208 protein-coding genes, 1 tRNA gene and 2 pseudogenes (1 of these 211 running past the window's edge) are annotated in these 230,686 nt (G+C 39.8%); 191 read left to right on the top strand and 20 right to left on the bottom strand.

Going from position 1 to position 230,686, the window contains the following annotated elements:
- Positions 1-69: the 5' end (the start) of an Hpt domain-containing protein gene (locus tag BUA88_RS00490; RefSeq protein ID WP_072910925.1), read on the bottom strand. It extends 513 nt beyond the left edge of the window; only the first 69 of its 582 coding nucleotides appear in the window; the start codon lies at positions 67-69; its stop codon lies off the left edge, out of view.
- 122 nt (positions 70-191) lie between these two features.
- On the opposite strand from BUA88_RS00490, the gene BUA88_RS00495 reads away from it, so the two are divergent.
- The 23 genes from BUA88_RS00495 to BUA88_RS00605 all read left to right on the top strand — a co-directional run bounded on the left by BUA88_RS00495 (position 192) and on the right by BUA88_RS00605 (position 31,907).
- Positions 192-1,214 (top strand): HD domain-containing phosphohydrolase, encoded by a 1,023-nt coding sequence (locus tag BUA88_RS00495; RefSeq protein WP_072910928.1) that lies wholly within the window; start codon positions 192-194, stop codon positions 1,212-1,214.
- A gap of 15 nt (positions 1,215-1,229) precedes the next feature.
- Entirely contained in the window at positions 1,230-2,105 is an 876-nt protein-coding gene (locus tag BUA88_RS00500) for an aldose 1-epimerase family protein (protein WP_072910930.1), read from the top strand.
- A gap of 82 nt (positions 2,106-2,187) precedes the next feature.
- The gene (locus BUA88_RS00505) at positions 2,188-3,330 is read left to right on the top strand and encodes a GGDEF domain-containing protein (protein ID WP_072910933.1); all 1,143 of its coding nucleotides are present in this window, start codon (positions 2,188-2,190) and stop codon (positions 3,328-3,330) included.
- A gap of 86 nt (positions 3,331-3,416) precedes the next feature.
- Positions 3,417-3,761 (top strand): helix-turn-helix domain-containing protein, encoded by a 345-nt coding sequence (locus tag BUA88_RS00510; RefSeq protein WP_072910934.1) that lies wholly within the window; start codon positions 3,417-3,419, stop codon positions 3,759-3,761.
- Positions 3,762-3,855: 94 nt separating this feature from the next.
- Entirely contained in the window at positions 3,856-4,785 is a 930-nt protein-coding gene (locus BUA88_RS00515; protein WP_072910935.1) for an alpha/beta hydrolase, read from the top strand.
- Between the two features lie 129 nt (positions 4,786-4,914).
- Positions 4,915-5,601, top strand: a complete 687-nt coding sequence (locus BUA88_RS00520) for a GntR family transcriptional regulator (RefSeq protein WP_072910936.1) — start codon at positions 4,915-4,917, stop codon at positions 5,599-5,601.
- A 139-nt stretch (positions 5,602-5,740) separates the two neighbouring features.
- Complete coding sequence (locus BUA88_RS00525; RefSeq protein ID WP_072910937.1) at positions 5,741-6,700, top strand: ABC transporter permease; 960 nt, start codon at positions 5,741-5,743, stop codon at positions 6,698-6,700.
- Between the two features lie 12 nt (positions 6,701-6,712).
- On the top strand, positions 6,713-7,678 hold the full coding sequence (locus BUA88_RS00530) for a carbohydrate ABC transporter permease (RefSeq protein ID WP_083572333.1): 966 nt from the start codon (positions 6,713-6,715) through the stop codon (positions 7,676-7,678).
- Between the two features lie 175 nt (positions 7,679-7,853).
- Positions 7,854-9,530 (top strand): type 2 periplasmic-binding domain-containing protein, encoded by a 1,677-nt coding sequence (locus BUA88_RS00535; RefSeq protein WP_072910938.1) that lies wholly within the window; start codon positions 7,854-7,856, stop codon positions 9,528-9,530.
- 112 nt (positions 9,531-9,642) lie between these two features.
- Positions 9,643-10,293, top strand: coding sequence for a YesL family protein (locus BUA88_RS00540; protein ID WP_072910939.1), 651 nt, complete (start codon positions 9,643-9,645; stop codon positions 10,291-10,293).
- Positions 10,265-12,406 (top strand): glycoside hydrolase family 3 protein, encoded by a 2,142-nt coding sequence (locus BUA88_RS00545; RefSeq protein ID WP_083572334.1) that lies wholly within the window; start codon positions 10,265-10,267, stop codon positions 12,404-12,406. Before BUA88_RS00540 ends, BUA88_RS00545 begins: the two co-directional genes overlap by 29 nt.
- A gap of 12 nt (positions 12,407-12,418) precedes the next feature.
- Positions 12,419-14,122: an SGNH/GDSL hydrolase family protein gene (locus BUA88_RS00550; RefSeq protein WP_242939555.1), complete on the top strand. Its 1,704-nt coding sequence runs from the start codon at positions 12,419-12,421 to the stop codon at positions 14,120-14,122.
- Between the two features lie 13 nt (positions 14,123-14,135).
- Positions 14,136-15,686 (top strand): glycoside hydrolase family 43 protein, encoded by a 1,551-nt coding sequence (locus BUA88_RS00555; protein ID WP_072910940.1) that lies wholly within the window; start codon positions 14,136-14,138, stop codon positions 15,684-15,686.
- A 17-nt stretch (positions 15,687-15,703) separates the two neighbouring features.
- A complete protein-coding gene (locus tag BUA88_RS00560) occupies positions 15,704-17,311 on the top strand; it encodes a sensor histidine kinase (RefSeq protein WP_072910941.1) in 1,608 nt (535 codons plus the stop codon).
- 2 nt (positions 17,312-17,313) lie between these two features.
- A complete protein-coding gene (locus BUA88_RS00565) occupies positions 17,314-18,894 on the top strand; it encodes a response regulator transcription factor (RefSeq protein WP_072910942.1) in 1,581 nt (526 codons plus the stop codon).
- A gap of 146 nt (positions 18,895-19,040) precedes the next feature.
- On the top strand, positions 19,041-20,714 hold the full coding sequence (locus tag BUA88_RS00570; RefSeq protein WP_072910943.1) for a type 2 periplasmic-binding domain-containing protein: 1,674 nt from the start codon (positions 19,041-19,043) through the stop codon (positions 20,712-20,714).
- A gap of 102 nt (positions 20,715-20,816) precedes the next feature.
- On the top strand, positions 20,817-21,734 hold the full coding sequence (locus BUA88_RS00575) for an ABC transporter permease (RefSeq protein ID WP_015548968.1): 918 nt from the start codon (positions 20,817-20,819) through the stop codon (positions 21,732-21,734).
- A gap of 66 nt (positions 21,735-21,800) precedes the next feature.
- Positions 21,801-22,703 carry a carbohydrate ABC transporter permease gene (locus tag BUA88_RS00580; RefSeq protein WP_143151384.1) on the top strand — a complete coding sequence of 301 codons (903 nt, stop codon included), beginning with the start codon at positions 21,801-21,803 and terminating at the stop codon, positions 22,701-22,703.
- A gap of 21 nt (positions 22,704-22,724) precedes the next feature.
- Positions 22,725-23,849 (top strand): family 8 glycosyl hydrolase, encoded by a 1,125-nt coding sequence (locus BUA88_RS00585; protein ID WP_072910945.1) that lies wholly within the window; start codon positions 22,725-22,727, stop codon positions 23,847-23,849.
- A 603-nt stretch (positions 23,850-24,452) separates the two neighbouring features.
- Positions 24,453-25,253, top strand: a complete 801-nt coding sequence (locus tag BUA88_RS00590) for a hypothetical protein (RefSeq protein ID WP_072910947.1) — start codon at positions 24,453-24,455, stop codon at positions 25,251-25,253.
- A gap of 112 nt (positions 25,254-25,365) precedes the next feature.
- Positions 25,366-27,060, top strand: a complete 1,695-nt coding sequence (locus BUA88_RS00595; protein ID WP_072910950.1) for a phospho-sugar mutase — start codon at positions 25,366-25,368, stop codon at positions 27,058-27,060.
- Positions 27,061-27,150: 90 nt separating this feature from the next.
- Complete coding sequence (locus tag BUA88_RS00600) at positions 27,151-29,964, top strand: glycoside hydrolase family 3 protein (RefSeq protein ID WP_072910953.1); 2,814 nt, start codon at positions 27,151-27,153, stop codon at positions 29,962-29,964.
- Between the two features lie 176 nt (positions 29,965-30,140).
- Positions 30,141-31,907 carry a methyl-accepting chemotaxis protein gene (locus BUA88_RS00605; protein WP_072910956.1) on the top strand — a complete coding sequence of 589 codons (1,767 nt, stop codon included), beginning with the start codon at positions 30,141-30,143 and terminating at the stop codon, positions 31,905-31,907.
- Positions 31,908-31,965: 58 nt separating this feature from the next.
- Here BUA88_RS00605 and guaB read toward each other — a convergent pair whose 3' ends face one another.
- Positions 31,966-33,423 carry an IMP dehydrogenase gene (gene guaB / locus BUA88_RS00610; protein WP_072910959.1) on the bottom strand — a complete coding sequence of 486 codons (1,458 nt, stop codon included), beginning with the start codon at positions 33,421-33,423 and terminating at the stop codon, positions 31,966-31,968.
- A gap of 358 nt (positions 33,424-33,781) precedes the next feature.
- Here guaB and nifJ point away from each other — a divergent pair, with 358 nt between their 5' ends.
- From nifJ to BUA88_RS16685, 29 genes and pseudogenes are all read left to right on the top strand, one after another.
- Positions 33,782-37,315 carry a pyruvate:ferredoxin (flavodoxin) oxidoreductase gene (nifJ, locus tag BUA88_RS00615; RefSeq protein ID WP_072910962.1) on the top strand — a complete coding sequence of 1,178 codons (3,534 nt, stop codon included), beginning with the start codon at positions 33,782-33,784 and terminating at the stop codon, positions 37,313-37,315.
- A 152-nt stretch (positions 37,316-37,467) separates the two neighbouring features.
- Positions 37,468-37,920, top strand: a complete 453-nt coding sequence (gene nrdR, locus BUA88_RS00620; protein ID WP_015548976.1) for a transcriptional regulator NrdR — start codon at positions 37,468-37,470, stop codon at positions 37,918-37,920.
- 99 nt (positions 37,921-38,019) lie between these two features.
- Positions 38,020-38,331 carry a hypothetical protein gene (locus tag BUA88_RS00625; RefSeq protein WP_072910965.1) on the top strand — a complete coding sequence of 104 codons (312 nt, stop codon included), beginning with the start codon at positions 38,020-38,022 and terminating at the stop codon, positions 38,329-38,331.
- Between the two features lie 80 nt (positions 38,332-38,411).
- Complete coding sequence (locus tag BUA88_RS00630) at positions 38,412-38,951, top strand: YqeG family HAD IIIA-type phosphatase (RefSeq protein WP_072910968.1); 540 nt, start codon at positions 38,412-38,414, stop codon at positions 38,949-38,951.
- The gene (rpiB, locus tag BUA88_RS00635) at positions 38,948-39,394 is read left to right on the top strand and encodes a ribose 5-phosphate isomerase B (RefSeq protein ID WP_072910971.1); all 447 of its coding nucleotides are present in this window, start codon (positions 38,948-38,950) and stop codon (positions 39,392-39,394) included. Before BUA88_RS00630 ends, rpiB begins: the two co-directional genes overlap by 4 nt.
- Before the next feature lie 92 nt (positions 39,395-39,486).
- Positions 39,487-40,821, top strand: coding sequence for a trigger factor (tig, locus tag BUA88_RS00640; RefSeq protein WP_072910974.1), 1,335 nt, complete (start codon positions 39,487-39,489; stop codon positions 40,819-40,821).
- Positions 40,822-40,964: 143 nt separating this feature from the next.
- Positions 40,965-41,549, top strand: a complete 585-nt coding sequence (gene clpP / locus BUA88_RS00645; protein ID WP_028248404.1) for an ATP-dependent Clp endopeptidase proteolytic subunit ClpP — start codon at positions 40,965-40,967, stop codon at positions 41,547-41,549.
- A 55-nt stretch (positions 41,550-41,604) separates the two neighbouring features.
- Positions 41,605-42,894 carry an ATP-dependent Clp protease ATP-binding subunit ClpX gene (gene clpX, locus BUA88_RS00650; protein ID WP_072910977.1) on the top strand — a complete coding sequence of 430 codons (1,290 nt, stop codon included), beginning with the start codon at positions 41,605-41,607 and terminating at the stop codon, positions 42,892-42,894.
- Entirely contained in the window at positions 42,894-43,514 is a 621-nt protein-coding gene (gene yihA, locus BUA88_RS00655) for a ribosome biogenesis GTP-binding protein YihA/YsxC (RefSeq protein ID WP_072910980.1), read from the top strand. Before clpX ends, yihA begins: the two co-directional genes overlap by 1 nt.
- Before the next feature lie 96 nt (positions 43,515-43,610).
- On the top strand, positions 43,611-44,603 hold the full coding sequence (locus BUA88_RS00660) for a metal ABC transporter substrate-binding protein (RefSeq protein ID WP_072910983.1): 993 nt from the start codon (positions 43,611-43,613) through the stop codon (positions 44,601-44,603).
- 110 nt (positions 44,604-44,713) lie between these two features.
- The gene (locus tag BUA88_RS00665) at positions 44,714-45,475 is read left to right on the top strand and encodes a metal ABC transporter ATP-binding protein (RefSeq protein WP_072910986.1); all 762 of its coding nucleotides are present in this window, start codon (positions 44,714-44,716) and stop codon (positions 45,473-45,475) included.
- Positions 45,468-46,271, top strand: coding sequence for a metal ABC transporter permease (locus BUA88_RS00670; protein WP_072910989.1), 804 nt, complete (start codon positions 45,468-45,470; stop codon positions 46,269-46,271). The genes BUA88_RS00665 and BUA88_RS00670 overlap by 8 nt, the downstream gene beginning before the upstream one ends.
- A 171-nt stretch (positions 46,272-46,442) precedes the next feature.
- Entirely contained in the window at positions 46,443-47,483 is a 1,041-nt protein-coding gene (locus BUA88_RS00675; RefSeq protein ID WP_072910992.1) for a hypothetical protein, read from the top strand.
- A gap of 420 nt (positions 47,484-47,903) precedes the next feature.
- Positions 47,904-49,307, top strand: coding sequence for a flagellin N-terminal helical domain-containing protein (locus tag BUA88_RS00680; protein ID WP_072910995.1), 1,404 nt, complete (start codon positions 47,904-47,906; stop codon positions 49,305-49,307).
- A gap of 689 nt (positions 49,308-49,996) precedes the next feature.
- A complete protein-coding gene (locus BUA88_RS00685; protein WP_072910998.1) occupies positions 49,997-51,493 on the top strand; it encodes a flagellin N-terminal helical domain-containing protein in 1,497 nt (498 codons plus the stop codon).
- Positions 51,494-51,880: 387 nt separating this feature from the next.
- Positions 51,881-53,401 carry a flagellin N-terminal helical domain-containing protein gene (locus BUA88_RS00690; RefSeq protein ID WP_072911000.1) on the top strand — a complete coding sequence of 507 codons (1,521 nt, stop codon included), beginning with the start codon at positions 51,881-51,883 and terminating at the stop codon, positions 53,399-53,401.
- Positions 53,402-53,595: 194 nt separating this feature from the next.
- The gene (locus tag BUA88_RS00695) at positions 53,596-54,120 is read left to right on the top strand and encodes an adenine phosphoribosyltransferase (protein ID WP_028246389.1); all 525 of its coding nucleotides are present in this window, start codon (positions 53,596-53,598) and stop codon (positions 54,118-54,120) included.
- 49 nt (positions 54,121-54,169) lie between these two features.
- On the top strand, positions 54,170-54,844 hold the full coding sequence (tsaA, locus tag BUA88_RS00700) for a tRNA (N6-threonylcarbamoyladenosine(37)-N6)-methyltransferase TrmO (RefSeq protein ID WP_072911002.1): 675 nt from the start codon (positions 54,170-54,172) through the stop codon (positions 54,842-54,844).
- 23 nt (positions 54,845-54,867) lie between these two features.
- A complete protein-coding gene (locus BUA88_RS00705) occupies positions 54,868-55,440 on the top strand; it encodes a cytidylate kinase-like family protein (RefSeq protein WP_072911005.1) in 573 nt (190 codons plus the stop codon).
- Positions 55,441-55,580: 140 nt separating this feature from the next.
- Positions 55,581-57,230 (top strand): glycoside hydrolase family 9 protein, encoded by a 1,650-nt coding sequence (locus BUA88_RS00710; RefSeq protein WP_072911007.1) that lies wholly within the window; start codon positions 55,581-55,583, stop codon positions 57,228-57,230.
- A 131-nt stretch (positions 57,231-57,361) separates the two neighbouring features.
- Positions 57,362-58,174 carry a Cof-type HAD-IIB family hydrolase gene (locus BUA88_RS00715; protein ID WP_072911010.1) on the top strand — a complete coding sequence of 271 codons (813 nt, stop codon included), beginning with the start codon at positions 57,362-57,364 and terminating at the stop codon, positions 58,172-58,174.
- 70 nt (positions 58,175-58,244) lie between these two features.
- The gene (locus tag BUA88_RS00720) at positions 58,245-58,838 is read left to right on the top strand and encodes a hypothetical protein (RefSeq protein ID WP_072911013.1); all 594 of its coding nucleotides are present in this window, start codon (positions 58,245-58,247) and stop codon (positions 58,836-58,838) included.
- Positions 58,839-59,010: 172 nt separating this feature from the next.
- Positions 59,011-60,075, top strand: a complete 1,065-nt coding sequence (locus BUA88_RS00725; protein ID WP_072911014.1) for an acyltransferase family protein — start codon at positions 59,011-59,013, stop codon at positions 60,073-60,075.
- A gap of 243 nt (positions 60,076-60,318) precedes the next feature.
- Complete coding sequence (locus BUA88_RS00730) at positions 60,319-60,876, top strand: GNAT family N-acetyltransferase (RefSeq protein ID WP_072911017.1); 558 nt, start codon at positions 60,319-60,321, stop codon at positions 60,874-60,876.
- A gap of 21 nt (positions 60,877-60,897) precedes the next feature.
- Positions 60,898-61,113, top strand: coding sequence for a PF20097 family protein (locus tag BUA88_RS00735; protein WP_072911020.1), 216 nt, complete (start codon positions 60,898-60,900; stop codon positions 61,111-61,113).
- Between the two features lie 57 nt (positions 61,114-61,170).
- Positions 61,171-62,052: an alpha/beta hydrolase gene (locus BUA88_RS00740; protein WP_159430869.1), complete on the top strand. Its 882-nt coding sequence runs from the start codon at positions 61,171-61,173 to the stop codon at positions 62,050-62,052.
- A gap of 32 nt (positions 62,053-62,084) precedes the next feature.
- Positions 62,085-62,618 (top strand): flavodoxin domain-containing protein, encoded by a 534-nt coding sequence (locus BUA88_RS00745; protein ID WP_072911026.1) that lies wholly within the window; start codon positions 62,085-62,087, stop codon positions 62,616-62,618.
- A gap of 28 nt (positions 62,619-62,646) precedes the next feature.
- Positions 62,647-62,961 carry a TfoX/Sxy family protein gene (locus tag BUA88_RS00750; protein WP_072911028.1) on the top strand — a complete coding sequence of 105 codons (315 nt, stop codon included), beginning with the start codon at positions 62,647-62,649 and terminating at the stop codon, positions 62,959-62,961.
- A 29-nt stretch (positions 62,962-62,990) separates the two neighbouring features.
- Positions 62,991-63,357 (top strand): annotated as a pseudogene (locus tag BUA88_RS16685) (ACT domain-containing protein).
- A gap of 69 nt (positions 63,358-63,426) precedes the next feature.
- On the opposite strand, the gene BUA88_RS00760 reads toward BUA88_RS16685, so the two are convergent.
- Positions 63,427-63,612: a hypothetical protein gene (locus BUA88_RS00760; protein WP_330390144.1), complete on the bottom strand. Its 186-nt coding sequence runs from the start codon at positions 63,610-63,612 to the stop codon at positions 63,427-63,429.
- A gap of 437 nt (positions 63,613-64,049) precedes the next feature.
- Here BUA88_RS00760 and BUA88_RS00765 point away from each other — a divergent pair, with 437 nt between their 5' ends.
- The 23 genes from BUA88_RS00765 (at position 64,050) to BUA88_RS00875 (ending at position 85,062) form a co-directional block, all read left to right on the top strand.
- On the top strand, positions 64,050-64,403 hold the full coding sequence (locus BUA88_RS00765; protein WP_072911041.1) for a virulence RhuM family protein: 354 nt from the start codon (positions 64,050-64,052) through the stop codon (positions 64,401-64,403).
- 169 nt (positions 64,404-64,572) lie between these two features.
- Positions 64,573-65,094 carry a DUF4256 domain-containing protein gene (locus BUA88_RS00770; RefSeq protein WP_072911043.1) on the top strand — a complete coding sequence of 174 codons (522 nt, stop codon included), beginning with the start codon at positions 64,573-64,575 and terminating at the stop codon, positions 65,092-65,094.
- Positions 65,095-65,119: 25 nt separating this feature from the next.
- Entirely contained in the window at positions 65,120-65,509 is a 390-nt protein-coding gene (locus BUA88_RS00775; RefSeq protein ID WP_072911045.1) for a DUF3795 domain-containing protein, read from the top strand.
- An 89-nt stretch (positions 65,510-65,598) separates the two neighbouring features.
- Positions 65,599-66,396: an alpha/beta fold hydrolase gene (locus tag BUA88_RS00780; RefSeq protein WP_072911048.1), complete on the top strand. Its 798-nt coding sequence runs from the start codon at positions 65,599-65,601 to the stop codon at positions 66,394-66,396.
- A gap of 74 nt (positions 66,397-66,470) precedes the next feature.
- Positions 66,471-66,920, top strand: a complete 450-nt coding sequence (locus BUA88_RS00785) for a GNAT family N-acetyltransferase (RefSeq protein WP_072911051.1) — start codon at positions 66,471-66,473, stop codon at positions 66,918-66,920.
- Entirely contained in the window at positions 66,920-67,378 is a 459-nt protein-coding gene (locus BUA88_RS00790) for an SdpI family protein (protein ID WP_330390145.1), read from the top strand. Before BUA88_RS00785 ends, BUA88_RS00790 begins: the two co-directional genes overlap by 1 nt.
- Before the next feature lie 471 nt (positions 67,379-67,849).
- On the top strand, positions 67,850-68,950 hold the full coding sequence (gene ychF, locus BUA88_RS00800) for a redox-regulated ATPase YchF (protein WP_072911057.1): 1,101 nt from the start codon (positions 67,850-67,852) through the stop codon (positions 68,948-68,950).
- 91 nt (positions 68,951-69,041) lie between these two features.
- Positions 69,042-69,278, top strand: coding sequence for a polya polymerase (locus BUA88_RS00805; RefSeq protein WP_072911059.1), 237 nt, complete (start codon positions 69,042-69,044; stop codon positions 69,276-69,278).
- An 85-nt stretch (positions 69,279-69,363) separates the two neighbouring features.
- Entirely contained in the window at positions 69,364-70,302 is a 939-nt protein-coding gene (locus tag BUA88_RS00810; protein WP_072911070.1) for an AEC family transporter, read from the top strand.
- A 16-nt stretch (positions 70,303-70,318) separates the two neighbouring features.
- Positions 70,319-71,539, top strand: a complete 1,221-nt coding sequence (pepT, locus tag BUA88_RS00815; protein WP_072911073.1) for a peptidase T — start codon at positions 70,319-70,321, stop codon at positions 71,537-71,539.
- A 66-nt stretch (positions 71,540-71,605) separates the two neighbouring features.
- On the top strand, positions 71,606-72,472 hold the full coding sequence (locus BUA88_RS00820; protein ID WP_072911075.1) for a YitT family protein: 867 nt from the start codon (positions 71,606-71,608) through the stop codon (positions 72,470-72,472).
- A gap of 18 nt (positions 72,473-72,490) precedes the next feature.
- On the top strand, positions 72,491-73,117 hold the full coding sequence (gene udk, locus BUA88_RS00825) for a uridine kinase (protein WP_072911078.1): 627 nt from the start codon (positions 72,491-72,493) through the stop codon (positions 73,115-73,117).
- A 197-nt stretch (positions 73,118-73,314) separates the two neighbouring features.
- Positions 73,315-74,079 carry an ATP-binding protein gene (locus BUA88_RS00830; protein ID WP_072911081.1) on the top strand — a complete coding sequence of 255 codons (765 nt, stop codon included), beginning with the start codon at positions 73,315-73,317 and terminating at the stop codon, positions 74,077-74,079.
- A 223-nt stretch (positions 74,080-74,302) separates the two neighbouring features.
- Positions 74,303-75,493, top strand: a complete 1,191-nt coding sequence (locus tag BUA88_RS00835; RefSeq protein WP_072911084.1) for a 2-hydroxyacyl-CoA dehydratase family protein — start codon at positions 74,303-74,305, stop codon at positions 75,491-75,493.
- A complete protein-coding gene (locus BUA88_RS00840) occupies positions 75,493-77,043 on the top strand; it encodes a 2-hydroxyacyl-CoA dehydratase family protein (RefSeq protein ID WP_072911087.1) in 1,551 nt (516 codons plus the stop codon). Before BUA88_RS00835 ends, BUA88_RS00840 begins: the two co-directional genes overlap by 1 nt.
- 12 nt (positions 77,044-77,055) lie before the next feature.
- Complete coding sequence (locus BUA88_RS00845; RefSeq protein WP_072911089.1) at positions 77,056-77,844, top strand: acyl-CoA dehydratase activase; 789 nt, start codon at positions 77,056-77,058, stop codon at positions 77,842-77,844.
- 106 nt (positions 77,845-77,950) lie between these two features.
- The gene (locus tag BUA88_RS16280) at positions 77,951-78,109 is read left to right on the top strand and encodes a hypothetical protein (RefSeq protein ID WP_176757584.1); all 159 of its coding nucleotides are present in this window, start codon (positions 77,951-77,953) and stop codon (positions 78,107-78,109) included.
- A 3-nt stretch (positions 78,110-78,112) separates the two neighbouring features.
- Positions 78,113-78,832, top strand: a complete 720-nt coding sequence (locus BUA88_RS00850; RefSeq protein WP_072911091.1) for a carbon monoxide dehydrogenase — start codon at positions 78,113-78,115, stop codon at positions 78,830-78,832.
- A gap of 13 nt (positions 78,833-78,845) precedes the next feature.
- Positions 78,846-81,719, top strand: coding sequence for an FAD-dependent oxidoreductase (locus BUA88_RS00855; protein ID WP_408633785.1), 2,874 nt, complete (start codon positions 78,846-78,848; stop codon positions 81,717-81,719).
- A 30-nt stretch (positions 81,720-81,749) separates the two neighbouring features.
- The gene (locus tag BUA88_RS00860) at positions 81,750-82,094 is read left to right on the top strand and encodes a hydrogenase maturation nickel metallochaperone HypA (RefSeq protein WP_072911094.1); all 345 of its coding nucleotides are present in this window, start codon (positions 81,750-81,752) and stop codon (positions 82,092-82,094) included.
- Positions 82,095-82,226: 132 nt separating this feature from the next.
- Entirely contained in the window at positions 82,227-83,060 is an 834-nt protein-coding gene (locus BUA88_RS00865; RefSeq protein WP_072911096.1) for a YitT family protein, read from the top strand.
- A gap of 5 nt (positions 83,061-83,065) precedes the next feature.
- Positions 83,066-83,833 (top strand): M15 family metallopeptidase, encoded by a 768-nt coding sequence (locus BUA88_RS00870; RefSeq protein ID WP_242939556.1) that lies wholly within the window; start codon positions 83,066-83,068, stop codon positions 83,831-83,833.
- Positions 83,834-83,847: 14 nt separating this feature from the next.
- Positions 83,848-85,062 (top strand): acyltransferase, encoded by a 1,215-nt coding sequence (locus BUA88_RS00875; RefSeq protein WP_072911099.1) that lies wholly within the window; start codon positions 83,848-83,850, stop codon positions 85,060-85,062.
- A 124-nt stretch (positions 85,063-85,186) separates the two neighbouring features.
- Here the strand turns inward: BUA88_RS00875 and BUA88_RS16575 are convergent, their stop codons facing one another.
- Genes BUA88_RS16575 through BUA88_RS00890 form a run of 3 tightly spaced genes read right to left on the bottom strand, consistent with a single transcriptional unit; the run spans position 85,187 to position 86,914 of the window.
- Complete coding sequence (locus BUA88_RS16575; protein WP_072911102.1) at positions 85,187-85,618, bottom strand: DnaJ domain-containing protein; 432 nt, start codon at positions 85,616-85,618, stop codon at positions 85,187-85,189.
- The gene (locus BUA88_RS00885; RefSeq protein ID WP_072911105.1) at positions 85,615-86,472 is read right to left on the bottom strand and encodes a DUF5685 family protein; all 858 of its coding nucleotides are present in this window, start codon (positions 86,470-86,472) and stop codon (positions 85,615-85,617) included. Before BUA88_RS00885 ends, BUA88_RS16575 begins: the two co-directional genes overlap by 4 nt.
- 4 nt (positions 86,473-86,476) lie before the next feature.
- A complete protein-coding gene (locus tag BUA88_RS00890) occupies positions 86,477-86,914 on the bottom strand; it encodes a hypothetical protein (protein ID WP_072911108.1) in 438 nt (145 codons plus the stop codon).
- A 246-nt stretch (positions 86,915-87,160) separates the two neighbouring features.
- Between BUA88_RS00890 and BUA88_RS00895 the strand changes: the two genes are divergently transcribed.
- From BUA88_RS00895 to aspS, 3 genes are all read left to right on the top strand, one after another.
- Positions 87,161-87,541 carry a metal-dependent transcriptional regulator gene (locus BUA88_RS00895; protein ID WP_072911111.1) on the top strand — a complete coding sequence of 127 codons (381 nt, stop codon included), beginning with the start codon at positions 87,161-87,163 and terminating at the stop codon, positions 87,539-87,541.
- 2 nt (positions 87,542-87,543) lie between these two features.
- The gene (locus tag BUA88_RS00900) at positions 87,544-88,011 is read left to right on the top strand and encodes a Fur family transcriptional regulator (RefSeq protein ID WP_072911114.1); all 468 of its coding nucleotides are present in this window, start codon (positions 87,544-87,546) and stop codon (positions 88,009-88,011) included.
- A 72-nt stretch (positions 88,012-88,083) separates the two neighbouring features.
- The gene (gene aspS / locus BUA88_RS00905; RefSeq protein WP_072911117.1) at positions 88,084-89,847 is read left to right on the top strand and encodes an aspartate--tRNA ligase; all 1,764 of its coding nucleotides are present in this window, start codon (positions 88,084-88,086) and stop codon (positions 89,845-89,847) included.
- A gap of 636 nt (positions 89,848-90,483) precedes the next feature.
- On the opposite strand, the gene BUA88_RS00910 is transcribed toward aspS, so the two are convergent.
- Entirely contained in the window at positions 90,484-91,044 is a 561-nt protein-coding gene (locus tag BUA88_RS00910) for an ECF transporter S component (RefSeq protein WP_072911120.1), read from the bottom strand.
- Positions 91,045-91,162: 118 nt separating this feature from the next.
- On the opposite strand from BUA88_RS00910, the gene BUA88_RS00915 reads away from it, so the two are divergent.
- From BUA88_RS00915 to BUA88_RS00935, 5 genes are all read left to right on the top strand, one after another.
- Positions 91,163-92,467 (top strand): aminotransferase-like domain-containing protein, encoded by a 1,305-nt coding sequence (locus BUA88_RS00915; protein WP_072911123.1) that lies wholly within the window; start codon positions 91,163-91,165, stop codon positions 92,465-92,467.
- Between the two features lie 65 nt (positions 92,468-92,532).
- On the top strand, positions 92,533-93,369 hold the full coding sequence (locus BUA88_RS00920; protein WP_072911126.1) for a transporter substrate-binding domain-containing protein: 837 nt from the start codon (positions 92,533-92,535) through the stop codon (positions 93,367-93,369).
- Positions 93,370-93,383: 14 nt separating this feature from the next.
- Positions 93,384-94,040 (top strand): amino acid ABC transporter permease, encoded by a 657-nt coding sequence (locus BUA88_RS00925; protein ID WP_072911129.1) that lies wholly within the window; start codon positions 93,384-93,386, stop codon positions 94,038-94,040.
- Positions 94,041-94,049: 9 nt separating this feature from the next.
- A complete protein-coding gene (locus BUA88_RS00930; RefSeq protein WP_072911132.1) occupies positions 94,050-94,802 on the top strand; it encodes an amino acid ABC transporter ATP-binding protein in 753 nt (250 codons plus the stop codon).
- Between the two features lie 19 nt (positions 94,803-94,821).
- Positions 94,822-96,336 carry a sodium/proline symporter gene (locus BUA88_RS00935; protein WP_072911135.1) on the top strand — a complete coding sequence of 505 codons (1,515 nt, stop codon included), beginning with the start codon at positions 94,822-94,824 and terminating at the stop codon, positions 96,334-96,336.
- A gap of 55 nt (positions 96,337-96,391) precedes the next feature.
- Here the strand turns inward: BUA88_RS00935 and BUA88_RS00940 are convergent, their stop codons facing one another.
- Positions 96,392-98,290 carry an EAL domain-containing protein gene (locus BUA88_RS00940; RefSeq protein WP_072911138.1) on the bottom strand — a complete coding sequence of 633 codons (1,899 nt, stop codon included), beginning with the start codon at positions 98,288-98,290 and terminating at the stop codon, positions 96,392-96,394.
- A 239-nt stretch (positions 98,291-98,529) separates the two neighbouring features.
- Between BUA88_RS00940 and BUA88_RS00945 the strand changes: the two genes are divergently transcribed.
- Complete coding sequence (locus BUA88_RS00945) at positions 98,530-99,900, top strand: MATE family efflux transporter (protein ID WP_072911141.1); 1,371 nt, start codon at positions 98,530-98,532, stop codon at positions 99,898-99,900.
- 16 nt (positions 99,901-99,916) lie between these two features.
- Here the strand turns inward: BUA88_RS00945 and BUA88_RS00950 are convergent, their stop codons facing one another.
- A complete protein-coding gene (locus BUA88_RS00950; protein ID WP_072911144.1) occupies positions 99,917-102,112 on the bottom strand; it encodes an EAL domain-containing protein in 2,196 nt (731 codons plus the stop codon).
- Positions 102,113-102,285: 173 nt separating this feature from the next.
- On the opposite strand from BUA88_RS00950, the gene BUA88_RS00955 reads away from it, so the two are divergent.
- From BUA88_RS00955 to BUA88_RS00990, 8 genes are all read left to right on the top strand, one after another.
- The gene (locus BUA88_RS00955) at positions 102,286-103,656 is read left to right on the top strand and encodes a sodium-dependent transporter (RefSeq protein ID WP_083572335.1); all 1,371 of its coding nucleotides are present in this window, start codon (positions 102,286-102,288) and stop codon (positions 103,654-103,656) included.
- 112 nt (positions 103,657-103,768) lie between these two features.
- Complete coding sequence (locus BUA88_RS00960) at positions 103,769-104,077, top strand: hypothetical protein (protein WP_072911147.1); 309 nt, start codon at positions 103,769-103,771, stop codon at positions 104,075-104,077.
- Between the two features lie 75 nt (positions 104,078-104,152).
- On the top strand, positions 104,153-105,172 hold the full coding sequence (locus BUA88_RS00965) for a metal ABC transporter substrate-binding protein (RefSeq protein ID WP_072911150.1): 1,020 nt from the start codon (positions 104,153-104,155) through the stop codon (positions 105,170-105,172).
- Between the two features lie 3 nt (positions 105,173-105,175).
- Complete coding sequence (locus BUA88_RS00970) at positions 105,176-105,808, top strand: metal ABC transporter ATP-binding protein (RefSeq protein WP_072911153.1); 633 nt, start codon at positions 105,176-105,178, stop codon at positions 105,806-105,808.
- Positions 105,808-106,638 carry a metal ABC transporter permease gene (locus BUA88_RS00975; protein WP_200798831.1) on the top strand — a complete coding sequence of 277 codons (831 nt, stop codon included), beginning with the start codon at positions 105,808-105,810 and terminating at the stop codon, positions 106,636-106,638. Before BUA88_RS00970 ends, BUA88_RS00975 begins: the two co-directional genes overlap by 1 nt.
- A gap of 5 nt (positions 106,639-106,643) precedes the next feature.
- Positions 106,644-107,174, top strand: coding sequence for a hypothetical protein (locus BUA88_RS00980; protein WP_072911159.1), 531 nt, complete (start codon positions 106,644-106,646; stop codon positions 107,172-107,174).
- 83 nt (positions 107,175-107,257) lie between these two features.
- Entirely contained in the window at positions 107,258-108,070 is an 813-nt protein-coding gene (larE, locus tag BUA88_RS00985) for an ATP-dependent sacrificial sulfur transferase LarE (protein ID WP_072911162.1), read from the top strand.
- A 32-nt stretch (positions 108,071-108,102) separates the two neighbouring features.
- Positions 108,103-109,011 carry an AraC family transcriptional regulator gene (locus tag BUA88_RS00990; protein ID WP_072911165.1) on the top strand — a complete coding sequence of 303 codons (909 nt, stop codon included), beginning with the start codon at positions 108,103-108,105 and terminating at the stop codon, positions 109,009-109,011.
- A 177-nt stretch (positions 109,012-109,188) separates the two neighbouring features.
- Here the strand turns inward: BUA88_RS00990 and BUA88_RS00995 are convergent, their stop codons facing one another.
- Positions 109,189-110,304: a 5-methyltetrahydropteroyltriglutamate--homocysteine S-methyltransferase gene (locus tag BUA88_RS00995; protein WP_072911167.1), complete on the bottom strand. Its 1,116-nt coding sequence runs from the start codon at positions 110,302-110,304 to the stop codon at positions 109,189-109,191.
- A gap of 158 nt (positions 110,305-110,462) precedes the next feature.
- Here BUA88_RS00995 and BUA88_RS01000 point away from each other — a divergent pair, with 158 nt between their 5' ends.
- From BUA88_RS01000 to BUA88_RS15970, 5 genes are all read left to right on the top strand, one after another.
- Positions 110,463-111,359, top strand: coding sequence for a LysR family transcriptional regulator (locus tag BUA88_RS01000; protein ID WP_072911169.1), 897 nt, complete (start codon positions 110,463-110,465; stop codon positions 111,357-111,359).
- A gap of 141 nt (positions 111,360-111,500) precedes the next feature.
- Positions 111,501-112,385, top strand: a complete 885-nt coding sequence (gene pdxS / locus BUA88_RS01005; RefSeq protein WP_072911172.1) for a pyridoxal 5'-phosphate synthase lyase subunit PdxS — start codon at positions 111,501-111,503, stop codon at positions 112,383-112,385.
- A 14-nt stretch (positions 112,386-112,399) separates the two neighbouring features.
- Positions 112,400-112,975 carry a pyridoxal 5'-phosphate synthase glutaminase subunit PdxT gene (gene pdxT, locus BUA88_RS01010; RefSeq protein ID WP_072911175.1) on the top strand — a complete coding sequence of 192 codons (576 nt, stop codon included), beginning with the start codon at positions 112,400-112,402 and terminating at the stop codon, positions 112,973-112,975.
- A gap of 110 nt (positions 112,976-113,085) precedes the next feature.
- Complete coding sequence (locus BUA88_RS01015) at positions 113,086-114,252, top strand: PP-loop family protein (protein ID WP_072911178.1); 1,167 nt, start codon at positions 113,086-113,088, stop codon at positions 114,250-114,252.
- A 266-nt stretch (positions 114,253-114,518) separates the two neighbouring features.
- Entirely contained in the window at positions 114,519-118,193 is a 3,675-nt protein-coding gene (locus BUA88_RS15970; protein ID WP_072911181.1) for a lipocalin-like domain-containing protein, read from the top strand.
- 48 nt (positions 118,194-118,241) lie between these two features.
- Here BUA88_RS15970 and BUA88_RS01025 read toward each other — a convergent pair whose 3' ends face one another.
- A complete protein-coding gene (locus BUA88_RS01025) occupies positions 118,242-118,838 on the bottom strand; it encodes a 5' nucleotidase, NT5C type (protein WP_072911184.1) in 597 nt (198 codons plus the stop codon).
- A 423-nt stretch (positions 118,839-119,261) separates the two neighbouring features.
- Here BUA88_RS01025 and BUA88_RS01030 point away from each other — a divergent pair.
- The 50 genes from BUA88_RS01030 to BUA88_RS01275 all read left to right on the top strand — a co-directional run bounded on the left by BUA88_RS01030 (position 119,262) and on the right by BUA88_RS01275 (position 168,019).
- Positions 119,262-119,332 (top strand) — tRNA-OTHER (locus tag BUA88_RS01030).
- A 21-nt stretch (positions 119,333-119,353) separates the two neighbouring features.
- Positions 119,354-119,497, top strand: coding sequence for a YezD family protein (locus tag BUA88_RS01035; RefSeq protein WP_036951617.1), 144 nt, complete (start codon positions 119,354-119,356; stop codon positions 119,495-119,497).
- Between the two features lie 123 nt (positions 119,498-119,620).
- Positions 119,621-120,865, top strand: a complete 1,245-nt coding sequence (gene metK / locus BUA88_RS01040; protein WP_072911187.1) for a methionine adenosyltransferase — start codon at positions 119,621-119,623, stop codon at positions 120,863-120,865.
- 17 nt (positions 120,866-120,882) lie between these two features.
- Positions 120,883-121,758, top strand: coding sequence for a nucleotide-binding protein (locus BUA88_RS01045; RefSeq protein WP_028246431.1), 876 nt, complete (start codon positions 120,883-120,885; stop codon positions 121,756-121,758).
- 25 nt (positions 121,759-121,783) lie between these two features.
- Positions 121,784-123,178, top strand: a complete 1,395-nt coding sequence (locus BUA88_RS01050) for a nitrogenase component 1 (protein ID WP_072911190.1) — start codon at positions 121,784-121,786, stop codon at positions 123,176-123,178.
- Positions 123,179-124,615: a nitrogenase component 1 gene (locus BUA88_RS01055; protein ID WP_072911193.1), complete on the top strand. Its 1,437-nt coding sequence runs from the start codon at positions 123,179-123,181 to the stop codon at positions 124,613-124,615.
- Between the two features lie 28 nt (positions 124,616-124,643).
- Positions 124,644-125,912, top strand: a complete 1,269-nt coding sequence (locus tag BUA88_RS01060) for a radical SAM protein (RefSeq protein ID WP_072911196.1) — start codon at positions 124,644-124,646, stop codon at positions 125,910-125,912.
- A gap of 65 nt (positions 125,913-125,977) precedes the next feature.
- The gene (locus BUA88_RS01065) at positions 125,978-127,066 is read left to right on the top strand and encodes an ABC transporter substrate-binding protein (protein WP_072911199.1); all 1,089 of its coding nucleotides are present in this window, start codon (positions 125,978-125,980) and stop codon (positions 127,064-127,066) included.
- A gap of 9 nt (positions 127,067-127,075) precedes the next feature.
- Positions 127,076-127,837, top strand: a complete 762-nt coding sequence (locus BUA88_RS01070) for an ABC transporter permease (RefSeq protein ID WP_028246435.1) — start codon at positions 127,076-127,078, stop codon at positions 127,835-127,837.
- 9 nt (positions 127,838-127,846) lie between these two features.
- Positions 127,847-128,764: an ABC transporter ATP-binding protein gene (locus tag BUA88_RS01075; protein WP_072911202.1), complete on the top strand. Its 918-nt coding sequence runs from the start codon at positions 127,847-127,849 to the stop codon at positions 128,762-128,764.
- A 24-nt stretch (positions 128,765-128,788) separates the two neighbouring features.
- Positions 128,789-129,220, top strand: a complete 432-nt coding sequence (locus tag BUA88_RS01080; RefSeq protein WP_083572336.1) for a pyridoxamine 5'-phosphate oxidase family protein — start codon at positions 128,789-128,791, stop codon at positions 129,218-129,220.
- Positions 129,221-129,229: 9 nt separating this feature from the next.
- Complete coding sequence (locus BUA88_RS01085) at positions 129,230-129,943, top strand: 5'-methylthioadenosine/S-adenosylhomocysteine nucleosidase (RefSeq protein ID WP_072911207.1); 714 nt, start codon at positions 129,230-129,232, stop codon at positions 129,941-129,943.
- Complete coding sequence (locus tag BUA88_RS01090; protein WP_072911210.1) at positions 129,940-131,292, top strand: MATE family efflux transporter; 1,353 nt, start codon at positions 129,940-129,942, stop codon at positions 131,290-131,292. Before BUA88_RS01085 ends, BUA88_RS01090 begins: the two co-directional genes overlap by 4 nt.
- Positions 131,293-131,444: 152 nt before the next feature.
- Entirely contained in the window at positions 131,445-132,713 is a 1,269-nt protein-coding gene (locus tag BUA88_RS01095; protein WP_072911213.1) for a radical SAM protein, read from the top strand.
- Between the two features lie 68 nt (positions 132,714-132,781).
- Entirely contained in the window at positions 132,782-133,870 is a 1,089-nt protein-coding gene (locus BUA88_RS01100; RefSeq protein WP_072911216.1) for an ABC transporter substrate-binding protein, read from the top strand.
- Positions 133,871-133,968: 98 nt separating this feature from the next.
- Positions 133,969-134,622 (top strand): DUF3990 domain-containing protein, encoded by a 654-nt coding sequence (locus BUA88_RS01105; RefSeq protein ID WP_072911219.1) that lies wholly within the window; start codon positions 133,969-133,971, stop codon positions 134,620-134,622.
- Between the two features lies 1 nt (position 134,623).
- Positions 134,624-135,256, top strand: coding sequence for a helix-turn-helix domain-containing protein (locus BUA88_RS01110; protein ID WP_072911222.1), 633 nt, complete (start codon positions 134,624-134,626; stop codon positions 135,254-135,256).
- Positions 135,257-135,443: 187 nt separating this feature from the next.
- On the top strand, positions 135,444-136,550 hold the full coding sequence (locus tag BUA88_RS01115) for a sulfate ABC transporter substrate-binding protein (protein ID WP_072911225.1): 1,107 nt from the start codon (positions 135,444-135,446) through the stop codon (positions 136,548-136,550).
- Between the two features lie 57 nt (positions 136,551-136,607).
- A complete protein-coding gene (gene cysT, locus BUA88_RS01120) occupies positions 136,608-137,441 on the top strand; it encodes a sulfate ABC transporter permease subunit CysT (RefSeq protein WP_200798832.1) in 834 nt (277 codons plus the stop codon).
- Positions 137,442-137,452: 11 nt separating this feature from the next.
- On the top strand, positions 137,453-138,283 hold the full coding sequence (gene cysW, locus BUA88_RS01125; protein WP_072911231.1) for a sulfate ABC transporter permease subunit CysW: 831 nt from the start codon (positions 137,453-137,455) through the stop codon (positions 138,281-138,283).
- 14 nt (positions 138,284-138,297) lie between these two features.
- On the top strand, positions 138,298-139,359 hold the full coding sequence (locus BUA88_RS01130; protein WP_072911234.1) for a sulfate/molybdate ABC transporter ATP-binding protein: 1,062 nt from the start codon (positions 138,298-138,300) through the stop codon (positions 139,357-139,359).
- Positions 139,360-139,369: 10 nt separating this feature from the next.
- Positions 139,370-141,094 (top strand): adenylyl-sulfate reductase subunit alpha, encoded by a 1,725-nt coding sequence (locus BUA88_RS01135; RefSeq protein ID WP_072911237.1) that lies wholly within the window; start codon positions 139,370-139,372, stop codon positions 141,092-141,094.
- Complete coding sequence (locus BUA88_RS01140) at positions 141,094-141,405, top strand: 4Fe-4S dicluster domain-containing protein (RefSeq protein WP_072911240.1); 312 nt, start codon at positions 141,094-141,096, stop codon at positions 141,403-141,405. Before BUA88_RS01135 ends, BUA88_RS01140 begins: the two co-directional genes overlap by 1 nt.
- 11 nt (positions 141,406-141,416) lie before the next feature.
- On the top strand, positions 141,417-142,322 hold the full coding sequence (gene cysD, locus BUA88_RS01145) for a sulfate adenylyltransferase subunit CysD (protein ID WP_072911243.1): 906 nt from the start codon (positions 141,417-141,419) through the stop codon (positions 142,320-142,322).
- Positions 142,322-143,959, top strand: a complete 1,638-nt coding sequence (locus BUA88_RS01150; RefSeq protein ID WP_072911246.1) for a sulfate adenylyltransferase subunit 1 — start codon at positions 142,322-142,324, stop codon at positions 143,957-143,959. The genes cysD and BUA88_RS01150 overlap by 1 nt, the downstream gene beginning before the upstream one ends.
- A 161-nt stretch (positions 143,960-144,120) precedes the next feature.
- On the top strand, positions 144,121-144,537 hold the full coding sequence (locus BUA88_RS01155) for a M67 family metallopeptidase (protein ID WP_072911249.1): 417 nt from the start codon (positions 144,121-144,123) through the stop codon (positions 144,535-144,537).
- A gap of 18 nt (positions 144,538-144,555) precedes the next feature.
- Complete coding sequence (moeB, locus tag BUA88_RS01160; RefSeq protein WP_072911252.1) at positions 144,556-146,013, top strand: molybdopterin-synthase adenylyltransferase MoeB; 1,458 nt, start codon at positions 144,556-144,558, stop codon at positions 146,011-146,013.
- Between the two features lie 57 nt (positions 146,014-146,070).
- Positions 146,071-147,027, top strand: a complete 957-nt coding sequence (locus tag BUA88_RS01165; protein WP_072911255.1) for a family 2A encapsulin nanocompartment shell protein — start codon at positions 146,071-146,073, stop codon at positions 147,025-147,027.
- On the top strand, positions 147,014-148,642 hold the full coding sequence (locus BUA88_RS01170; RefSeq protein WP_072911257.1) for a cysteine desulfurase: 1,629 nt from the start codon (positions 147,014-147,016) through the stop codon (positions 148,640-148,642). The genes BUA88_RS01165 and BUA88_RS01170 overlap by 14 nt, the downstream gene beginning before the upstream one ends.
- Before the next feature lie 19 nt (positions 148,643-148,661).
- Positions 148,662-149,624, top strand: coding sequence for a serine O-acetyltransferase EpsC (gene epsC / locus BUA88_RS01175; RefSeq protein WP_072911260.1), 963 nt, complete (start codon positions 148,662-148,664; stop codon positions 149,622-149,624).
- 57 nt (positions 149,625-149,681) lie between these two features.
- Complete coding sequence (hemA, locus tag BUA88_RS01180) at positions 149,682-150,821, top strand: glutamyl-tRNA reductase (RefSeq protein ID WP_072911263.1); 1,140 nt, start codon at positions 149,682-149,684, stop codon at positions 150,819-150,821.
- Between the two features lie 23 nt (positions 150,822-150,844).
- The gene (gene hemB, locus BUA88_RS01185) at positions 150,845-151,816 is read left to right on the top strand and encodes a porphobilinogen synthase (protein WP_028246453.1); all 972 of its coding nucleotides are present in this window, start codon (positions 150,845-150,847) and stop codon (positions 151,814-151,816) included.
- 2 nt (positions 151,817-151,818) lie between these two features.
- Positions 151,819-153,072 (top strand): glutamate-1-semialdehyde 2,1-aminomutase, encoded by a 1,254-nt coding sequence (gene hemL / locus BUA88_RS01190; protein WP_072911266.1) that lies wholly within the window; start codon positions 151,819-151,821, stop codon positions 153,070-153,072.
- 87 nt (positions 153,073-153,159) lie between these two features.
- Positions 153,160-153,930, top strand: coding sequence for a tRNA threonylcarbamoyladenosine dehydratase (locus BUA88_RS01195; RefSeq protein ID WP_072911269.1), 771 nt, complete (start codon positions 153,160-153,162; stop codon positions 153,928-153,930).
- An 18-nt stretch (positions 153,931-153,948) separates the two neighbouring features.
- Positions 153,949-154,890: a LysR family transcriptional regulator gene (locus BUA88_RS01200; protein WP_072911272.1), complete on the top strand. Its 942-nt coding sequence runs from the start codon at positions 153,949-153,951 to the stop codon at positions 154,888-154,890.
- Positions 154,891-155,041: 151 nt separating this feature from the next.
- Entirely contained in the window at positions 155,042-156,268 is a 1,227-nt protein-coding gene (locus BUA88_RS01205) for an O-acetylhomoserine aminocarboxypropyltransferase/cysteine synthase family protein (protein ID WP_072911275.1), read from the top strand.
- Positions 156,269-156,270: 2 nt separating this feature from the next.
- Positions 156,271-157,143, top strand: coding sequence for a 4Fe-4S binding protein (locus BUA88_RS01210; protein WP_028246458.1), 873 nt, complete (start codon positions 156,271-156,273; stop codon positions 157,141-157,143).
- A gap of 1 nt (position 157,144) precedes the next feature.
- Positions 157,145-157,393: a sulfurtransferase TusA family protein gene (locus BUA88_RS01215; RefSeq protein ID WP_028246459.1), complete on the top strand. Its 249-nt coding sequence runs from the start codon at positions 157,145-157,147 to the stop codon at positions 157,391-157,393.
- The gene (locus BUA88_RS01220; RefSeq protein ID WP_072911278.1) at positions 157,393-157,710 is read left to right on the top strand and encodes a thioredoxin family protein; all 318 of its coding nucleotides are present in this window, start codon (positions 157,393-157,395) and stop codon (positions 157,708-157,710) included. The genes BUA88_RS01215 and BUA88_RS01220 overlap by 1 nt, the downstream gene beginning before the upstream one ends.
- A gap of 20 nt (positions 157,711-157,730) precedes the next feature.
- Positions 157,731-157,937, top strand: a complete 207-nt coding sequence (gene thiS, locus BUA88_RS01225) for a sulfur carrier protein ThiS (protein ID WP_072911280.1) — start codon at positions 157,731-157,733, stop codon at positions 157,935-157,937.
- On the top strand, positions 157,937-158,767 hold the full coding sequence (gene thiF / locus BUA88_RS01230; protein WP_072911283.1) for a thiazole biosynthesis adenylyltransferase ThiF: 831 nt from the start codon (positions 157,937-157,939) through the stop codon (positions 158,765-158,767). The genes thiS and thiF overlap by 1 nt, the downstream gene beginning before the upstream one ends.
- Positions 158,764-159,192, top strand: a complete 429-nt coding sequence (locus BUA88_RS01235) for a M67 family metallopeptidase (protein WP_072911286.1) — start codon at positions 158,764-158,766, stop codon at positions 159,190-159,192. The genes thiF and BUA88_RS01235 overlap by 4 nt, the downstream gene beginning before the upstream one ends.
- A gap of 17 nt (positions 159,193-159,209) precedes the next feature.
- Entirely contained in the window at positions 159,210-160,115 is a 906-nt protein-coding gene (gene hemC, locus BUA88_RS01240) for a hydroxymethylbilane synthase (RefSeq protein WP_072911289.1), read from the top strand.
- A 4-nt stretch (positions 160,116-160,119) separates the two neighbouring features.
- Positions 160,120-161,625: a uroporphyrinogen-III C-methyltransferase gene (gene cobA / locus BUA88_RS01245; RefSeq protein WP_072911292.1), complete on the top strand. Its 1,506-nt coding sequence runs from the start codon at positions 160,120-160,122 to the stop codon at positions 161,623-161,625.
- 1 nt (position 161,626) lies between these two features.
- Positions 161,627-162,250, top strand: coding sequence for a precorrin-2 dehydrogenase/sirohydrochlorin ferrochelatase family protein (locus tag BUA88_RS01250; protein WP_072911295.1), 624 nt, complete (start codon positions 161,627-161,629; stop codon positions 162,248-162,250).
- 294 nt (positions 162,251-162,544) lie between these two features.
- A complete protein-coding gene (locus BUA88_RS01255; protein ID WP_072911298.1) occupies positions 162,545-162,928 on the top strand; it encodes a hypothetical protein in 384 nt (127 codons plus the stop codon).
- Between the two features lie 9 nt (positions 162,929-162,937).
- Positions 162,938-163,240 carry a hypothetical protein gene (locus BUA88_RS01260; protein WP_072911300.1) on the top strand — a complete coding sequence of 101 codons (303 nt, stop codon included), beginning with the start codon at positions 162,938-162,940 and terminating at the stop codon, positions 163,238-163,240.
- Positions 163,241-163,567: 327 nt separating this feature from the next.
- Positions 163,568-164,401: a BglG family transcription antiterminator LicT gene (gene licT / locus BUA88_RS01265; protein WP_072911303.1), complete on the top strand. Its 834-nt coding sequence runs from the start codon at positions 163,568-163,570 to the stop codon at positions 164,399-164,401.
- 177 nt (positions 164,402-164,578) lie between these two features.
- Entirely contained in the window at positions 164,579-166,507 is a 1,929-nt protein-coding gene (locus BUA88_RS01270) for a beta-glucoside-specific PTS transporter subunit IIABC (protein ID WP_072911306.1), read from the top strand.
- Positions 166,508-166,582: 75 nt separating this feature from the next.
- Positions 166,583-168,019, top strand: coding sequence for a glycoside hydrolase family 1 protein (locus BUA88_RS01275; RefSeq protein ID WP_072911309.1), 1,437 nt, complete (start codon positions 166,583-166,585; stop codon positions 168,017-168,019).
- Between the two features lie 60 nt (positions 168,020-168,079).
- Here the strand turns inward: BUA88_RS01275 and BUA88_RS01280 are convergent, their stop codons facing one another.
- A complete protein-coding gene (locus BUA88_RS01280; RefSeq protein ID WP_072911312.1) occupies positions 168,080-168,481 on the bottom strand; it encodes an RrF2 family transcriptional regulator in 402 nt (133 codons plus the stop codon).
- 240 nt (positions 168,482-168,721) lie between these two features.
- On the opposite strand from BUA88_RS01280, the gene BUA88_RS01285 reads away from it, so the two are divergent.
- Genes BUA88_RS01285 through BUA88_RS01305 form a run of 5 tightly spaced genes read left to right on the top strand, consistent with a single transcriptional unit; the run spans position 168,722 to position 172,355 of the window.
- Positions 168,722-169,339, top strand: coding sequence for a GDSL-type esterase/lipase family protein (locus BUA88_RS01285; RefSeq protein WP_072911315.1), 618 nt, complete (start codon positions 168,722-168,724; stop codon positions 169,337-169,339).
- Positions 169,340-169,364: 25 nt separating this feature from the next.
- Complete coding sequence (locus tag BUA88_RS01290; protein ID WP_072911318.1) at positions 169,365-170,258, top strand: transporter substrate-binding domain-containing protein; 894 nt, start codon at positions 169,365-169,367, stop codon at positions 170,256-170,258.
- A gap of 42 nt (positions 170,259-170,300) precedes the next feature.
- A complete protein-coding gene (locus BUA88_RS01295) occupies positions 170,301-170,960 on the top strand; it encodes an amino acid ABC transporter permease (protein WP_072911321.1) in 660 nt (219 codons plus the stop codon).
- Positions 170,941-171,615 (top strand): amino acid ABC transporter permease, encoded by a 675-nt coding sequence (locus BUA88_RS01300; RefSeq protein WP_072911324.1) that lies wholly within the window; start codon positions 170,941-170,943, stop codon positions 171,613-171,615. The genes BUA88_RS01295 and BUA88_RS01300 overlap by 20 nt, the downstream gene beginning before the upstream one ends.
- Positions 171,615-172,355, top strand: a complete 741-nt coding sequence (locus tag BUA88_RS01305; protein WP_072911327.1) for an amino acid ABC transporter ATP-binding protein — start codon at positions 171,615-171,617, stop codon at positions 172,353-172,355. The genes BUA88_RS01300 and BUA88_RS01305 overlap by 1 nt, the downstream gene beginning before the upstream one ends.
- Before the next feature lie 584 nt (positions 172,356-172,939).
- Here the strand turns inward: BUA88_RS01305 and BUA88_RS01310 are convergent.
- The 3 genes from BUA88_RS01310 to BUA88_RS16430 form a co-directional block, all read right to left on the bottom strand.
- Positions 172,940-173,590 carry a potassium channel family protein gene (locus BUA88_RS01310; RefSeq protein ID WP_242939557.1) on the bottom strand — a complete coding sequence of 217 codons (651 nt, stop codon included), beginning with the start codon at positions 173,588-173,590 and terminating at the stop codon, positions 172,940-172,942.
- Between the two features lie 10 nt (positions 173,591-173,600).
- Positions 173,601-174,965, bottom strand: a complete 1,365-nt coding sequence (locus BUA88_RS01315; RefSeq protein WP_072911333.1) for a TrkH family potassium uptake protein — start codon at positions 174,963-174,965, stop codon at positions 173,601-173,603.
- Positions 174,966-175,132: 167 nt separating this feature from the next.
- On the bottom strand, positions 175,133-175,933 hold the full coding sequence (locus BUA88_RS16430; RefSeq protein WP_143151380.1) for a LacI family DNA-binding transcriptional regulator: 801 nt from the start codon (positions 175,931-175,933) through the stop codon (positions 175,133-175,135).
- A gap of 154 nt (positions 175,934-176,087) precedes the next feature.
- Here BUA88_RS16430 and BUA88_RS01325 point away from each other — a divergent pair, with 154 nt between their 5' ends.
- From BUA88_RS01325 to BUA88_RS01350, 6 genes are read left to right on the top strand one after another with little or no spacing between them, the layout of a single operon-like run.
- Positions 176,088-176,882, top strand: coding sequence for an InlB B-repeat-containing protein (locus tag BUA88_RS01325; protein WP_072911336.1), 795 nt, complete (start codon positions 176,088-176,090; stop codon positions 176,880-176,882).
- 11 nt (positions 176,883-176,893) lie between these two features.
- Entirely contained in the window at positions 176,894-178,525 is a 1,632-nt protein-coding gene (locus tag BUA88_RS01330; RefSeq protein WP_072911338.1) for a glycoside hydrolase family 13 protein, read from the top strand.
- A 12-nt stretch (positions 178,526-178,537) separates the two neighbouring features.
- The gene (locus BUA88_RS01335; protein WP_072911341.1) at positions 178,538-179,995 is read left to right on the top strand and encodes a sugar ABC transporter substrate-binding protein; all 1,458 of its coding nucleotides are present in this window, start codon (positions 178,538-178,540) and stop codon (positions 179,993-179,995) included.
- A gap of 11 nt (positions 179,996-180,006) precedes the next feature.
- Positions 180,007-181,326: a carbohydrate ABC transporter permease gene (locus BUA88_RS01340; protein WP_072911344.1), complete on the top strand. Its 1,320-nt coding sequence runs from the start codon at positions 180,007-180,009 to the stop codon at positions 181,324-181,326.
- On the top strand, positions 181,323-182,162 hold the full coding sequence (locus BUA88_RS01345; protein ID WP_200798833.1) for a sugar ABC transporter permease: 840 nt from the start codon (positions 181,323-181,325) through the stop codon (positions 182,160-182,162). The genes BUA88_RS01340 and BUA88_RS01345 overlap by 4 nt, the downstream gene beginning before the upstream one ends.
- Before the next feature lie 21 nt (positions 182,163-182,183).
- The gene (locus BUA88_RS01350) at positions 182,184-182,966 is read left to right on the top strand and encodes an AAC(3) family N-acetyltransferase (RefSeq protein WP_072911347.1); all 783 of its coding nucleotides are present in this window, start codon (positions 182,184-182,186) and stop codon (positions 182,964-182,966) included.
- Between the two features lies 1 nt (position 182,967).
- Here BUA88_RS01350 and BUA88_RS15980 read toward each other — a convergent pair whose 3' ends face one another.
- Positions 182,968-184,137, bottom strand: coding sequence for a glycoside hydrolase family 25 protein (locus BUA88_RS15980; RefSeq protein ID WP_072911350.1), 1,170 nt, complete (start codon positions 184,135-184,137; stop codon positions 182,968-182,970).
- A 309-nt stretch (positions 184,138-184,446) separates the two neighbouring features.
- On the opposite strand from BUA88_RS15980, the gene BUA88_RS01360 reads away from it, so the two are divergent.
- The 9 genes and pseudogenes from BUA88_RS01360 (at position 184,447) to BUA88_RS01400 (ending at position 197,308) form a co-directional block, all read left to right on the top strand.
- Positions 184,447-185,652: a histidine kinase N-terminal 7TM domain-containing diguanylate cyclase gene (locus tag BUA88_RS01360; protein WP_072911353.1), complete on the top strand. Its 1,206-nt coding sequence runs from the start codon at positions 184,447-184,449 to the stop codon at positions 185,650-185,652.
- A 141-nt stretch (positions 185,653-185,793) separates the two neighbouring features.
- Positions 185,794-187,842, top strand: coding sequence for a methyl-accepting chemotaxis protein (locus BUA88_RS01365; RefSeq protein WP_072911356.1), 2,049 nt, complete (start codon positions 185,794-185,796; stop codon positions 187,840-187,842).
- A 365-nt stretch (positions 187,843-188,207) separates the two neighbouring features.
- Positions 188,208-188,897 (top strand): annotated as a pseudogene (locus BUA88_RS01370) (methionine ABC transporter ATP-binding protein); the annotation flags it as partial.
- A 94-nt stretch (positions 188,898-188,991) separates the two neighbouring features.
- Positions 188,992-189,651 carry a methionine ABC transporter permease gene (locus BUA88_RS01375; RefSeq protein ID WP_072911362.1) on the top strand — a complete coding sequence of 220 codons (660 nt, stop codon included), beginning with the start codon at positions 188,992-188,994 and terminating at the stop codon, positions 189,649-189,651.
- 46 nt (positions 189,652-189,697) lie between these two features.
- Positions 189,698-190,573, top strand: a complete 876-nt coding sequence (locus BUA88_RS01380; protein WP_072911364.1) for a MetQ/NlpA family ABC transporter substrate-binding protein — start codon at positions 189,698-189,700, stop codon at positions 190,571-190,573.
- 195 nt (positions 190,574-190,768) lie between these two features.
- Positions 190,769-192,820: a methyl-accepting chemotaxis protein gene (locus tag BUA88_RS01385; RefSeq protein ID WP_072911367.1), complete on the top strand. Its 2,052-nt coding sequence runs from the start codon at positions 190,769-190,771 to the stop codon at positions 192,818-192,820.
- A 73-nt stretch (positions 192,821-192,893) separates the two neighbouring features.
- The gene (locus tag BUA88_RS01390) at positions 192,894-194,927 is read left to right on the top strand and encodes a methyl-accepting chemotaxis protein (RefSeq protein WP_072911370.1); all 2,034 of its coding nucleotides are present in this window, start codon (positions 192,894-192,896) and stop codon (positions 194,925-194,927) included.
- 614 nt (positions 194,928-195,541) lie between these two features.
- Positions 195,542-196,288, top strand: a complete 747-nt coding sequence (gene larB, locus BUA88_RS01395; RefSeq protein ID WP_072911372.1) for a nickel pincer cofactor biosynthesis protein LarB — start codon at positions 195,542-195,544, stop codon at positions 196,286-196,288.
- Between the two features lie 42 nt (positions 196,289-196,330).
- A complete protein-coding gene (locus tag BUA88_RS01400; protein ID WP_072911375.1) occupies positions 196,331-197,308 on the top strand; it encodes a diaminopimelate dehydrogenase in 978 nt (325 codons plus the stop codon).
- Here the strand turns inward: BUA88_RS01400 and BUA88_RS01405 are convergent.
- Together BUA88_RS01405 and BUA88_RS01410 are read right to left on the bottom strand one after the other, a co-directional pair.
- Complete coding sequence (locus BUA88_RS01405) at positions 197,289-198,656, bottom strand: sensor histidine kinase (RefSeq protein WP_072911380.1); 1,368 nt, start codon at positions 198,654-198,656, stop codon at positions 197,289-197,291. The two genes, BUA88_RS01400 and BUA88_RS01405, sit on opposite strands and share 20 nt — an antisense overlap.
- The gene (locus BUA88_RS01410; RefSeq protein WP_072911385.1) at positions 198,653-199,363 is read right to left on the bottom strand and encodes a response regulator transcription factor; all 711 of its coding nucleotides are present in this window, start codon (positions 199,361-199,363) and stop codon (positions 198,653-198,655) included. Before BUA88_RS01410 ends, BUA88_RS01405 begins: the two co-directional genes overlap by 4 nt.
- 182 nt (positions 199,364-199,545) lie before the next feature.
- Between BUA88_RS01410 and BUA88_RS01415 the strand changes: the two genes are divergently transcribed.
- The 11 genes from BUA88_RS01415 to BUA88_RS01465 all read left to right on the top strand — a co-directional run bounded on the left by BUA88_RS01415 (position 199,546) and on the right by BUA88_RS01465 (position 210,602).
- Positions 199,546-201,069, top strand: a complete 1,524-nt coding sequence (locus BUA88_RS01415; protein WP_072911390.1) for an efflux RND transporter periplasmic adaptor subunit — start codon at positions 199,546-199,548, stop codon at positions 201,067-201,069.
- Positions 201,062-201,808: an ABC transporter ATP-binding protein gene (locus BUA88_RS01420; protein ID WP_072911394.1), complete on the top strand. Its 747-nt coding sequence runs from the start codon at positions 201,062-201,064 to the stop codon at positions 201,806-201,808. The genes BUA88_RS01415 and BUA88_RS01420 overlap by 8 nt, the downstream gene beginning before the upstream one ends.
- Positions 201,802-203,058, top strand: coding sequence for an ABC transporter permease (locus tag BUA88_RS01425; protein WP_072911399.1), 1,257 nt, complete (start codon positions 201,802-201,804; stop codon positions 203,056-203,058). Before BUA88_RS01420 ends, BUA88_RS01425 begins: the two co-directional genes overlap by 7 nt.
- Positions 203,059-203,186: 128 nt before the next feature.
- Positions 203,187-204,392: a cysteine desulfurase NifS gene (gene nifS / locus BUA88_RS01430; RefSeq protein ID WP_072911403.1), complete on the top strand. Its 1,206-nt coding sequence runs from the start codon at positions 203,187-203,189 to the stop codon at positions 204,390-204,392.
- A gap of 31 nt (positions 204,393-204,423) precedes the next feature.
- Positions 204,424-204,858, top strand: a complete 435-nt coding sequence (gene nifU / locus BUA88_RS01435; protein ID WP_015549065.1) for a Fe-S cluster assembly scaffold protein NifU — start codon at positions 204,424-204,426, stop codon at positions 204,856-204,858.
- A 99-nt stretch (positions 204,859-204,957) separates the two neighbouring features.
- The gene (locus BUA88_RS01440) at positions 204,958-206,268 is read left to right on the top strand and encodes a Na+/H+ antiporter NhaC family protein (protein WP_072911408.1); all 1,311 of its coding nucleotides are present in this window, start codon (positions 204,958-204,960) and stop codon (positions 206,266-206,268) included.
- Between the two features lie 26 nt (positions 206,269-206,294).
- Entirely contained in the window at positions 206,295-206,750 is a 456-nt protein-coding gene (locus tag BUA88_RS01445; protein ID WP_072911413.1) for a GAF domain-containing protein, read from the top strand.
- A gap of 97 nt (positions 206,751-206,847) precedes the next feature.
- Positions 206,848-207,795 (top strand): L-lactate dehydrogenase, encoded by a 948-nt coding sequence (locus BUA88_RS01450; RefSeq protein WP_072911417.1) that lies wholly within the window; start codon positions 206,848-206,850, stop codon positions 207,793-207,795.
- A gap of 185 nt (positions 207,796-207,980) precedes the next feature.
- Complete coding sequence (eno, locus tag BUA88_RS01455) at positions 207,981-209,285, top strand: phosphopyruvate hydratase (protein ID WP_072911422.1); 1,305 nt, start codon at positions 207,981-207,983, stop codon at positions 209,283-209,285.
- An 85-nt stretch (positions 209,286-209,370) separates the two neighbouring features.
- Positions 209,371-209,988: a formate/nitrite transporter family protein gene (locus tag BUA88_RS01460; protein ID WP_072911427.1), complete on the top strand. Its 618-nt coding sequence runs from the start codon at positions 209,371-209,373 to the stop codon at positions 209,986-209,988.
- A gap of 83 nt (positions 209,989-210,071) precedes the next feature.
- Complete coding sequence (locus BUA88_RS01465; RefSeq protein ID WP_072911431.1) at positions 210,072-210,602, top strand: 2'-5' RNA ligase family protein; 531 nt, start codon at positions 210,072-210,074, stop codon at positions 210,600-210,602.
- Here the strand turns inward: BUA88_RS01465 and BUA88_RS01470 are convergent.
- Positions 210,575-211,705, bottom strand: a complete 1,131-nt coding sequence (locus tag BUA88_RS01470) for an aldo/keto reductase (protein WP_072911436.1) — start codon at positions 211,703-211,705, stop codon at positions 210,575-210,577. The genes BUA88_RS01465 and BUA88_RS01470 overlap by 28 nt on opposite strands.
- Before the next feature lie 274 nt (positions 211,706-211,979).
- On the opposite strand from BUA88_RS01470, the gene BUA88_RS01475 reads away from it, so the two are divergent.
- From BUA88_RS01475 to BUA88_RS01540, 13 genes are all read left to right on the top strand, one after another.
- Positions 211,980-212,906: an ABC transporter substrate-binding protein gene (locus BUA88_RS01475; protein ID WP_072911441.1), complete on the top strand. Its 927-nt coding sequence runs from the start codon at positions 211,980-211,982 to the stop codon at positions 212,904-212,906.
- Between the two features lie 21 nt (positions 212,907-212,927).
- Positions 212,928-213,689: an ABC transporter permease gene (locus BUA88_RS01480; RefSeq protein ID WP_072911445.1), complete on the top strand. Its 762-nt coding sequence runs from the start codon at positions 212,928-212,930 to the stop codon at positions 213,687-213,689.
- Complete coding sequence (locus BUA88_RS01485) at positions 213,689-214,462, top strand: ABC transporter ATP-binding protein (RefSeq protein ID WP_072911450.1); 774 nt, start codon at positions 213,689-213,691, stop codon at positions 214,460-214,462. Before BUA88_RS01480 ends, BUA88_RS01485 begins: the two co-directional genes overlap by 1 nt.
- A gap of 28 nt (positions 214,463-214,490) precedes the next feature.
- Positions 214,491-216,611 carry an anaerobic carbon-monoxide dehydrogenase catalytic subunit gene (cooS, locus tag BUA88_RS01490; RefSeq protein WP_072911454.1) on the top strand — a complete coding sequence of 707 codons (2,121 nt, stop codon included), beginning with the start codon at positions 214,491-214,493 and terminating at the stop codon, positions 216,609-216,611.
- 292 nt (positions 216,612-216,903) lie between these two features.
- Entirely contained in the window at positions 216,904-218,235 is a 1,332-nt protein-coding gene (locus tag BUA88_RS01495; RefSeq protein ID WP_072911459.1) for an O-acetylhomoserine aminocarboxypropyltransferase/cysteine synthase family protein, read from the top strand.
- A gap of 44 nt (positions 218,236-218,279) precedes the next feature.
- Positions 218,280-219,212 carry a cysteine synthase A gene (gene cysK, locus BUA88_RS01500; protein ID WP_072911463.1) on the top strand — a complete coding sequence of 311 codons (933 nt, stop codon included), beginning with the start codon at positions 218,280-218,282 and terminating at the stop codon, positions 219,210-219,212.
- A gap of 804 nt (positions 219,213-220,016) precedes the next feature.
- On the top strand, positions 220,017-222,377 hold the full coding sequence (gene feoB / locus BUA88_RS01510; RefSeq protein WP_072911469.1) for a ferrous iron transport protein B: 2,361 nt from the start codon (positions 220,017-220,019) through the stop codon (positions 222,375-222,377).
- 225 nt (positions 222,378-222,602) lie between these two features.
- The gene (locus tag BUA88_RS01515; RefSeq protein WP_072911472.1) at positions 222,603-223,895 is read left to right on the top strand and encodes an ABC transporter substrate-binding protein; all 1,293 of its coding nucleotides are present in this window, start codon (positions 222,603-222,605) and stop codon (positions 223,893-223,895) included.
- Between the two features lie 139 nt (positions 223,896-224,034).
- On the top strand, positions 224,035-224,913 hold the full coding sequence (locus tag BUA88_RS01520; RefSeq protein ID WP_072911475.1) for a carbohydrate ABC transporter permease: 879 nt from the start codon (positions 224,035-224,037) through the stop codon (positions 224,911-224,913).
- A complete protein-coding gene (locus BUA88_RS01525; protein ID WP_072911478.1) occupies positions 224,913-225,767 on the top strand; it encodes a carbohydrate ABC transporter permease in 855 nt (284 codons plus the stop codon). The genes BUA88_RS01520 and BUA88_RS01525 overlap by 1 nt, the downstream gene beginning before the upstream one ends.
- Before the next feature lie 77 nt (positions 225,768-225,844).
- Entirely contained in the window at positions 225,845-227,260 is a 1,416-nt protein-coding gene (gene gtfA / locus BUA88_RS01530; protein WP_072911482.1) for a sucrose phosphorylase, read from the top strand.
- An 84-nt stretch (positions 227,261-227,344) separates the two neighbouring features.
- On the top strand, positions 227,345-228,325 hold the full coding sequence (locus tag BUA88_RS01535) for a LacI family DNA-binding transcriptional regulator (RefSeq protein ID WP_072911487.1): 981 nt from the start codon (positions 227,345-227,347) through the stop codon (positions 228,323-228,325).
- Complete coding sequence (locus tag BUA88_RS01540; protein WP_072911491.1) at positions 228,325-229,254, top strand: carbohydrate kinase family protein; 930 nt, start codon at positions 228,325-228,327, stop codon at positions 229,252-229,254. The genes BUA88_RS01535 and BUA88_RS01540 overlap by 1 nt, the downstream gene beginning before the upstream one ends.
- A gap of 49 nt (positions 229,255-229,303) precedes the next feature.
- Here the strand turns inward: BUA88_RS01540 and BUA88_RS01545 are convergent, their stop codons facing one another.
- A complete protein-coding gene (locus BUA88_RS01545; RefSeq protein ID WP_072911495.1) occupies positions 229,304-230,662 on the bottom strand; it encodes an MATE family efflux transporter in 1,359 nt (452 codons plus the stop codon).
- Positions 230,663-230,686: the final 24 nt, after the last annotated feature.

Here is a 230,686-nt window from a genome sequence, read left to right on the forward strand (position 1 = left end):
AAAAAGCTCCTCAGAGCCAGAATTTTTAATACCTTTTTCAACATCGATACCAGGAATATTAATACTCATTATAAAGAATCCTCCGTGGACTGCTTTAATGTCTTGTTCAGTTTGAGTATATCACTATAAAGTTGATGTATAAACGGGTTTAATATATCATAAATGGAAGGAATTGCCTTCTGGAGGTGAAAATGATTCCACAGATTATAGTTGTTGATGATGACCCTATAATTCTAAAAGGAGCCTGGAACACCCTTACAGGTGCTGGGCTTAAGGTGGTTGCGCTAAAATCTGGAAAAGCTCTTTTTGAATATATTAAGGATAATTCTGCGCCTGACCTTATCCTGATGGATATAAGTATGCCAGAGATGGATGGCTTCGAAGTTGTCAAGGAGCTGAAAAAGAGTGAGGCAGTGTGGAGAGACACACCAGTAATCTTTTTGACTGCCAATGAGGACGAGGATGCAGAGACAACGGGACTATCCCTTGGAGCTATGGATTTTATCAGAAAGCCATTTGTCGCCAATGTCCTTGTGCTCAGAGTTAAACATGCAGTGGAACTTATCAGGCTACAAAAGGATCTCGAGGGTATGGTAGCCGAGAAGACTAAGGAAAACGAGAATCTTTTCATCCACGTGGTAGCAAGCCTCGCAGATGCCATCGATGCCAAGGATAACTATACAAATGGTCATTCGGGACGAGTGGCGGATTATTCAAAAGAGATAGCCAAAAGATATGGCTATGACGAGAAGAGGCAGGAGAAAATCTTCATGATGGGACTTCTTCATGATGTTGGAAAAATAGGAGTTCCTGATGAAGTTATTAATAAACCGGGCATGCTTACAGATGAGGAGTTTGCCTGCATAAAGAAGCATCCTGGAATTGGTGCAAAGATACTAGACAATATCAAGGAAATGCCAGAGCTTGCAGCAGGAGCCAAATGGCACCATGAAAGATATGATGGCAAAGGCTATCCACAAGGGCTTTCTGGGGAAGATATTCCTGAAGAAGCCAGAATGATTGCTGTGGCAGATGCTTATGATGCCATGACCAGCAACCGAAGCTATAGAGGAGCACTTCCTCAGGAAATAGTCCGAGGCGAGATAGAAAAGGGCAAAGGTAGCCAGTTTGACCCAAAGTTTGCGGATATCATGCTTAAGATGATAGATGATGACAAAGAATACCTCATGAGGGACAGACCGAGTGATGGATAAAGAAAGGACATAGAAATGAATTACACAATTGAGAACGACAAAATCAAACTTACAGTTTCAGAACACGGAGCTGAGATTAAATCACTTATCAGAAAGTCAGATAACAGCGAGATAATGTGGCAGGCTGACAGTGCTTTCTGGGGACGTACATCACCAGTACTCTTCCCACTTGTTGGAAATTACTATGATAAGAAGTCAGTTTATAATGGAAAGACATATGAAATGGGACAGCATGGCTTTGCCAGAGATATGGATTTTGAGTTGGTAAAAGAATCAACTGACGAACTGGAATTCCAGTTAAAGGACTCGGAAGCCAGCAAAATCAAGTATCCATTTGCATTTGTTCTTACTCTTAGCTATAAAATTACAGGTTCCACAGTAAAAGTTGGCTGGAAGGTAGAAAACACAAATGATGAGACTATGTACTTCTCGATTGGCGGCCATCCAGCATTCAACTGTGACCTTGACACATACACACTTAGATTTGAGAAAAGCGGAAATACGAATTCCAAGATTACAGCAAACATTATCTCGGGCGATGGCAGCGGTTGCCTAGGAAGCGAGCAGAGTACATTCGACCTCGATAATGGAATTTTAAAAATGTCAGATGAGCTTTTCAGCAGAGATGCTCTCATTATTGAAAATCAGCAGTCTGATACAGTAACACTTGTAAATCCAGAAGGCAAGGATGTTCTTACTGTAGCCTTCACAGCACCTCTCTTTGGAGTATGGTCACCAGTAGGCAAGCATGCACCATTTGTCTGCATCGAGCCTTGGTATGGTCGTTGCGACAGAGTAGGATTTAACCAGAAGCTTGAGGAAAGAGAATACGGAAATACGTTATCAGCTGGCGAGACATTCGCAGTAAGTTACGATATTATCCTTAAATAAGTCACAATTTTATAAAAATATGGTGTTAGAATCAGAACGAAACAATGGGAAACTAGCAGTACTATAACCACGTGAGGTAAAGATGATTGAAGTACCTGGTTGGGTAATACTTAATTTTTTTACATCGTTTCTTTTGATTCTTCTTTTGATTTTTCAGAACAAAACTTCTAGGTTGCAGAAAGGAAAAAGCTATTCTGCAATTCTTATTTGTACGCTTGTTTTACTAATTTCAGAGTCTGTTGGTCGTGTTGGAGAAAGCAATCCGGATTCCCTTTTGGTTCTTGCAAGAATTGGATATTTCATAATTTTTATATTAGATCCGGTAGATATATTATTCGCAGTAAACTATGTGGATTGCTGGATGGATAGAGAGAGCAACGATGCCAGGACCTGCTTTAGAACAGCATTTCAGGCGTTTGCTATTATAAATATAGTTTTGGTAACTGTGTCATCAGTGCTTCAGCTGGGATGGTTTTTCTATTTTAAAGACGGATTATACTATCGAGGTCCGTTTTTCATGATAAGAGCTATTCTGGTTATGGTCTTTATTGTGTTGCTATTGGTATACACAGTTGTATTCAGAAATGATTTTATGAGTGAGTATAAGAATATGATTCTGTTTCTTCCTATATTTTCACTTATAGGTGCACTGTCGCAAGTTTTCCTTGCAAGCATGGATACAACCTATGCGGGTATTTCATTGGGCTGTCTGATTTTGTTTTTCTTCTTCCAAAGTAATGATGTTAACGTCGATTATCTTACAGGTGTTTTGAATCGACGTGGTCTTGATATTAAGATGGATGAGAGAATCCGCATAAGTCTGCAAAGCAAGAAGAATTTTGCAGCGATTATGATGGATATAGATAATTTTAAAACTATAAATGATACCTTTGGACATGATGAAGGAGACAAGGCAATCAAGCTAACAACGGATATATTGGCAGATTTGTTTGGACGAGAGGCAGCTATTGGTAGATTCGGTGGAGACGAGTTTTGCGTAATTACAGATAATGTTTCTAACATTGAGCTGGAAGAGTTAATCCTTCAGGCCAGAGAAAAGCTGGCTAATATCAGGGATAAACGTAAGTGGCATCCAGATGTTGATTTGAGCTGTGGATATGCGATTTATAATTACACTAGCGGTATGAGTAGAGGTGAATTTGCAGAAAATATTGACAATCTGATGTATGCGCAAAAACAATTACACCATAATGGCAAAAGTTAACAGATTTCTTATTGTGAGTATTATTGCAATAGAGTATAATTATCGTATAAACGATATTGTGGATAATGTGGTGGGAGGTACCAAAGATGATAATTAGCGAAAGAATTTTCAAAATTATGGAAGAGAAGGGTATGACTCAGCTTGAGTTTTCTGCTGGCACAGGAATCGCCCAGAGCACAATTAGTGATTGGAAAAGAAAGAAAACCAATCCATCTGCTGATAAGATTATGACTATCTGCGACGTGCTTGATGTTTCACCATTTGACGTCCTGCAGGACACTATCCCTGGCAAAGGTGCCGGAGATGTTGATTTTGTCATCGCCAGCAAGGGTACCGGTGAGTATGATGTCGTTAAAAAGCTTGAAAAGCTTAATAAGAAAACTAAGGAAGAAGTTGTAGACTATGTTAAGAAAGTAAAGAATAAAAAGTAAAAAAAATCCAGTGAAAAGCTCAAATAATTCGGTTTTCAACCTCCCAAGATTCTAGTATAGTATTCTAAGAACGCTAGAAATTGGGAGGTTTTTTATGAGAAGCGAAGTAATTAAGCTTATTGAGGGTAGAGATGATGTAACCCTCACTACTTATATTTTAGATGATTCCCCAGAGATGACACAGGGAAAGGCAAGACCAGCAGTTCTTATTTGCCCAGGTGGCGCATATCTTTGCTGCAGTGATCGTGAAGGTGAGCCTATTGCTATGGCATTCCTTCGTCAGGGGTACAACGCATTTGTTCTCAGATATTCAATTGCATATGATGGCTCAAAGCCATACTGGGAGACTGATTTCGCACATCAGGAAATCAATCCGGATAAGCTTCATCCACAGCCAATGCGCGAAATTGGTTTGGCATTTGCTTATATTAATGAGCACAAAGGAGAGTGGCAGGTAGATGCCAAGAGAATTGCAATCTGCGGATTTTCAGCAGGTGCCCACAACTGCGCTATGTATTCTACACACTGGTCAAAGCCTGTAATCACTGATTTCGTAGGAGTAGATAAAGAGGTTCTTCGTCCAGCAGCCTGCATTTTAGGATATCCACTTACAGATTACATATACATGTACGAGGCTACTAAGAAGGATAGTGCAGGTGCATTTGAATTCTTCTCTGTATCGAATCGCCTTATGATGGGTGAAGGTTGGGAAGACAATGAAAAGCTTCTTGATATGAGCCCAGCACGACTTGTTGATGAGGATGTTCCACCAACATTTATCTGGTCAACATCAAAGGATGAATTAGTTCCAGTTGTTCATTCTACATTGTACGCAACATCACTTGCTGAGAAAGGCATTCCTTTTGAGATTCATATCTTCCAGGATGGAGGTCACGGAATGGCTCTTTGCGATCAGAGCACATCATGCGAAGATGCCTTTGATATTCAGACAAATAAGGATGCAAAGGTGTGGATTGACCTTGCAGCAGCGTGGCTTGAAAAGTATTTTGCCATCTATAAATAAAATAAGTGACAATTTAAATGAACTTAAACTAAACAGTTTTAACAAAAAGGGTTTGACTTGTATACAAGTCGAATCCTTTTTGTTAGAATAATAACAAACTTTCATTCTAACCTTACAATGAGGAGAACTATGAAAAAAATTGAGAGGATGAACTCAGAGACTGCAAGGGAATATGCCCTTAGAGCAATTACTGAGAACATAAAGTCTGCTGATCTGGAGCCAGGTCAGGCAATTAGTGAAAATGAAATATCTGCATTCTTAGGTGTCAGTCGTACTCCTGTCAGAGAATCCATCCAAGAACTACATAAGGCAGCTCTTATCGAAATATACCCTCAAAAGGGAAGTTATGTTTCTCTTATTAATTCACAGTATGTGGAGGAGGCTGTATTTCTTCGAAAGGTTTTGGATATAGCTGTTATTGAGGAAGCCTGTGATATGGCTACTGAAGAGGATATTAAGCTTCTTGAGGAAAATGTAGCACTGCAGGAGTTTTATCTTGAAAAGGATAATACAGAAAAAATCTTTGAACTTGATAATGAATTTCATCGTATGATTTATGTGGCAGCAAAGAAAGAAACCATTCATCATATGAGTCAGATGATTATGATTCATTTTGACAGAGTAAGAACTCTTTCAATGCTTACTGTAAAGGATAAAAAAATCGTGAATGATCATAGAGTGATGCTTGATGCCATCACTACAAAGGACAAGGAGAAGGCCAAGGAAATCGTTGAGAAGCATTTGAACCGATACAGACTGGATCAGGAGGAACTCATAAAGACTTTCCCGCAATATTTCGAAACAACACAGCAATAATTCGCAACAATTTTATAAATTAGTGTAAAACAACCAAAATGCATATGCCATTTTGGTTGTTTTTTTAATATAGACTTATGGAAACTAAAACACTAATATACTTGTATACAAGTTATTAAAAAAGAAGTGGAGGATAGAAATGAAAGTTATGACAGCGGGAAACTCAGCAGTAGCAGTGGCTGAGAAAACAAACTGGAAAGCCTATCTAAAGAGATATTGGCAGCTATATGTTTTATTACTTTTGCCAATGCTTTATTTACTGGTTTTCAAGTATGTTCCAATGAAGTACGTATTAATTGCTTTTAAGAAGTACAGTATCGTACAAAAAGTTGGGGAAATGCCTTGGGCAGATAATCACGGATTTCAGTATTTTATTCAGGCTTTTCACAACAGAGATTTCTTAAATGCTTTGAGAAATACAGTTGGATTGAATCTTTTGGATTTGGTTATTGGTTTCCCAATTCCAATCATCTTCGCATTAATTCTTAACGAGCTTAATGTTAAGTGGTTTAAGAAGACAGTACAGACAATTGCTTACATGCCACATTTCCTTTCATGGGTAATTATCTATGGTTTGGCAATTCAGCTGTTTGCTCCAAGTAATGGTCTTGTAAATATGTTTATTTCAAATTTTGGTGGTGAGCCAGTTCCATTCTTAAATGATCCACATAAGTGGGTAGGAACTTATATCTTTCTTGGTATTTGGCAGAGCTTTGGTTGGAATTCAATCATTTATCTTGCAGCGATTGCAGGCATTTCACCTGAGCTTTATGAGGCAGCTTCAGTTGATGGAGCAGGAAGATTCCGTAAGATGTGGCACATCACACTTCCAGGAATCAAGAGCACTATCGTAGTACTTTTGATTATGGCGCTTGGTAACATCTTAGGTTCAGCCTTCGATAGACCATTCGCTTTACAGAACAACCTGGTTATGCAGAACGCTGAGGTTATTTCGACATTCGTATATAAGAACGGTATTAAGGGACTTCAGTTCTCACTTACAACTGCAGTTGGTTTGTTCCAGTCGGTTGTAGGAGTTATATTCCTACTCTTTGCAAACTGGCTTTCACGTAAGCTTGGCGAGCGCGGTATTTGGTAGGAGGTGTGAAGTATGGCAAAAGAATTAGTAATGACAGGAAAAATTAATACAAAAGGCTTTGCACGTTCTAAAAGAAGAGACAAAGATGATGAGACAGAAACAAGCCGTATGGTTAAATCGGACAGCACAAAAGCAGGTGACATTGTATTCATAACAATCTGCGTAATCATCAGTTTGATTTGCATCATCCCTATGATTAACCTTTTAGCTCGTTCGCTTTCAGCTTCTGACTTTTTGGTAAGAAGAGAGGTTTACCTTATTCCAAAGGGACTTAATATTTCGGCTTATTCAACAGTACTTGGAGATCCAAAGTACATTAAGTCATTTGTTTGGACCGTAATTTTAACAGTGATTTGTACTTTTATTTCACTGACAATGACAGTGCTTTGTGCTTATCCACTTATTTTTAATAAGCTTAAGGGTCGTTCAATTTTTAATATCGTAATTACGATAACAATGTTCTTCAACGCAGGTACAATTCCAAACTACTTACTCATGAAGGAGTTAAACCTTCTTGACAACCCATTGGTACTTATTGTTCCTGGATGCTTAAGTGTTTACAACATGATTATCATGCGAAGCTTCTTCTATGGAATTCCAGATTCCCTTAGAGAGTCAGCTGAAATCGATGGTGCAAGCTTCTTTAGAATACTTTGGAGCATCTACCTTCCACTTTCAAAGCCAGTTATTGCAACGCTTGCACTATTTTATGCGGTAGGTAGATGGAATGGTTATTCAGATGCTTTGATGTATATGAAGAATAAGGATTTCTATCCTCTTCAGTTATTGCTTTACAACATTTTGAACAACATGAATTCGGTAGAGGTAGCAACACAGGAGGGCTTCTCAACACCTGGTCTTTCTGAATCACTTAAGGCTGCAATCGTTATGTTCTCAACGATTCCAATCCTTTGCATCTACCCATTCTTACAGAAGTATTTCATCCATGGTGTAACACTTGGTGCGGTGAAAGAGTAGAAATGAGTTTTTATCAAAAAAACTCATTTCGTAAACGGCAGTAATTTTGAATGAATGTAATTCATTTAAAATTGCTGTCTGCTGAAAGCAGATTAAACTGCAGTTTCCTTGACTGCAGTTTAACCCCTTATTAAGGGAATAAAAATAAATTAAAAACATTATTGGGAGGATTACGATGAAAAGAAAAATCGTAGCATTTGTGCTTGCATGCACAATGGGTCTTAGCATGGTAGCGTGCGGTTCAAGCGATAGCGCTTCTGATGTCACAAAGACAGGTACAGATTCAATCGAAAGCGGAAGCGCTTCAGAGCTTGTTGACGGTAAGTTCGCTGAGACAAAACACATCACAGTTGAGGTATACGACAGAGGAAACGATGGCGGTACAGACCCAACAGACAACATGTACACAGAGTACATTAAGAAGGGAATGCTTGAGGACCATAACGTAGAGGTTGAGTTCGTAGCAGTTCCACGTTGGACAGAGACAGAAGAAATTAACAACCTTCTTGCATCAGGCGGAGCTCCAGATATCTGCCTTACATACTCATATCCAACAATTCAGACATACGCTAACATGGGTGGTGTTACAGACTTAAAGCCACTTATGGATCAGTATGGTAGCGAGCTTACAAACCTTCAGGATTGGCTTGGCGACACAAACATCTACTGGGATTTAGATGATGAGAAGGGTACACTTTGGGCAATCGAAGGAAAGCGTGCTAACAACAGACGTATCAATACATTTATCAGAAAAGACTGGTTAGACAAGCTCGGTCTTGAGGAGCCAACAACAAAGGCTGAGTTCTATGATGTAATTTGTGCATTCCGCGACAACGCTAAGGAGCTCCTTGGCAAGGACGCAGACAAGATGGTTCCATTCTCAGTTTCATTCGATGTAGGCTGGAGAGCAGCACTTCTTATTGAGTCAGAGATGGATCCAAAGATTACAGATAAGGAATTCTACATCAACGGATTTGATGATAGAAAGCTTACACAGAACGGTACAAAGACTGCTATGAAGACACTTAACAAGTGGTATAACGAAGGTCTTCTTTGGAAGGATTTCGCTCTTTACACAGCAGGTGATTCTACAGAGGATGATATGATGAAGGCTGGTTATGTTGGTGCATTCCAGCACAACTGGGATTATCCTTTCCGTGGCGGTGATGATTCAATCCAGGCTAACCTTAAGAGAATCGTTGGCGATGATGCTAAGTATGTAGCAGTTGATTGCTTCGAGAACTCAGAGGGCAAGCACCTTAAGTATGTTGACTCAACAGCTGGTGATAGAAAGATCTTCTTCCCAACTACAAATGATGAGCCACTTGCATCACTTCTTTACCTTGATTGGATTTCAGCTCCAGAACACATCAAGTACTTACAGATTGGTGATGAGGGTGTGACACACAACGTTCTTGAGGATGGCGCTATCGAGCTTATCCCAGCTACAGGCGACCCAATCATGAACTCTGGTAACAACATTGACTACACAATTACATGTAACGGTCTTAACCTTGGTGATGAGGATCTTACACTTCTTTCTATGGCACACAGCTACCCAGCATGTGACCCAGAGGATGTTCAGAAGGCACTTGATATCGCAGCTACAGACAACAAGATTGCAAAGAACGTAAAGGTTCCAGAAATCATAGCTGAGAACGGTATGGGCGAGGCTCTTGGTTCAAAGAGAGATGTTGTTTATGATACAGCTCTTGCAGCTAAGGAAGCTGATTTTGATAAGGTTTGGGATGACGCAATCGCTGATTACCTTGCATCAGGTTGCCAGGCTATCATGGATGAGAGAACAGAGAAGTTTGAAGCTAAGTATGGCTCTTCAACATCTGTTGATTAATTAAATAATTAAAACTTTTCCCCACTAACATCTGAACTTTGTCAGTAGATGTTGGTGGGGATTTTTTAATACAATATTATCATCCAAGATAGTATCCGGAGGTAGTAATGTTATGCAAATATTTAGTCCAGACAGCGAAGTAATGGAGTTTCTTAGTAAGGTTACAGATTATATCATCTTAAATCTTCTTACACTTCTTTGCTCTATTCCAATTATCACTATAGGTGCAGCTCATACTGCAAAATATTATACATCTATGAAAATCGTTAGAGGTGAGGAACCAAGCGTAACTAAAAGCTATTTTAAATCCTTTAGAGAAAATTTCTCACAGGTTACGATAGCATGGCTCATCATCCTTTTGGTAGGACTTGTGCTTGCCTTTGACTGGTACAACGTACTTTACGGCAGAGCAGCCAGCATGCCAATTATTCTAAAGGCAGTTTTGGGTGTACTTTCATTTGTCGTTTGGTCAGTTGCATACTGCATGTTCCCATTTGAAGCAAGATATAAGGTGACATTAAAGGAGCTTTTTAAGGCATCCATGGTAATGGCGCTCCTTAATTTTCCAAGAATGATTTTGATTTTTATCGTGACTTTTTTACCTTACATAATCTGTGCATGGTACATCGAATGGGGCCTGGCAATCTGGCTTCTTTGCACCACAGTCACACTTTATTACATAAGTAGGGAATTCAATAAACAGTTAGAAATGTTAAACAAGGAGGAAGAGATAGTTGAATCAGGAAACAATGAAGCGTGCTAAGGAATTAGTATCGCAGATGACAATAGAGGAGAAGTGTTCGCAGATGCTTCACCACGCAGAGGCCATCGACAGACTTGGTATTCCAAAGTACTGCTGGTGGAACGAGGCACTTCACGGAGTGGCAAGAGCTGGAGATGCCACAGTTTTCCCTCAGGCAATCGGCCTTGGTGCCACATTTGATGAGGAGCTTGTTCAGAAGGTGGCAGATGTTACATCAACAGAAGGACGAGCAAAGTATAATGAGTTTTCAAAGCATGGCGACAGAGATATCTACAAGGGTCTTACTTACTGGGCTCCAAACGTAAATATCTTCCGTGACCCTAGATGGGGCCGTGGCCATGAGACATACGGTGAGGATCCATATCTTACAGGTCAGCTTGGTATGGCCTATGTAAGAGGTCTTCAGGGTGATGATTTAGATAATCCAAAGTCTGCAGCGTGTGCAAAGCATTTCGCTGTTCACTCGGGTCATGAGGCAGACAGACATCATTTTGATGCGAAGGTAAATGACCAGGATTTATATGATACATATCTCTATGCCTTCAAGCGTCTTGTAAAGGATGCAAAGGTAGAGGCTGTTATGGGTGCTTACAACAGAGTAAACGGCGAGCCAGCCTGCGGTAGCAAGAGATTGTTGAAGGATATTTTAAGAGGTGACTGGGGCTTTGAAGGCCATGTAGTTTCAGACTGCTGGGCAATCAGAGATTTCCACGAGAATCACAAGGTAACCACATGTGAAGTGGAATCTGCAGCACTTGCTGTTAATAACGGCTGCGATTTGAACTGCGGTTGTGTATATGAGAAGCTTCTCTATGCATACAAGGCAGACCTTGTTTCTGAGGAGACAATCACAGAGTCAGTTGAGCGTCTCATCGAGCTTCGCCTTCGCCTTGGAACTCTTCCAGAGAGAGGCAGCAAATATGATGACATCCCATATGAGATGGTTGAGTGCAAGGAGCACAAGGAGCTTGCAAATGAGGTAGCTAAGCGCTCTATGGTACTTCTTAAGAATGATGGACTTCTTCCACTTAAGAAGGATGCTATCAAGACAATCGGTGTCATCGGACCAAACTCAAATTCTAGAATCGCTCTTGTAGGAAATTACGAGGGTATTTCTTCTGAATATATTACTGTACTTGAAGGAATCCAGCGTTACGTTGGAGATGATGTGAGAGTATTCCATTCAGACGGAACTCCACTTTGGAAGGACAGAATGCACGTGCTTTCTGAGGCAAGAGATACATTTGCTGAGGCTATGGCTGTAGCAGAGCACTCAGATGTTGTAGTACTTGCAATGGGTCTTGATTCTACAATCGAAGGAGAGGAAGGAGATGCTGGAAACGAGTTCGGTAGTGGAGATAAGAAGGGACTTAAGCTTCCAGGCTTGCAGCAGGAGCTTGTAGAGAAGATTACAGCTATTGGAAAGCCAGTAGTACTTCTTGTTTTAGCAGGTTCTGCCATGGATTTAAGCTGGGCTAATGATAACGTAAATGCGATAATTCAGTGCTGGTATCCAGGAGCAAGAGGTGGACGTGCAATCGCCGAGGTTCTTTTCGGAGAGGACAGCCCATCAGGAAAGCTTCCACTTACCTTCTATAAGTCAGATGCTGATTTACCACCATTCGAGGATTACTCAATGGAGGGACGTACATACAGATATTTCAAGGGCACACCACTTTATCCATTTGGATATGGTCTTAGCTATTCAGATATTCAGTATTCAAATGCTGGCATCGACAAGAATGAGGGTGCTATTGGAGATAAATTTACAGTTAAGGTAACAGTTAAGAATGCAGGGGATTACAAGGCACACGAGACTGTTCAGGTATATGTGAAGGATGTTGAGGCATCTACAAGAGTTGCTAACTGCATGCTTCGCAAGATTGCAAAGGTTGAACTTCTTCCAGGGGAATCAAAGGAAGTAAGTCTTGAACTTTCAGCCCGTGACTTTGCACTTATTGATGAGAAGGGCAGATGTGTTGTAGAGCCAGGTGCCTTCAAGGTATCTATCGGTGGTCAGCAGCCAGATGCAAGAAGTGCAGAGCTTACAGGAAAGACAGTAGATATTTTTGATGTGGTGTTAAAGGGAGAAGTAACTGAAGTAGAGTATTAGGAGGATAATGTAATGGAAATGCAAATTGCAAAGGCACCAACAGACCCAGAAAAGAATCGACCATATTTTTACATAATCAAAGATAAAGAGCTTTTCACACAGTCTGATGAGGAAGGCAAGGGTGTTTCCTTCCTTTATCAGAGCGATGGACGTCTTATCAGCAGCGCAACATTCACAGGAAATGTTACTGATGAGCACATCTTAAAGCTTATGGAGACAGTAGATGGTTTCAAGAAGCTTGTTCATTCTGTAGGTGTTTCTGTGGAAATGGAAGATAAGGATAAGCAGGCAGAATTCGTATTCCAGATGTATGGCAAGAAGGATTTATATGGCGGTGGAGCTAACCTTATTGCTAACGTAAATACGAATTCCCAGGAGGAACGTATCTATCTTAATGATATCGCTTGGACAGATGATGATGATGTCCCAGGACAGATTCGTATTCACACAGATGCGCCAGAGGAGAAGGCATTTCTTTCTGTAAGATTCTTCCTAAATGACGGTTTTGAGGCTCCACCTCAGCTTGAGGAAAAGCCTGTTGATACAGCATCACCAGAGTACAAGGAGATGATTGACCGCTCTTTAGTAAATCTTGGAAATACAAAGCGTCTTGTTGATGTAGTAAACAAGGCAAAGGCTGGAGAGGATGTAAACATATGCTACATCGGTGGCTCTATCACTCAGGGTGCCGGTGCTACACCTATTAACGAAGAATGCTATGCACGTAAATCCTTCCTTGGCTTCAAAAAGCTTATGGGAAATGGGGATAACATTCACTATGTAAAGGCTGGTGTAGGCGGAACACCTTCAGAGCTTGGTATGATTCGCTTTGACAGAGATGTGCTTAGAGATGGCACTGTAGAGCCTGATCTTCTTGTAGTTGAATTTGCAGTAAACGACGAGGGAGACGAGACAAAGGGTAATTGCTTCGAGAGTCTTGTAAGACGCGCATTAAAGCTTCCTAGCAAGCCAGCAGTAATGCTTATGTTCTCAGTATTTGCAGATGATTACAACCTTCAGGACAGACTTTCTCCTGTAGGCTTCAGATATGATTTGCCAATGGCTAGCGTTAAGGATGCTGTAGTACCACAGTTCTATGACAGAGATAAGAGAATCCTTACAAAGCACCAGTACTTCTATGATATGTTCCACCCAACAAATCTTGGACATACTATTATGGCAGATTGCTTGATTAACATCATGGAAAAAGCAATCGAGAAGGGCGCTGATGAGTCATACGACCCACGCCTTTCAGAAGCACCAGCAATTGGAAATACCTTTGATGATGTTATTCTTGTGGATAAGAAGGACGATACAAATCTTGTCAGTGTACAACCTGGCGGATTCGTATATACGGATGATGTTCTTCAGTCGGTTGAGATGGATATGGATTTAAAGCTTTCGCCAGAGTTCCCATACAACTGGATGTACGATGGTGCTAAGGGCAGCAGTGAGCCATTCGAAATGGATGTAGAGTGCAAGGCTCTCGTAATCGTAATGAAGGACTCAGGCGAGGTGGACGCAGCCACAGCAAAGGTATACGTAGATGGCAAATTTGTCCGCGACCTTGACCCATATGTAAACCGCTGGTGCCACTGCAACCCACTCATCGTAATCAACGAGAAGGAAACAGCCAAGCATCACGTAAGAGTTGAAGTAGATAAGGATGACGTACGTAACAAATTCACTATTTTAGGTTTTGGATTAGTTAAATAAGGAGAATAATGAGATGACAGTAGCACATAATCCAATTTTAAAAGGATTTTATCCAGACCCTTCAGCATGCCGCGTAGGGGATGATTACTATATTGTTTGTTCAAGCTTTGTATACGCCCCAGGGGTTCCAATCTTCCACAGCAAGGATTTGGCACACTGGGAGCAGATAGGACATGTACTTGATAGAGAAAGCCAGCTTCCAGTAAGCGGCGAGATTTCAAGAGGAATCTTTGCTCCAACAATCAGAGAGCATAAGGGCACATTTTACATGATTACTACAAACGTAAGCCACGGCGGTAATTTTGTAGTAACTGCAAAGGATCCAGCAGGTCCTTGGTCTGAGCCATACTACTTAGGTGAGGATGCACCTGGTATCGACCCATCACTTTTCTTCGATGATGATGACAGATGCTACTATGTAGGAACACGTCCAAATCCAGAGGGAGTTCGCTATAACGGTGACTGGGAAATCTGGGTACAGGAATTAGACCTTAACACAATGAAGCTCGTAGGTGAGTCTATGGCAATCTGGAAGGGCGCCGTTAAAGATGTTATCTGGCCAGAAGGTCCACACCTTTACAAGAAGGATGGCTATTATTATCTTCTTCATGCAGAAGGCGGTACAGGCCCAGAGCACGCTATTTCAGTAGCCCGTTCAAAGGAACTTTTTGCTTGGTTTGAGGGCTGCCCAAGAAATCCTATTTTTTCTCATAGAAATTTAGGTAAGGATTATCCTATAATATATGCTGGTCACGGTGATTTAATCGATGATAAAAACGGCAACTGGTACATTGTTATGCTTGCTTCTCGTCCATGCGAAAAGCACTGCAGCATAGGTCGTGAGACCTTCCTTGCAAAGGTTGTTTGGGAAGAGGGGTGGCCAGTTATCAATCCTGGTATTGGTAAGCTCGAGGATGATGTGGAGCTGACCTTTGAGGAGCATCCATTTGCAGCAGAGAATGAGTGGAGCGATGAGCTTCATTTCTGGACAAACGAATTAGACCAGCGTCTTGTTGGTATCGAAAAGAGAAACGAGGACATCTACTCACTTACACAGCGTCCAGGATTCCTTCGTCTTTTCACTCGTCCAGAGCGTGCAGAGGAAATGTGCTATCCATCATATCTAGGATTGCGTCAGAAGGATTATTCGTTTAAGGTAAATACTGGAGTTGATTTTACTCCAGCAAACGAAAATGAATGTGGTGGTTTGGTTCTTTTCCAGAATCATGCTAATCACCTTACTCTTGAGATAGTATTAAAGGGTGGCAAGAAGGTTCTTCAGGTACGCAAGACTGTTAAGGGAGAAGAGACGGTTACAGCATCGGCTGAGGTTAGCACAGATGTTGTTACAATTGAGCTTCAGGCTAAGGCACAGAAGGCAGATGCTTATCTTGTGGAGAATGGAAAACACACACTTCTTGAAGCAGGTATCGATTTATTGCCATACACCACAGAAGAAGCAGGCGGATTTGTAGGATGTACAGTGGGAATGTACACTTCTTCAAATGGTAAACCAAGCGAGAACCACTGCGATTTCGCATGGCTTACTTTAGAGAGAAATTAATTTATTGGGTGATGTTAATGACAAAATTTGATTCTTATTTTGGAAGATTTATTTCTAAAACAACTTCAAAGAGAAGACTGATGGCATTCTATATTGTGTTTGTCATCATTCCTATCCTTTTAGTTGATGGTCTTGTTGTTTCGGGCGCATATCGTGCTGAGTTGGCAGCAAGAGAGCATACCATGGAGAATCAGGCTAATGCCATTACTTACACCTTTGAAAACCAAATTGATCAGGCTGCTAAGTTGGGCAATGCTCTTTATAGCAGCCTGTATGTTGATAGATTTTTAAACACAGAGTTTAAAACGAATCTTGAATACTATAATGCATATCATGATTTCTTTGATGACACTCTCCTTAAGCTGGTAGAGGGGCAGTCAGGTCTTGATTTTTGTATATACATAGATAATGATACAGTCACAAATGGTGCTGAGTTCCAGCGTTTGGACCAGGCCGTTGGCACTGACTGGTATACCTATGTTGAAGAATCCGATTTAAATAAAGGCTTATATTTCGGCAGAAGAAAAACTGCAGATAGCCAGATTCAAAAGACTATCTATTATTTCCAAAGATTGAATTATTACAACAGGGTTTCCAAAAACATTTTGCTTGTTATCATCGATTATGGAAAGATTTCTGATAGTATTTCCAATTTAAATTTTGAAAATCGTGCTTATGTCTGTGACAATTCGCGAGTAATTTTGTCCAACAGTAAGTATAGCAATATAAATAAAGACTATGGTTTAAAGCTTGATCTTAAAGATATATCTTATTCACAGGAGTTTCAGAGCTACAATCAGATTCTTACAGTGGATGTTTTAGCGGGGAATAATTCCTTCCTGAATGCCTTTAAGAGCCGCTGGTATCAGTTCCTTCTTCTGATTATTGTAAATATGGTTTTACCTATCTATGTCAGCAGCATCTTGAACACTGTTTATCAGAATAAGCTGAAGGAACAGGAATCCTTTGTGGCAAGAAAGAACGCAGAGCTCCTTGCACTACACAGTCAGATTAATCCACATTTCCTTTTTAATGCACTTGAAAGTATACGAATGCATTCTCTTTTGAAACAGGAAACTGAGACTTCAAAAATGGTGGAGCATCTTGCCAAGCTTCAGCGTCAGTATACTGAGTGGAATGAGGATAATGTTACTATTGAAAAGGAGATAGAATTCGTAAATGCATATCTGGAATTGCAGAAATATCGCTTCGGTGACAGACTGTCATTTGATATTGATGTGGAAACTGAGTGCTTGAAATTATTGATTCCAAAGCTTACTATAGTAACGTTCGTAGAAAACGCATGCATCCATGGAATAGAAAGTAAAATCACGCCAGGATGGATATTTGTAAGGATTTCCACCGACGGTGAATTTATGACTCTTGAAATAGAGGATACAGGAAACGGAATGGGAGAGGAGGAAGAAAAAAATCTTCTTCGAAGGATGCGTTTTGCAAATATCGAAATGCTCAAGGAAAAAGGTAGAGTGGGTATTGTTAATGCCTGTCTCAGACTTAAAATGATGTCTGAGGACGAGGCTGTCTTTGACCTTGATTCGGAGCCAGGCACAGGTACACTTGTGCAAATTATGGTTCCAGTGAAATATTTAAAGGGGTTATTGTAGTAATGTTAGAGGTTTTATTAGTAGATGACGAGCCATTTATTTTACAGGGCTTGCAGCTTTTAGTGGATTGGGAAAAGGAAGGATATCATATTTCCACTGCATCAAATGGTAAGGAGGCATATGATTTCGTTTCAAACAATCCTGTTGATTTGATTATCTCAGATATTAAAATGCCAGTTATGACCGGCATTGAGCTTTTAAAGGCTATCAGAACTGAGCTGGATAAGGATATATATTTTGTTGTCCTTAGTGGCTATGCAGAATTCGGCTATGCTCAGGAGGCACTTCGTTTTGATTGTACCGATTATATTTTAAAGCCTGTAGAGAGTGAACAGCTTCTTTCTATCCTTAGAAAGGTTTCAGCATTAAATCAGGCAAAGACTTCCCGCACTAAAGACGGTATAAGAAAAGAGAAGGCATATATGGAACGTACTCTTATGCATCTTCTCAGTGGTAAATATGATGTAAATGATTTGGAGTATGTATCTCAGAAGACAAATATAGATGAGGAAAAATGTTATGTGGAGATTCAGCTTGATGAGCAGAATCCGGCAGAAGATTTTTCCGATGATGATAAGAAGGCAATGCTTGCTAAGCTTTATACATCAGCATGTGATTATTTGAAGGATGATTCCATCTTTTGTATTCGTGATATTTCCGACAGCGAGCAGGTTTATGATATAGGCTTTGTTTACAGTGAGAGTATGGCACAGCGTTTGCAGCTTACGGCAAAGGAATATCTTATAAGATTTTTGGAATACATGGAGGCAAATACCAATCTTGCCATCACAGTGCTTGTAGGAAAGCCAGTCACAGGTATTAGAAATATTTCAAAGTCATATGGTACTGCCAACATGCTTCATTCCCTTCAGGGCTTCCGCGATAAGAAGAATATATACTTCTATGAGGAAGAGTACAAGGTTGGCGAGACAGGACTTATTATCTGCAAAAAGCAGCTTGATGCGTTGATAACTGCCATCGAAAGAGGCGAGCATGTGGAAATCCGTAAATGCGTAGAGGATTTTTACGAGGAAATGCAAAAGACGGGTGTAACAGGCTCTACAATGAATCTGAATATCAATTATCTTTTGTTCCAGCTTATACATCTTGCCAGCGAGCTTGATAGTGAAGTTAACCAGGAGGAAATTCTTCGTATCATTTCTGAGACTACATCTGAGGAAGGTATCAGAAGAGGCGGAAGAACTCACCTTTGTCGTATGTCCTATGCTTATGGCGAGTATCTTGCTCAGCTTCGTAAAAACGTATCAAGAGGTGTTCTTGGAGATGTGGAAGAGGAGATAAAGAAGAACTACGCTTCAAACCTTACCCTTAAGGATTTAAGTGAGAAATACTACGTCAACTCAGCTTATTTGGGACAGCTCTTCAGAAAGAAGTACGGATGCTCATTTAAGGATTATCTTAATAAAAAGAGAATCGAGGAGGCAGCAAAGCTTCTTCGCAAAACTGATATGAAAATTTATGAAGTGGCAGAATCTGTAGGTTATAAGGATGCGGATTACTTTGTAAATAAGTTTATAGAGGCAATGGGTTGTACACCTACAAAATACAAGAAGAATTTTTAGACATTGAATAAAAAGGGGGGGTGAAATTTTTAAAATTTCTCCCCCCTTTTTCTATACTTTCTCCGATGTTTTGTTCACAGAAAAGACATAGAATACTATCATACGAAAGGGACATAAGTCCCGGAGATAAAATAGGAGGGTTATTTATGAAAAAGAAAATTGTAAGCGCTGTGCTTTGCGCTGCAATGCTCTCAAGCATGTTTGCTGGATGCGGTAAGCAGGCAGCAAGCGGCGGAGCAGTCAATGAAGATGGTATCAAAGAATTCACAGCATTCTTTGCAGTACCTGGTTCAGAAATCAATGATGACAACGAGATCCAGCAGATTATTGCTGAGAAGACTGGTTGTAAAGTAAAGGAGACATGGCTTACAGGCCAGACAGCTGAAGAGGCAGTTGGTACTCTTATTGCTGGTGGGGAATATCCAGACTTTATCGAAGGTGGTAATGGTTCAAAGCAGCTTTATGAGGCTGGCGCTCTTGTAGCTCTTGATGATTACATTGATAAATATCCTAACATTAAGGAATACTTTACAGAGCAGGAATGGGATCAGCTCCGTCAGAGCGATGGACATATCTACTGGATTCCACAGTTCTCTAACATCTATGGTCAGGAACGTGCTTGTACACACAATGACGAAGCATTCTGGATTCAGGCAAGAGTTCTTGAGTGGGCTGGTTATCCAAAGATTGAGACAATGGATGAGTACTTCGATCTTATCGAAAAGTACAACGAAGCAAACCCAACAATGGCTGATGGTACTACAGCAAATATCCCTTACACAATCCTTTGCGATGACTGGAGATACTTCTGCTTAGAGAATGCACCAGAGTTCCTTGATGGATATCCAAACGATGGATCAGTTATTGTAGATCCAGAGAAGCTTCAGGTTATTGATTACAATACAACAGATACAGCTGTTAAGTACTTCAAGAAGCTTAACGAAGAGTATCACAAGGGTATTGTTGACCCAGAGTCATTCACACAGACATATGATGAGTACATCGCTAAGATTTCTTCTGGTCGTGTACTTGGTATGATTGATCAGTGGTGGGATTTCGCTTACACAGGCGAGGATGCTATTAAGTCAGCAGGTCTTGATGAGCAGGGTTGCCAGTACGTTCCACTTCCAATTACAATTGAGAAGGGTATGAAGAACCAGTGGCACAACTCAGGCGGAGTTCTTAACGTATCTTCAGGTCTTGCAATCACAACATCTTGTAAAGATGTAGATGCAGCACTTCAGTTCGTTAACGATCTTCTTGATCAGGAGATTCATGATTTAAGATTCTGGGGTGTTAAGGATGTAGATTACAAGGTTGGCGATGACGGATTATACTACAGAACACCAGAGATGAGAAAGCAGGCAGCTGATACAGCTTACAAGGCAGCTCATACATGTTCTTACTCATACTTCCCACAGTATTCTGGAACAAGCCGCGATGGCAAGAATGCTATGAAGTCTGATGGACAGGAGCAGGAATTCTTCGATGGTCTTTCAGAGCCAATTAAGAAGTGCTTCGAAGCTTATGGCGCTAAGACATATGTAGAAATGCTTGGTACATCAGAGAAGCCAGGTGACTGGTACCCAATGTACACATATTCAAACACATTAACAACTGACACACCAGGTGGTACAGCTTGGACAAAGATGGGTGAGATTAAGCACCAGTATCTTCCAAAGGTTGTTATGGCTGATGACTTTGATAAGGGTTGGGCTGAGTATATGAAGGTATACGAAGAGTGCAAGCCAGAAGATTTCATCTCAGAGATGCAGACAGAGCTCGAGAGAAGAATGACAGAAGCAGCTAAGTACAAATAAGATTTAATTTGGTAAAAAGATAAACCCTTGGCGGGCATTATCATAGTGCCCGCCATCTTTATACCTATTTTTAGAGATTTAGCAGTAATTTGGGAGGTAATTATGACAAAGAAAACATTCAATATGGCCGATTTTAAGCGCCAGAGAATTCTTATTATCTGGGCAGCTGCAATCGTAATTTATGGAATAGTATTCCATTATGCACCACTTGTTGGATGGCTTATGGCATTTCAGAATTATAAGCCAGTAACAGGTCTTTTACATTCACAGTTCGTAGGATTAGATAAGTTCAAGGTATTATTTTCAGATGTATCATTCCTTAGAGTTATTCGTAACACTTTGGCAATGGGTGTTATAAACCTTGCAGCTACATTTGTTATGGCTATTTTATTCGCAATTCTTTTGAATGAAATGGCATTCAAGGGTGGCAAGAAGGTCGTTCAGACTATTTCTTACTTACCGCACTTCCTTTCTTGGATCATCGTTACAGGTATTCTTCACGATGCACTTTCAGGAACAGGTATCATCAACACAGTAATGTTACACTTTGGTTGGATTACACAGCCAATCAACTTTTTTGCACACGAAAAATACTTCTGGCCAATCGTAGCCTTCGCTAATGTTTGGAAGGAGACAGGCTGGAATGCAATTATATATTTAGCAGCTATCACATCTATTGACCCATCACTTTATGAAGCAGCAGCTATCGATGGTGCTGGTAGATGGGCAAAGATCAAGCACGTAACACTTCCTGGTATCAAGCCAACAATTATGATTCTTCTTCTAATGAATGTTGGTAACGTACTTAACGCAGGTTTCGAAATTCAGTACTTACTTGGTAACGGTCTTGTACAGAACGTATCACAGACAATTGATATCTACGTTTTGAAATGGGGTATCAGCCAGGGCGATTACTCAATCGGTACTGCAGCAGGTATCTTTAAGAGTTTGGTTTCAATTATTCTTATTGTATTCTTCAACCATATTGCTAAGAAGCACGGTGAAGAAAGATTATTCTAGGAGGTGTGCAGCATGGATCAGACATTAGATTTAACAAGCACCGCTGGAAAAACCAAGGAGGTCGCTATGGGAAAAGCTAGAAAACGCAAGAAGATTTCAGGCGCTGATTTAGCATTTAGAATTTGCAATGGCATTTTTATGATTTGCTTTGTAATTATTACACTTTATCCAGTTTTAAATACACTTGCAGTATCATTAAATGATGGTACTGACGCTCTTAGAGGTGGCATTTATCTTTGGCCAAGAGTATTTACCTGGAAGAACTATGAGACAGTATTATCTAAGGACAACCTTGTTACTGGTGCTGTTGTCACTGTAGCAAGAACACTCATTGGTACAGTTCTTGCCCTTGTTACAAACGCTATACTTGCTTTTATCGTAAGCCGTAAGAACTTTATGTTCGCTAAGCAGGTATCACTGTTTTGGGTTATTACAATGTATGTTAACGGTGGATTGATTCCTACATTCCTCCTTTTTAAATCCCTTGGACTTACAAACAGTTTTGCAGTTTATGTAATACCTGGAATGTTATCTGCCTTTAACATGTTAGTTATCAGAACCTATATGAGGGGTATTCCTGACAGTTTGGAGGAGTCAGCACAGTTGGATGGAGCTGGTTACACAACTATTTTCCTAAAGATTATTTCTCCATTATGTAAGCCAGTTTACGCTACTGTTGCTCTCTTCGTAGCTGTAGGACAGTGGAACTCTTGGTTCGATGCAATGCTTTATAATAGAATGGCTTCACAGTATACAACATTGCAGTATGAGCTTATGAAACTCCTTTCTTCAGTATCAAACCAGAGCTCATCTGCAGAAGCTATGAAGAATGCTGGTGAAGGTTCAGTAACACCTACATCTGTAAGAGCAGCAGCAACAATTATTACAATGCTTCCAATTATTTGTATTTATCCATTCTTACAGAAATACTTCGTAACTGGACTTACACTTGGTGGCGTAAAGGAATAAGATTTTTTAGACTAGACGATTATGACATACAGAAATTTATTTTTAGAGATAGGTAAGACCCCTGAGGAAATTCAGCACAGGGTAAATGACACATTTGACGAGATATTCTATGGTGTCAACAAGTTTTATGAAACTACAGAAGATGGCACCATGGGATACCTTGTAGATACAGGAAATATCGATACACGTACCGAAGGTATTTCATACGGTATGATGATGGCTGTTCAGATGGACAAGAAAAAGGAATTTGATCAGCTTTGGACATGGGCAATGACAAACATGTACCTTGATGAAGGTGAAAACAAAGGTTATTTTGCCTGGTCAGTAGACCCTAGTGGTCGCAAAAATGCTTATGGACCAGCTCCAGATGGTGAGGAATTCTTTGCAATGGCACTTATATTTGCAAGTCACCGTTGGGGAGATGGCGAGGGCATCTATAACTATAGTTTAAAAGCTAAAGAGCTTTTAAAAGTGGTTCTTCATCATGAAGAAATGTATGGAGGCCACAATATGTGGAACGAGGATGGTCTTATTAAGTTCGTCCCAGGACTTGAGTTTACAGATCCATCTTATCATCTTCCACACTTCTATGATTTATTTGCGGAGAATTGCTTTGACGAAGACAAAGAGCTTTGGAAAAAATGCGCAGCAGCTAGCCGCGAATATCTCAAGAAAGCATGCCATCCAGTAACAGGTCTTTCCCCAGAATACAGTTACTATGATGGTAAACCTTATCCCGACCATGAACATTTCGGTGGAAGACATGACTGGTTCTATAGCGATGCATACAGAACCATAGCAAATATCGGCCTTGACTATGAATGGGCCGATAAGGACACCGAATTTGGACAGTGGTGTAAAGCTACTGCCAACAATCTTCAGGCTTTCTTCGCAAACCTCCCAGTCGAAGACAGCAGGGGAATCTATGAGATTGATGGAACTATCTTAGAAGGCAAGGCACTTCATCCAGTAGGCTTGACTGCAACGATTGCTCAGGCGTCACTTGCAGCGGATGGAGAGTATGCTCTCAAGGCCGTAGAAGAGTTTTGGAATACACCTCTTCGTACAGGTGAGAGACGCTACTATGATAATTGCTTATATCTCTTCGCTATGTTGGCACTTAGCGGAAATTACCGAATTTGGTAATTACTTCTTCTTCATTTTATAAGATATCAAGGGCTGGTCACTTCGTGACCAGCCCTTTGACTTTGCAATATAATGCTGTTTAGTAGAGTTTAGGAATATTGTTATTGACAAAACATATTTGAGCAGTTATATTATTGCTGACATTTGAAAATCTAAAGAGATTTATCACGCCTGGTGGGGCTCGCCACCGTATTCCATCTTTATTTTTGTTTTTATTGGTTAAAAAATTGGGTTAAACATTATTTTTTACGGTCACACAGGCTCTTTTTACTTGTATGACGGTAGGAAAATGTTTTTATTATCCAAGACTACGGTCAGCGCTAGACATTATTACTTCCTGCCGTAGAGTTTTATAAAATATTTTGAATATTTACGGTCATATAGCGAGAAAACGTCTCTATGACTGAAACAGAATTGGAACAAGTGGGATTAAGTTTGTGAAAAAAGTAAAATACTACGGCATAGATTAAGAAGCTAAGCTTTGTGACCGTAGCCTCAAAAAATAAATATTTTTCACTACGGTCATATGGATAAAAAGCATGTAAGTGACCGTAAAGCTAGGGTGATTATTGTTAAAAAAAAATTGAGTCGGAGGAAGAATTAATGGTAAGTTGCAGGGATTTATTGGAAAAGCAACTGAATGAGCTAGATAAGCTAATTAGTAAATCAAATAAGAATATTTCAAAGTTGGAAAACCTTCCTGATTATAGTGTCATAGTATCTATTAGCAATGGATGTAAACAATATTATTTGTATGATAGGACTACAGGGAAAAAGGAATATGCTAATAGTAAAAAAATGAAGCTTGTGAAGAAGATAGCCCAAAGAGATTATGAACTAATAGTAAATAAAAAGCTGAACGTATTAAGGGGAAGGATTAATAGATTCCTCTCGGGATATCATTTGGATGATATAGGTAAAATCTATGATGATATGCATCCAGTTAGAAGAGAACTTCTGGTTCCTTTTATAGAACCAGATGAGGCTTATATCCAAAGATGGCTAGAAGAAAATCCTGACCATCAGAATGATTTTTACGGGAATGGAAAGATAGCCACTGCTAATGGAGGATATGTTAGATCTAAATCAGAAAGAATTATTGCGGATTTACTAGATAAATATCATGTTCCATATAGATATGAACCAAGATTAGAGTTAGTTGGAAGACATATAGTTTATCCTGATTTTATGGTATTGAATGTAAGGAAGAGAAAGACCTTATACTGGGAACATTTAGGTTTGTTAAGTGAGTACAGCTATGCACAAAAGAATTTTACTAAGATAAATGATTATGAAGAAGGTGGGCTGCTGTTGGGAAAAAATCTTATCATTACGATGGAAACAGAAGAAGCCCCAATTAATACAAAATTAGTTGAAGAAAAGATAAAACTATATTGTTTATAGAGATAGGAGCTTAGATAATCCTTATCATTTCACAGACATAGCATAAATAATATGTTAAAATGCTATTAGGTGCGTAAGCGCTTAATAGCATTTTCCTATATGGAGGTAAAGTATGGATTACAATTCAAGATATAATGAGTGGCTTGAGAAGCTTGCAGATTCAGACCCATTAAAGGCTGAGCTTCAGGCTATCGCAGGCGACGAAAAAGAAAAGGAAGATCGTTTCTACCAGGATCTTTCATTTGGTACAGCAGGTCTTCGCGGTAAAGTTGGCGCAGGAACCAACCGCATGAATTTCTTTACAGTTGGCAAGGCTACACAGGGTGTTGCTGATTTTATCGTGTCAAAGGGTAAGGAAGCATGTGAGAAGGGTGTAGTTATCGCCCATGATCCACGTCACTTCTCAAAGGAGTTTTCACAGCTTGCAGCTGGTATTTTTGCTGCTAATGGAATCAAAGTATACTGTTTCCCTGATTTAAGACCAACTCCAGAGCTTGCTTACATGATTAGAAGACTTGGCACAGTTTCTGGTATCAACATCACAGCTAGCCACAACCCAAAGGAATACAATGGCTACAAGGCATATTGGGATGACGGATGTCAGGTTTCATCTGAGATTGCAGATGGTATGACAGAGTGCATCAATGCAGTAGATATGTGGAGTGGCGTAAAGAAGTCTGATTTTGAGCAGGGTGTTAAGGACGGTAAGATTATCGTTCTTGGCGAAGAGTATGATAGAGAATACCTTGATAAGATTGAGTCCCTTGCAATTCATGAGGGTGATGAGCTCGATCTTACAATTCCTCTCGTATACACACCGCTTAACGGATGCGGTTCTATTCCATTCCGTCAGATGCTTAATGATAGAGGTTTCTCTAATTGGACAATCGTTCCTGAGCAGGAGAATCCAGATCCAGATTTCAAGACTGTAGGCTATCCAAATCCAGAGGATACAAAGGCCTTCAGATTATCAGAGGAGTATGGTCGCAAGTTTGGTGCAGAGCTTCTTATGGCAACAGACCCAGATGCAGACCGTTTTGCCATTGAGATTCGCGATAGCGAGGGCAACTATGTGCCACTTAATGGTAATCAGACAGGATACCTTCTTGTAAACTATGTTCTTGAGGGACATAAGGATGCAGGAACACTTCCAGCTAAGGGCGCTATGGTTAAGTCTATCGTTACATCTACATTATCCACAATTATGGCTAAGGCTTACGGTGTGGAAATGTTTGAAACTCTTACTGGTTTCAAGAACATTTGTGGAAAAATCCCCTATCTTCACGATAACGGATATAAATACTTATTTGGTTATGAAGAGTCAGTTGGCTATGCTATCTGCGAGGATATCCGCGACAAGGACGGTATCTCAGCAGGTATGATGGTTGCTGAGGCAGCAGCTTACTACCGCAAGCAGGGCAAGACTCTTTGGGATGTTCTCCAGGAAATCTACGCTAAGTATGGTTTCTTTGCAGAGGACGAGCCAAACATCATCTTAGAGGGTATTCCAGGAGCACAGCGCATTCAGCGTATGATGAAATGGTTCCGTGAGAACATGCCTACAGAAGTTGCTGGAGCAAAGGTAGATAAGGTAATCGATTACATCAATGGCTACGAGGATATTCCACCACAGAATGCTATTCGCTTATTCTTAGATAATGGCTCATGGTTTGCTATCAGACCATCTGGTACAGAGCCTAAGATTAAGTTTTACTTCTACTCAAATCAGGATTCACGAGAGAATGCATTGAAGGTGAATGCAGCTATAAAAGATGAGATTTTTGCTCTAATTAATTCAGTGGAATAATATTGATAAAAAAAGAGGGTTTTTGATATAAAAGACCCTCTTTTTTATTCTAGAATATCTTCAGCATGGAATATTTTGGAGGTTTATTTAATGAGTTCAAAAGTATTTGATACTGAAAAATTCGCCAAAGTGGCTAGACGCGCTGTAGCAGAGGGTGTAGTTCTTCTGGAAAATGACGGTGTGCTTCCACTTCAGGCTGGTTGCAATATAGCACTATTTGGCCGAAGCCAGTTTAATTACTACAAGAGTGGTACTGGCTCAGGCGGAATGGTTAATACAAAATATGTAATCGGAGTGCGTGAAGCTTTAGAGGTTGATGAGCGCTTCAACTTAAACAAAGACTTAAAGGCTACCTATGATGAGTGGATTAAGGAAAATCCCTTTGATGCTGGTGTAGGCTGGGCTTCAGAACCATGGTTCCAAAAGGAGATGCCTGTTTCAGCTGAGCTTGCAGCAAAGGCAGCTCAGACTTCAGACGTTGCCGTAGTCCTCATTGGCCGTACAGCAGGAGAGGATCAGGACAACAGCGTTTCGCAGGGAAGCTATCTTCTTACAGATGATGAGCATGAAATGCTTAAGAATGTTACAGAGGCTTTCGAGAAGACTATCGTTCTTTTAAATGTTGGAAACATTATCGATATGAACTGGATGGAGAAGTACAACACATCGGCTGTTCTATATATCTGGCAGGGTGGTCAGGAAGGTGGCCTTGGAGCACTTGATGTAATTTCAGGAGATGTTAATCCATCAGGTCGTCTTACAGATACAATTGCAAAGGATATTGAGGACTATCCTTCTACACCTAACTTTGGTGGCAAGGAGACCAACATCCAGCGGGAGGATATCTACGTAGGCTACAGATATTTCGAGACATTTGCACAAGATAAGGTTCTTTATCCGTTTGGCTATGGCCTGTCTTACACTACATTTGATATCGAAGCAGGAAACTGTCTGTATGATGGTAATAAAGTCACAATCAGCGCAAAGGTTACTAACACAGGTGATGTAGCAGGACAGCAGGTAGTTCAGGTATATGTTTCAAAGGATCAGGGTGTTCTTGGAAATCCTGCAATGGAGCTTGTAGAATTTGCAAAGACAAAGGAGCTTGCACCAGGAGAAAGCCAGGATTTTGAGTTCGTAATTACGAATTATCAGCTTTCAAGCTTTGATGACAGTGGAGTTACCAGCCATAAGAATGCATATGTTATGCAGGCAGGTGTCTATGAGTTCTATATTGGAGAAAATGTTCGCAGTAATGTTGAAGCTGGAATTGTTAAGCTTGATGAACTCAAAGTAATTGAGCAGCTTTCAGAGGCTATGGCTCCAGTAGTTAAATACACAAGAATCAAGCCAGTAAAGCTTGCTGACGGCAGCTTCAAGACATTATATGAGGATGTTCCTACAGCTACTGTAGATTCTGAGAAATTCAGAAAAGAGACTCTTCCTACTGAGATGAAAAAAAGAGAAGGCAAGAGCTTTAAGCTTGCCGATGTTTTAGATAAAAAATGTACCATGAACGATTTTGTGGCACAGCTTTCAGATGAAGAGCTTTGCTGTATAGTTCGTGGCGAGGGTATGAGTTCACCTAAGGTTACACCTGGTTGTGGTGGCGCATATGGTGGTGTGACAGATTCACTTTTAGAGAAGGGTATTCCAGTAGCCTGCTGTTCAGATGGTCCTTCAGGAATTCGTATGGACTCAGGAAAGAGAGCCTTCGCTATGCCAAACGGTACATGTCTTGCATGTGCATGGAATCTCGAGCTTGTAGAAGAGCTTTACAATTGGGAAGGTCTTGAGCTTAGAAAGAATAAAATCGATTGCTTACTTGGACCTGGTATGAATATTCACAGACACCCTCTTAATGGACGTAACTTCGAGTACTTCAGCGAAGATCCATTTGTTACAGGAAAGAACGCAGTTGCAATGCTTAAGGGTATGCACAAATATGGCGTTACCGGTACGATCAAACACTTCTGCATGAACACACAGGAGACTGGCAGACATACAGTTGAGCATGTTGCATCACAGCGTGCTATTCGTGAGATTTACCTTAAGGGGTATGAGATGGCTGTCAGAGAGGCAGGCGCTCACGCTGTTATGACTACATATGGCTCGGTAAATGGATACTACACATCTTCAAGCTACGATTTGGTTACACGAATTCTCCGCGAAGAGTGGGGATTTGATGGAATCGTCATGACTGACTGGTGGGCAAAGGGCGGCAAGTCATATCATGGAAATAATTCTGATATGGCAGCTATCGTTCGTGCTCAGAATGATTTATATATGGTTACAAGCTGCGCTGAGGATAACACTAATAGGGATAATACTGCAGAAGCCCTTGCTGATGGTAGCCTTTCAAGAGCAGAGCTTCAGCGATGTGCAGCTAATATCTGTAAATGGATTATGGAAAAGCCAGTTATGAATCGTTATCTTGAGAGAGATAATGACCTTGACGTTCAGCTTGCTTCAGAGGCAGATGATGACGAGCTTGATTTCGATAAGATGATTGATCTTAGAATTGATGAAAGCGGTGTGGCAGATATTAACCCAAAGGAAATAAAGACTGCTAGAAACACAACTAATATGGTTACTGTTTCATTTAAGGAGCGAGGCGACTATAAGCTTTCCCTTACTGTTCGCGCTGCTGAGAACCTCAGTGATTTGGCACAGATTCCACTTAGCATTTTCAAGGACAAGGAGCTTGTGAAGATGGTGACTCTTACTGGAGCAGATAAGGAGTGGCAGACCATTGAGGTGCCATTCGTTGGATGCGCTATGACCTTCTTTTTGAAACTTCACTTTGCTCAGGATGGAATGGAAATAAATGATATTCACTTTGAACTTGTTAAGTCAAGAGAAGAGGAATTCCGCCTTATGTTTGCCAGAATGGGTGAAGAGTAACAGGTGTCAATTAAGCTATGCAATATTTATAGTGTTACAAAATATAATTGCTCACAATATATTCGCAATTTGTTAAAAAATCTCCCACACATTGGGAGATTTTTTTTGCTAAAATCATGCTAGCTTACTATAGGCATGGGAGAATAAACAAGCTGTTTTTTTAAGGAGTGTTTAGCATGAAAAGTAGCATGAAAGCAAAGATTATGGCCAGCATTGTTCTTCTGGATTTGGTAATGGTGTTTGGTATAGCCTTTATCGGCTTCAATTTCAGGTCAGCTGTTACCACTGCCAACATGATGTCCCAGACTTATTTGTTGGTAGAGCGAGACTTTGGTAATGCCAATACTAACTTACAAAATCTGGTTAAGAGATTTTTCATTCTTGAGACCATGAATTATATGTACCAGGACAACTGGACTGATACTGCCACAAGAGACACAATCATCGGTGTAGGCGAAGGAGAATATCAGCTTGTTGCAGAGGCTGTTGCTGATTTGAAGACTCATGTGGATGCTATAAATGACCCTGAGTTTACAGAGCAGTATCAGACAATGAGTAATGCAGCCAATAGCTTTCTTGCTGAATATAAAAAGATGGAAGCAAGCTTTTATGAAGGCAAATTTAGCGATGCTATGACCACTTATTTTGCTGGAGCACATGAATATGTGTCAGTGTACGAGGAAAATGTAGGACTCATGCGTGAAAAGCTGGAGCTTCTTGTGCAGGAAAATGAGGAAGCCCTCATAAAATATGAAACAAAAGTACAGCAGTCTATAGTCTTTGGTATTATAATGCAGATTGTTGCCACCACATTTGCTGTAATCATAGTAAGAAGATCAGTAAATCCACTTATTTCATCTGCAAAAGATCTGGATAAGATGATTGCAGATATGAATGCCGGCAATGCTAATCTTGCCCACAGAATCAATAATAAATCAAAGGATGAGGTTGGTGTTCTTGTATCAGGTATCAACAACTTCTTAGAGACCTTAGAGAAGATTATCTTCACTATAAAGGATGAGTCAGGAAATATTTATACTTCTGTTGAAAATACAGTTGGTATTGTAAATTCCTCTAAGGATGATGTAAGCAACGTATCTGCTGTTATGGAAGAGCTTTCAGCCAGCATGGAGACAGCTAATAATACACTCCTTTCACTTAATGAAGAAGCAAGTGATGTAAATGATGCGGTAGGCAATGTATCCAACCAGGTTAATGAGGGTACAAGCCGAGTAGCAGAAATCAAGGATCATGCTAATGTGATTCGTGAGAAGACAGTTAAGATGAAGGAATCTACAAACGAAATGGTTTCTTCTATTAAAGATACCTTAGAGAATTCTATTGCAGAAAGTAAGAATGTAGAACAGATTCAGACACTTACTGAGGACATCCTTTCAATCGCAGCTCAGACAAACCTTCTGGCTCTTAATGCGTCTATCGAGGCAGCCCGTGCAGGTGAAGCTGGTAAGGGCTTTGCAGTAGTAGCTGATGAAATCAGACAGCTTGCTGAGCACAGTAAGGAAACAGCTAATTCTATTCAGGAAATCAGTAATCAGGTTATTTCAGCCGTTGAGGCTCTTGCAGATAACTCTAACGAGATGCTTACATATGTAAGTGAGACAGTACTTGCTGATTATGATGGATTCGAAGATGTAGCAAAGCAGTACTATCAGGATGCCGAAGATATCAATTCAGTTCTTGACAGCGTAAATGACAACACAGTAGTACTTAATTCTACAATAAATGAGATGACATCAGAGATTGACCATATTTCAAAGGTTATCAATGACTGTACAAAAGGGGTATCTGAAGCTACTGAAAATACCTCAGAAATCCTTGAATCGATTACAACAATCCATGATGATTCTGAGACAAACCGTGACATTTCACAGCGTCTCCAGGAAGAGGTATCACGCTTCACAAGCGTTGCGGATGAAGAATAGATTGATAATACTCAAAAGGTCCAGCTGCTATGGCTGGACCTTTTAATAATTTCTCTTATTAACCTTCTACAGAGTAGTTAGGAGCTTCCTTTGTGATGTGGATGTCATGTGGATGTGACTCCTTAAGTGAAGCAGCAGAAATCTTAACGAACTTGCCACGCTCCTGAAGCTCTGGGATAGTAGGACAACCGCAGTAACCCATACCTGAGCGGATACCACCGATGAGCTGGAAGATAACGTCCTCAAGGCTTCCCTTATAAGCAACACGTCCTTCAACGCCCTCTGGAACGAGCTTCTTAGCGCCTTCCTGGAAGTAACGATCCTTAGATCCGTTTTCCATAGCTGCAAGAGAACCCATGCCACGGTATACCTTATATTTACGACCCTGGAATAGTTCGAATGAACCAGGAGCTTCATCGCAGCCTGCGAACATTGAACCCATCATACATACTGAACCACCAGCAGCAAGGGCCTTTGTCATATCACCAGAGTACTTGATACCACCATCAGCGATGATTGGCACACCGTATTCCTTAGCAACAGCGTAGCAATCCATGATAGCTGAAATCTGTGGAACACCGATACCTGCAACAACACGTGTTGTACAGATAGAACCAGGTCCGATACCAACCTTAACTGCATCAGCACCAGCCTCGATAAGAGCCTTTGTAGCTTCGCCTGTAGCGATGTTACCAGCAACAACCTGAAGGTCTGGATAAGCAGCCTTAACCTTCTTTACAGCCTCGATGATGTTCTTTGAGTGGCCGTGAGCTGAATCCATAACGATAACGTCAACCTGAGCATCTACGAGGGCCTGAACACGCTCCATCATGTTTCCTGTAATACCAACACCAGCACCGCAGAGAAGACGACCCTGGTCATCCTTTGCAGCGTTAGGGTATTTAATCTGCTTTTCAATATCTTTAATTGTAATGAGTCCCTTGAGCTTGAAGTTCTCGTCTACAATAGGAAGTTTCTCTTTACGAGACTTGCCAAGAATTTCTTTAGCTTCTTCAAGTGAGATGCCTTCCTTTGCAGTAACAAGGCCCTCAGAAGTCATAGACTCGCTGATTTTCTTTGTGAAATCTGTTTCGAATTTGAGGTCACGATTAGTGATGATACCAATAAGTGTGCCATCTTCCTTTGTGATAGGTACACCAGAAATTCTAAACTTAGCCATGAGCTCGTTAGCTTCAGCAAGTGTGTTGTCTGGTCCGAGGAAGAATGGGTCTGTAATAACGCCGTTCTCAGAACGCTTAACCTTGTCTACTTCTTCAGCCTGAGCTTCGATAGACATATTTTTGTGGATGATACCAATACCACCCTGACGAGCCATAGCGATAGCCATGCGTGACTCAGTAACTGTGTCCATAGCTGCACTCATCATTGGAATATTAAGCTTAATTTTTCTAGTAAGATTTGTGTGAAGATCAATAAGATTAGGAGTAACTTCCGAATACTGTGGAACCAGTAAGACGTCGTCGAAAGTAATACCATCACCGATAATCGATGCCATAGGGGGGAACCTCTCTTTCTTTAACTACGAATTAAATTTTTATAGATTATAGGTTACAAACCAAATAGTGTCAATGAGAGATTTTGATTTATTTTGCGTTTTTTTGAAAGCACAATAACCAGTTAATGATAATAATAGACACATAATTGAAAATCCAAAGATATTTAACAATTTTGTACCCCAAAATAAACAGAAAATCGATTTTGTCTTATTGAATAATTTTATCAATAGTTCTATCATATAATCACGACATTATGGGGATGAGCGCCGGTTTGTTTTTTGTCTATCATTCGATGCAGAAATATAGTTCGTCCCGGTAACTATAAAAATGTCTCTATATAATAAGGAGGAATTAGAAATGCCAAGAGCAAAACAGTCTATGGATGGTAACCAGGCTGCAGCACACGTAGCTTACGCGTTTACAGATGTCGCTGCTATTTACCCTATCACACCATCCAGCCCAATGGCCGATTTCGTTGACCAGTGGTCAGCAGCAGGCCTTGAGAATATTTTTGGAAATCAGGTAAAGGTTGTAGAGATGGAGTCTGAGGCAGGTGCTGCAGGTGCCGTTCACGGTTCACTTGGTGCAGGTGCACTCACAACTACATTCACAGCTTCACAGGGTCTTCTTCTTATGATCCCTAATATGTACAAGATCGCTGCAGAGCAGCTTCCTTGTGTATTCGATGTATCAGCACGTTGTGTTGCTACACAGTCACTTAACATCTTTGGTGATCACTCAGATGTATACGCTTGTCGTCAGACAGGTTTCGCTATGTTATGTGAGACAAATCCACAGGAAGTTATGGATCTCGCTCCAGTAGCTCATCTTGCAGCTATCGAGGGTAAGGTTCCTGTACTTAACTTCTTCGATGGTTTCCGTACATCACACGAAATCCAGAAGATCGAGAAGTGGGATTATGCAGATCTTAAAGAGATGGTTAACATGGATGCAATCAACGAGTTCCGTGCTCGTGCACTTAATCCAGAGCATCCTACAATGCGTGGTTCTCATGAGAACGGTGACGTTTTCTTCCAGCACAGAGAAGCATGCAACACATACTATGATAACTTCCCAGCAGTTGTTCAGAAGTACATGGACAAGGTAAATGCTAAGCTTGGTACAGATTACAAGCTTTTCAACTACTATGGTGCTGCTGATGCAGATAGAGTCATCGTTGCTATGGGTTCTATCAACGACGTAGCAGAAGAGGTTATTGATTACCTCAACGCACACGGCGAGAAGGTTGGTGTACTTAAGGTTCGTCTTTACAGACCATGGTCTTCAAAGGCATTCGTTGAGGCACTTCCTAAGACAGTTAAGAAGATTGCTATCCTCGACAGAACAAAGGAGCCAGGTGCTCTTGCTGATCCTCTTTACCTTGATGTTGCTACAACACTTCGTGAAGCAGGTCTTAACGACATCGTTATCTGCGGTGGTAGATACGGTCTTGGTTCTAAGGATACTCCTCCTTCATCAGTATTCGCTGTATACAAGGAGTTAGAGAAGGACGCTCCTAAGAGCCGTTTCACAATCGGTATCGTTGATGATGTTACTAACCTTTCACTTCCAGAGGTTAAGCCAGCTCCTATTACATCAGCTCCTGGTACAAAGGAGTGCAAGTTCTGGGGTCTCGGCGGTGATGGTACTGTAGGTGCTAACAAGAACTCTACAAAGATCATCGGTGACCACACAGATAAGTACATCCAGGCATACTTCCAGTATGATTCAAAGAAGACTGGTGGTGTTACTATTTCTCACCTTAGATTTGGTGACAACCCAATCAAGTCTCCTTACTATATTAATCAGGCAGACTTCGTTGCTTGCCACAACCCAGCTTACGTTACACAGGGCATGAAGATGGTTCAGGACGTTAAGCCAGGCGGAGTATTCATGATCAACTGCCAGTGGTCAGACGAAGAGCTCGAGCAGAAGCTCAATGCTGAGGCAAAGAAGTACATCGCTGATAACAACATCCAGCTCTACACAATCAATGCTATCGATAAGGCTATCGAGATTGGTATGGGTAAGAGAACAAACACAATCCTTCAGTCAGCATTCTTCAAGCTCGCTGATGTAATGCCTATCGATGAGGCTGTTGATTACATGAAGCAGGCTGCTAAGAAGTCATACGGCAAGAAGGGTGACGATGTTGTAAACATGAACTACAACGCTATCGACGCTGGTGTTGATGCTGTACATAAGGTTAACGTTCCAGATTCTTGGAAGAACCCAACTCCAGATGCTGCTAAGCCAGCACTTGAGGGTCGTCCAGAGGTTGTTAAGATGGTTAAGGATCTCCTTGAGCCTATCTCTAAGATGGATGGAGATTCACTTCCAGTATCTGCATTCTCAGGAAATCCAAACGGACAGTTCGAGCTTGGTGCTGCTGCTTACGAGAAGCGTGGTACAGCTGTAACAGTTCCTACATGGGATCCAGAGAAGTGTATCCAGTGTAACCAGTGTGCATTCGTATGTTCACACGCTACAATCCGTCCTTACATGCTTTCAGAGGATGAGGTTAAGGCAGCTCCAGCAAACATTAAGCTTGCTGATACAAAGCCAAAGGCTTCAGAGTACAAGTACACAATGTCAGTATCTCCACTTGATTGTATGGGATGCGGTGAGTGTACAACAGTTTGTCCAGTTGGTGCTATCACAATGGTTCCACAGGCAGACGAGGCAGACGAGCAGCCAGTATTCAACTACTTAGTTGCTAACGTTGGACGTAAGGAAGCAGCAGGTTCTGACCTTACAGTTAAGGGTTCTCAGTTCAACCAGCCACTCCTTGAGTTCTCAGGCTCATGTGCAGGTTGTGCAGAGACATCATACGCAAGACTTATTACACAGCTCTTCGGTGAGCATATGTATATTTCAAACGCTACAGGATGTTCTTCAATTTGGGGTGGTCCTGCAGCTACATCACCATTCACAGTTAACAAGGATTCTAAGAAGGGTCCAGCATGGTGTAACTCACTCTTCGAGGACAACGCACAGCACGGTTTAGGTATGGAAGTTGGACAGAAGTACCTCCGCGATCGCGCTATCGAGTCTGCTAAGAAGGCAGCTGAGGCTGGTTCTGCAGAGCTTAAGGCAGCATTTGCTAAGTTCGAGGAGACAATGAACTCTACACGTGAGAACAGTGCAGCAACAGACGTACTCGTAGCTGAGCTTGAGAAGAACGGTTCTGAGGATGCTAAGGCAGCACTTGCTCTTAAGGATTACCTCGCTAAGAAGTCTGTATGGATCTTCGGTGGTGACGGTTGGGCATACGATATCGGATTCGGCGGTCTTGATCACGTACTTGCTTCTGGTGAGAACGTTAACGTTATGGTATTCGATACAGAGATGTACTCTAACACTGGTGGACAGGCTTCTAAGGCTTCTAACATCGGTGAGGTTTGCCAGTTCGCTGCATCAGGTAAGGAGATGTCTAAGAAGTCTCTTTCTGAGATCGCTATGTCTTACGGTTATGTATACGTAGCACAGATCGCTCTTGGCGCTAACATGGCTCAGGCTGTTAAGGTTCTTGCTGAGGCTGAGGCTTACAACGGACCTTCACTTATCATCGGTTACGCTCCATGTGAGCTTCACGGTGTTAAGGGTGGTATGAACCACTGCCAGGATGAGATGAAGAAGGCTGTAGAGGCTGGTTACTGGAACCTCTTCTCATTCAACCCAGACCTTAAGAAGGAAGGAAAGAATCCATTCACTCTTACTTCTAAGGAAGGTGACTACAGCAAGTATCAGGACTTCCTTGCAAACGAGACACGTTATGCTCGTCTTACAAAGGCATTCCCAGAGCGTGCTGAGAGACTCTTCGCTCTTAACGAGGAGACAGCTAAGGAGCGTTACGCACACCTTAAGAAACTTGTAGATTTATATTCATAAAATCTAGATAAACACTGGGTTCTACGATTCGTCGTAGAACCCTTTTTTTGTTGCTCGATTGTGTATAATCTGCTAGAATGGTACTAGATATAGTGGTTCGTAAAATATATTAGTGTGCCTATAACTAGGCGGACTAAATTTTGGAGGAAGATATGAAGTGTCCATTTTGTGGTAGCCAAGATACTAGCGTTATTGATTCAAGACCTGCAGATGACAACACAAGTATTAGACGTCGTCGTTCTTGCCCAGAGTGTGGAAAGAGATTCACTACTTATGAAAAGGTAGAGACCATTCCGCTTATCGTTATCAAGAAAGATAACAACAGAGAGCCATACGATAGAACAAAGATTGAAAAGGGCGTTCTTATCGCATGCAGAAAGCGCCCAGTATCAGCAGCTCAGATTTCTAAGGTAGTAGACGAGATTGAGACAGAGATTTTCTCACTTGAAGAAAAGGAGATTCCTAGTACTCGTATCGGTGAAATCGTTATGGAGCATCTTGAGAATGTGGATCCAGTTGCTTATGTTAGATTTGCATCTGTTTACCGTGAGTTCAAGGATGTGAATACATTCATGGACGAGTTAAAGCGTGTATTGGATAAATAATGCACCAAGCGGGCCCCATGGGGAAGAGTGCAAAAGGGAGTTAAGTATTCATTCTTGTGTCCGATATATAGGGTACAAAGATAAATACGGAGATGTTATATGAATATTTCAGGAATTCGCCCATCAGATGGGTTTTATGAAAAGAATATAGATAGAGCTACACATAAGATATCTTCTCCAGTTACTGAGAGTAAGTTGGCAGAGGATAATACTTCAGTAGATAGCCGTGACAGAGATGTGGCAGCGTCGCTTACAATTAGTGCAGCAGGAAAGACAGCTGCAAGAAACATCGCTAAGGCAGTTAACGATATGGAAAATGACACAGTTATCCATCGTTACCAGTACCTCGTTAAAACAAATGACGAGATTACAGAAGATGAAGACAGAGGATTGGAAAACTTCACATTATAAATAAAATTGCACATCAATAAAGCAATAATTCTACAGGGGCATGGTTTCCATGTCCCTGATTTTATGTTACAATCGAGCCTATGAGTAAAAGAAATTTATATCCAAGAGACTATGTAGATAGTACTTATTCAATTGATTTTAAAAAGCTCTATGAGCAGGGCTACAGAGGAGTTATCTTTGATGTTGATAACACACTTGTCCCTCACAATGCCCCTGCAGATGACAGAGCAAAAGCATTTTTTAAGGAACTTCACGAGATAGGCTTTCAGGCGTTGCTTCTTTCTAATAATAAGGAGCCACGTGTTAAGAGCTTTAAGGAGGCAGTTGAGTACTGTACTTACATTTATAAGGCAAATAAGCCATCAGCAAAAGGCTATCAGAAAGCTATGGAGCAGATGGGCACAGATGTTACAAATACCATCTTTGTTGGTGACCAGATACTCACTGATGTTTGGGGCGCCAATCGTGCAGGCATTCGCTCAATCATGGTAAAGCCAGTATTAAAATGGAAAGAAGAACCACAGATAATATTAAAGCGCTTCTTGGAAGCGGTCATTTTGCTGGGCTATAAAATTTATAAAATATACGGAAAGGAAATAAAAAAGGTACCTTTAAAATGAAAATCGTAATTGCTAACGACCACGCAGCACCAGAACTTAAATTTGAGATTAAGGAGTACATCGAGAGCCTCGGACATGAGGTAATCAACATCGGAACAGATTCTAAGGAGAGCTGCCATTACCCAGAGTACGGCGAGAAGGCAGCCAGAATGGTAGCAGCAGGAGAGGTTGATTTTGGAGTACTTATCTGTGGAACAGGTGTAGGTATTTCACTTGCAGCTAACAAGGTTAAGGGCATCCGCTGTGGTGTTTGCTCAGACACAGCTACAGCACGTCTTATTCGTCAGCACAATAACGCTAACATGATTGCCTTTGGAGCAAGAATTGTTGGTTCAGAGCTTGCAAAGGATATAGTAAAAAGCTTCTTAGAAGCTGAGTTTGAGGGCGGCGGACGTCATCAGACAAGAATCGATATGATTTCTGCTATTGAAAATAAAAACTAGTTCTGCTATAATTTTTTGGCATGTTTAAATGCGTAAATAATAGACCTTAATGGTCGTACCTGATATATACATTAGAGGAGGAATATTAGTAAATGAACGTACAGGTAGAAAATCTTGAGAAGAACATGGCAAAGCTTACAGTCACAGTTGACGCAGCTGAGCTCGAGAAGGCTATTACAAAGGCATATAACAAGCAGAAGAACAGCATTTCTGTTCCTGGCTTTAGAAAGGGCAAGGTTCCTCAGCACATGATCGAGAAGATGTATGGTGCAGAGATTTTCTATGAGGACGCTGCTAATATTATTATGCAGGAGACATATCCACAGGCTTATGATGAGTCTAAGCTTGATATCGTTTCACAGCCACAGGTTGACATTACTCAGCTTGAAAAGGGCAAGGATTTCATCTACACAGCTACAGTTGCTGTTAAGCCAGAAGTTAAGCTTGGTAAGTACAAGGGTGTATCTGTAACAAAGGTTGATGCTAAGGTTACAGCTACAGAGGTTAACGATTCAATCAAGGCTGAGCTCGAGAGAGATGCTCGCATGGTTACAAAGAACGGTAAGGCTGCTAAGAACGATACAGCAGTTATCGATTTCGAAGGCTTCGTTGATGGTGTAGCATTCGAAGGTGGAAAGGGTGAGAACTATGACCTTGTTCTTGGTTCTGGTTCATTCATTCCAGGTTTCGAGGATCAGCTCATCGGTCACAAGGCTGGCGAGGATGTAGATGTTGAGGTTACATTCCCAGAGACATACCAGGCAGAGGATCTTGCTGGAAAGGCTGCAGTATTTAAGTGCCACATCCACGAGGTAAAGAAGAAGGATGTTCCAAAGCTTGATGATGAGTATGTTTCAGATCATACAGAGTTCGAGACAGTAGACGAGTACAAGGCATCTGTTAAGGAACGTCTTGAGAACAATAAGAAGGCAGAAGGCCGTCGTGCACAGGAAGATGAAGCTATCGCTAAGATCGTTGAGGATTCAGAGATGGAAATCCCAGATGCTATGCTTGATTACCAGGTAGAGAACATGATCAACGACTTCGCTAACAACATGGCACAGCAGGGTCTTTCACTTCAGCAGTACATGCAGTTTACAGGCATGACAATGGACGCTTTCCGTGATCAGGTTCGCCCAGATGCACTTTCACGTACACAGTCTTCACTTGTACTTGAGGCAATTGCTAAGGCTGAGAAGATTGAGGCTACAGACGCTGATGTTGATGCTAAGCTTGAAGAGATGTCAAAGCAGTACGGCATGGAGCTTGAGCAGATTAAGAACCTCGTTGGTGAGAGCGAGAAGGAGTCTATGAAGAAGGATATCGCTATCGAGAAGGCTATCGAGCTTATCATGGACAACGTTAAGGAAACAGCAAAGAAGAAGACTACTAAGAAGGCAGATGCTGAGGCAGCAGACGCTGAGTAATAGTATATTTTGTAAAGATTTTATTAACTTTTTGTAAAATCCGAGACAGAAGGTTTAAAAACCTCTATAATTAATAACGTAATTTAGCAATAGCCTGAGCGTATGCTCGGGCTTAGCTTCTATTAAAGGAGGACACAAAAACTATGGCAACAATACCTTATGTCATTGAACAAAATTCACGCGGAGAGCGTTCGTATGATATCTACTCTAGACTTTTAAAGGATCGTATCGTTTTCCTTGGTGAGGAAGTTAACGAGGTTACTGCATCACTTGTAGTAGCTCAGCTTCTTTTCTTAGAGTCAGAGGATCCTAGCAAAGATATCCATCTTTATATTAATAGCCCAGGCGGTAGCGTTACTGCTGGTATGGCTATCTACGATACTATGCAGTACATCAAGCCTGATGTATCTACAATCTGTATCGGTATGGCTGCATCTATGGGAGCATTCCTTCTTGCAGGTGGTCAAAAGGGTAAGAGATTTGCTCTTCCTAATGCAGAGGTTATGATTCATCAGCCACTTGGCGGCGCAAAGGGACAGGCTACAGAAATCGAAATCGCTGCTAAGAATATCTTAAAGACTAGAGAAAAGCTCAATCGTATGCTTGCTGCTAACACAGGTAAGGATTACGAGCAGGTTTGTCTCGACACAGAGCGTGATCACTGGCTTGATGCTCAGGAAGCTCTTGATTATGGTCTTATTGATGAGATCATTACAAAAAAGAACTAATTAGCCGATGATATCTATATAGGCTATTGTTTTATATTTTATTTATGAGGTAGTTATGTCAAGAAACGATGATAGAATTCGCTGCTCTTTCTGCGGCAAGACACAAAATCAGGTTCGCAAGCTTATTGCTGGCCCTAATGGGGCATTCATTTGTGATGAGTGCGTGGACATCTGCCAGGAGATTATTGTTGAAGAGCTCGAGGATTTCGCACCAGCAGCTGATGAAAATTCCATCGAGATTAATCTTCAGAAGCCAGAGGATATGAAGGCATTTCTTGATCAGTATGTTATTGGTCAGGATGAGGCTAAGAAGGTTCTTTCTGTTGCAGTATATAATCATTACAAGCGAATCATGGCAAACCCTGACGACATCGATGTAGAGCTCCAGAAGAGTAACGTACTCATGCTTGGACCTACTGGTTCAGGTAAGACACTTCTCGCACAGACATTAGCACGTGTACTTGGTGTGCCATTTGCTATCGCTGATGCTACCACTCTTACAGAGGCTGGATACGTAGGTGAGGATGTTGAAAATATTCTTCTTAAGCTTATCCAGGCAGCAGAGTTCGATATTAAAAAGGCAGAAATCGGTATAGTTTATATCGATGAGATAGATAAGATTACAAAGAAGTCTGAGAACGTATCTATTACACGTGATGTTTCAGGTGAAGGCGTTCAGCAGGCACTTCTTAAGATTATCGAGGGTACAGTTGCAAACGTTCCACCACAGGGCGGACGTAAGCATCCACAGCAGGAGACTATTGCCATCGATACAAAGAATATCCTCTTCATTTGCGGTGGTGCATTTGAAGGTCTTGAGAAAATCATTTCTCAGCGTACTAATGTCAGCGCTATTGGTTTTGGTGCAGATGTTAAGGATAAAAACAATCAGAAGATTGACGAGCTTTTACAGCAGGCTCTTCCACAGGATTTCATTAAGTATGGTCTCATTCCTGAGTTTATCGGACGTGTGCCTATCAATGTATCCTTGAACGAGCTCACAGAAGAGGATATGATTCGTATTCTTAAGGAGCCTAAGAATTCTCTTACAAAGCAGTACCAGGCATTGTTTAAGATGGACGGCGTAAAGCTTCACTTCGAGGATGAGGCACTTCGTGAAATTGCTAAGAAGTCAATTGAGAGAAAGACTGGAGCACGTGGTCTTCGTGCAATCGTAGAGTCTGTTATGATGGATTACATGTACCACGTTCCATCTGATGAGACTATTACCGAAATCACAGTAACAAAAGAGATGGTCGATGCAAACCTTCTCCTTATTGATAAGGAATCAGAGGATGAGGCAGCAGTTGTTTCCATCGAGGATAAAAAGGAAAAGAGCGCATAATGGTTATCCGTTCATGTAATCTTGAAACAGTGTGCGGGCCTACATCTACACTTCCCAAGAACGACCTTCCAGAGGTTGCTTTCGCAGGTAAGTCAAATGTAGGCAAGTCATCACTCATAAACGCGGTCATGAACCGCAAGGCCTTAGCCAGAGTTTCAGCACAGCCGGGCAAAACTCAGACGATAAATTTCTACAATATTAATGACGAAATTTACGTAGTTGATTTGCCGGGCTATGGCTTTGCTAAGGCATCTGAGAAAGAGCGTGAAAGCTGGGGTAAGATGATAGAAACATATCTTAATACCTCAGATATGATTCGCGCTGTATTTTTGCTTGTAGACATTCGTCACGCACCATCTGCAAATGATAAGCAGATGTTCGAATGGATGGACTATGTAGGCTACGACCCAATTGTTATCGCCACAAAAGCTGATAAGATAAAGCGCAGCCAGCTAGACAAGCAGATAAAGATTCTTCGCGAGGGCTTAGGTGCAGGAAAGGATACAATCATTGTTCCTTTCTCATCTCAGACTAAGCAGGGATTAGATACTATCCAGGACTTTTTAGACCAAGTAATAGAAAACGAAGCATCTCTCACAGATGTAGATGATCTAGACTAGCCTTCCCCTTGAGGGTTGCTAGGCTCCAGTGGAGCCTGTTTAGCAACGACCGAGCCGGAAGGCGAGACAAGGTGCCCGAAGGGCGGATGAGGTGTAATGAAAAATAAATACTTGTTTGTGCTGCTACTGCTAATCTCCATCACCGTGGTGTGCAGTATCGGCACATTTTTTTATGTAAAACTAAATAACGAACAGACCACAAATGATGATGAGATTCTTGTAATGACCAGCTGTAATCCTGTCTACATAGCCACTTTAAATATCCTTGATGGAGTTGAAGGCTATAAGGTTCAGAATCTATCACAGCCTACCACAGGTTGTCTTCACGACTACACCCTCACCACAGAGGATATGAAGAACCTTTCAAAAGCTGATGTGCTAGTTGTAAATGGCGGCGGCATGGAAGGATATCTTGATGATGTGGTAGCTGCATACCCAGACCTTAAGATTATAGATACTTATGAAGCTATCGAGCATTCTAATGGATTTATAGGTATGAATGAGTTACTTATAGAGGAAGAAGAGCTCGACCATGATCACGAAGATGAGGAGGCTCATGAAGAGGAACATCATCACGACCATGGTGCCAACAGTCATATCTGGATGGATGACAGGCTCTATGCGTGTCAGGTGGCTGCAATAGCCAATGAATTGATGGGGCCAAATCCAAACAGGGAAGAGACACCTATTTCAAAGAACTTTTTCGAGTATAGCAATAAGCTTGAAGATGAAATCGACAAGCAGGGGTTAGATGTGGCAGTGGCAAATGAAAACGTTGCCATCCTTCATGAAGCGTTTGCATATACAGCACAGTCTCTTGGAGCAAATGTAGTGGCTACCATGGATTTAGATGAAGAGCGCCAGGTCAGCGCAGGAGAGGTCAGTGCATTCCTTGATGAAATCAAAGAGCATAATGTAAAGCTTGTCTTTGCAGAGTACGATTATGGCAATGCCATGGGCAAGCTCATAGAAGAACAGACCGATGCGAAGGTAGTATACCTTGAGACGCTAGTACACGGAACGTATGATAAAGATTCGTACATCTTCGTACAGAATAATAATTATATGAAAATTAAAGAAACATTATAAGATTAAAGTGAGTCAGTAAGCATCAAGCTCTGAGGTCTTTGAACGAGACATGTTAGTCGAGAGAAAAGACACTCAGGCTTGTAGCTGTAACTGACGGACTAGGATATTAGATGAAGAAAATTATTCCATGTGGATTTCACTGTATAAAGTTCATAAACCTGGGCGTTACATTTGGTGACCAGCAGGTATTAGACAATATTAATTTGCATGTGCACTGCGGGCAGATGACGGCTATTGTCGGTAGAAATGGAGCTGGTAAGTCCACACTTGTGCGAGCTATCTTAGGTGAGGTACCTTACACAGGGGAAATCCAATTTAAAAATAAAATGAATAACAACATGCCAAGCCTTAAGATTGGCTATGTTCCACAGACTGTAAATATAGACAGGACTACACCTCTTAGTGTGTATGATTTGTTCCAGTCATTTACAGGAAAGCTGCCTATATTATTAAGCAGTAAGAAAGAGCATGAGCATGTCCGGGAAGCCTTGGCAGAATTTGATGTGGCAGAGCTTATCGACCAGCCTGTAGGTACACTTTCAGGTGGACAGCTACAGAGAGTGCTTCTTGCCATGGCAGTTCATGATACCCCAAACCTTCTATTATTAGATGAACCAGTTTCAGGTATCGATAAGAATGGTATGGATGCCTTCTATGAAAAGATGAAGTATCTGAAGGAGACACATGATCTTGCAATTATCCTTGTAAGTCATGACCTTGATTATGTATATAAGTATGCAGACAATGTCATATTGATAGATAAGACAGTGGCAGCCGCAGGACGTCCAAAGCTTGTGTACGAGACAGACGCATTCAAGAATGTATTTGGCAAGGGAGCAACAGGAGAAGTGGAGGTGAATGCAAATGTTTAACGAAATGTTTAGCTACGCCTTCATGATTAGAGCTACAATAGCTATCCTGCTTATTTCTCCATTGTTTGGTATGGTAGGTACTATGATTGTACAAAAGCGTATGGCATATTTCAGTGATGCACTTGGACATTCAGCACTTACTGGTATCGCAGCAGGTGTCATCATGGGCATAGCCAACACCACAGTGTCCATGATTATCTTTGGTGTTTGCTTCGCACTTCTTCTTAATTATATAAGTAGAAAGGGGCTTAGCTCATCGGATACACTTATCTCAGTATTCGCCAGCTGCGCCACAGCCCTTGGTCTTGCAATCCTTTCAAGAGGGGGCAGTTTTAGCAATTACTCAGCAATACTTGTAGGTGATATACTATCAATCACCGTTACAGAGATTATTCAGCTTATAGTACTTTTTGCAGTGATTTTGATTTTCTGGTTTGTCAGCATCAACAGACTGACAGCCATAAGCATACACGCTACATTAGCAAAGAGCCGAAGCATGCAGGTGCGAGTAATGGAGGATGCTTTTGCGGTACTTATAGCACTTCTAGTTATGCTTAGCATTAAGTGGGTTGGAATCCTTCTTATTAATGCATTGCTTATCCTTCCAGCAGCCAGCAGCAGAAATATCTCTGAGAATTTTAGAGAGTATACTTACTTTTCTATGATATTCAGTATTTTCTCTGGCGTGGCAGGATTATTTGTATCTTATTTTACAGATATGGCCACCGGGCCAATGATTGTACTCATCGCAAGCGTAATCTACTTTGCAACATACATATATGGTAAAGACCGTTAGAGATAAAAGCTTCAGCTAAGGCTGAGGCTTTTTATTTTTTGTGGTGGTTTATGATAAAATATGCAAATTATGATGAATTATGATAGTTTATGATAAAATATGCAAATTATGATAGATTATGATAAAATATGTATAACATGATAATGATCACATAGAGTGAGGTACTGATTTATGAAGAAAAACAATCCGTTTACATTAACTTTTGGTAAGCAGCCAGGAGAGTATATATCCAGATATGAAAATACAGATACTATTGTTAGCACTTTTGAGGCTGATAATCCTATTAGTCAGGCATATCTTATTGAAGGTGTTAGGGGGAGTGGAAAAACTGTGTTGATGACTACCATTGCAAATATCTTTTCAGAAAGGGAAGAATGGGTTGTTGTTGATTTAAATTCAACACAGGATTTGATTACAGATTTTGCTCAACGATTATATGGTGAGTGTAATAAAATTCCTAATTTATTAAAATCAGGATTCAGTGTTTCAGTTGCAGGTTTTGGAGTTGGAGTAAATGGCACAGGACAGACTCAGGACAATGTTGGAATAATAGATAGCATATTATCTTCTTTAAAAAAGAAAAATAAAAAGGTCCTTATCACAATAGATGAAGCAATGCCAAGTGAGAATATGAAATTCTTTGCCAGTCAATTTCAGATATTCATAAGAAAGGATTATCCTATATATTTATTGATGACTGGATTATATGAAAATATTTATGCCATCCAAAATGATCCAGCACTCACATTTTTGCTTAGAACTCCAAAGATTAATATGGAGCCACTTAGCATTCCACAGATTACAAAGCAGTATAAAGCAATTTTTAAATTAGAAACAGAAGATGCGCATAAAATGGCATTAATTACAAAAGGCTATGCTTTTGCTTTTCAAGCATTAGGAATGCTTTACTATGAATATAATGATACTTTGCAATGGGATGAAATATTATCAAAGTTTGATGATCTGCTGGATGACTTTGTATATAAGAAAATTTGGGAAGGGTTGTCTGAGAAGGATAGAGAATTAGTCAGAGTAATTGGAACAGGAGTTACTAGCGTATCTGACATATGTGAGAAATTACAAATATCCAACACAAGCTTCCCTAGATACAAGGAACGTTTGTTAAAAAAGGGGGTTGTCTCTATTGCAGGACGTGGTTTAGTGGAGTTGTCACTACCAAGATTTGCTGAGGTTGTTGAGCTTTATCCGTAGATATTAAATATATATAAGAGAGAATATAATCGTTAGAAAAGAGCTTCCAGAAGGAAGCTCTTTTGTTATATAGTAACGTTTGAAATAAAAATGGTAATTTAAATATAACAAAACCGCGTTTTGTCGTTATTTTTAGAGGAAAGTTAACAGGCAAATTATGAACAATTCGTGAAAAGTCTGTTAATTACAAAAAAAGGTGCTATTATAAGGTTACAGAAACGAGGAGAGATTTCTGTGCGTTAAATTTTTATAACGCAACAACAAAACAGTATACCGCACGAGTACTGTTGGTTAGGTATTAACATTTAAGTCTTTTTGGAGATTCAGATTTAGGTGTTAATGAGAGGTAATTAACTGATGTGTTAGGCACATCAACCGGGAATGGATTCTCGGACAGGTATCTACAAGGAGGTAGAGATTATGGTAGTACAACACAATATGCAGGCTTTAAATGCAGCAAGAGTTCTTAACGTAACTTCTGGTAGCCAGGCTAAGTCAACAGAGAAGTTAGCATCTGGTTATAAGATTAACCGTGCAGCAGATGATGCAGCTGGTCTTTCAATTTCTGAGAAGATGCGTAAGCAGATCAGAGGTCTTTCACAGGCATCTACAAATGCATCAGATGGTGTATCAGCAGTACAGACAGCTGAAGGTGCATTAACAGAAGTTCACTCAATGCTTCAGAGAATGAATGAGCTTGCAGTTCAGGCTTCTAACGGAACAAACAGTGAGACAGATCGTTCTTCAATCCAGGATGAAATTAATCAGCTTACAACAGAAATCGATCGTGTAGCTGAGTCTACAAAGTTCAATGAGACATATCTTCTTAAGGGTTCTAATGGAAAGAAGACAATGATGATTGATGCTCATGATGCCGGTCTTGAAGGTGTACTTACACAGAACACAGAGAAGGCTACATTTACAATGAGTAAGCTTGGCGTTGGTGATAGCATGACTATCGGTGGAACAAAGTATGAAATCGGTGCCAAGACAGTTGCAGAGGCAGTATCAACATTAGAATTAGATGCAGATAGCAAGGGTTCTATTATCATTGATGGTAAGTCATATGAACTTACATCTGATGATTCATCAGCTGAAGAATCTAAGTTAAATCTTGATGATATTGAAACACGTGCTGGTCATGGTTCTACAATCCAGTACAACGGCAAGTCTGTATCAGTATTTGCTAAGGATGCATCACATAATCCTGCATCATATACTGATACAACTGCAGCAGTTGATATTAACAACAAGAATCTTGTAACAGCAAAGCAGGCATACAATATGGTAGCTGCAGAACTTCAGGCAGCTTCTACAATTGGTGCTTCTAAGACAGCAGCAGGTGAAGCAACACAAGTTATTGGTACTGATGATGTTAAGTTTACACTTACGAAAGGTAAGGCTGAGGTTCAGAATGACCTTACATTCAATCTTCATGTTGGTTCTGATGCTGATATGACAAACAAGATTGGTGTTACAATCAATGCTATGGATTCTACAGCTCTTGGTATCAAGGGTCTTAATGTAGCTGATGCTTCTGGTAAGGCTGCAACATACGCTATCGATGCTATCGCTGATGCTGTTTCTAAGGTATCTGCACAGAGATCTTCTCTTGGTGCTATCCAGAACAGACTTGAGCACACAATCGCTAACGTTGATAACGTAGTTGAGAATACAAATGCTTCTGAGTCACGTATCCGTGATACAGATATGGCTGAAGAGATGGTTAACTACAGCAAGAACAATATTCTTCAGCAGGCAGGCCAGGCTATGCTTGCTCAGGCTAACCAGTCTACACAGGGAGTACTTTCTATCTTAGGGTAATGAAAGCAAACTTGAGTAACTATTAACCAATTTTATCGTGCGACTAGATAATAGTACTTAATTATAGGGGCTTCTTCCAATTGGAAGAGGCCCCTTTTCTATAGCAGTAAATATTTTTTTAAAAATTTTTAAAATAGGGGTTAAGTTTATAACACCACATCCGATATATAAGGTGTCAGGCAAGGAAGCCTTCCCCTTGAGGGGAAGGTGGCCTGAAAGGCCGGATGAGGTGTTAAAAATTAATCTATAAAAAAAATTTTAAAAAGGGGTTAAGTTTTAAATCAACTCATCCGATAAAGCATATGTAAGGTGAAAGAAAAGGAATTCTTTACCTTCGAAAAATAATAATCCAATTTCAAATGAGTTCGAAACAGGACAAGGATGTTATGGATCGAAAGTAATCAAATTTATTTTCCAATCTCGCTTTACAACTAAATATGCAACTTGAAAAACTTGTACTAACATTACTAGATAACAATGAAAAACTGCATTGTAGATTGAGCTAAAGCTCAATGGCAGTTTTGGGCAAGCTTTTTCTATCATTACATTCAGAAAAAGCTTACAAGGGATATTCATACAGTATGCCGCGCGAGTACTGTTTTGGATATAAATGTAATTTGTTAACAATATGTGCATAGCACATCTTCCCGGAAAGGAATCCAGGAAGTATCTACAAGGAGGTAGAATTTATGGTAGTACAACACAACATGCAGGCAAGTAACGCTTCAAGAATGCTCGGCATTACAGCCGGACAGCAGTCTAAGTCAACTGAGAAGTTAGCTTCTGGTTACAAGATTAACCGTGCAGCAGATGATGCAGCTGGTCTTTCAATTTCTGAGAAAATGCGTAAGCAGATCAGAGGTCTTGATCAGGCATCTACAAACGCATCTGACGGTGTATCAGCTGTACAGACAGCTGAAGGTGCTTTAACAGAAGTTCACTCAATGCTTCAGAGAATGAACGAGCTTGCAGTACAGGCAGCTAACGGTACTAACAGTGAGTCTGATCGTTCTTCTATCCAGGACGAAATTAATCAGCTTACAACAGAAATCGACCGTGTTGCTGAGACAACAAAGTTCAATGAGACTTACTTACTTAAGGGCGATTATGGAAAGAAAAAAATCCAGATTGCAGCTCATGATGCAGGTCTTGCAGGAACTCTTACTCAGAACACAACAACAGCTACATTCACAATGGGCGCTCTTGCAATGGGCGATACCTACACAATCGGTGGTACAAAGTACACAATCGGTGTTTCAGGTGCAACAGCAAAGGATCAGCTTGATAATGCTCTTACAGTATTAAAGGCTACAGATCTTAAAGATGGCGAAGTAATTAAGATTGACGGAAAGTCATTTACTATTGCTGGAACAACTAATGCTGATACATCAGAAGTAGCACAGGCTGATCTTGGAAAGTTTGCTAGCCAGGGCTCAACAATTGAGTACAACGGTAAGTCTGTTAAGTTATTCAGCACATTAGAACAATATGGCCCAGCAGGTGATGGTGTTGACGATGCAGATGCAACACTTATTACAGCAAACAAGGCTTATCAGCTTATCGCTAATGAGCTTCGCACAGCATCTTCAATTGGTGCAGACGAGGTTATTCATGAGGTAACAGCAAAATACAACAATGGAGGCATTACTGTAAATGACCCTGATGCTTCTGAAAGTACTGTAAATGCACAGAAGCCAACAGTAGTTAGACCTGGTGGTGGTGCAGCAGATCTTAAGGTAGAGTTCAAGATTGAAAAGGGCACAGCAGAAGTACAGAATGACCTTTCATTCAATCTTCATGTTGGTTCAGATGCTGATATGACAAACAAGATTGGTGTTACAATCGAAGATATGAGCTCAGCTTCACTTGGTATCCAGGGACTTAACGTTGCTGATGCTACAGGTAAAGCAGCTACATACGCTATCGATGCTATCGCAGACGCTGTTGCTAAGGTATCTGCACAGAGATCTTCACTCGGTGCTATCCAGAACAGATTAGAGCATACAATCGCTAACGTAGATAACGTAGTTGAGAATACAAATGCTTCTGAATCTCGTATCCGTGATACAGATATGGCAGAAGAGATGGTTAACTACAGCAAGAATAACATCCTCCAGCAGGCTGGTCAGGCAATGCTTGCTCAGGCTAACCAGGCTACACAGGGCGTATTATCAATTCTTGGATAATAAATACATGAAAGTCTTAAGCATAGCTTAGGATTTATCCAAAATAATTGTTTCGCGCAGACTAGTTCCTAACTAGCAAATTGGGAACTCCTCGAAAGGGGAGTTCCTTTTTTGATGTGTGGACTAAAGTTTTTTTTCACACTTCCGATAAAAAAAGTAGATGAATTAATATTCATCAATCGTAGCTTTAAAACTGAATAAGGCTATACTACATAATTTCTTCTCTTGGTAACCTGGGGTGGTTGGTCACACCTCTTGTTATATAGATACGGATGCAGCCTAAAGTATGTAGCATTCCATATCATCGAAACTTTTAAAATTTTGTTATGCGTTCGTCGCATCTCTTATGAATGGAATCAAAAGAGTATCTACAAGGAGGTAGAAATTATGGTAGTACAACACAATATGCAGGCAGCTAATGCTTCAAGAATGTTAGGAATAACAACAAATGCTCAGTCTAAGTCTACTGAGAAACTTTCATCAGGTTTTAGAATCAACCGTGCAGCAGATGATGCAGCAGGTCTTTCAATTTCTGAAAAGATGCGTAAACAAATCAGAGGTCTTGACCAGGCGTCAACCAACGCATCTGACGGTATCTCAGCAGTACAGACCGCCGAAGGTGCCCTCACAGAAGTGCACTCTATGTTACAGAGAATGAATGAGTTGGCAGTCCAGGCAGCAAACGGTACAAACTCTGAATCTGACCGTTCATCTATTCAGGATGAAATCCTTCAGTTAACAACAGAAATCGACCGTGTCGCTGAAACGACAAAGTTCAACGAGACCTATCTTCTCAAGGGGGATTACGGCACTAAGACTCAGGTAATCGCAGCTCATGATGCTGGTCTTGCAGGTACAATCACACAGAATACCACAACAGCCACATTTACAATCAATGCCCTTGCAATGGGTGATACAGTCACAATCGGTGGCGTTAAATACACAATTGGTGTTCAGGCAGATGAAGGTGCAGCAGATTCAGTTGCCAGCCAGTTGGCTAATGCATTAACAGTAGTTGGCACATCAAAAGACGCATTGAAACATGGTGAAGTAGTAAAGATTGACGGAAAGTCATTCACAATCGCAGCAAAGACAAACGCTGATACATCAGAGGTTACAGCTTCACAGCTTAATAAGTTTGCCAGCCAGGGTTCTACAATCGAGTACAATGGAAAGGTTGCAAAACTTTTCAGTACAGCAGATGGCACAGACCCTAAGGACGGTGTAGATGCAAAAGATGCTACACTTGTTACAGCAGCAAAGGCATATCAGCTTATGTCTAACGAACTTAGAGCAGCTTCATCAATCGGTTGCGATGCAATCATTGATTTACCAGAGGCTAGATTTGATAATGATAAGTTCTATGATTCATCAAAAACAGATCCAAACGACACTGATGCAAAGAAGGCAGTTAACGGTATGAAGCCAACTATGGTTACAGGCGACAACCTGAAGAAGGTTGAGTTCGTAATGAAGAAGGGTACTGCAGTAGTTCAGAAGAGCTTGTCATTCAATCTTCATGTTGGTTCTGATGCTGACATGACAAACAAGATTGGTGTAACAATTGAATCTATGACAGCTACAGCACTTGGTCTTCAGGGACTTAACGTAGGTGATGCAACCGGTAAGGCAGCAACATATGCGATTGACTGTATTTCAGATGCCCTTGCAAAGGTATCAGCACAGAGATCTGGTCTTGGTGCTATTCAAAACAGATTAGAGCATTCTATCGCAAACCTTGATAACGTAGTTGAGAACACAGAAGCTTCTGAATCTCGAATTCGTGATACAGATATGGCAGCAGAAATGGTTACATACAGCAAGAACAATATTCTTGCTCAGGCAGGCCAGTCAATGCTCGCACAGGCAAATCAGGCAACTCAGGGTGTTCTTTCATTACTTCAGTAATTAGCGTGGCCAAACGCAATAGAGTACTTTCAGTACTATCCACAAAATTGGGGTCCTTCGGGACCCCGATTTTAATTTGCAAAAATTATATTAAACTTATATAATTGATAAGGATAATATCTTTTTATACGACTGTGTATTTATCATTCCAGAGGGGAAAAATTAGGGTAAAAGGCACTAGAAGGAGTTTTTAAATGAAAAAAGTAGAAGACTACGTAAGAACTATTCCGGATTTTCCAGAACCAGGTATTATGTTTAGAGATGTCACAACAGTTCTTCAGGACGCTGAGGGCTTCAAGCTCGCCATCGATGAGATGAAGAAGCTTCTTGATGGAGTTGATTTTGACGTTATAGCAGGAGCTGAGAGCCGTGGATTCATCTTCGGCGCTCCACTTGCATACGCTATGGGCAAGCCATTTGTGCTCATCCGCAAGAAGGGTAAACTCCCATGTGAGACAGTTGAAAAATCTTATGATCTCGAGTACGGTTCAGCTACAATCGAGATGCATAAGGATTCAGTTAAGCCAGGACAGAAGGTTGTTGTAGTTGATGATCTTATCGCTACAGGCGGCACTATCGAGGCAGCTTGCGAGCTTATCGAGGAGCTTGGTGGCGAAATCGCCAAGGTTGTATTCCTTATGGAGCTTGCTGGTCTCAATGGACGCGAGAAGCTTGCAAAGTATGATGTAGCTTCAGTTGTAACATACGAAGGAAAATAATATGTTCCCTCCTCTTGTATTAAGGGGAGGGATTTTTTATTATTAAAGTATGAATTTAAATCAGATAGCACATATAAACACAGGATTTACACAAAAGTTTGGTATACCTAGACAAAGTGGATTAGTTGGTGAAATAGGCCACATTATCTTCGAACCAGAATTCAGAAATCCCACTTTCATCGATGGCATCACGGATTACGACTATCTGTGGCTCATCTGGGGATTTTCCAAGAATAAGCCCTTAGAGGGAGGTACCGTTCGCCCACCTCGACTGGGAGGCCAGAAGCATATGGGGGTCTTTGCCACCCGAGCACCATTTAGGCCAAACAATATCGGCCTTTCATCGGTGGAGCTCATAGAGGTGATCAGCACTGAGGAGTTCGGACCGGTGCTAGTGGTAAAGGGTGTGGATATGCTTGATGGCACACCGATTTACGATATAAAGCCATATATTCCTTATGCAGATGCTCATCCCGATGCCAGGGGAGGCTTTACAGATGAGCTGTCAAAGGGAGCGCAGGTAAAGGTGGATTTTCCACAGGAGCTTTTAGAAAAGCTTCCGGAGGAAATCAGAGAATCCGCAGTGGAGGTTTTGAGACAGGATCCAAGAGCAGGGTATGACCGTGGCCGGCAGCGAGATTTTAGGCTTGCATATCACGGATATGATATAGTATTTTTAGGTAAAGATGGGGAAATAACAGTTACTGATGTATTGAAAATTTGATTCAAATTAAGGAGGGGCTCATTATGTATGACTATATTGCCATTGAACGTACCTACGGTAGTGGTGGACACAAGATTGCTGAACAGCTTGCAAAGCGATTGAATTATCGCTTGTACGACCGCAGTGTAGTAGTTGAAACCTGTAAACGTATGGGGCTGGATTATGATGTGGTTTCAGGCATGGATGAGCAGAATCCTGTTAAGACATTCTTCAATGCTCCAGGAGATAATCCTTCCATGGAGGAGAAGATTTATAATACTCAGGTGTCTATTATTAAAGAGGCAGCTGAGCAGCCAGGCTGTATTTTTGTAGGCCGTGGCGCCAGCGAGATTCTTAAGGATAAAAAGATTCTTAAGGTATTCATTACAGCACGTGATTCATATCGCCGTGATCGTGCTAAGAATGTAGAGAAGATTGAGGAAGCTAAAATCGATGAGACAATGAAGAAGTTCGATAAGAAGCGTGAGAAATTCTTTAGCACACATGTAAATGGTGGTAAATGGGGCTCTATCGAGTACTTCGATTTGATTATTGATTCCAGCGAGATTTCAGAAGATGGCGCAGTTGCTATGCTTGAGGCATTGGCAAAAGCATAGGATTTTTATAAAAAATACCTCATTTTTATATAAAAAACTAAATTTTTCGCTTATTATTTAACCCGTCAGGTATTGAATTACCTGACGGGATTTTTTATAGTAAATATAGGTACGAAAACGTTTAAGGGGGAATAATAGTAATGCAAAAGATTTTTGTTAATCAGGTTGGTTTTATGCCAAAAGAGGCGAAGAAGGCGGTTTTAAATTTTGATGCTCCAGAATTTAAGCTTGTAGATGAAGCAGGGGCTACCGTTTTTGAGGGGAAGACCAGCCATTTTGGTACAGATGATATTTCTGGAGAGGACACTTTTGTTGCAGACTTTAGCGACTTCAAAGGAACTGATTCAGAGGGGAAGCTTAAGGTTGTAGCTGGTGGGGCTACAAGTGCTGGCTTTGAAATTACAGAAAGTGTATATGACAAGCTGATGCACGATATTTGCAAGTGCTTCTATTATCTTCGTTGTGGAGATGCCCTTGATAAGAAATATGCAGGAGAGTACTATCATGAGGCTTGCCATCTTTCAAAGGCTACTGTATATGGTGAGGAAGTGGAGCCTGTAGATGTAAGTGGTGGCTGGCATGATGCAGGAGATTATGGTCGCTATTCTACAGCAGGTGCTGTGGCCTTAGCACATCTTTTATATGGTGTCAGATTTTTCGACAATCTTCTTGATGTGAAATTTGAGATTCCTGAGGAGAAGTGCGAAAAGGGAGTTCTTCCAAATATTCTTGCAGAGGCAAAGGTGGAGTTGGATTTCCTTATGAAGATGCAGCGCGAAAATGGTAGCGTTTGGCACAAGGTGACTACCTTTAGTCATGCACCATTTATCATGCCAGAGGAAGATAAGTCAGAGCTTTTCTTATTCAGCGTATCGTCTCTTGCAACAGCTGATATTGCTGCAGTATTTGCACTGGCTTATACAATTTATCGTAAATACGATACCGCATATGCGAATTTATTAATGGAGCGTTCTATCAAAGCATATGCATGGCTTGAGGCCAATCCAGAGGCAAAATTATTCAAGAATGCTGAAGGGTCTAACACTGGAGAATATCCAGAGAACGAGGATAATTCAAATAGATTTTGGGCTGCAGCAGCTTTATTTGAGGCTACTGGAGAGAAGAAATATTATGACGAGGCTTTAAAGCAGAAGCCACTTATCGAAGCATATGATAAGAGTGATGCTTTCAAAGAATACACAGGCAATATTTTTACATGCCTTGGTTGGGGCGATGTGGCAGGACTTGGCTCAATGTCACTTATCTTAAAGGACGACGGCAGTGAGCTTTGCGCATTTGCCAAGGATGCTTTCTTAAGCGAGGCAGACAGACTTTGCCAGAATGCTAAAACAAACGGCTTTGGCTTATGTATGCTTAAGGAAAACTTCATCTGGGGCAGCAACATGGAGCTTTTGAAATATATGATGGTTCTAACTGTTGCTAACACATTAAAGCCAGAGGAGAGATTCGTAAATGCGATAACAGCTGGTCTGGATTATCTTCTTGGCTGCAACAGCGTGGATGTAAGCTACGTTACAGGAAATGGCGAGAAGGCATACAAGAATCCACATCTTCGCCCAACGGCTGTAGATGATATCGAAGAGCCATGGCCAGGACTTGTTTCTGGAGGTCCAAACACAGGTCTTCAGGATGAGCAGGCACAGACACTTCCAAAGGATACTGCACCAATGAAGTGCTACCTGGATCACGTGGATTGTTATTCTCTTAATGAGATTACAATCTACTGGAACTCTCCACTTGTGTTTGTTATGGCTGGATTACTAAAGTAATTCTTTATATTAAGTTAAATAGTAGGAGCTTGCTTGTAGGCAGGCTCCTTTTTTTGGACAATTTTACCTGTGTTTAGGGGTGTAAAATGTGGCTTAGATTTTCAGTAGTTTATCATGGAAGGAAATAGTGTATGAATTATTCTGTAATAGCCCTTGATTTAGATGGCACACTTTTAAATAGCAAAAAGGAAATTAGCAAACGTAATAAAGAAACTATTATGAAGGCTGCAAAAGCTGGGGCAAAGATTGTCCTTGCATCAGGCAGACCAGTTCCAGGTGTGAAGAAGATAGCTCATGCTCTGCATCTTGAGGATGTAGGTGGATATATCTTAGCCTACAACGGCGGTATGATTATCGATTGTAAGACTGGCGAGGTCCTTCGTCGCGAGACGGTACCTACTGACTATTATCATACAATCGTCCAGATTGCCCATAAATTTGGCGTCACACCTCTTACTTATGATGCTGAGGGAATCATTACTACAAAAGCTGACCATGAGTATGTGCAGCTGGAAGCAAGGATTAACAACATCCCTGTAAAAGAGGTTTTCCATCTCAACGAGGTGGCTGCACAGGATCCACCTGTAAAGTTTTTAATGGTGGGAGAGCATAAGGTATTAAGACAGGCAGAGGCTGAGCTTAATGAGAAACTAAAGGGTGAAGTGGAGGTGTTCTTCTCTGAGCCATTTTTCCTTGAAATTACCCCACGAGGAATCGAGAAGGCTTCATCACTTGAACTTCTTTTGAATCGCATAGGTGTGGAGAGAAAACATCTCATGGCATGCGGTGATGGATTCAATGACATCCCAATGATGAGATATGCAGGTCTCGCTGTTGCAATGGAAAATGCCCAGAATGAGACTAAGGAATGGGCTGATTACATCGCACCATTAAATGATGAAGATGGTGTTGCTGTGGCAATCGAAAAATTCGTGTTGACTTAAAATGTCCATAGTGTTATAACTGTATTACTACATTTAATACAGCCAATACAGATAGCAAGGAGATTTTGAGATGAAAAAGAGATTTTTAGTAATGATTATGACAATGGTAATGGGCTTATCCATGGTAGCTTGTGGAAAGAGCAAAGATGATGACTTCTACAATACAACTAGTGACTGCGGTGTAGATTTAGATTGCGATGATGACGGTGAAGTTGATGACGGTTTAGCATCAGAGAATCCTCGTGAGGATACATCTGTTTCCAGCGAAGTATATGAGATTAATGTTTCTTTAATGGATGATGCTGAGGAAGTATTCAAGACTCTTACAGATAACTGGGGTGATCCATATATAGAGGATTCAGGTGATTACAAGATAGCAACTTTCGATACTCTTAAGGTTACATATTCTGAAGTTGATGGTAAGAAGGAACTTATAGAGTTTGATGTATATTCTGACTGCTATAAGACAAACAAGGGCATCACAATTGCTTCTACACAGGACGATATAAGAGCAGCATACGGTGAGCCATTATGCGAGTACGATGATGGCGATGAGCACTATATGAACTATTTCTATAAGGATGGCTTCAGCATCTACTTTACAACTTCTTCTAAGGCTGGTGATGCAGTAACAATGTACCAGATCGTAAAGGGTAGAGGCTAAGAGAATACTATAATTCGGCAATTTTGCAGGAAAGTGACAAATTATAGTACCGGTCACAACTAAATTTAACAAATAAGACTATAATTATGTAAGCTTCGCTTGATAGACAGGCGGAGCTTACTTTTTTATAATTAAGGAAAATGTTAAAATATTTAACAGAGGTGGTAAAAATATGAGAAAGACATACTTAGATAATGTTCGTTGGATAACAGTAGTGCTAGTTGTCATATATCATGTTATTTACATATTCAACGGCGTAGTTGTCCATGGAATCATCGGTCCCTTCAGTGAACATCAGCCACAGGATACATATCAGTATATCGTGTATCCATGGTTTATGTTTTTGCTTTTTGTGGTATCGGGCATGTCAGCTCGCTTCGAGCTGGGCAAACGAACAGAAAAAGAATTCATCAGAGTAAGGACAAGAAAACTTCTTGTGCCTTCCACAATCGGTCTTCTAGTCTTCGGCTGGGTTCTCGGCTATTACAACATGCTTATAAGCGGTGCATTTGATACTATGGGCAATGTACCAAAGCCGGTTCTTTTTCTGATAATGTCAGTCAGTGGTTGTGGCGTTTTGTGGTACATCCAGATGCTTTGGATATTCAGCCTGATTCTGGTATTGATTAGAAAGATTGAAAAGGACAGATTCTATAATATCTGTGGAAAGGCCAATCTTCTGATAGTCATGCTACTTGTCATCCCAGTATACGGAGCTGCCCAGATACTTAATACACCGATGATAGTGGTGTACAGATTCGGTATCTACGGACTGGGCTTTTTGATTGGCTATTTTGTACTGTCACATGATGTCGTGATGGATAGACTTGGCAATAACTGGCTGATATTAGGTATTCTCGCAGTTGTATCCTGCGTAGCCTTTGTGATTTTATACATAGGTCAGCCTTATGCAGATCACGTTGTCTTAGATACAATCATGTGCAACGTTTACACATGGTTTGGAACTATTGGCATACTTGCCTTCATGAAAAAATGGGGCAATTTCGAGAATGCCTTCACTAAGTGGATGTGCAAAAAATCCTGGGGCTTATATTTATTCCATTATCTGATGATAGCAGTCAGTGGATGGTATCTGCATACATTATGTCCGGACCTTGCACCTGTTATCGTATACCTGCTAGTTGCAATAGCAGCATTTGCAGGTTCATACCTTCTGTATGAGATTATTAGCTGCATACCGTTCATAAGATGGTGTGTTTTAGGAATAAAAAAGTAGAATGGGATTTTGGGGCTTATCAATGGGCTAAAGGAAGTATGGAGGAATAAATAAGAGCGGTTATCTCGAAAGAGGTAACTGCTTTTTTGTTATTGTTTTGAAGTGTGTATTTCTTGCTGGACTCGCCCAGATTGATATGTAAGGTCTATTGCCTTATTGTGGTATTAAAAATGTAGCCACAGGGCTTTCTTAATGCACAGAAAAACGATATAGTAGATAAAAGCGGTTTAAGGAGGGACAATAATGTATTTCGACGCTGAAAACATAACTTGTAAGAGTGGCAAAGAATTAAAGATTGTATCTATAGGTCCTGATAATGCGGAACAATTTCTTGATTTTATGCATCAAGTATCAGATGATACACATTTTATGTCTAGATATGGGAATGAGATAGGACAAACAGAGAAAGATATTCTAGCAGAAAGAGAAAGATTAAAAGGACTTTTTGAGGATGAACGCCAAGGTATGATTTCCATTTTTGATGGAAACAGAATAATTGGAAATATTGCTATTAAAAATGTAGGTAAGGGCAGAAAAACTAAACACCGTTGTAGTATAGGTCTTGCTGTTAGAAAAGAATATCATGGTGAAGGCTTAGGAACCATACTTATGGAATGTGCAATTAGATTTGCTGAAGCTGCTGGATATCAATATATAGAACTAGGCGTCCTTTCAGATAATAAAACTGCTCAAGGTCTCTATAAAAAAATGGGATTTGAAGAATGGGGACGACTTCCTAACGCATTTATACTTGATGATGGAAGTAGCCTTGATGAAATTACTATGTATAAAGCTATATAGTGGATTGGAGGAAGAATTGTTATGAATTGTCCTAAATGCGGAAAAGAAATGAGAACAGGATTTGTCGAGGCAAAGAGTGCAGGAAGTCTTACGCTAGCTTTTACACAGGTTACCTGGTATCCAGAGGAATATAAAGGCAAATTTATTAAGAAGGAACCAATAACACTTTCATTGCAAGCGGAAGGTCAATATTGTGATGAGTGCATGACTGTGTTTGCAAGTTTTAATCAGAGATAAATCGAGATTTGTAGGGAACATGTTATGAAATACAATTTAAACAAGGAGCTTTCAAAAATGGGAAAGAAAAAAGCTCCATCTAAAATATATTTATATCCATTAGTGAATGTTTTCTTTCAGATGTATGCATGTAAATCAGATGATGATGTTCTTGCAACAGACCATTATATTTACGGAAATAATGGTGCAAGGTTAAAAACTATTTTGATTGAACCTAAGCATGCTGAGAAGGAATTACCTTGTATTATTTTTTACCATGGTGGAGGCTTTTTATTGAGAGCATCAAAAACTCATTATCAAATAGCCAAATGGTATGCGTCAAAAGCTAGATGCAAGGTGGTTTTTGCTGATTATCGTTTGTTGCCAAAGTATAAATTTCCAGTTGCGATTGAGGACTGTTTTGAAACATACAAATGGGTATTGAATAATGCTCATACATTAGGTATTAATAAAAATAAGATACTATTGGCGGGGGATAGTGCTGGTGCAAATATCTCGGTGGCAGTAACGTTGATGTCAAAGGATAGAAATGTTCCTTGCCCTAAAGGCAATCTATTGATTTATCCAGTTTTAGATAGGCGGATGAATACGGCATCAATGGAAAAGTATACGGATACGCCAGTATGGGATTCTCGCCGAAATAAGATGTTTTGGAAAGCTTATTTAAAGGAATATACAAATGAGCAAATAAAGTATGCGTCGCCGATGGAAGCAGAATCTTTAGCGGGTTTTCCTAATACATATATTGAGGTTGCTGAATTTGATTGCTTACATGATGAAGGAATTGAATTTACTAATCGTTTAGAGAATGAAAATGTTGATGTAGTGCTTTATGAAGTAGAGGGGGCATGTCACGGCTTTGAAGACGTGCTAAATAGCGATCTTTTACATAAATGCATTGATCGTCGAGTAAGATGGATTAAAGAACAATTTTCATAGCACAACTTCAAATTTCTCGAGGAGTAGATAATATGAATATAGTAATATATGGTTCTCAATATGGTACAGCAAAGCGATATGCTGAAGAATTATCAAATCGTCTTGGATTTGAGTTGAAATCATATGAGGAAGTGGCAGACGTCAATTTATACGATACAATTATTTATGTTGGTGCATTATATGCTGGCGGAGTACTGGGGATGAAAAAGACATTTAAAGGTATGAAGGATAGCAATGGGCATACGATAATAATTGCTACTGTGGGACTTGCAGATCCAACAGACAAGACGAATACAGATACTATAAAGAAGGGCATGAAGAATCAACTGCCAACAGAAGTATATGATAAAGCTTCTATTTTCCATTTGAGAGGTGGAATAGATTATTCAAAGCTAGGATTTAAGCACAAAACCATGATGGGAATGCTTTATAAAAAAGCTATAACACTGCCGGAAGACAAGAAAACTTCTGAAGTAAGGGCAATGATAGAAACCTATAATAAACAGGTGGATTTTGTGGATTTAATCACGATAGAGCCAATTGTCAAAGCATGTTTTGAAATATAATTCCAGTTTGTTGAGAAGGAGGTTTTAAATGTCTTCAAGTAAAGATTATTTGGAATTCATTTTAGACCAGCTATCATCACTTGATGAAATTTCATACAAGGCAATGATGGGGGAATATATCATTTATTATCAGGGTAAGATTATTGGCGGAATCTATGATGATAGATTTCTTGTTAAACCAACGAAATCTGCAAAACAGATGATGCCTAACGCTCAATATGAAACACCCTATGAGGGAGCCAAGGAAATGCTTTTGGTTGATGACATAGATAACAAAGATTTCTTGAATATGCTTTTGAATTCTATGGTTGATGAATTGCCTGCTCCAAAGAAAAAGAAATAAGCAAATCCAATTTGTATGGGAGAACATAGATGGAACTGAAGAGAATAGATTGCAAACTAACAGTCTGTAAGGTAACTGAGGTATCAAGTATCAATTTAGAGTCGGATTTTTATTTTATTGGTAAGACAGATGAAGAGGTATCGTTAGTTTGTAAAAACAGAAGATACTCCTATAAATACGGTGGAACGAAATGATGGATGGCGAGGTTTTTGCATTCAAGGAGTTCTTGATTTTTCATTAATAGGAATTTTGTCAAAACTTTCAGGTATTCTTGCAGAGCACAAAATTGGAATCTTTGCAATATCGACATATAACACAGATTATATTCTTGTAAAAGAAGAAAATTTTGAGCGTGCATTGAACGTATTGGCTGCTGAAGGATATACAGTGGTATAACTTCAAACTTGTCGCCCTAATTGAATGGTGAACGTTACATAGAGCAGTTATCGAAAGATAAACTGCTCTTTATTGTTTCCATATTTTAATTGTAGCCAAGAGCTTTTCTTTTTGATTATCATTAAGTGTTTTTATTGCATTCCAAAGAGCGTTGTCGGTTGCTGACTTTTGATAGTCTGGTTCTAATTTTCCAACAAGCTCATCTAAAGTAATTCCCATAAGTTTTGAATAATAAATAAGAAGTCTAAGGGACATTGCAGTACGCCCGTTTTCAACATTACTGATATAGCCCAAGCATTATCTGAGTTAGAGAAAGAAGCATATTATGAATATCTTGGACCTGTAGAGAGACTGTGTGATAATTTGGATTCAACAGAAAATGATGTGGGATTAATGTTGGATTATCTTTTAAGCTTTTGTGGAAATTCAAAAGTGCTTGGTTTATATAAAAAAAGTATGTAGGACATTTTATGAAATATATCAGGCATGTATTTCAGATTACATAAAGTACTATCTAGAGGAATATGACCCTGAGGTGTTGACGGAGAATTGTGAAGATTACGTGGATTTAAGTGTAGTTGAGAAAGACAATTCGAAGTAGAGTTTCTAGATGTAAAACGATAGAATAAAAGATAGGAGAGCTTGACGAGACTTCTGTCGGTTTTTCCGATAAAAGTTCTTGAGGTAGAATAATGAGTAAAGGTATATTAGAACAAAATAATAATGAAATAGTTCTTTTTGAAACAGAAGATAAGGAAGTTCGACTTGATGTAGCTGTGGATGGAGAAAATGTATGGCTTAATAGACAGCAAATGGCTGAATTATTTGGTCGTGATGTTAAAACCATTGGTAAGCATATTAATAATGCCTTGAAAGAAGAATTGGATAATTCAACTGTCGCAAAATTTGCGACAGTTCAACTTGAAGGTGATAGAGAAGTTGAAAGAAGCATTGAACATTATAGTCTAGATATGATTATTTCCGTTGGATATCGAGTAAAGTCTTCACGTGGTGTCGAATTTAGGCGATGGGCAAAAAGTTATTAGCGATGGAGCTCTCGTTGCTATTACACTTATGATTGCAGAATCAAATCCGGAAGAAAAAGATATCATGACAACATTGGTCATGAATTTATTGAAGATGTAGGCAAATCGACGTTTGTAGAATTGTAGCTTGCTTGAAGCATGCCAAATCGGGGGATTGGAGGGGTAAATCATGTTAGAAATATTAAAAGCGAGGTTTCAGGATAATAAGAATCTTCATATGGAACTGAGTTGGCTTGACGTGGAGAAACGTTTGCTTGAGCATCCGGGTTCCATAGATGTTTTGAGAAGGATGGAGGAGAGCGGCGGAGAACCGGATACCATCGGCTATGACGAAAAGACGGGAAAGCTAATTTTCTGCGACTGCGCAAAGGAGTCCCCTTCTGGGCGCAGAAGCCTGTGCTATGACGAAAAGGCATTACAGGGGCGTGCTAAAAACCCGCCGTCAGGCAGCGCCGAATGGAAAGCAAAAGAAATCGGCGTTTTGATCATGACGGAAGAACTCTATCGCCGATTGCAAAGTCTCGGGGAATTTGATTTGAAAACGTCAAGTTGGATTACTACGCCTGATGATATTCGCGACAAGGGCGGTGCATTGTTCTGCGAACGACGTTACGGAACGGTTTTCACATTCCATAACGGGGCGGATTCGTACTATTCCGTGCGCGGGTTCAGAGGTTATACGCTTATATAAATTTCAGTTTGTGGGGGGAATTTAGATGGAGAAGATAATAGCTGCATGTGGAAATGATTGTGCTGCGTGCCCAAGGTATGTGGCGCATCCATATGAAAAGTCAAATGAAGAACTACGACATACGGCAGAGCTGTGGATGAAGATTGGATATCGGGATCATCTTGTGACAAATGAAGAGATATCGTGTACAGGATGTAAGCCTGAAAACTGGTGCAGATATCATGTGGTGAAATGTTGCGAAGATAAGGGAATCAAAACATGTGCAGATTGTCAGGAATACCCATGTGATAACATGAAAGAATGTTTTCAGGTCACTAAATCTTTTGAGCCTAAGTGTAGAGAAGTCTGTACTGAGGAAGAATATATGCAGTTGAAGATGGCTTTCTTTGAGAAGGAAGATAATCTAAGAAAATAGGAGATAGATGATATTGAGGAAGTCACAATGCTTAAGTATGAGTTGATGAAGTATTATATTGTAGGCTAATCGATGGGGGGAATATAAAAATGCAGAAAAATGGATGTGTGAAGGTTGGTAATACAGACATGTATTATGTGGCTTTCGGAGAAGGGAAAAAGAATCTTGTAGTTTTGCCAGGATTGTCGGATGGTTTGTGGACGGTAAAGGGAAAGGCCATGCTTTTAGCCGGTTCCTACAAAAGGTTCTTCAAGGATTACACTGTTTTCATGTTCAGCAGGAAGAATGATATTCCTGAGGAATATTCCATAGAAGACATGGCGGATGATCAGGCAATAGTAATGAGGAATCTTGGGATAGATAGGGCAATTGTCATGGGCGTATCCCAGGGAGGTATGATATCTCAATATCTGGCAGCAAAGCATCCTGAGCTAGTTGAAAAATTGATTCTCGTGGTCACTGCACCATATGCCAACGAAACAATAAAAAGCGTCGTTACAAAATGGATAGAAATGACCAAGAGTTCAACGCATACAGAGTTAATGCTAGATACTGCGGAGAAAGTTTATACGAAGGAATTCAACGAAAAGAACAAGAAGTATCTACCACTTCTGGCCAGATTTACAAAGCCTAAGAATTACGACAGGTTTTGCAAAAACGCATATGCGATATTAAACTTCGACGCACGACCAGTTTTATCAAAAATAAAATGCAGTACATATATTATGTCTGGCGACAGTGACAATACCGTTGGAAATGATGCTCCTTATGAGTTAAAGGCTGCAATTGAGCACAGTGAAATGCTTATCTTCGAAGGCTTGGGCCATGGATTGTTTGAAGAGGATAAGGATTTTTACAATAAAGTATTTGAGTTTTGTGAAAGATAAATCGGCAGTTTGTCGAGCTGAATAATAGGGATGATATCCGGCATGGATGGGTATAGAAAGAAGAGGGTAAAGATATGAGCCTACAATTTGTAAAAGCAAGCACTTCTGATGCTTTGACACTTAATGGAATATCTAAAAGAGCCTTTGATAGCGATGTTCAGGTTGGAGCACCTTCAGTTGGTGGGCCACCTGGATATATGTCTGTTTCTTATCACACAAAGATGGCCAGAACAAATCACTTGTATAAGCTCACGGACAATGGACTAATTGTTGGCGGTGCGATTCTATTTTTGGAAAAAGACAAGTTGAACATTGGAAGGATCTTTGTAAGCCCAGAGCATTATCGCAAAGGCTATGGAGTCTACATGATGCAGGAAATTGAGACAATGTTTTCAAATGTAAAGGAATTTGTATTAGATACGCCCATTTGGAATGTCAGAACAAACGCCTTTTATACCAAGCTGGGATATGTGGAAGTGAGTCGGGATAATGAATTCATTTATTATATTAAGGAATGTGAGTGATGAAAGAGGAATTATCATTTGATAAAAATCGAATTATTATCAGAGACAAATTGGAATTTGTTGGGCAAAGGAGAATAAATATGTGGTTTTATATTATGATGTTTATCTGTAACTTATTAATTCCGATTGTCATGCTGATATGTGGATTCTTTATGTCCAAATATCCGCCAAAAGAGATTAATGGAATTATTGGATACAGAACAACTATGTCCAGAAAAAATATGGATACATGGAAGTTTGCACATGATTATTGCGGTAAGTTGTGGCTTAAACTCGGATTGCTATTATTAATTCCGACAATTATTATTCAGATACCTTTTTCACATTCGAGTGAAAATGCAATTGGATATATGACACTTATTGTTGAAGGAATACAGCTTGTGGCTATATTGGGTTCAATTGTGTTTGTGGAAAGAGCTCTTAAGAAAACTTTTGATGAACATGGTGTCAGAAGATAACTTCAAATTTGTAGACCTCTTTCTAATTGAATACTGAACCTTACATAGCAGTTATCGCAAGATAGCTGCTTTTTTTGTGAAGAGTTTTGTAGGGACAGGCAGTACTAGAGAAGAAAATGCTTGCCGCACTGCCTGAGAGAAGAGAGATGAGCAGTGCTAGGAAGAAAAATGAATGCAGCACTGCCTGAGAGAAGAGAAATGGGCAGTGCTAGAACAAAAAATGAATGCAGCACTGCCTGAGAGAAGAGAGATGGGCAGTGCTAGAAGCAAAAATGAATGTAGCACTGCCCCAAAGAAGAGAAGCGGGCAGTGCAAAAGAAAAAAATGCCGCCAGCACTGCCCGAAACAAAAAAACACCCAGGGTAGAGAAATAAATAGAAATGTGGTAATATACAGAAGGCTATGACCAAAAGTGTCATAAATATTGAAAACACAGTAAAATCAATACTTTTAGAAGGAGATATATAGAAAATGAAACTCGGAATCGTCGGACTTCCAAACGTTGGTAAGTCAACACTTTTTAATTCACTTACAAAGGCAGGAGCACTTGCTGCAAACTACCCATTTGCTACAATCGACCCTAACGTAGGTGTCGTTTCAGTACCAGATAAGCGTCTAGATGTACTTACAAAGATGTACAATTCAAAGAAGACTGTTCCTGCAACAATTGAATTCGTTGATATTGCAGGTCTTGTAAAGGGTGCTTCAAAGGGTGAGGGACTTGGAAACCAGTTCCTTGCAAACATCCGTGAGGTAGATGCAATCGTTCACGTTGTACGTTGCTTCGAGGATGCTAATGTAGTTCACGTTGATGGAAGCATCGACTCACTTAGAGATATTGAGACTATCAACCTTGAGCTTCTTTTTGCAGACATGGAAGTTATGGAGCGTCGCTACTCTAAGACAGAGAGAAGTGCTCGTATGGATAAGACACTTCAGAAGGAAGCTGCTATGCAGAAGCGTCTTCTTGATCATATGGAAGCTGGCAACATGGCTAAGACTTTCGAGCTTAACGATGAGGATGAGGAGAACTACTTCAAGGAGTACAATCTTCTTACAGCAAAGCCAGTTATCTACGCTGCAAACGTAGAGGACGAGGATCTTGCAGATGACGGCGCTAACAATAAGAACGTACAGGCAGTTCGCGAGTACGCTGCAAAGGAAGGCTCAGAGGTATTTGTTATCTCAGCTCAGATTGAGCAGGAGATTTCAGAGCTTGAGTCAGAGGAAGAGAAGCAGGAGTTCTTAGAGGCTATGGGGCTTTCAGAGTCAGGTCTTGATAAGCTTATCACTGCATCTTATAGATTGCTTGGTCTTATCTCTTATCTTACATCAGGAGAGGATGAGACACGTGCATGGACAATCAAGAAGGGTACAAAGGCTCCACAGGCTGCTGGTAAGATTCACACAGACTTCGAGCGTGGATTTATCAAGGCTGAGGTTATCAGCTATGACGACCTTATGGCAAACGGCTCTATGACAGCTGCCAAGGAAAAAGGTCTTGTTCGTATGGAAGGCAAGGAATACGTTGTTGCTGATGGTGATATTATCAACTTCAGATTTAACGTATAATCCCTGTCGTTTCACACTTTTTTGAATATTATGTATTATTATAAGGACTATAAATAGACCATATTTTTATATTCCTTTAAAGGAGGTACATATGAAACTTACAAATATCAAAGACACAGAAGCATTTTTTAAGGTTATTGACAGCTGCACTGGAACAGTAGAACTTGTTACAGGCGAGGGCGATAGATTAAATCTTAAGTCAAAGCTTTCACAGTTTGTTTCACTTGCAAATATTTTCAAGGCAGAGGAGAGCATCCCGGAGCTTGAAATTATTGCATATGAACCAGATGATGCTAAGAAATTACTTGAATTTATGATTAATCAGTAATATAAATAAAAAAAGATGAGGGGGTCACGTATAGAAGTGCCCCCTTCTTTCATGCAAATTTATATCCAACTAAGGAGCGACCAAAATGTTAGAGAATCTTATTTTTTGTTTGAATGCAACTGTACCAATTTTTCTTCTTATGGTATTAGGAGGTGTGTTCAGAGCTACCGGAATATTCAATGAAAGTCTCACAAAAGGACTCAATAATTTTGTTTTCAAGATAGCTCTTCCGGTTCTTGTCTATAAAGAACTGGCTACATCAGATGTAGAAGAGCTGTGGGATACTGGTTTTATTATATTTTGCTTTATAGCTACATTAATCTCTATCCTTATTGGTTGGGCATTTTCATTTTTAGCCCACGACAAGCGCACCAGAACGGAGTTTATTCAGGGAACCTACAGAAGTAGTGCAGCCCTTTTAGGTGTAGGTATCGCAGTTAATCTATACGGTACAGCAGGTATGACTCCACTTATGATTATTGGAGCTGTTCCGCTTTACAATGTGGCTGCTGTAATCATTCTTACCCTGGGTTCAAGCGATGGAAAGCTTACCCCAGCACTTTTAAAGAAGACAGCCATTGGAGTTTTAAAGAATCCTATTATTATAGGTATTACACTTGGAATAATTCGTTCCTTCATCCCAGTGTCTATCCTACTTCCAAAGACACTTGATTCAGTTAGTGCGTTGGCTACCCCTCTTGGACTTATGGCTCTTGGTGCCAGCTTCCAGATGGGTGAGGCTATCAAAAAATACAAGCCAACAGTTGTGGCTACATTCTTTAAACTGATTGGTTTTTGTGCCATTTGGCTGCCCGTCGCAATTGCTTTAGGCTATAGTCATGACAAGCTTGTAGCAGTTCTTATTATGACTGGAAGTCCAACTACAGTTTCATCATTTGTCATGGCAAAAAGTATGGGGTATAATGGAAACGTTTCAGCAGGTATTGTTATGCTAACCACCATATTGTCAGCCTTTACGCTTACGATATGGCTTTATATTTTAAGGTCCATGGGACTTATTTAAAGGAGAATTTATTTTTATGAGAGCATACGAGAGATTATTAAATTACGTAAAAATATACACTACAAGTGACGAAGATAGCACTACTGTGCCTTCTACAGCTCGTCAGTTTGATTTGGCTAAGCTTTTGGTTGAAGAGCTTAAGGGTTTAGGCGTTGCTGATGCTCATGTTGATGATAAGTGCTATGTTTACGGCACTATCCCTGCTACAGCAGGTTGTGAGGATAAGAAGGCTGTCGGCTTTATCGCACACATGGACACAGCACCTGATTTCACAGGTGAAAATGTAAATCCAGTTGTTGAAGAGAATTACAACGGCGAGGATGTTGTTCTTGGCACATCAGGCCGCGTTATCAAGGTTTCTGATTTTCCACATCTTAAGACATTAAAGGGTCGTACCCTTATTCATACAGATGGCACCACACTTCTTGGTGCAGATGATAAATCTGGTATCGCAGAGATTATGACTTTTGTTGAAGAAATTATGGGAAGCAATGAGTCTCATGGCAAGATTTGCATTGCTTTCACTCCAGATGAGGAGATTGGCGCAGGCGCAGATCATTTTGATGTAGAGGGCTTCGGAGCTGACTTCGCATATACGGTAGACGGTGGCGAAGAAAACGCAGTTGAGTATGAGAACTTTAATGCAGCAGGTGCTGAGGTTAAGTTCAACGGCGTAAACATCCACCCAGGTGATGCAAAGGATATCATGGTTAATGCAGCACTTGTGGCTATGGAGTTCAATGCACTTCTTCCTCCTACAGAGGTACCATCAATGACTGAGGGATATCAGGGATTCTTCCATCTTACAGATATGTCAGGTGATGTAGCAGAGGCTAATCTTTCTTATATCATCCGTGACCATGATGCTGATAAGTTTGCTTACAAGAAGAAGATTATGGAGCATGCAGCTAATATCATTAATCAGAAGTATGGTGAGGGCACATGTGAGCTCACTATCAAGGATCAGTATCAGAACATGCTTGAGATGATCAAGCCACACATGTTCTTAATTGATTATGCATTTGATGCTTTAAAGGATGCTGGAGAGAATCCTAAGGCTGTAGCTATCCGCGGCGGCACAGACGGTGCACGTCTTTCATTTATGGGATTACCTTGTCCAAACCTTGGAACAGGTGGATACAACTTCCACGGCCCAATGGAGCATATTACAGCGGAGGGCATGGATACAGTTGTTCGCGTACTTCACGGCATCGTAAAGCGATTTGCGGAAAATTAAAAAGCGTTTAGATGAGTCACATAGGAATAGATAATAAGTGGCGGAGTAAATACTTAGGGGGAATATATGTCATCAGAAAAAAGAAAAGAGCTTTTAATTGATGTTTTAATGGATGCCTTGTCAGGCCTGTGCATAGGTATTGCACTGTATAATTTTGCGGCAGATGCAAAATTCCCATTGACAGGACTCACAGGTATCGCTATGATTTTCTATCAGTACTGGGGATGGAAAATCGGTATTGCCACCATCATCATGAACATTCCACTTATCGTGTGGGCTTATAAGGTTTTGGGAAAGAAATTTTTGCTGAAATCCTTTAAGACTATGGCCATCGGTACAGTTATGATGGATTTTGTGTCACCACTGGTGCCAAAGGTTGATATAGGCAATCTGTTTTTGAACGCCGTAGTAGTTGGTGTGTTTACAGGTCTTGGTTATGCGCTTGTTTATATGCGCAATTCATCTACTGGTGGAGCTGACTTCATCATGATGATTATTAAGGCAAAGCATCCTCATATGTCCCTTGGAAGAATCTTCTTCATCGTGGACACTGTAATTATTGTTATCGATACCATTGCATATGCTCATTCATTTGAGGCACTTTGCTATGGTTTTGTAATAAGCTATATTGGCTCTCTTGTAGTTGATAAGGTAATGATTTCTGCCGATGCAGGTATGATGTGTATGATTGTTACCAACAAGGCTGAGGCCATCGCAGACGCTATCGATAAAGCTGTGGAGCGTGGCACCACAATTTTTACCGCAAAGGGCGGTTATAAGGGAGATGAGAGACAGGTGCTTATGTGTGCCTGCTCAGACAAGCAGATGTATCAGGTCAATCGCGTTGCAAAGAAGATTGATGTGGATGCATTTATTGTCATCATGGAATCTAAGGCCGTTTACGGCGAGGGGTTCAAGCGTTTTAAGGGTTAAAAGTAATAAGGAGTATTTATGTCAGAGAAAATTTGCGTTCTTGGCGTAGCAGGAGGTTCTGCTTCAGGCAAGACTACTATCATCAACAAATTACAGGATTTCTTTGGAGAGGATATTGCAGTAATTAGCCATGATGCTTATTACAAGGCTCATCCAGAGATGTCTTTTGAAGAGCGTAGCCAGCTTAACTATGATCATCCTGATTCTTTCGAATCAGACAGAATGGCAGAGGATGTTAGAAAGCTTATCAAGGGTCATGCCATTGATATGCCTGTTTATGATTATGTTAATCACAACCGTTCAGACGAGACTGTACGTGTTGAGCCTAAGACTGTTATCGTTATGGAGGGTATTCTTATTCTTGAGAATAAGGAGCTCCGTGATTTGATGGATATTAAGATTTTCGTTGATACAGATGCTGATGAGCGTCTCATGCGTCGAATCCAGCGTGATATGATTGAGCGTGGTCGAAGTATTGAGTCAATCATCGAGCAGTATTCAAAGACAGTTAAGCCAATGCATGAAGAGTTTGTTGAGCCTTCAAAGAAGCATGCTGATATCATTATCCCACGTGGTGGTGAGAATGCAGCCGGCATTGAAATGCTTACAACATATATGACCAAGAAGTTACACGACGAGGAATAATCCTCATTTTGCTTGTGCAAAATGCTTTTTACGCCACAGTGGATTTTGTCTATTTAGGAAAAAATCCCTGTGGCTTTTTTGTTTTCCTTTATTTGTGGAATACTTCTATGCTAGAATTGAATAGCAATAATTGACAAAAAATTATCAATCTTTGACAGTTATTGAATTGTGGTAATTAAAGGGAGAAATAATTAAAGATGGAAAAGAAGCCTATAGTGTTGGCTGTTGCTGGTAAAGGCGGAGTTGGTAAAACATCTCTTGCATCGGTGATGGTCAAGTTGTTAGTGGAAGCTTATCCAGACAAGAAAATCTTAGCAATCGATGCGGACCCTGCTGTTGGTTTGTCCACAGCACTTGGTGTAGAGCCAGAGCTTACTCTTGATGATATCAGGAAGGAAGCTGTGGAGGCTGCAGAGAATGGTGATGCCAAGGCTACTGTAGAGGTGCTGGGCGAAGCCAGATATCGTATTTTCGATGCTATGGTTGAGATGGATGGCTTTTCTTTTATTGCAATTGGAAGACCTGAGGCTGCAGGCTGCTATTGCAAAATTAACACATATCTTAAAGAGGTCATCTCACAGGTGGCCGACAATTTCGATTATATCGTTATAGACGGCGAAGCTGGTATCGAGCAGATTAATCGCCGTGTCATGGAAAAGGTTACACACCTTGTTCTTATTACCGATTCTAGTAAGAAGGGCTGTGGAGTAGTTAAGACAATCAAAGAAGTGGCAGACAACCTTGTGATGTACGATAAGATTGGAGTAGTTGTAAATCGTGTACCATCTGAGGATGTCTTACAATTCATGGATTTAGGAGATATTCCACTTTTAGGCTGGATTCCAGCAGATGCCAATCTTACAGAGCGCGATCTAAAAGGAGAATCCGTATTTTACATTCCAAGCGAAGCACCAATCGTAGAGGGCCTGCGTAGCTCTCTTAAGAAGATGGGCGTTTTATAAAAGTTAATACAGCAACTTTTCAAAAACTTGGTAAGCGCGAGCAAGGTGCTAAAGGTCCGGGGGACCTTTGTTCAGCACCGACCGGAGTGGAAACGGAGACAGCCCCATGCCGGGGAAGGAGGGTGCCCCTTTAGGGGAGTTCCCTTGCCCGAGTATGGGAGATGGCTTGCGGGAGCATGAAAAACTTGGATAAGTTGCTGAGAATAAAGGGAGAATTGAATATATGAAGGACTTAAAGCATCTTTATTACTTTGAGAATCTTCTAATGGACGCTGATAATGATCTGGTTAGACAGGCCCAGGCTGAGGGCCGCGTCTGCGTAGGCTCAGTTTGTTATCAGATTCCAGAAGTGTTGATGAACTTAGGTAATGCTTTCACAGTAAGACTTCGTGCGCCTCGTACAGGTTCCATGGAAATGGGAACCTACTACCTGACCAGTCTTTTATGTGAATATTCCAGAGCATTGCTTGAGCGTGCCATCGAAGGCGGATACCAGTTTTTAGATTGCATTATGGCACCAGATGGATGCACCATGATCAACCGCTGTGTTGAGAACATGGAGCTCCTTAAGATGAATGACAAGGAGCATTTCTTCTACCAGTACCTTGAGGTTCCAATGAAGGCTGATGAAAATGGATTAAACCTCTATATCGGTCAGTGCAGAAGCAAAATCCTTGAACCATTACATGAGAAGTTTGGTATTGATATTAGTGATGAGGCTCTTAGAAAGGCAGTAGAAGAGCACAACAAAATCTGCCGTCTTATCACAGAGCTTGGAAACTTCCGTAAGGAAGAGAAGCCTCGCATCACAGGCTATGAATTCCACATTATTACAATGTGTACTTATGTGTGCCCTCACGATTTACTTATCGAGAAATTAGAGGAGACACTTGAAGAGGTTAAGAATCGTCAGCCAGACGAGAAGTGGCCATTTAGAGCAAGAGTTGCTGTGGTTGGTTCTGAGATTGACGATATTGATATGATTAAGCTTGTTGAAGATTCAGGAGCTTATGTATGTGCAGACAGATTCTGCTTTGGTTCATTGCCAGGACGTGAAGAGATTATCCTTAATGATGATGAGGATGTTCTCACACAGATTTGCCGTCATTATATGATGAGCTGCATGTGCCCACGTCACATGGATACACCAAAGATGAATCGTAGACGCGAGTATGTAGATGAAATTGCCAAGGAATATAAGGCAGATGGAATCATCTACGAGCAGATGAAATTCTGTGACCCATGGGCATATGAGAGAATGGTAGGAAGCCATGTTTTACGCGACGAATATGGCTACCCAGTTCTTACAATTGACCGCCCATACGCAGTTGGAAATTCCGGACAGTTACGCACCCGTGTACAGGCCTTCGTGGAGAGCATCGAGATTAAAAAGCTTCAAGGAGGTAGAAAGTAATGGGAAAAGCAGTCGGCAGCTCACAGCTCGGAAAGCTTTATAGTGGTGATAAAAAGGTTTTCAAGCATCGTGAATGGAGAGGAATAAAAGATACTTGGTACGATTACACCAGATGGCTTGGAATTATGGCCATGCTTGGTAAATTTATGCTTCATCCAAAGAATGTTAAAGGATTCTTTAGATATCGCTGGATGCTCAATTATTTAGCAGTTCCAATGATGATTGATAAGCATTCAATGGGTCTTCGTGGCCCACAGCTTCGCATCTGTCGTGAGGAGTACGACTTAGTAGCTTCAGACGTTGCAAAGCTTCTTACAAAGATTTTTTCTATGGATCAGAACCTTGGCGCAAAGCCTGAGAAGTCAAAGCATGTAGTCCTTATGGATGAGAACGAGATGACCAACATCATGTGTGGTTTCCCAAACCTCGAAGGACTTAGCTGGGAGACAGCAAGCTGTTATGTTTGCGTGCTTCTTCAAGGAGATGCCATGACACATTACCTTGATGTTGTTCAGGAATGTGGTATGCCTGGTGATGTTTGCCCTATGCCAGCATCCGAGGCAGGTATCTGTATCGATGGAGATATGCCAATCTTCGGCAAGTGTGCCGTTCAGTGTAACACTACCTGTGATGGTTCTCTTATGGGAAATGGTGTTATTTCAAGAGCTCTTGAGCGCAATGGAATTCCTGTTCATCAGCTGGCTACACCACTTCGTCATACTGAGCCAGGCGTTCAGGAGTACGCAGCACAGGAGGTTAGAAACGCTATCGCATTTATCGAGGAGCAGACAGGCGAAAAATTCGACTGGGATTACTACTTTGAATGTGCTAAGCGCATCAACATCGGAGCCCGTGAGTGCTCAGAATGGCTTGAGCTTTCAAAGACAGATTATCCTCAGGTAATTGGAAACAACATCCTTCTTTACCGTGAGACAGAATATATGGCAATCGCTGGTAAGGTTCCAGCTTTCGCCGAGCTCGATAAGAAGATTACAAAAATGGCTACAGAAGCATACAAGAACAAGACAATGCTTGCTAAGGAATACCGCCATCGTGCAGTAATCTGGGGTGTTCAGTCACAGTTCTATACAGATTTTGTAGCATGGCTGTTAAATTGCTGGGGAATTCTTCCACTTTTTGATATGCTTACTATGGTTTCTCTTGATCCTATTTCAGAGAACGACAGAGAGCAGGCATATTACGATATGGCTCACCAGTACGAGAACATGATTATGAGAAACCGTACCCACGGTGGTTACGAGGTTCTTCTTGATGATTTATGGCGCTACTGTGAGGAGTTCAACGCAGATATGGTTATCCTTTGGGAACACATTGCCTGCAAGGCTCTTGATGGTATGCACGGCATGTTCGAGCAGCAGGCCAGAGAGCACGGCATCAAGCTTGTTTGGGTAAACCACGATCTTTATGACCCACGTGTTATCCCAAGAAAGAATCTTCGTCAGGATGTAAACCGCTACATGCGTAGCGTACTTCGCGAGGAGCCATTGGATCCTACATTAGAGGATTACGATGATACTAATTTATGGTAGGAGAATAATAATATGAGATATTTTGGTGGATGTGATTCAGGATCTACATACACAAAGTGTGTAATCATTGATGAGACCGGAAAGATGGTAGCTGATGTGACTCTCAAGAGTCGAATCAATGCAGTTCTTTCTTGTCAGGATGCTCTGGACCAGGCAGTGGCTCAGGTCCCAGATTTAAATAGTGCAGAGGATTTAACATACCTTGTAGGTACAGGATACGGCCGTAACAAGGTTCCATTTGCTGATGAGAACATTTCAGAGATTAGTTGTCATGCTATGGGTGTCCATGTTGCAGACCCTGAGGTAAAGGCTATAATTGATATCGGCGGTCAGGACGTTAAGGGTATTGCTGTTGATACAGACGGTACAGTTTTGAACTTTGCTATGAACGATAAATGTGCAGCAGGTACAGGCCGTTTCTTCGAGGCAATGGCAAGAGCCTTCGAGATGGATTTAGACGAGTTCTCAAATCTTTCTCTCAAGGCAAAGAACGTTATTCCAATCACAGCTCAGTGTACAGTTTTTGCTGAGTCAGAGGTTATCTCACTTGTTGGTGAAGGTAAGCCTATGGATGAGATTGCTGCAGGTATCGAGCTTTCAGTTGCAAAGCGTTGCTTCGTAATGTCGAAGAAGGCAGGAGCTGTTGATAAGATTACACTTACAGGTGGTTGCGCAAAGAATGCAGGTCTTAAGGCAGCAATTGAGCAGGTTCTTAAGCTCAAGGTTATTGACCTTCCAGTGGACCCACAGCTTATGGGAGCACTTGGCGCAGCTGAGTTCGCAAGACAGAAAGGAATGTAGTAAGCCTTCCCCTTGAGGGTTGCTAGGCTCCAGTGGAGCCTGTTTAGCAACGACCGAGCCGGGAGGCGAGACAAGGTGGCCTGAAAGGCCGGATGAGGTGTTAATTATGTTAAAAGTTTTATTAATTATTGCAATAGTTTTCATCTGCTTATTCGTATTATCGCTGATTGTATATTTCTTCAATTTGGATATGAAGCTTACAAGCGCTATTCAGCCATTACTTGCTAAGCACTACGACAAGATAAAGAGAGATAGAAAGATATAATCAATGAAGCTATATGATGAGACTATAAAGTGCATTATGTCTTCCCTTGAAGGGGCGCCATTAAAGCAGCTTGATATCGCAAATGCCAATTGGGCTGATGCAGGTGACCACAATCTTATCCTTCGAGCAGATATGGCTTATGAGCTGGGCGGTGGTACTTGTTCTGCAGTCAGTGCAATGGGTGTCACAGCAAACACCGAGCTTGTTCCATCTGATGAAGTTTATCTTCTTGGTCCTGATTTGTCAGAAATAAAGGTTGATCAGCCTTATGCCAGAATTGCTCTGGTGAGAGTAGCAGAGGACAGCCTTGGGGATGGTAATGTACTTTATAACGCTATTAGAAAAATTGAATATGTGAGATATCACATAAATCCAGAAGGGTATATGACTCGAATCTCAGCCTCAAATGGCAGAGAACCGGTTAGAGTCAGCAAGGAAGCCATTGAAAAAGGACTTGGCTTCGCCCAGGTAGGTAAGCTTTTCTTGGCTACCTACCATGAAAACAAAAATATTGAAGCTGTAAAGCTCATATTTATAACTCAGCCAGATTTTGATTATAAGTCGTTGGCTGAGCAATCACGTCATCTTGAGGAGATCACTGGCACAATCGATCATATCTTCAAGAACGTGACAATGGACTGCGGAAGCTGTTCATTACAGCAGATTTGTGACGAAGTTGAGGGTCTTCGTGAGTTGCATTTTAAAGAAAGAAAGGGAGTATAAGGAAATGCCAGAAATGAGTAAAGCAGTCATTCCACCACACATGAATGACAAGGCACCAAGCGACAAGATTATCAAGCTTGGAAGAAAAATTACAGACGTAGCTGGACACAAGATGTTCGGCGTAAAGGTTGAAGATCCAGAGTACTGGGGTCTTGCAGAAATCGTTACAGAGGAGATGGCTGAGGTTGGTCTTACTATGAAGCTTCGCCATCATTACACATTTGATGAAATGTGCAAAATGAATCCTGAGAAGGCAAAGGACAAGGAGGCTTTCCAGAAGCTTCTTGATGAGATGTCATATATTGGTCTCTTAGAGTACGATTACGGCGATCACTACGATCACAATGGACGTACAGCTGAGCCTTCAGAGAGAAGATATTGTCTTCCAATGTTCGTTCCAGGTTCTGCTGAGCTTTTCAACATGGAAGAGTCAGTTCCTGGCGAGCGTTCAAATAACAGATTAAAGGAGCATCCAGCTCTTGCATCATTCTTCGAGAGAATGACATTCATGCCACTTGATGGCCTTACACACCTTATCCCACCAGGAGGCGCTGGTGTAGGTATGCACGTTATCCCTGTTGAGAAGGCTATCGAGTTTGAAAATGAGAAGTTAGACCTTGAGCAGATTTCATACTGGCTCAAGAAATACGAAGGCCACATCGGTGTTGGTCAGTGCTCATGTCGTGTATCAAGAGCTTGTCTTGAGGAAGGCTGCGGCGATGACGAGATGAACTGGTGTATCGGTCTTGGTGATTTTGCTGATTACTGCCGTGAGACTGGCAAGGGTCATGACATCACATACGAGGAGGCTATGCGCATCGTTGAGCGTGCTGAGACTCTTGGTTATGTTCACCAGATTACAAACATCGATGGTGAGAACAAGATCTTCGGTCTTTGCAACTGTAATGTAAACATTTGTAATGCCCTTCGTACATCACAGCTTTTCAACACACCTAACATGTCACGTTCTGCTTACACAGCTCATGTTGAAGCTGAGAAGTGTGTTGCCTGCGGTAAGTGCGTAGAGTACTGCCCAGCTGGTGCTGTTAAGCTTGGCCAGAAGCTTTGCAAGAAGGACGGTACTGAGGTTGAGTATCCAAAGGTAGTTCTTCCAGACAGAGTTCACTGGGGCAAGGAAAAGTACGATGAGGATTATCGTGATAACAACCGTAAGAACTGCTACGAGACAGGTACAGCTCCATGTAAGGTAGCTTGTCCTGCACACGTTTCTGTTCAGGGTTATGTAAATATGGCTAAGGAAGGACGTTACGAGGACGCTCTTGCCCTTATCAAGAAGGACAATCCATTCCCAGCTATCTGTGGTCGTGTATGTAACAAGAGATGTGAGGCTGCTTGTACACGTGGTACAATCGACGCTCCTGTTGCTATCGACGACATTAAGAAGTTTATTGCTGAGCGTGACTTACACGCTGAGACAAGATACATTCCACCAATCGACATCCCTTCAAACCGTTTAACACAGTGGGATGACAAGATTGCTATTATCGGTTCAGGCCCTGCAGGTCTTTCATGTGCTTACTACCTTGCAACAAAGGGTTATAAGCCAACAGTATTCGAGAAGAACAACCGTCCAGGTGGTATGCTTACATGGGGTATCCCTTCATGGAAGCTTGAGAAGGACGTAGTTGAGGCTGAAATTGATGTTATCCGTCAGCTTGGGGTCGAGATTAAGTGCGGCGTTGAGGTTGGTAAGGACATCACTCTTGATGAGCTTCGTGCACAGGGTTACAAGGCATTCTATGTGGCAATCGGATGCCAGGGCGGAAAGATTCCACCAATCCCAGGTACAGATGCTAAGAAAGGTATCGATATCGCTGTTACATTCCTTCACAAGGCTACAGAAGACCAGAACCAGAAGATGGATGGCAATGTAGTTGTTGTCGGTGGTGGTAATGTAGCTATCGACTGTGTACGTACAGCTGCAAGATTTGGTGCTGGCAAGCCACAGATGTTCTGCTTAGAGCAGCGTGATGAGATGCCTGCAAACAATATCGAGATTTCAGAGACACTTGAAGAGGATATCGCAATCAACAATGGCTGGGGTCCAAAGGAAATCCTTAAGGATGAGCAGGGCAATGTAGCTGGTATCGTATTCAAGAAGTGTACATCTGTTAAGGATGCAGAAGGAAAGTTCAATCCACAGTACGATGAGAACGATACAATGACAGTAGAGTGCAAGAACATCATCTTCGCTATCGGTCAGGGTATCGAGTGGGGCGGACTCCTCGGTGATGGAAAAGAAAAGGTTGAGTTCTGGCATGGCAACTACCCAGTGGCAGATCACCTTACATACCAAACAGCACAGCCAGATATCTTTGTTGGTGGTGACGTTTATTCAGGTCCTAAGTTTGCTATCGATGCAATCGAGGCTGGTAAGTGCGCTGCTGATTCACTTCACAGATTTGTACAGCCAGGCTGCTCTATGACAATCGGTAAGAACCGTCGTGATTTCATCGAGCTTGACAAAGACAATATTCTTGTGGAAGAATATGATACAGCAGGACGAAATGAGCCTGCTATCGATACAAGCATTGATATGAAGCATTCATTCAGAGATGCTCACCTTACTCTTACAGAGGAGCAGGTTAAGGCAGAGGCTAGCCGTTGCCTTAAGTGTGGTGCGTCAGTGGTTGATGAGAATAAGTGTATCGGATGTGGTGTCTGCACAACTAAGTGTGCTTTTGATGCTATCCACCTTCACAGAACTCATCCAGAGTGCACACACATGGTTCCTGCAGAGGATAAGTTCAAGCATATTGGTGCTTACGCACTTAAGCGTGCTGCAAAGGTTGCCTTCTCTAAGAAGACAGAGGCTGAGAAGCAGGCTGAGCGCGAACACAAGGAGTATAAGCGTAATCGTAAATAATGATTACAGTGCAATTAGAAAGGGTAGTATATGCACGAATTAGGGATAGTATTTCATGTCGCTAAGCAGGTAGAGGAAGTTGCCGAGCAAAATGGTGCTGAGCACATCAACGAGGTTGTTCTCTCAATTGGCGAGGTTTCTACAGTTATTCCAGATTATCTGATTGATTGTTGGTCTTGGAATGCAAAGAAGTACCCAAGATTAGAGGGAAGTAAGCTTACATGTGAAACAATTAAAGCTGTGACATTCTGCGAGGATTGCAAGCAGGAGTACGAGACAGTTGCTCACGGAAAGACTTGTCCACATTGTGGCAGTGACAACACATATCTCGTCACAGGAAATGAAGTTATATTAAAAGAAGTTATAGCGGATTAATAGAAATCCCACGGCTGAGTGCCGTGGGATTTTTTGTATGAATATGTGACCTTTATTGATATGAGGATTGTTGTTAGATATAATTTTCTTATATTTATTGATACTTCTGTGATTGCGAAAAAGAAGGTGCCTATGAAGAAGACTCAAGGGATTATTCAATATATTTTTATAATTGTGGGAGCGGTTATGGCAAGCTTTTCTGTTGCCTTGATTTTATTGCCAAATGATGCAATAGATTATGGTACGGCAGGTGTTGCCATCATAATTAGCAAGCTTACAGGTTTATCACTTTCTCTTTGTGTGGCAGTTGTATTTATCCCATTTATACTTGCGGGTTTTGTGGTTCTAGGCAAGAAGTTTACGATAAAGGCTGCTGTGGGATCTTTGTGCTATACATTAGGTCTATACTTCTTCGAGGAGATTCCTTTCGAGCTAAATACAGAGCATTTCCTAGCTGTAGCATTTGGAGGAGCAATTCTTGGCGCTGGTTTATCTCTAATTCTTCGTAATGGTGGATGTATAGATGGTTCTGAGATTTTGGCTAACATCATCGTAAAGAAGCTTTCAGATAAGACTGGTCGCAACTATAGCATGACGCCAGTACTTTTAATTTTTAACGCTCTGGTATATGCCACTGTTTTTGCAGTAATAGATGTTACAGCAGCGCTTTTAAGCTTGCTTGTGTATGTGGTTGCTACAGCAATTATTGACCACTACACAGATCATTTTGAAGCAATCAAGCAAGTCACTATTATCACGCAGGATCCGGATAATATTATTGCAGACATAAAGAAGCAGTTGAATAAGACATGCACAATTATGGATTCTCGAGGAGCCATTGCAGGAGAAAATAACACACTGATTTGTTATATAAGTTATTTTGAACTTCCAGTAATGAAGGATATTATTTCATCTCACCCAGGCTCATTCAGTACTGTGTCTACTATTGATGAGATATTGAGGTAATGATTATGCATAAAATGATATGTGCCTTAATGCTTGCATTGGGTTTATTTTTAACAGGCTGCGGCAGCCAGAAGGTTGAGGAAGAACCTGTAGAGGTAGAAGAACCGGTGGCTAAAGTGGAGGCAAAAGAAGTGAGACAAGAAGAAATGAAGAAAGAGACAGTCGAGGATTTCTATTCTCTGGAATTTGATGAGAACAGCGATATATTCGCCAGAATAAAAGGTAAATCTTACAAGGATAATTGCACTGTGCCAGTATCGGATTTACGATATTTACATGTTAAACATATAGGCTTTGATGGCGAGGTCCATGATGGCGAGATTATATGCAACAAATTCATAGCAGATGATTTACTGGAAATATTTGAAGCCCTTTATGAAGCTGAGTACCCAATTGAGAAAATTAGACTTGTAGATGAGTACAACGCAGATGATGAAAGCTCCATGGCTGACAATAATTCATCCAGCTTTAACTTTAGATTTATCAGCTACACTACAAAGATTTCAAAGCATGGCTATGGTCTTGCCATGGACATCAATACTCTGTACAATCCATATGTGAAAACCGTTAATGGTCAGCTTTCTGTGGAGCCAGCAAATGCCAAAGCTTACGTTGATCGCACACAGGATTTTCCATACAAGATTGATGAGAATGATTTAGCTTACAAGCTCTTTACTGAACATGGCTTTGAGTGGGGAGGCGCCTGGAAAAAGTCTAAGGACTATCAGCATTTCGAAGTGCCCGACTCAGTGGTAAAGAAGCTTTACAACTAAGGAGAATAGACATAATGAATAAAATTACATCTACTATCTATTGGCTTGCAGTTGCAGCCTGTGGATTAGTGTTGTTGAAATACACCAGCTATGTGGAACCACAGTGGGGTTTCTTTGGCATAGCGGTGTCTATTGGTTGTGGAATATGTATTTATAAGTCCCTTAAAAATGAGGCTTACGTGGGACAGACACTGGCTGTTGCAAAGAATAATAACAGAAATCCAGTCTACGATTATCTTAGACTGGTAGCAGTGCTTTTGGTTATCATCATCCATGTCCTTAATCAGGATCTTAGACTGGCAGCAGATATGGCAGGCACAGGCATTTACAACACCATGAACTACATCCGTTGCTGGAGTGGTAATTGTAATACTTTTTTCATCATGATTTCTGGGGCGTTGTTGCTTGTTGATAAGAATGAATCAGTACTTACATTTTACAAAAAGCGACTCCTGCGAATCGCTATTCCCCTTATAGTTTACTATTTATGGTATCTTTGGCAGTATGAGAAGATTGGCGTGCTCACATGGAAAGAGATTGCCATAAAGATACTTTCGGCAGATGTTTATACAGATAATGTGCCACACTTCTGGCTTGTGTATGAGATAGTGGCGATTTATGTGGTAGTACCATTTCTTAGAATAATGCTTAGGAACTTGTCATATACAATGCTGACACAGCTTGTGGTTATCTCCTATGTACTGTCAATTTTCATGAAGGTTTTTCCAAATCAGATTGGAACGCTTATACCTCTTTCAGGCTGGTGTGCAGTTGCGATAATAGGTTATTGGTATAGTAGGGATGAATCCCGAAAGTTGGATACATGGATGATAATTGCCGGAATCATAGTAAGTATTGTTGAATACTTCAAGATAGACCCAAATCTGGCATATCAGGAATCCATGACAGGGCTTACTCAATATTTCATAATCACTGTACTTGCAGTATTTGCCATTTGCTTTAAGCTTCAAAAACATCTTATGAGTTTTTATCTTTTGAGACTTGTCAGCAAATACAGCTATGGAATACTTTTGATTCATATGTGGGCATTGTATTTCGTGGTGAGAAACATCATTCATGTTTCATCGGTTATGTATAAAGGTGCTGGATTTATTGCTTTGATAGTAGCTACCCTGATTATTTCTACAGTGGCAGCGTACCTGATAGATAATTTATTTATTGATATTTTCAATACATTCATAGCCCTTTTGGACAGAAAGAAAAATTAATAAAAAGGTAAATACCCTCGGGTGGCTGAAGCCCGAGGGTATTTTGGTTTGCATATTCACACAAGAACATGCAGATATAGGGAGAAAATATATGATCGGCCCGAATGACCTGGATGTAATCTAATTAAAAGAAACAGCAGATGTTGCACAGCAGATTAAGAATAATCATGCTTGCACACCAGCGAACAACGCCGAAATAGGGGCGATTGTAGCCATAGTAATAACGTTTGTATTCATACCAGTTGTCATAATCCTGCTGATTCTGATTTTGGTTGCCATAATTGCCATATGGTCCGTAATTATTGTAAGGTCCGTAGTTGGCAGATTGACTGTTGCTATAGTAATCCTGATAAAATGGTCCGCCGTTTTGGCGTTCATCCATTATGCGATTATATGCTGCCTGAATTTCTTTGAATTTTTCTTCAGCAGCCTCCTTATTTGGATTGTTTATGTTGGCATCAGGATGGTATTTTCTACTGAGACTTCTGTAAGCTTTTTTGATTTCGTCTTCAGAGGCATTCCTTGATACTCCTAAAATGCTATAAGGATCTGTCATTTACGATTCTCCTTGGAATTATTCTTTCTTTTTTCTTTAAGCTGAAGATATTCATATCTGGTCCAAACCCCTGAGTAAATAATGTTTCTCAGAATATCTACATTATCGACTATTGGAAGTCTCTCAAAGGATTTCGCACATTCTGTCATCAGTGATGTGAGATTGATTTTTACAAAGCACTCAAACTCCTTTGGCGATTCCTTTTTCAAAAATAGGAGAGGATTATAGCTTCCTCTTTTTTCATCTTTTTTTATGTCATCATAGGCATCAATTAAATAAATGAATTTGCCCATGTAATAACCCATACAATGAAGTGTCTGTCCCCATGAATCCTGCTTCCAATTGAAAAGCTCACCCAGCATTTCACCTGTAAAGCCAGAAACAAGGTCAATGTTTGTTTCCCCTGATTTTTCGGCGATTGACAGTTTTTTGATATAATCCTCAACTGCTTTGACCTGTCTAGGATACTGAGCACTAATTCTTTCATAGTCTTTTTTCAGGGAGCTGGCAGCCATGCCGGACAGCTTTGAACCATCATCGGCATAATTATCCATAAGGCTATGGTAGGAAAGTATAATATCCATAGATGCTGCATATTCCATAGCTTCACTGGAAAATCCAGTTTTCTTTTTTGCAGGATGAATCATGCATCTGAAATCTTCCTGATTAAGCATGGGCTCATACAGGCTTTGAAGCAGAATTGCTAAAAAGCATAAATCGAAATTAAGAAGCATTTTACCTTTCACACCGGCCTGCTTGCCTAATTCCTTGCACAAGCCACAGTAGAAGCTTTGATATGTGTGCTTGTCCTCTTGGGATAGCTGACTTCGATCTGCGTTAATATATCCAAACAATCCTTTAAACCTTCTTTATAAACTGTGTGCGACATCTATTACAGGTAACCTGAATTTTACCTCTGCCTCTAGGTACACGAAGCTTTTGCTTGCAACTAGGGCATTTGAAAATCTTATAAGTTCTTCGCTGGTCCATTTCATAACGGGCTTTTGCGAAGCTATTTCTAATATTTGGTGTAAGTCTCATAAAAAAGCCGCGAATCTTGGCAGTTTTTTGAAGAAACATCTGATTCTCGAAATAACGTTTCTGATAATTTTTTGAGAACATTCTCCAAACGCTGTAGATAATGCATGCCATTGCAAGAAGGTAGGCTATATTCGAATGAGTGATCATTGTTACCAGCATAAGAATCAGGGCAATCCATGTAAAGGTTCTGCCAAGGGCATCTACGCCAGTTCTTCCAGCAAATAATCGTGCTAGTCTATATCTGAAATTGTTCATGAGCTTCCTCCTTAACAATTAGCTTATCTGCACTTTAATGGTTTCTAAACGGACCGTCAACACTTTGGATAAGGATTTAAGAAAAGTTTAATAAATGCTTTAGAAAGCTTGATAAATTGATAAAGTTAGAGTAAACTAACTTTAGTTTAACGAGTTGCACAGGAGTTGGAAATATGGTACTCTTAATTTGCGGTGAGTTGTGTGCAATCGATTCACCAAAGGTTCCAAACACAGGAGGTTTTTATTTTGAGAACATTTGTAAATGAGTCTTCAGAGAACTATTTAGAGACAATTCTTGTACTCAGCAAGAAGTTACCAGTTGTTCGCTCTGTAGACATTGCTAACGAGCTAAATTTTAAAAAATCATCAGTCAGCATAGCTATGAAGAATCTTCGTGAGAAGAATCACATCACAGTTACTGACGCTGGATATATTTATTTAACAGATGAAGGAAAGGCCATCGCTGAGATGATTCTCGAGCGCCATGAGCTTATTACTGATATTCTTGTGAAGCTTGGTGTAGATGAGGAGATTGCATCTGAGGATGCATGCCGCATTGAGCACGTAATCAGTAAGGAAAGCTTTAAGGCTGTTCGTGATTATGCGAAGGATAAGATTTTAAAGTAATTATGGATATTGCAGTAAATAATAACGAACAAAGAGATATAATCGTGCAGCAGCTTCGAGAGGCTGGCTGTCGTATTACAAAGCAGCGCCTTGTGGTGTTGGATATTATCCTTAATTCTGACCCTTCATGCGTGAAGGAGATTTACCGCGAGGCCATCAAAATCGATAAAAATATAGGTACTGCCACAGTTTATCGTATGGTAAATACCCTCGAGGAAATTGGAGTACTTAATCGCAAGAATATGTATCAGGTGGATTGTACAGCCTGCGAGCAGCATTGTGCTGATGAGGACTGTGATCCAAATTGTCCTGGAGGAAGCTGTCTTGCCTGTGAGACTAATGTAGTTGTCACTTTAGATGATGATTCCAAGATAGTTTTAAACAGGGCAGATTTACAGGACATTTTGTACGAGGGATTGAAGGCAAAAGGCCGAATTTCTGACCAGAAGATATCTAGACTTGCGTTATAAAAAGGTGTATTATAAAAGGGCTGTCAAACCGTTGACAGCCCTTAGTTTATTTATTAGAAGAGGAGATATAAAATGACTCAGTCACGTACACACAACTGTAACGAGCTTCGTCTCTCAGATGCAGGCAAGCAGGTTACTTTAGTTGGTTGGTTCGAAAACATTAGAAAGGTGTCTAAGAATCTTGGATTCGTTATCCTTCGTGATTTCTATGGCACTACACAGATAGTTGTTGAGACAGAAGAGATGATGGCTGTTATCGATTCTGTTAATAAGGAATCTACAATCTCTGTTACTGGAGAGGTTCGTGAGCGTTCTTCTAAGAACACAGAGCTTCCAACTGGTGAGATTGAGGTCGTTCCTACATCAATTGAGATTCTTGGAAAGTGTACTCACAACGAGCTTCCATTCGAGATTAATCGTTCAAAGGAAGCAGATGAGAACACTCGTCTTAAATATCGTTATCTTGATCTTCGTAATCCAGAGGTTAAGAGCAAGATTATCCTTCGTAGCAAGATCGTTGCAGAGCTTCGTGCTTCTATGATTGCTCACGATTTCATGGAGATTACTACTCCAATCCTTACATGTTCATCACCTGAGGGTGCTCGTGATTACCTTGTTCCAGCTCGTAATCACCCAGGAAAGTTCTATGCACTTCCACAGGCACCACAGCAGTTCAAGCAGATTCTTATGGCATCTGGTTTTGACAGATACTTCCAGATTGCTCCATGTTTCCGTGATGAGGATGCTCGTGCAGACCGTTCTCCAGGAGAGTTCTATCAGCTTGATATGGAGATGGCATTTGCTTCTCAGGAAGATGTCTTCGCAGTTATCGAGGATGTACTTCCACCTATCTTTGCTAAGTATGGCGTTTACAATTCAGCTTCTACAGCTCCATTTGTACGCATTCCATATCTTGAGTCAATGGACAAGTACGGAAGTGATAAACCAGATCTTCGTATCGACCTTGTTCTTCAGGACGCTACAGAGGTTATGGCTGATTGCGGCTTTGGTCCATTTGAGGGCAATGTTGTTAAGGCTATCGTTGTTGATAACCTTACAGCTACACGTAAGCAGATTGATGCTATGATTGCTGAGGTCGAGGTTGCTACAGCTCAGAAGACATACTGGTTCAAGCTTGATGAGAACGGCGAAATCGTTGGTGGTATTGCTAAGTTCCTTCAGGAGCGTAAGCAGGCAGTCATCGATGCACTTGGCCTTAAGCCAGGAGATTTTGTTGGTCTTGCAGCAGGTCCACTTCTCGTTGCTCAAAAGACTGCTGGTGTATTCAGAAAGCTTCTTGGTGCAGCTGCAGAAGGCCACATGAAGAAGGATACATACGAGTTCTGCTGGATTGTTGATTTCCCTATGTACGAAATCGGCGAGGAATCAGGCGAGCTTGAGTTCTGCCACAATCCATTCTCTATGCCACAGGGCGGTATGGATTCACTTAAGAATCAGGAGCCACTTGATATCTTAGCTTACCAGTACGATTTAGTATGTAACGGTGTTGAGCTTTCATCAGGTGCTATCAGAAATCATGATCCAGAAATCATGATTGAGGCATTCAAGCTTGTTGGTCTTGGTGAGGATGATGTAAAGGCTAAGTTCCCAGCTATGTACAACGCATTCACATATGGTGCACCACCACACGGTGGTATCGCTCCTGGTGTAGACCGTATGGTTATGCTTATTGCAGGAGAGGAAGCTATCCGCGAGGTTATTCCTTTCCCAATGAACAAGAACGCACAGGATATCATGATGGACGCTCCTGCTACTGTAGATCAGAAGCAGCTTGACGATGTTCACATCGCTATCGTGATGCCTAAGGAAGATTAATAAAGAGTTAGTGAAGAGATCTAGTCTTTGACTAGGTCTCTTTTTTTTCTTCATCCAGCTTGTTACATTGTATATGGCCATGTCACTGGTCAAGAGCAAGCCCTTCGGGAGCTTTGCTCTCTTGACTCAGCTCCATGAGCCATATAAATGGTAATCAAGCCGGATGAAGAAATAGTCTGTGGCTGCCGCCACAGCACATATAACAGGTGAAAAATTAGAACTGTGGCATTAGTTTTGTGAAGGTACAGTTTAATTCAGAAGAAGCTCAAATAACACTGTAAAATCATAAATCAAATGTTATTTACGGAATTTCAGGCTTCATTCATTGCTTTTTCCGTAGCTGTAATCCTTAATTCCAAGGCAATTACGTAACATATAGCTATTTACAGCTTTTGTTACGTAGGATTTAAACAAATATTTTTCTCAGAACGTCTAATTCTATGAAATCCCTACGTAAAATATTGTCATAGCAGTATGTTCTTCCGTAATCAGACTAAAAGTAAGAAAAACGACTACGTAATAAATCGCCCTAAATACAATATGTTCCGTAATGTACTGTGGTGGTGCCACAGCACAAGCCTGATGAAGAAAAAAAGGAACTTAGCCAAAAGACTAAGTCCCTAAATAATGCCTGTTCTACACCAACCTACGTAATACAGGATATACAATTGTACTAATGATTACCCCGAAAACTCCCTGAATGATATTAGGTACGATGCCTGCAAAAGAGGCAACAACACCTGCAGAGATGGATGTTTTATTTACAATGGCCAACATGAATATTTCGAAGAGAAAATATCCAAGCACCATGACAGCCTCGCCTGCGATTCCAGAAATGATTAGGGTAGGTAACTCAGTTTTATTACTGAGGATTCTGGAGATTGCTTTGAAAACAAAGTATCCAACGAGAGCTGTCAGTGCCTTGATAACAAATGTGGCTGGAACATAAATGAAATAGCCACCAATTAAATCTGAAAGTGCAGAACCAATCCCAGCGGCCAACGCTCCCCACAGAGGCCCTAAGAGAAGTCCTGATAATAATACAAATCCGTCTCCTGGATGAATGTAGCCCATGGTGGGTGTTGGTACTTTGATAATCATAGTGCCTACACATGTTAGTGCTGCCATAAGTGCAGCGATTATAACTTTTCTTGTATGAATTCTGTTTGCTGAGTAATGTGTTGCCTGGCTATCCATGATGTTCCTCCTTGTGTCTGGTAAAAAATTACTTTTCTTTTTTTTATGTTGGGGCTATAATACCACCAAACTGATACCTAAAAAATGGACAAAAATAAATAAAAAATAGGGGACAGATATGAAAGTATACGAAAAGGTCTACAATTACTACATTGAAGAAATGAAGAAGGGTTCTCTGAAAAATGGGGATAAAATTCCATCGTTAAGGGAAACAGAGCGAATTTTAGATGTGAGCAGAACCTCTGTAGAAACAGGTTACATGCAGCTTGCAGCAGATGGATACATTTATTCTGTGGAAAAGGTAGGTTTTTTTGTTTCAGAGATGGCAGAGCAGCTTTCTGCCATAAATAAATCAAGTCAGAAGCAATTCAAAGAGCCGTTTGAAAAAAAGAAATCAACCAAACCTGTGGCAAAATATGATCTTGCCACAATCGGAGAGGACAAAAGAAGTTCATGCCTGGATTTGTGGAGACGCTACATGAAATCAGCCCTACGACAGGAGGAAAGGTTGCTTACCTATGCCAAAAATCAAGGTGAGGATGATCTTCGCGAGGAAATTGCCAGTTATGTTAGGAAGAATAGAAATATTATCTGCTCCCCAGAAGATATAGTAATTGGTGCAGGTTTCCAGAGCCTTCTAATCATATTAATGGGGCTTATAGATGGAGAAAAGAGCATATCGTTCCCAACCAGAAATTTCTCAGATGGAGCAGCCGTATTTAGTAATGGTGGATATGAAGTTAGATATAGAAACAAGGAAAGTCATGTTATTTATGTTACTCCTTCCTATATGACTAAATGGGGAGAAATAATGACTATGAAGCGTCGTCGCGAGCTTATAGAGCATGCTCAGAAAAATGACCATTTAATAATCGAGGATGATTATCAGAATGAGTTCGTATTTTCCAGCAAACCTACACCAAGCTTGTATGCTATGACTGGTGGAGACAGGGTGGCATTCCTTGGTTCCTTTTCAAGAATATTGTTGCCTAGCGTCCGTATAAGTTTCCTGATACTTCCCAAGGAATATCGTGACCGATACTTAAAAAATCAAAATCTCTATAACCAGACAGCTTCGAAAGCTGAGCAGATTGCTCTGACCCAGTTCCTTAGAGATGGCCATCTAAACAGACATATAAAAAAGACCTCAAGATTGTATGAGGATAAAAGAATTAAATTCTACAATCTGCTAAAGAAATACTTTAAGGATGATTCGGAAATCTATATGGGAAACAGTGGAATGGAAATAGGACTTGTTATTCATAAGCCGAACCTTTCTGCAAAAATCAAGGATTCTGGAGTGGAGGTTCATATTGTCGAGGAGTCAAAAGAATCCACTACACTACTATTATCATGCGGTATTATTGAAGAAAGCGAAATGGAGGCTGCTATAAAGAAATTATATATAGGTTTACAAAAATAGTTTAGTGTGGTAGAGTGATAAAGTAATAAAGCAATGGAACTAAAAAGAACGAGGAGAGTATAAATATGAGGAGAAAGATTATTGCATTACTTTTATCAGCTTCTATGATGGTAGCTTCTTTTGTAGCTTGTGGTTCGAATGGAACACCTGTTACTGGTGAAACAGCTCCGGATGTAGAGACTGAGGAATCTACAGAGAGTGATGTGTCTTACATACAGCAAAAAGGCACTCTGTTGGTTGGTATCACAGATTTTGCGCCAATGGATTACAAGAGTGATGAAGGAGAGTGGATTGGATTCGATGCAGATTTGGCAAAGAAGGTCGCTGAGAGTTTAGGAGTAGAAGTAGAGTTTGTTGAGATTGATTGGGACAACAAAATTTTAGAGCTTCAGAATAAATCAATCGATGTTGTATGGAACGGTATGACACTTACACCAGAGGTTACCAGCTCAATGGAATGCTCGAAGGCATATCTTAACAATGCACAGGTTGTTGTAGTCTCTGCTGATAAAGCAGATTCCATTAAGACAGCAGAGGATGCTTCGGAGCTTAGCTTTGCAGTTGAATCTGGTTCTGCTGGTGAGGCAGCTGCGGAGGAAAATAGTTATAATTATGTAGCTGTTAAATCTCAGGCTGATGCAGTTATGGAAGTTGCTGCTGGTACATCAGATGCCTGCATAATTGACCTTCTTATGGCTGGAGCAATGATTGGTGAAGGAACAAGTTATCCCGATCTTGCACACACAGTTGAGCTTACAACAGAAGAGTACGGTATTGGATGCCGTAAGGATTCTGATTTAGCAAACTATATTAATGAGCAGCTTAAGGCACTTTACGATGATGGAACAATGGAAAGCATTGGAACTGAGTACGGTGTACAGGAAGCAATAGTAGCTCAGTAATTAAGGATAAAAATATGTTTACAACAGTTACGATGTCTTTATTTGAGGGTTTCTTAGGAACCCTCAAATTGTTTAGTTTAACACTTTTATTTTCACTACCACTTGGACTTATCATAAGCTTTGGTTCTATGAGTAAGAGCCCTATTATCAGATGGCCTATTAGATTTATTATCTGGGTTGTCAGAGGAACTCCACTTATGCTTCAGCTTTTGGTTATCTTTTATGGTCCAGGCATCTTCTTTGGTACCAATCTTTGGGGTTCAGGAGATGGTGGAAGATTCACTGCTGCTTTAGTGGCTTTTGTTTTCAACTACGCTTGCTACTTTAGTGAAATCTTTAGGGGCGGAATTCAGTCTATCCATAAGGGACAGTATGAGGCTGCGGCAGTGCTTGGTCTGACCAAGTCTCAGACATTCTTTAGGATTGTACTTATTCAGGTAGTGAAGAGAATTGTTCCACCTATTTCAAACGAGGTAATCACACTTGTAAAGGATACTTCTCTTGCAAGAGTTATCGCTTTCTACGAGATTATTTGGGAAGGCGAGCGTTTCATCAAGAGTGCCGGTATTATCTGGCCATTATTCTATACAGGTGCATTCTACCTGATATTCAGCGGATTGCTTACACTGCTCTTCGGATACATAGAAAAGAAATTAGATTATTTTAAATAGAGGACGAAAATGTCTATTTTAGAAGTAAATAACATAAAAAAGAAATTTGATAATACAGAGATTCTCAAAGGAATCAGCTTCAGCATGGAAAAGGGTGAGACCCTTTCTATACTGGGAAGCTCAGGGTCAGGAAAGACTACGTTGCTTCGATGTCTGAATTTCCTGGAGACTCCTAATGAGGGCACTATTACTGTTAATGATAACTGCCTGTTTGACGCTAAAAATGGACCATTAAGAGATGGTGATTTGAGGGAAAAGAGGCTTCACTTTGGAATGGTATTTCAGCAGTTTAATCTGTTCCCACAGTATACAGCACTGGAAAATGTCACCCTTGCACCAAAGCTGGAGAACAGAGGAAAATCACAGGATGAAATCATAGAAAATGGCAAGCTGTTTTTAGATAAGATGGGACTTTCCGATAGAATGAACAATTACCCTCATCAGCTTTCAGGTGGACAGCAGCAGCGTGTAGCTATAGCAAGAGCATTGGCACTTCGCCCTGATATACTCTGCTTTGACGAGCCCACCAGCGCTTTGGACCCAGAGCTTACAGGTGAGGTACTCAAGGTTATCAAGGAGCTTGCTGAGCAGCACACAACAATGATTATTGTTACCCATGAAATCGGATTTGCCAGGGATGTTTCCGACAAAATCATCTTTATGGATGATGGCGTTATCGCTGATGAAGGCACCCCTGATCAGGTCATAGATAATCCTTCAAATGAGAGGACGAGACAGTTTTTGGCTAATTATTTAAAGTAGTTTAGGAAGGGAGATTTGTATGGCAACATTAGGTATCGTAATTGCGATAGTGATTTATCTGGCAGCGCTTCTAATTATGGGAGCTACCTTTGCAAAGGAAAATCACACAGTCGGAGATTATTATTTAGGTGGACGTAAGCTTGGCCCCTTTGTAACAGCTATGAGCGCGGAGGCTTCTGATATGTCCTCATGGCTTCTTATGGGACTTCCAGGTGTAGCCTACGCAACAGGTATTTGCGATGTTTTCTGGACAGCGCTTGGACTTGGAATTGGAACTTACGTTAACTGGTTACTGGTGGCGAAGAGACTTCGAAAGTATTCTGAAAAGAATAATTCAGTTACTATACCGGATTTCTTTGAAAATCGTTTCAGAGATAAGAGTCATACATTGATGCTTATTTCCTCTTTAATCATAGTAGTATTCTTTGTACCATATGTTGGTTCAGGATTTGCAGCCTGCGGAAAGCTTTTTTCATCATTGTTTGGACTTGATTATACAATCGCAATGCTTGCTTCAGCAGCTGTAATCATTGGATATACAGCTACAGGTGGATTTATGGCTGCCAGTGTTACAGACTTTATCCAGTCGATTATTATGACAATTGCTCTTATAGCAGTTGTATGCTTCGGACTTTCAACAGTAGATGGAATTGCTACAGTAAGCACTTATTCTAACTCATTAGATGGATATATCAGCCTTACAGCAATGCATGATTTCGAGTCAGCAAGCCGCGTTTCATATGGTGGAATCATCACCATCATTTCAACAATGGCATGGGGACTTGGATATTTTGGAATGCCACATATTCTTCTTAGATTTATGGCTATAGAGGACCCAGAAAAGATTAAGCTTAGCCGCCGTATTTCTACTGTATGGGTATTTATAGCAATGGGCGTTGCTATCTTCATCGGTGTTATGACAAGAACAATGGTACACGAAGGGGCAATAGGAGAGCTTGTAGATTCGGAGCGAGCAATCGTTATTATTGCACAGACGCTGGCGGAGCATAGCTTTATAGCATCTCTTTTGGCAGGTGTAATCTTAGCAGGAATTCTTGCCTGCACAATGTCTACATGTGATTCACAGATGCTTGCAGCTTCATCATCAGTATCTGAGAACATTTTACATGAGACCTTTGGAATCAATCTATCTGAGCATATGCAGATGGTTATGGCAAGGGTGGTACTTGTTATCATTGCTGCTATTGGTGTCATCATAGCAAGAGACCCTAACAGCTCAGTATTTGGTATCGTGTCATTTGCATGGGCAGGGTTTGGAGCTGCTTTTGGACCAATCATGCTTCTTGCATTGTTTTGGAAGAGAGCCAATAAATACGGTGCTATTGCAGGTATGATTGGCGGTGGTGTAATGATATTTGTATGGAAGTTTGGTATAAAGCCAATGGGTGGAATCTTTGGTATTTACGAGCTTTTGCCAGCATTTATCGTAGCGCTGATTCTTTGTGTTGTAGTAAGTCTTCTTACACCTGCTCCAGAAAAGGAGATAGTAGAGGAGTTTGAATCCATAAGATAAAATAAAAAATTAAGAGCCGGTTAGGTACCCTTTTAAAATGGTATCCAACTGGCTCTTATTTTTGTTCTTTACATTTTTCTATAAATTCTTCATAAGGAATTGGTTTTGAATAATAGTATCCTTGTAAATAGTTACAGCCAATGTCTCGCATAATCTTAGCCATTTGTGCAGTTTCAATTCCTTCAGCTGTAATTTCAAATCCGCATTTTTTAAAAGCTTCGATTTCGGTTGGTAGTATAGTGCCAGGATTCTTACAGTAATCCCACACCAAACTCATATCCAGCTTGATGTTGATAAATGGAGTATTTCGTAAACGAACTATATTCGAATATCCCACTCCATAATCATCCAATACAAACTTAAAGCCTAGTTCAGTGAGGGATGATATTTGTCGTTGCATCTGGTAATCATCTATCATTGCTTCTTCAGTAATTTCTAAATGAATGAAATCTGAGCCGATACCACTTTCATGGATGAAGGAACTAAGGCTTTGCTCCAAATCGTTTCTCAAAAACTGAATAGGAGATAAGTTTATATTAATAAATGATAGTCCCAATTCTTTAAAGGAAGCTGCACTTACCAAATCACAACATTTTTTGAACATCTGCTTTCCAAGCTGATTGATTTTACCATTTTTTTCAGCAATAGGTATGAAGGCTGATGGTGATAGGATTTTACCTTCAGAATTCTTTATACGTGCTAATGCTTCGGCTCCTACATATTTTCCGGTTTGACTATCAACTATTGGCTGGAAAAATACTTCGACTGTGTTGTTTTCTATAGCATAATCAAGAGAACGCTTAATATCTGTTTCTTCGGTAAAGAATGCAACGTCTGCTTTATCAATGGTAAGCAACTCAGTATCAAGAGAATCATTAGCATTAAAAAAAGCTTTATTGAAGGCACGCAAAACTACATCTGACGGTATTTTCTTTTCAGGGAAATTAATATGGGTTCCGCATATATCCCAGTAAATTTCTGTATCTTTTGAAATCCAAGGCTGTTTAAAACGATAAAGCAGTTTTGCATATATCTCTCCCCAGTCAGTCTTGTCTTTGCTAAACATTATAAAACAGCCGGCATCATTATAAAAAATAAGATACTTTGGAAATTCTTTTCTTAAATAGTTTTGAACAAGATAAATTCCCTGATTGGCTTGCTGGATACCATAAAGCACTCGTTTGTCTGAAAAATTTTTTATACCAAAAACCAGAGCGTTAATTGGACTATTTTTATTTTGCTCAACGACATATTCCCTAAGAGCCACTTTATTGAAAAGGAAGGTTCTTTCAATTAAGTGCAAATCAGGATTCTCAAAGCCCAGAAATAAAACGGTATACGCTGCTAGAGTAAATAAATTCTCTAGCATAAACTTTGGTAAAGAGTAGCGGAAAACAAGCCCTATTGAAAGGACAATATTACAACCTAATAGAATTTCCCATTCTCTTACGCGTATAAGATATTTACGTCTTTTGACAATAATGGCAAAAGAAAACAGAATATATGTTGAATAGAATAAATAGAGCAAATTATACAATGGACCACTGTGATAGCCTGTTTCATCTATATAGTAAAGCCATTTGGTCCAAGGGGTGATTAAAACGAAAATTATAGCTAAATTGACAGGTAGTTCTACCAGATAACGCCTTTTTAGATTGTTGGTTAAATCTACGTTCAAGATGTTAGCCGCAAAAAAGTGGAATGAGAGTGCTCCTGCAAAAAAGAAAATAAAATAAGCACTGTTAAGGAAGTATAATAACCAGTCTGGAAAGTTCGTATAATCCATATCTGCCCAACTGGAAAGCACATCAAAAGCCATTGTAGAACTGATTACAATGGTTAGATATATAAATATTTTATTTTTTCTTACTGGCAATCTTGGAAGCGAAATGTAATGACCAATCATTACGGCCAATATCGCTAAGCTAGGAGCCGCATAACTTAAATCCCACATAAAAAACCTTTCTGTTTGTGTAAACTACCATGCTCATAATACTCCTATATTGTGAAGATTTAGTAGAATAATTGGTATTTAATTGAGAAATAATCCACAAATTGCTTAAAGTAAAGTTGAACACAATTTAAACGATGCAAATAACAATTTTTGACCATAAACAAATCAATTTATAAATAGAATTAATGTCTTTTATGGAATAACATATGTTGAGAAATTTAAGGTATTGAGAGGGCATAATGAAAAGTACATCAGTTTCAAAAAAGCAGACTATCGATTTTACGGAAGGGAAGCCAGCTAGTCTGATTTTACAGTTTTTCTGGCCATTGCTTATGACCAGTATGTGTCAGCAGTTATATAACTTTGTTGACTCAGTAATTGTTGGAAGAGGTATCAGTGATAACGCTCTTGCAGCAGTAGGTAATATGGGTTCACTATTCTTTTTGATAGTGGGATTTTCCTTTGGATTGGCAAATGGATTTGGTATCCTGATAGCTCAAAGCTTTGGAGCTAAGGATTTTGATGAATTACATCACAGACTGGCAGGAACAATTCAGCTTGGTGCGATTCTTGCAGTAGTACTTACTATCTTTAGCGTATTATTCTTACCAAATGCATTAACGTATTTACGAACCGATCCAATAATCTTTCAGGATAGCTTAAAGTATGGCTACATTCTTTTTGGCGGATTGTTTGTAGGAATCACCTACAATATCTCAGCAGCTATACTTCGTTCACTAGGAGATAGCCAGACACCACTTGTTTCTATTATTGTATCTTCTGTTACAAACCTTTGCTTAGATAGCTTATTTATCTTTGTGTTTAAAATGGGAGTTGAAGGAGCAGCGATTGCTACCATCATAGCTCAGGTGGTTTCCGTTGGAATCTGTCTTAAAAAACTTTTTTCTTTGGAGATGATTAGATTATCAAAAGCAGATTTTGCCAATAATCAAAGGGTATGGCTCCTGCTTATTTCTAATGGACTTCCAATGGCACTTATGAATTCTATTACAGCTATTGGATGCATGGTTGTTCAGTATTTTGTAAATGGATACGGAGTAGTATATACCGCGGCATATGCTGCCTGCGGTAAGTATTTGAATCTATTTATGAATCCAGCAGCTACAATGGCGAATGCTATCAGTGCATACACCAGCCAGAATTATGGCGCAAAGAAATTTGAAAGAATCACAGATGGTATCAGGTTTGGTCTGAAGATGGTAACAGGCTTTTATGTGGTGCTGGGAGGAGTAATGATATTATTCCCAGCAAACCTTGCCAGAGTTTTACTTTCAGGTAAAGATCAGATTGAGCTTGTGTGTATTTTCCTTCCAGCATGTGGAATAATGCTTATTTTCCTTAATATTTTGTTTATAGTAAGAGCAGTAGTTCAGGGAATGGGAAAGCCAATGCTACCAATGGTATCTGGAATAATGGAGATGATTTTAAGAACTGCGGTTATTTCGATATTAATGAGCCGTATAGGATTTAGAGCAACCGCCTTTGCGGAGATAAGTGCATGGATAGGAGCTTTAGTGATTAACGCATATGCGATGTTTAAATACTTGCTCCCAGAAGTAAAAATTAGAAGAGTTTTGGAAGTTGAATAACTTCCAAAACTCTTATTTAAATTAATTCTTCAAAATCAATTACGCTAAGTGGTTTGTGGAAGTAGTAGCCCTGCATCTGGGTACAGCCGTTGCTCTTTAAGAACTGAGCCTGCTCTATTGTCTCGACACCTTCAGCTAATGGCTCCATTCCAAGGAGCTGAATCATTTTGATGAGATAGGTCAGTATAATACTGCCTTTCTCTTCAAAGCCTTCTGATGAGAGGAAACGCAAATCAAGCTTTATTCGGTCAACAGGTAATTCCTTTAGCATATTCAGCGATGAATAACCGCTTCCGAAATCATCCATTTCAACATGGAATCCAATAGCACGAAGATTTTCCGTGGTTTTAATAAGAAGAGTGGAATCCTTCACGTAGGCGGACTCAGTTATTTCTATATGGAGCTGATTAGGAGATAATTCGTATTTACGAATCAAATCCAAAAACAGCATATGTATATCAGGATTTTCTGAAATGTCACTTCTAGATACATTTACAGAAACAGAAACATGCTTTCCTATTCTGTTCCAGCGCTGAAGATCCTGGCATACCTTTTCCCATACATAACAGTCTAGCTCATAAATCTTTCCCGAGTTTTCCAAAACAGGAATAAACTCCATAGGATTAATCCAGCCCAGACCGCTGTGAGCCCAGCGACAGAGTGCCTCTGCACCAATTATTTTTCCTGTTTCAAAGTCTACCTGTGGCTGATACCAGACCTGTATTTCCCTTTGCGCTATTGCAGAGGAAAGATGACCAACTATTTCTACAGTGCGCTTCTTGGTTTCCCACTGATTAAGGTTATAGATTTCAAATCCTGTTTTGCCTAATTCACGTATCTTTCGTTCAGCTATTCTTGCAAAATCTATCATGTGGTCTACGTCAACATTTTGAATATCATCCGGTGTAAGTACATAAATACCACTACAAATTTGTACTTTGTAATCCTTACCCTGACTAATCAAAAAATTATTTACAGGTTCTACTATATTTTGTTCGTCTTCGTAGAATCTCTCATTTCCCTCGATTTGGCGAAGAACTACAAACTGGTCAGAAGTGACTCGGCCAATGGCTTCATTTTTTGATAGGTTTTCCATAGAAAGCTTAGCCCAATATTTAAGCAGCTTATCGCCAGTTTCCTTTCCGAAGCTGTCATTTACAAACTTAAAATCAAGAATGTTGTTATAGGAAATGAAGTATGGTACAGAAGGATTATCTCTCAGAATTTCTTCTACGCGTTTTCTGAAACCATTCATGCTGTAAACACCTGTCAATTCGTCATGGTCTATAAGAAGGCGCATTTTCTCTTCCTGCATAAGATTGATAGAACGCTGTCTAAAAATCATGGTTCCTATTACAGCGATAAACAAAAGGGTGCCAAGAACAATGAATGCACCATACTGATACATGTAATCAAAAATATCATATTTATACAGACGACGAGTTGTATAATCTAAAATAATGGCTTCTGCCTTGGTCTCTTCAAGAAGTGTTATGCCCTTATTCAGTCTATTTATTATTTTCTGTCCCTCAGGAGTATCTAAAGTGCCAGCCTTAAATCCCATGGAGAACATGGCAGATGGCTGAACATGTAAATTAATATAGGAAGGCTTTTGTAGAACATAGCTCCAGACATAGGAGTTATTAAGAAGTGCATCAACTTCTGAATTCTTTAGTCCTTTTACGCTGTCATCAATATCCTCGTACAATACTACCTTGATTCCGGGGTGGAGATTTTGAACAGTTTCAGCCACACCTCTAAGAGAGGCTGGCATACCTACTCGAGCTGCGGTAATATCAGGAAGGGCCGCGTTTTTTGTAGTTACAAGTGTAAATGGAGTTTCCAATATATCATTAGTTACTATAGCGTCCCTTCCGGAGGTACTTTTGATAGAATCTCCAAATGGCATAACAATGTCATATTTATCGTTATCAAGTGCGTCTTTTATATTATTTTCAGCGATATTTTCTATTACTATATCGTATCCGGCTTTGTCGGCTACCTCGCGTATCAAATCTACACCGATACCAACAGTTTCCTGAGTACTTTCATCTATATAAAATATTGGACAACGATTAGTAGGAACACCAACTACAAGCTTATCTCTGTCAGAGGCAGCCTCAGAGCTTACAAAAAGCACAACAAAACAAAGCACACCAAATGTGCTTAGGAACACTTTTTTTAAAATTTTGCTGATATGTGGCCGCTTCACCGATGATCCCCCTACAAGTTATTATTTTCATGTATAAACTACACCAAATCTAATATATCAAAGGTTTGAGAAAAATCTGTGATTGCAAGAAAAGTTATATCTTGTTATAATACTCCCTACGAGTGTTTAACAGTTTAAAGCGTTAAGCAAGTAAAGATGTGGAGGTAATATTTTTGGAACAGGAAAAACGCGGTAGCTTTTCAGGCAAAATAGGTTTTGTGCTCTCGACCGCGGGGGCGTCAGTAGGTTTAGGAAATATTTGGAGATTTCCTTATTTGTGTGCTAAATACGGTGGAGGAATTTTCCTTATTGTATATGTACTTTTGGCTCTTACATTTGGTTATACAATGATAGTTGCAGAGACAGCTATTGGTAGAGCTACAAATAAAAGTCCTGTAGGTGCATTTAGAGGACTGAGTCATAATAATAAGCTTATGAAGCTTGGTGGATGGATTAATGCAATTATCCCAATTTTAATTGTGCCATACTATTCTGTAATCGGTGGATGGGTTTGCAAATATCTCTTCGAATATATTCGTGGTGATGTAAATGCTATTGCAGGTGAAAACTTTTTTACAAGCTTTATCACTGATGGTGCTGAGACAGAATTGTGGTTTATTGTGTTTGCAATTTTAGTTTTAGTTGTAATATATCTTGGAGTTGAAAATGGCATTGAGCGTGTGTCTAAGATTGTGATGCCAATTCTTGTGTTATTAGCCCTTGTTATTTGCGTGTACTCAGTTACAAGACCAGGTGCTATAAGCGGTGTAAAGTATCTTTTCATTCCAAACTTTAAGCATTTTTCTATTATGACAGTAGTAACTGCCATGGGGCAGATGTTCTATTCTCTTTCAATTGCCATGGGTATTCTCATTACTTTTGGGTCTTATGTAAAAAAGGAAGTAAGCATTGAGGAATCCACAAAGCAGGTAGAGATTTTTGATACAGCTATAGCTGTTATTGCCAGTCTTATGATTATCCCTGCCGTATTTGCGTTTTCAGGTGGAGATGAGAGCATGCTAAAGGCTGGTCCATCACTTATGTTTATCACCATGCCAAAGATTTTTGCAAGCATGGGATTTGGCAGAGTAATCGGAATCGCATTTTTTGCTTTAGTACTTTTTGCAGCAGTGACAAGTGCTATCGCTCTTACAGAGAGTGCAGTTTCCACATTCTCAGATGAGTTCAAATGGGACAGACATCGTGGAGTAAATATCATGGCTGTAATCATGCTTGTACTTGGCAGTCTTTCTTCACTTGGATATGGCCCGCTTGCAAATGTTAAAATCATTGGAATGCAGTTTTTGGATTTCTTTGATTTCCTTACTAATTCTATAATGATGCCAATTGCGGCTCTTGCCATCTGTGTTTTAATCACAAAATTCATGACAGTAGAGAAGCTGGAGGCTGAAGTGGAGCAGGAAAATCATCCGTTCAAGAGAAAGGGTGTGTTCAGATTTATGATTAAATTCCTTTGTCCACTTTTTGTAGTAATCATTCTTGTGAGTGCAGTGTTAAATGTATTTGGGATAATTAGTATGTAATTTTAGTATGGAGTCGCCAGTTTTGGCGGCTCTTTTCGGTTTGATTATACTAACTTTCTGTTGCATTAATAGAGATTATAGGCTAAAATCCTAGTGCAAGAGGTAAAAGAGCATGAGTAATAAGACAGGTTTTAATCGAATACTTGCCTGCGTAGCAGTTTTTGCTACTGTTCTTGTTGTGCTTGTTTCTGGATTGCTTCTTTCAGAAAATGCCGGACATCAGTGTAATGATGCAGAGCATTGTCCAGTTTGCTCACTTATTCTTCAGTGCGAGCAGAATATCAAAACTATTGGTTCAGGATTAATTGCTGTAGCCACAGTTATTTATGTCGCAAAGACTATGACTGAGTTAGTTACAGCTTTTGAATATCGGTCTGTTCAGACTACATTAGTTTCCCAAAAGGTAAGATTAGATTCTTGAATTTTGTACGCTTTGCCTGTCAGGCAGGTTTTATTTTGATGCAAATTTTTAGCGTATTTATGAAAGGATTTAATTATGAAAAAGTTAATATCGTATGTACTCACAGGTGCTTTGGCACTTTCTGTTTTAGTGGGCTGTGGTTCTGGCAGTGCTCAGATTGAGGAGGAGACAGTAGCTACAGGAGCAGAGACTCAGGAGAAATCTATCTCTGTTGTGACAACTATCTTCCCAGAATATGACTGGGTTCGTGAGATTGCAGGAGGTAATGCAGATGTGGATGTTACCATGCTTTTAGACAATGGAGTGGATCTTCACAGCTATCAGCCAACAGCTGAGGATATTATGAAAATCGCTACCTGTGATGTGTTTATCTATGTAGGTGGAGAATCTGACGAGTGGGTGGAGGACGCCCTAAAGGAAGCTACAAACAAGGATATGAAGGTGGTAAATCTTCTTGAGTCACTTGGCTCTGAGGTAAAGGAAGAGGAAGTAGTAGAAGGTATGGAAGCTGAGGAGGAAGAGGAAGAAGAAGCAGAAGAAGGCGAAGAAGAGGAAATCGAGTATGACGAACACGTTTGGCTTTCTTTAAAAAATACACAGACTCTTGTGAATGCTATAGCAGATGCAATGTCCGCTGTGGATCAGGAAAACGCTGATTCCTATAAGGCTAATGCAGATAGCTACAACAGCAAGCTTGCTGATTTGGACAGTCAATATACTAAGGTCACAGGTGAAGCTGGTGTGGATACAGTGCTTTTTGGAGACAGATTCCCATTCAGATATCTTGTGGATGATTACAACCTCAGCTACTACGCAGCCTTCGTAGGCTGCTCTGCAGAGACAGAGGCCAGCTTTGAGACTATCAAATTCCTTTCAGACAAGGTTAATGAGCTAGGACTTAAGACAGTATTTACTATCGAAAACTCAGATCAAAAGATTGCAAAAACTATTATCGAAAATACAAATTCAAAAGATGCTCAGATTCTTACATTGAATTCAATGCAGTCTACGACTTCGCAGGATGTAGCAGATGGTGCAACCTATCTAAGTATTATGGAAGAGAACCTTAAGGTTCTACAGGAAGGATTGAAATAAAATATGTCAGTACTATCAGCCAAGGACCTTGCTGTGGGATATGACCACAGCCCTGTTCTTGAAAATATTAATTTCACAATAGAAGCAGGAGACTATTTTTGTATTGTAGGGGAAAACGGTTCCGGCAAAACCACCTTGATGAAGACTATTTTGGGGCTTCAGACACCAGTTTCAGGAAAGGTGGAGTTTGGAGAGGGAATAGAAAAGGACAGCATAGGTTATTTGCCTCAGCAATCGGATGTACAAAGAGATTTTCCAGCTACAGTATACGAGATTGTGCTTTCTGGCTGTCAAAACACCCTTGGTAACAGATTTTTCTACAGTAAAGCTCAGAAGGAAATGGCTCTAACTAATATTAAAAGAATGGGAATACTGACTCTAAAAAATCGCTGCTATCGTGAATTGTCAGGGGGACAACAGCAGAGAGTTCTTCTGGCAAGAGCGTTATGTGCTACACAAAAGCTTCTTTTGTTAGATGAGCCAGTGGCAGGTCTTGACCCACAGGTCACAGAGGAGATGTACGAGCTTATAGAAGATTTGAATAAGCAGGGGCACACAATCATTATGATTAGTCATGATATTGAAAATGTGAAGCGCTACGCTACGAAGATATTTAACGTTACGGAGGTGGTATAATGGAAAAATTAATAATGTACCTGGGCTTCCCCTTCGTCCGTTACGCCCTCATTGTGGGGGTGTTAATCGCCCTTTGCTCATCCCTCCTAGGCGTGACCTTAGTTTTAAAGCGATACTCATACATTGGAGATGGCCTTTCACATGTGGCATTTGGCGCTCTTGCCATCGCAACAGTGTTAAATCTTACAAATAAGATGATAATCATTTTGCCTCTTACAATCCTCGCAGCTATATTACTTTTAAAGAATGGCAATAATTCCAAGGTTAAGGGAGATGCAGCCATTGCCATGATTTCTGTGGGAGCCCTGGCTTTTGGTTATCTATTGATGAATGTATTTCCATCTTCGGCAAATGTATCAGGGGATGTGTGCTCCACACTATTTGGCTCCACATCTATCCTTACACTGACAAAAGAAGAAGTAATAATCTGCGGCATTCTTTCAGTTTGTGTGCTGGTAGTATTTGTACTGTTTTACAATAGAATTTTTGCAGTTACCTTTGATGAGAACTTCGCAAATGCGGTAGGAACAAAGGTGAATTTTTACAATCTTCTTATCGCTACTATAACAGCAGTAATTATAGTACTTGCCATGAATCTGGTAGGTTCATTGCTTATATCAGCCCTTGTTATCTTCCCGGCACTTTCTGCAATGAGCGTGATAAAAAGCTTCAGGGGGGTAACAATCTTTTCTGCAGCATCTTCAGTGATATGTGCTTTTATTGGAATAATTATTTCCATTTTGGGAGGCACACCAGTAGGTTCCACAATTGTGGCAGTTGATGTTGTTATGTTTTTAATTTGTTTTGTTATAGGAAAGGTGAAGGGATAGGAACTATGAGGAAGATTGAAGTGTTAATTCTGACAGGGGCTTTAACATTTGGATTGATGGCATGTGGAAAATCAACAGCTGTTAACACAGAGGTTGTGGATGCAGCAGTTGTGGAAGATATTTCAGAAGAGGAGACAGAGGACATACAGGAGGAGGTCCCAGAGGAAGAGATTCCTCTGGCTGACCCTTCTGTGGACTTGGATCTTACAGCAATGTCTTCCACAATGATTTATGCAGAGGTATCCAATATGATGATGGAGCCCTTAGAGTATGCAGGAAAGACTGTAAAAATGGAGGGCATCTGTGGCACATATCAGGACCCTGATACAGGAAAAATGTATTACGCTTGTGTTATCCAGGATGCTACTCAGTGTTGTTCTCAGGGACTGGAGTTTGTTTTGGATGAAGATAAGTATTCGGTCGAGGATTATCCTGCTCAGGGGGATGAAATAGAGGTGAAAGGAACTTTTGCTACCTACGAGGAAAACGGCGGTCAGTACCTTACTATGCTTGATTCACAGTTGATTGATAAATAATAGTATGCTCCATTTAATTGTTGCCAACTTATTTTATTTCGCTATACTTAGAGGAAAAGAAATAAATTTAGAGGTAAGGTTAAATGGTTTTATTAGAAAAATATGAAGCATTAAAGAACTACTTCAAGGAGCTGGGCTCTGTGGCAATCGCATTTTCCAGCGGAGTAGATTCTACATTTTTGCTTTTTACAGCTCATGAGGCACTTGGCGATAATGTAATAGCAGTGACAGCTTCATCATGCTCATTTCCAAAGCGTGAATTGAATGAAGCTAAGGATTACTGCAAATCTATTGGTGTAAGACATTTTATTGTGGAATCAGAGGAGCTTGAGATAGAGGGCTTTTCTCACAATCCACCAAATAGATGCTATCTGTGCAAGCATGAGCTTTTTACAAAGATTTTTGATTTGGCAAAGAAAGAGGGCATCGCATATGTAGCTGAGGGCTCAAATCTTGATGACAACGGAGATTACAGACCAGGTCTTCAGGCTGTTAAGGAGCTTGGTGCAAAAAGTCCTCTCAGGGAGGTAGGGTTTACAAAGCAGGAAATCAGAGAGCTTTCAGCTCATTTTGGATTGCCTACTGCAAACAAGCAGTCTTTCGCCTGCCTTTCAAGCCGCTTCCCATATGGAGAGACCATTACAGAAAAGAAGCTTGGTATGGTTGATAAGGCAGAGCAGCTTCTTTTAGATATGGGATTTAATCAGTTTAGAGTCCGTATACATGGGGAAAATGTGGCACGTATAGAATTGCAGCCTAAGGATTTCGAAAGAATGCTTGATGAAGAATTACGTCTGCGTATTTATGATACTTTCAAGGATTATGGTTTTGCGTACGTTGCGCTGGATTTACGCGGTTATCGTACTGGTAGTATGAACGAGACACTTAATATATAATATTACTAGAATGTTTTACCATAGGAGGGTTTATGGATTACAGTCGGTACGTAAAAAAAGATTTTGAAGGAATAAGCGCATTTAGTTTATCAATGGGAGCAAAGGCAAGAAGCTACAATGCACATTGGCATTCCCATGGGGAAATAATACTTGTCGCGTCGGGTGAAAATAATGTATTTAAGGTAAATCGGGACACATATCACCTTTCACCAGGAGATTTTGTACTTGTATGGCCACGAGAAATGCACGAGGTAATTGATGCTGATTTGGAAAATACAATGATTATCAGATTTAGCAATGCCTTTGTTAATTCTTTGTTTGATCTGCAAAGAATTATGCATTTTTACAGAAATCTACATGTAATCTGTATTAATACACATCGTGAGCTGGTGGCAAATCTCACGGCTATTGCCTATAGAATGAAGGATTACTTTCTTTCTGATGTTCCAGACAAGGAGCTTAGATGTTGCATGCTTCTCATGCAGTTTATGCTTACCCTTGATGAGCATAAAAATGAGTTTGTACCTGAATTGGACGAATTAGAAAAGAATGGCTTCACAGATGATATTTATCGCAGAATGATAGTTGTTACTGATTATATTAAACATAATCTTACAGCAGATGACCTATCTCAAGCTAATATGGCAAAGATGGCTGGAATAAGTAAGGACTATTTCTCGAGAGTTTTTAAGACTACTACTGGAATGAATTACAGCAAATGGCTGAATATGATCAGGCTTGAAAAGGCAACGGAGCTGCTTGCCACTGACAATCGCCCTCTTACAGAGATAGCTATGCTTTCAGGATTCCAAAGTATCCCTAGCTTTAACAGGGTTTTTAGGGCTGAAAAGGGCATGTCACCAGGAGAGTATCGAAGCCTGTTTGAGAAAAGTAATAAACATTTTGCAAAATATGATAATCTTCATGTCAAAAATCGATAGGTATATAATCTCATTTAGCAATATAATTTAGTTGACGACATAAAGATTGCATTTAATCTTTATTCTGAATATTTATCACCACATTACGTGAAAGAAGCTTGGTTCAGCCCCAAGCTTCTTTTGCTATTTTAGGACAAAATTTGATAAATTCCATCGTAATTAAAGAGGAGGTTTGGGTTAGCCCCAAACCTCCTCAGCTATTTCTTTTACTAATTTAAGTTTTGACCACTGTTCTTCTTCAGTAAGCTTGTTTCCGATTTCACAGGAAGCAAAGCCACACTGAGGGCTCAAATATAATCTATCAAGAGAAATATATTTTGCTGCTTCGTGAATACGTTTTTTGATTGTTTCCTTGTCTTCAAGCTTTGGTGACTTAGTAGTGATAAGACCAAGGACAATCTTCTTGTCAGGTGATACCTTTTGAAGTGGAGCAAAACCACCAGAGCGGGCATCATCATATTCAAGGAATAAAGCATCCACATTTTCCTTCGCAAAAACGTAGTCAGCCACGGAATCATAAGGACCACTTGTGAAGAAGGTAGAGTGGTAGTTGCCTCGGCAAATGTGAGAGGTGATTACCATGTCAGCTGGCTTATTCTCTAGTGCAAGATTGTTGACCAAAAGGAGCTGACTCTTTACCTCCTCGATGTCAATTCCAAGAGAGGCATATCTTTGCTTTGCAGCATCGCCTACAATAGCGCCCCAGGTGCAGTCATCAAACTGAAGATTGCGGCAGCCTGCCTCATAAAACTGCTTAATAATATCCTGGTATGCCTTGCCTATATCACTTATCAGCTCTTCGTTAGTCTCATAAAATTTTCTTGTAGTTTCATAATTTTGAGGAATAATCATCTGCTGGAAGGTCTGGGCAGGAGCGGGGATTGTGTATTTGGCAACTGTGTTTTCATCCTCAAACTGCTTTAGGAATTTGAAATATTCCACAAAAGGATGAGGCTTTGCCTTGATTTTTCCCACAAGGTAGGTGTCATCTAAAAGGGCAAGCTCCCCATTAAAGCTCACTCCACCACCATTATTTTCATGGGCAACACCCTCAAGTCCCCACATGAAATCAAGGTGCCAGAAGCTTCTTCTGAATTCTCCATCTGTGATTACGTGAAAACCAAGCTCCTTCTGCTTGGCAACAACCTTTTCAATCTCCTTGTTTACCACATGATTATAGGCAGATTCTGCAATCTTTCCCTCAAGAAAATTAGCCTTGGCATCTTTAAGAGCCTGAGGTCTAAGAAAGCTTCCCACAAAATCATATCTGTAAGGTGTCTGTACTGTGCTCATTATTATGTCTCCCTTCAAAAAGTCGCGTGTGTATGTTGAAATGGATTATATGCCTAGTGAGTAAATAGGTAAAATACGAAAAATAGGGGTAACGTCATAGATAAAATCTATAATAAAGGATATAATTAGAAAAAATCTATGTTAACAGGAGAGGGAAAATGACTCTAAAACAGCTTAGATACGCCGTCACCGTAGCAGATACAGGAAATATTACAGAGGCAGCGAAGAAGCTTTTTATAGCTCAGCCAAGTCTTACGGCTGCCATCAGAGAGCTTGAAAATGAATACAATATCACTATTTTTACACGCTCAAATAAGGGAATAGAGGTGACACCAGATGGGGATGAATTCCTAGGCTACGCCCGTCAGGTTCTTGAACAGACAAATCTTATAGATGAAAGATATACAGGTAAAAGCACAGGAAAGCAACGCTTTTGTGTGTCTGCGCAGCATTATTCCTTTGCTGTGGAGGCATTTGTGGAGCTTCTGAAAAAATATGGTGGGGAAAAGTACGAATTTCATATGAGGGAGTCACAGACCTACGACATTATTGATGATGTGGCACATCTTAGAAGTGAGATAGGTGTGCTTTATTTAAACAGCTTTAATGAGACCGTAATCAGAAAAACGCTCAGGGATAACAATCTTACCTTCACTACACTATTTAAGGCCAAGCCACATGTGTTTATCGGAAAAAACAGTCCTCTGGCAAATAAAAAATCTATCACATTAGATGATTTAAAGCCATATCCAAGACTTTCCTATGAACAGGGTAGTCACAATTCCTTTTATTTTTCCGAGGAGATATTAAGTACGGTGGATTGTGACAAGGAGATTATAGTAAAGGATAGAGCCACTCTATTTAACATGCTTATAGGTCTTGATGGCTACACCATCTGTAGCGGAGTAATCAGTGAGGAACTTAATGGACCAAGCATCATAGCAAGGCCACTGAAGGTGGATGACTATATGGAAATAGGCTATATACTTCCAAGCGGAATCAATATATCACAGCTTGCAGATAGTTATATTTCCTTGCTAAAGAATTTGACATAATCCAAAATCTGTCCCCTATTATATATTAATAATTGTGTCTTTTTTAGACCCCAGAAATAAAGTACTATCTATAGCAATATCCCGGCCGGATTTTATCGTATATACGAATTGAATTATTACTAATCTTTGGAGGATAATGCAATGAGTGAAAGTACTACAGAAAGATATGAGCTGAATAAACAGTTGGCACAGATGCTTAAGGGCGGTGTAATCATGGATGTTACAAATGCTGCTCAGGCAAGGATTGCAGAACAGGCAGGAGCTTGTGCAGTCATGGCACTTGAGAGAATACCAGCAGATATAAGAGCTGTCGGTGGAGTAGCCAGAATGAGTGACCCAAGGCTTATAAAGGAAATTCAGGACGCTGTCTCTATTCCTGTTATGGCGAAGTGCCGAATCGGACATTTTGCAGAGGCTGATATTCTTGAGGCATTGGAGATTGATTATATTGATGAAAGTGAAGTACTTTCACCTGCAGATAATATATATCATATAGAAAAGAAGAACTATAAGGTTCCTTTTGTTTGCGGTGCAAAGGATTTAGGAGAAGCACTAAGACGAATTGCAGAAGGCGCTTCGATGATTAGAACTAAGGGCGAGCCAGGCACGGGAGATGTAGTGCAGGCTGTAAGCCACATGCGTCTCATCAATTCTCAGATTAGAGAGGTGGTATCAAAAAGAGAGGACGAGCTTTATGAGGCAGCAAAGCATCTAGCTGTGCCATACGAGCTTGTAAAATATGTTCATGAAAACGGAAAGCTTCCAGTTGTTAATTTTGCAGCAGGTGGTGTAGCCACTCCAGCAGATGCAGCACTTATGATGAAGCTTGGCGCTGAGGGTGTGTTTGTAGGCTCTGGTATTTTCAAGTCTGGAGATCCTGTAAAGAGAGCTACAGCAATTGTTCAGGCGGTAGCCAATTTTAATGATTCAAAGCTTTTGGCTGAGCTTTCAGAGGATTTGGGTGAAGCCATGGTGGGAATCAATGAAAGTGAGATTCAGCTTTTAATGTCAAAGCGTGGAGCTTAAAAAGGAGGCATATTATGGGAGAAAAACCTCTTACAATAGGTGTCCTCGCTTTGCAGGGGGCATTTATAGAGCATATAAATGTTTTAAAAAGCTTAGGTGCTGATGTTTACGAGATTAGACAAAAATCAGATTTAAAGGCAAGACACTATGATGGCCTGGTTTTGCCAGGAGGAGAAAGCACCACTCAAAGTAATCTTCTAAAGAAGGTGGGATTGTTTGATGAGATACAAAGACTGATAGAGGAAGGTATGCCAGTGCTGGCAACCTGTGCTGGTGCTATCCTTCTTTCGGAAAATGTGGTTGGAGGTGAGAGGCATCTGGCTACTCTTCCTGTCACCATAAAAAGAAATGCCTATGGCAGACAATTGGGGAGCTTTATCACATCAGGTTCATTTGGCACCATTGAAAATGTACCTATGAATTTTATCAGAGCGCCATATTTTGAAAGCGTAAATGATCCAGAGGTAAAGATCCTCTCTAAGATAGATGACAAAATAGTGGCTGTTCAATATAAGAATCAGCTTGCAATGTCTTTCCATCCAGAGGTGTCTGAGGACAAAAGAATTCACAAGTATTTCCTGGGGATTTGACAAACGGCAGGAAAGCAAATATTATATAGCTACCTAGTTAGTCGATAGGAGAATAAAGCAGATGCTAGTCATCTGCTTTTGCTATGCAATAAGGTAGTAGAGGATTATTAATGAAAGAAATATCATATAAAGAATTATCAGATTTACAGGAAGGCAGCTACATCCTTGTAGATATCCGAAACGAAGGCAGCCTGAAATATGGCATGATACCAGATGCCGTTAGCATTACACATGAGCTGTTTGAAACTGATTTAGATGGTGTTATGGCTCGTTTAGATAAAGCAAAGCAGGTTGTTTTGTATTGCACCAGAGGTCAGATTTCGGTGGAGGATGCTGAAATCCTTTGCGACAATGGCTTTGATGCGGTCAGCCTAAAGGGTGGCTATAATAGCTATCTTTCCGCACTTATGGAGCAGCAGGATGCAGAAGGCGAAGCTGAGCTTCACGCTCAGACTGCTGAAATAGAGAAGAGTATTAGAAAGAAATTTCATAAGACATTGTTTTCTCCTTTTGCCAGAGCTTGTAAGGAATATGAACTTATCAAAGAGGGAGATCACATCTGCGTTTGTATTTCCGGTGGTAAGGATTCCATGCTTATGGCAAAGCTGTTTCAGGAAATACAGCGTCATCAGAAGGTAAACTTCGAGCTTACATTCCTTGTTATGGATCCTGGCTACAGCGCTGTAAACCGCCAGCTTATTGAGAGCAACGCAAAGCTTATGGGAATCCCTATTGTCATTTACGAGAGTGATATTTTTGATGCTGTAGATACAGTAGAAAAGAATCCTTGCTATCTCTGTGCAAGAATGAGACGTGGTCATTTGTATTCAAAGGCAAAGGAGCTTGGATGTAACAAGATTGCATTGGGACACCACTATGATGATGTTATAGAGACTATCCTCATGGGTATGCTTTACGGTGCTCAGGTGCAGACGATGATGCCAAAGCTTCATTCTACCAATTTCGAGGGTATGGAGCTCATTCGTCCACTTTATCTTGTGCGTCAGGATGATATCATCGCTTGGCAGCGTTACAATGGACTACACTTTTTACAGTGTGCATGTCATTTCACAGAGACCTGTGACAGCTGTTCGGTGGATGGCACCAGCGCCTCAAAGCGTCTTGAGACAAGAAATCTCATTGCAGAGCTCAAAAAGACTAATCCGTATGTGGAGTCAAATATCTTCCGCAGCGTGGAAAATGTAAATCTGGCTACAGTAATTGCTTACAAGCAGGATGGTGTGAAGCATCATTTCCTTGATACCTATGATGAGTAATAAATAGATAAGAAAAAAGATTGATTAAGGTCTAGCTACTTTTGGCTAGGCCTTTATTTTTTCATAACATTTTGAAAAAAGAATAGAGCAAAATAGATAAAAATTAACATTGAAAATTAAAATATTTTAACAAACATTGTATAATAAGATGTATTTTTAACATGCAATGTTGAAAAATTGTATAAAATAGGTTATAAAATTGACTTAAGAAATATATATATAAAATAGTTTAGTTAATGCTAAACTAAAAGTAGAAGGGGGAACAAATGAAGAAAATGAAAAAAGCCGTGGCATTGGGATTATCTATTGCTATGGCTACTTCAGGCGCGCAGCTAACTGGCCTAGGGGCAATGAAGGCAGAGGCTGCTTCAAACATTTCAAGAGTGTCAGTACATGATCCATCTATTTTTGCAGAAGATGGCAAATACTATGTATTTGGCTCACATATTGCCACAGCGTCTTCGGATGATTTAGTCAACTGGACACAGGTTTCAAGAGATTATCAGGATGTTAGCGGCAATGTAATTTATGGAAATTTAAGAGAAAATCTTGCAGAGTCATTTAAGTGGGCAGGATATGACGACGGCGACTGTGCCGGTGGAAATTATGCAGTTTGGGCTCCAGATGTAATCTACAATCCAGATTATGTTTGGGAAGATGGAAGCAAGGGAGCGTACATGCTTTATTACAGTGCTTCATCTACATGGCGCCGTTCTTGCATTGGCTATATGGTATCGAAGAGCTATGATGGTGGATACCAGTATGGTGGAACAGTAGTATATTCAGGCTTCACAAACACAGGAAGTGTAAATTACGATGGTAATAGCAAGAGAGATACAACCTATACTAATGACTATTTACCTTTTAATGATTTAATTGCAGATGGTGTAATTGATGGGGATGTATCCACATGGAAATGCTTTAATAAGGACGGTAGCTGGAACAATAATTATGCTCCAAATGCCATTGACCCAACTCTTTTCTTTGATGCCACAGGTGAGCATTTATATATGGTATATGGCTCATGGTCAGGTGGATTATTTATCCTGGAGCTTGATAAGACAACAGGTGAAGCAATCTATCCTGGAACAGATGGAGTAGAGGAAACAAGTGGTAATTATGTGGATAGATATTTTGGTGTTCATATTGCAGGTGGAAATCACCAGTCTGGCGAGGGTCCATACATTGAATACGATAAGAATACCGGCTATTACTACATGTACGAAACATATGGTGGACTTACAACAACTGGCGGATATAACATGCGTCTCTTCCGCTCTAAAAATGTTTTTGGTCCATATGTTGATCCAGCTGGAAATGAGGCCGGTGGAAGTGGTGTAAATTGCTATAAATATGGCGTAAAGCTGATTGGTAATTATCAGTTCTATGGACAGCCTGGTTATAGAGCAGCCGGTCATAACTCAGCAATGATTACCGATGATGGAAAGTATTATCTTTTCTATCATCAGAGATTTTTAGATTCATACCGTGGTGAAGGACATGAGGTTAGAGTTAGACAGCAGTTCTTAAATGAAGATGACTGGCTCGTAACAGCAGTATACGAAAATCGTAATGAGCAGATTCAGAAGTATACAAAGGACGATGTAGTAGGAAGCTATGAGTTTGTAAATCATGGAAATGCTGAAAAGGATGGCAGCATGATTTCTACTGAATCAGTTATTTTAAATGAAGATGGTACTATTTCAGGTGACAAAACAGGCTCTTGGACAATGGCAGATGCTGCTGATTATACATATGTAACATTAAATATAGGTGATGCTACTTATAAGGGCGTTTTCTTTGAGCAGTCAAATGATAATGATGAAAAGACAATGACCTTTACAGCAATTGGAAATAATAATCTGGCTGTGTGGGGAAGCAAATTTGAAGAGTCAGAAGACCTGGTGGTTGGCAAGGTTATCGATCAGCTGGCAGGAATGCTTCCAGATACAACAAGAGAGAACCTCTCTCTTCCAAAGACTCTTTCAGGTGCAACAATCACATGGAACTCAGACACACCATCTGTATTATCAAACGAGGGTGTAGTATCAGTTCCATCAGTAGATACAAAGGTAAAGCTTACAGCAACAATTACTTGCGGTGCCGAGTCTAGGACTGCAGAGTATGAGATAATGGTATACGATGGCCCAAATATTATTGCAGGATATGATTTTGAAAATGTAGATGGGACAAGTGTTTCAGCTACTGGTGCCTCAGTAGTAGGTGGAAATGCAACATTAATGGGAACAGCTTCTGTAATCAATGATGAGACTAGAGGGGAGGTTCTGAAAGTTGAGAATAGTGAAGGGAATAAGCAGGTTAATTATTTATCTTTGCCAAATGATCTATTCAAGGATATTGATAAGTCTGGCTATACTGTAAGCATGTGGGTAAATATTGATGCTTCTACCTGGGAGCACAGTGCTCTTTTTGAAGCAGATATGGTTTCAGGTGGTGCAGCTACAGGCAATTATCCTATGACAAGAATCGGTGCTAATCTGATAGGAAGAATCAATGCAAATGATTATTCTGACGCGGTTCCAGGAGTTGCCTATGGAGAATTAACAGGTAAATGGCAGCTGGTAACATATACAGTGGATACAAAGGGTATCAAGGTTTATTTAAATGGTAACCAGATTGTATACGACAAGAAGGATATCTCTAATTGCTTCAGTGGCAAAAATGCAGCAATTCAGAATGCTAATCATATAATGGTTGGTGCAGGTGATATTTGGTCAGATGAGGATTGTAGAAATGCTTTATTTGATGATGTTCGTATATACGATACTGCACTGACAGCATCTGAGATAAGTAGTCTTTATGATGCAACATATATGGATAATAAAGAAGATGAGCCAAAAGAGCCAGAGCATAAGGTTAAGCCTATAGCAGAGGAGGAGCCTGATGTTGAGGGAATGACAAAGCTTTATATTAGACTAGAGGACGATGAGTTCTATGAGGAAGCAAATGTATATGCTGTAGACGCTGATGGAAATCCAGTAGGTTTTGGTGAGGAACCAGGAAAAGCAATGGTTCACATAGGAAATGGCTGGTATTCAGTAAACGTTCCAAATGAACTTTTAGCCTCAGAGGCTGATGAAGAAAAAATAGATTCTGAGAGTGAGGAAACAAAGTCTGAGGAAATTCCAACAGAGGAAACAATTCTTGATAAAGTGGAAGAGGTTCTTGAGGAATTAGTAGATGAAATAAAATCAGCATTCTCACCAATTGAGGTAAAAGCGGCTGAGTCCAATATTTTTGCAGATGGAGTGACATTAAGTGTTAATAATGGAAAGGGCTACAGTATAGCCGATGCAAATTCATTATTTATAAAGTTAAGGCCAAGTGCCGAAGAGCTTAAACAGGAAGAATCAGAGGAACCGGCAGAAGTACCAGTGGAGGAACCTGCACATTCTGAGCCAGCTCCAGTACCACAGCCTGCAGCAGGCAATCAGACTGCTCAGCCAGCACCATCTAATCAGAGCAGCTCATCTAATCAGAGCAGCTCATCAAGCTCAAATAGCGCATCTACCGCAGTGTCAGCTCAGCCTGCAGCTAATAATACAGTTACAACAGTTGCAGAAGCTCAGGTGCCATTAGCAGGTGACACTAAGATTGCTAGTAACAAGGCAAACAAGGTAACTAAGACTAAAGCAACAAAGGCAACAACAGATACAACCGAAGAAAAACTCTCAGAAGAAGCAAACACAGAAGAGACAGAAGAAAATGATACTGCTGAAAACACAGAGGAAGCTTCAGTGGCTTCCGGGGAGTCAGAAAAGTCAGTAACAGAGGAAGCTATTGAGGATGAGGAGGTAGCAAAAGCTGCCCTTGAAGAGGAGATAAACTCAAATGGTTTTGGAATTGTCCCTATAGTAATAATAATCTTAATAGCCTTCGGTGGTGCTACGACAGCTTACTTACTTAGAAAAAATAAATAATCCCTCATGGAATAAGGCACAGGTCGTTTGACCTGTGCCATTCCTGCTTTATTTCACTAATTCTCTAATAGTTTTCCAGTCTATACATCTGTGATAGTTATCATTTGGAAGTTCTGTATTGCGGTTCCATGGGCGGTCAAATACCATTACCTTTAAAGCTGGTAAATGATCAAAAAATTTGAACGCAAGAGGTGAATCCTCTATAGCATAATCAAAGTGCATCTTATAATACTCTTCCAGCTTTAAGCTAAATTCACTGTCTTTAATAAAGCTGTCACGTCCATATTTATCGAGACAGTAGAGCTTTACTCGCTGAAGATTATGTTCGTCAAGCCACTGACGTGAAGCCTCATAGGCGCTGTATGGCCTGCCTGTGATTATAGATACATTATGGCCTTCATCTAGCCACCTATTAATTGTTTCAGAAGCACCGGGTGTCTCATCGTAAGTTAATAGTACTTCAGGAGTATGAGCCTTTATCATCATTTCCTGATACTGCTCCTCAGTTAATGAAAAAGATTTTTGTAAGTTGAAAAATTGTATATTCTCGTAAGGTATATCCTTATCAAACATTTCCTTTACAAGCCCTGAAAAGTGAAGGGCAGTCTCACAAAGACAATCGTCAAAATCTACGTAAATATTCATGTGCGTTCTCCATTTATCAGTTTAATAGCATCACAATGATACCATAACATTCCATAGCTATAAACTCATTTTATAGCCGGCTCTAATTTTCTTTAGTAACTAGGAGTATTGACTTATATTCGGCTGTCACATATAATTCCTATCAACCTAGTAAGTGAGTAGGAAATAAAAAATACTTACAAAAATAATTTGAAAGGAACAGACTAAATGAGAACAACAATTTCTACAGCTATGATGAATACTTGTATGTGTAAGGCCTGCTGTCAGACTTCTATTTGTTGTACTTGTAAAACAGTCTGTATGAATAAAACTAAAAAAAGATTTAGGCAAAAGCAATAGGTTTTAAAATATCGTATATACGAATTAAATTTTTTAAGAAGACTTAAGACCAAAGCTTTTAGCTAAGGACCTTAAGTCTTTTTTGGTGTCATAGCCGCTGGAAAGGCATAGGCGAGGCATCGCTGAAGTTGGTGGTTCGAATCCATCTGGCACCAGTGAGGGTGAAAGGAGAGAATATGGCAGAAGTTAAAGAAGTAACTGAAAATCAACTGGCAAAAATCAAAGATTACATCGAGTCCATAAAATATGGCTCCGTAAACATCATCATTCAGGATGGCAAAATCATCCAGATAGACAAAAGTGAAAAAATAAGGCTATAAAGAAAAGATTTAGAACTGACTAGACAACTAGAGGTTCAGGAACACGGTTTCATTCGCTGTGCTCTTGAGCCTCTTTTTTTCTATAAAAAAACAAAAAAGAAACAAAAAGGAGAAAAAAAGAACATGGGAAAGTTATTCACATCAGAATCAGTAACAGAGGGACATCCAGACAAAATTGCAGACCAAATTTCTGATGCAATCCTTGATGAGCTACTTGCTCAGGATCCATATTCTAGAGTCGCTGCTGAGACAACAGTAGCAACAGGACTAGCTCTTGTTGTAGGAGAGATTACAACAAAGGCTTATGTGGACATTGCAAAGGTTGCCAAGGAAACAATCAGAGAGATTGGTTATGTAAATAACGTTGATGGATATAATGCAGATTCAATTGCAGTACTTACATCAATTGATGAGCAGTCAGCAGATATTGCACTTGGAGTTGATAAGGCATTTGAATCAAAACAGGAAGGAGTGACGGAAGATTTTGGAACAGGAGCAGGTGACCAGGGAATCATTTTTGGATACGCGACAGATGAGACACCAGAATATTTACCACCAGCTATTTCGTTTGCTCATCGTCTTACTAGACAACTTACAAAGGTTCGAAAGGATGGAACACTTCCATACCTTAGACCAGATGGAAAATCACAGGTAACTGTGGAATTTGCAGAGGATGGACAGACTGTAAAGAGAGTACATACCATCGTAATTTCAACACAGCATGCAGAGGATGTAACTCTTGAGCAGATTCGTAAAGACGTAATTGAATACGTCATAAAGCCGGTAATTCCAGAAGAACTCCTAGACGAAAACACCATATATTATGTAAATCCAACTGGAAGATTTGTTATCGGTGGTCCACAGGGAGATGCAGGACTGACAGGACGTAAGATTATCGTGGATACCTATGGTGGCACAGGTCGTCACGGCGGCGGTGCTTTCTCAGGAAAGGATCCAACAAAGGTTGACCGTTCTGCAGCCTACGCAGCTCGCTGGGTAGCAAAGAATCTTGTGGCTGCAGGATTAGCAAAGAGACTTGAAGTAGAGCTTGCATACGCAATCGGAGTAGCAAGGCCAGTATCAATTGCCGTAGACACATTTGGAACAGGAGTGATTGATGATGAAAAAATTGTTGAAATTATTGAAAGAGTATTTGATCTCAGACCAGCAGCAATCATCGATGCCCTTAATCTTCGTAGGCCAATCTACAAGCAGACTGCTGCTTATGGACATTTCGGCAGGACCGATGTGGACTTACCTTGGGAGCATTTAGATAAGGTGGAGGAGATAAAGAGCTACCTTAATGAGATAAAAGTTGATTTGGCTGTTCAGTATATTTCTGAGGCTAAGGAAGCAGTACAAGTATAAGGAAGGTATAAGGAAAAATGGCAGAGAAAATCGGAAAACATATCGCTATCTATGGCAAGGGTGGAATTGGAAAATCTACAACAACATCAAATATTAGTGCAGCACTTGCAGAGGCTGGATATAGAGTAATTCAGATTGGATGCGATCCAAAGAGTGATTCAACAAACACACTTAGAGGAAATAACTACCTTCCAACTGTTCTTGATAGCTTAAGAGAAGGTAACAAAATCCATTTGGATGATATTTCTGTAAAGGGATTTGGCGGAGTACTTTGTATTGAATCTGGTGGACCAGTTCCTGGTGTAGGCTGTGCAGGACGAGGAATCAATGCAGCTGTAAATCTTCTTCAGGAGCTTAATCTTTTTGAAGAGTTCAAGCCAGACTACGTTCTTTATGATGTACTTGGCGACGTTGTATGTGGAGGTTTTGCAGTTCCAATCAGAGATGGAATTACAGACAGAGCTTATGTTGTATCATCATCAGATTTCATGGCTTTATATGCAGCCAACAATCTTTTCAAGGCCATTAACAAGTACGCACCTACAGGTGGTGCAAAGCTTGGTGGTGTTATTGCAAATAGTATGAAGCCTGGATACCATCGTGAAATCGTAGAGGATTTTGTAGCAAAGACTGGTACAAGCATTGCAGGATACGTAAATCGTTCTATCGATGTACAGCAGTCAGAGCTTTATGGTAAGACTGTTATTGAGGCAAAGCCAAATAGTGCTCAGGCTGACATTTATAGAAATCTTGCAAAATATATTGCAGAAAATGAGAATCTTGTGGTTCCAAATCCACTTGGCTCTGCTGAGCTTAGAGACTGGGCAAGAAACTGGGGAGATCGTATTTACGATATTGAAAGCGGAGTGGTAGGCGTCGCAGAAGCAATTTAGTACCCCAGAAAGGAGAACGGGAAGTATGAGTTCTATAGATGATAGAAAAGCATTAACAAGAGAAAAACGTCTTAGCTCTCTTAGTCATTTTCATGGAACACTGGAAGGACTGATTGATGAAACCTCTGGAGAAGAGATAAAGCAGAGAATCAGAACCTTCTCACAGATACATGATGATGAAACTATCTATGCATTTGATGTTCTTTCAAAGATTGAGGATGCTGCGATTATAGTAAATGGCTCAGTGGGATGTGGTGCTCTTGGAATATCTCAGTCTAATGTAAAGGACTTTAGCTGGTACTCTACAAATCTTGTTGAGAGGGACACAATACTTGGCGGTGATGATAAGCTTAGAGAAGCTATTTTAAGAGCCTACGAAGAGAAGCATCCAAAGGTGATATTAATTATTGGAACACCGGTTGTAGCCATAAATAATGATGATATTAATTCGGTTATTTTGGAGCTTGAGGATGAGATAGGTATTCCTATTATCAGCATTTATACAGATGGTTTTAAGACCAAGACTCCAGTCACAGGTTACGATATCGTGACACACAGCTTGTTAAAATATCTGATTTCTAAAAATGTTGAGCTTAAGGATAACTTCATTAATATAATTTCATTTTCGGAAGACATCGAAGACGTGGCAGCTATAGCCGAAATTTTCCATGAGCTTGATATTAAATTCCAGGTGATTCCTAGATTCTCAAGCGTAGATGAAATCAGAAGAGCATCAAGAGCGAGAGCCTCAGTTGTTCTTAATCCAGAAGAGGGAGACTATCTGGCAAGAGAGCTTGAGGAGCTTTATGAGATACCTTATATAGAGACAGAAGCTCCAATAGGATTTAGAGGAACAAAGAATTTTCTACTCAAGATTGCAGCATTCTTAAATATAGAACAGGAAGTTGTTGATTATATCGAGAAGGTAGAGTCTGAGCTTGCTCAGGCAGTTGTAAAGGATGTGCTTGGAGATAGAAAAATCTTCATAGACGCATCACTTAGCAGGGTGCCGGCATATGCAAGATTATTCACTAATTTAGGTGGAGAAGTGGTAGGTTTTTCATCACCATTTGTGGATTTAGAGAATAGGAAGCAGCTTAAAAGACTGGATTTTCTACAGAAAAACACAGTTGCAATCATTGGAAATGGCCAGCAGTTTGAAAAGGCAAATGAATTATCAAAAAATCAGATAGATATTTTCTTCAGTGAAAATTCAGGAAGTTCATTTGCTACGGATGAGGGTGCTGTAGTTATTTCTACAAAGAATAAGGTAACTTACGGCTTTAAGGGAGTTGAAGTTATTGTAAATTCAATTAGGAAGGTAATTGGGTTCCAAAATAAATACAGACAGAATAGCAGTTATAAGGATAGCTGGAAGAAACGAAGTGGAAACTGGTATGTAAAGCAGGAGGTAAGTTAGATGGCAAATATTATTAAGAATCCAAGAAATGGATGTGCCCTTCATGGAGCTTTACAGACAGTTCAGGAAATTCAGGGAGTAGTTCCTGTGGTTCATGCCAATGCAAGCTGTGGAGTAATCAATTATTTGGCCAATTCCAAAACATCGGGTGGAAATCCAAGATTTTCCGGCTATTCAACACCAGGAACAGCAGCTCAGGAACGTCATGTTATTTTCGGTGGAGCGTCACGACTTAGAGAGCAGATTAAAAACACAGTAAAGGTTGTTGATGGTTCTCTTTATATAATCCTCAATAGCTGTGAGTCAGCTATGGTAGGTGATGACGTAGATGCCATGACAAGAGAGATTGTTGAACAAGGCGAGCCAGTTGTAGATACATTGATAGCTGGATTTAACGGTAGTGCTTATTACGGATATGAACATGTGTTAGCTGACATTTTCAAATCATTTTATGAGCTTAAAAAGAATGAAGGTGAAAAGAATCCACGTCTTGTAAATATATTCGGAATTATTCCCCAGAAGGATCCCTATTGGCAGGGGAATCTTGAGGAGATAACAAGAATTCTAAATGGTGTTGGATTGGAAACAAATATCTTCTTTGGTGCTGATGGGGGCACTGAGGATATAGAAAATGCAAGGAACGCTGCTCTTTCAATTACATTTGGAAGATGGGGGGAACTACCTGCAAAGGTATTGAATGAAAAATTTGAGATTCCAGTAATTCAAAGGGCAGCATTACCTATAAATGCTGATGATGAGAGAGCACTTATTGAAGGAATTGAAGAGTATATCACTATCGATCAGGAGACAAAAGAGCACTTTTTAGAGAAGGAACAGAAATACGAGCTAAATTACTGGTCGAGAGTCAGAGATGAAATTATTGAGAATGATCTTGGAAGAACTGTAGCTATTGTTGGCGAAGAGGAGCATGTAATCAGATTAGGGAAGCTGGTTCAGGAGGTTTTTGGCGCAGAGGTAGTTGCAGCGGTATTAACAGATGCATTGAAAAAGGATGAAGAACATACTTTGGATAATGAAGAAGTTCTTAATTCTATAGCAAAGAACATTTATAAGACATCTGACCAGAAGGACATCAACGATATTATCAGACAGTCAAAGGCAGAATTGGTTATTGGAAGTTCTTTAGAACAGCATGTTGCTGATAAACATGGTATTCCACTTGTGGAAGCATCATATCCTGTTTATCACAAAACAATTCTTAATCATTCATCCATAGGTGTGCGAGGTATAGTTGGGGTTATTGCTGAATATATAACAGCAGTTAAGCAGGCTGATAAAGAAAAAGAAGAAAAACTCCAGAACAAGCTGAAGGAGTTAAAGGGACAAAATGTCTGGCAGGAGCATTCTTATAAGAAGAGTCACAACGTGAAGCAGGTCGGTCTGGTTTCACAGGGTGCAGTTAGAGAATCTATTTAAACACGGTTAATTAAAAAGGAGGATTATTATGTCTAGGGCTATTACTAGAGAGGAATTATTTAAAGAGATTGAGTTGAGCAACATTATTGCAAATGAAGGTATATATATTTCACCAGAAGTAATCAGCACACTTGATTTTGAAAATCATGTTCAGGAGCAGATGAGAACATGCTTTGATATGAATCATGAGACTTACACAAAAACAAAGCTGCCTACTTCTATTCGTCTATCAAGTAACTTTAGATTAGGACTTCCTTATAGACATAATTCAAGATTTTCTGTTCAGCATGAAAATGGAAAGTATTATCTTTTAGAGGGAAACAATCAGATTGATGAAGTTACTTTTGTGGAAAAGCCAAAATTCTACAATCATAAAACTTCTGATGGTGTAGATATGAAGACCATCGCTAACGAGGTTGGTAAGACAAAGGTAACAGTTGCCTACAGTAACGAATGTGCTCTCAAGGATAAGGGACTTGACTGCAAATTCTGTAACATCAACGCAACTAAGAGCAGATTTGCGGATTTACAGGGAATCTCTTGGAAGACACCATATCAGATTGCAGAAACATACGCAAAGGCAAGAGAAGAGGGATATGAATCTATCACTATTACAGGTGGATTTGTTCCAGAGCGTCGTGAAGTAGAATACTATATTGATGTGGCTGAGACTATTCAGGATTTAACAGGTCTTCAGGACTTTGGTGGAACAGCCTGCGTAGGTGCACCTAGTGATCTTTCAGTAATCGAAAAATATAAGGAAGCAGGCTATAGGGCTATTTCTACTAACCTTGAGGTATGGGACGAGAACTTCTTCAAGACAATCTGCCCTGGTAAGGAACAGATTTGTGGTGGAAGACAGAATTGGATTAACGCTCTTAAGCATGAGGTTGAAGTATTCGGTAAAGGAAATGTTCGCTCATTTTTTGTTGCAGGTATTGAACCAAAATCTACACTTCTTGAAGGTATTGAATATCTTACAGAGCTCGGTATAGTGGCAATACCACTTCATTGGATTCCAAATCCAGGTTCTGCACTTGAAGGACATAGAGCTCCAACTCCAGAGTGGTATTTGGATTTATATCAGAAGACATATACATTGCTTAAGAAGAATGGTCTTACTCATAGAGATTTGTATCATTCAGCAAACGTTGAGAATTCAATCTTTGATTACTTCTATGATTTAGATGGTGATCATCTTGATATTCCAAAGCACGAGGCTGACAGAGTTCACTTTGTTGGAGAAGATAGCACAGTAGATAATAGAGAAGAAGAATTAATAGAGAAAACAGCATAAGGCTGACCAGAAAACTGGAGGCTTCCTCAAAAAGAGGGAGCCTCTTTGCTTTGTAGGAGGAAAATATGAAAAAGAATTACATAAAGAAATTTTTGGCTATAACAGCAGCATTATCTATGACCGTAGGATTTGTAGGTTGTGGAAATGAAGGGGCTGATACTATAGAGGCTGGTTCAAAATTAAAGTCGGATGAGGAAACGAAAGTAGAAATCGATCCTGAAAATTTCAATATTGATGATGTAGGAGAATTTACTATCAGAGTAGGTGTGAATTCTGGTGACGGAAATCAATATCTAAAGATTTTAGATAATCACACAGGCTATCTGAAGGATAGAGGTATTAATCTTGAAACTACAGAGTTTGCAGCTGGTATTAATACAATTGATGCCATTACTACAGATCAATTAGATGTAGGTCTTTTTGCAGATTATGCAGGTGTAAATAGAATTGGTAATACCTTAGCAGATACACAGCTTAGAGCTTTTGCCACCATCAGAAAATCTAATGCATATAACCTTTATGTAAATCCAGATACTATTAAGGAGCCAAAGGATTTGGAAGGGCATACAGCAATCTCAATGGCAGGTGTTGTATTTGAATATGATTATGGAAAATTATTCGAAACCTATGATATTGATAAGTCAAAGGTAGAATTAGTAAACGTATCAAGTACACAGGAGGCAATTGCATTAGCTGCTACAAACGGAGCAGACAGCTATTGGGTAAATGATCAGATTGCTCCTAAGTTTGAAGAGGTTGGTTGGAAGCCTCTTGTAAATATTTCTGATGTTGACGCAACTATGTATACATTCTTAGTAGCAAACAATTCATATTTGGAGGAGCACAAGGCAGAGGTTGCAAAGTTTTTAAAGGTTAGTGACGAAGCCTTTGATTATATTGATGAGAACCTTGATGAGTTTGCAGGCTGGGTTCAGGCTGATATAGGTCTTGATAAAGATTTGGTTATAAGAGGCTGGAAGGAAGCTACACATAATTACACATTCCCACAGGATGCTTATGAAGATCTGCTCAAGGTTGAAGACTGGTGTTATAAGAATGGTAATTTCCCAACAGAATACGATTTTACTGATTACATTAACACAGATGCCTTGGCTTTGGTTTCACCAGACGAGGTAACCTGGCAGGCAAAATAGGAGGTCCCTATGAAGAATATTACGAGAAAAATTATTAAAAGCGGAATCATTTCCTGGGCGGTACTATTTGTGATTTGGGGAATAGTGTCACTGTTTTACGCAGAATCATTTTTTCCAAGTCCAGTAGAGACTTTTGTAGGTTTTAAAGAAATCGTGCTAAATGGAAAGCTTTGGGAGGATATAAGTATTAGTGTTCAGCGTGTGCTTTTAGGCTGGAGTAGAGCACTACTAATTGGAATTCCTGTGGGACTGCTGATTGGTAGATTCAGAATTGTGAACTGGTTTATAGAGCCATTTATAAATTTCTTCAGATTTGTACCAGCTATTGGTTTTTTGACTCTCTTTCTGATGTGGTTTGGTGTAGGTGAAGAATCAAAACTGATTTTGATTACTTATGCATCTATTTTTCCAATCATTATAAACACAATAGCTGGTGTAAATACTATCAATCCAGTGAAGTATCAGGCAGCAGAGTCACTTGGAGCAAACAGATTTCAGTCCTTTATCACTGTAACTGTTCCAGGAGCAGTACCTAGTATTTTGACAGGCGCAAGACTTGGTCTTAGTACAGCCATTATTTCCATTGTAGGAGCTGAAATGCTGGCAGCTAATAGTGGACTTGGTTATCTGGTTTATACATCACGACTTTATTACAGAACTGATTGGATTTTTGTAGGAATCGTAACTCTTGGTGTTTTAGGATTTTTTGCTGATAAATTTCTTAGATTCGTAGCAAAAAAATCACTTAAGCATTATGGCGTTACAGGATAGGAGGAGCTTATGTCTAATAATACTAAAATTAAAATTGAACATATCAGCAAAAAATATGATGTAGAGAACAAAGCTCTTTTATTCACAAAGGGTAACAGTGCCCATGATAATTTCGTAGGCCACGAGACAGATTTCGTATTAAAGGATGTAAATCTTGAAATAAAAGAGGGAGAATTTCACATATTCTTAGGAGCCAGCGGATGTGGAAAAACCACACTTTTAAATATTGTAGCAGGCTTTTTAAATAAGACAGAAGGTTCCGTAAAGCTTGATGACAAAGAAATTTCAGGACCTGGTTCTGAGAGAGGTGTAGTTTTCCAAAATGCTGACTCGGCTATATTCCCATGGCTTACAGTTCAAAAAAATGTGGAGTATGGCCTTAGGATGAGAGGTGTAAAAAAGGAGGAGCGTAAAAAAATTGCATTAGATGCTATCGAGCTTGTAGGGCTAAAAGGACATGAGCATAAATACCCTGATGAACTTTCAGGTGGTATGAAGCAAAGAGTCCAGATTGCCAGAAGTATTGCTGCCAATCCAGAGGTTTTAATTATGGATGAGCCATTTGGAGCTCTTGATGCTCAGACAAGACGAACACTTCAGGACGAGCTTATTAACATTTGGAAAAAGACTGGAAAGACAATTCTTTTTGTTACTCACGATATAGCAGAAGCAGTTTATTTAGGTGAGAATATCAGTATTTTCTCGGTGGCTCCAGATGCAAGTATCGTTGATAAAATTACCGTTCCTTATAAGTATCCAAGAGATGTTAATGATCAAAGAGTAGGGGAGTTTATAAAATACACTACTGAGCAGCTTGAGAATGCTATAAGAGCATCAAAGGCAAAGCACGAAGGCTTACAGAAGGCAGAAAATGAGGAAGAAGCTGTTGAAAATGAAGTAGCAGAGGCTAATTCTGTAGCCGTATAAGGGAAGAGACAGGAGGATAATATTATGGCAAATTTTAAAGATATAAAGGATTATATTTATGAGAATAAGAGCTTGGTTCTTTCTACTGTAGATGAGGCAGGAAACCCACAGCTCAGACATATCGGTGGATACTCTATCGATGGTAAGGACATTGTTTTTCAAACTACAAAAAATACTGATAAGACAAAGGATATTGCTCACAACAATAATGTGGCTCTTTTATTTCAGCATGAGGGACAGCAGGCTCCAAAGAATGTAACCATTTATGGACGTGCATTAGAGCTGGATGAGCTTGATGCAAAGAAGGCAGCCAGCCTTATTAAAGAGAGACGTCCGCAGCTCAATTATGATCCACAGGTAAATGTGATTTTTAAAGTAGAGACGGAATCAGTAAAGGTTCTTGATTTTCAGGCAGACCCAAAGCAGCTAGTAGTTCCAGCAAGCCAGCTGGTATAAGGTGGTGGCATGAAAAAAGTATTGATTGTGAGTGCATTGCCTCAGGAAACAGAATTCATAGACGAATATTTGAGAGACAATACTGACTGGATTAAACAGGATGAGGGAGAATACGTAAATACGATAAAAGATATTTATGTTTATGTGAAGGTCTTAGGCGTAGGAAAAGTCAATGCTGCATTTCAAACAGCAGATGCAATAAATGATGTTAATCCGGACTTAATCGTAAATGTTGGTGTGGCAGGAGGCTTAGCTGATGATTTGGACAGAGGGTCAGTAGCAATTGGTACAGATTATGTGCAGGTAGATATGAGAACATTGATACCTGAAAACAGTCCAGTTATTGATCCTACTCCAAGGTATCTTCTCGAGGGAATAATTCAGGTGGCAAAGGCTAGCGAGATTAGTTTCAGAGCAGGAAGGATTGCAACAGGCGATTTTGTTCTCTATGAGAGAAAAAAGAGAAGAGCTATAAAAAAGGAATTCAAGCCGATTGCATTTGATATGGAAACAGCCGCTGTAGCCCAGGTGGCAACTGCCAAGAAAATCGATTTTATTGGCATTAGAAGTTTTTCTGATATGGCAAATAAAAAGACCATTGGTTTATTAAGTAAGAAAAAGCAGATAGACAGTGCTGAGCTTAAATTAAGACGGGAGATGTTTAAGCTTCCAGCAAAATTAGTTATTGATTATCTGGAACAGGAGGATGGTAAGACAGCATGAAAAGAGATATGACATCTGGAAATGTTACTGTTTCACTGCTGTATTTTATTATTCCCTTGACTCTTGGTAATATTCTGCAACAGCTGTACAACGCGGTGGATACCTATATCGTAGGGAGGTATGTAGGGAGCATGGCGTTGTCAGCTGTTGGCTCTGTAAGTAATCTTATTTTCATTTTTAACGCCATAGTGCTTGGCTTAAAGGCAGGAATCTCAGTAATCTGCTCAGAAAGCTATGGCAGAAGAGATGAAAAGGATTTCAATATCAGCAGAGAAGTAGGTTTTTTACTTATAGTAGCAACAGGAGTCATATGTACTGTAATTGGTATAACAAAGGCTACAAATATCATGGAATTTATAAAGGTTCCGGACGTGATTTTTCAGGATGCATATGGTTATTTAAGAATAATATTGATAGGTTATCCTTTTGTATTTCTCTTTAATTATGGCATTGCAATCACGCAGGCAAGGGGAAATTCTAATATTACTTTTATCGCATTACTTTCAAGCACTATATGTAACATTTTACTTGATTTGGTATTGATTTGTATTTTTGGCTTAGGTGTAAACGGCGCTGCAATTGCTACTATAATTTCGCAGGCTCTTTCAATGATAATCGTATTTACGAATTTGATAGCTACCGTGCCGCGTTCAAAATTTTCTTTTGAAGCTGGTGTGGTATCAGAAAAGCTAAAGGACATTCTCAGAGTTTCATTTCCATCTATTTTGCAGCAGGGAATACTTTCCCTGGGAATCATTTTAGTATCAGCTCTAATAAATCAATGTGGTACAGCGATGATTGCAGGGGTAGCCATTGGTGGAAAAATCGATGGAATAATATCGCTCCCGATTATTACCATTGCAGAGGCGTTGGCTGTATTTACAGCTCAAAATATTGGAGCAGGTAAACCTGAGAGAATAGAAGAAGGCGTAAAGGCAGCAATTAAGCTTTGTGTGATTATGGTAAGTTTCTATTCTGTACTGATTTATTATCAGGGTCGTGAAATAATAAAGCTTTTCTTAGATGAATATGATGAAGCCATCGTTTCCGAGGGAATGAATTATATGGTTTCCATTTTGATAATGATGGTATTTATGATTTTCTTTAGATGTTTTATAGGAGTATATACAGGTAAGAAGGAGATGAAATTTGTCCTATTAGCCTTTACTTTAAATATTATCTGCAGAGTGTCATTTGCCTATGCTACATTTCCAGGATTAGGAAAATGGTCAGTGTATATTGCTAATCCATTAAGTGTATTGGTGGGAGCTATAGTGATTATGAGCGTTTATGGAATACAAAAATATGGAGAGCATTTTCAGGTGAATGCAAAACTGGAAATTAATTAAGTGACAGGAGGATTTAGAAAAGATATCCTAGTTTCTTGATTTACAGATGAAAATAAAAAATACTGACTAGAAAACTAGAGGTTTAAAACAGGTTATAAAACCATGTTTTAAACCTCTTTTTTATATAAACAAACAGTAAAAGGAGGAGAACCATGTCAAGAGCAATAACAAGAGAAGAATTGTACAGGGAAATTGATCTTGGTAACCAGATTTCAAGTGAGGGCATCTATATTAGTCCGGAAGTAATTGCAACACTTGATTTTGAAAATGAAATTCAGGAACAGGTGCGAACATGTTTTGATATGAATCATGAAACCTATACCAAGACAAAGCTGCCAACATCTGTAAGATTATCTAGCAATTTCAGAGTAGGGCTACCTTACAAACACAATTCGAGATTTTCTATTCAGCATGAGAATGGGAAATATTATCTTTTGGAAAAGGGCAATCAGCTTGATGAAATTACATTTGTTGAGAAGCCTAAATTTCACAATTTTAAAACATCAGATGGCATTCCAATGAAGACCATTGCCGCTGATGTTGGAAAATCCAAAATTTCTGTTGCCTACAGTAACGAGTGTGCATTAAAGGATAAGGGATTGGATTGTAAATTCTGCAACATTAACGCTACAAAGAGCCGTTTTGCAGATTTGCAGGGAATATCATGGAAAACACCTGTACAGATTGCGGAAACATATGCAAAGGCAAGAGAAGAAGGATATCAGGCTATTACCATTACAGGTGGATTTATTCCAGAGCGACGTGAGGTAGAGTATTACATCGATGTTGCTGAGGCTATTCAGGATTATACAGGTCTAAAGGAATTTGGAGGTGCAGCTTGTGTTGGTGCTCCAGCAGATTTATCTGTAATAGAGAAATATAAGGAAGCTGGTTACAGTGCAATTTCATCCAACATGGAGGTGTGGGATGAGAACATCTTCAAGACAATTTGCCCTGGCAAGGAACAAATCTGTGGCGGTAGACAAAATTGGATAAATGCCCTAAAGCATGAGGTTGAAGTATTTGGAAGAGGAAATGTTCGCTCATTCTTTGTGGCTGGAATTGAACCTAAATCAACACTACTTGAAGGTATTGAATATTTGACAGAACTTGGTGTTGTAGCAATTCCACTTCATTGGCTGCCTAATCCTGGCTCAGAGCTTGAGGGACATAGAGCTCCAGATCCAGACTGGTATTTAGATTTATATCAAAAGACATACACGCTTCTCAGAAAAAATGGAATCACTCATAGAGATTTATATAGCTCAGTTAATGGAGAAAACAGTATCTTTGATAACTTCTATGATTTGGATGGAGATCATCTTGATATTCCAAGGCACGAGGAGGACAGAGTTCACTTTGTGAATGAAGGCGATACGGTAGAAAATATAGACACCATTAAGGAAATAAAAACAGCATAGGCTGACCAAAAAGACTGGAGGCTTTCTTTTTTGAAAAGAAGGTCTCCTTTTATATTAGGAGGTATGGTATGAAAAAGAATTACTTGAAGAAAATACTTGCAGTGACAATGACTATTGCAGTTAGTGCAGGATTTGCAGGTTGTGGCAACGAAGGTGTGGATACTATTGAGGCAGGTTCTGCTTTGAAAAATGAAGTGAATGAAGAAGCAAGCATTGATGCAGACTCATTTAATATAGATGATGTGGGCGAAATTACACTTAGGGTTGGAGTGTGCTCAGGAGATCCTAATCAATATCTAAAAGTTTTAGATAATCATACTAATTTCTTAAAAGACAGGGGGATTAATTTAGAGACTACTGAATTTGCAGCAGGAATAAATACTATTGATGCTATTACAATTGACCAGCTGGATATAGGTAATTTTGCAGATTATGCGGGTATTAATAGAATTGGTAATACATTGGCTGAAACAGATTTAAGAGCTTTTACTATGACAGGTATCAATAAAACTTCCGTTTTGTATGTCAATCCTGAGCACATAAAAACAGCCAAAGATTTAGAGGGGGCAGTTCTTATTTCACATGCAGGTGTAGTCGTTGAATACGATTATGGTAAATTGGCTGAGACATATGATTTGGATCCAGACAAACTGGAATATACAAATGTATCGAGTTCTCAGGAGGCACTTGCTCTTGCAACATCAAATTCAGGTGATGCTTATTGGGCTGGGAAACAGGTTCAACCAAAATTTGAAGAGGCTGGTTGGGTACCATTCACAAGCATAGTGGATGTAGGGGCTCCAATGTATTGCTTCCTTGTAGCAAATAATAAGTTCCTTGAGGAGCATAAGGCAGAGGTGGCAAAATATTTGGCAGTCAGTGAAGAAGGATTTGCATATATAACAGAACATTTAGATGAATTTGCAGGATGGGTAGAGGCAGACCTTGGTCTTAGAAAGGACTTGGTAATCTCGGGATGGCAGGAAAGCACCCATGATTATGGATTTCCTCAGGAGGCATATGAGGATTTGTACAGTGTTGAAGAATGGTGCTACAAAAATGGGAATTTCCCAACACAGTACGACCCAGCAGATTTCATCAACACCGATGCGCTAGCTTTATATAAGCCAGATGCTGTTACCTGGGAGAGAAAATAGCAACAGGAGGATGTAGGAATAGGTTATTCAACTATAGTTGCAACTATACTTCTATGGAGTTATAATAATTATACTTCCAAAGAAGTATAGGAGTGAAAATGAATAAGATTACTTTATATCATGGCTCGGATAAAATTATATCTGAGCCTAAAATTAATTTAGGGAAAAAATATAATGATTATGGTCAGGGATTATATTGCACTAGACATTTAGAGCTTGCAAAAGAATGGGCAGTAGATGAAGGAAGAGATGGTTTTGTAAACATCTATGAACTAGATATAAAGGGGCTGAAAGTACTAGATCTTAATAGTGAAGATTATAGTATTTTACATTGGCTTACAGTTCTACTAGAGCATAGAGTTTTAAATGTCAATGCCCCTGTCGCCATAGAAGGAATGGAATATTTGAAGAGGCATTACCATATATCTCTGGATGATTATGATGTAGTTTTGGGATATAGGGCTGATGATTCTTATTTTTCATTTGCTAGGGCTTTCATATCAAATTCTATAAGCATAGCTCAGCTTGAAAAGGCAATGTATCTTGGAAATTTAGGTACTCAGTATTTTATTAAAAGCAAAAATGCATTCTCAAAATTGAATTTTATTGAGGCATTGCCAGTGGATAGTACTGAATTTTTTTCTAAAAAAAATCAAAGAGATACTAAAGCTAGAGCTGATTATGAAAAAATAACTAATGCTATGGACAGAGATGGAGTTTATATTTTGGATTTGATAAGAAAGGAGAAGTAAGATGGCACATCCTTATAATAAAATGTATTTATCAGATGCTATGGAAAATCTTGCAGATGCCTTTGATACAGCAGCAAGCATTTATAAGTTTCAGCTTGATTACTTTTTAAAGCTTTTTATTATCTCGGGAATTGCTGCTCAGTTTGAAGTAGGTAATCCTAAATTTGTTTCTGGAAAGTCTGGTGCAGAATTAGTTGCTGATGTTGTATCTAAAACAAATGCATCAAAGGTTATTATTCCTAAGCCGATTTATAAAGAACCTACAGAAGAGTACTGGACTGGCTGGGTATTAGCTTACTATCAGTGGCGTTCAAACAAAAGATTCAGGGACATTCAAAAGCTAATAACTATGGAAGAACTAAAGGCAAAATATCATCCTTTCCATGAAATGGATGAAGAAAAAATAGTAGATTATATTGATATGAAAAGAGATAATTCTGCTACAGTAAGACGACTTCAGGCATACAGAAAGGCTTTGGGATTGTCTCAGAGTCAATTGGCTAAGGAATCAGGTATTAATCTTAGGACTCTTCAGCAATATGAGATAGGGGCAAAAGAATTGAATAAAGCCTCTGCTTCTACGGTATTAGCCCTTACAAAAACACTTAAATGTGATATTGAGGATTTAATATAGCCCAGATAACAGTTGAATAATGATTGAAATAACCATAACTTTGGTCAGCTATAGATTTGATTTATAGCTGGCCATTGTTTTTTTTGAATACTCAATAGGCGTGAAAGTATTGAATTTATGAGTAGTGTTCTGTTATTATCCTAGCAACCTAGTAGGCGAATATGTTTAACACCAAGGAGGAAAAGGTATGAAAAAGAACAAAATTTTATCACTTGCAATTGTAGCAGCACTTTCAACATCGCTTATAGCTTGCGGAAACAGCAGTAGCAATGGTTCATCAGTAGCTGAGGGTTCAGATGAGATAAAGGCAGCAAATTCGGGAGAGGTTATCGAACTTACAAATGTATCTTATGATCCAACTAGAGAATTGTATGCAGCATACAATGAAGTGTTTGCGAAGCACTATCAGGATGAGTTTGGACAGACAGTAGAGATTACCCAGTCACACGGTGGTTCTGGTAAGCAGGCACTTGAGGTTGCTAATGGACTTGAAGCAGATGTGGTAACACTTGCACTTGAGGGTGATGTGCAGGTTGTTGCAGATGCAGGTCTTATTGATGATGGATTTACATCAGAGTACGAATTAGATAGCTCACCATACACATCAACAATCGTATTTTTAGTTCGTTCAGGAAATCCAAAAAAGATTTATGACTGGAACGATTTAATCAGAGAAGATGTCGGTGTAATCACACCAAACCCTAAGACATCAGGTGGTGCTATGTGGAACTATCTTGCAGCTTGGTATTACTTCGAGCAGCAGGGACAGAATGATTCAGAAATTCTTGATTCAATCAAGCAGCTTTATGCAAACGTAGTTGTACTTGATTCTGGTGCAAGAGGAGCTACAACATCATTTGTTGAAAACAAGCAGGGTGATGTACTTATTGCTTGGGAGAATGAAGCATTCCTTTCACTTAAGGAATACCCAGGAGAGTATGAAATTGTGGTTCCTTCAGTTTCAATTCTTTGCCAGCCAACAGTAGCTGTAGTAGATGAGGTTGCTAAAAAGCACGGTACAGCAGATGTAGCTAAGGAATACTTAGGATATTTGTATTCAGATGAAGCTCAGGAAATTGAGGCACAGAACTTCTACAGACCTAGCACAAAGTCAATCTATGACAAGTATGTATTTACAGCTGATTCAAACACAATCACAGAAATTCCAGCTGATGGAAAGTGGATTAATGACAACGTAAATCTTACAGATATCAATCATTTCGGTGGCTGGGCACAGGCCAGAGCAGATCACTTTGCTGATGGTGCAAACTTTGACAGTATTTACGAGCAATAAGATTATTTCTTGGAATGGGGCAACCCATTCCAAGGTTTTTCAGAGAGGATTATGACTATGAATAAAAGAAGAAGTATAATACCAGGCTTTGGAATTTCAATGGGAATAACAATTACGATACTAAGTATCATTGTGTTGATTCCCCTTTGTTCTCTTGTAGTCTTTTCTGCAAAATTAAGTTTTTCAGAATTCGTATATACGGTGACAAGACCAAGAATTCTTTCAGGATATTTTGTATCTATCTCCACAGCCTTTGTTGCTTCACTTATCAATGTGGTAATGGGTCTTATCCTGGCTTGGATATTAGTAAGATATGACTTCAAAGGAAAGAGATTTATAGATGGAATCATAGAGCTTCCATTTGCTCTGCCAACAGCAGTTGCAGGTATTTCACTTACACATCTGACCACTACAAACGGATGGGTGGGACAGATTTTCTACAATCTTTTTGGAATCAGAATAGCTTACACAAGAATTGGTATTACAGTAGCCCTTGTCTTTATTGGCATCCCATTCGTAGTACGAAGCGTGCAGCCAGTTTTGGAAAAAATAGATATTCAGTACGAGGAGGCTGCTTTTATTTTAGGCGCTGATGCCAAGACTACCTTTAGAAAAGTAATCTTTCCGGAAATATTACCGGCGATTATTTCAGGTTTTACTTTAGCATTTGCCAGATCAATCGGTGAGTATGGAAGCGTAGTTTTCATCGCCGGAAACACTCCATACGAAACAGAGATTGCACCACTACTTATCATGTCAGAGCTACAGGAATACGATTACTCAGCGGCAACCTCCATCGCTCTTGTAATGCTTGGTATAGCCATTGTTATTTTGTCAGTAAATGCACTGGCACAAAGCATTGTTTCAAAGAGAGTTAATGGAAAAGCATAGGAGAAGAGATTATGAATCTAAGAAGAGAGAATAAGGTTTTAAAATATGTTCTAATCACAATCAGTTTTATTTTCCTGGGAGTGTTTCTTATACTTCCTCTCATTTATATCGTAATTACGGCATTAAAAGATGGTATTTCCGGATATATAAATGCAGTTACAGATGAATATGCTATCAAGGCAGCTCTTTTGACAATTGAGGCAACCGTATTTGCGGTTATTGTAAATACGATATTTGGAATTGCTGCAGCATGGCTTATTACAAAGTATGCATTTAAGGGCAAAAAGCTATTATCTACTTTTATAGATTTGCCGGTTACAGTTTCACCAATTATAGCAGGTCTTATTTATGTACTTACCTTTGGACGACAGAGCAGTCTATATCCAATTTTAGATTCCTATGGAATTCAAATTATATTTGCTGTTCCGGGAATCGTTTTAGCTACGATCTTTGTCACATTTCCATTTATTTCAAGAGAGCTTATACCAGTGCTTACAGCTCAAGGAACGGATGAAGAAGAGGCAGCATCAATTATGGGCGCTGGCACCTTTACCATTTTTAGAAAGGTAACATTTCCACATATCAAATGGGCTTTGCTTTATGGAATAGTGCTTTGTACAGCAAGAGCCATGGGAGAATTTGGCGCTGTATCAGTTTTATCAGGACATCTTAGAGGCAAGACAAACACATTGCCACTTTATATAGAGCTTTTGTATCAGGGCTATGATTTCACAGGGGCATTTGCAGCATCTTCTATTTTGGTAGTGCTGGCAATTGTAGTTTTAATACTGAGACTGGTAATTGAAAAACGCGGACAAAAGGAACTTGATTTAAATAAGTAGAAGGGGTGAAAAATATGGCTTACGTTGAGCTTCATAATATTAATAAGCACTTTAAAAAATTTCATGCATCTAAGGACATTAATATTTCCATTGAAAAGGGAAAGCTCGTGGCATTGCTTGGACCATCTGGAAGTGGCAAAACTACAATTCTTAGAATGATTGCAGGCTTGGAACAACCTGATTCTGGAGAGATTATTATCGATGGCAAGGTGGTAAATAATGTACCTGGAAGCGAAAGAGGGATAGGATTCGTATTTCAGAATTATGCACTTTTTAGATATATGACAGTTTACGACAATATTGCCTTTGGTCTTAGAGTTAAAAAGATACCAGAAGATCAGATAAAGGAACGTGTTACAGAGCTATTAAATCTAATTAACTGCCAGGGACTGGAAAAAAGATTTCCTAGTCAGCTGTCAGGAGGACAAAGACAAAGGGTGGCTTTTGCTAGAGCTCTTGCTCCAAATCCAAAGATTTTGCTTTTGGACGAGCCTTTTGCAGCTATTGATGCAAAGGTTAGATTAGAGCTTAGAACCTGGCTTAGAGAGATGATTACAAAGCTAAATATTACAAGTGTTTTTGTTACTCACGATCAGGATGAGGCCATCGAGGTGGCAGACGAAATCATCGTAACAAATCAGGGCAGAGTGGAGCAGTCCGGCACTCCTCAGGAGCTTTATAAGAATCCGCTTACTCCATTTGTTGCACAGTTTATAGGAAATTCTGTAGCTGTAGAAAACTATCAGGAGTTTAGATATTTCAACAGAAAGGGAGAGGGTACAAAGGCATATATTCGTCCTGAGTTTGTAAGCGTATTTAAGAAGGGCGAAAGCGTTCAGTTTGCAAATTCTGCTGAGGAAGCTGTTGTTGAAGATATTATCTTTAGAGGCAGCAGTCTTGAAATAAAGGCGAGACTTCACGGTAATCTGATATCTGCAAGCAGAAGTATAAACGAGCCTGAAATCAAGGTTGGAGAGACTGTTGATTTGTTTATTTACCGACTTTATATCGTGTCAGAGGATGAGGTATTCCTGGCAACTAACAGCTCACTTGCAGAAGAAGATGTTGTAATTTAAGGATGTTTGAATGAAAGAATTGATACAGGTAGAAAAATTAAATACAGATATTTTGATAATTGGCGGCGGTACAGCAGGCTGCTACGCTGCATATACATTTGGCCAAAGCGGAAAGCACAAGGTCCTTGTGGCTGAAAAGGCAAACATTAAAAGAAGCGGATGCCTTGCTGCCGGTGTAAACGCCATAAATGCATATATTACAGAGGGAAGAGTTCCTCAGGATTATGTGGATTATTGTAAGAAGGATGCAAAGGGAATCGTAAGAGAGGATTTGCTTTTATCCATATCTGAAAATCTAAATGAGGTAACACATAAGCTTGAAGAAAACGGGCTGGTTATCTTAAAGGATGAAAATGGTAAATATGTTACCAGAGGAAACAGAAATATAAAGATAAATGGAGAAAACATAAAGCCTATTTTAGCTAAGATGGCAGAGGCTCAGGACAATGTTTCAATCATTAATCATATTAATATTACAGATCTTTTGGTAAAGGATAATAAGGTATTTGGAGCTGTTGGGTTTGATGTAAATAGTCAAAAGGCCTACGTGATAATAGCAAAGGCGGTGCTTATTGCAACAGGCGGAGCAGCAGGTCTTTATCGACCAAATAACCCGGGTTTTTCAAGACATAAAATGTGGTATCCACCTTTTAATACCGGAGCAGGCTATGCTATGGGAATCAATGCAGGAGCAGAGATGACCACTCTTGAAATGAGATTTATCGCACTTCGATGCAAGGATACAATTGCTCCTACAGGAACCATAGCTCAGGGTGTGAGAGCAAAGCAGATGAATGGCAAAGGCGAAATTTATGAGACAAAGTACGGCGTTGCCACCTGCGAAAGAGTTTATGGCACTACTGAGGAAAACAGACTTGGAAATGGGCCCTGTTATCTAAAGACAGATGAGATTTCAAAGGAGCAGGAGGACGAGCTTTACAAAGCCTATCTGAACATGGCACCATCCCAGACACTAAAGTGGCTAGAGGGCGGTCAGGGACCAGCTAAACAGAATGTGGAGATAGAAGGCACAGAGCCATATATAGTAGGCGGTCACACAGCCAGTGGATTCTGGGTGGACAATAACAGAGCCACTACCGTAAAAGGCTTGTATGCTGCTGGAGATGTGGCAGGAGGTGCCCCACAGAAATACGTAACGGGAGCTCTAGTAGAGGGAAAGCTTGCCGCACTTGGAATTGAAGAATTTTTGGCAGAAGGTCAGGAGGCATATTCTGATGATAGCTGGGAGACCATAGTTTCTCAGTATGAAAAATTCTTAAATAATGAGGAAGGAAATATTACCATAGAGCAGCTGGAAGAGAGCATGCAAAAAATCATGGATGAGTATGCCGGTGGAATCAACAAGGCTTATCAGTTTAATGAGACAGGACTAAAGCATGCAAAAGAAAAGATCTCTGGCTTGTTTGACGTTCTTGAGACCTTGAAGGCTTCTGATACAGATGAGTTATTACAAATCTACGAAATCAAAGAAAGATTAACAGTGTGCCTTTCTCTTATAGAGCATTTAAAGGCCAGAAAAGAAACACGTTGGCACAGCTTTGCAGAAAACAAAAATTATCCGGACGAGGATAAGGATTTTGAGGTCTATATTAATTCAATCAAAGAGGACAACCAGATAAAAATAATAAAAAGACCACTTGTTGTAGATGATTACAAACCAGTGATTTTTGCCTTTGATGGCAACAAACTGGTAGATGCAGGAGGTGAGGTTTAATGAGTATTAGAATTAACGCCTTGTCCTGCATAGGTTGTAAAAGATGCGCAGAGGTATGTCCAGGAAATCTTATAAAGATAGTAAATAACAGAGCTGTAATCAAAAGAGAAAAGGACTGCTGGGGATGTACTTCCTGTCTAAAGGAATGCAAGACTGGTGCTATCGAGTTTTTCCTAGGAGCTGATATAGGAGGAAAGGGTTCCATTCTTTCTGTTGAAGAAAAAGGAGATTTAAGAACCTGGATTGTAAAAAGACCCGATGGCAGCAGTGAAACAATTACCGTAAATACGAAGGAATCTAACAAATACTAGAGAGGAATGCTATGAGTAAATTGACACATCTTGATGAGCTGGAAGCTGAGGCAATATACATAATCCGTGAGGTTGCCGCAGAATGCGAAAAGCCAGTTATGCTTTATTCTATTGGAAAGGATAGCTCGGTAATGCTTCACCTTGCATTAAAGGCATTTTACCCTGAAAAGCCACCATTTCCATTTTTACATGTAAATACCACATGGAAGTTTAGAGAAATGATTGAGTTTCGTGACGCAGTTGCAGAAAAATATGGACTGACAATGCTTGAATATGTAAACGAGGAAGGTGTTGCTCAGGGAATCAATCCATTTGATCACGGCAGTGCCTATACAGATATTATGAAGACTCAGGCACTAAAGCAGGCTCTTGATAAGTACGGTTTTACAGCTGCCTTTGGTGGAGGCCGACGAGATGAGGAAAAATCCAGAGCAAAAGAGAGAATCTTTTCATTTAGAAATTCTGCTCATGCATGGGACCCAAAGAATCAGCGCCCAGAGATGTGGAAGCTTTTTAATACAAAGCTTTTCAAAGGTGAAGAAGTAAGAGTATTCCCACTTTCAAATTGGACTGAAAAAGACATTTGGCAGTACATCAAAAGAGAAAATATCGAAATTCCATCTCTTTATTTTGCAAAGGAAAGACCTGTTGTTTACAGGGATGGAAATATCATCATGGTGGATGATGAAAGAATGGAAAAGAGACTTCCTCCTGGTGAGGAGGTTGTAAATAAAAAGGTGCGTTTTAGAACTCTGGGCTGCTATCCACTTACAGGCGGTGTGGAGTCGGATGCTGACACTTTGGATGAAATCATAGAGGAGACACTAAGTGCCGTTTCCAGCGAGCGAACAACACGAGTTATCGACAACGAGGCAGCAGGCTCGATGGAACGTAGAAAAAGGGAGGGATATTTCTAATGCAGTTACTTAAATTTATTACATGCGGAAGTGTGGACGACGGAAAATCTACTCTCATTGGACACATTCTTTATGATTCAAAGCTTCTTTATGCAGATCAGGAAAAGGCACTGGAGCTTGATTCAAAGGTAGGTAGTAGAGGCGGTGCTATTGATTATTCCCTACTTTTAGATGGACTTATGGCAGAACGAGAGCAGGGCATCACAATCGATGTGGCCTACAGATATTTTACTACTGACAATCGTAGTTTTATCGTTGCAGATACACCAGGTCACGAAGAATACACTAGAAACATGGCTGTGGGAGCATCTTTTGCAGACCTTGCAGTTATTCTTATAGATGCAAAGCAGGGTGTACTGGTGCAGACAAGAAGACATGCAAGAATCTGCTCTCTTATGGGAATTAAGTACTTCGTATTTGCGATAAATAAAATGGACCTTGTGCGTTATAGCAAGGAGCGTTTTGATGAGATTACCGAGCAGATTGAAGAGCTGGTAAATGAATTAAAGCTTGAAAACCATGTAGTTATTCCTGTATCAGCCACAGAAGGCGATAATGTTACAAAGCGTTCAGAAAACATCGACTGGTATGAGGGTCCAGTTTTGCTTGAATATCTTGAGCAGGTGGACGTGGCATCTGAAAAGGAAGAGAAGGGATTTTACATGCCAGTACAGCGTGTATGCCGACCTAATCATACCTTTAGAGGATTCCAGGGGCAGATTGAAGCAGGTGTGGTTCATGTGGGAGATGAGCTTACCATTCTTCCAAGTGGAGAAAAGGCTAATGTTAAAAGCATTCATGTACTTGATAAAGAAGTGGATGAGGCATCTATTGGAAGACCTGTCACCATTCAGCTTAATCGAGAGGTGGATGTATCAAGAGGCTGTGTTCTTTCATCAAATGTTGAAATAGGCGTTACATCATCAATTGAGGCTACACTTCTTTGGATGGATGATGAGAAGCTTGAGACAGGAAAGAACTTCTTTGTAAAGCTTGGAACAAAGCTTATTCCTGGTGTTGTTACAAATATCAGAAATACAATTGATGTAAATACAGGAGAGAAGAAGGAAGCTACCTCATTAGATAAAAATGAGATTGCCGTATGTGAGCTGCAGCTTGCAGACAGCATCGTGGTAGACACCTTTGCAAAGCACAAAACACTTGGTGAGCTTATTCTTATTGATAGAATCACAAATATGACTTCTGCCTGTGGTGTAGTAAACCAGGTATATAAGGAAGAGGCGGGAATTTCTGCCACAGTTATAGATAGAGAAGTGAGAAGCAACTGGAAGGGACAAAGAGCCATTACAGTAGAGCTTAGCGAAAGCAGACTAGTTAATCTTGAGTTTGTACAGAAGCTGGAAAAAGAGCTTAGCAACAGAGGACGACATACATATCTTTACGCACCGGAAAGCAACCATGGAATAAAGGGTGTTGTAAAGCATCTTAATGATGCAGGTATTGTGGTGCTGCTTTTTGCAAAAAAGGATTTGGATACCTCTGTATTTAAATCTACAAGAGGATATATCAGTGATTGGATCACAGATGAAATCACTTCAGTGACAGATGCATCAGATTATATTTACAAAGCATCAGCAATAAGTGGTGAAACAGCTACAGTTGGAGATTATATTTAAGAAGAATTTTGCGCAGACAGAGCCAGCTATCAATTAATTTGATAGCTGGCTCTAATTATCTTTAGGAACTAGAAGTATTGATTTTAAAGGGCTTAGAGTCTATAATCCTATCAACCTAGTGGTTAGGTAGGAGAATGCAAAAAGCAAGAGGGGAGTTAGCTATGGGTGAAACATTTGTAATCGAAGAGAATGCATACAATAAATTAGCTGCACACGTAGAAAACACCTATCCAGATGAGGCATGTGGGATTCTTATTGGAAGCATTCAGGATAATCGTATATACGATATACATGAAATAGTAAACAGAGAAAAAGATAAAAAGGAAAGCTTTTTTTCAATTAGTCCGATGGATATATATAAATTTGAGAAGGAACAAAAGGAAATCATAGGTTTTTATCATTCTCATCCTGATAAGATGGCGATTCTATCTACATTGGATAAAGAGTATATGATGCCCTATGTTTTGAATCTTGTTTTTTCTGTTACAAAGAATGGTGTTTTTGATATGAGGGCATACAAAAAAGAAGGAATGGAGATTACAGAAGTAATCGAAAAAAGTGTACTGGTTCATATATAAGACTTGGAGGGAAGAATAATGCTAGTTTACATTTCGGCTACACTTAGAAATTTTTTTGATAAAAACGTACAGCTTGATGTAGAAGCTGACAACATAAAGGACGCATTACGGTTTCTTACCGACGAGTATCCAGATTCTAAAAAAGTATTGTTTGATGAAGAAGGAAAGCTCAGAAGCTTTGTTCAAATATATGTAGGTGATGAAAATTATAGCCATAGAGATAATTGGAACAAAGCTATTGATGCGTCAAAAGAGGTTCTTCTTCTTCCTGCAATTGCAGGTGGAGCACCAGAGGACAGCATAATCTCAGATGCAAGAAGAAAAGAGGTCGCTTTTGATGATTCGGAGGTGGAGCGCTTCAGCAAACATTTGATGCTTCGTGAGATTGGTGTTAAAGGTCAGAAGAGAATCAAGGCGGCAAGAGTGGTTGTGGCAGGCGCTGGTGCACTTGGCTCACCAGTAATCCAGTATCTTGCGGCAGCTGGTGTGGGCACTATAAAGGTGGTGGATTTTGATGAGGTATCCCTTGAAAATCTTCAGAATCAGGTGCTTCATACAAATCGTGATTTAAAAAGACCAAAGGTGGCATCTGCCAGAGACAAGGTCAGAAATATAAATAGAAATATTAAGTTCGAGGATGAGAATGTTCAGCTTGATGCGGACAATATCGTCTCAGTGATAGATGGCTATGATTTGGTAATCGATTGTACTGATAATTACAAAGCCAGATATCTGATAAATGATGCCTGCGTGCTTACAGGTATACCATTTGTATTTGGCGCTATTTTCCAGTTTGAAGGTCAGGTGGGAGTCTTTAATTATAAAGGCGGTCCATGTCTGAGATGTCTGTATCCTGCTCCACCAGAGCCGGGACTTGTTCCTACCTGTTCTGAAGGAGGTTCTATAAGTCCGTTAGGTGGAATAATAGGAAGTATTCAGGCAAACGAAGCCTTAAAGCTGATAATTGGAATTGGAGAGCACTTGGATGGAAAGCTACTTGTTATAGATAGTCTGTATCTTCATTCAAGAATACTGCATGTAGATAAAAATCACGATTGCCCACTGTGTGGCTACTCACCAACAATCACTGACGTGGAGGACTTTGATTATGAAGAATTCTGCGGCTTAAAGGTGGATGAGGATGAGGAACCAATAGAAAGTGTTGAGCCAGATGAGCTGGCTAGAAGAATTGAAAATGAGGAGCAAATCACATTTGTTGATGTAAGAGAGCCTCACGAAAGAGCAGTTCTTCGATTCCCTAATGCAGTTGTTATTCCAATTGGTCAGCTTGCAAGAAGGAAGAATGAACTAAATCCTGATGTTGACACCATATTTATTTGTAAACAAGGCAAGCGAAGTGAGCTTGCAATCAGAACCCTTAGGGAAGCTGGCTATGAAGGACCTATGTACAATCTTAAGGGAGGATTGGATGCTATGAAAGATATTATCTTCTCCCATGAAGGTGCATGGTTATAAGGGTAGAAATCGCATAAGCGTTTCTATAATTATTTTTTTAAGGAGGATAAGAGAAAAATGGCAAAAGAAGTAGAAAAAACTGAAGGCATCAATGCTCTTGGTGCCCAGGCGGCCTACAATCTTGCTAACGTCACAAAAACAAAGCCTCAGTTTGGTGCTATTACACCAAAGTGGCTCACAAAGTTTTTGGAGTTCAAAGGATTGGAGACAGGTATTTACAGAGTAAACAAGGTAGTGGAAGGTGAGACACCACTTGATGTTCTCTGCAGTCAGACTAAGAAGTCAGACATCATTCCTGATGGATATGTTGAGTATGAGACTTCACCAAGAGAGTACAGATTAAACTCTATCTCAACAATCATCAATGTAAACACAGTAATCGAGGATGTTTACAGTGCACCTTACGATCAGGTACAGGAGCAGCTTTCACTTGCAATCGAGTCTTTAAGAGAGCGTCAGGAAAGCCAGTTAATCAACAATGATGATTACGGTCTTCTTAAGAACGTTCCAGATTCTCAGAGAATCCAGACAAGAAATGGTGCTCCAACACCAGATGACCTTGATGAGCTCATCACAAAGGTATGGAAGGAGCCTTCATTCTTCCTTGCACATCCACGTGCAATTGCAGCTTTCGAAAGAGAGTGTACAAAGAGAGGTGTTCCACCTGTAACTGTAAATCTTGCTGGAGGAACATTCTTAGCATGGAGAGGTATTCCAATTATCCCAACCGACAAGCTTTTGGTTGATGGTCTTAAGAATCCTAAGTCACAGAGCGGTAAGACTAACATCTTACTAATTCGTACAGGTGAGGCAAAGCGTGGTGTAGTTGGATTATTCCAGGCTGGTCTTAAGAATGAACACTCAAGAGGCTTATCTGTTCGTTTTAGAGGAATCGATGATAAGGGTGTAGCATCATATCTCTTGTCTTTATACTGCTCAGCAGCAATTCTTGCAGATGACGCTATTGCGGTATTGGAAGATGTAGAGGTAGGTGAGTATTATGACTACGATTGAGAATCTTGCAGGGGTTCCAAGTGCAGCGGAACTGACAGCACTTGCTAATCAATTGTTCCCTGATTTGACAGGCAGCATAGCAGAGCCTGAGGCACCAGCTACATCTTCAATAGGTGTGCAGGTCCCAGCCGCATCAGAGGTTCCAGCTGTATCTGCTCCAGAGACTTCCGGAGTTTCTTCACCAGGATTTTCATCTGTATATCAGCCAGAGATTTTACTACCTTATCAGTCTTTTGGAGGAGGACAGGACACAGCTGCACCTTTTGCACCTGTAGTTTTATCCCAGTCACAGGCTGATGAAGCTGAAAGAGCAATTGATGTGCCTACATCACTTGGCGGTGATCAGGTGGAGAAGAAAAGTGAGGAATATATTTCTTATTCATCAAGAGATGAGTCAATCAGAATTGGTTCTAAAAATCTTGCACAGATAAGAAGTGATTTCCCTATTCTTTCAGAGCAGATAAACGGTCATCAGCTGGTATGGCTTGACAATGGTGCTACAACACAAAGACCAAAACAGGTAATCGACAGAATCTCATATTATTATCAGCATGAAAATTCAAATGTGCACAGAGGAGCACACACACTTGCAGCTCGCTCCACAGATGCATATGAGAATGCCAGAGATATTGTAAGAGACTTTATCGGTGCCGGTTCATCTGATGAAATCGTTTTTGTCAGAGGAACCACAGAGGCTATTAATCTTGTGGCGAACGCATATGTAAAGCCAACACTAGAGCCAGGTGATGAGATTATCGTTTCCATCTTAGAGCACCATGCAAATATTGTTCCATGGCAGCTCATTGCTCAAGAGACAGGTGCTGTACTTAAGGTCATTCCTGTTGATGAATCAGGCCAGCTGAAGCTAGATGAATATGAGAAGCTGTTTACAAAGAAGACCAAGTTTGTCTCAGTAGCTCATGTATCAAATGTACTTGGTACAGTTACACCAGTGGCAGAGCTTATTGCCATTGCTCACAGACACGGTGTAAGAATCCTTATAGATGGAGCTCAGTCTATAGCACATATTCCAGTCAGCGTCACAGCTCTTGATGCAGATTTCTTCGTGTTCTCAGGACACAAGGTATTTGCACCTACAGGAATTGGTGTTGTATACGGAAAGAAAGAACTTTTAGATGCTGCCAGACCATATCACGGCGGTGGCAATATGATTAAGGATGTTACTTTTGAGCGCACCATCTACAATCCAGCACCAAACAAGTTTGAGGCTGGAACAGGAAGTATTGCCGATGCAGTAGGACTTGGGGCAGCACTCACATATCTTTCTGAGATAGGAATGCCATGTGTCTACAGATGGGAGCACGAGCTTCTTCAGTATGCTATGAAGGAAATGAAAAATGTAAAGGGACTTCACTTTATTGGAACAGCCCTTAACAAAGCATCAGTTCTTTCATTTAAATTAGATGGCTACTCAGACGAAGAGGTAGGAAACAGACTTAACAGCTATGGTATTGCAGTAAGAACAGGGCATCACTGCGCACAGCCAGTGCTTAGACATTTTGGATATGAGAGTTCAGTTCGTCCTACATTAGCACTTTATAATTCACCAGATGATATTGATACTCTTGTAAGAGTATTAAAAACATTTGCTTAAAATGTAGAAAGGGGACATAGTGAGCACACTAGTTAAAGAACAACAGGAAATAGATGTGATTGTAAAAGATATCCTTGCGGATTTTGACGGTCGAAAAAATATTGATGCTGTTGATATCTTTAATAAGCCGGATAAAAGGGAAGTGCAGGAATTGGTGAAAAACCTTTTCAAAATAGTTTATCCTGGCTATTTCAGAGATAAGTCATTCAAAATATACAATCCTAGCAATAGCTATGCTGTCATTATCGAGGATACTTTTTATCATATGAACAAGCAGGTCTTTCTGGCACTGGATTTCTGTAAAAAACGAGGCACTATGACAGAAGATGACAGAAGAAAGGAAAGCTACAGAATCTGTAAAGCCTTTTTTGGTAGAATACCAAAGATTCGCGAATACATAGAAAGCGATTTGCTGGCTGCTTACGACGGCGACCCTGCTGCAGGTTGTTTTGAGGAAATTATTCTTGCTTATCCTGGTCTGATAGCTAGTACAGTTTATAGAATTGCCCACGAGCTTTATGTTGAGCAGGTGCCAGTATTGCCACGTATGATGACAGAGCTTGCTCATTCAAAAACTGGTATTGATATTCATCCTGGCGCCACTATTGATAAAAATTTCTTTATAGATCACGGAACAGGTATTGTTATTGGTGAGACGGCGATTATAGGAAAAAATGTAAAGATCTATCAGGGAGTTACCATAGGAGCTCTTTCTACCAGAGGTGGTCAAAAGCTTTCTGGAAAGAAGAGACATCCTACCATTTGTGACAATGTCACTATATATGCAGGAGCTTCCATATTAGGAGGTAATACTATAATAGGAGAGAATGCTGTAATAGGTGGTAACACATTTATTACCAGCTCAATCAATCCTAATACTATTGTGAGCATGAAAAATTTGGAGATGGAGTATCGGACATCCGAAAATACGATAGCGACAGAAGAGTTGCATCAATCAGAGGAGTGGTATTACATCATTTAATTAAGGAGCCAACTATAAGTCAATTTATAGTTGGCTCTGTTATAGAGATAATATATAATGATGGGCAATGAAAGGGCGATAAGTGTTATGTTTGTAGTTTCAGTAAATCATAAAACAGCATCTACTGAATTTAGACAGAGTTTTGCTTTTGATGAAGACAAAACAAAGCTTTTTTTTCGTAGACTGAGTGATGCAGGAATAAAAGAAATAGTTTACGTTAATACCTGCAATAGGTGTGAGGTTTACGGCGTTGGAAAAGCATCCCTGGTTCTACAGGTCTGGGCAGAGCTTGCAGGTGTAGAGGTGGAAGAGCTAAAAGAAAATGTGTTGTTTTTTGATGGAAATGGTGCTGTTAGTCATCTGTTTCATGTTACAGCAGGATTTGAATCTATGGTTTTGGGAGAAGACGAGATTCTTAGACAGATTAAGAATGCCTATCTCTATTCTATGGAAGAAGGATTTACTGGATTTGAGCTAAATAGTATATTTCAAAGCGCTATTGCCTGTGCCAAAAGAATAAAGACGGAGACTAAGCTTTCAAAGTCCTCTGTATCTGTAGCATCACTTGCCGCCACTAAGATTCACAACTATAGTCATAAGCTTAAAAAGGTTATGATTATCGGTGCCACAGGAGACACAGGTAACAAGGTATTTAAAAACCTTTTGTCCTACGGGGATTGTGAGATTTATGTAACTAAGCATATTCATCAGATAGATTCTAAAAACGTAAATACGATACCTTATGAGGATAGATATAAATACATTAATGATATGGATGTGGTAGTATCAGCTACAAAGAGTCCACATTATACCATTACATACGGGAAACTTGTGGATATTCACATGGAAGAAAGGGACAGACTGTTTATAGATTTGGCTGTTCCAAAGGATATTGACGAAGACATATTAAAGCTTGGTAAGAGCCAGCTTATTACAATAGATGATTTTGAAGCTATAGCAAAGGAAAATAATTCCATAAAGCTTCAGGAAAAAGAAAGCGGAGAGCTTATTATTGAGGAAGAGATTAATGATTTGCTTAAAGATCTGATCTTCCACGATAACAGGGAAAAGCTAAAAGCTATAAAGAACTCTCCAAGTGGAGATTTTCAGCATTTCCTTTTTAAATACAAGGAAATTGCCACGGCAGAAGAATTTTCAAGCTTCGTAAATGTGGTAACACAGATGACAGGAGCTTAATAAATAGATTAGAGAGAAGGATTATGAGAAGATTTAGAAGATTAAGACAGACACCCCAGATGAGAAGCTTTGTCAGGGAAAATGAAGTATCAGTAAAGGATTTGATTTATCCATTATTTGTAATTGAAGGAAGCAATATTAAAAATGAAGTTCCTTCAATGCCCAATATCTATCAGTATTCCCTTGATAGAATAGATGAAGAATTGGATAAAGTTGTGGCAGCAAAGATTCCTGCCATCCTTCTTTTTGGAATTCCAGAGCATAAGGATGAAAAGGGAAGCGGCGCTTATGACGACAATGGAATTACACAGCAGTGTGTAAGACACATTAAGGAAAACTATCCTGGTCTTATCGTAATTGCGGATGTTTGTCTTTGCGAATATACAAGCCACGGTCACTGTGGACTTGTCTGCGAAGGTCATATTTTAAATGATGAGACACTTCCACTTCTGGCAAAGATGGCAGTATCTATGGCAAAGGCCGGAGCAGATATCGTGGCACCATCGGATATGATGGATGGAAGAGTTGCAGCCCTGAGAGAGGCTTTGGATGAGGCTGGCTTTATCGACACTCCAATCCTTAGCTACAGTGCAAAATTTGCATCAGGCTACTATGGACCATTTAGAGATGCAGCAGGCTCTGCACCTCATTTTGGAGATAGAAAATCTTATCAGATGGACCCTGCAAATGGCAGAGAAGCCATGAGAGAAATAGAGGATGATTTAGAGGAAGGTGCAGATATGATTATCGTAAAGCCGGCTCTTGCTTATCTTGATATTATGAAGGAAGCAAGAGAGTGCTTTGATGTGCCTTTCATCACATATAATGTCAGCGGCGAATATTCTATGGTAAAGGCCGCAGCTGCCAATGGCTGGATAGATGAAAAGAGAATTGTTCTTGAAAATATGATTGCTATGAAGCGAGCTGGTGCAGACAGAATCATCACCTATCATGCACTTGATGTAGCCAGATTTTTAGAGGAAGAGGACGTTTAATAATGAGTGTGTCACATGATTTTTTTGAGGATGCAAAGCAGCATATTCCTGGTGGAGTAAATTCTCCTGTAAGAGCTTTTAGAGCAGTGGGACAGGATCCACTTTTTATAGACCATGCAAAGGGTAGTCACATATTTGATGTGGATGGAAATGAATATGTAGATTATGTATGTTCATGGGGACCTATGATTTTAGGTCATGCATATCAGCCTGTTATCGACGCTGTAAAAGCAGCCTGCGATAATGGACTTTCTTACGGAGCGCCTACTCAGAAGGAAACACTACTTGCAAAGCTTATATTAGAGGCTGTTCCCTTTATGGATAAGGTTCGTCTTGTAAATTCTGGAACAGAGGCTGTTATGAGTGCCATCAGAGTTGCAAGAGGCTACACAGGTAAGGACAAGATTATAAAATTCAGAGGAAACTATCACGGACATAGTGATGGACTCCTTGTTACAGCAGGCTCAGGTCTTCTCACTGAGTCCACACCTGATTCTGCAGGGGTGCCAAAGGGATATACTCAGACTACGCTATTGGCTAATTACAATGATGAGGATTCTGTGGAGGCTTTGTTTAAGGCCAATAAGGGCGAGATTGCAGCAGTTATTGTGGAGCCTGTCAGTGCAAATATGGGTGTTGTTCCACCAAAGGAAGGCTTTTTAGAGTTTCTTCGAAAGATTACAAAGGATAATGAAGCACTTCTTATTTTTGATGAGGTTATTACAGGCTTTAGATTAGCCTTTGGTGGTGCATCAGAGTATTTTGGAATCCAGCCGGATATGATTACCTTTGGAAAAATTGTAGGTGGAGGAATGCCACTTGCAGCCTATGTGGGAAAAAAGGATATTATGGATGTAGTGGCACCACTTGGTGCTGTATATCAGGCAGGAACACTTTCTGGAAATCCTATTGCTGTTACAGCAGGCATCGAAAGTCTAAAGGCTTTAAAGGCAGATAAAGACATTTATAATAGAATAGATAAATATGCTGCAAAGCTTGAGGAAGCTTACAAGAATAAAGGAATTACCGTTAATCGAGTAGGTTCACTGCTTTCTCCATTCTTTACAGAGGGTACAGTGGAAAGCTACGCTGATGTACTTAAATGTGACACAGAAAAATTCGCCCAGTATTTTAGAGGCATGGTGGCTGAGGGAATTTATGTGGCACCTAGTCAATTTGAGGCGATGTTTATTTCTGATGCTCATACCAAGGAGGATTTGGAAAAAACATTATCAGCGATTGACAAAGTATTATAAACCAAATACAATACACCTAGTGATTTGGTAGGAGAATAAGCAGATGGGATATTCACATCTGCTTATTTGAAATGTAAAGAGGTATTTATGTTAAACCAGTTTTCGAGAACAGAATTGCTTCTTGGTAAGGATGCCATGGAGCAGTTACAGAATAAGAGAGTTGCCATCTTTGGTATAGGTGGAGTTGGCGGATATGTGTGTGAGGCCTTGGTTCGTACAGGCGTAGGTCACTTTGATTTGATTGATGATGATAAGGTTTGTCTCACAAACCTCAATCGTCAGATTATAGCTACCCGTTCTACAGTTGGAAAGCACAAGGTAGACGTTATGAAGGAGCGTATGCTTGATATCAACCCAAAGGCTGATATCACTGTTCACAAGTGTTTCTTCCTTCCTGAGAATGCTGATGATTTTGATTTTAAATCATATGATTATGTTGTAGATGCTGTTGATACTGTCACAGCAAAGATTGAGATTATTATGAGATGTAAGCAGGATGATGTTCCTATTATCAGTTGCATGGGCGCAGGTAATAAGCTTGATCCTAGCCGTTTCAGGGTGGCTGATATTTACAAGACTACCATGTGTCCTCTGGCAAAGGTTATGCGTCGTGAGATGAAAAAGCGCGGTGTTAAGAATCTCAAGGTTGTATTCTCAGACGAGAAGCCTACACGTCCAATAGAGGATATGGCTATCAGCTGTAGGACAAATTGTATCTGTCCACCAGGTGCAGAGCATAAATGTACAGAGCGCAGGGACATTCCAGGTTCTATTGCATTTACACCTGCTGTGGCAGGTCTGGTACTTGCAAGTGAAGTCATAAAGGATTTATCTAACGGATTCGGTAGAGGTTTATAATAGGCTAGGGGGAATAATATGACACTTCAACAGGTTTTATACGCACTAACAATTCAGGAATGTGGCTCTATGAACAAGGCTGCTGAAAAGCTGTACATTGTACAGCCTACACTTACATCAGCTATTCAGGAGCTTGAGAATGAAGTGGGAATTACCATTTTCATGCGAACAAACAAGGGCGTAATTGTCACTCCTGAGGGAGCAGAGTTTCTTGAGGATATCAGGGGCTTTTATCGTCAATACGATATCGTTATGCAGAAGTACAGCGGAGAAGGAAATTACAAGAGAAAGTTCGGTGTTTCCACACAGCATTACACCTTTGCCGTACGTGCTTTTGTTGATATGGCAAAGCAATATGATATGAACGAGTTCGATTTCGCTCTTCGCGAGACTACCACCATGGACATCATTAAGGATGTCAGCACACTTAAGAGTGAGATAGGAGTCCTTTATATCAACGAGCTCAACCGCAAGGCTATGAATAGACTATTCACTGAGCATGCCCTGGAGTTCCATCCCCTTATAAAATGTAAGGCTTTTGTTTACCTGTGGAAGGATCATCCTCTTGCAAATCAAGAATATATTACCATGGAGGATTTGGAAGATTACCCATGTATGTTCTTCGAGCAGGGAGACAACAGTGAGTTCCTTGCAGAGGAAATCCTTAGCGAGAATTTCTATCCTAAGACACTTCGTGTTACAGACCGTTCTACCATGCTTAATCTCGTAAAGGCTCTTAACGGATATACGTTATGCTCAGGTATCATCTACGGTGATTACAATGGTGATGGTTATATTGTTGTTCCATTTAAGGGCGACGAGGAAAACCCAAACAGCGTGATGGAAATCGGCTATATCACAAAGAAAAATGCTGTCATGAGTAAGATTGGTGTTCAGTATCTTGAAGAGGTAGATAAGGCTTTAGAACAGATTGATAAGTCTGTAATTTATGAGGATTAATATCGTAAATACGTTGCTATAAATTTCATTAATAACCAGATATAAGATTAATGTTGAACCAGGTTTATTGACCTGGTTCTTTTTATTTGATAATATCCTATCAACCTAGTAGGTAATTGGTTGTTAGAGTAATAAAAGGGAGAACGCTTGGATGAGATTTAATACTAGATTACTCCATGAAGGTGTAATAAGAGAGATAAATGGAGCAACACTTCCTCCTATATATCAAAGTAGTGCCTTTGATCAGGAAACTGCAGAGGATTTGGCAGGAATCTTTGGAAATAAAAAGATGGGGTATTGTTACACGCGAGTAGCAAATCCCACAATTACGGTCTTTGAAAATAGGATTACAAAGCTTGAAGGAGGAATAGGATCAGTTGCCTGTTCTTCAGGAATGGCAGCTTTATCAAATGCTTTGCTGAACATTTTACAGGCTGGAGATGAAATAATCTCAAGTGCCAGTCTTTATGGCGGAACAATTGATTTGTTCCGTGACATAGAAGCATTTGGAATAAAAACAAATTATGTGCGAAACAATGACCTAGAGCAAATAGAAGCTGCTTTCAATGAACGTACCAAGGTGGTATTTGCAGAGACCATCGGCAATCCCTGTTTGGACGTAACAGACATCAAAAAACTTGCAGAAATCGCTCACTCACATGGAGTTCCACTTATTGTTGATAATACAACAGCTACTCCTTATTTAATAAAAGCAATTGAGCTTGGTGCCGACATAGTAGTGAATTCTTCTTCAAAATATATAAATGGAAGCAGCAATTCAATCAGCGGTGTATTAACAGACAGCGGACATTTCAAATGGACAAGGGAAAAATATCCAATACTTGGAGACTATGTAAAGTTTGGCCCTATGGCTTATATAGCAAAGATGCGTAGCGGTTTATTCAGAAATATGGGTACATGCCTGTCACCATTCAACGCATATCTGAATGTGATTGGACTGGAGACACTTGGTCTTAGAATGGATAGACAATGCAGCAATGCCTTAGCTCTTGCAACATGGCTTGAGGAAACATATCCAGACATCACAGTAAATTACCCGGGACTAAAGTCTAGCAAATGGCATGATATAGCAGAAGGACAATTGAAGAATGGATATGGAGCGATTCTTACTATTAGAGTGGGTTCTAAAGAAAGAGCCTTCCAGATAATGAATAAGTTGACGATTCCATATATCCTTTCAAATATAGGAGATACAAAAACACTGGTAGTTCATCCAGCTTCAACGATTTCTCTTCACAGTACTCCACAGGAGCTGGAAGATGCAGGTGTGTACGATGATTTAATTCGTATATCCGTAGGAATCGAAGACGTTGATGATTTGATAGAAGATTTTAGAAATGCATTAAAAGGAGAATAATGATGGCAGAAGCAATTGATTACAAAGCTCTGAAGGCTGGCGGCTTCATGAAGCAGGTACAAAAGGGATATGGGTCCCTCAGATTACAGGTTATCGGAGGCAACCTTGATGCAAAGGCAATCAAGACTGTTGCTGAGGTAGCAGAGAAATATGGTCATGGATATGTTCATATGACATCTCGTCAGGGAATTGAGATTCCATTTATCCATGTAAATGATCTTCAGAAGGTAAAGGATGAACTTAAGGAAGGCGGAGTTGGTACCGGTGTATGCGGACCTAGAGTACGTACTATCACAGCTTGTCAGGGTTCAGAGATTTGTCCTAGTGGATGTATTGATACATACACTCTTGCAAAGGAACTTGACGCAAGATATTTCGGTAGAGAGCTTCCACACAAGTTTAAGTTTGGTGTAACTGGATGTCAGAACAACTGCCTTAAGGCGGAGGAAAACGATGTCGGAATTAAGGGCGGTATGACAGTTGAGTATAAAGAGGATGCATGTATTTCATGCGGTGTCTGCGTAAAGGCTTGTAGAGAAAAAGCTCTTACAATGACAGATGGCAAGGTAGAAATCGACAGAACAAAGTGTAACAACTGTGCACGATGTGTAAAGAGCTGTCCTACTGATGCATGGGAAGGCACTCCAGGATATATCGTATCCTTCGGTGGAACCTTTGGAAATAAGATTTACAAAGCCGAGGAGCTTGTCCCAATCATCCGTGATAAGGAGACACTTTTTAGAGTAACAGATGCAGCTATCGAATACTTCGAGGCTAACGCAAATCCAAGTGAACGCTTCCGCGCAACACTTCAGAGACTTGGAGATGAGGGATTAAGAGAAGTTGTAAATAAAGCATACGAAGGAGGTAACTAAAATGGCAGATGTAATTGAATTTGATGAGAAGATTGATATCACTGATAAGGTTTGCCCTTTGACTTTTGTAACTGCAAAAGTTGCAATCGAAGAGCTTGATGATGGTGAGGTTTTGGCAATTCGCCTTAATGATGGTGAGCCAGTACAGAACGTACCTCGTTCATTTAAAGAGGATGGCCATCAGGTACTTAAGCTTGATGACAATGGCGATGGCACATATACACTTTATGTGAGAAAGGTAGAGGAATAATGGCAGAGAGAATTTACGCGGATGATTTTCAGGCAAAGGTTTTAGATAGTCCCGTTCCAGTGCTAGTAGATTTTTACGCTGATTCATGCATTGCCTGCAAAAAGCTTGCTCCTACACTTTGCGATGTGGAGGAAGATTACGAGGGCAAGGTAAGTGTATTCAAGGTAAATACAGGCTATGACACAAAGCTTGTTCAGGAATATGAGATTTTAAGTAATCCTACATTGATTTTTTTTAAGAATGGCGAAGCTGTTGATCGACAGATTGGTGCCAAGGATTATGACGAGTTAACTGACTGGATTGATGGTCTAATTTAGTAGTAAAGGAGAATGGAAAAATGACAATTACAGTAGCAGGAGAGAAAAAGGAATACAAGGATGGACTTACACTTCCTGAGCTTATTGAAGCAGAGAATGTAGAGACACCAGAGTATGTAACAGTATCAATTAATGATGAGTTTATTCTTACAGAGAATAAAGAGACAACAGTTTTAAATGAAGGTGATTCAGTAGAGTTCCTTTACTTCATGGGAGGTGGACAATAATGGCTATGACAGATCAGCAGATTGAACGTTATAGTCGCCACATCATCCTTAAGGAGGTAGGAGCTAAGGGACAGAAGAAGCTTCTTAATGCAAAGGTCCTTATCATTGGTGCTGGCGGACTTGGTGCTCCAGCAGCTATGTATTTGGCAGCAGCAGGCGTTGGTACAATTGGTATCGTAGATGCGGATGAGGTTGATTTATCAAATCTTCAGCGTCAAATAATTCATGCTACAGCGGACATTGGAAAACCTAAGGTTAAGTCTGCTAAAGAGACAATGAATGCAATGAATCCAGATGTGGAGGTAAAGACTTACCACAAGTTTGTGGATTCTACAAATATAAGAGAGATAATTCGTGAATACGATTTTGTAATTGATGGAACAGATAATTTCCCAGCTAAGTTCCTTATCAATGATGCATGCGTAATGGAGAAGAAACCATTTTCTCACGCTGGTATCATTCGCTTCAAGGGACAGCTTATGACTTATGTTCCTGGGGAAGGACCATGCTACAGATGCGTATTCAAAAATCCACCACCAAAGGATGCTGTGCCTACATGTAAGCAGGCTGGTGTAATCGGTGCAATGGGTGGTGTTATCGGTTCACTTCAGGCAATGGAGGCTATTAAGTACATTGTAGGAGTTGGTGAGCTTCTCACAGGAAAGCTTCTTACATATGATGCAGTAAATCAGGATTTCAGAAAGATTAAGCTTCCAGGTGATACATGCAAGTGTCCAGTTTGTGGAGCAAATCCAACTATTACAGAGCTTATTGATTACGAGCAGGTTGTATGTGAGGAAACTGCAGGACGCTTTGAGGCAGCAAGATGATAATAAGAATTGACTACAAATTATACGATGAGCTGGCAGCCTATGCCAGAGAACATCTTCCAGAGGAGGCCTGTGGACTTATAGCAGGCACCGAAGAGGATGGAGAAAGATTCATCAAAAAGATTTATTATTTGGAAAATATTGATCACGCAACTGATCATTTTACACTAGATCCCAAAGAACAGATGTCGGCAATAAAGGATATGCGTTCATTAGGGCTAAAGCCACTAGGAAACTGGCATTCTCATCCTGAGTCGCCATCAAGACCATCTGTTGAAGACATCAAATTGGCTTTTGATTCAAAGGCCAGCTATATGATATTATCATTAATGGCGAAGGAAGCAGTTTTTAACAGCTTTCACGTGGAAAAAGGTGAAGTGACAAAAGAAGATTTGAGAATCATTTCAGATGAATATTATTATTAATTGCCACAGGAGATTTCATGAAGATACGAGTTGGAACAAGAGGTTCTAAGCTGGCTTTAGCTCAGACTAATTACGTTTTGGATAGACTTAAGGCAGCGTTCCCAGAAAATGAATATGAAATAGAGGTTATTACTACTAAAGGCGACGTGGATTTATCAAGGCCCTTGGATGCAATTGGTTCCAAGGGACTTTTTGTAGACGAAATCGAGAATGCCTTACTAGAAGGAAAGATACAGATGGCGGTTCATTCCATGAAGGATATGCCTGACACTCCAAAGGAGGGACTGGTATTTGCTGATTCCTGGACAAGAGAGGATGCCAGAGATGTATTGATTCTAAGAACGGCTTCATCTTTGGAGGAGCTTCCACTTGGGGCAAATATTGCCACAGGAAGTAAGAGACGGTCATACCAGCTTTTAAAGCTAAGACCTGATATAAATATTATCCCTATAAGAGGAAATATCGATTCGCGAATCAGAAAGCTTTATGAGGAAAATCCCTGTAAGGAGAGACTTGATGGAATTATCCTTGCTGCAGCCGGCGTGAGAAGACTCGGATTGGAAGGAAACATTTCTCAGTATTTAGATGTGGAGGATATGCTTCCTGCACCTGCACAGGGTACACTTGCTATTGAGATAGCAGAGGAAAATACTGAGCTTTTAAATATCGTAAATACGTTGGCAGATGAAGAGACAAAAGAGATTACATTTTTGGAGAGAGGCTTTTTAAAAGCTATTGGTGGAGATTGTCATTTGCCAGTTGGAGCATATGCTTCAAAGAACGAAGAAGGTTATACCTTAAGAGCTTTATTTGGTGATGAATCGGGAAGCAAGCTTGCTACTACAGTGGTAAGTGGCAAAGAAGCCAGCCAGGAATTGATAGATAAAGCTGTTGCTGAAATAAAGGCACAGCTAGGTGAATAATGTAATGAGTACAAACAGAAAAGTAGCTTTAATCGGAGCAGGTCCAGGTGATTTGGATCTGCTCACTTTAAAAGGAAAAGAATATTTAAGAAAAGCAGATTGCATCATATATGACAGACTTTGCAATAAAAAGATGCTAGAGCTTGCCAGCTCAAAGTGTGAAATGATTTTTGTGGGTAAAGCCAATCATCATCATACTTTGCCACAGGATAAAATCAACGAGCTGTTGTTTGAAAAGTCAAAGGAATATGATTTTGTAGTCCGACTCAAAGGTGGTGACCCATATGTTTTTGGCAGAGGTGGCGAGGAAGCTCTTTATCTAAAGGAGAGAGGCGTCTTGGTGGAGATTGTTCCTGGTGTCAGCTCATCCATAGCAGTACTTGCTGATGCAGGAATTCCCATCACACACAGGGGACTTGCAAAGGGCTTTCAGGTTATCACTGCCCACAGCAGAAAGGACGAGCCTACCAACATAGATTTCACTCAGCTTATGGATGAGGAGGTAACACTGGTTTTTCTTATGGGACTTGCTCATGTAGGTGAGATTGCAAAAGGATTAATCAGTGCTGGAAGAGCAGCCGATACAAAGGCTGCTGTTGTTTCAAATGGAACCACAAATCATCAGCGCAAGGTGGTAGGAACACTTTCAAATATAGAGTCTCTTGCAAGGAAAGCGGGGCTTGAATCTCCGTCAATCATCGTTGTGGGAAATGTAGTTGAGCTAGCTGACCAGCTCGATTTCTTTGAGAAGAGACCACTCTTTGGAAAGAGATTTTTCCTTCCAAAGATTGTCAGCTTTAATTACAAGCTGGAGACAGGGATTACAGAGATTTTATACAACGAGCTGGAAGAGCGACTTGAAAAGGATGGAGCTGAGGTTGTTACAGTTGTCACAGGTAAGATTAAGCCAGTTGAGTGTGATTTAGGATTTTTGGAATTAGCCACCACGGGAGACTATATCGTATTTACCAGTGGTAATGGAGTCCGCTCTTTCTTCTGGAATCTTTTTGAAAAGCAGGGAAGAGATATTAGGGCGGTATCAAACTTTAGATTTGCTGTTGTAGGAGAAAAGACAGCAGCTATATTACGAGAGTTTGGCATTGTAGCTGATTTAATTCCTGAAAAGCAGACAGGTGCAGAACTTGCAGAATTACTTAAGAAAAATGTTAATGCAGGCGAAGCAATACACTGGCTTTGTGGAAAAGTGCAATCACCAGAATTTGAAAAGACTCTTGGAAGTGACTATGCCTTGAATAAAATAGTCTGCTATGAGAATGTACAAAATGAGCTTACAATTTCTGATGAGCTTAAGGAAGAAATTCGTAAATGCGATGGAGCTATCTTTACAAGTGGAAGCAACGCAAAGGCAGTGGCAGGGATAACTTTTCCTGACAAGGTATTTTCTATCGGACCAAGCTGTACAGCTGTTTTAAAAGGTCAGGGCGTGAATGAGGTGACGGAGGCTGTGGATGCTTCTTATGATGGAATAATAAATATATTGAGGTACTAATATGGCATATTTTCCAATGTTTATAGACTTAACAGACAGCGACTGCCTAATCATCGGCGGCGGACAGGTGGCATACAGAAAGGTGAAAGTCCTTTTGGATTTTGATGCCAGAGTCACTGTTATTTCCAAGGAAGTATCTTCAAAGATTAGTGAAATCGCTGGTAAGAATAATAATTTACAAATAGAAGAGCGTCAGTTTGAAGACTCTGATTTAAAGGGGAGAAAGCTTGTTGTAGTCGCTACAGATGACAATGATTTTAACAGTTTTGTATCTGAAAAATGCAACGAAGCAAACATCCCAGTAAACGTGGTAGATGATCAGGAAAAATGCTCCTTTATTTTTTCATCATATGTGAAAGAGGGGGACCTCGTAGGAGCTTTCTCCAGTAGTGGAAAGAGCCCAGTACTCACCCAGTATCTTCGAGATAAAGAGAAGGAGGTCCTTACGCCTAAGCTTGGAAAAATAAATGAGCTTATGGGGCAGTGGAGAGCACAGGTAATAGACGAACTTCCTAATGAAGCTGAAAGAAAAGAAGTTTTTCAAAGCATCCTTAAATATTCTTTGGATAATGATAATTTACCTACAGAAGAAGAGATAAAAGTAATTATAAAGGAAAGAGTTTGACTGAAAGGTCAAACTCTTTTTATAAAAATGGCTTCTAGAGCAGTGCAAATGAAATAAAATCCCACCGTCACTGCCTCAAAGGCAGTGCAACTCAATTAATATACAGCCAATACTGCTCCTAGGATAGTGTTTATCAATTATTCCCCAAATTTTGATAAGAAAAGAGCTGTGCTATTCTAGAACGGAATGGCAAAACTCTTTTTATGAATGTCCAAAGGTCATATTATACTTCCAAATACACTGGCCTTATTGCTATACTTCTAATTGGAGTTTTAAATATTAGGAGGTGCAGATATGGCTTGTTTTACAGTGCCAGCTGGCGAGGCTGTAGTTACAACTATAGTTAAGAAAGTAATTGATAAGAAAGAGATTAAGGAAGGAACATCTACACCAAAGAATGGTATTCCATTTTCGCGTAAGTTAAAGTGGCTTACAAACCTTCTCTGGGGTGGTTCAGTTCTTTTAGCATACGAGCATGTATGGCATGGAGAGGTAAAGCCTTTCTTCCCATTCCTTACAGCTATGGAAAATCCAGCAGATAAAGCAGAGATGCTTCATGAGATGGGTACAGTAGGAGTTGGAATGGCAGTTCTTGTTACTGCAGTTTGGATTGGAATTTGTGTTGCAGCTGACATTATTGTTAAGCGTCCAGTCTCAGGAGCAAAGGCTTCAAACTAGGAGGTAGGTATGACATTACTATTGACAATATTTGCAGCAATCATAACAACAGTTTTTTGGTACAACAGAAAGAATAATGATATGCAGCTTCATGTTTTGCTGTTTATGTTCTGGGGTGCATCACTTATGTGGTTTGTTGATGCTATCGCTGAATATATAGAGCTTGGTGCAGATTATTTTGCACCTGCAGTAGAGGATATGATTAATGATAGCTTCCTCGGATTTTCTGTTATTGCATTTGCACTTATCATTTGGGTAGTGTATTTGCTTATCAAGGATCCAAAGGGTGTAGTTAGAAAGTCTATTTCATAGCATAAATTGGCTCAGGGTATTTAGCTCTGAGCTTTTAATTTGTGTTTAAAATGTGAAGTTTTTGTGAAACATATACAAAATAGCCAAACTTAAATTAACGAAAACGTCGAAATTGTATATGAGGTATTTACAAAAACAGGAATTAACTGTAAAGTATCTCTTGTAAGCAAAACAAGTTCGGATTGTTACTGCAAGGCAGGCAAGACTGAATCGCCCAATTTATTTTGTAATCATTTATGGTTATGATATTATCTTTCTTAGGTAATGTGTCGTGGGGCTGATTCGGTCATTTTTTTATTTTAAAATTAGTAGAAAGAACTACAAGAAATGAAGATTAAAAAGATTTTAAATAATAATGCAGCCTTGGCAGTGGATGACAAGGGAAACGAGATAGTTTATACAGGCTGTGGCCTCTGCTTTCAAAAGAAGAGCGGGGACGAGCTGGACGAGAGCAAGATAGAAAAAACTTTCGTCATGGAAAAGTCCAGCGAGCAGTTTATGAAGCTTGTAGCTGAAATGCCTTATGAGCAGATTCAGGTAGCTGATGAAATTATCACCTACGCATCTAATAACCTTGGTAAGAGACTTTGCAATAATATTTACATCACTCTTACAGATCACCTTGGCTTTGCCATTGAGCGAAGCAAGACAGGAACAGTTCTTAAAAATAAACTCCTTTGGGAGATTAAGAACTACTACAAGACAGAGTATAACATGGGCTTGCATGCCCTTGATATTATCAAGGACAAATTGGGAGTTGAGCTTCCAGAGGATGAGGCAGGATTTTTTGCACTGCACATCGTAAATGCGGAGTTAGATGGTAATATGCATCACACCATGGAGGCTCCAGAAATCATTGATGATATAGTAAGCATTGTCAAATTCACATATAACTCAGAGCTTGATGAAGGCAGCTTCTCATATGAGAGATTCATCACTCACCTGAAATACTTTTTACAGAGGGCAGAACGTAGTGCTTACTACGAGCCACAGGATGAAGAGTTATATGAAAGTATAAAAAGAAGATTTCCTGATGCCTATAAATGCGCTCAGCGTATTCAAAGCTATATGGAATCCAGATATCCACAAAAGATTACGGACGAAGAGATGCTATATCTCACAGTCCACATCTCAAGAATTACAGAAAGAGCAAAAGCTTAGTCTGAGGATAGTTACGGCGTTAGAGTCGGCTAAACCTGTACATTAGTTTAAAGGTATATCTATGTTTAGATAACCTAACTATGTGCAGGTTTTTTTATTGGTACTTTTCAGGTCAGTGCGCAGGACCTGTAGAGATATATTTAATTAAATTTAGGGATTTATGAAGGAGAAAAGAAAATGGCAAGCAAGTATGATGGCTTGGCTCGCATCATTATTCAGAATGTGGGCGGAAAAAGTAACATTAAAAGTATTACACATTGTATCACACGTCTTCGCTTTAAGTTAAAGGACGAGAGCAAGGCAAACACAGACATTCTTAAGAACACAGACGGTATCGTAACAGTTATCCAGTCTGGTGGACAGTATCAGGTAGTAATTGGAAATCACGTACCAGACGTTTACGACGTTGTATGTGAGCACGCAGGAATCTCAGGAGCAGCTCCTGTTGCAGATGACGGCCCAGCTGAGAAGATGAGCCCTGGTGCTGCTCTTATCGATATTATTTCTGGTGTATTCCAGCCACTTCTTTCAGTATTATGTGCAGCTGGTATCATCAAAGGTTTACTTGCAGTTTGGTCATTCGTGGCTAGCAGCTCATTCGGCATTGATGTAACAACATCAGGTGCTTATGAAATTTGGAACGCAGTAGGTGATGGTTTCTTCTATTTCTTACCAATCATCTTAGGTTATACAGCAGCTAAGAAGTTTAAGTGCAGCGAGTTCATCGGTATGGCACTTGGTGTTGGTCTTACATATCCAAACATGGTTGCTCTTAAGAGCGCTGAGGTTCTTGGAACAGTATTCGCTGGCACATCATTCAGCATGGATTACATGACAGACTTCTTCGGAATTCCAGTAATCATGCCAGCTTCTGGTTACACACAGTCAGTAGTACCAGTTGTTTTAGCAGTTTACATCGCAGCTAAGCTTGAGAAGTTCTTCAAGAAGAGAATTCCAGATGTAATCAAGACATTCATCGTTCCTCTTTGTGTACTTGGTATCATGATGCCACTTACATACTTAGTAATTGGACCTATCGCAACAGTAATTTGTAACTGTCTTACACTTGTATTCGGTGGATTATATAACATCCCAGTTGTTGGTGGAATTATCGCTGGTGCACTTATCGGTGCTTTATGGCAGGTACTTGTTATCTTCGGTTTACACTGGGGTCTTGTACCACTTGCAATGATCAACTATGGAACACTTGGATATGACTTTATCCTTTCTCCATACTTCTGTGTATCTTTCGCACAGTCAGCAGTAGTACTTGGTATGATTCTTAAGACAAAGGATAAAAAGCTTAAGGATATTGCTATCCCAGCATTTATCTCAGGTTTATTTGGTGTAACTGAGCCATGTATCTATGGTATTACACTTCCAAAGAAGACACCATTCGTTATCTCTTGTATCGGTGGTGCAGCAGGTGGTATCATTACAGCAGTTGCAGGCGTTAAGTCTTACACAATGGGTGGTCTTGGATTATTCGGACTTCCATGCTATATCGATCCAAACACAAACAGCCTTTACAGCATGATTTGGGTTATCATTTCAATCCTTGTAGCTGCAGCAGTAGCATTTATCCTTACAATGGTTACATACAAGGATGAGGCTCCAGCAGCAAAGAAAGAGGTTAGCTCTTCAGCATCAGTTAACGGTGAAGTTCTTGTAGCTCCAGTAAAGGGTGAGGTTAAGCCATTAACAGAAGTTTCTGACGCAGCTTTCTCTTCAGAGGCAATGGGCAAGGGTATTGCAATCGTTCCTGTAGAAGGAAAGGTATACGCTCCAGCAGATGGAACAATCACAGCATTTTTCGCAACAGGTCACGCTATCGGTATTACAACTGATAAGGGTGCAGAAGTAATTATCCACGTAGGTATGGACACAGTTCAGCTTGAGGGTAAAGGATTTACTCCTGTAGCTAAGCAGGGCGACAAGGTTAAGAGAGGCGATCTTCTTCTTGAGTTCGATATCGATCTTATCAAGGAAGCAGGTTACTCTACAGAGACACCTATCGTAATCACAAACTCTGGTAAGTATTCAGATATCATTCCTACAGATGCTGCATCAGTAGAGAACGGTAACGAGTTAATCACATTACTTTAATCACATGTTCCTGCTGGTAATTTTCATAAATTACTGGCAGGGTATTGCAAAAATAAATCAAGAAAGGCACTTATGATGAGAACATTTAGAAAAGATTTTTTATGGGGTGGCGCAGTAGCTGCAAATCAGTTAGAGGGAGCATGGAATGTAGATGGTAAGGGGCCATCAGTTTCAGATATGTGTACAAATGGTAGTCACACAACTCCTAAGAGACTGACAACAACTATTGAGGAGGGTACACTTTATCCATCTCACGAGGCAATTGATTTCTATCATCACTATGAAGAGGATATCGCTCTCTTTGCAGAGATGGGCTTCAAGGTGTTCAGAACATCTATTAACTGGACAAGAATCTTCCCTACAGGAATGGAATCTGAGCCAAATGAGGCAGGTCTTGCTTTCTATGACAAGGTATTCGATTGCTGCAAGAAGCACGGTATTGAGCCTCTCGTTACAATTTCTCATTATGAGCTTCCTTACGCGCTTGTTGAGAAGTATAACGGATGGGAGGGCAGAGAGCTTATCGAGTACTTCATGAACTATTGCAAGGCAATCTTTGCCAGATATGAAGGAAAGGTAAAGTATTGGCTAACTTTCAACGAAATTAACGCCGGCACAATGCCATTTGGCGCTGTACTTTCAACAGGTACTGTAAAGGGTTATTCTGGTCCTGTTACTGAGGTTCCTGATAAGCCACAGGAAAGATATCAGGCTCTTCATCATCAGTTTATTGCATCAGCTCTTGCAGTAAAATATGCTCATGACAACTATCCTGAGTACAAGATGGGAAATATGATTTGCTTTGTAACATCATATCCTGCAACCTGCAATCCAGCTGATTTGATTGAAAATCAGGAACACATGAGAGAGGTTAACTGGTACTGTTCAGATGTTATGGTACGTGGTGCTTATCCAGTTTATGCTCAGAGCATTTGGGATAAGTATGGTATTACAATCAAGATGGAACCAGGTGATGAGGAAATCTTAAAGAATGGTACTGTAGATTTCTATACATTTAGCTACTACATGTCAAACGTTATCAGTGCTAACAAGGATACAAATAATGGTGCTGGAAATCTTATCGCAGGAGGTAAGAATCCATACCTTGAGGCTTCTGATTGGGGATGGCAAATCGATCCAATGGGACTTAGATATTCTCTTAACGAGATTTATGACAGATATCAGATTCCACTTATGGTTGTTGAGAATGGACTTGGCGCTAGAGACGAAATTGAAGCAGATGGTTCTATTAATGACGACTATAGAATCGATTACCTTAGAAAGCACATTTCTGAGATGAAGCTTGCTGTAAATGATGGTGTTGACCTTATGGGATACACTCCATGGGGATGTATTGATCTTGTTAGTGCGTCAACAGGTGAGATGGCAAAGCGTTATGGTTTCATTTATGTTGAAAAATATGATGATGGAACAGGTACACTTGCCAGAAGAAAGAAGAAGTCTTTCGATTGGTACAAGCAGGTTATCGCTACTAACGGAGAAGATTTATAATAAACTAAAGCGGGTCGGCACTTAAAAGTGCTGACCCGTTGTTTTTGTACTAAATATAATTTAGGCAATTACTAAATCGCTAAGCTTTTTGCCATAGAAAAAGTCTTTTTCCAGCATGTAAAATTCAGTCCACATAGGAAGTGTTTTGCAAATACCTTCCCTTGGACAATTGTAATTTTCATCAGAGAGACATGCAACAGGAGAGAGGCTTCCTTCCATAAGCTCGATAATCTCCCCAACGGAGTATTCGTTGGCAGGACGAGTAAGCTGGTAGCCCCCACCTTTTCCACTGACTCCCTTTACAAAGCCACCGTGAACTAATTCCTTAACAATAATCTCTAAATACTTTTTTGAAATATCCTGACGCTCTGCAATATCTTTTAAGGGAATGTATTCTTCCTGATTCTGCTGAGCCAAATCTATCATAACACGTAGAGCGTATCTTCCTTTAGTGCTAAACATTCTAACCTCCAAGTCCGCTTGTTACACTTTCAATCCTAGCTACAAGCTTATCTGTTATTTACACTATTATAACCTAGGTAAATAGGCGAATCAAGATTAAAAAAGTGCGTAGCTATAAATTCATTTGATAGCGGATTATCAATTTCTACAATTATAATACCCATTGACTCAGTAGGTAAATAGGTTTAATATGCATACATGTAAAGCGAAAGCGACATACATACGAGAGAGGAGGACAATATGAAAAGTATACTTTGTTTTGGTGATTCAAATACATATGGGTTGAAGCCAGACGGCAGTGGCAGATTTGAGAAGACAGAAAGATGGCCAGGTATACTTTCAGAACTTCTTGGACATCAGAATTATGAAGTAATAGAGGAAGGACTTGTTGGAAGAACAACAGTATTCGAAGACAGCACCAGACTTGGCAGAAATGGATCGAAGCTACTTCCTGTTTTACTTGAAAGCCATGGTCCCGTAGATACAGTGGTGTTGATGCTTGGCACAAACGATTGCAAAACTGTATATAATGCATCAGCTACATTAATCGGAAGGGGCACTGAAATTCTCCTTAAACAAATCAGAGCGAACAATCCTGATGCTGAGATTTTACTTCTTTCTCCTATTTATTTAGGAGAGCAGGTATGGAAAGAGCAGTACGACCCAGAGTTCAACGAGCGGTCAATTGTTACTTCTAAAGAGCTCAAGGCTGTCTTTCGAAGACTTGCAGAGGAATTTGACTGTAAGTTTTTGGCAGCATCTGATGTGGCGGAGCCTTCAGAAACGGATCAGGAGCATATGGATTTGAGGGGTCATAAGCTTTTAGCGGGAGCGATTTATGAGAAATTGATAGCGTAAATAAATAGAAAAGAGGACATAGATTATGAAGAACAATTTAGTAAAGAAATTAACAGCAGCAACATTAGCAACAGGCCTTTTAGCAGCTTCACTAACAGGATGCGGTTCTAGTGCAGCGACAAGTGAGGTGGCTGGGACAGAAGAGAAGACAGTAGAGGCTTCTTCAAATGCAGGATATAGAACACTTGATGAAATCAAGGAAAGCGGAACAATCAACATCGGTGTATTCTCAGACAAGAGCCCATTCGGATATGTAGATGAGAATGGTGAGTATGCAGGTTATGATGTTTATTTTGCAGAGCGTATTGGAAAGGACCTTGGCGTTGATATCAATTACGTATCTACAGAGGCAGCTAACAGAATCGAATACTTACAGACAGGAAAGGTTGATATAATCCTTGCAAACTTCACAGTTACAGAGGAGCGCGCACAGGAGGTTGATTTTGCTCTTCCATACATGAATGTAGCTCTCGGTGTTGTTTCACCTGAGTCAGCAGTAGTAGAAAGTCTTGATGACATTGGTGCAGATGATGAGATTATCGTCATTTCTGGTACAACAGCAGAGACATATCTTACAAAGAATTATCCAGACATAAAGCTTCAGAAGTATGATGCTTATGCAGAGGCTAAGACAGCATTCGAAAATGGCAATGGCGTAGCATGGGCAAATGATAACACAGAGGTTATTGCTTTCTCATTAGAGAATGAAGGTTATACAGTAGGTATTCCATCTCTTGGTGATCAGGATACAATCGCTCCAGCTGTAACAAAGGGAAATGAGACACTTCTCAAGTGGCTCAACGATGAAATCGAGACAATCGGTGCAGAGAATTTCTTCCATGCAGATTATGAGGCAACACTTCTTGATACATATGGAGCAGAGTACGAGGATACATTAGTTCTCGAGGGTGGCAAGTAACAAATCGTATATACGATATGAAAGGAACATTAACCTAAAGTAATGGATAAGGATATTCTTATTGAATACCTTCCACTATATAAGGATGCACTATTTCTTACACTTAAGATTGGATGGCAGGGCATTTTATTGGCCTTTGTAATAGGCCTTGTAGGCTCTGCCATATTCCATTTTAAAGTGCCAGTGCTGAAGACAATAGTGGGAGTATATATTGAACTATTTAGAAATACACCGCTTTTGGTGCAATTATTTTTTATTTATTTTGCATTGCCAAAGGTGGGAATACAAATTACAGCTGAGCTTTGCGGTGTACTTGGCTTAGGACTGCTTGGCGGAGCGTACATGATTGAAACCTTTAGAAGTGGTTTGGAGGCTATTCCTGTGATTCAGACAGAGAGTGCCCTTAGTCTTGGAATGAATGATTTACAAACACTATGGCACGTTATTTTGCCACAGGCTATTTCTATAAGCGTGCCAGGACTTTTGGCAAACGTGATATTCCTTCTAAAGGAAACATCCGTATTTTCAACAATAAGTCTTATGGACTTGATGTTTACTGCCAAGGATTTAATTGGAATGTATGCAAAGACAATAGAATGCTTATTTCTTTTGGTTGTGTTCTATCTGATAATGCTTCTTCCTGTTTCTATCATCGGAGCAATTGTAGAAAGGAGGTTGCGTTATGGACAGTTTGGGGATTGATGTTTTATTTAAAGGAACCAACTTTCTTAGACTTTTGCAAGGATTATGGGTTTCAATTGAAATCAGCTTGATTTCGGTGGCTCTTAGCATAGTTTTAGGATTGTTAATAGGAATTTTAATGACTGTGGATAACAAGCCATTGAAAGCGATTTTAAAGGTATATCTGGAGACAGTCAGAATAATGCCTCAGATGGTTTTATTATTCATAGTGTATTTTGGAACCACAAGAGTTTTTGGATGGGACATGTCCGCGGAATCCTCTGCAATATTCGTATTTACGTTTTGGGGAACAGCTGAAATGGGAGATCTTGTCAGAGGCTCCATAAAGAGTGTTCCAAAGATTCAGTTTGAATCTGCTTTTGCTCTTGGAATGGATAAGATACAGACCTATTTATATATTATTCTTCCCCAAACAATACGAAGACTTATTCCACTTTCGATAAATCTGATTACAAGAATGATTAAGACTACATCACTTGTTATGATGATTGGAATTGTGGAAGTGTTGAAGGTGGGACAACAGATTATTGAGGCAAACAGAAAGGTTTCGCCTAATGCGGCATTTGGAGTTTTTGCGGTGGTGTTTTTACTATATTTTATAGTGTGCTGGCCTATTAGCAGGCTTGCTACTTATTTGGAAAAAAGGTGGGCATAATGAGCGAATTATTAAAGGTTACACATCTACATAAGGAATTTGGAACAAACGTAGTTTTAAAGGATATCAATTTATCAGTTAAAAAGGGCGAGGTAGTTGTAATTATTGGCCCATCAGGATGTGGTAAGAGTACATTTCTTCGCTGTTTAAATGGATTAGAGGATATACAGGGAGGCGTTATCACTGTAGATGGTCTGCCAGTGGAGGCAGGAAAGCGTGATATCACAAAGCTTCGTCAGAAGATAGGAATGGTTTTCCAATCCTATGAGCTGTTTCCACATATGACAGTTTTGGAAAATATTATTTTAGCACCAACAAAGGTGCAGAAGCGCCAAAAGGATGAGGCTGTAAGAGAAGCCCTTGAGCTTTTGGATAAGGTAGGACTTTCTGATAAGAAGGATTACTATCCACGTCAGCTTTCAGGTGGTCAAAAGCAGAGAGTAGCTATTGTAAGGGCACTTCTCATGCATCCGGAGGTGATTCTTTTTGATGAGGTTACAGCAGCTCTTGATCCAGAGATGGTTCATGAGGTATTAGAAACTATGATTGCACTTGCAAAAGGTGGCTCGACTATGCTTATAGTTACCCATGAAATGGCCTTTGCAAAGGCTGTTGCTGACAGAATTGTTTTTTTAGATAAGGGTGATATTGTGGAAGAAACAGAGGATGTGGCTGGCTTCTTCAATGAGCCTGAAACAGACAGAGCAAAAAAATTTTTAAAAACATTTTCATACGAATAATATTCAAGCCTTCCTCACCCCAGCAGGCCCCTGCCCCACCGTGGTTTTGGAAAACAATTTCGCGAATATTATAGTTTTTCAACATGCAAGAATTTGAGCATCAGCATGTGTCTTGTTGCGGGATGAACCGTTTTTCAAAAATGTATGACTGAAGCGGACACATTGAAATAACAAATATATTTTAAAAATATTTGCAGATACTTGGGTTCATATTACATTCACTAAGAAAAATAACAAAAGCAGGTTTTGTATGTATAGTCACCGTGGCACATTCAACGTCGTGTTTCAAGTGACCACTGCTGCCGCCGTCCTAGCGGCAGCTGCCTATACATAGCAAAACCTGCTTTTTATTTTTCTAAGCTCATTCCAAAATCACCCAAGTATTCTGCAATATTCTTTAAAATATATCTTCTTAAGTATAAGAGTGTCCGCATTCAGACAAACATTTTTGAAAACTGTACAGACCTGCAAAAGACACATGCTAATAAAGATGCGAAAACTTGCATGTATGAAAAACATAATATTCTTGCGATGTTTTCCAAAACCACGGTGGGGCAGGGACCTGCTGGGGGGAAGGCTTAATTTTATTTATTAATTCTGTGGAGATAATCACGCTCTAGAACAATAAGTAATTCGTTATCTGCATCAAGTGGTTCTGTTGGATCAAGAATTTTCCAATGACCAGTTTCATGATTCATATATGCGATAACATTGATTTTGTAATTTTTACGAAGGTTAAGCTCTACCATATTTTTTCCAACCCATTTTGGAAGAGGAAGCATTTCAACCATACAAAGGTTTTCATCAACCTTGAAGTAGTCTAAGAATGTATCTGAGGCAAGGATTCTTGCTGACTGTTCTCCGCCGTACTCCTCAGGAACGATAACCTTGTCGGCACCAATCTTTTTAAGGATGGAGGTCATTCTGTCTGAAGAGCTTTTCGCTACGATAAGAGGTACCTTTAATTCCTTTGCAACGGCTACAGACATGATGCTGGCTGAAAGATTACCTGCCATGGCAACAGCCACGATATCCATATTTTTAAGGCCAAGCATCTCCACCTCGTCCTCATTGGTAAGGTCTGCACACACAGAAGCTGTGCAATAACCATCCATATCCTTAAGCTTATCTGGGTCGTTGTCTACAACCAAAACATCAGCACCCATTTCATACATGCTTTTTGCAAGACTGATGCCATATTTTCCTAATCCTAAAACTGCTATTGTCTTTTTCATTTTTATCTCCTTATCCTACGAAGAAATCCCCTTCGGTGTATCTGCATTTACTTTTATGATGTCCTCTTCCTGCAAAGAAAATTGCAAGGGAAATTGGACCGATTCTTCCTAAGTACATGGCTATGATAATTATGATTCTGCCAACTGTGTTTAACTGAGAGGTAAGACCTCTGGATAAACCAACGGTGGCAGATGCACTTATTACCTCATATAATCCGTCTTCGATGTTGATTGGATTTGTGACTATAAGGGCAAGTGTCAGTACGATGATTGTAAAGGTGGCTACAGAAACAATGACTGTTGCCTTTCTCATGCTTTCCTCTGTGATACGCTTGTTGAAGACGATGCTTTGGTCGTCATCATGGATATATGAAATAACGTTTAACAAAGCAAGGAAGATGGTGACTGTTTTAACACCACCAGCAGTACCGATTGGAGAACCACCTACAAACATAAGCATGTAACACATTACGCAGGAGAAGTCTGACATATTTTCCTGTGGGAAAGAGCAGAAGCCTGCGGTTCTTAGCGTGATGGATTCAAAAAAACTGTTCATTATCTTATCGAAGAGATTAAAATCTCCGATTGTTCCGGAATTATTGTATTCAGCGAAAAAGAAGAATAGTGCTCCGGAGATAATGAGGGCAAGTGTTACAGTAATAACCAGCTTTGTGTGCTCGTTAAAGCGCTTGAAAATCTGGACAGGTGTGAAGCCCTTTCGAATGCCTTTTTTTATTTTCTCAGACATATCAAACCATACTACATAACCTAAACCACCCATGATTATTAAAATCATTGTGGTACACATTACCAAAGGATTAGATTTGTAATCCATAAGGCTGTTGTTGCCAATGATATCGATTCCTGCATTACAGAAGGCTGATATAGAATGGAAGATTGAAAACCAGATTCCCTTTGTAACGCCAAATTCAGGAATAAAAACAATGGAGTACAGAATGGCTCCAACGGCCTCGACTTTTAATACATCCTTTGAAATACGGATTAATATTTTAAGTATTCCTACATCAGTATTAAGATTAAGGGAATCCTGAAGCATTTTTCTGTCACCCAGTGAAAATTTCTTTTGTGTGATAAGCATTATCATAGAAATAAAGGTAATGATTCCCAGACCGCCAATTTGAATCAAAATCAGAATTATTATCTGCCCGAATATACTGAAGTAGCTGAAGGTATCCACAACCACAAGACCTGTTACGCAGGTAGATGTGGTGGAGGTGAACAATGCTACAAGGGGATTAGTCCAATGACCTGATGCTGATGAAATAGGAAGCATTAAAATAAGCCCTCCCATTACGATGGCAATGAGAAAGCTTAACGGTATCAATTGGACTGATGAAATTTGTTTCTTTTTCATAAATTCTCCAAGTGGTATCTTACCAAGTAAATATTGTGCTTTCGTTAGCACCACTAAGAAGAAATAGTATTACAAGACGATTGTAAAGTAAATGTATATTTACACTAAGTTAATATATTGGAAACTTCAATTCAATGGTGAAATTGTCTTTTGAGGTGCGAGTCTTTTTATATACATAAATTATGATTTTCAATAGGAATGCGCTCAGCAGCTTGTTCGTATGCCTTATATAATAATTCAAGCTTGTCAGCGGTTATGTCTGGTTCGTAGCATACTTTGTATTTATCAGGGATGAAATCCAGTAAAATTATGTTGGAAATAAGAATGTTTTCACTGGAAATTTTTTCCAAATCAGATGGTTGATTTACATAAAGTACGCTGTCGAAGGTGTTATTGGTAAATTCCTTTTTTTCTGTATTGGCTGTTTCGAGCATTATATATTGATAAGGTGTGCCTTTAAATTTCTTTTCAGCGGCAGTCTTCAGTCGATCGAGATTTGTATTGATTTGGAAAAACAGCGAGTCGTTAATATAGCAGTCCAAAGCTAAAAGTGGTGCGAAGTTGCAATCGCCCAAAGCAGCAAATGTCTTTTTATCCAAATCATAGCAAATCAGGGCATCGGCCTGACCATAGTTTTCAAAACGTGATGGTGGAATTAAGAATACATCATAGTTTTTGTCACCCATAAATTCGGCAACAGATTTCATGACATGCATCTGGTCGGCAATCCTTAAGGATGATTGAGTCTCAGAGATAGCAAATCCTATCTGGCTTTTACGCTTTGATGCAAGTGCTTTTGCGGCCTGATTAGGAGAGTAATTTAGAAGATTGATTACCTGTAAAACCCTTTTTCTAGTTTCATCAGATATCTTTAAATCGGTTCTTCCGTTGACCACATATGAAACTGTTGCTACTGATACACCAGCCTCTCTTGCAACGTCTTTTATGGTGACTTTTTTGCTTGCCATTTTTCTCCTCCGAAAATTTTATTTTCTCTATTGACATCGAAAAATAAAAATTATACTATGAAGATAGTTTAAACGATTAAACAAGCTATATCAAGAGCTTGTTTATATTTTTAAAAATCAATTTAAACGGTTAAATGGATTGGAGGATTTTATTATGAAAAGAAAAATTGCCCTTTATTTGCTATTAACCTGTGTCACTGTAAATGCGGTTACAATGACAGGTTGTGGAAGCAGTAAGGAAATGTCTACAACAGAAATTACTGCATCTACTCAGGTAGATAATAATGAGCACACTGTGACATTTTATGATTCGGATGGTTCTACAGTGCTTAAGACTGAGACAGTAGGCCATAAGGAAAATGTGGAAAGCTACGTTCCAAAAAAAGATGGATATACATTTGTTGGTTGGTTTGCCACACCAAAGCTTACAAGAGAGTTTGATTTTGACAGAGCTATTACTGAGGATACTCCTTTGTATGCAGGTTTTGTCAGCTATACTGAGGACACCAGAGAGTTTTATATTGTAGGTTCTGGTACTTCGGATGTCTTAAGTGAATCAGACTGGGGAAAGGTTATTGGAGAATCCCAGAAGTTCACAAAAGAAGATGTGGAAAATGAAAACGTATATACGATAACCCTTGAGCTTAACGAGGGAGACCAATTCCAGTTTGCTACAGATTCCAGCTGGTCAAATCAGAGAGGCTATGGTTATCTTGAGTCAGGAATGTTTGATGGTACTACATATTTCAAGAATGCGGGAGGCTTGGGAGATACACCTGCTGAGAAGTCGAATATCGAGGTTGCTGTTGCAGGTACATATACCTTTGTACTTACAACTTATCCTGGTGAAGATGTGTACGACGAGGAAGATCCATACTATACAGAGGAAACAAGAGAGAATTTTAACTCAAACCCATATGACAAGATTACCTGGAATTTCGTAGAATAAGGAGTTTTTAGATGAATAAGCACGCACTGTTACATATACCAGAATCGAGATTTTGCTTTCCATTATCAAAGGAGGAGGTAGTCATCAGACTCAGAACTGCGCGAGAAGATGCAGAGGCTGGTCTGAAAGTAAAAATCATTTACGGCGTTAAATATGATTACCAAAAGGAAAGATTTACTGAAGAGGTTCCACTTAAGTATGAGGATGAGCTTTACGCATTTTATGAAGTGAAGCTTAATATTACCGATGTTCGATTGGTATATATTTTCCAGCTTGAAGAGAATGGAAAGAAGTATTACTTCAGTGAAGATGGCCTCACAAAGGACTACAATTATGAAGAATGCTTCTATAATTTCTTCCAGCTTCCATATATTAATGAAAATGATGTTATGCCTATGGTGGACTGGATGCCAGGCACAGTGTTCTATCAGATATTTGTGGATAGATTCTGCATTGGAGATGAGAACAAGGACATGTCCTACATTGATATGAAATGGGGAGATAAGCCTACTCCTAAGAATCATGCAGGTGGAGATTTGAAGGGTATTATCAAGCGCTTGGATTATATAAAAGATTTAGGTATTTCAGGTATTTACCTCACACCTATATTTGAATCTGAATCAAATCATAAATATAACATTGTCGATTACAAGAAAATTGACCCACAGTTTGGTACTACAGAGGATTTGGTAAAGCTTGTAGATGAGGCTCACAAGCGAGGAATTAAGATTGTTTTAGATGCAGTGTTTAATCACTGTAGCGATAAGATGGCTGAGTTCATGGATGTGGTAAAGAAGGGAAAGGACTCTGAGTTTTATGACTGGTTTATCGTAGATGGAGATAAGCTGGACATGAAAAAGAGAAATTTTGAATGCTTTGCACATTGTGAGTACATGCCTAAGCTTAATACAGCAAATGCAGGGGTACAGAAATTCTTGCTTGATATCGCTACTTATTGGATTGATGTGGCTGATATTGATGGCTGGAGACTTGATGTGGCAGATGAGGTGTCCCATGATTTCTGGCGTATGTTTAGAAAGGCTGTTAAGGCTAAAAAGAGTGATGCGGTAATTATCGGTGAAAACTGGCATGATGCATATCCTGCACTTATGGGAGAGCAGCAGGATAGCATTATGAATTACGCATATACGAAGGTGTGCCTTGATTATTTTGCAAAAGAAAGATGTGATGAGAAAAAGACAGTATGGCATCTGAATTCTATCTTAATGCGTAATATGGAGCAGGTAAATTATATGATGCTCAACCTCCTTGATAGCCATGATACATTACGTTTCTTTACCGAGATAGGAAAGGATAAGAAGAAGCTTGAGACTGCTTTAGCGCTTACCATGTTCTTCCCAGGCACACCTTGTATGTACTATGGAACTGAAATTGCCATGGAAGGTGGATATGATCCTGATTGCAGACGTTGTTTTGACTGGGATAAGAGCCATTGGGATATGGATTTGATGAACAAAGTCAAGGAACTGCTGGCATTGAAGAAGAATCCTGTTTTACAGTGGGGAGATGTTTCTATCAAAGATGTAGATGGAGCGATTAGGATTGTTAGAAGCTTCAATGGAAAGAAGGCTGTTTTGGCAATTACAAGTCCTACCGCATATACGATAGAGATGGATATATAGGGGGAATAGAAAATGAAACGAAAAGTAGCAATGGCACTTGTAGCAATCATGGCTTTAAGTGTACTAAATGGATGTGGCAGTGAGGGGGATAATTCTGGTTCAGCCAGCGAAGGCTCAACAGCAAATAGTATTTTTAGCGGAGAGCTTGAAGAAAATGTCACTATTCAGGTTCTTGAAAATGATACTGCCATTTCAAAGGGGTATTTTGAACAGCTTATAGAAGCCTTTAATAAAGAATATGAGCAGTACGGTATAACAGCCGTAGATGCAAACATGGATCAGTATTTGGATTTGGCAAACGATGGCCCTTACGGTTATGGTCCAGATGTCTTGTATCAGGCAAATGATGTGATTATGCAGTATGCCCAGGGAAAGCATATTTTACCACTGCCAGTAGAGGAATTAGATTGCTATTCTAAGATTCCAAAAACGGCATGGCAGGCATATAAGGTTTCTGTAGAGGGAAATGATTACACCTGTGGTGTTCCAGTAAATGTTCAAGCTCCAATGCTTTATTACAGAAAGGATTTGCTTCCCGAGGATTGGAAAGAGACCTGGGATAACAACACCAATGATGTTCCAGACATGATTGAGGACTGGAAAAATATGTACGATTTTTCGGTTCAGCGTCATCAGGAGAATCCAGAGCAGTTTGGTTACATGAAGTCGTTATTTGATGTGTATTTTTCAAGTGGATTCTTATTTTCGTATGGTGGTTACATTTTTGGAGATAACAATACAAATCCTGAGGATATAGGGTTTGCAGCAGGAGAATCAGAAAAAGGAGCATGGGTACTAAGCCAGCTTGCCAGCACAATGAATGAGGACTGTATCGATGATACTATCACAACAAATGCTTACAGTAAGCTTGCTGATGGAACTTATTTTGCTACTCTTTCTACTCCAGATACATACTCAACATTCTATGATGAGCTTGTTAATTCATATGTAGCAGATGGTGCTTCTCAGGAGGAAGCAGAGGAGAAGGCAAAGGAGAATCTTGTCATGACAGGGCTTCCTCAGCTTCCTGAAAGTGGAAATCTTACCGAGGAAAATCCAAAGCTTGTGGATAGCAAGTCCATGGGCGGTGTAAATGGCTATGCTATTAGCTCTTACACAAAATATCCAAATGCCTGCCTGGCTTTCGTTGATTTTGCAACAAGCTACGAAATGATTATGCTTAGAAATGAGACTCTTGGAATAGCCCCTGCAAGAGAGGATGCTGCATCAGATTTAGGTGGTCTTTCAAAGGATATGTTTGAAGAGCTGGATAAGGGAAATATAGTATTGATGCCATCCATTAAAGAAGTGAGCCAGATTTGGACACCAGGACAGACATTCTTTACCGACTTAGCAAAGGACGCATTCCGAAGTGAGGCTGAGAAGAAATATAAAGATTTGGATTCAATGAAGGCTGGCCTTACAGATATGAGCAATCAGATTCATGATGCAATATATACCTTGGAATAGAGGGAAGGATAATGTTAGAAGGATTTAAAAATCACATGGGAGCTTTCAAAAATAGCTCATGGCGAGTGAAGCTTTCCGCACTGATTATGGGAAGCGGTCAAATTCTATATGGATGCGTTGCCAAGGGATTGATTTTTCTACTTTTTGAGATAGGCTTTATTTCCTATATGGTTCATAGAGGATGTAATGATATAAAAGGATTTTTTACTTTGGGAACCCAGAAGGCAGATGCTTGGCTTGGTATTGCAGGAGATAATTCAGTTGTAATGCTTCTGATGGGAATTTTCGCCTGGATAGTAGTAATTCTTTTTATTGGAATATACGTATCAAATATAAAGGATGTAATTAATATCGAAAATACGATAATTTCAGGAAAGAATCCAAAAGGATTTGTAGATGAGCTAAAGGAATTCGTAGATAGAAAATTCTATGTGACAGTACTAGTTTTACCTGTGATTGGAATATGTGTTTTCAATATTCTTCCAATTATATTTATGGTACTTATTTCATTCACTAATTATGGTGGGAGTATTGTTCCGCCGGAGCTTGTAGACTGGGTCGGTTTGGAAAACTTTAAAAAGATACTTACACTCTCAAAGTTTGCTCCTACCTTTATTAGAATATTGGGCTGGAATATTTTGTGGGCAGTTGTATCCACAACACTTAATTATTTTGCCGGAATAGGTCTGGCCCTTTTATTAAATAAAGACTGTGTAAAAGGAAAGGCTATTTTTAGAGCTTTCCCAATTTTGGCTTATGCCATACCGGGATTTATTACTTTGTTAGCATTCAAATTCATGTTTTCATATGGCGGTCCTATTAATCATATGATAAAAAGTGCAGGTGGTGTCCCAATCGGATTCCTGGATTTGGATGCAAAGTGGATAGCAAGACTGATAGGACTTTTGGTTAATTGCTGGATAAGCGTTCCATCTATCATGCTTCTGGCAACAGGGCATTTATCAAACAGAGATATGTCATTATATGAGGCTGCCAGAATAGATGGCGCTACGCCGTTTCAGCAGTTTAAAAAGCTGACAATGCCATTTATGCTTTTTGCTACCATGCCGGTTCTTTTAGGTCAGTTTATAGGAAACTTTAATAATTTTGGTATTTTCTATTTCCTCAGAGGAGGATTATATCTGGATGGGTATTTCCTTGCCAGCGATACAGATTTATTAATTAACTGGCTGTACAATCTTTCAATTGATAATAATTATTACTGTATAGGTGCAGCAATAAGTTTGATAATTTTTATTATCACTTCAGTGATTTCACTTGTTGTTTACGTGAATTCACCATCATATAAAGAGGAGGATACATTCCAATGATGAAAAAGCATAGTTTCGGAAAAATATTTGACGCAGCCTGGACTTATGCCCTTCTTATAGTTGTTGGATTTATATTCTTCTTTCCATGTCTTTGGATAGTGCTGGCTTCCTTTTCAAAATCAGGAAGTATTTATTCTTTTGAAGGCTTTTTTCCAAGTGCCTATAGCATAGATACCTTTAAGAGGTTATTTACCGATACTACCATGTACAATTACCCTAGGTGGTTCTTTAATACTTTATTTGTTGCAGCAGGAAGCTGTATTTTGGGAACCTTTCTCACAATACTTACTGCTTATACCATGTCCAGATTTGAGTTTAGAGCCAGAAAACCGATGATGAAAACTACAATGGTTCTCGGTATGTTTCCATCATTCATGGGGATGACAGCAGTGTACATCCTGATGACACAGTTCGGATTAATCAATCAGATTTGGGGATTAATCCTAATATATGCTGCAGGTGCACCTATGGGATATCTGACACAAAAGGGTTTTTTTGACACCATTCCAAAGGCTATAGATGAGGCTGCGAAAATAGATGGTGCTAATTCTGCTCAGATATTTTGGAAAATAAATTTGCCATTGGCAAAGCCAATTATCGTATATACGGCTTTAACATCATTTACATGGCCTTGGTCAGATTTTATCTTGCCTAAGCTTTTACTTAAGGAGAAAGATTTATACACCGTTGCTGTTGGTTTAATGAGTCTTGACGAAACAGAATTCGCCAGATTTGCAGCAGGTAGTGTGTTTATTGCTGTGCCAATAGTAATCTTGTATTTTGCCCTTGTTAAGAACATGGTAAATGGTATAGCAGAAGGAGCCGTAAAGGGTTAGACAAGTGTGCAGGGGATGATTATGAAACCAGTTGTGAAAAATGAAATAATAGATGCAGTGAAAAAAGTTGGTCTGACTAAAGGGGATTCCGTTATGGTTCACACCTCGCTTAGTCAGATTGGATATGTGTGCGGAGGTGCTCAGACTGTTATTGAGGCACTGATAGAAGTAGTTGGACAGGAAGGTACAATTATGATGCCTACCCAGTCCTGGAAAAACTTAGATCCTGATACTGGAGTTCACTGGGATGTGGACGAGCAGTATTGGAATATAATTCGAGAGAACTGGCCAGCCTATGATAAAAAAATAACCCCAACAAACACCATGGGTGCTACGGCAGAAATGTTCCGTCAGTGGCCAGGAGCTCTTCGAAGTGACCACCCGGCAAGATCTGTAGCAGCTTGGGGCGAGCATGCTAAATATCTTACAGAAAATCACAATCTGTGCGATATTTTCGGAGAAGATTCTCCTGTAGGAAAGCTTTATAAGCTTAATGGTAAGGTGCTGTTAATAGGTGTGGACTATGACAAGAATACATCTATTCACTTAGCAGATGCCAGGGCAGAGTATAAGAGTAAGCATAATACCATAGAACACAGTGCCGTGGTTGAAGATGGTAAGCGTGTGTGGAAAGCTTATGAGACTCTGTTCGTGGATGGAGAGGACTTTGTTGAGATAGGCAAAGCTTTTGAAAAACAGCATGCCGTAAAAAAAGAAAAACTAGGAAACGCCGAGCTAAAATGTATGACTCAGCGAGACCTAGTAGATTTTTCAGTCACTTGGATTGAGAAAAATAGAAAGTAGATTAAAAGTAAGCTACTGACATGTCAACAGGCTTTGGCGCACCTGGAATTGTTGCTTTATCTGTGTATTGCCACATTGAGCATTTTCCACTGTAGCTAGGGCCTGTTTCTAATGTGGAGAGGTCTTTGCTATACCAGGCAAGCCATACCATATAGCTCTGTTCAATCTGAGAAATATTCCATTTATTATTATTTACAAGTTCATATTTTGAAGCGTAGAACATTGGTGTATATCCACGACTCTGCACCTGAGCGAGAAATGCCATGGCTATATTGCTACGCTCATCCTTTGTGAGGGTATATTGTCTACTGCTTGGCTTTTCATAGTTCTCACAGTTGTAAACAACTGGAAGGGAAATAGAATATCCTGAAATATAATCAGCTACCCAGTTGGCCTCTTCAATGGCTTCCTCCTGAGTAGTAGCAGTAGAGAAGAAGTAGGCGCCTACCTTTAAGCCGTTGTTAATGGCTCCCTGTAAGTTGGCTTTTGCATTTCCGTCTTCCAGGATTTCTCCGGTGGTAGATTTTCTGAGTCCCACACGAATGATAGCACTATCAACACCGGATGCAGCTACCTGTGCCCAGTCAATAGAGCCCTGAAATACAGATACATCTATTACCTTTTTACCACTTGGCCCCTGAGCCTTAGCCGCCTCTGCAGCAGCCTTTTCTTGTTCGGCTTTTTCAAGAGCTTCCTGTTCAGCCTTTTTTTTCTCTTCTTCAGCCTTCTTTTCTTCCTCGGCCTTTTTCAGCTCTTCAGCCTTCTTTAGCTCCTCGGCCTTTTTTGCTTCTTCAGCTTTCTTAGCCTCCTCGGCTTTTTTGACTTCTTCGGCTTTTTTAGCTTCTTCAGCTTTCTTTTTTTCCAGCTCTTTAGCTTTTTCTTCTTCAGTATCGTTAACAACTACTTCAATTTTTACATCACCATAATCTATAGGCTCTGGAGTAGGCTCTGCCTCGACAGGCTCCGGCTCTGGCTGTTCATACGCGATGATTTCTTCTTCTTCCATATCAGTGGAGAGCTTCTGGGCGAAAACGAAGCCGCCTACAGCTAGCGAGATAACTCCCACAGAAACGCCTCCGATAAGAAGTCTGCGCTTTAACACTCGCATTTTTCGGCGCTTCTCACCAATGGCAATTTTTTCTTTATGATTAAGATCTTTATAACTTTTCACAATATCCTCCAATAACAATAGATAAATCACAACTTAATAACTTTGTGTCTATCAAACATGTCTACAATGATAACACATATGGGGCATGATGATAAAAAAAATTGACTTCTTGTGGGCTACTTAAGGAAAAAGCCCACAAGAACTTGGCTTTGCCAAGCAATATTTTCTTTCAGAAAATATTGGTCCATGTCCGGTTCTTGATTTTCTGAGGAAAATCAAAAACCTATACTATTATCGTCACATTTCTTAAATATATTCTTGATAAAATGCTACCATGAGCGTTGTGTGATTTGTCATGGAGGCATGATTATGGCGATTCAGTTGGAGTCACAGATTAAACCTTTTATACTTTTGATTCTTGCAGTTTGCCTTGTATCATTGAATATAATTTTCGCCAAAACTAATGAGAGTATAGGTAATAAGAGAGAGGTAATGTCCTTTAAGGGGATGCTTGTGTCATTTATGATATATGCCCTTGTGGACATACGTCTGCTTATTGGAGATGGATTTTACACAATGTTCCCAAGACCAATTGTACTTTTTATAGTAGCAATTGGTTTTGGGGTTATGTCTCTCGCCTGTTACTTTTGGTTCATCCACGTTTCATCAAACATCGATCCCAAAGTAAAATCAAAGCAAATAAAAAAGTTCAGATTGTTTGACATTCTTTTCTTGCTTCCGCTTGCTATTGTTGTAATTTTGCTTTTTACACCACTTCATGTTTTGGTTTATGACATAGTAGATGGAATGGTTGTGTTCTACCCAATGTTGTCATTTATCTTATTCCTAGACTATGTATATCTGATTTCCGCTACTATTATTTCCATTAGAAATAGACGACGAGCAAAGAATAGACTGGAAAAGAAGAAATATGGTAGCCAAATTCTGTTTATCATTTTCTTTACAATCAGCGGAATGCTTATAGGATTTTTGCTAAATCTTCCGGCGATAGAGCTTTGCGTAATACCTGTTGTTATCAAGCTGTTTGTGGAGCTACAGGATTCTCAGATATATACTGATGCTTTGACTAAGCTTAATAACAGAAGACGTATTACAGAGTACATACATAATGAATTGATAAACTGCGGTGAGGAAAATCCACTTACAGTTATCATGGTGGATCTTGATTATTTTAAGAGTATTAATGATATTTTTGGACATGATGAGGGCGACAGGGCTCTAATTGTATTTTCAGATTCCCTTAAAGAGGTTTTTAAAGGCAGTGACGCCATTGTAGCAAGATGGGGTGGAGATGAATTTGTAGTGGCATGCAGAGAGGAACGTATTGCTACAGATGTGAGAGAAAAACTTGAGGATGTTCTTCATAAAAACAATGAACTATCTTACGCTCTTTCTTTTAGTGTGGGAGCATATACATGTACCTCATCAAAAATGACCTATGAGCAGGTATTCAATGAAGCGGATGAATTACTTTATAAAGATAAAGAAGTTCAACACAGGAGAAGGATGGATTTTAATCAGAAATTGAAAAATATTAAGTCAGTAGGTAGATAGCATAGGCTAGATAGAAGGGATTCCATTAGTGGAGTCCCTTTTTAGTAAAATTATCAGAATTTTAACCAATTATTCATAAATTTGTCGTATAATTCTCTTGTGGTGTGCAGTGGGGCTGCTTTTCAGTAAAGGAGAGGGAACATGGCAAAGAAACCAAAACCTAAGAGTGCCAATACTCAGTCAGGTATTAATCCAAAGGATAGTGTAAAGACCAAACTTATAGTTATTATGGCTTTACTTGTGGCAGTTCCTTTGATTGTCGCCATCTTTATTAGTTATTTGTCATCATCTAATAAGGCAAAAAAAGATGCTTTGGAATTGCTTGAGACAACGTCTGAGTATGTTGAAAAGGAATATGAACAGATTATAAGAGAAAATGTTGATTCTCTACAGATGTTCGCTACATCTCCAAGTACTATGGATTATATGGAATATTATGGTACTGATGGAAGCAATATTCCAGATGCAGTAATTCAGGCACATATGGCTCAAATTAATACAATAATTAATGATGGAAACGATAGCGTAGTATTAACTTTGGCGTCAGGTCAGCAGATTCTGAGAACTGATGGTGGAGACTGTGTAAATATAGCTGATCGTGAATTCTTCCAGAGAGCAACATCTACAGGAAAGCCTGCAGTTTCAGGTGTAATAGTTAGTAAATCTTCAGGAGCAAGAGTAGCCATTATTGCTGTACCTATTTTTAGTGAGAGTGGCGAGGTTATTGGCGAGTGCCAGAGGAGTATAGATTTATCAGTTCTTCATGAGTTTTTGGCAGCCAATATAAGTGACGGTTATATCGTGGATCAGAATGGTATCATGGCTGCACATGCTCAGTTTGATATTGGCCCTGATGAAGAGTATGATATGAGCGGCATCGAGAGTGTAACATCTTCTGAATCAAGTGGTATGTTTGAGCAGGCTTTCAGCGGTGCCAATACATATAATGCATGGGTAAAAGAGCCTATTACAGGATATTCTGTTATTGTGGCGGAACAGGAGAGTGCAATTACAGCAGAGGCAAATAAAGCAGCCATAACTGTAGTTATTATAGGAATAATTCTTCTGGTAGTTGCTGTTATTATATCTCTTTTTATGGCAACAAGCTTTACTAATCCAATCCTTGCTGTTACAAATACAATTACAGAGCTTGCAGACGGACGATTTAAAAAGATTAATGGCTATACAGGTCGAAAGGACGAGTTTGGCGAGATAGTTCGTAGTACAAATTCGGTTATTGATAAGTTAGATAATATTGTTACCGCTATAAAACAGTCTGCTACTACAGTAACTACTTCATCTGAGGATTTAGCAGATATGGCAAACCAGATTGCTGCCACAACAGATACTGTTGCAAATGCGGTACAGGAAATTGCCACAGGTGCTGTTCAGCAGGCTGAGGAAATCCAGCAAGCAGCTGAGAATGTTGGAAAGATTACAGACGCTGTAACAGGTGTTCAGTCATCCACTGAAAATATGGAAAGTCTTGCAGGCAAGATGAAGGATGCTTCACAGACCTCCAGCAAGTCACTGCTTAATCTTCAGGATTCTAGTAGCGATATGACTGCTAAGATTGAGGAAATCGCAAGAACAATTTCTGCTACTAAGGATGCTGTTACAAGCATCAATGAAAGTGTAGAAGGTATTTCTGGAATTGCATCTCAGACAAATCTTCTTTCACTTAATGCTTCTATAGAGGCTGCTCGTGCTGGTGAGGCAGGTAAGGGCTTCGCAGTAGTTGCTGAGGAAATCAGAAAGCTTGCTGATGATTCAGATAGCATGGCACAGGATATTAGAACCCAGATGGATATTCTGTTAAAGCAGTCTGAGGCAGCAGTTGCAGCAGCTAATCTTGTAAAGCAGGGCAACTTAGAGCAGCAGGAAGCTATCGGTGGAACACTTGAATCTGTAAACGGTATGCTTGATGATATTAATGGTACTGTTGATGGTGTTAAGGAAATCGCTGGTGGTGCTGAGACTTGTGTATCTTCTAATGATATTGTTTCTGATGCCATGTCATCACTTTCAGCAATTTCGGAAGAGAACGCTGCATCTTCAGAAACTACAGGAGCTTCTGTGCAAGAGCTTTCAGCTACAGTTTCAAGTCTTGCAAATTCAGCAGACGACCTGAAGGAGATAGCTGTTAAGCTTAACGAAGAGATTTCATTCTTCAAGGATGATACAGAATAAGAGTATTCATATTAAATGCTATGGCTAGGGCGTTATGCCCTAGCTTTTTAGCTATAAATTCAATTTATAACCAGCTATTATTTTTATCTATTTCACATATCAATGAAAACAGTGGTATAGTTAACCCATCATTTAAGAAAGGAGCAAGACAAAATGAAAAAGCAAAATAGCTTTACAGGGATGTACATGTGCATGCGTCGAATGCTTATCTCCCAGGCAGCTGATTATGGCCCTGGCGCGATGGCTTTTTGTCTTGCGCCTGTTACGGATTAAATCACTGAGATTTGATTGAGCCATTGCCTGGGAGTCAAAAGCCTGGCAATGGTTTTTTTATTGCCATTTATAGATATGAGGAGAGATAAAAGATGCATGAGATAGAAATTAAGAATCTTTGTAAAAGCTTCATAGACAAGGATACAAGGGTAGATGCTCTCAGAGACATCAACATCACTGTTGATAAGGGAGACATCTTTGGAATCATAGGAATGTCTGGAGCAGGAAAAAGTACTTTGATTCGATGTATAAACTACTTGGAGAAGCCTACAAGCGGTCGGGTAATCGTAGAAGGTAAGGAGCTTGGACAGCTTAATGAAAAAGAGCTTAGAACTCAGCGACAGGATATTGCAATGATATTCCAGCACTTCAACTTACTTCAGCAGAAGAATGTTATTGATAACATTATTTTTCCACTTGTTTTACAGGGGGTTAAAAAGAAGGAAGCAAGAGAAAAGGCATTTGAGCTACTTTCAAAAGTAGGACTTGAGGATAAGGCAAAATCTTATCCATCACAGCTTTCTGGAGGACAGCAGCAGAGAGTTGCTATTGCAAGAGCCCTTGCAGCAGATCCAAAGATTCTTCTTTGTGACGAGGCAACAAGTGCACTTGACCCACAGACTACAGCATCAATACTTACACTTCTTAAGGAGATTAATAAGGAATACGGAATTACGATAGTTCTTATCACTCATCAGATGTCAGTTGTTAAGGCTATCTGTAACAAGGTAGCAGTTTTAGAAGAAGGACAGCTGATTGATAGTGGAAGACTTGAGGATGTTGAACTTCCAGAGGATAAATTCTTTTGGTTGAATAAAGAAAATGAGCTGAAGAATAAAGAGTTCGAGAAAGCTGGCATTAAGGAGGTAAGAAACTATGTGGGATAGCACAACAATTAACATGATATTAGAGGGAATTGTTGGAACAGTATACATGAGTATAGTTTCTACATTCTTTGGATATATATTGGGACTTCCAATGGGAGTACTACTTACAATTTCAGACAAGAATGGCTTAAAGCCAAATCCAGTGCTTTATAAGATTTTAGATGCGATTTCAAATGTTGTACGATCTGTACCATTTTTAATTCTTCTTATATTATTGATACCATTTACAAGACTTGTGGTTGGAAAGTCTTATGGCACAACAGCTACAATTGTTCCACTTGTAATCAGTGCAGCACCATACATAGCAAGAATGGTGGAGTCTTCACTTAAGGAAGTGGATGAGGGTGTTATTGAAGCAGCAAAGGCAATGGGAGCTTCAAACACCCAGATAGTTTTTAAGGTTTTATTAGTAGAGGCCAGAACCTCACTTATCACCAACGCGACAATAGCCCTTGGTACTGTCCTTGGATATTCAGCAATGGCAGGCACCATAGGCGGTGGCGGACTTGGCGACATCGCAATCCGCTACGGATACTATCGATATCAGGCAGATATCATGATTGTTACAGTTATCTTGCTTATTGCATTGTTCCAGATTTTCCAGAACACTGGAATGTTTATAGCAAGAAAGCTTAACCATAAAATTTAAATGAAACAGGACACAATTAACATTACACAATAAAGGAGAAAGAACTATGAAAAAGAAATTATTGGCAGGAATTTTAACAACAACATTTGCAGTAGCAGCACTTACAGGCTGCGGTAGCGCAAACACAGAGGAGACAGCTGCAGAGCCAGCAGAGGCTACAACAGAGGAAGCTGCAGATAAAGCAACTGGCGAGCTTACAACAATCAAGGTAGCAGCTTCAGCTACACCTCATGCAGAAATTTTAGAGTATGCAGCACCTCTTCTTGAAGCAAAGGGATACAAGCTTGATGTTACAGTATTTGATGATTATGTACAGCCAAACCTTGTAGTAGAGTCTGGTGAGTTTGATGCAAACTATTTCCAGCATGTACCTTATCTTGACAGCTTCAACGAGGAGCAGGGTACACATATCGTAGATGCAGGTGATATCCACTATGAGCCATTCGGAATTTACCCAGGTACAAAGGCATCTCTCGATGATGTTGCTGATGGTGATGTAATCGCTATCCCAAATGATACAACAAACGAGGCTAGAGCACTTCTTCTTCTTCAGGACAACGGACTTCTTACACTTAAGGAAGGTGCAGGTCTTACAGCTACAATCAACGACATTACAGAGAATCCTAAGAACATTGAGTTTCAGGAGCTTGAGGCAGCACAGGTTGCACGAGTAAAGGACGAGGTTGCATTCGTAGTATTAAATGGTAACTATGCTCTTGAGGCAGGCTTCTCGGTAGCTAAGGATTCTATCGCATATGAGGCTTCTGATTCAGAGGCGGCAAAGACATACGTTAATATCATTGCAGTTGCTGAGGGCAACGAGAACAATGACGGAATTAAGGCTTTAGTAGAAGTTCTTAAGTCTGATGACGTTCAGAAGTTTATTAACGATACATACGATGGAGCAGTAGTTCCATTCTAGTATTATTAAGAACAAAATAAGAAATTGACATTTTTAATTAATCCTCTTAGGGTCGGCTTTGCCGGCCCTTTTTTTATGTATTATATTAAAACAAATTGTGAACAATTATGTTGTTTAACCGTTTCTTCATATTTTTGCCCTATAATTCACTTAGTTATTAATAGTAACCTGTTGATTTTGTATGAGGAGTGTACTATGGGAAAGAAAGAAGAGAAGGCTAATAAGTCAGCTAAGTCAGGTATTGCTTTTAAAGACAGTATTAAGACTAAGCTTATATGTATAATGGCATTGCTTGTAGCGGTTCCTTTGCTTATAGCAATTATAATAAGCTATAACAACTCTACATCTAAGTCTAAGGATGATGCTTTAGAATTATTGAATATGACCGCAAGAATGGTAGAGACAGAGTTTGCAGAAATTGTTGTGCAAAATACTGCAGCTCTCCAATCATTTGCCACTGCACCTAGTTCGATTAATTATCTTGAAAACTATCATACAGAGAATCAGCCAGTGCCAGATGAAGTAATGCTTGCACATATGGATGCGATAAATGATTTTATAAATGATGGAAATAAAAGCGTTATCTTTACTAAGGCTGATGGTGATCAGATGCTTAGAACTGACAGGAAAGAGAATGCTAATATTTCTGATAGAGAATATTTCCAGGAGGCTGTTTCAACTGGAAAGCCTGCAATCTCTAATGTTCAGGTAAGTAAGAAGGCTGGAAACCGTATCATGATTATCTGTGTTCCCGTATATAACGAGGCAAAAACTCAGGTTATAGGCACTATTCAGCGAAGCTATGATTTGAATAGATTACATGAATTCCTTGCTGCAAATATTTCTGATGGTTTTATTGCTGACCGTGCAGGCATGATGGTAGCACATGCTCAGTTCGAAATTACTCCTGAGGATGAATATGATTTGAGCTCATATGGATTTGTTGGCTCTAGTGAAAGCAGTGGTGTTATTGAATCAGAATTCGAATCAGGGCTTACATATATGTCCTGGGTACGAGAACCAATGACAGGATATGTTGTAGCAGCATCAAAGACTAATGCAGAAATCATGTCAGCTGCTATCAAATCAGCTATGATGACTGTATTTATAGGAATCATATTACTTGTAATTGCAGTAGTTATTTCTCTTCTTATTGCAACAAGCTTTACTAGACCTATTCTTGCAGTTACTGCAACCATCACTCAGTTGGCAGACGGTCGTTTCAAAAAGATTGATGGCCATGAAAAGCGTAAGGATGAATTTGGCGAAATAGTTCGTAGTACAAACTCCGTTATTGATAGATTAGGCGATATAGTAAATTCAATTAAACATTCAGCAGCTACTGTTACAACATCTTCTGAGGATTTGGCAGATATGGCAAATCAGATTGCTGCCACAACAGATACTGTAGCAAATGCAGTACAGGAGATTGCAACAGGCGCTGTTCAGCAGGCTGAGGAGATTCAGGAAGCAGCGGAGAATGTTGGAAAGATTACAGATGCTGTAACTGGTGTACAGACATCTACAGATAATATGGAAACTCTTGCAGGCAAGATGAAGGAAGCTTCACAGGCTTCAAGCAAGTCACTTCTTAATCTTCAGGATTCAAGTAGTGACATGACAGAGAAGATTGAAGAGATTGCTAAAACAATTTCCGCTACAAAAGATGCTGTTACAAGCATTAACGAGAGCGTAGAGGGTATTTCAGGAATTGCATCTCAGACAAATCTCCTTTCACTTAATGCAAGTATCGAGGCAGCACGTGCTGGTGAGGCCGGTAAGGGCTTCGCAGTCGTTGCTGAGGAAATTAGAAAGCTTGCTGATGATTCAGACAGCATGGCTCAGGACATCAGAACTCAGATGGATATTCTTTTGAAGCAGTCTGAGGCTGCGGTTGCAGCAGCTAACCTTGTTAAGCAGGGTAACCTAGAGCAGCAGGAAGCTATCGGAGGAACTTTGGAATCTGTTAACGGAATGCTTGAAGACATCAATGGTACTGTTGATGGTGTTAAGGAGATTGCAGGTGGTGCTGAGACATGTGTATCTTCTAATGATATCGTATCAGATGCAATGTCATCTCTTTCAGCTATTTCAGAAGAGAATGCAGCATCTTCAGAGACAACAGGAGCTTCTGTTCAGGAGCTTTCAGCTACAGTTTCAACACTTGCAGCTTCCGCTGACGATTTGAAGGATATTGCTGTTAAACTTAATGAAGAGATTTCCTTCTTTAAAGATGATACTGAATAAAACATATGAATTTGTAAGGGTCAGCTTTGCTGGCCCTTATGTGTAAAAGGGTTTGCTTTGGAGGAGTATAAAAATGGGAAAAGCAAAACTGGTGAAAAATAATGAAAATGATATTTCATGGAAGAATAGCATCAAAACGAAGCTTATTTCATCAATGTTACTTGTGGCGGCTATCCCTTTGTTAATCGCTGTAAGTATCAGTTATTACACTTCTACAACAAAAGCAGTTGCAGATGCTCTTGATTCTTTGGAGTGGCAGGCCTGGTATGTACAGAGTGCAATTCTGACAGTTATCCAGAATAATGAGTCGACGATTAGATCCTTTGCTGAATCGCCTACAACAATTGCTTTTATGAGAGGCGAAGAAGTTGATATGGATGAGCTAAAGGCTCAAATGAAGTCTTTGGATGAGTATCTTGGAGATGGCAATGTTATAGTACTTTCTAATGCCGAGGGCCAGATGGTTCTTAGGGATGATGACGGTGCTCTTGTAGATATTAGTCAGAGGGAATATTGGCAGGAAGCAATGACTGGTAAATTTTCCGTATCCAATGCTATAGTAAGTGCCTCTACCGGCACCAGAAGTATTAGTATGGCATGCCCGGTTATTGACAATCATACAGGTAAGGTCCTTGGAACAGTTCATAGAAATTATAATCTGAATGATTTCCATGAAATTCTTGCAGCAGAATGCGACGAAGGCTTCGTGGTAGATAGAAATGGTGACATGCTTGCTCATTCACAGTATGAGATTAGTGCAGATGATGAGGTTTTAAATTTTAGTGCATCGCCATATATGAATACCGATGGAATAGAAGGCTCTTACAGATCAACAGCAGCAGGATATCCTACTTACTTGGCATATGCAAAGGATAACGATCTTTCAGGTTTTACAGTTTGTGTTGCAAAAAAAGAAAGTGATATCATGGCATCTGCAAGAAAGTCAGCTTATATAGTAATTGGAATAGGCATTGCTTTACTTGTTATAGTAGCTGTTTTGTCTGTAATATTAGCTAATGGATTTGCAAAGCCTATTACTTCAGTAGATTCTTCTTTATCAAACCTTGCTGAAGGCCGATTTAAACAGATTGATGGCTTCGCAAATCGTAAAGACGAAATTGGTAAGATAGTTCGCAGTACGAATTCGGTAATAGGTAAGTTAGATGACATTGTAGGACATATAAAATCCTCTGCGTCTATTGTAGGAGATTCTTCTGAGAATCTATCTGATATGGCTAATCAGATTTCTTCAACAGCTGAAGGCGTATCAAATGCGGTTATGGAAATTGCTACAGGTGCTACACAGCAGGCAGAAGAGATTCAGCAGGCTGCAGAGAATGTTGGGCGAATAACAGATGCAGTTACTGGAGTACAGCATTCTACTGAAAACATGGAGAATCTTGCTAGTAAGATGAAGCAGGCTTCAGAAGCGTCTAGTAAATCCCTTATCGATCTTCAGAGCTCTAGTAGCGATATGACTGAGAAGATTGAAGAAATTGCAAGAACCATTTCGGCAACCAAGGATGCTGTTACAAGCATTAATGAAAGTGTTGAAGGTATTTCGGGAATTGCTTCACAGACAAATCTTCTTTCGCTTAATGCTTCTATCGAGGCAGCTCGAGCTGGTGAGGCAGGTAAGGGCTTCGCAGTTGTTGCTGAGGAGATTAGAAAGCTGGCCGATGATTCAGATAGCATGGCTCAGGATATCAGAACACAGATGGATATTCTTTTAAAGCAGTCTGAGGCAGCTGTTACAGCAGCAAATCTTGTCAGACAGGGAAATCTGGAGCAGCAGGAGGCCATTGGCGAGACCTTGGAATCAGTTAATGGTATGCTTGCAGATATTGATGGAACTGTTGATGGTGTGCGTGATATCGCTGGTGGGGCAAGCACTTGTGTGGAGTCTAATGATGTCGTATCAGATGCCATGTCATCACTTTCAGCTATTTCAGAAGAGAATGCAGCATCTTCAGAAACAACTGGAAATTCTGTTCAGGAATTATCTGGAACAGTTTCAGACCTTGCAAAATCTGCTGATGACCTTAAGGACATAGCTATTAAGCTTAATGAAGAGATTTCCTTCTTTAAGGATGATGATGAAGTATAGAATAAGATAATAAAAAGCTTAGGATGAGATAAAGCATCCTAAGCTTTTTTAATGATTTTCGATTGTTGGGGTTGCTTGTATGTCATAGGGAAAAAAATGAGAAAATGAGGCTTCAAGCATATAAAAATGAGAAAAAGTTGAAAATTATATGCTCAAATGTCTGTTTTGATTGAAGAAAATGAGGCTTCAAGCATATAAAAATGAGAAAAGCTTGAAAATTATATGCTTAAATGTCTGTTTTGATTGAAGAAAATGAGGCTTCAAGCATATAAAAATGAGAAAAAGTTGAAAATTATATGCTTAAATGCTTGTTTTGAATAAGTCAAAGTTGGTTTTAAGCATATAATATCTTTAATTTTGGAGATATTATATGCTTTTGCCCATAATCCCTTGTTGCCAACAGGGGAGAGGAGTTCTAAAAATCCAGATTTAAAGAATATATATTTCCCTAAATAGCTTTTGTAAGTTTTGTGGCATTGCATCAATCAATCATAAGAGTGGACAGTTTCTCTTCAGGCTCCTAGCTTTTTAAGTGTATTTTTTTAGTTCATATACTATAATAGTAGCTAGTACAAATACATGATTTTGAGGAAGCACTATTGGAGAAAAATAATATGAATATAGATGAAATTCTAACTAGATTTGAAATGGGAAATTTATCAAAAGAAGATGCAGTAAAAATGCTGTCAGCAGATGGCACATTAGAAATGGCTTATGCCAAGCTTGATATAGGAAGAAAAAAAAGACAGGGGTTTCCTGAAGTGGTTTATTGTAGTGGGAAAAAGGATGACTACCTCTTGGAAATTTTTAAAAAGCTATATGAGCTTAATGGCGAAGTGCTGGGTACCAGAGCATCTAAAGAACAATATGAATTATTAAAAAATGAGTTACCACAGATACAATTTGATGAGGAATCATCTATATTAAAAATTGAAGCGCCAGAGAAAAAGCATATTGGAAAGGTGGTCGTATGTACTGCCGGAACCGCAGATATTCCTGTGGCTAAAGAAGCAGCAGAAGTAGCGGAGTTTATGGGAGCCAATGTGGAAAAACTATTTGACGTTGGTGTAAGTGGTATACACAGGCTATTTCATAATCTGGATATTTTTAATGACGCAAGTTGTGTTATAGCGGTAGCAGGAATGGAAGGGGCTCTTGCAAGTATAGTTGCAGGGCTCGTTAGTTGTCCGGTTATTGCGGTACCTACCTCTGTGGGATATGGAGCGAGTTTTAATGGCATATCTGCTCTTTTGACAATGCTTAATTCCTGCGCTAATTGTATTGCTACAGTAAATATTGATAATGGCTATGGAGCAGGGGTTTTAGCCAGTCAGATAAATAGACAGACATACGAGAAATAAATATAATGGTTTGTAGTTATAAACAAGTCATGGAGGAAAAAGATGATTAAAGTAGGAATTTTAGGTTACGGAAACCTTGGACGTGGAGTGGAAGCAGCAGTTTCATTAAGTGAAGATATGGAACTTGTTGCCATTTATACAAGAAGAGACCCAAAGACAGTTACAGTAAAATCAAATGTACCAGTTAAAAGCACAGATGATTTGGACACAGGAAAAGAGGATATTGATGTTTTAGTTATCTGTGGTGGTAGTGCTACAGACCTTCCTGAGATGACACCTAAATATGCGAAGCTCTATAACGTTATTGATTCATTTGATACACATGCAAGAATCCCAGAGCACTTTGCAAATGTTGATGCAGCCTCAAAGGAAGCTGGGAAGATTGGACTTATCTCTTGCGGATGGGACCCAGGAATGTTTTCTCTAAATCGTTTATATGCAGCCTCAATTCTTCCAAAGGGACAGGCATATACATTCTGGGGTAAGGGCGTTAGCCAGGGGCACTCAGATGCAATTCGTCGTATTGAGGGCGTTGTTGATGCCAGACAGTACACTGTTCCAGTGCCAGCTGCACTTGAGAGAGTTAGAAGCGGAGAAAATCCAGAACTTACTACAAGAGAAAAGCACACAAGAGAGTGTTTCGTTGTAGTTGAAGAGGGTGCAGATAAGGCTCGTATAGAAAAAGAAATCAAGGAGATGCCTAATTACTTCTCAGACTATGATACAACAGTAAACTTTATTTCAGCTGAGGAACTTAAGGCAAACCATAGTGGACTTCCACATGGAGGAAGCGTAATCTACACAGGTGAGACAGGTTTTGATGGCAATAAGCATGTTATTGAGTATCGCCTTGATTTAGATTCAAATCCAGAATTTACAGGGGCTACACTTACAGCTTATGCAAGAGCAGTTGTTCGTCTTAATTCTGAGGGTGTTACTGGTGCGAAAACAGTATTTGATATTGCACCAGCATATTTATCACCAATCAGCTCAGAAGAGCTCAGAGCTCATTTCTTATAGGAAATTTTAATTCTAAGGTAAAGTTATCTTTTGTGGTGCGAGTTTTGCTTGCACCACTTTGTCTTTTCATGAGACTTGAAATACTGATAAGACCGATTTTTGCACTTTCATTTTTACGAGGCTCTTTTCTGATTTTATTAGTAATAGAAAGTACGGCATTTTCATTATCATGGAAAATGCGAATTCTAACTGGTTCAGTTTCATCAGCATATTTATCAATATTCGTAAATACGTTATTGAAGATTCTTAAAATATCATTCATATTCACATGAATATTAAAGGTATCTTTAGGCTCTTCAAATTCAAAACTAAAACCCTGAGCCTCAAGTGGAAGAGAAAGCTCTGAGATTAGCTGCATGAAAAGAGCAACACCATCGTACTCTTCTAAAGCTTCTGCAGGACGTTCTGGATGAGGATCAAATGCAAGGAAGTATTCGAAAAGTCGATCTGACATCTCTTTGATTTGATGACAGGTATTTAAAGCGGTGTTAATGTACTTATCCATTTCTTCAGGAGAATTATAATGATGCTCCTTAAGAATCTCCAAATAACCCATCTGCGTGGTTAGTGGTGTTCGCAAATCATGAGAAAGGGCAGTAACAAGACTATTATTTGCCTGAAGCGCCTGTTTTTCGTTTTTCATCTGTTGGTCCAGTGCTATACGCATAGAATTAAGGCTTTCAGCCACCTGTGATATTTCATCATTTCCCTTTACAGGAATCTGGTAATCTAGGTTGCCTCCTTCTAAGATTCTAATTCCCTGTGTAACATCATTAATGTAATGGATTTTATTTCTGACAAATAAAATAATCGAAATTAGGCTAATAAAAGCTGATATTGCAATGCTTAATCGTAATAAATTAGAGTATAAAGAATACTGAATATCAGTGAATAGACAGAGTGTCACCTCACAATCAGTAAGCCGAAGAGTACGTGTGGTTTGTTCTGGAAAGTAGTCACTATAAATATCGACGTTTTCTTTAAACTCAGCATCATCTGCATCTATGGTTGTTTCAGCGTAGCCTGGGTTGTAAAAGGAAGAATATATTATTGAATTATCCTTCTTTAAGTAAAAGAAAGCTCTTGGATGAGAATCGTACCAATCATTAAGCGGAGAAGTATCGCCTGAGTTAACGCTTTCTTCGTAAATGAAGGTTTGTAAATTATCTATTAGAGAATTGATTTTATATTCTTTGTAGGTATTTTCATACCATTTTGATGAAGAAACATCTACTGACAATCTGGCAAGGAAAAAATAGCAGATTGCACCTAACAATACAGAAATGCACACTGCAATGGCCAACTCTATATATAGTGATTTTGAAAATAATTTCTTTGCTTTTATCATTGTAGCTTATAGCCCTTTCCCCAGACTGTTAGAAGATGGTGTGGATTAGATGGATCTTCTTCGATTTTTGTACGAAGATTTCTGATATGAACCATAATTGTAGCGTTAGAGCTGTATAGGTATGGCTCATTCCAAATAGTTTCATATATAAGCTGAGCAGGAAAGATTCTGCCAGGACTACCTATAAGAAGTTTGAAAATCTGGTATTCCAGTTCAGATAAATCTAATTGAATTTCATTACCCTTGGAATCGGTTGTGAATACTTCATTTCTGTCTTTGGAGATCTTGAATATATCATATGTAATTACATTATCATCAGCAGGTGCTTCTTTTCCTTTATATACGTAATAGCGACGAAGAAGTGATTTCACTCTGGCGGTTAGCTCCGCGTGAGAGAAAGGCTTTGCAAGATAATCGTCGCCGCCTATTAAGAGTCCCAACGATTTATCAGAATCAGTGCCTTTGGCAGTCAAGAATAGAATAGGCATCTGGTACTTTTCACGGATTATCTTGCAAACATCCAGACCTGATTTACCAGGCATCATAATGTCCAGTATTATAAGATCAATAGAATCATCCACAAGAGAAAGGGCAGTTTCGCCATCAGGTGCTTCTATAACCTCATAGCCCTCGCTTTCTAATAATATCTTTATAATGTTGCGGATTTCTTCATTATCATCAACTGTTAATATCTTTTGTTTACCCATAATTAATTCCTTAATCAAATAATTGATACATGTCTTTAACTGTATACTAGCATAAAAAAAGTGTTTAATCTCTGAAAAAAGGCTTTTTTAGATTTCTTTAGATTTACCATAGGCTTTTCTTTAGATTCTGTCTGTATGATTGTCCAATGTAAGTTAAAAACATACTTCGGAGGAAAATAAAAATGAAGTTAAAAGAAATATTAGCTGTCCAGAAAAATGAAGGAGAAATGTCTGAACAAGATAAGAAATTTTTTAAGAGTTTAAATAAAAAAGTAGTTGCAGCCATGGTTATTGCAGCAATACTTCTTACAACTATTATTGGAGCGACTGTAATTAAAAATGTTAAGGCAGGCAACACAGAGCTACCTGAAATCCTTACAGTTCAGGCGGCTAAGCAGGATATTCAAAAGACTATTTCAGCAACGGGAACAATCATCTCATCGGAAGAATCATCAGAGAATGCATCTATTACAGGAAGTTATCCTGTGGCTGAAGTATATGTAAAAGTAGGTGATGTTGTAAAAAAAGGTGATCCACTTTATAAGCTAGACATGAAGTCAATGAGGGAGCAGTTGTCTTATCAGCAGCAGGCTCTTAGTATCCAAAATCAGCTTAATGATATTGCAAAACAGAATGCTGACCGAGGTATGCAAAATACAAAGGATAGCGGTGCTATTGCAGTAATTGATGCAGACAGAGATATCGTGAAAAAACAGCAGGCAGTTGTTGAGGCGGAAAGAAATGTAAGAAAGGCAAAGGAAGCTATTGATAGAGCCTATGATTCTATTAGACATGCAGAAGGAGGCTCGGAGGAAGAAAAACGTAGTGCTCATGCGGAGCGAATAGAAGCAGAAAATTCTTTACAGCCAGCTAAGGAAGCCCTAGAGGAAGCAAAAAAGGAATTAGAGATAGAAACCATAAAATCCGAGAAGGCAAAGAAAGATGCAAATGATGCAATTGTCGACAAGTACATGGCATCTAAAGTGGACGAGCTAAATGCAAAACAGAGCAGTCTTTCAGCAAAGCAGGAGATGAGCAAGGCCAGGGAAGAGCTTTCGAAAGAAATAGTGTATGCCTCTCAGGATGGAACGGTTACTAATGTGAATATTAAAGCAGATCAGCCTTTTAGTGGGGGAGATGCAGTAGTTATAGATAATGTTACAAATCTAAAAGCTACTGCTGACATAGATGAGGCACAGATCCCAAATGTTAAAGAAGGCCAGAAGGTTCAGATTAAGACAGATGCAACAGGCGATGAAATTTTAAATGGTACTGTAGTTTTTGTTTCACCCACAGCGACAAAAAATAGTAACAAGAACACAGATAATCAATCATCAACAGCATCAGTTTCTAAGACCCGCGCTACTTATAGAGTGGATGTTGATATAGAAGGTTCAAATGAAGCGTTAAGACTTGGAATGACTGCCAAAATGACCTTTATTATTGCAGATAAACAAAACGCTCTTGCAGTACCTTCAGCTGATATTCAGACAGATGCAGATGGAAGCAAGTATGTTGTAGTGCAGCAGGCAGACGGAACTACTACTAATGTGAAGGTTGAAACAGGTATTTCTGATGAATTCTATACAGAGATTACAGGTGGTCAGCTTAAAGAGGGACAGGAAATTGTAGAAGCTTCAATGGACGGTGGAGCGGATGCAGTTCTTGATGCAATGGGAGCAGATGGAGGTATTTACGATGAGTAATAATAATGATGTCTTGTTATCTGCAAGAAATATTAGAAAAAGCTACTACATAGGAACTCCCAACGAACTTGAGATATTACATGGGATAGATTTGGATATTCGTAAAGGCGAATTTGTTTCTATAGTAGGTCAGTCTGGTTCTGGTAAAAGTACCTTGATGAATATCCTTGGAATTTTAGATAGGCAGACAGCTGGCGAGTACGTGTTAAATGGAGTAAATATTTCTACAGCGCCTGCGAAGCAGCTTGCAAAGCTAAGAAACAAACATATTGGATTTGTATTTCAGACCTACAATCTAATTGCTCGAACAGATTCCATTTCAAATGTAGAAATGCCAATGCTTTATGCAGGTATTTCACCCAAAGAAAGAAGAGAACGAGCTGAAGAACTGTTAGAGATGGTAGGAATGAAAGAACGAATGCATCATACACCAGATGAGCTTTCAGGTGGACAAAAGCAAAGAGTTGCCATTGCTAGAGCCATGGCTAATAACCCTGATATTATTCTAGCTGATGAGCCAACAGGAGCATTGGATTCTGGAACAGGCCGAATGGTTATGGATATTTTCCATGAACTTCACGAAAAGCAGGGCAAGACCATTGTGTTAATCACTCATTCAAATGAGCTTGCTGCAGAGACACCAAGGATAATTACAATTAGTGATGGCAATATTATTAATGAAAAGATAAATGAGGTTGAAGGATTGATGAACAATCCTGAAAGGAAAATCGTATGTTAGTTGAAAATTGCAAGCTTGCGATTAAAAGTATCAAGGCCAATAAAAAAAGAGCATTTCTAACAATGCTAGGAATTATTATTGGTGTTGCGGCTGTAATTGCAATTATGACAGTGGGAAACTCCATGACTAAGGGCGTACAAAAACAGCTTGAAAGTTATGGTGTTCAAAATATTGAAGTATATATTTCAACAATAGATTATTCACAGGAACTGTCCGAAGAAGAGCAGGAGAATCTTAAATTTAAGCCAGAAGATATTCACTCTCTTTCAGAACATTTTGGCAAAAAAATAGCAGCTATATCCATGGATTCAAGTCTTGGAAGCGGAACAGTTCTTGTTAATAATAAAAAAGCAAAGGTTGATGTTACTGGAGTTAGTGCTGGATATTTCAAAGCAAATAATCTTAAACTAAAGTCAGGAAGTTATTTTAATGAGTATGCATATAGACAGGGGACCAATGTGGCTCTTGTTTCAGAAAAATATGCCAAGCAAATAGCTGGAGACAATTATAAGAATGAGGATGTAATTGGTAAGACCTATGAGGTTAATTTAAATGATGAATACATCAATCTTACAGTAGTAGGAATCTATGAAGAACAAAAGTCTCAGGGAATGGGAGGCAGCGCTGCTGGCGTCCAAACAACAACTATGTATATACCGCTCTTTACAGCCTGGAACTTTAACCATAATAAAGATATGTATTCGCCAACTGTGGTTGCAGCAGAAGGAGTAGATACCATTGCTCTTTCTAATGATATAAAAGCCTACCTTAATCAGAAAATGGCAAATCAGTTGGGAGATAAATTACAGGTTGATGCATACAGCAATCAGTCCATGATCCAGGAAAACAATAAGATGATGAATCAGCTTACCATGGCAATTTCGCTTATAGCAGCTATTGCGCTTATTGTAGGAGGAATAGGTGTTATGAACATAATGACCGTTTCTATCACAGAGCGTACCAGAGAAATTGGAACCAGAAAAGCACTTGGTGCGGAGGATTCCATGATTATGCTTCAGTTTATCAGTGAAGCAGTTATACTTTGCCTTATCGGTGGACTTATAGGAATGGTAATTGGTGTTGTTATTGGAGATGTGGCATCTAAACTTATGGGATACGCTCCAACAATTTCACTTGCAAGCATTTATATTTCTGTAGGCTTTTCTACAGCCATAGGTATGTTCTTTGGCTACTCACCAGCAAAACATGCTGCCAAAATGAATCCAATTGACGCATTAAGATATGAGTAATTGATAAAAACTCGCAATAAGCATATTTTTGAGAATCACCTATTGACGCGATAGGTGATTTCTTTTATATTAATCGCAGACTAAAATACTAGGCAAGTAGGTAATAAAAAAAGAAAGGGTAAAAGGATATGTTCGTATACGCAGATAACGCAGCAACAACTGCTGTTTCACCTAAAGTAGTTGAAGCAATGCTTCCATATTTTACAGAGGTTTATGGTAATCCATCCAGCCTCTATTCAGTAGGACAGAAGGCTAAGGAGGTTCTCGAGGAATCAAGAGAGAGAGTAGCAAAGGTTCTTGGCGCTTCGCCTAGAGAGATTTATTTCACATCAGGCGGTAGCGAGGCTGATAATCAGGCTATCATCTCAGCAGCCAGAATCGGAGAGAAGAAGGGAAAGAAGCACATCATCTCCACAAAGTTCGAGCATCACGCAGTACTTCATACTTTACAGGCTCTTGAGAAGGAAGGCTTTGAAATCGAACTTCTTGACGTACATTCAAATGGTGTTGTATCTGCACAGCAGGTAGCAGATGCTATCCGTGAGGATACAGCTCTTGTAACTATTATGTATGCTAACAACGAGATTGGAACAATTCAGCCTATCGCTGAAATTGGTGCTGTATGTAAGGAAAGAGGAGTTCTTTTCCATACAGATGCTGTTCAGGCAGTTAGCCATGTTCACATCGATGTAAAGGAGCAGAACATTGATATGCTTTCAATTTCAGCGCATAAGTTCCACGGTCCTAAGGGCGTTGGTGTGCTTTATGCCAGAGGCGGAATCGTTCTTACAAACGTAATTAACGGTGGTGCTCAGGAGAGAGGTAAGCGTGCCGGCACAGAAAACCTTGCAGGTATAGTCGGACTTACAGTAGCCCTTGAGGATGTGGTTGCTCACATTGATGAGACAAATGAGAAGCTTGAAAAGCTTCAGGACAGATTAATCGAAGGTCTTTCAAAGATTCCTTATTCAGAGCTTAACGGTGACAGAAATTTAAGAGTAAAGTCAAACGTAAACTTCTGTTTTGAAGGAATCGAAGGAGAATCACTTCTTTTATTATTAGATGACAAGGGAGTGGCAGTTTCATCAGGTTCTGCCTGCACATCAGGTTCACTTGACCCAAGCCACGTGCTTCTTGCAATTGGCAGACCACATGAGGTTGCACACGGTTCACTTAGAGTTTCACTTGGTGAGGATGCAACAGAGGAGCAGGTTGATTACATCATCAAGTCTGTTTCAGAAGTAGTTGAATACCTTCGTGGATTTTCACCATTCTGGGGTGATTTAGTAAGTGGCAAGCGTCCACACGTATTTGCAGAGCACACAGTGGCTTAATTAATAGACAGAAGTAATTGGAGGAAAAACAATGGCATTATATAGCGAAAAGGTCATGGACCATTTTAGAAACCCAAGAAATGTAGGAGTAATTGAAAATGCAGATGGTGTAGGCGAAGTCGGTAACCCAGTCTGTGGTGACATCATGAAAATCTATCTTAAGATAAATGATGAGCAGATTATTGAGGATGTAAAGTTTGAGACTTTCGGATGCGGCAGCGCTATTGCTTCATCTTCAATGGCAACAGAGCTTATTATGGGAAAGCCTGTATCTGAGGCACTTCAGCTTACAAACAAGGCTGTTACAGAGGCACTTGATGGACTGCCAGCTCACAAGCTTCACTGTTCAGTTCTTGCAGAGGAGGCAATCAAGTCTGCAGTAAAGAATTACTATGATAATAATGGCATTGAATATGATCCAAAGGATTTCCCAGATCCTGAGGTTGAGTCTTGCCACATGCATTAACAATAGGAAGGGATGTGTTGAGGGGTTAATATTGCATTACTGTGTTTAAATCAGTAAAATATTTCTTATCTTATTTGTTAAATGGAGAAATAATATTTGATGAGTGATTTAAAACAGCATCCAACCCCAAATGCTAAGGCACTTCTTCCTATAGCATTATTTTTGATTTTATATCTTGGTAATGGAATCTATTTCCAATACATTTCACCAATTGAAGGGCAGATGGGATTTTACGTAGTCTCAGTAGTTCTGTCCTTCACTTTTGCGTTAATTCTTGCTTTTTGCCAGAATCGAGGCAAAAGCTTTGAAGAAAAAATACATATATGTGCGGAAGGCATAGGAGATGACAATATTGTCACTATGCTTTTCATTTTTATATTGGCAGGTGCTTTCAGTGGCGTAGCAGGAGAAGCTGGTGGTGCATCATCCACTGCAAATCTTTTACTTAGCGTCATTCCTGGTAGATTTGCTATACCAGGGCTTTTTATTATAGCCTGCCTTATTTCTATGGCTATGGGTACCAGTGTAGGAACAATATCAGTTTTAGCACCAATAGCCTGTGCTGTGGCTAAAAACGGTCACATTAGTATGGCATTTTGCGTGGGAGTAGTTGTCGGTGGAGCTATGTTTGGAGATAATCTTTCATTTATTTCAGACACTACCATTGCAGCCACTAAGACACAGGGAATAGAGATGAAGGATAAGTTTGAAGCCAATTTAAAGCTGGCACTTCCTTCAGCTATTGTTACGCTTGTAATTCTTATCGCCTGTTCCTTCAAAACAGAGGTAAGTGCCATTGGTACTTTCGATTATAATTTGTGGCAGGCACTTCCATATTTCATCGTACTTGTGCTTTCAGTACTTAGTGTAAATGTCTTTAAAGTATTATTACTTGGATGCTTCATGTTTATAGTAGTAGGAATCTTCACAGGTTCCCTTACCTACGTTTCTGGTCTTTCTTCAATGGGAACAGGAATCGCTGGAATGTTTGAGACAATGATTGTAACTATACTTGTTGCATCTGTTGCCTCACTTATCAGAGAGCACGGCGGCTTTGAAGCTATATTGGAGCTTATCAGAAGAAAAGCTGGAAACAAAAAAGGTGGGATGCTGGGCATCGCTTTCCTTACTATGTTTATGGATCTTGCCACAGCAAACAATACAGTTGCCATCGTAATAGCAGCACCAATCGCAAAGCATATCAGCGAGGAGTACGGTGTGGAGCCTAAGAAGACCGCATCACTTCTTGATACCTGCTCTTGCATTATGCAGGGAATCATTCCTTATGGAGCGCAGCTTCTTGTGGCAGCAAACATTGCAAAGATTGCCAGTTTTTCACTTATTCCATGGTTGATTTATCCATTTGTGTTGATTGTTTTTGTAGCAATCTCAATTATTAAAGAAAAATAATTAAAGAGTAGGAGCGTAGAGGAAAAATGACAGATTACAAATTACTTTCAGAACAATTAAAAGCTTTGGCAGAGGATGAGCCAAACTACCTTCCTGTGCTTTCAAATGCTTCTGCACTTATAAATGAAAATTTAGATGATTTAAACTGGGCAGGTTTTTATTTGATGAATAACGGTTCTTTATTACTTGGACCATTTCAGGGAAAGGTTGCCTGCATAAGAATTGCTCTTGGAAAGGGCGTATGTGGAACAGCAGCTGAAAAGGATGAAACACTTGTAGTTCCAAACGTCCACGAATTCCCAGGACATATTGCATGCGACTGTGCATCCAATTCTGAGATAGTAGTTCCTATTCATAAGGACGGCAAGGTTATTGGTGTCTTGGATATTGATAGTCCAAGTCTCAATAGATTTTCAGATGAAGATAAAGCTGGACTTGAAGAGTTTGTAAGAACTCTTGAGGCTGTAATTCAGTTTAACTGATAAATGTTATCAATATAAAAGTTGCAAATGCAACTCATAGCTATTGCCTCTTAGGTTAAGATGTAGGAGAATAAAGAAAAACATAGGAGGTAAAATCATGAGTAAGTTAAATGAAAGAAAAGTTGCAGTTGTAGGTTGTGGATTTGTTGGTTCAGCGTCAGCCTTTGCACTAATGGAAAGCGGATTGTTTTCTGAGATGGTTCTCATTGATGTGAACAAGGACAAGGCAGAGGGCGAGGCACTTGATATCAGTCATGGTTTACCTTTTGCAAAGCCAATGTCTATATATGCAGGAGATTACAAGGATGCTGGAGATGCAGCAGTTGTAGTTGTTACTGCCGGTGCAGGTCAGAAGCCAGGGGAGACAAGACTTGATCTTGTAAAGAAGAACGTAGGAATCTTTAAATCAATTATTCCTGAGATTACAAAATACAATAAGGATGGAATTCTTCTTATTGTTGCAAATCCTGTTGATATTCTTACATCAGTAGCTGCAAAGCTTAGTGGTTTCCCAGAAAACAGAGTATTTGGTTCAGGTACAGTTCTTGATACAGCCAGATTTAAATACTTATTAGGCGAGCATCTTGATGTAGATAGCCGTTCTGTTCATGCCTTTATTATTGGAGAGCACGGTGACAGCGAGATAGCAGCTTGGTCATCAGCAAATGTATCAGGTATTCCTATCAATGATTTCTGTGAGATGAGAGGACATTTCGAGCATGAGAAATCAATGAAGAGAATTGCCGAGGATGTTAAGAATAGTGCTTACGGCATTATTGAAAAGAAGGGAGCTACTTATTACGGAATCGCAATGAGTGTTCGCAGAATCTGTGAGGCAATTATACGTGATGAGAAATCAATCCTTCCAATTTCAAGCATCCAGCATGGAGACTTCGGAATTGATGGCGTGGCACTTAGTATGCCAGCAATAGTTGGTAGAAACGGTGTTGAAGGCTCTGTTCCTATCAGACTGAGTGATGACGAAAAGGCTGCACTTAAGGCTTCAGGTGATACTCTGAAGCAAGTTTTAGAGGAAGCTTTCTAATTGATAAAAATAATCAATAAAAACTAAATAGATTTCTTGAGTAATCAAAGGAGTTCTGCTATTCTACTCTTGGTTAGAAACATCTAACCATGTGTGGATCATTGTAGAACTCCTTTCTCGATTTAAAGAGTTGCTACCTCTTGGGAGAGGAGTTCACAAAACTACTTTGAAAGGATGGTTTTTTTATGGATTATTTAGAAATTGAAAAGGTTATTGGAAGAGAGATTCTTGATTCAAGAGGAAATCCTACTGTAGAATGCGAGGTTACTCTTGTAGATGGAACAGTGGGACGCGGAATGGCTCCATCAGGTGCATCAACAGGTGAGTTCGAGGCACTTGAGCTTAGAGATGGAGATAAGAATAGATATTTAGGTAAGGGTGTACTTAAGGCAGTTGAGAATATCAATGGACCTATTGCAGATGCTATTTGCGGTATGGATGCTTCAGATATCTATGCCATTGATGCAGCAATGATTAAGGCAGATGGCACAAAGGATAAATCAAAGTTCGGTGCCAATGCAATTCTCGCAACCTCCATTGCTTGCTGTAGAGCAGCTGCAACAGCTCTTGATATTCCTCTTTATAGATTTTTAGGTGGTGTTCAGGGGACAAAGCTTCCGGTTCCTATGATGAACATTTTAAATGGTGGTGCTCATGCTGATAGCGCTGTTGACACTCAGGAGTTTATGATTATGCCTGTAGGCGCTTCATCATTTAGCGAGTGCTTACGTTGGTGTGCTGAGGTATTCCACGCACTCAAGGCTATCCTTAAGGATATGGGAGACGTTACAGCCGTAGGTGATGAAGGTGGTTTCGCACCTAATTCTCTTAAGAATGATGAGGATGCTATCGAGACTATTCTAAAGGCTATCAAGGCTGCTGGTTTTGAGCCAGGCAAGGATTTTATGATTGCTATGGATGCTGCATCTAGCGAGTGGAAGTCTGAGAAAGGCAAGGGCTTCTATCATCAGCCAAAGTCAGGCAAGGACTTTACAACAGATGAGCTTATTGATCACTGGGCAGCTCTTGTTGACAAGTACCCAATCATCTCTATCGAGGATGGTCTTGATGAGGAAGATTGGGAAGGCTGGCAGAAGATGACAGCTAAGATTGGTGACAAGGTACAGCTTGTAGGTGACGATTTATTCGTTACAAACACAGAGCGTCTTTCAAAGGGAATCGCAAATGGATGTGGAAATTCTATTCTTATTAAGCTTAACCAGATTGGTTCAGTATCAGAGACTCTTGAGGCTATTAAGATGGCTCATAAGGCAGGCTACACAGCAATCTCTTCACATCGTTCTGGTGAGACAGAGGATACAACAATTGCGGATCTTGCAGTAGCTCTTAACACATGCCAGATTAAGACTGGTGCTCCATCTAGAACAGAGCGCGTAGCAAAGTACAATCAGCTTCTTAGAATCGAAGAGCAGCTTGGTGCTGCAGCAGATTATCCAGGAATGGGAGCGTTTAACGTAAGTAATAAATAGGCATTAAGCTAAATCATTAAAATTTCACAAGGAAAGGTTACAATACCCCTATATTGTTGGGAGACAGTGTAGGGGGATTTTTGTTATGGATTATAAGAAAACTATTCTAACTTCAATTCTCGCGGGCTTTTCTATTGGACTTGGAGGAATGATTTTCCTCTCAGTGGACAATAAGATTGTGGGCTCCGCACTTTTCAGCATCGGATTATTTTTAGTTTTAACAATGCGCTTTAGTTTATTCACGGGGAAGGTTAGCTACTTATTAGAGGGGAATTTTGAAAAGAATGTCATCAACATAGTTTTGATTTGGTGCGGCAATTTTATTGGCTCGTTTATTCTTGCATTTATTATTAAAAATTCCAGAGTCTATGGAGGACTCTATGAGAAGGCTGTAGGCCTGTGTCAAATCAAGAATCAGGATTCATACTTAAGTCTTTTTATGTTAGGTATCATTTGTAACATCTTTATTTTCATCGGAGTGGATGAGTATAAGAAGAATGAACATGTTCTTGGTAAATATATGGCTATAATTCTTTCTGTAATGGGATTTATTCTAGTAGGATCCGAGCACTGCGTGGCAGATATGTTCTATTACAACATGTCAGGAAGCTACTCTAAGGAGATGTTTATAAGACTATTGATTATTACTATCGGAAATGCGGTAGGAGGAATTGCAGCTAATCATTTTGTAAAGAAATGTTGAGAAACTCTATGGTGGGGATAGTCTAAAGAAGATTAAGTAAAGTATTGAAATGCAGACCAGCGGATTTGTGTGGGGAGTAGAATATGTACTTAATATCAGCATATTTTGATGAGAATACAAATAAAACTTTAAAGGAATATATAGATGGGGTGGCAAAAGCTTGTGGAAATAATTTCATGATAGATAACAATGTTCCACCACATCTTACTGTTCTTAGTATAGAGGCCAGGGATGAGGATGCGGTAGTGGAAAAGGCTTCGGCTGTGATGAAAACACTATCATCAGGAGAAATTCTGATTCCTACTTTAGGACAGATTCTTCCTGGGGTAATCTATGCTTCCCCAGTGATAAACGAATACATAATGGACTTGCAGGTAAAGTTATATGAAGCATTAAAAGATATGGAAGAACTATCCTTTAGTAAATATTATCTACCATATTCCTGGATGCCTCACATAACTTTAGGCAAGACACTAGAGCCAGAGCAAATGAAGGATGCATTTACATACCTGCAGAAATCATTTGTCCCTCTAGAAGCAAAGATAGTGGAGATTGGAGTCGCCAAGACTAATCCTCACAGGGATATTTATTCAAATACGCTGGCGCAATCCTGAAGTCTTTCAATAATATTTATATGCTGAGGGCAAACGCTTTCACACTGTCCACACTGAACGCATGCGCTGGCAACGCCACGATCTTTAGTTGCTTTTTCGTAATCCTGTTTACCGGCTTCAATCTGTTCCCAAATAAGCTGTTTGTTTCTGGCAGAGAAAATCTCTGGAATAGGAATCTGCATTGGGCAGCCGTCTGTACAGTAATGACATGATGTGCAAGGAATAGAATCAATGCTATCGAGTATATTCTGCGCTTTTGAAATAACCTGTTGCTCTTCATCGGATAGAGGCTTAAAGTTACTCATATATGTAAGATTATCAGCCATCTGCTCTACATTTGACATACCAGATAGTACTGTGATAATACCATCTAAGGATGCAACGAAGCGGATTGCCCAGGATGCAATACTTGTGTTAGGATTTGCTCCTTTTAAAAGCTCACGGACTGCAGCAGGAGGATTTGCCAGTGTCCCCCCTTTGATTGGCTCCATAACCACGATAGATTTACCGTGCTTTCTAGCTACCTCGTAGCAGCCTCTGGACTGTACATCAGGATTGTTCCAGTCAGCATAGTTAATTTGAAGCTGAACGAATTCTGCATCTGGATGAGCTGTAAGAATTTCATCTAAGCGCTCAGGTGTATCGTGGAAAGAAAAGCCATAGTGCTTGATAAGCCCTTTTTCTTTCATCTCTTTTACGTAGTCCCAAAGATGCCATTCTTCGTATTTTTTTAAGTTTCCATCTGAGAGAGCATGGAGCAGATAATAATCAATGTAGCCTGCACCAGTACGCTCCAAGCTGGTAAGAAGCTCCTGCTTTGCACTTTCCTCATCATGAGCTGCAAAAGCTCCAAGCTTTGTAGCGAGAGTGTAGCTTTCTCTAGGATATCTGTCTACGAGAGCTACTTTTGCTGCCTTCTCGGATTCGCCACCATCATAAACAAAGGCAGTATCAAAATATGTAAGACCTGCTTCCATAAACATATCTACCATTTTCTTGGTCTGTTCAATGTCGATCTTTGAAGGATTGTCAGCTTCCTTTGGTAATCGCATTAGTCCAAAACCTAGCTTAGGTGTATTTTCACCAAAAAATTTTTCGCCCATACATAGTCTCCTTTTACAAATTATTAATCTAAATATATCACAAATATTTTTTGAGTGACTAATTGTTTGTTGATTTATGTAATACTATTATTTGTTATTCTACGTGGTGAGTAAGAAAGGTTTACAGGGGGTTTTGTTGTTATTAATATAATTGATACCCAGCTATCATAAAATGTGGGAACCAGGTTTATTGACCTGGTTCTTTTATTCTGTTATTATCCTACTAACCTAGTAGGCGATAGGAATTTATTGAGATAAAGTGGAGGATAACAATATGAAAAAATACTTACTATTAACATCATTACTAATCATTTCATTATTTGCTTTAGTTGGCTGTGGTAGCGCCAAAGCAAGTGAATCAGCAGAAACTGTGAAGATTGCTTATCTTCCAATTACTCATTCGCTTGCGGCATTGGAGGAAGCAGAGGAGCTTGCGAACAATGATAAGGTGAGAGTTGAGCTTGTGAAATATGGTTCATGGCCAGAGCTTTTGGACGCACTCAATTCAGGCCAGGTAGATGGAGCATCAGTACTCATTGAGCTTGCCATGAAATCAAAAGCGGAGGGTGTTGGAATAAAGGCAGTTGCTCTTGGCCATAAGGATGGAAATGTAATAATCGTTTCAAATGATGTTAAAGATGGGGCAGATTTAAAGGGAAGAACAATTGCTATTCCACATCGCCAGTCATCACATAACATTTTAGTAAATGATGCCTTAGCAAAAGATGGTCTTACAATCGATGACATTAATGTGGTAGAGCTTGCTCCTACAGAAATGCCTTCAGCCCTTGCAGCTGGAACAATCGATGGCTACTGCGTAGCTGAGCCATTTGGAGCTATGGGTGTTTCAATTGGAGCAGGAAAGGTTCTTTATACATCAGAGGAACTTTGGGAGGATTCAGTATGCTGCGCCTTAGTTCTTACAGATGATTTTATCGATAATCACGCAGATACAGCAAAGGCTTTTGTAGAGGGTTATAAGACAGCAGGAAATAATCTTGATGCAGACACAGCAAAGGCTGTTGCACAGAAATATTTAAATCAGAAGGATGATGTTCTTGATATTTCTCTCAAGTGGATTTCATATGATGATTTGACAATCACAGAGGACCAGTACAACGAGCTTGCTGAGAAGGTAAAGTCTTATGGTCTTTCAGACAATCCACCAGCATATGCTGATTTCGTAAAAAGTGACTTTTAATGGGGGACTAAAAGGGGAAGCATGAAAAGACTAATCTCTCTCAAATATGTAATCGTTTCAATACTAATATTAATAGCGATATGGCAATTCGCATTTACGATAAGTGATTATAGTGAGGCACTGTTTCCATCACCTTTAATGGCACTTCAGGCCTTGGTGGAAATGATAGCTGATGGAACACTTATTGCATCAATCGGAGCCAGCATGTACAGATTTGTAATTGGTTACGGACTGTCAGTAGTTATCGCAGTGTTTCTAGGATTGATTTTGGGAAGCCTGCCAAGGGTATTTAACTATGTAAATCCAACCTTGCAGTTGCTTCGACCAATTTCGCCAACAGCATGGATGCCATTTGTAGTTCTCCTTTTTGGTATTGGAGATCTGCCAGCAATTGTCATTATTTTTATCGCAGCATTTTTCCCAGTGTTGTTATCTACAGTATCTGCTGTTTCAAAGATTGATGACATCTATTTCAGGGTATCTGATAATTTTGGAATCAAGCAGCCTGCACTTATGTGGAAGGTGATTTTACCTGCTGCGTTTCCACAAATCGCAAATGCGATACATTTGGCGCTTGGAAGCGCCTGGATATTCCTTGTAGCAGGTGAAATGGTAGGTGCTCAGTCTGGACTAGGATATCAGATTATTGATGCCAGAAATAACATCAGAGCAGATATTCTTCTTGCCACAATATTGGTGATTGGCTTGATAGGTTTATTACTTGATTTCTTAATTGGACTTGCTGAAAAGAGAATTCTTAAAGCATGGGGAGGTGAAAGCTAATGTCATACATTCATATTGAAAATGCTGGAAAGACTTTTGTGGAAAATGGCATAGAATTCACAGCCTTATCAGACGTAAATCTTGATATAGAAAAGGGAGAGTTTATCTGCTTACTTGGACCATCAGGATGCGGAAAAAGTACATTGCTTAATGCAATAGCAGGTTTTGATCTGGCGAATCATGGACGTGTCCAAATCGACGGAAAAGAGGTCACAGCTCCTAGTACAAAGAATGTTACTATCTTTCAAAACTACGGGCTTTTACCATGGCGCACAGTAGTGAAAAATGTAGAGCTTGGTCTTGAAGCTCAAGGGATTGATAAGAAAACAAGAAGAAAGAAGGCTTTAGAGTACCTTAAGCTTGTGAAGCTTGAGGATTTTGCAAACAGCTTCCCACGACAGCTTTCAGGTGGCATGAAGCAAAGAGTTGCAATAGCAAGAGCCCTTGCGGTGGAGCCAGATATCATTTTCATGGATGAGCCCTTTGGAGCTCTTGATGCTATCACAAGAATGAAGCTTCAGGATGATATTTTAGATATTTGTAAAAATGAAAAGAAGACTATTATCTTCGTTACTCACGATATCGAAGAGGCGGTTTACTTGGCAGATAGAATTGTTGTAATGACACCTAATCCTGGCAAAGTAAAGGGGGTAATTACAGTTCCGCTTCATCATTTCAGAGACAGAACCAGCGGAGATTTCTTATTAGTAAGAGATAAGATTTTTGATTTGCTAAATATGAAGATTGAAGACAATATCGAATATACGATTTAATAAAAAAGAAAGTAAAGGGAGAAACAAAATGAGTCACATACACAATGCTACAGAAGAACACTGTCACAGCCATGAGCACAGTCATTCACATTCTCATGGTAAGCATGGCCTTGAGCACATTCACTCTCACAGAAATCTTATAGGATTCGATGAACATGGAATTCCTACTGTTACTTTAAAAGCCAGTGATCATGGCGGAGAAAGCAGTCCGGAGGATTTTACTAGAGATTATATGAACGCCGTACAGGAATACAGAAAGACATTTCCTTCAAAGCAGGATGTAATCGACCAGACTCCAGACCCGGCAGTAAGAGATATGCTTCTTCGAATGGAACAGCTTGGAATCGATACAGCCTTCGACAGATTTGATGCCCAGAAGCCTCAGTGTAACTTCGGTCTCTGTGGTACCTGCTGTAAGATTTGTAATATGGGCCCATGTCGTATTACCGCTAAGGCGCAACGAGGTGTGTGCGGCGCAGATGCAGATTTGATTGTTGCAAGAAATCTTCTTCGCTCAGCAGCAGCTGGTGCAGCTCAGCATGGCATGCATGCCCGTGAGGTTATGCTTACACTTAAAAAGGTTGCAGAAGGAGAGCTTGATATTCCACTTCTAGGTGAGCAGAAAATTAGAAGCACAGCAAAGGCATTTGGAATCAGAGAAAAGAACAGACAGCTTAAAAATGTAGCAAAGGATTTGGCGGATGTTCTTTTAGAGGATTTATCTAGAACAGTTCCTGATGATTACAAAACCATCAGAGCCTGTGCACTTCCAGAGCGTCAGAAGGTGTGGGAGGAATTAGACATCCTTCCAATCAGTGCTTATCACGAAGTATTTGAGGCTTATCATAAATCAGGTTGTGCTACTGACGGAGATTGGAAGAGTGTAATGCAGCAATTTTTACGTTGCGGTCTTGCCTTTACATTTTCAGGTGTAGTAGGTGCCAGCCTTGCAACAGACTCATTATTTGGTGTTGGTGACAGAGTTACATCAAAGGTAAATATTGGAGCTCTTGAAAAGGGCTATGTAAATATTGCTGTTCACGGACATCTTCCAACACTTGTTAGCCAAATTGTGGCAGCTGGAAAGAGAGAGGACTTGGTGGCTCTCGCAAAGGAAAAGGGAGCAAAGGGAATTCGTTTTTACGGTATTTGCTGTTCAGGACTTTCAGCCATGTACAGAGACAGCGGTGTTATTCCTCTTTCAAATGCAGTATCAGCAGAGCTTGTACTTGGAACAGGCGCACTTGATCTTTGGGTAGCAGATGTGCAGGATGTATTCCCATCAATTATGGATGTTGCAAAATGCTTTAAGACTGTTGTGGTTACCACAAGTGATTCAGCGCGACTTCCAGGTGCAGAAAGATATGAATATGACCATCACCACAGCAACATTGGACAGACAAAGGAGCTTGCAGAAAAGATAGTTAGACGTGCGATTGAAAGCTTTGAGGATAGAAAAGGCATCCCTGTATATATTCCACCTTATGAGGTAGAGGCAGAGGTAGGATTCTCAGTAGAGTATATCCATAAGAGATTTGGCAGCATGAAGCCTCTTGCAGAGGCTATTAAGTCAGGGCAGATTCTTGGTGTTGTAAATATGGTTGGTTGCAACAATCCAAAGGTACTTTACGAGAAGTGCATTATTGATGTGGCAGATGAGCTTCTTAAGAATAACGTTCTTATCATCACTAACGGCTGCGCATCCTTCCCACTTATGAAGCTTGGCTACTGCGCTGTTTCTGGAAAGGAAAAGGCTGGAGAATCATTAAAGGAATTTTTAGAGCCAGATCTTCCACCAGTATGGCATGTGGGAGAGTGTATCGATAACACCCGTTCTACAGGAATCTTTGCAGGAATTGCAGGAGAGCTTGGAAAGAATCTTTACGAGCTGCCATTTGCTTTCTCATCACCTGAGTGGGGAAATGAGAAGGGGATTGATGCAGCACTTGGCTTCAGGCTTAATGGTATCAGTTCATACCACTGTGTGGAGGCTCCAATCTACGGTTCAAAGAATGTAATCGAGTTCTTAAAGTATGGTACAAAGGATTTGCTTGGCTCAACAATGAACGTAAATACAGACCCAGTGGAACTTGCTAAGCAGATAGTGAATGATATGAAGGAGAAGAGAAAGGCTTTGGGCTGGGATTAATTCAATTTAATATTTTTGACAATGTATATGGTTAACGCCAAGCTCATTTTTTGTTTGCTATAAAGTTAATTGATAACCGGTTATAATTTTTAGCCATACTAAAACCTATTGACCTAGTAGGTAATGTGAATTATTATAATCCCATCAATTAAAACATATCGAAAGGGTAGGTAACTCAAATGAAACAACTTTTAATTTCTTTTGTAAGACACAACTGTAAAAACGGCCGAATGCAAAGCTCAAATTGTTATTACTGTTGTTAAAAATATTGATAAGCAAAGGAGATTAAATTATGGCAAACTATAGATTTGAAACATTAGCACTTCACGTAGGTCAGGAAAATCCAGATCCAGCATCTGATGCAAGAGCAGTACCTATTTACCAGACAACATCTTATGTATTTAGAGATTCACAGCACGCAGCTGACAGATTTGGTCTTGCAGATGCAGGAAATATTTATGGTAGACTTACAAACTCTACACAAGGTGTTTTAGAAGAAAGAGTAGCAGCTCTTGAAGGTGGCACAGCAGCTCTTGCAGTTGCATCTGGTGCAGCAGCTATCACATACACAATCGAGGCACTTGCAGCAGGCGGCGGACATATCGTAGCACAGAAGACAATCTACGGTGGAAGTTACAACTTACTTGCACACACACTTCCACAGTACGGTGTTACAGCTACATTTGTAGATGCTCACAACCTTAAAGAGGTTGAGGATGCAATTCAGGAAGACACAAAGGCAATCTACATCGAGACACTTGGCAATCCAAATTCAGATATTCCAGATATTGATGCACTTGCAGAAATTGCTCACCGTCATGACCTTCCACTTGTTGTTGATAACACATTTGGTGCATCTTACTGGGTACGTCCAATAGAGCACGGCGCAGACATCGTAGTTCACTCAGCTACAAAGTTCTTCGGAGGTCACGGAACAACACTTGGTGGCGTTATCGTAGAAGCAGGCACATATGATTGGAAGAAGAGCGGCAAGTTCCCTAATATTGCAGATCCAAATCCTAGCTATCACGGAATCTCATTTGCTGATGTTACTTCACCTGCAGCATTCGTAACATACATTAGAGCAATCCTTCTTCGCGACACAGGAGCTACAATCTCACCATTTAATGCATTCCTTCTTCTTCAGGGAATCGAGACATTACCACTTCGTCTCGACAGACATGCGGAGAATACTACAAAGGTAGTTGAGTTCCTTAAGAATCATCCAAAGGTTTCTAAGGTTAACCATCCATCGCTTGAGGATCATCCAGACCACGAGTTATATAAGAAGTACTTCCCTAAGGATGGCGGAAGCATCTTCACATTCGAAATCAAGGGTGGCAAGGAAGCAGCATTTAAGTTTATCGACAATCTACAGATTTTCTCAATCCTTGCAAATGTAGCTGATGTAAAGAGCTTAGTAATTCACCCAGCAACAACAACTCACTCACAGCTTACAGAGGAAGAGTTGCTTGATCAGGGAATTACACAGTCTACAATCAGACTTTCAATTGGTACAGAGCACATTGATGACATCATTGAGGATCTTGAAAAGGGCTTTGCAGCAATTGACGGAATTAATAACGTAAATACGGATTCAAAAAATAATAGCCAGGCAGTATAAAAAAGACTAGAATACAATATAGAATAAATCGGAGGTTTAATGTTATGGCAAACATTTACAAAAGCGCATCAGAACTTATCGGAAACACACCACTTGTTGAGGTTACAAACATTGAAAAGGAGCTTGGTCTTGAGGCTACAGTATTAGTTAAGCTTGAGTACTTCAATCCAGCAGGCTCTGTAAAGGATAGAGTAGCACTTGCTATGATTGAGGATGCAGAGAAGAAGGGACAGCTTAAGGAAGGTTCAGTTATCATTGAGCCTACATCAGGAAATACAGGTATCGGTCTTGCAGCTATTGCAGCAGCAAAGGGCTATCGTGCAATCCTTACAATGCCTGAGACAATGTCAGTAGAGCGCAGAAACATCCTTAAGGCATACGGTGCAGAAATCGTACTTACAGAAGGTGCTAAGGGTATGAAGGGTGCTATTGCAAAGGCAGAGGAGCTTGCAGCTGAAATCGAAGGAAGCTTTATCCCAGGACAGTTCGTAAATCCAGCAAACTCAGCAGCACACCGCGAGACAACAGGTCCAGAGATTTGGAGAGACACAGACGGAAAGGTTGATCTATTCATCGCTGGTGTTGGTACAGGCGGAACTGTTACAGGTGTTGGCGAGTACCTTAAGAGCCAAAATCCAAACGTAAAGGTTGTAGCTTTAGAGCCAAAGGATTCTCCAGTTCTTTCTGAGGGCCATGCAGGTGCTCACAAGATTCAGGGTATCGGTGCAGGTTTCGTACCTGATGTACTTAACACAGAAGTTTACGATGAAATCTTCACAGCGGAGGCTGATGATGCATTTGCAGCAGCAAAGCTTCTTGCAAAGAAAGAAGGTATCTCAGTTGGTATCTCTTCTGGTGCAGCACTTCACGGTGCAATCGAGTACGCTAAGAAGCCAGAGAACAAGGGCAAAACAATTGTAGCTCTTCTCCCAGACTCAGGCGACAGATACTACTCAACACCACTTTTCACAGAATAAATTTTGGTTGAATAATGCTTATATGCGGTTCCTTGCTTAGGCGGGGGCCGCTATTATTTTGCTCAATTTAGTGTATTGAGAAATAGCCCACCATGCTACCGTGCCCTGCCCAGTTCTCCTGCAGCATTTGAGCAAAATGTTAGATTTTTTTAAGCTGCTGGTGGAGCTTTAAGTGGGTGTCCTTTCATTGATTTTGCACTTCGAAAAGAATGCTGTGCTTTCCACAGACATGTTTTTTGTCTATAAATATTCTCCAAAGTTATTTGTTGAGGTTGCTTCCATATTCCGTTTGCTAAGTAGAACTTAAAAAGAGATATTTGTTTGTAAGGGCACCGTGGCACATTCAACGTCCTGTTTCAAGTGACCACTGCTGCCGCCGTCCTAGCGGCAGCTGCCCTTACAATTCAAATATCTCTTTAAGTTCTACTAAGCTCACTCCAAATATCCAGCAACCTTCAACAAAAATTTTGGAGAATAATTCATAAAATATATTTCATGTCTGTGTTAAGCACACATTCTTAATAGAAGTGCAAAGAATGGAAAGAACACCCACCAATAAAGAAAGCGACACGCAGCTTATAGAAAATCAACATTTTGTGATTGGGCAGGAGAATGGGCAGGGCACGGTAACATGGTGGGCTATTTCTATATGTTTTATGAGCAAAATAATAGCGGCACCAATATTAAAGGAACCGCATATAGCATATTATTCAAACAAAATTGTATATTGTATACAACAAACTGTGGTTAGTATGATATAATGAACGCGATTATAAACTAACTAAGATTAGAGGAGTCAATATATTGAATTTAAGTACGTTAGAAATAGGCAAGACTGCCACGGTAAGGTCGGTTGGTGGAAGCGGTGCACTGCGTCAGCATTTTCTGGATATGGGTATTATTCCTGGTTCAGATGTGTCCATGATAAAGTATGCTCCTATGGGAGATCCAATCGAGCTTCGTATATCCGGATATGAGCTTACCATCAGACTGGCAGATGCTAAGCAAATAGAAATTGAGAATATAAGAAATACAGCTGAGGTGGAGAAGAATCAAAAGAAGCATGAAAAAAGTATTCCCCATCCAGCACTTGGTGAAGAGACGCTCACTCATGATTATGAGGTAGAGCACAAGGCAAAGGAAGTTAATACTGGCAAGCTTACTTTTGCACTTGTGGGAAATCAGAACTGTGGAAAGACTACACTTTTCAATCAGCTTACTGGTGCAAATCAGCATGTTGGTAATTTCCCTGGTGTCACAGTAGATAGAAAGAGTGGCTCAATAAAGGGCTATCCAAATACTGAGGTGGTGGATCTTCCTGGTATTTATTCTATGAGCCCATATACCAGCGAGGAGGTAGTATCTCGTCGTTTCGTATTAGAGGAAAAGCCATCGGCTATTATCAATATAGTTGATGCTACAAATATTGAGAGAAATCTGTATCTTACCATGCAGCTTTTAGAGCTGGAGATTCCTACAATTCTCGCCCTTAATATGATGGATGAGATGGCAGGAAATGGTGGCTCAGTGCTTATTAATGAGCTGGAGGATTTACTGCAGATTCCTGTTGTTCCAATTTCTGCATCTAAGAATGAAGGTATAGCGGAGCTTGTTTCCCATGCTATTCATATTGCAAAGTATAATGAGAAGCCAGGGCGTAATGATTTCTGTGGCAAGGAAGATCACAATGGTGCAGTTCATAGAGCTATCCATGGTGTTATGAGCTTGATTGAGGATCATGCAGAAAAGGCTGATATTCCTATTAGATTTGCTGCAACAAAGCTTCTAGAGGGAGATTCACTTGTTACAAAGGCTCTTGGTCTAGATGATAATGAGGCTGATACCTTAGAGAAGATTATCCTTCAGATGGAAAAGGAGAGAGGTCTTGATAGAGCAGCTGCCATGGCGGATATGCGATTTACTTTTATAAATCGTATATGCGAAGAGACAGTTATCAAGCCTAAGGAGAGTAAGGAGCATATCAGAAGTAGAAATCTTGATAAGTTCTTCACTGGTAAGTGGACAGCTATTCCAGCGTTTATCGGAATTATGGCTCTTGTGTTTTATCTTACCTTTAACGTGGTAGGCGCATTCCTACAGGGAGTGCTTGAAACGATTATAGGTGCAATTACCGATTCCGTAGACAATGTGCTTACAGCAGCCAATGTTGCGGCACCTATCCATTCCTTGATTATAGATGCTATTTTTACAGGTGTTGGTTCGGTGCTTAGCTTTGTGCCAATCATTGTTGTTTTATATTTCTTCCTTTCTATGCTTGAAGACAGCGGATATATGGCACGTGTAGCTTTTGTTATGGATAAGCTTCTTAGAAGAATTGGTCTTTCTGGTCGAAGTATCGTTCCGATGCTAATTGGTTTTGGATGTTCAGTGCCAGCCATTATGTCTACACGTACATTGCCATCTGACAGAGATAGAAAGATGACACAGCTTCTTATTCCATTTATGAGCTGTAGTGCAAAGATGCCGATTTACGCATTCTTTGCAGCTGCATTCTTCCCAGATAAGGCGGCCCTTGTTATGGTAGTGCTTTATGTGATTGGAATAGTGGTGGCTGTAGTGGTAGCGCTATGTACGAAGAATACTATGTTTAAGGGTGAGGCAGTTCCTTTTGTAATGGAGCTTCCAAACTACAGATTACCTGGTCTTAAGAATGTATTGATGCTTATGTGGGATAAGGCTAAAGACTTTATCCAAAGAGCTTTCACAGTAATTTTCCTAGGAACAATTGCAGTGTGGTTCCTGCAGAACTTTAACTTTTACTTCCATATGGTGGAATCATCAGAAGAAAGTATTTTAGCAGCTTTGGCCGGAGTTCTTGCTCCTATATTTATTCCACTTGGCTTTGGAAACTGGAAGATGGTAACATCACTTATTTCAGGCTTCCTTGCAAAGGAAAGCGTAGTTTCAATGATTACTGTACTTTATGGTGGAGCAGAAGGTTTACAGGCAGAGCTTACTCCTCTTACAGTTTTTGTGTTCCTGATTTTCTGCTTGCTTTACACACCTTGTGTTGCTGCAATAGCTGCAGAAAAGAGAGAAGCTGGACGCAGAGCTGCTCTTAAGATGGTTATCTTCCAGTGCGCAGTAGCATGGCTCATAGCATTTATAGTTAGAGCAATAGGTCTTGCACTTGGATTTAATTAATTGAAAAGAAGAATATGTCAAACGCATAACATATTTGTTTTCATATAGCAATAAGGGATTTTGTTGGTATTTTCAACAAAATCCTTTTTTCGTTTTATAGCGGTATTCACAAATCGTTCACGAAAACCTTTAAGATATATGTCAACCGGTTGACATACCACAACACACAGTGCTATCATCCAATCATCAAAACAAACAGACCTTTTGAAGGAGGGGTAATTTAAAATGAAGAAAAAGTTAGTTTCATTAGTTATGGTAGCAGCTATGGGATTGTCTATGGTTGCATGTGGTTCAGCTTCAGGCTCAGGCGATGGGGCAGCAAAGGGTGATGGCGTTTCTATCACAATCTTAAACTCTAAGACAGAGATTCAGACTCAGTTCGAAGAGATGGCAGAAGAGTACGAGGCAAACACAGGTGTACACGTTGAGGTCTACAATGCTGATACAGATACAACAGTTGCTTCACAGGTAGCAACAAGATATGCATCAAACGACCCATACACACTTACAATGGTAGATGCAAAGGATATTTACTCACTTGCTGATGATTATGCTTATGATCTTTCAAATGAAGATTGGGCTAGCCACACAACACTCGGTATCACAGTAAACAATAAGCTTGCTGGTTTCCCAGTTTGTGTAGAGGCAAGAGGTATTCTTTACAACGCAGATGCAATTAAGAAGGTAACAGGTAAGGATTTTGATCCTTCATCAGTAGCAACACTTGATGACTTCCAGAAGCTTCTTGATGAGCTTGTAGCTGGTGGAATGGAAGCTCCAGTTGGTATTCTTTCAGAGTACTGGTCACTTGGTGCTCACTGGTTCCCAATGATTTATGAGGAGCAGGCTGATCCAGACGCATATGTAAATGGTCTTCTTGCAGGTTCTGAGGACCTTGCTGGAAACGAGAAGTTCAACTCTATCATGGATACATTTGAGACACTTGTTAAGTACAACTACGCTAAGGGTTCTGCTTCAAACGCTGACCGTGAAGAAACATCAATGAAGTTTGCTCAGGGCGACATTGCATTTATGTTTGGTGGTAACTGGGATTGGTCAGTAATCAACCAGTACGACTACACAGAGAACCTTGGTATGATGCCAGTTCCACAGAACACAACAGATGGCACAAACGCTAAGCTTGTTGGTGGCGGTTCTAAGTACATCTTCGTAGACAGCTCTGATGCTACAAGCGATGAGCAGAGACAGGCAGCTCTTGATTTCCTTAACTGGTTAGTAAGTGATGCTGAAGGAAATGCTTTCCTTACAGAAAAGTGCGCTTTAGTTCCTGCATTCGACAACATTGATGCTTCAGCACTTGATCCACTTTCACTTTCAGTAAAGGCATACGCTGACGCTGGAAACCTTGTACCAAACTACAACTACCTTCCAGATGATCACATGACAGTAGTAGGTCAGGAGATTATGCAGAAGTACCTCGATGAGGCAATTGATAGAGCAGAGGTTGCTAAGGAAGTAACAGAGTACTTCAAGACAGCAACACCAATTGCTCACTAAATGCAATTGTTTTCGCAAGGAAAACATTTGCTGTGAGCACCTATGCCGAAGGCATATTCAAATGGTGCGAACTACCTTGTTTACTTAAGGGCCTTGGATAAGAAAAACTGAGGCCCTATTTTTATGAAAGGTGATGTTTATGAAAACGAATACACTGGGTTATAAATTTAGGCAGTACTTACTTTTTGCAGGAATATCTACAGTGATTTTTGCAAGCGTGGTAATCATTCCTTTTATTTATGGTCTTTATCTTACATTTACAAGTTGGGATGGTGTTTCTAGAAATAAGCCATTCGTTGGCATTGATAATTATGTTAATGCATTAGGAGATTCAGGGTATTGGGTATCTCTTGGACGTACATTTATCTATTCAGCAATCGCTGTTATTTTGGTAAATGCAGTGGCCTTCATTATCGCTTACATGGTAACAAGCGGTATTAAGGGCCAGAATTTCTTTAGAGCAGGTTTCTTTGTTCCAAACCTTATCGGTGGTATCGTACTTGGTTATGTTTGGAAATTCGTATTTAATAAGGCATTAGTTTCACTTTCAGCTTCTATTGCAAGTGGAGATGCCAAGTCACTCCTTGCCACAGAAACAGGTACTATTGCAGCACTTATCATTGTTTCAGTTTGGCAGTATGCAGGCTATATGATGCTTATTTATGTAGCAGGCTTTATGAGTGTTTCAGAAGATGTTATTGAGGCGGCTAAAATTGATGGCTGTACGGGGACACAGTCAATCATTCATATATCAATTCCACTTATGACAGCATCATTTGTACAGTGTTTATTCCTTACAATCACAAGATGCTTCATGGTATACGATGTTAACCTTTCACTGACAAACGGTGATCCATACGGAAGCTCAGCACTTGCAGCTATGCACGTTTACAACCAGGCTTTCATCAACAAGAATTATGGTACAGGTCAGGCAGAGGCACTTATCCTCTTTGTAATCTGCGCTATTATCGGTGGAATTCAAGTATACGTTGGTAAGAAAGGGGAGGTGCAGGCATAATGGAAAACGAAAAAGCAGCACGCAATAAAAAAATTAGACACGCCATTATGATTATCGTACTTGCGATATTATTTGTAGCATTTATTTTCCCTTTCATAATGGTAATCATAAATGTATTTAAGGTTAAGGCAGATATCACTGCAAATCCACTTGCTCTTATAGGTAAGCACGGATTCACATTAGAGAATTTCCCTAATGCTATTAAGAAAATGAATTTCTGGAACTCATTTGGAAATTCGCTTTTTATAACAATTTTCTCAACAATCGGTACAATCATTCTTTCATCAATGACTGCATACCTTATTGTTAGAAATAATTGGAAAGCAAACAAGATTTTATTCGTAACAATGATTGCATCAATGGTAATTCCATTCCAGGTACTTATGGTTCCTCTTGTTTCTTTATACGGTGGAATATTTGGAATATTAAATCACAGAATTACACTTATTTTTATGCACATCGGTTTCTCACTTTCAATGGCAACATTTATGTTCCACGGAAGTATTCACTCAAATGTACCTATCTCACTTGAGGAGGCAGCAACAATTGATGGCTGTAACAAATGGCAGATTTTCTCACAAATCGTATTTCCGATATTAAAGCCAACAATTGCAACAGTAGCAATCATTGATGCAATGGCATTCTGGAATGACTACTTACTTCCATCTCTTGTACTTGGACGTAAAGAGCTTTACACAATTCCTATCGCAACAAAGGTATTCTACGGTACTTATTCAACAGATACAGGATTAATTATGGCTGCACTTCTTTTAGCAATGCTTCCAATCTTACTTCTGTATTTATTCCTTCAGAGATACATCGTTGAGGGTATTACAGCAGGTGCCGTTAAATAAGCAGATAGGATGGAACAATGGAGCAAACCATTTTTATGGTGCACCTTCCTATTAAAAAAAAATAAAGGATTGAAAAAATGAAAAAGCTAGAAAACAAATGTATGCTTATCACTTATGCAGATTCAATGGGTGATAACCTTTCAGATTTAACAACAGTAATGAACAAGCATTTTAAGGATGCAGTTGGTGGAATTCACATTCTTCCATTCTTCCCATCATCAGGAGACAGAGGTTTTGCTCCAATGGATTACCACGTAGTAGACCCAGCTTTTGGTGATTGGGATGATATTGAAAAGTTAGCAGAAGATTATTATCTTATGGCTGATTATATGATTAACCATATTTCAGCACAGAGTGAATACTATAAGGATTTCCTTGCAAAGAAGGATGATTCTAAGTACAAAGATCTTTTTATCCGTTACAAGGATTTCTGGGAGAACGGCGAACCAACAGAGGAAGAAGTAGATGCAATCTACAAGAGAAAGCCAAGAGCTCCATACGTAGATGCGAATTTCGCAGACGGCACTACTGAGAAGGTTTGGTGTACATTTGATGAGCAGCAGATTGATATCAACTGTAAGTCTCAGACTGCAAAGGATTTTATCAAGGATAATCTTGAGACACTTTGCAAGCATGGACTTGCTATGATCAGACTTGATGCTTTTGCATATGCTACAAAGAAGGCAGGTTCTTCTTGCTTCTTTATTGAGCCAGAAGTATGGGAGCTTATGGATGAGTCAGCTAAGATTGTTGAGCCTTACGGTGTAACACTTCTTCCAGAGATTCACGAGCACTATACAATGCAGCAGAAGATTGAAAGTCATGATTACTATGTATATGATTTTGCGCTTCCTATGCTTCTTATTAACGGCCTTTACTATGGACAGTCACAGTACTTAAAACACTGGCTTGAGATTTGTCCAAGAAAGCAGTTTACAACACTTGATACACACGATGGAATCGGGGTTGTAGATGTTAAGGATCTTCTTCCTGATGAGGAAATCGAGCGTACAAAGGAAGACATCTTTAAATTCGGCGCTAATGTTAAAAAGATTTACAACACAGCAGCATACAACAACCTTGATATTTATCAGGTTAACTGCAGCTACTATTCAGCACTTGGAGATGATGACGATGCTTATCTTCTCGCAAGAGCAGTTCAGTTCTTTGCACCAGGTATTCCACAGGTTTATTATGTTGGACTTCTTGCAGGAAAGAACGATCTTCAGCTTTTAGAGGAGACAAAGGTTGGTAGAAATATTAATCGTCACTACTACAAGCTTGATGAAATCGACCGCGAGGTTGAAAGACCAGTGGTTAAGAAATTACTTGAGCTTATGAAGTTTAGAAATGAGCATCCAGCTTTTGATGGAGAGTTCATCTTAGAGGATTGCAGCGATGAAGAGCTTGTTATTCTCAGACAAAAGGGAGATGCTTTTGCAAGACTTAAAGCTAACTTAAAAACTAAGAAGTTCACTATTGAACATTCGTAAAATAAAACGGCAATGCTCAGTGTGGTATTGCCGATTTTTATGGTAGAATGTGGACAGGGAGATTAGCTTTAATTGGAGGGAAAAATGGCAACATTAAAGGACGTGGCAGCAAAGTGCGGATTGACTGTCACTACAGTATCAAGAGTATTAAATAACAGAGGATACATTTCCGAAGAGACAAGAGCAAAGGTTTATGCGGCCATGGAAGAGCTCAACTATCAACCAAATGAGGTGGCAAGATCTTTATCCAAGAAGTCTACAAAAACCATAGGGGTTATAGTCCCACATATCAGACATCCTTACTTTTCGGAAATGATTAGTAATATTGAAAACGCAGCAAATAAACAAGGATATAAAATAATCCTTGCCAACTCAAAAGGGGCAAAACACAAGGAGAAGGAATACTTAGACATGTGCACAAGTAATAGAGTGGCAGGTGTTATATTATTTTCTTCCAGTGTACAGGTATCGGAATTTGCAGATAGCAAAATTCCGCTTGTCACCGTAGAGCGTTTTATAGAAAATGGAACTGCAGCCGTAGAGTGTGACAATGAACAGGGGGGAATGCTGGCAGCCCAGGCTCTTATTGATTCAGGATGTAAGAATGTTCTTATGATTTCAGGTGTTGTTAATAATTCAATGCCTGCGGATGATCGTGTAAAAGGTTTTGCAAAAGTTTGTGAAAAAAATGGTATTTCATATAAGGAAATAGTCACCAGTCAGGATCAGTACGAAAGCCTGGATTATCATTCACTTTTAGACAGTGCTTTAAAGCTTGATTCTGATATTGATGGCGTATTTGCCAGTTCGGATTTAATTGCCGCGCAGGTGCTTCAAGTTTGTGGTAAAATAGGTAGAAAAGTTCCTGAAGACATTAAGCTGGTGGGTTTTGATGATGTAATGATATCACGTCTTACTACACCACCTATATCCACTATACACCAGCCAATAAAAGAAATGGCGGAGATGGCAGTGGAGCTTGTTATTTCAGCAACTGAGGGAAAGGTTGTGCCAAAGCGCACACTCCTTCCAGTATCTTATATAGAAAGAGAGAGCACAATTTAATGGAAAGATTTGACGTAATAGCATTAGGAGAGATTTTAATTGACATGGCTCCAGGTGAGCAGAGTTCACAGGGTAATGATACATTTGAGGCTTGCCCAGGTGGAGCACCTTGTAATGTACTTTCATTATTAAACAAGAATGGATATAAGACTGCTTTTATTGGTAAGGTAGGAGAGGACATGTTTGGACGTCTTCTTACAAATACCATTGAGGAAATTGGAATAAACACAGAGGGTGTTGTTTTTGATAAGGAGGTTCGCACTACACTTGCTTTTGTCAAGAAGCTTCCTAACGGAGACAGAGATTTCAGCTTCTACAGAAATCCAGGTGCAGATATGATGTTAAATGCGTCTGAGGTTAAATATGACTTAATCGAGGACTCAAAGATTTTCCATTTCGGAACACTTTCAATGACATCAGAATGTGCAAAGGAAGCAACAAAGAAGGCTGTAGCTTTTGCAAAGGAAAAAGGACTTCTTGTTTCTTTTGATCCAAACCTTAGAGAGCCACTTTGGGCAGATTTAGAGGATGCCAAAGCTGCAATCAGATGGGGAATGGAAAATTGCGATATTCTCAAGATTTCAGATAACGAAGTAGAATTTATGACAGGCCTTTCAGATATGGAAGCAGGTTATAAGAAGATAAAGGAAATGTCATCAGCTAAGCAGGTGTTCGTTACACTTGGACCAGACGGAAGTATTGGAATGGCTGATGGTGAGCTTGTTAAAGTAGCTGGTGTTAAGATGGAATCAGTAGTAGACACCACTGGTGCCGGCGACACATTTATGGGCTGTGCACTCCATTACATATTAGGTCATGGAATAGAGCTTTCAGCAGACCAGATTAAAGAGTTACTTACAATTGCAAATGCAACAGCTGCAAAGGTAACTCAGGTTAAGGGTGCATTAAAGGTAATGCCTGAAATTTAATATTAAAGAAATAAGGAACCCTCCACTATTTGTGGAGGGTTCTTTTGTATTAGTATTCTTCTTGTAAAGTTTTCTGTAACACCAGAACCTCATTTTCGCCTCTGATCTTTCTTAATTTCCAGCTGTTCAGAACAAATCGTAGAACTTCATCGATAACAACAAGCCCGAAGATTTGTAAGATTCCCATATGAAATACCATTACCAGAATTGAGCTCATGGTTATAACAAAGAAGGTTCCAAAGAGCTGAGTCTTTAACATCCATGCTGGCTCGCCATAGCCTTTGATTCCGGAACCGAAAATAATATTTCCACTCTTTGGGAACAAATCTACACCTACTATTAAAAGATATAGTGGAGCTGCTGCAAGCACTGCTGCGTCTTTTGTAAATATTCCTAATATCTGATGAGGGAATAGGAGGAACATCACAAGGTTTAATATCGAAAATCCCCAGGCAAGATATGAGGAGCACATTACAACATCCCACACACCTTTTACATTCTTTCTGCCTGTTTCATATCCTGAAAGTGTAAGAGTGGCAGTACCAAATGAACCTGATACAACAACTGCTATCAGCTCTACGCTGAAAACAATGGAATGTATTCCAGCGGCTGCTACAGAAATCTTGTTGAGCATTGCTATAAGATATAAATGTCCAAGATTCCATGCGAACTCTTCACAGGCTGCTGGTGCACCGAACTTTATTGTTGCAGTGTATAGCGGAAGCTTTGCTTTTATTATCTGTGAATAGGTTGGTCTAATAGCAATGTCTTTTGCTGTCAACACATAGATAAGGACGATTAAATCACCCAGTAATTCAGCTAATGTTGTGGCAATGGCTGCACCCTTAACACCCATGGCAGGAAGTCCAAAGTGGCCAAAAATCAAAGTATAATCCAGTATTACATTTGCCAATGATCTGGAAACACCATACCAAACCATAATCTGAGTCTTCTGGCTTACCTGCAGCATACAGCTGATGGATGCACCGATTCCAGTGAGAATAAATATTAGAGCAAAGTAGTGAGCATAATCAATACTCATACTGATGATGCTCTCATCAACGCCCATAAGGTTGAAAGCCACCTGTGGTGTGAAAAACCAGAACAGGAAAAGAATAATTCCTATACCATTATTAAATTTAAATACTGAAGCCAGTGTTGCTGTTGCTTTATCAAGCTCATTTGCACCATATAACTGACTTACTAGGATTGTGGCACCTGTAGTTAGTGCAAAAATGATGCTCATTGTGGTCCACATTGGCGTGGAGGCATTTCCTACAGCACTCATGCTTTCGATTGAGAGGCTTCCAATGAATACTTTATCAATTAACATCTGAAGCTGCGATATCAGATTTGAAAGCATTATCGGGACAGCAATAGCAAATATTTTCTTAATATAGTCTTTCATAATCATAATCTCTTTCTTTGTACT

It is taken from the genome of Pseudobutyrivibrio xylanivorans DSM 14809, from assembly GCF_900141825.1.
Lineage (GTDB): Bacteria > Bacillota > Clostridia > Lachnospirales > Lachnospiraceae > Pseudobutyrivibrio > Pseudobutyrivibrio xylanivorans.

Coding starts and splice junctions, on each gene's coding strand:
- BUA88_RS00495 (WP_072910928.1), top strand. CDS start 192: ATGATTCCACAGATTATAGTTGTTGATGATGACCCTATAATTCTAAAA.
- BUA88_RS00500 (WP_072910930.1), top strand. CDS start 1,230: ATGAATTACACAATTGAGAACGACAAAATCAAACTTACAGTTTCAGAA.
- BUA88_RS00505 (WP_072910933.1), top strand. CDS start 2,188: ATGATTGAAGTACCTGGTTGGGTAATACTTAATTTTTTTACATCGTTT.
- BUA88_RS00510 (WP_072910934.1), top strand. CDS start 3,417: ATGATAATTAGCGAAAGAATTTTCAAAATTATGGAAGAGAAGGGTATG.
- BUA88_RS00515 (WP_072910935.1), top strand. CDS start 3,856: ATGAGAAGCGAAGTAATTAAGCTTATTGAGGGTAGAGATGATGTAACC.
- BUA88_RS00520 (WP_072910936.1), top strand. CDS start 4,915: ATGAAAAAAATTGAGAGGATGAACTCAGAGACTGCAAGGGAATATGCC.
- BUA88_RS00525 (WP_072910937.1), top strand. CDS start 5,741: ATGAAAGTTATGACAGCGGGAAACTCAGCAGTAGCAGTGGCTGAGAAA.
- BUA88_RS00530 (WP_083572333.1), top strand. CDS start 6,713: ATGGCAAAAGAATTAGTAATGACAGGAAAAATTAATACAAAAGGCTTT.
- BUA88_RS00535 (WP_072910938.1), top strand. CDS start 7,854: ATGAAAAGAAAAATCGTAGCATTTGTGCTTGCATGCACAATGGGTCTT.
- BUA88_RS00540 (WP_072910939.1), top strand. CDS start 9,643: ATGCAAATATTTAGTCCAGACAGCGAAGTAATGGAGTTTCTTAGTAAG.
- BUA88_RS00550 (WP_242939555.1), top strand. CDS start 12,419: ATGGAAATGCAAATTGCAAAGGCACCAACAGACCCAGAAAAGAATCGA.
- BUA88_RS00555 (WP_072910940.1), top strand. CDS start 14,136: ATGACAGTAGCACATAATCCAATTTTAAAAGGATTTTATCCAGACCCT.
- BUA88_RS00560 (WP_072910941.1), top strand. CDS start 15,704: ATGACAAAATTTGATTCTTATTTTGGAAGATTTATTTCTAAAACAACT.
- BUA88_RS00565 (WP_072910942.1), top strand. CDS start 17,314: ATGTTAGAGGTTTTATTAGTAGATGACGAGCCATTTATTTTACAGGGC.
- BUA88_RS00570 (WP_072910943.1), top strand. CDS start 19,041: ATGAAAAAGAAAATTGTAAGCGCTGTGCTTTGCGCTGCAATGCTCTCA.
- BUA88_RS00575 (WP_015548968.1), top strand. CDS start 20,817: ATGACAAAGAAAACATTCAATATGGCCGATTTTAAGCGCCAGAGAATT.
- BUA88_RS00580 (WP_143151384.1), top strand. CDS start 21,801: ATGGGAAAAGCTAGAAAACGCAAGAAGATTTCAGGCGCTGATTTAGCA.
- BUA88_RS00585 (WP_072910945.1), top strand. CDS start 22,725: ATGACATACAGAAATTTATTTTTAGAGATAGGTAAGACCCCTGAGGAA.
- BUA88_RS00590 (WP_072910947.1), top strand. CDS start 24,453: ATGGTAAGTTGCAGGGATTTATTGGAAAAGCAACTGAATGAGCTAGAT.
- BUA88_RS00595 (WP_072910950.1), top strand. CDS start 25,366: ATGGATTACAATTCAAGATATAATGAGTGGCTTGAGAAGCTTGCAGAT.
- BUA88_RS00600 (WP_072910953.1), top strand. CDS start 27,151: ATGAGTTCAAAAGTATTTGATACTGAAAAATTCGCCAAAGTGGCTAGA.
- BUA88_RS00605 (WP_072910956.1), top strand. CDS start 30,141: ATGAAAAGTAGCATGAAAGCAAAGATTATGGCCAGCATTGTTCTTCTG.
- guaB (WP_072910959.1), bottom strand. CDS start 33,423: ATGGCATCGATTATCGGTGATGGTATTACTTTCGACGACGTCTTACTG.
- nifJ (WP_072910962.1), top strand. CDS start 33,782: ATGCCAAGAGCAAAACAGTCTATGGATGGTAACCAGGCTGCAGCACAC.
- nrdR (WP_015548976.1), top strand. CDS start 37,468: ATGAAGTGTCCATTTTGTGGTAGCCAAGATACTAGCGTTATTGATTCA.
- BUA88_RS00625 (WP_072910965.1), top strand. CDS start 38,020: ATGAATATTTCAGGAATTCGCCCATCAGATGGGTTTTATGAAAAGAAT.
- BUA88_RS00630 (WP_072910968.1), top strand. CDS start 38,412: ATGAGTAAAAGAAATTTATATCCAAGAGACTATGTAGATAGTACTTAT.
- rpiB (WP_072910971.1), top strand. CDS start 38,948: ATGAAAATCGTAATTGCTAACGACCACGCAGCACCAGAACTTAAATTT.
- tig (WP_072910974.1), top strand. CDS start 39,487: ATGAACGTACAGGTAGAAAATCTTGAGAAGAACATGGCAAAGCTTACA.
- clpP (WP_028248404.1), top strand. CDS start 40,965: ATGGCAACAATACCTTATGTCATTGAACAAAATTCACGCGGAGAGCGT.
- clpX (WP_072910977.1), top strand. CDS start 41,605: ATGTCAAGAAACGATGATAGAATTCGCTGCTCTTTCTGCGGCAAGACA.
- yihA (WP_072910980.1), top strand. CDS start 42,894: ATGGTTATCCGTTCATGTAATCTTGAAACAGTGTGCGGGCCTACATCT.
- BUA88_RS00660 (WP_072910983.1), top strand. CDS start 43,611: ATGAAAAATAAATACTTGTTTGTGCTGCTACTGCTAATCTCCATCACC.
- BUA88_RS00665 (WP_072910986.1), top strand. CDS start 44,714: ATGAAGAAAATTATTCCATGTGGATTTCACTGTATAAAGTTCATAAAC.
- BUA88_RS00670 (WP_072910989.1), top strand. CDS start 45,468: ATGTTTAACGAAATGTTTAGCTACGCCTTCATGATTAGAGCTACAATA.
- BUA88_RS00675 (WP_072910992.1), top strand. CDS start 46,443: ATGAAGAAAAACAATCCGTTTACATTAACTTTTGGTAAGCAGCCAGGA.
- BUA88_RS00680 (WP_072910995.1), top strand. CDS start 47,904: ATGGTAGTACAACACAATATGCAGGCTTTAAATGCAGCAAGAGTTCTT.
- BUA88_RS00685 (WP_072910998.1), top strand. CDS start 49,997: ATGGTAGTACAACACAACATGCAGGCAAGTAACGCTTCAAGAATGCTC.
- BUA88_RS00690 (WP_072911000.1), top strand. CDS start 51,881: ATGGTAGTACAACACAATATGCAGGCAGCTAATGCTTCAAGAATGTTA.
- BUA88_RS00695 (WP_028246389.1), top strand. CDS start 53,596: ATGAAAAAAGTAGAAGACTACGTAAGAACTATTCCGGATTTTCCAGAA.
- tsaA (WP_072911002.1), top strand. CDS start 54,170: ATGAATTTAAATCAGATAGCACATATAAACACAGGATTTACACAAAAG.
- BUA88_RS00705 (WP_072911005.1), top strand. CDS start 54,868: ATGTATGACTATATTGCCATTGAACGTACCTACGGTAGTGGTGGACAC.
- BUA88_RS00710 (WP_072911007.1), top strand. CDS start 55,581: ATGCAAAAGATTTTTGTTAATCAGGTTGGTTTTATGCCAAAAGAGGCG.
- BUA88_RS00715 (WP_072911010.1), top strand. CDS start 57,362: ATGAATTATTCTGTAATAGCCCTTGATTTAGATGGCACACTTTTAAAT.
- BUA88_RS00720 (WP_072911013.1), top strand. CDS start 58,245: ATGAAAAAGAGATTTTTAGTAATGATTATGACAATGGTAATGGGCTTA.
- BUA88_RS00725 (WP_072911014.1), top strand. CDS start 59,011: ATGAGAAAGACATACTTAGATAATGTTCGTTGGATAACAGTAGTGCTA.
- BUA88_RS00730 (WP_072911017.1), top strand. CDS start 60,319: ATGTATTTCGACGCTGAAAACATAACTTGTAAGAGTGGCAAAGAATTA.
- BUA88_RS00735 (WP_072911020.1), top strand. CDS start 60,898: ATGAATTGTCCTAAATGCGGAAAAGAAATGAGAACAGGATTTGTCGAG.
- BUA88_RS00740 (WP_159430869.1), top strand. CDS start 61,171: ATGGGAAAGAAAAAAGCTCCATCTAAAATATATTTATATCCATTAGTG.
- BUA88_RS00745 (WP_072911026.1), top strand. CDS start 62,085: ATGAATATAGTAATATATGGTTCTCAATATGGTACAGCAAAGCGATAT.
- BUA88_RS00750 (WP_072911028.1), top strand. CDS start 62,647: ATGTCTTCAAGTAAAGATTATTTGGAATTCATTTTAGACCAGCTATCA.
- BUA88_RS00760 (WP_330390144.1), bottom strand. CDS start 63,612: ATGTCCCTTAGACTTCTTATTTATTATTCAAAACTTATGGGAATTACT.
- BUA88_RS00765 (WP_072911041.1), top strand. CDS start 64,050: ATGAGTAAAGGTATATTAGAACAAAATAATAATGAAATAGTTCTTTTT.
- BUA88_RS00770 (WP_072911043.1), top strand. CDS start 64,573: ATGTTAGAAATATTAAAAGCGAGGTTTCAGGATAATAAGAATCTTCAT.
- BUA88_RS00775 (WP_072911045.1), top strand. CDS start 65,120: ATGGAGAAGATAATAGCTGCATGTGGAAATGATTGTGCTGCGTGCCCA.
- BUA88_RS00780 (WP_072911048.1), top strand. CDS start 65,599: ATGCAGAAAAATGGATGTGTGAAGGTTGGTAATACAGACATGTATTAT.
- BUA88_RS00785 (WP_072911051.1), top strand. CDS start 66,471: ATGAGCCTACAATTTGTAAAAGCAAGCACTTCTGATGCTTTGACACTT.
- BUA88_RS00790 (WP_330390145.1), top strand. CDS start 66,920: ATGAAAGAGGAATTATCATTTGATAAAAATCGAATTATTATCAGAGAC.
- ychF (WP_072911057.1), top strand. CDS start 67,850: ATGAAACTCGGAATCGTCGGACTTCCAAACGTTGGTAAGTCAACACTT.
- BUA88_RS00805 (WP_072911059.1), top strand. CDS start 69,042: ATGAAACTTACAAATATCAAAGACACAGAAGCATTTTTTAAGGTTATT.
- BUA88_RS00810 (WP_072911070.1), top strand. CDS start 69,364: ATGTTAGAGAATCTTATTTTTTGTTTGAATGCAACTGTACCAATTTTT.
- pepT (WP_072911073.1), top strand. CDS start 70,319: ATGAGAGCATACGAGAGATTATTAAATTACGTAAAAATATACACTACA.
- BUA88_RS00820 (WP_072911075.1), top strand. CDS start 71,606: ATGTCATCAGAAAAAAGAAAAGAGCTTTTAATTGATGTTTTAATGGAT.
- udk (WP_072911078.1), top strand. CDS start 72,491: ATGTCAGAGAAAATTTGCGTTCTTGGCGTAGCAGGAGGTTCTGCTTCA.
- BUA88_RS00830 (WP_072911081.1), top strand. CDS start 73,315: ATGGAAAAGAAGCCTATAGTGTTGGCTGTTGCTGGTAAAGGCGGAGTT.
- BUA88_RS00835 (WP_072911084.1), top strand. CDS start 74,303: ATGAAGGACTTAAAGCATCTTTATTACTTTGAGAATCTTCTAATGGAC.
- BUA88_RS00840 (WP_072911087.1), top strand. CDS start 75,493: ATGGGAAAAGCAGTCGGCAGCTCACAGCTCGGAAAGCTTTATAGTGGT.
- BUA88_RS00845 (WP_072911089.1), top strand. CDS start 77,056: ATGAGATATTTTGGTGGATGTGATTCAGGATCTACATACACAAAGTGT.
- BUA88_RS16280 (WP_176757584.1), top strand. CDS start 77,951: ATGTTAAAAGTTTTATTAATTATTGCAATAGTTTTCATCTGCTTATTC.
- BUA88_RS00850 (WP_072911091.1), top strand. CDS start 78,113: ATGAAGCTATATGATGAGACTATAAAGTGCATTATGTCTTCCCTTGAA.
- BUA88_RS00855 (WP_408633785.1), top strand. CDS start 78,846: ATGAGTAAAGCAGTCATTCCACCACACATGAATGACAAGGCACCAAGC.
- BUA88_RS00860 (WP_072911094.1), top strand. CDS start 81,750: ATGCACGAATTAGGGATAGTATTTCATGTCGCTAAGCAGGTAGAGGAA.
- BUA88_RS00865 (WP_072911096.1), top strand. CDS start 82,227: ATGAAGAAGACTCAAGGGATTATTCAATATATTTTTATAATTGTGGGA.
- BUA88_RS00870 (WP_242939556.1), top strand. CDS start 83,066: ATGCATAAAATGATATGTGCCTTAATGCTTGCATTGGGTTTATTTTTA.
- BUA88_RS00875 (WP_072911099.1), top strand. CDS start 83,848: ATGAATAAAATTACATCTACTATCTATTGGCTTGCAGTTGCAGCCTGT.
- BUA88_RS16575 (WP_072911102.1), bottom strand. CDS start 85,618: ATGACAGATCCTTATAGCATTTTAGGAGTATCAAGGAATGCCTCTGAA.
- BUA88_RS00890 (WP_072911108.1), bottom strand. CDS start 86,914: ATGAACAATTTCAGATATAGACTAGCACGATTATTTGCTGGAAGAACT.
- BUA88_RS00900 (WP_072911114.1), top strand. CDS start 87,544: ATGGATATTGCAGTAAATAATAACGAACAAAGAGATATAATCGTGCAG.
- aspS (WP_072911117.1), top strand. CDS start 88,084: ATGACTCAGTCACGTACACACAACTGTAACGAGCTTCGTCTCTCAGAT.
- BUA88_RS00910 (WP_072911120.1), bottom strand. CDS start 91,044: ATGGATAGCCAGGCAACACATTACTCAGCAAACAGAATTCATACAAGA.
- BUA88_RS00915 (WP_072911123.1), top strand. CDS start 91,163: ATGAAAGTATACGAAAAGGTCTACAATTACTACATTGAAGAAATGAAG.
- BUA88_RS00920 (WP_072911126.1), top strand. CDS start 92,533: ATGAGGAGAAAGATTATTGCATTACTTTTATCAGCTTCTATGATGGTA.
- BUA88_RS00925 (WP_072911129.1), top strand. CDS start 93,384: ATGTTTACAACAGTTACGATGTCTTTATTTGAGGGTTTCTTAGGAACC.
- BUA88_RS00930 (WP_072911132.1), top strand. CDS start 94,050: ATGTCTATTTTAGAAGTAAATAACATAAAAAAGAAATTTGATAATACA.
- BUA88_RS00935 (WP_072911135.1), top strand. CDS start 94,822: ATGGCAACATTAGGTATCGTAATTGCGATAGTGATTTATCTGGCAGCG.
- BUA88_RS00940 (WP_072911138.1), bottom strand. CDS start 98,290: ATGTGGGATTTAAGTTATGCGGCTCCTAGCTTAGCGATATTGGCCGTA.
- BUA88_RS00945 (WP_072911141.1), top strand. CDS start 98,530: ATGAAAAGTACATCAGTTTCAAAAAAGCAGACTATCGATTTTACGGAA.
- BUA88_RS00960 (WP_072911147.1), top strand. CDS start 103,769: ATGAGTAATAAGACAGGTTTTAATCGAATACTTGCCTGCGTAGCAGTT.
- BUA88_RS00965 (WP_072911150.1), top strand. CDS start 104,153: ATGAAAAAGTTAATATCGTATGTACTCACAGGTGCTTTGGCACTTTCT.
- BUA88_RS00970 (WP_072911153.1), top strand. CDS start 105,176: ATGTCAGTACTATCAGCCAAGGACCTTGCTGTGGGATATGACCACAGC.
- BUA88_RS00975 (WP_200798831.1), top strand. CDS start 105,808: ATGGAAAAATTAATAATGTACCTGGGCTTCCCCTTCGTCCGTTACGCC.
- BUA88_RS00980 (WP_072911159.1), top strand. CDS start 106,644: ATGAGGAAGATTGAAGTGTTAATTCTGACAGGGGCTTTAACATTTGGA.
- larE (WP_072911162.1), top strand. CDS start 107,258: ATGGTTTTATTAGAAAAATATGAAGCATTAAAGAACTACTTCAAGGAG.
- BUA88_RS00990 (WP_072911165.1), top strand. CDS start 108,103: ATGGATTACAGTCGGTACGTAAAAAAAGATTTTGAAGGAATAAGCGCA.
- BUA88_RS00995 (WP_072911167.1), bottom strand. CDS start 110,304: ATGAGCACAGTACAGACACCTTACAGATATGATTTTGTGGGAAGCTTT.
- BUA88_RS01000 (WP_072911169.1), top strand. CDS start 110,463: ATGACTCTAAAACAGCTTAGATACGCCGTCACCGTAGCAGATACAGGA.
- pdxS (WP_072911172.1), top strand. CDS start 111,501: ATGAGTGAAAGTACTACAGAAAGATATGAGCTGAATAAACAGTTGGCA.
- pdxT (WP_072911175.1), top strand. CDS start 112,400: ATGGGAGAAAAACCTCTTACAATAGGTGTCCTCGCTTTGCAGGGGGCA.
- BUA88_RS01015 (WP_072911178.1), top strand. CDS start 113,086: ATGAAAGAAATATCATATAAAGAATTATCAGATTTACAGGAAGGCAGC.
- BUA88_RS15970 (WP_072911181.1), top strand. CDS start 114,519: ATGAAGAAAATGAAAAAAGCCGTGGCATTGGGATTATCTATTGCTATG.
- BUA88_RS01025 (WP_072911184.1), bottom strand. CDS start 118,838: ATGAATATTTACGTAGATTTTGACGATTGTCTTTGTGAGACTGCCCTT.
- BUA88_RS01035 (WP_036951617.1), top strand. CDS start 119,354: ATGGCAGAAGTTAAAGAAGTAACTGAAAATCAACTGGCAAAAATCAAA.
- metK (WP_072911187.1), top strand. CDS start 119,621: ATGGGAAAGTTATTCACATCAGAATCAGTAACAGAGGGACATCCAGAC.
- BUA88_RS01045 (WP_028246431.1), top strand. CDS start 120,883: ATGGCAGAGAAAATCGGAAAACATATCGCTATCTATGGCAAGGGTGGA.
- BUA88_RS01050 (WP_072911190.1), top strand. CDS start 121,784: ATGAGTTCTATAGATGATAGAAAAGCATTAACAAGAGAAAAACGTCTT.
- BUA88_RS01055 (WP_072911193.1), top strand. CDS start 123,179: ATGGCAAATATTATTAAGAATCCAAGAAATGGATGTGCCCTTCATGGA.
- BUA88_RS01060 (WP_072911196.1), top strand. CDS start 124,644: ATGTCTAGGGCTATTACTAGAGAGGAATTATTTAAAGAGATTGAGTTG.
- BUA88_RS01065 (WP_072911199.1), top strand. CDS start 125,978: ATGAAAAAGAATTACATAAAGAAATTTTTGGCTATAACAGCAGCATTA.
- BUA88_RS01070 (WP_028246435.1), top strand. CDS start 127,076: ATGAAGAATATTACGAGAAAAATTATTAAAAGCGGAATCATTTCCTGG.
- BUA88_RS01075 (WP_072911202.1), top strand. CDS start 127,847: ATGTCTAATAATACTAAAATTAAAATTGAACATATCAGCAAAAAATAT.
- BUA88_RS01080 (WP_083572336.1), top strand. CDS start 128,789: ATGGCAAATTTTAAAGATATAAAGGATTATATTTATGAGAATAAGAGC.
- BUA88_RS01085 (WP_072911207.1), top strand. CDS start 129,230: ATGAAAAAAGTATTGATTGTGAGTGCATTGCCTCAGGAAACAGAATTC.
- BUA88_RS01090 (WP_072911210.1), top strand. CDS start 129,940: ATGAAAAGAGATATGACATCTGGAAATGTTACTGTTTCACTGCTGTAT.
- BUA88_RS01095 (WP_072911213.1), top strand. CDS start 131,445: ATGTCAAGAGCAATAACAAGAGAAGAATTGTACAGGGAAATTGATCTT.
- BUA88_RS01100 (WP_072911216.1), top strand. CDS start 132,782: ATGAAAAAGAATTACTTGAAGAAAATACTTGCAGTGACAATGACTATT.
- BUA88_RS01105 (WP_072911219.1), top strand. CDS start 133,969: ATGAATAAGATTACTTTATATCATGGCTCGGATAAAATTATATCTGAG.
- BUA88_RS01110 (WP_072911222.1), top strand. CDS start 134,624: ATGGCACATCCTTATAATAAAATGTATTTATCAGATGCTATGGAAAAT.
- BUA88_RS01115 (WP_072911225.1), top strand. CDS start 135,444: ATGAAAAAGAACAAAATTTTATCACTTGCAATTGTAGCAGCACTTTCA.
- cysT (WP_200798832.1), top strand. CDS start 136,608: ATGAATAAAAGAAGAAGTATAATACCAGGCTTTGGAATTTCAATGGGA.
- cysW (WP_072911231.1), top strand. CDS start 137,453: ATGAATCTAAGAAGAGAGAATAAGGTTTTAAAATATGTTCTAATCACA.
- BUA88_RS01130 (WP_072911234.1), top strand. CDS start 138,298: ATGGCTTACGTTGAGCTTCATAATATTAATAAGCACTTTAAAAAATTT.
- BUA88_RS01135 (WP_072911237.1), top strand. CDS start 139,370: ATGAAAGAATTGATACAGGTAGAAAAATTAAATACAGATATTTTGATA.
- BUA88_RS01140 (WP_072911240.1), top strand. CDS start 141,094: ATGAGTATTAGAATTAACGCCTTGTCCTGCATAGGTTGTAAAAGATGC.
- cysD (WP_072911243.1), top strand. CDS start 141,417: ATGAGTAAATTGACACATCTTGATGAGCTGGAAGCTGAGGCAATATAC.
- BUA88_RS01150 (WP_072911246.1), top strand. CDS start 142,322: ATGCAGTTACTTAAATTTATTACATGCGGAAGTGTGGACGACGGAAAA.
- BUA88_RS01155 (WP_072911249.1), top strand. CDS start 144,121: ATGGGTGAAACATTTGTAATCGAAGAGAATGCATACAATAAATTAGCT.
- moeB (WP_072911252.1), top strand. CDS start 144,556: ATGCTAGTTTACATTTCGGCTACACTTAGAAATTTTTTTGATAAAAAC.
- BUA88_RS01165 (WP_072911255.1), top strand. CDS start 146,071: ATGGCAAAAGAAGTAGAAAAAACTGAAGGCATCAATGCTCTTGGTGCC.
- BUA88_RS01170 (WP_072911257.1), top strand. CDS start 147,014: ATGACTACGATTGAGAATCTTGCAGGGGTTCCAAGTGCAGCGGAACTG.
- hemA (WP_072911263.1), top strand. CDS start 149,682: ATGATGGGCAATGAAAGGGCGATAAGTGTTATGTTTGTAGTTTCAGTA.
- hemB (WP_028246453.1), top strand. CDS start 150,845: ATGAGAAGATTTAGAAGATTAAGACAGACACCCCAGATGAGAAGCTTT.
- hemL (WP_072911266.1), top strand. CDS start 151,819: ATGAGTGTGTCACATGATTTTTTTGAGGATGCAAAGCAGCATATTCCT.
- BUA88_RS01195 (WP_072911269.1), top strand. CDS start 153,160: ATGTTAAACCAGTTTTCGAGAACAGAATTGCTTCTTGGTAAGGATGCC.
- BUA88_RS01200 (WP_072911272.1), top strand. CDS start 153,949: ATGACACTTCAACAGGTTTTATACGCACTAACAATTCAGGAATGTGGC.
- BUA88_RS01205 (WP_072911275.1), top strand. CDS start 155,042: ATGAGATTTAATACTAGATTACTCCATGAAGGTGTAATAAGAGAGATA.
- BUA88_RS01210 (WP_028246458.1), top strand. CDS start 156,271: ATGGCAGAAGCAATTGATTACAAAGCTCTGAAGGCTGGCGGCTTCATG.
- BUA88_RS01215 (WP_028246459.1), top strand. CDS start 157,145: ATGGCAGATGTAATTGAATTTGATGAGAAGATTGATATCACTGATAAG.
- BUA88_RS01220 (WP_072911278.1), top strand. CDS start 157,393: ATGGCAGAGAGAATTTACGCGGATGATTTTCAGGCAAAGGTTTTAGAT.
- thiS (WP_072911280.1), top strand. CDS start 157,731: ATGACAATTACAGTAGCAGGAGAGAAAAAGGAATACAAGGATGGACTT.
- thiF (WP_072911283.1), top strand. CDS start 157,937: ATGGCTATGACAGATCAGCAGATTGAACGTTATAGTCGCCACATCATC.
- BUA88_RS01235 (WP_072911286.1), top strand. CDS start 158,764: ATGATAATAAGAATTGACTACAAATTATACGATGAGCTGGCAGCCTAT.
- hemC (WP_072911289.1), top strand. CDS start 159,210: ATGAAGATACGAGTTGGAACAAGAGGTTCTAAGCTGGCTTTAGCTCAG.
- cobA (WP_072911292.1), top strand. CDS start 160,120: ATGAGTACAAACAGAAAAGTAGCTTTAATCGGAGCAGGTCCAGGTGAT.
- BUA88_RS01250 (WP_072911295.1), top strand. CDS start 161,627: ATGGCATATTTTCCAATGTTTATAGACTTAACAGACAGCGACTGCCTA.
- BUA88_RS01255 (WP_072911298.1), top strand. CDS start 162,545: ATGGCTTGTTTTACAGTGCCAGCTGGCGAGGCTGTAGTTACAACTATA.
- BUA88_RS01260 (WP_072911300.1), top strand. CDS start 162,938: ATGACATTACTATTGACAATATTTGCAGCAATCATAACAACAGTTTTT.
- licT (WP_072911303.1), top strand. CDS start 163,568: ATGAAGATTAAAAAGATTTTAAATAATAATGCAGCCTTGGCAGTGGAT.
- BUA88_RS01270 (WP_072911306.1), top strand. CDS start 164,579: ATGGCAAGCAAGTATGATGGCTTGGCTCGCATCATTATTCAGAATGTG.
- BUA88_RS01275 (WP_072911309.1), top strand. CDS start 166,583: ATGAGAACATTTAGAAAAGATTTTTTATGGGGTGGCGCAGTAGCTGCA.
- BUA88_RS01280 (WP_072911312.1), bottom strand. CDS start 168,481: ATGTTTAGCACTAAAGGAAGATACGCTCTACGTGTTATGATAGATTTG.
- BUA88_RS01285 (WP_072911315.1), top strand. CDS start 168,722: ATGAAAAGTATACTTTGTTTTGGTGATTCAAATACATATGGGTTGAAG.
- BUA88_RS01290 (WP_072911318.1), top strand. CDS start 169,365: ATGAAGAACAATTTAGTAAAGAAATTAACAGCAGCAACATTAGCAACA.
- BUA88_RS01295 (WP_072911321.1), top strand. CDS start 170,301: ATGGATAAGGATATTCTTATTGAATACCTTCCACTATATAAGGATGCA.
- BUA88_RS01300 (WP_072911324.1), top strand. CDS start 170,941: ATGGACAGTTTGGGGATTGATGTTTTATTTAAAGGAACCAACTTTCTT.
- BUA88_RS01305 (WP_072911327.1), top strand. CDS start 171,615: ATGAGCGAATTATTAAAGGTTACACATCTACATAAGGAATTTGGAACA.
- BUA88_RS01310 (WP_242939557.1), bottom strand. CDS start 173,590: ATGAAAAAGACAATAGCAGTTTTAGGATTAGGAAAATATGGCATCAGT.
- BUA88_RS01315 (WP_072911333.1), bottom strand. CDS start 174,965: ATGAAAAAGAAACAAATTTCATCAGTCCAATTGATACCGTTAAGCTTT.
- BUA88_RS16430 (WP_143151380.1), bottom strand. CDS start 175,933: ATGGCAAGCAAAAAAGTCACCATAAAAGACGTTGCAAGAGAGGCTGGT.
- BUA88_RS01325 (WP_072911336.1), top strand. CDS start 176,088: ATGAAAAGAAAAATTGCCCTTTATTTGCTATTAACCTGTGTCACTGTA.
- BUA88_RS01330 (WP_072911338.1), top strand. CDS start 176,894: ATGAATAAGCACGCACTGTTACATATACCAGAATCGAGATTTTGCTTT.
- BUA88_RS01335 (WP_072911341.1), top strand. CDS start 178,538: ATGAAACGAAAAGTAGCAATGGCACTTGTAGCAATCATGGCTTTAAGT.
- BUA88_RS01340 (WP_072911344.1), top strand. CDS start 180,007: ATGTTAGAAGGATTTAAAAATCACATGGGAGCTTTCAAAAATAGCTCA.
- BUA88_RS01345 (WP_200798833.1), top strand. CDS start 181,323: ATGATGAAAAAGCATAGTTTCGGAAAAATATTTGACGCAGCCTGGACT.
- BUA88_RS01350 (WP_072911347.1), top strand. CDS start 182,184: ATGAAACCAGTTGTGAAAAATGAAATAATAGATGCAGTGAAAAAAGTT.
- BUA88_RS01360 (WP_072911353.1), top strand. CDS start 184,447: ATGGCGATTCAGTTGGAGTCACAGATTAAACCTTTTATACTTTTGATT.
- BUA88_RS01365 (WP_072911356.1), top strand. CDS start 185,794: ATGGCAAAGAAACCAAAACCTAAGAGTGCCAATACTCAGTCAGGTATT.
- BUA88_RS01375 (WP_072911362.1), top strand. CDS start 188,992: ATGTGGGATAGCACAACAATTAACATGATATTAGAGGGAATTGTTGGA.
- BUA88_RS01380 (WP_072911364.1), top strand. CDS start 189,698: ATGAAAAAGAAATTATTGGCAGGAATTTTAACAACAACATTTGCAGTA.
- BUA88_RS01385 (WP_072911367.1), top strand. CDS start 190,769: ATGGGAAAGAAAGAAGAGAAGGCTAATAAGTCAGCTAAGTCAGGTATT.
- BUA88_RS01390 (WP_072911370.1), top strand. CDS start 192,894: ATGGGAAAAGCAAAACTGGTGAAAAATAATGAAAATGATATTTCATGG.
- larB (WP_072911372.1), top strand. CDS start 195,542: ATGAATATAGATGAAATTCTAACTAGATTTGAAATGGGAAATTTATCA.
- BUA88_RS01400 (WP_072911375.1), top strand. CDS start 196,331: ATGATTAAAGTAGGAATTTTAGGTTACGGAAACCTTGGACGTGGAGTG.
- BUA88_RS01405 (WP_072911380.1), bottom strand. CDS start 198,656: ATGATAAAAGCAAAGAAATTATTTTCAAAATCACTATATATAGAGTTG.
- BUA88_RS01410 (WP_072911385.1), bottom strand. CDS start 199,363: ATGGGTAAACAAAAGATATTAACAGTTGATGATAATGAAGAAATCCGC.
- BUA88_RS01415 (WP_072911390.1), top strand. CDS start 199,546: ATGAAGTTAAAAGAAATATTAGCTGTCCAGAAAAATGAAGGAGAAATG.
- BUA88_RS01420 (WP_072911394.1), top strand. CDS start 201,062: ATGAGTAATAATAATGATGTCTTGTTATCTGCAAGAAATATTAGAAAA.
- BUA88_RS01425 (WP_072911399.1), top strand. CDS start 201,802: ATGTTAGTTGAAAATTGCAAGCTTGCGATTAAAAGTATCAAGGCCAAT.
- nifS (WP_072911403.1), top strand. CDS start 203,187: ATGTTCGTATACGCAGATAACGCAGCAACAACTGCTGTTTCACCTAAA.
- nifU (WP_015549065.1), top strand. CDS start 204,424: ATGGCATTATATAGCGAAAAGGTCATGGACCATTTTAGAAACCCAAGA.
- BUA88_RS01440 (WP_072911408.1), top strand. CDS start 204,958: ATGAGTGATTTAAAACAGCATCCAACCCCAAATGCTAAGGCACTTCTT.
- BUA88_RS01445 (WP_072911413.1), top strand. CDS start 206,295: ATGACAGATTACAAATTACTTTCAGAACAATTAAAAGCTTTGGCAGAG.
- BUA88_RS01450 (WP_072911417.1), top strand. CDS start 206,848: ATGAGTAAGTTAAATGAAAGAAAAGTTGCAGTTGTAGGTTGTGGATTT.
- eno (WP_072911422.1), top strand. CDS start 207,981: ATGGATTATTTAGAAATTGAAAAGGTTATTGGAAGAGAGATTCTTGAT.
- BUA88_RS01460 (WP_072911427.1), top strand. CDS start 209,371: ATGGATTATAAGAAAACTATTCTAACTTCAATTCTCGCGGGCTTTTCT.
- BUA88_RS01465 (WP_072911431.1), top strand. CDS start 210,072: ATGTACTTAATATCAGCATATTTTGATGAGAATACAAATAAAACTTTA.
- BUA88_RS01470 (WP_072911436.1), bottom strand. CDS start 211,705: ATGGGCGAAAAATTTTTTGGTGAAAATACACCTAAGCTAGGTTTTGGA.
- BUA88_RS01475 (WP_072911441.1), top strand. CDS start 211,980: ATGAAAAAATACTTACTATTAACATCATTACTAATCATTTCATTATTT.
- BUA88_RS01480 (WP_072911445.1), top strand. CDS start 212,928: ATGAAAAGACTAATCTCTCTCAAATATGTAATCGTTTCAATACTAATA.
- BUA88_RS01485 (WP_072911450.1), top strand. CDS start 213,689: ATGTCATACATTCATATTGAAAATGCTGGAAAGACTTTTGTGGAAAAT.
- cooS (WP_072911454.1), top strand. CDS start 214,491: ATGAGTCACATACACAATGCTACAGAAGAACACTGTCACAGCCATGAG.
- BUA88_RS01495 (WP_072911459.1), top strand. CDS start 216,904: ATGGCAAACTATAGATTTGAAACATTAGCACTTCACGTAGGTCAGGAA.
- cysK (WP_072911463.1), top strand. CDS start 218,280: ATGGCAAACATTTACAAAAGCGCATCAGAACTTATCGGAAACACACCA.
- BUA88_RS01515 (WP_072911472.1), top strand. CDS start 222,603: ATGAAGAAAAAGTTAGTTTCATTAGTTATGGTAGCAGCTATGGGATTG.
- BUA88_RS01520 (WP_072911475.1), top strand. CDS start 224,035: ATGAAAACGAATACACTGGGTTATAAATTTAGGCAGTACTTACTTTTT.
- BUA88_RS01525 (WP_072911478.1), top strand. CDS start 224,913: ATGGAAAACGAAAAAGCAGCACGCAATAAAAAAATTAGACACGCCATT.
- gtfA (WP_072911482.1), top strand. CDS start 225,845: ATGAAAAAGCTAGAAAACAAATGTATGCTTATCACTTATGCAGATTCA.
- BUA88_RS01535 (WP_072911487.1), top strand. CDS start 227,345: ATGGCAACATTAAAGGACGTGGCAGCAAAGTGCGGATTGACTGTCACT.
- BUA88_RS01540 (WP_072911491.1), top strand. CDS start 228,325: ATGGAAAGATTTGACGTAATAGCATTAGGAGAGATTTTAATTGACATG.
- BUA88_RS01545 (WP_072911495.1), bottom strand. CDS start 230,662: ATGAAAGACTATATTAAGAAAATATTTGCTATTGCTGTCCCGATAATG.